206 protein-coding genes and 1 pseudogene (1 of these 207 running past the window's edge) are annotated in these 230686 nt (G+C 70.4%); 73 read left to right on the top strand and 134 right to left on the bottom strand.

Going from position 1 to position 230686, the window contains the following annotated elements:
• Window positions 1-468, top strand: partial view of a ParA family protein gene (locus UA74_RS09640; RefSeq protein WP_075739948.1) — the 3' portion only. 366 nt of this gene lie to the left of the window's left edge; only the last 468 of its 834 coding nucleotides appear in the window; the start codon falls outside the window, past its left edge; it ends in the stop codon at window positions 466-468.
• 317 nt (window positions 469-785) lie between these two features.
• Here the strand turns inward: UA74_RS09640 and UA74_RS09635 are convergent, their stop codons facing one another.
• The 9 genes from UA74_RS09635 to UA74_RS09595 form a co-directional block, all read right to left on the bottom strand.
• Complete coding sequence (locus tag UA74_RS09635; protein WP_075739947.1) at window positions 786-2054, bottom strand: uracil-xanthine permease family protein; 1269 nt, start codon at window positions 2052-2054, stop codon at window positions 786-788.
• 507 nt (window positions 2055-2561) lie between these two features.
• Window positions 2562-3347, bottom strand: a complete 786-nt coding sequence (gene pspM / locus UA74_RS09630; RefSeq protein ID WP_075739946.1) for a phage shock envelope stress response protein PspM — start codon at window positions 3345-3347, stop codon at window positions 2562-2564.
• Between the two features lie 13 nt (window positions 3348-3360).
• The gene (locus UA74_RS09625; protein WP_075739945.1) at window positions 3361-4179 is read right to left on the bottom strand and encodes a PspA/IM30 family protein; all 819 of its coding nucleotides are present in this window, start codon (window positions 4177-4179) and stop codon (window positions 3361-3363) included.
• A gap of 125 nt (window positions 4180-4304) precedes the next feature.
• Complete coding sequence (locus UA74_RS09620) at window positions 4305-5048, bottom strand: hypothetical protein (RefSeq protein ID WP_157434081.1); 744 nt, start codon at window positions 5046-5048, stop codon at window positions 4305-4307.
• A 104-nt stretch (window positions 5049-5152) separates the two neighbouring features.
• The gene (locus UA74_RS09615) at window positions 5153-5587 is read right to left on the bottom strand and encodes a helix-turn-helix domain-containing protein (RefSeq protein ID WP_075739943.1); all 435 of its coding nucleotides are present in this window, start codon (window positions 5585-5587) and stop codon (window positions 5153-5155) included.
• A 151-nt stretch (window positions 5588-5738) separates the two neighbouring features.
• A complete protein-coding gene (locus tag UA74_RS09610; RefSeq protein ID WP_075743606.1) occupies window positions 5739-6188 on the bottom strand; it encodes a CinA family protein in 450 nt (149 codons plus the stop codon).
• Window positions 6189-6385: 197 nt separating this feature from the next.
• Window positions 6386-7000, bottom strand: coding sequence for a CDP-diacylglycerol--glycerol-3-phosphate 3-phosphatidyltransferase (gene pgsA, locus UA74_RS09605; protein WP_075739942.1), 615 nt, complete (start codon window positions 6998-7000; stop codon window positions 6386-6388).
• A complete protein-coding gene (gene rimO / locus UA74_RS09600) occupies window positions 6997-8394 on the bottom strand; it encodes a 30S ribosomal protein S12 methylthiotransferase RimO (RefSeq protein ID WP_075739941.1) in 1398 nt (465 codons plus the stop codon). The genes pgsA and rimO overlap by 4 nt, the downstream gene beginning before the upstream one ends.
• Window positions 8395-8465: 71 nt before the next feature.
• Complete coding sequence (locus UA74_RS09595) at window positions 8466-8840, bottom strand: RloB domain-containing protein (RefSeq protein WP_075739940.1); 375 nt, start codon at window positions 8838-8840, stop codon at window positions 8466-8468.
• A 97-nt stretch (window positions 8841-8937) separates the two neighbouring features.
• Between UA74_RS09595 and UA74_RS09590 the strand changes: the two genes are divergently transcribed.
• Complete coding sequence (locus UA74_RS09590) at window positions 8938-9450, top strand: amino-acid N-acetyltransferase (RefSeq protein ID WP_075739939.1); 513 nt, start codon at window positions 8938-8940, stop codon at window positions 9448-9450.
• A gap of 196 nt (window positions 9451-9646) precedes the next feature.
• Window positions 9647-10156: a phospholipase gene (locus UA74_RS09585; protein WP_198042976.1), complete on the top strand. Its 510-nt coding sequence runs from the start codon at window positions 9647-9649 to the stop codon at window positions 10154-10156.
• 105 nt (window positions 10157-10261) lie between these two features.
• Here the strand turns inward: UA74_RS09585 and UA74_RS09580 are convergent, their stop codons facing one another.
• Window positions 10262-12649: an FtsK/SpoIIIE family DNA translocase gene (locus tag UA74_RS09580; protein ID WP_232237701.1), complete on the bottom strand. Its 2388-nt coding sequence runs from the start codon at window positions 12647-12649 to the stop codon at window positions 10262-10264.
• Here UA74_RS09580 and UA74_RS33440 point away from each other — a divergent pair.
• A complete protein-coding gene (locus tag UA74_RS33440; protein ID WP_232237700.1) occupies window positions 12642-12860 on the top strand; it encodes a hypothetical protein in 219 nt (72 codons plus the stop codon). The two genes, UA74_RS09580 and UA74_RS33440, sit on opposite strands and share 8 nt — an antisense overlap.
• A gap of 67 nt (window positions 12861-12927) precedes the next feature.
• Here the strand turns inward: UA74_RS33440 and UA74_RS31675 are convergent, their stop codons facing one another.
• The 5 genes from UA74_RS31675 to UA74_RS31670 form a co-directional block, all read right to left on the bottom strand.
• Window positions 12928-13080, bottom strand: a complete 153-nt coding sequence (locus tag UA74_RS31675) for a hypothetical protein (RefSeq protein WP_157434079.1) — start codon at window positions 13078-13080, stop codon at window positions 12928-12930.
• Window positions 13081-13258: 178 nt separating this feature from the next.
• Window positions 13259-14950: a ribonuclease J gene (locus tag UA74_RS09575; protein WP_075739937.1), complete on the bottom strand. Its 1692-nt coding sequence runs from the start codon at window positions 14948-14950 to the stop codon at window positions 13259-13261.
• Window positions 14947-15903, bottom strand: coding sequence for a 4-hydroxy-tetrahydrodipicolinate synthase (gene dapA, locus UA74_RS09570; protein ID WP_075739936.1), 957 nt, complete (start codon window positions 15901-15903; stop codon window positions 14947-14949). The genes UA74_RS09575 and dapA overlap by 4 nt, the downstream gene beginning before the upstream one ends.
• 617 nt (window positions 15904-16520) lie before the next feature.
• On the bottom strand, window positions 16521-17273 hold the full coding sequence (thyX, locus tag UA74_RS09565) for an FAD-dependent thymidylate synthase (protein WP_075739935.1): 753 nt from the start codon (window positions 17271-17273) through the stop codon (window positions 16521-16523).
• A 492-nt stretch (window positions 17274-17765) separates the two neighbouring features.
• The gene (locus UA74_RS31670) at window positions 17766-18506 is read right to left on the bottom strand and encodes a M23 family metallopeptidase (RefSeq protein ID WP_083682900.1); all 741 of its coding nucleotides are present in this window, start codon (window positions 18504-18506) and stop codon (window positions 17766-17768) included.
• Window positions 18507-19175: 669 nt separating this feature from the next.
• On the opposite strand from UA74_RS31670, the gene UA74_RS09555 reads away from it, so the two are divergent.
• Both UA74_RS09555 and UA74_RS09550 read left to right on the top strand, forming a co-directional pair.
• Complete coding sequence (locus tag UA74_RS09555) at window positions 19176-19739, top strand: toxin-antitoxin system HicB family antitoxin (RefSeq protein WP_075739934.1); 564 nt, start codon at window positions 19176-19178, stop codon at window positions 19737-19739.
• 57 nt (window positions 19740-19796) lie between these two features.
• Window positions 19797-20708, top strand: coding sequence for a DUF4097 family beta strand repeat-containing protein (locus UA74_RS09550; RefSeq protein ID WP_075739933.1), 912 nt, complete (start codon window positions 19797-19799; stop codon window positions 20706-20708).
• Between the two features lie 229 nt (window positions 20709-20937).
• Here the strand turns inward: UA74_RS09550 and UA74_RS09545 are convergent, their stop codons facing one another.
• Window positions 20938-22146 (bottom strand): winged helix-turn-helix domain-containing protein, encoded by a 1209-nt coding sequence (locus UA74_RS09545; RefSeq protein ID WP_157434570.1) that lies wholly within the window; start codon window positions 22144-22146, stop codon window positions 20938-20940.
• A gap of 756 nt (window positions 22147-22902) precedes the next feature.
• Between UA74_RS09545 and UA74_RS09540 the strand changes: the two genes are divergently transcribed.
• The 6 genes from UA74_RS09540 to UA74_RS09515 all read left to right on the top strand — a co-directional run bounded on the left by UA74_RS09540 (window position 22903) and on the right by UA74_RS09515 (window position 29917).
• Window positions 22903-23112 (top strand): mersacidin/lichenicidin family type 2 lantibiotic, encoded by a 210-nt coding sequence (locus UA74_RS09540; RefSeq protein WP_075739931.1) that lies wholly within the window; start codon window positions 22903-22905, stop codon window positions 23110-23112.
• 63 nt (window positions 23113-23175) lie between these two features.
• Window positions 23176-23394, top strand: coding sequence for a mersacidin/lichenicidin family type 2 lantibiotic (locus UA74_RS09535; protein WP_075739930.1), 219 nt, complete (start codon window positions 23176-23178; stop codon window positions 23392-23394).
• A 464-nt stretch (window positions 23395-23858) separates the two neighbouring features.
• On the top strand, window positions 23859-24083 hold the full coding sequence (locus UA74_RS09530) for a mersacidin/lichenicidin family type 2 lantibiotic (RefSeq protein WP_075739929.1): 225 nt from the start codon (window positions 23859-23861) through the stop codon (window positions 24081-24083).
• A gap of 91 nt (window positions 24084-24174) precedes the next feature.
• Window positions 24175-27516 (top strand): type 2 lanthipeptide synthetase LanM family protein, encoded by a 3342-nt coding sequence (locus tag UA74_RS09525; protein ID WP_083683059.1) that lies wholly within the window; start codon window positions 24175-24177, stop codon window positions 27514-27516.
• Window positions 27513-27767, top strand: coding sequence for a hypothetical protein (locus UA74_RS09520; protein WP_075739927.1), 255 nt, complete (start codon window positions 27513-27515; stop codon window positions 27765-27767). The genes UA74_RS09525 and UA74_RS09520 overlap by 4 nt, the downstream gene beginning before the upstream one ends.
• On the top strand, window positions 27764-29917 hold the full coding sequence (locus UA74_RS09515; protein WP_075764236.1) for a peptidase domain-containing ABC transporter: 2154 nt from the start codon (window positions 27764-27766) through the stop codon (window positions 29915-29917). The genes UA74_RS09520 and UA74_RS09515 overlap by 4 nt, the downstream gene beginning before the upstream one ends.
• 66 nt (window positions 29918-29983) lie before the next feature.
• Here the strand turns inward: UA74_RS09515 and UA74_RS09510 are convergent, their stop codons facing one another.
• On the bottom strand, window positions 29984-30781 hold the full coding sequence (locus UA74_RS09510) for a helix-turn-helix domain-containing protein (protein ID WP_075764234.1): 798 nt from the start codon (window positions 30779-30781) through the stop codon (window positions 29984-29986).
• A 554-nt stretch (window positions 30782-31335) separates the two neighbouring features.
• Between UA74_RS09510 and UA74_RS09505 the strand changes: the two genes are divergently transcribed.
• Both UA74_RS09505 and UA74_RS09500 read left to right on the top strand, forming a co-directional pair.
• Window positions 31336-31932: a GNAT family N-acetyltransferase gene (locus tag UA74_RS09505; RefSeq protein WP_075739924.1), complete on the top strand. Its 597-nt coding sequence runs from the start codon at window positions 31336-31338 to the stop codon at window positions 31930-31932.
• A 63-nt stretch (window positions 31933-31995) separates the two neighbouring features.
• Entirely contained in the window at window positions 31996-32460 is a 465-nt protein-coding gene (locus UA74_RS09500) for a hypothetical protein (protein WP_075743604.1), read from the top strand.
• Between the two features lie 314 nt (window positions 32461-32774).
• Here the strand turns inward: UA74_RS09500 and UA74_RS09495 are convergent, their stop codons facing one another.
• From UA74_RS09495 to rpsO, 5 genes are all read right to left on the bottom strand, one after another.
• Window positions 32775-33212, bottom strand: coding sequence for a tetratricopeptide repeat protein (locus UA74_RS09495; RefSeq protein ID WP_075743603.1), 438 nt, complete (start codon window positions 33210-33212; stop codon window positions 32775-32777).
• Window positions 33212-33982 carry a 4-hydroxy-tetrahydrodipicolinate reductase gene (dapB, locus tag UA74_RS09490; RefSeq protein ID WP_075739923.1) on the bottom strand — a complete coding sequence of 257 codons (771 nt, stop codon included), beginning with the start codon at window positions 33980-33982 and terminating at the stop codon, window positions 33212-33214. The genes UA74_RS09495 and dapB overlap by 1 nt, the downstream gene beginning before the upstream one ends.
• Window positions 33979-35295: a M16 family metallopeptidase gene (locus UA74_RS09485; RefSeq protein ID WP_075766065.1), complete on the bottom strand. Its 1317-nt coding sequence runs from the start codon at window positions 35293-35295 to the stop codon at window positions 33979-33981. Before UA74_RS09485 ends, dapB begins: the two co-directional genes overlap by 4 nt.
• Window positions 35296-35408: 113 nt before the next feature.
• Window positions 35409-37664: a polyribonucleotide nucleotidyltransferase gene (locus UA74_RS09480; protein ID WP_075739922.1), complete on the bottom strand. Its 2256-nt coding sequence runs from the start codon at window positions 37662-37664 to the stop codon at window positions 35409-35411.
• Window positions 37665-37885: 221 nt separating this feature from the next.
• Window positions 37886-38155, bottom strand: a complete 270-nt coding sequence (rpsO, locus tag UA74_RS09475; RefSeq protein ID WP_075739921.1) for a 30S ribosomal protein S15 — start codon at window positions 38153-38155, stop codon at window positions 37886-37888.
• Between the two features lie 410 nt (window positions 38156-38565).
• On the opposite strand from rpsO, the gene UA74_RS09470 reads away from it, so the two are divergent.
• The 6 genes from UA74_RS09470 to UA74_RS09445 all read left to right on the top strand — a co-directional run bounded on the left by UA74_RS09470 (window position 38566) and on the right by UA74_RS09445 (window position 48410).
• Complete coding sequence (locus UA74_RS09470; protein ID WP_083683058.1) at window positions 38566-40737, top strand: molybdopterin oxidoreductase family protein; 2172 nt, start codon at window positions 38566-38568, stop codon at window positions 40735-40737.
• Window positions 40734-42197, top strand: coding sequence for an FAD-dependent oxidoreductase (locus tag UA74_RS09465; protein ID WP_075739920.1), 1464 nt, complete (start codon window positions 40734-40736; stop codon window positions 42195-42197). The genes UA74_RS09470 and UA74_RS09465 overlap by 4 nt, the downstream gene beginning before the upstream one ends.
• 573 nt (window positions 42198-42770) lie before the next feature.
• Window positions 42771-44156: an MFS transporter gene (locus UA74_RS09460; RefSeq protein WP_075739919.1), complete on the top strand. Its 1386-nt coding sequence runs from the start codon at window positions 42771-42773 to the stop codon at window positions 44154-44156.
• Between the two features lie 284 nt (window positions 44157-44440).
• Window positions 44441-46942, top strand: coding sequence for a nitrite reductase large subunit NirB (gene nirB / locus UA74_RS09455; protein ID WP_075739918.1), 2502 nt, complete (start codon window positions 44441-44443; stop codon window positions 46940-46942).
• Window positions 46939-47283 carry a nitrite reductase small subunit NirD gene (gene nirD, locus UA74_RS09450; protein WP_075739917.1) on the top strand — a complete coding sequence of 115 codons (345 nt, stop codon included), beginning with the start codon at window positions 46939-46941 and terminating at the stop codon, window positions 47281-47283. The genes nirB and nirD overlap by 4 nt, the downstream gene beginning before the upstream one ends.
• A complete protein-coding gene (locus UA74_RS09445; protein WP_075739916.1) occupies window positions 47280-48410 on the top strand; it encodes a uroporphyrinogen-III synthase in 1131 nt (376 codons plus the stop codon). Before nirD ends, UA74_RS09445 begins: the two co-directional genes overlap by 4 nt.
• 559 nt (window positions 48411-48969) lie before the next feature.
• Here the strand turns inward: UA74_RS09445 and UA74_RS09440 are convergent.
• The 9 genes from UA74_RS09440 to UA74_RS09395 form a co-directional block, all read right to left on the bottom strand.
• The gene (locus UA74_RS09440) at window positions 48970-49506 is read right to left on the bottom strand and encodes a 2'-5' RNA ligase family protein (protein WP_075739915.1); all 537 of its coding nucleotides are present in this window, start codon (window positions 49504-49506) and stop codon (window positions 48970-48972) included.
• Between the two features lie 23 nt (window positions 49507-49529).
• Window positions 49530-50006, bottom strand: coding sequence for a helix-turn-helix domain-containing protein (locus tag UA74_RS09435; RefSeq protein WP_075739914.1), 477 nt, complete (start codon window positions 50004-50006; stop codon window positions 49530-49532).
• Between the two features lie 161 nt (window positions 50007-50167).
• A complete protein-coding gene (locus UA74_RS09430) occupies window positions 50168-51121 on the bottom strand; it encodes a bifunctional riboflavin kinase/FAD synthetase (RefSeq protein WP_075739913.1) in 954 nt (317 codons plus the stop codon).
• Between the two features lie 51 nt (window positions 51122-51172).
• Window positions 51173-52108: a tRNA pseudouridine(55) synthase TruB gene (gene truB, locus UA74_RS09425; RefSeq protein ID WP_075739912.1), complete on the bottom strand. Its 936-nt coding sequence runs from the start codon at window positions 52106-52108 to the stop codon at window positions 51173-51175.
• Window positions 52109-52422: 314 nt separating this feature from the next.
• A complete protein-coding gene (locus UA74_RS09420) occupies window positions 52423-53760 on the bottom strand; it encodes an MFS transporter (RefSeq protein ID WP_075739911.1) in 1338 nt (445 codons plus the stop codon).
• 1030 nt (window positions 53761-54790) lie between these two features.
• Window positions 54791-55846 carry a hypothetical protein gene (locus UA74_RS09415; RefSeq protein WP_157434077.1) on the bottom strand — a complete coding sequence of 352 codons (1056 nt, stop codon included), beginning with the start codon at window positions 55844-55846 and terminating at the stop codon, window positions 54791-54793.
• Window positions 55847-56482: 636 nt separating this feature from the next.
• Window positions 56483-56746 (bottom strand): zinc finger protein, encoded by a 264-nt coding sequence (locus tag UA74_RS09405; RefSeq protein ID WP_075739908.1) that lies wholly within the window; start codon window positions 56744-56746, stop codon window positions 56483-56485.
• Window positions 56743-57432, bottom strand: a complete 690-nt coding sequence (locus tag UA74_RS09400; RefSeq protein ID WP_075739907.1) for a hypothetical protein — start codon at window positions 57430-57432, stop codon at window positions 56743-56745. The genes UA74_RS09405 and UA74_RS09400 overlap by 4 nt, the downstream gene beginning before the upstream one ends.
• Window positions 57433-57574: 142 nt before the next feature.
• Window positions 57575-57880, bottom strand: a complete 306-nt coding sequence (locus UA74_RS09395) for a hypothetical protein (RefSeq protein ID WP_075739906.1) — start codon at window positions 57878-57880, stop codon at window positions 57575-57577.
• 525 nt (window positions 57881-58405) lie between these two features.
• Here UA74_RS09395 and UA74_RS09390 point away from each other — a divergent pair.
• From UA74_RS09390 to UA74_RS09380, 3 genes are all read left to right on the top strand, one after another.
• Window positions 58406-59254 carry a helix-turn-helix domain-containing protein gene (locus UA74_RS09390; RefSeq protein WP_198042975.1) on the top strand — a complete coding sequence of 283 codons (849 nt, stop codon included), beginning with the start codon at window positions 58406-58408 and terminating at the stop codon, window positions 59252-59254.
• Window positions 59241-59444: a DUF397 domain-containing protein gene (locus tag UA74_RS09385; protein ID WP_075739904.1), complete on the top strand. Its 204-nt coding sequence runs from the start codon at window positions 59241-59243 to the stop codon at window positions 59442-59444. The genes UA74_RS09390 and UA74_RS09385 overlap by 14 nt, the downstream gene beginning before the upstream one ends.
• A 251-nt stretch (window positions 59445-59695) precedes the next feature.
• Complete coding sequence (locus tag UA74_RS09380) at window positions 59696-59890, top strand: DUF397 domain-containing protein (protein ID WP_075743600.1); 195 nt, start codon at window positions 59696-59698, stop codon at window positions 59888-59890.
• Between the two features lie 132 nt (window positions 59891-60022).
• Here the strand turns inward: UA74_RS09380 and UA74_RS09375 are convergent, their stop codons facing one another.
• The 5 genes from UA74_RS09375 to UA74_RS31660 form a co-directional block, all read right to left on the bottom strand.
• Window positions 60023-60373 (bottom strand): hypothetical protein, encoded by a 351-nt coding sequence (locus UA74_RS09375; RefSeq protein ID WP_157434075.1) that lies wholly within the window; start codon window positions 60371-60373, stop codon window positions 60023-60025.
• 74 nt (window positions 60374-60447) lie between these two features.
• On the bottom strand, window positions 60448-60801 hold the full coding sequence (locus UA74_RS09370) for a hypothetical protein (protein WP_157434074.1): 354 nt from the start codon (window positions 60799-60801) through the stop codon (window positions 60448-60450).
• A gap of 54 nt (window positions 60802-60855) precedes the next feature.
• The gene (locus UA74_RS31665; protein WP_157434073.1) at window positions 60856-61209 is read right to left on the bottom strand and encodes a hypothetical protein; all 354 of its coding nucleotides are present in this window, start codon (window positions 61207-61209) and stop codon (window positions 60856-60858) included.
• 74 nt (window positions 61210-61283) lie between these two features.
• Entirely contained in the window at window positions 61284-61613 is a 330-nt protein-coding gene (locus tag UA74_RS09365; protein ID WP_075739901.1) for a hypothetical protein, read from the bottom strand.
• A 19-nt stretch (window positions 61614-61632) separates the two neighbouring features.
• Window positions 61633-62406, bottom strand: coding sequence for a cysteine rich repeat-containing protein (locus UA74_RS31660; protein ID WP_157434072.1), 774 nt, complete (start codon window positions 62404-62406; stop codon window positions 61633-61635).
• Window positions 62407-62708: 302 nt separating this feature from the next.
• Between UA74_RS31660 and UA74_RS09355 the strand changes: the two genes are divergently transcribed.
• Complete coding sequence (locus tag UA74_RS09355) at window positions 62709-63173, top strand: hypothetical protein (protein ID WP_232237699.1); 465 nt, start codon at window positions 62709-62711, stop codon at window positions 63171-63173.
• An 87-nt stretch (window positions 63174-63260) separates the two neighbouring features.
• Here UA74_RS09355 and UA74_RS09350 read toward each other — a convergent pair whose 3' ends face one another.
• The 8 genes and pseudogenes from UA74_RS09350 to rimP form a co-directional block, all read right to left on the bottom strand.
• Window positions 63261-64592 carry an MATE family efflux transporter gene (locus tag UA74_RS09350; protein ID WP_075743598.1) on the bottom strand — a complete coding sequence of 444 codons (1332 nt, stop codon included), beginning with the start codon at window positions 64590-64592 and terminating at the stop codon, window positions 63261-63263.
• A gap of 566 nt (window positions 64593-65158) precedes the next feature.
• A complete protein-coding gene (locus tag UA74_RS09345) occupies window positions 65159-65929 on the bottom strand; it encodes an SDR family NAD(P)-dependent oxidoreductase (RefSeq protein WP_075739899.1) in 771 nt (256 codons plus the stop codon).
• Between the two features lie 368 nt (window positions 65930-66297).
• Window positions 66298-66744, bottom strand: a pseudogene (rbfA, locus tag UA74_RS09340) (30S ribosome-binding factor RbfA); the annotation flags it as partial.
• A 74-nt stretch (window positions 66745-66818) separates the two neighbouring features.
• Window positions 66819-67115, bottom strand: a complete 297-nt coding sequence (locus tag UA74_RS09335) for a DUF503 domain-containing protein (RefSeq protein WP_075743597.1) — start codon at window positions 67113-67115, stop codon at window positions 66819-66821.
• A gap of 108 nt (window positions 67116-67223) precedes the next feature.
• A complete protein-coding gene (infB, locus tag UA74_RS09330) occupies window positions 67224-70340 on the bottom strand; it encodes a translation initiation factor IF-2 (protein WP_075739898.1) in 3117 nt (1038 codons plus the stop codon).
• Between the two features lie 144 nt (window positions 70341-70484).
• Window positions 70485-70769: a YlxR family protein gene (locus UA74_RS09325; protein ID WP_075739897.1), complete on the bottom strand. Its 285-nt coding sequence runs from the start codon at window positions 70767-70769 to the stop codon at window positions 70485-70487.
• A gap of 33 nt (window positions 70770-70802) precedes the next feature.
• Entirely contained in the window at window positions 70803-71852 is a 1050-nt protein-coding gene (gene nusA, locus UA74_RS09320) for a transcription termination factor NusA (protein ID WP_075739896.1), read from the bottom strand.
• Window positions 71849-72523: a ribosome maturation factor RimP gene (gene rimP, locus UA74_RS09315; RefSeq protein WP_083683055.1), complete on the bottom strand. Its 675-nt coding sequence runs from the start codon at window positions 72521-72523 to the stop codon at window positions 71849-71851. The genes nusA and rimP overlap by 4 nt, the downstream gene beginning before the upstream one ends.
• Before the next feature lie 220 nt (window positions 72524-72743).
• Here rimP and UA74_RS30660 point away from each other — a divergent pair, with 220 nt between their 5' ends.
• On the top strand, window positions 72744-73280 hold the full coding sequence (locus UA74_RS30660; RefSeq protein WP_232237698.1) for a hypothetical protein: 537 nt from the start codon (window positions 72744-72746) through the stop codon (window positions 73278-73280).
• Window positions 73280-73828 (top strand): ferritin-like domain-containing protein, encoded by a 549-nt coding sequence (locus tag UA74_RS30655; RefSeq protein WP_157434071.1) that lies wholly within the window; start codon window positions 73280-73282, stop codon window positions 73826-73828. The genes UA74_RS30660 and UA74_RS30655 overlap by 1 nt, the downstream gene beginning before the upstream one ends.
• Here UA74_RS30655 and UA74_RS31655 read toward each other — a convergent pair.
• Window positions 73825-75483 carry a hypothetical protein gene (locus tag UA74_RS31655; protein ID WP_232237697.1) on the bottom strand — a complete coding sequence of 553 codons (1659 nt, stop codon included), beginning with the start codon at window positions 75481-75483 and terminating at the stop codon, window positions 73825-73827. The two genes, UA74_RS30655 and UA74_RS31655, sit on opposite strands and share 4 nt — an antisense overlap.
• Before the next feature lie 113 nt (window positions 75484-75596).
• Window positions 75597-76628, bottom strand: a complete 1032-nt coding sequence (locus tag UA74_RS09300) for an aminotransferase class V-fold PLP-dependent enzyme (RefSeq protein WP_075764233.1) — start codon at window positions 76626-76628, stop codon at window positions 75597-75599.
• A gap of 475 nt (window positions 76629-77103) precedes the next feature.
• On the opposite strand from UA74_RS09300, the gene UA74_RS09295 reads away from it, so the two are divergent.
• On the top strand, window positions 77104-77514 hold the full coding sequence (locus UA74_RS09295) for a YjbQ family protein (RefSeq protein ID WP_075739893.1): 411 nt from the start codon (window positions 77104-77106) through the stop codon (window positions 77512-77514).
• On the opposite strand, the gene UA74_RS09290 is transcribed toward UA74_RS09295, so the two are convergent.
• A complete protein-coding gene (locus UA74_RS09290) occupies window positions 77495-78520 on the bottom strand; it encodes an LLM class flavin-dependent oxidoreductase (RefSeq protein ID WP_232237696.1) in 1026 nt (341 codons plus the stop codon). The genes UA74_RS09295 and UA74_RS09290 overlap by 20 nt on opposite strands.
• A 416-nt stretch (window positions 78521-78936) precedes the next feature.
• Between UA74_RS09290 and UA74_RS09285 the strand changes: the two genes are divergently transcribed.
• On the top strand, window positions 78937-79857 hold the full coding sequence (locus tag UA74_RS09285; RefSeq protein ID WP_075739892.1) for a hypothetical protein: 921 nt from the start codon (window positions 78937-78939) through the stop codon (window positions 79855-79857).
• Window positions 79858-80082: 225 nt separating this feature from the next.
• On the opposite strand, the gene UA74_RS09280 is transcribed toward UA74_RS09285, so the two are convergent.
• Window positions 80083-81831 (bottom strand): proline--tRNA ligase, encoded by a 1749-nt coding sequence (locus tag UA74_RS09280; protein ID WP_075739891.1) that lies wholly within the window; start codon window positions 81829-81831, stop codon window positions 80083-80085.
• Between the two features lie 357 nt (window positions 81832-82188).
• On the bottom strand, window positions 82189-83139 hold the full coding sequence (locus UA74_RS09275) for a phosphotransferase family protein (protein ID WP_232237695.1): 951 nt from the start codon (window positions 83137-83139) through the stop codon (window positions 82189-82191).
• A gap of 433 nt (window positions 83140-83572) precedes the next feature.
• Here UA74_RS09275 and UA74_RS09270 point away from each other — a divergent pair, with 433 nt between their 5' ends.
• The 3 genes from UA74_RS09270 to UA74_RS09260 all read left to right on the top strand — a co-directional run bounded on the left by UA74_RS09270 (window position 83573) and on the right by UA74_RS09260 (window position 87893).
• Window positions 83573-84337, top strand: a complete 765-nt coding sequence (locus UA74_RS09270) for a YaaA family protein (protein WP_075739890.1) — start codon at window positions 83573-83575, stop codon at window positions 84335-84337.
• 589 nt (window positions 84338-84926) lie between these two features.
• A complete protein-coding gene (locus UA74_RS33435; RefSeq protein ID WP_404799968.1) occupies window positions 84927-86069 on the top strand; it encodes a serine protein kinase RIO in 1143 nt (380 codons plus the stop codon).
• Between the two features lie 300 nt (window positions 86070-86369).
• Entirely contained in the window at window positions 86370-87893 is a 1524-nt protein-coding gene (locus UA74_RS09260; protein ID WP_075739889.1) for a DEAD/DEAH box helicase, read from the top strand.
• 672 nt (window positions 87894-88565) lie between these two features.
• Here the strand turns inward: UA74_RS09260 and cobA are convergent.
• The 3 genes from cobA to UA74_RS33980 form a co-directional block, all read right to left on the bottom strand.
• Complete coding sequence (gene cobA, locus UA74_RS09255; protein ID WP_075766061.1) at window positions 88566-89843, bottom strand: uroporphyrinogen-III C-methyltransferase; 1278 nt, start codon at window positions 89841-89843, stop codon at window positions 88566-88568.
• Between the two features lie 344 nt (window positions 89844-90187).
• The gene (locus tag UA74_RS09250) at window positions 90188-91576 is read right to left on the bottom strand and encodes a cobalt-precorrin-4/precorrin-4 C(11)-methyltransferase (protein WP_075739888.1); all 1389 of its coding nucleotides are present in this window, start codon (window positions 91574-91576) and stop codon (window positions 90188-90190) included.
• Between the two features lie 203 nt (window positions 91577-91779).
• A complete protein-coding gene (locus UA74_RS33980) occupies window positions 91780-93222 on the bottom strand; it encodes a cytochrome P450 (RefSeq protein ID WP_157442197.1) in 1443 nt (480 codons plus the stop codon).
• Window positions 93223-93742: 520 nt separating this feature from the next.
• Between UA74_RS33980 and UA74_RS09235 the strand changes: the two genes are divergently transcribed.
• A complete protein-coding gene (locus UA74_RS09235) occupies window positions 93743-94921 on the top strand; it encodes an 8-amino-7-oxononanoate synthase (protein ID WP_232237694.1) in 1179 nt (392 codons plus the stop codon).
• 284 nt (window positions 94922-95205) lie between these two features.
• Here UA74_RS09235 and UA74_RS09230 read toward each other — a convergent pair whose 3' ends face one another.
• From UA74_RS09230 to UA74_RS09215, 4 genes are all read right to left on the bottom strand, one after another.
• Entirely contained in the window at window positions 95206-95502 is a 297-nt protein-coding gene (locus UA74_RS09230; protein ID WP_075739885.1) for a putative quinol monooxygenase, read from the bottom strand.
• 157 nt (window positions 95503-95659) lie between these two features.
• Window positions 95660-96154 carry a GNAT family N-acetyltransferase gene (locus UA74_RS09225; RefSeq protein ID WP_232237693.1) on the bottom strand — a complete coding sequence of 165 codons (495 nt, stop codon included), beginning with the start codon at window positions 96152-96154 and terminating at the stop codon, window positions 95660-95662.
• A 32-nt stretch (window positions 96155-96186) separates the two neighbouring features.
• Window positions 96187-97053: a S1 family peptidase gene (locus UA74_RS09220; protein WP_075739884.1), complete on the bottom strand. Its 867-nt coding sequence runs from the start codon at window positions 97051-97053 to the stop codon at window positions 96187-96189.
• A 95-nt stretch (window positions 97054-97148) separates the two neighbouring features.
• Window positions 97149-98258, bottom strand: coding sequence for a S1 family peptidase (locus UA74_RS09215; protein ID WP_075764230.1), 1110 nt, complete (start codon window positions 98256-98258; stop codon window positions 97149-97151).
• Window positions 98259-98390: 132 nt separating this feature from the next.
• On the opposite strand from UA74_RS09215, the gene UA74_RS09210 reads away from it, so the two are divergent.
• The 3 genes from UA74_RS09210 (at window position 98391) to UA74_RS09200 (ending at window position 100591) form a co-directional block, all read left to right on the top strand.
• Window positions 98391-99305 (top strand): M15 family metallopeptidase, encoded by a 915-nt coding sequence (locus tag UA74_RS09210; protein WP_232237692.1) that lies wholly within the window; start codon window positions 98391-98393, stop codon window positions 99303-99305.
• A 109-nt stretch (window positions 99306-99414) separates the two neighbouring features.
• Window positions 99415-100179 carry an SDR family NAD(P)-dependent oxidoreductase gene (locus UA74_RS09205; protein ID WP_075764228.1) on the top strand — a complete coding sequence of 255 codons (765 nt, stop codon included), beginning with the start codon at window positions 99415-99417 and terminating at the stop codon, window positions 100177-100179.
• Between the two features lie 22 nt (window positions 100180-100201).
• Window positions 100202-100591: a MerR family transcriptional regulator gene (locus tag UA74_RS09200; RefSeq protein ID WP_075764226.1), complete on the top strand. Its 390-nt coding sequence runs from the start codon at window positions 100202-100204 to the stop codon at window positions 100589-100591.
• 370 nt (window positions 100592-100961) lie between these two features.
• Here UA74_RS09200 and UA74_RS09195 read toward each other — a convergent pair whose 3' ends face one another.
• The 4 genes from UA74_RS09195 to UA74_RS09180 all read right to left on the bottom strand — a co-directional run bounded on the left by UA74_RS09195 (window position 100962) and on the right by UA74_RS09180 (window position 104651).
• Window positions 100962-101402 (bottom strand): SRPBCC family protein, encoded by a 441-nt coding sequence (locus tag UA74_RS09195; RefSeq protein WP_075739880.1) that lies wholly within the window; start codon window positions 101400-101402, stop codon window positions 100962-100964.
• A gap of 327 nt (window positions 101403-101729) precedes the next feature.
• Window positions 101730-102416 carry a response regulator gene (locus tag UA74_RS09190; RefSeq protein WP_232237691.1) on the bottom strand — a complete coding sequence of 229 codons (687 nt, stop codon included), beginning with the start codon at window positions 102414-102416 and terminating at the stop codon, window positions 101730-101732.
• Window positions 102413-103696: a sensor histidine kinase gene (locus UA74_RS09185; RefSeq protein WP_083683050.1), complete on the bottom strand. Its 1284-nt coding sequence runs from the start codon at window positions 103694-103696 to the stop codon at window positions 102413-102415. Before UA74_RS09185 ends, UA74_RS09190 begins: the two co-directional genes overlap by 4 nt.
• A 7-nt stretch (window positions 103697-103703) precedes the next feature.
• Entirely contained in the window at window positions 103704-104651 is a 948-nt protein-coding gene (locus UA74_RS09180; RefSeq protein ID WP_075764224.1) for a hypothetical protein, read from the bottom strand.
• A 416-nt stretch (window positions 104652-105067) separates the two neighbouring features.
• On the opposite strand from UA74_RS09180, the gene UA74_RS09170 reads away from it, so the two are divergent.
• From UA74_RS09170 to UA74_RS32730, 4 genes are all read left to right on the top strand, one after another.
• The gene (locus UA74_RS09170; RefSeq protein ID WP_075739878.1) at window positions 105068-105604 is read left to right on the top strand and encodes a YbhB/YbcL family Raf kinase inhibitor-like protein; all 537 of its coding nucleotides are present in this window, start codon (window positions 105068-105070) and stop codon (window positions 105602-105604) included.
• Window positions 105605-105921: 317 nt separating this feature from the next.
• On the top strand, window positions 105922-107160 hold the full coding sequence (locus UA74_RS09165; protein ID WP_075739877.1) for a VanZ family protein: 1239 nt from the start codon (window positions 105922-105924) through the stop codon (window positions 107158-107160).
• 74 nt (window positions 107161-107234) lie between these two features.
• Entirely contained in the window at window positions 107235-108623 is a 1389-nt protein-coding gene (locus tag UA74_RS09160) for a mycothione reductase (protein WP_075739876.1), read from the top strand.
• Window positions 108624-108767: 144 nt separating this feature from the next.
• The gene (locus UA74_RS32730) at window positions 108768-108911 is read left to right on the top strand and encodes a hypothetical protein (protein ID WP_198042973.1); all 144 of its coding nucleotides are present in this window, start codon (window positions 108768-108770) and stop codon (window positions 108909-108911) included.
• 27 nt (window positions 108912-108938) lie between these two features.
• On the opposite strand, the gene UA74_RS09155 is transcribed toward UA74_RS32730, so the two are convergent.
• Window positions 108939-110258, bottom strand: coding sequence for a CynX/NimT family MFS transporter (locus tag UA74_RS09155; RefSeq protein WP_232237690.1), 1320 nt, complete (start codon window positions 110256-110258; stop codon window positions 108939-108941).
• 48 nt (window positions 110259-110306) lie between these two features.
• Here UA74_RS09155 and UA74_RS09150 point away from each other — a divergent pair, with 48 nt between their 5' ends.
• Window positions 110307-111011: a FadR/GntR family transcriptional regulator gene (locus UA74_RS09150; protein WP_075739875.1), complete on the top strand. Its 705-nt coding sequence runs from the start codon at window positions 110307-110309 to the stop codon at window positions 111009-111011.
• Between the two features lie 175 nt (window positions 111012-111186).
• Here the strand turns inward: UA74_RS09150 and UA74_RS09145 are convergent, their stop codons facing one another.
• The 9 genes from UA74_RS09145 to dxr form a co-directional block, all read right to left on the bottom strand.
• On the bottom strand, window positions 111187-111567 hold the full coding sequence (locus UA74_RS09145; protein WP_075739874.1) for a type II toxin-antitoxin system VapC family toxin: 381 nt from the start codon (window positions 111565-111567) through the stop codon (window positions 111187-111189).
• Window positions 111564-111809, bottom strand: a complete 246-nt coding sequence (locus UA74_RS09140; RefSeq protein ID WP_075739873.1) for a type II toxin-antitoxin system Phd/YefM family antitoxin — start codon at window positions 111807-111809, stop codon at window positions 111564-111566. Before UA74_RS09140 ends, UA74_RS09145 begins: the two co-directional genes overlap by 4 nt.
• Before the next feature lie 189 nt (window positions 111810-111998).
• The gene (locus UA74_RS09135; RefSeq protein ID WP_075743586.1) at window positions 111999-113639 is read right to left on the bottom strand and encodes a cobyric acid synthase; all 1641 of its coding nucleotides are present in this window, start codon (window positions 113637-113639) and stop codon (window positions 111999-112001) included.
• A gap of 114 nt (window positions 113640-113753) precedes the next feature.
• On the bottom strand, window positions 113754-114611 hold the full coding sequence (gene map / locus UA74_RS09130; protein WP_075739872.1) for a type I methionyl aminopeptidase: 858 nt from the start codon (window positions 114609-114611) through the stop codon (window positions 113754-113756).
• A 295-nt stretch (window positions 114612-114906) separates the two neighbouring features.
• Complete coding sequence (locus tag UA74_RS09125; RefSeq protein ID WP_075743585.1) at window positions 114907-115272, bottom strand: DUF3054 domain-containing protein; 366 nt, start codon at window positions 115270-115272, stop codon at window positions 114907-114909.
• Between the two features lie 506 nt (window positions 115273-115778).
• Entirely contained in the window at window positions 115779-116615 is an 837-nt protein-coding gene (locus UA74_RS09120; protein WP_075764220.1) for a GNAT family N-acetyltransferase, read from the bottom strand.
• 87 nt (window positions 116616-116702) lie between these two features.
• On the bottom strand, window positions 116703-117845 hold the full coding sequence (gene ispG, locus UA74_RS09115; RefSeq protein WP_075739870.1) for a flavodoxin-dependent (E)-4-hydroxy-3-methylbut-2-enyl-diphosphate synthase: 1143 nt from the start codon (window positions 117843-117845) through the stop codon (window positions 116703-116705).
• Between the two features lie 62 nt (window positions 117846-117907).
• Window positions 117908-119113: a M50 family metallopeptidase gene (locus UA74_RS09110; protein WP_075743584.1), complete on the bottom strand. Its 1206-nt coding sequence runs from the start codon at window positions 119111-119113 to the stop codon at window positions 117908-117910.
• A gap of 4 nt (window positions 119114-119117) precedes the next feature.
• On the bottom strand, window positions 119118-120374 hold the full coding sequence (gene dxr, locus UA74_RS09105) for a 1-deoxy-D-xylulose-5-phosphate reductoisomerase (protein WP_075743583.1): 1257 nt from the start codon (window positions 120372-120374) through the stop codon (window positions 119118-119120).
• A 194-nt stretch (window positions 120375-120568) separates the two neighbouring features.
• Here dxr and UA74_RS09100 point away from each other — a divergent pair, with 194 nt between their 5' ends.
• Entirely contained in the window at window positions 120569-120847 is a 279-nt protein-coding gene (locus UA74_RS09100; protein WP_075739869.1) for a GlsB/YeaQ/YmgE family stress response membrane protein, read from the top strand.
• Window positions 120848-121019: 172 nt separating this feature from the next.
• Here the strand turns inward: UA74_RS09100 and UA74_RS09095 are convergent, their stop codons facing one another.
• The 4 genes from UA74_RS09095 to UA74_RS09080 form a co-directional block, all read right to left on the bottom strand.
• Window positions 121020-121931 carry an ABC transporter permease gene (locus tag UA74_RS09095; protein ID WP_083683047.1) on the bottom strand — a complete coding sequence of 304 codons (912 nt, stop codon included), beginning with the start codon at window positions 121929-121931 and terminating at the stop codon, window positions 121020-121022.
• A complete protein-coding gene (locus UA74_RS09090) occupies window positions 121928-122791 on the bottom strand; it encodes an ABC transporter permease (RefSeq protein ID WP_075739868.1) in 864 nt (287 codons plus the stop codon). Before UA74_RS09090 ends, UA74_RS09095 begins: the two co-directional genes overlap by 4 nt.
• Window positions 122788-123960 carry an ABC transporter substrate-binding protein gene (locus UA74_RS09085; RefSeq protein ID WP_075739867.1) on the bottom strand — a complete coding sequence of 391 codons (1173 nt, stop codon included), beginning with the start codon at window positions 123958-123960 and terminating at the stop codon, window positions 122788-122790. Before UA74_RS09085 ends, UA74_RS09090 begins: the two co-directional genes overlap by 4 nt.
• Before the next feature lie 264 nt (window positions 123961-124224).
• Window positions 124225-125451 carry an ABC transporter ATP-binding protein gene (locus UA74_RS09080; protein WP_075764218.1) on the bottom strand — a complete coding sequence of 409 codons (1227 nt, stop codon included), beginning with the start codon at window positions 125449-125451 and terminating at the stop codon, window positions 124225-124227.
• A gap of 201 nt (window positions 125452-125652) precedes the next feature.
• On the opposite strand from UA74_RS09080, the gene UA74_RS09075 reads away from it, so the two are divergent.
• Together UA74_RS09075 and UA74_RS09070 are read left to right on the top strand one after the other, a co-directional pair.
• Window positions 125653-125931, top strand: a complete 279-nt coding sequence (locus UA74_RS09075; protein WP_075739865.1) for a DUF2631 domain-containing protein — start codon at window positions 125653-125655, stop codon at window positions 125929-125931.
• Window positions 125932-126342: 411 nt separating this feature from the next.
• Window positions 126343-126828 carry a beta-class carbonic anhydrase gene (locus UA74_RS09070; protein ID WP_075739864.1) on the top strand — a complete coding sequence of 162 codons (486 nt, stop codon included), beginning with the start codon at window positions 126343-126345 and terminating at the stop codon, window positions 126826-126828.
• Window positions 126829-127437: 609 nt separating this feature from the next.
• Here UA74_RS09070 and rlmN read toward each other — a convergent pair.
• From rlmN to UA74_RS31645, 8 genes are all read right to left on the bottom strand, one after another.
• Entirely contained in the window at window positions 127438-128544 is a 1107-nt protein-coding gene (gene rlmN / locus UA74_RS09065; RefSeq protein ID WP_075739863.1) for a 23S rRNA (adenine(2503)-C(2))-methyltransferase RlmN, read from the bottom strand.
• A 176-nt stretch (window positions 128545-128720) separates the two neighbouring features.
• A complete protein-coding gene (locus UA74_RS09060; protein WP_075739862.1) occupies window positions 128721-129482 on the bottom strand; it encodes a class I SAM-dependent methyltransferase in 762 nt (253 codons plus the stop codon).
• Window positions 129482-130408 (bottom strand): phosphatidate cytidylyltransferase, encoded by a 927-nt coding sequence (locus UA74_RS09055; protein WP_083683045.1) that lies wholly within the window; start codon window positions 130406-130408, stop codon window positions 129482-129484. Before UA74_RS09055 ends, UA74_RS09060 begins: the two co-directional genes overlap by 1 nt.
• Before the next feature lie 47 nt (window positions 130409-130455).
• Window positions 130456-131040 (bottom strand): ribosome recycling factor, encoded by a 585-nt coding sequence (gene frr, locus UA74_RS09050; protein WP_075764216.1) that lies wholly within the window; start codon window positions 131038-131040, stop codon window positions 130456-130458.
• Between the two features lie 40 nt (window positions 131041-131080).
• Window positions 131081-131833, bottom strand: a complete 753-nt coding sequence (pyrH, locus tag UA74_RS09045) for a UMP kinase (protein WP_075739860.1) — start codon at window positions 131831-131833, stop codon at window positions 131081-131083.
• A gap of 82 nt (window positions 131834-131915) precedes the next feature.
• On the bottom strand, window positions 131916-132734 hold the full coding sequence (gene tsf / locus UA74_RS09040) for a translation elongation factor Ts (protein WP_075739859.1): 819 nt from the start codon (window positions 132732-132734) through the stop codon (window positions 131916-131918).
• Between the two features lie 219 nt (window positions 132735-132953).
• Window positions 132954-133814 (bottom strand): 30S ribosomal protein S2, encoded by an 861-nt coding sequence (gene rpsB, locus UA74_RS09035; protein WP_075739858.1) that lies wholly within the window; start codon window positions 133812-133814, stop codon window positions 132954-132956.
• A 372-nt stretch (window positions 133815-134186) separates the two neighbouring features.
• Complete coding sequence (locus tag UA74_RS31645) at window positions 134187-134381, bottom strand: hypothetical protein (RefSeq protein WP_198042971.1); 195 nt, start codon at window positions 134379-134381, stop codon at window positions 134187-134189.
• Window positions 134382-134390: 9 nt separating this feature from the next.
• On the opposite strand from UA74_RS31645, the gene UA74_RS09030 reads away from it, so the two are divergent.
• Together UA74_RS09030 and UA74_RS31640 are read left to right on the top strand one after the other, a co-directional pair.
• A complete protein-coding gene (locus UA74_RS09030) occupies window positions 134391-134912 on the top strand; it encodes a M23 family metallopeptidase (RefSeq protein ID WP_232237689.1) in 522 nt (173 codons plus the stop codon).
• A 174-nt stretch (window positions 134913-135086) separates the two neighbouring features.
• Window positions 135087-135230, top strand: a complete 144-nt coding sequence (locus UA74_RS31640) for a hypothetical protein (protein WP_157442196.1) — start codon at window positions 135087-135089, stop codon at window positions 135228-135230.
• 156 nt (window positions 135231-135386) lie between these two features.
• Here the strand turns inward: UA74_RS31640 and UA74_RS09025 are convergent, their stop codons facing one another.
• The 12 genes from UA74_RS09025 to UA74_RS08970 all read right to left on the bottom strand — a co-directional run bounded on the left by UA74_RS09025 (window position 135387) and on the right by UA74_RS08970 (window position 150206).
• A complete protein-coding gene (locus UA74_RS09025) occupies window positions 135387-136364 on the bottom strand; it encodes a FliA/WhiG family RNA polymerase sigma factor (RefSeq protein ID WP_075739857.1) in 978 nt (325 codons plus the stop codon).
• Window positions 136339-137310 carry a tyrosine recombinase XerC gene (locus UA74_RS09020; protein WP_075739856.1) on the bottom strand — a complete coding sequence of 324 codons (972 nt, stop codon included), beginning with the start codon at window positions 137308-137310 and terminating at the stop codon, window positions 136339-136341. Before UA74_RS09020 ends, UA74_RS09025 begins: the two co-directional genes overlap by 26 nt.
• A gap of 142 nt (window positions 137311-137452) precedes the next feature.
• A complete protein-coding gene (gene dprA / locus UA74_RS09015; protein ID WP_075739855.1) occupies window positions 137453-138610 on the bottom strand; it encodes a DNA-processing protein DprA in 1158 nt (385 codons plus the stop codon).
• Window positions 138607-140121 (bottom strand): YifB family Mg chelatase-like AAA ATPase, encoded by a 1515-nt coding sequence (locus UA74_RS09010; protein WP_075739854.1) that lies wholly within the window; start codon window positions 140119-140121, stop codon window positions 138607-138609. The genes dprA and UA74_RS09010 overlap by 4 nt, the downstream gene beginning before the upstream one ends.
• Complete coding sequence (locus UA74_RS09005) at window positions 140121-140507, bottom strand: YraN family protein (RefSeq protein ID WP_075739853.1); 387 nt, start codon at window positions 140505-140507, stop codon at window positions 140121-140123. The genes UA74_RS09010 and UA74_RS09005 overlap by 1 nt, the downstream gene beginning before the upstream one ends.
• Window positions 140508-140785: 278 nt before the next feature.
• A complete protein-coding gene (locus tag UA74_RS09000) occupies window positions 140786-141766 on the bottom strand; it encodes an ROK family protein (RefSeq protein ID WP_075743578.1) in 981 nt (326 codons plus the stop codon).
• Between the two features lie 59 nt (window positions 141767-141825).
• Complete coding sequence (locus UA74_RS08995; RefSeq protein ID WP_075764214.1) at window positions 141826-144279, bottom strand: glycoside hydrolase family 2 protein; 2454 nt, start codon at window positions 144277-144279, stop codon at window positions 141826-141828.
• 49 nt (window positions 144280-144328) lie between these two features.
• The gene (locus UA74_RS08990) at window positions 144329-145360 is read right to left on the bottom strand and encodes an ABC transporter ATP-binding protein (RefSeq protein WP_075739851.1); all 1032 of its coding nucleotides are present in this window, start codon (window positions 145358-145360) and stop codon (window positions 144329-144331) included.
• Window positions 145357-146559, bottom strand: a complete 1203-nt coding sequence (locus UA74_RS08985; RefSeq protein ID WP_083683043.1) for an ABC transporter ATP-binding protein — start codon at window positions 146557-146559, stop codon at window positions 145357-145359. Before UA74_RS08985 ends, UA74_RS08990 begins: the two co-directional genes overlap by 4 nt.
• The gene (locus UA74_RS08980) at window positions 146556-147512 is read right to left on the bottom strand and encodes an ABC transporter permease (protein WP_083683042.1); all 957 of its coding nucleotides are present in this window, start codon (window positions 147510-147512) and stop codon (window positions 146556-146558) included. The genes UA74_RS08985 and UA74_RS08980 overlap by 4 nt, the downstream gene beginning before the upstream one ends.
• Window positions 147513-147520: 8 nt before the next feature.
• The gene (locus tag UA74_RS08975; RefSeq protein WP_075739850.1) at window positions 147521-148510 is read right to left on the bottom strand and encodes an ABC transporter permease; all 990 of its coding nucleotides are present in this window, start codon (window positions 148508-148510) and stop codon (window positions 147521-147523) included.
• Between the two features lie 37 nt (window positions 148511-148547).
• Window positions 148548-150206 (bottom strand): ABC transporter substrate-binding protein, encoded by a 1659-nt coding sequence (locus UA74_RS08970; protein ID WP_083683041.1) that lies wholly within the window; start codon window positions 150204-150206, stop codon window positions 148548-148550.
• Between the two features lie 179 nt (window positions 150207-150385).
• Here UA74_RS08970 and UA74_RS08965 point away from each other — a divergent pair, with 179 nt between their 5' ends.
• Entirely contained in the window at window positions 150386-151618 is a 1233-nt protein-coding gene (locus UA74_RS08965; RefSeq protein WP_075739849.1) for an ROK family transcriptional regulator, read from the top strand.
• 370 nt (window positions 151619-151988) lie between these two features.
• On the opposite strand, the gene UA74_RS08960 is transcribed toward UA74_RS08965, so the two are convergent.
• From UA74_RS08960 to ffh, 12 genes are all read right to left on the bottom strand, one after another.
• Window positions 151989-152315, bottom strand: a complete 327-nt coding sequence (locus UA74_RS08960) for a DUF2469 domain-containing protein (RefSeq protein WP_075743575.1) — start codon at window positions 152313-152315, stop codon at window positions 151989-151991.
• Between the two features lie 40 nt (window positions 152316-152355).
• On the bottom strand, window positions 152356-153111 hold the full coding sequence (locus UA74_RS08955; protein WP_075739848.1) for a ribonuclease HII: 756 nt from the start codon (window positions 153109-153111) through the stop codon (window positions 152356-152358).
• 22 nt (window positions 153112-153133) lie between these two features.
• Complete coding sequence (gene lepB / locus UA74_RS08950; RefSeq protein ID WP_232237688.1) at window positions 153134-154093, bottom strand: signal peptidase I; 960 nt, start codon at window positions 154091-154093, stop codon at window positions 153134-153136.
• Window positions 154094-154128: 35 nt separating this feature from the next.
• The gene (rplS, locus tag UA74_RS08945) at window positions 154129-154488 is read right to left on the bottom strand and encodes a 50S ribosomal protein L19 (protein ID WP_075739847.1); all 360 of its coding nucleotides are present in this window, start codon (window positions 154486-154488) and stop codon (window positions 154129-154131) included.
• A gap of 152 nt (window positions 154489-154640) precedes the next feature.
• Window positions 154641-155444, bottom strand: coding sequence for a tRNA (guanosine(37)-N1)-methyltransferase TrmD (gene trmD, locus UA74_RS08940; RefSeq protein ID WP_075739846.1), 804 nt, complete (start codon window positions 155442-155444; stop codon window positions 154641-154643).
• A gap of 230 nt (window positions 155445-155674) precedes the next feature.
• Entirely contained in the window at window positions 155675-156250 is a 576-nt protein-coding gene (gene rimM, locus UA74_RS08935; RefSeq protein ID WP_232237687.1) for a ribosome maturation factor RimM, read from the bottom strand.
• Window positions 156247-156486 carry an RNA-binding protein gene (locus tag UA74_RS08930; RefSeq protein ID WP_069848007.1) on the bottom strand — a complete coding sequence of 80 codons (240 nt, stop codon included), beginning with the start codon at window positions 156484-156486 and terminating at the stop codon, window positions 156247-156249. The genes rimM and UA74_RS08930 overlap by 4 nt, the downstream gene beginning before the upstream one ends.
• On the bottom strand, window positions 156483-156935 hold the full coding sequence (gene rpsP / locus UA74_RS08925; RefSeq protein WP_075739845.1) for a 30S ribosomal protein S16: 453 nt from the start codon (window positions 156933-156935) through the stop codon (window positions 156483-156485). Before rpsP ends, UA74_RS08930 begins: the two co-directional genes overlap by 4 nt.
• Before the next feature lie 260 nt (window positions 156936-157195).
• Window positions 157196-158047, bottom strand: a complete 852-nt coding sequence (locus UA74_RS08920; RefSeq protein ID WP_232237686.1) for a type II CAAX endopeptidase family protein — start codon at window positions 158045-158047, stop codon at window positions 157196-157198.
• A 238-nt stretch (window positions 158048-158285) separates the two neighbouring features.
• A complete protein-coding gene (locus tag UA74_RS33420) occupies window positions 158286-159677 on the bottom strand; it encodes a CPBP family intramembrane glutamic endopeptidase (protein WP_232237685.1) in 1392 nt (463 codons plus the stop codon).
• A gap of 62 nt (window positions 159678-159739) precedes the next feature.
• Window positions 159740-160879, bottom strand: coding sequence for an amidohydrolase family protein (locus UA74_RS08910; RefSeq protein ID WP_232237684.1), 1140 nt, complete (start codon window positions 160877-160879; stop codon window positions 159740-159742).
• Window positions 160876-162456 (bottom strand): signal recognition particle protein, encoded by a 1581-nt coding sequence (gene ffh / locus UA74_RS08905; RefSeq protein WP_075739844.1) that lies wholly within the window; start codon window positions 162454-162456, stop codon window positions 160876-160878. The genes UA74_RS08910 and ffh overlap by 4 nt, the downstream gene beginning before the upstream one ends.
• A gap of 303 nt (window positions 162457-162759) precedes the next feature.
• Here ffh and UA74_RS08900 point away from each other — a divergent pair, with 303 nt between their 5' ends.
• The 4 genes from UA74_RS08900 (at window position 162760) to UA74_RS08880 (ending at window position 171093) form a co-directional block, all read left to right on the top strand.
• Entirely contained in the window at window positions 162760-166242 is a 3483-nt protein-coding gene (locus tag UA74_RS08900; RefSeq protein ID WP_157442195.1) for a DUF4132 domain-containing protein, read from the top strand.
• A gap of 234 nt (window positions 166243-166476) precedes the next feature.
• Window positions 166477-168630: a GmrSD restriction endonuclease domain-containing protein gene (locus UA74_RS08895; RefSeq protein WP_075764210.1), complete on the top strand. Its 2154-nt coding sequence runs from the start codon at window positions 166477-166479 to the stop codon at window positions 168628-168630.
• A 499-nt stretch (window positions 168631-169129) separates the two neighbouring features.
• Window positions 169130-169675: a gluconokinase gene (locus tag UA74_RS08885; RefSeq protein WP_075739841.1), complete on the top strand. Its 546-nt coding sequence runs from the start codon at window positions 169130-169132 to the stop codon at window positions 169673-169675.
• On the top strand, window positions 169672-171093 hold the full coding sequence (locus UA74_RS08880) for a GntT/GntP/DsdX family permease (protein WP_083683039.1): 1422 nt from the start codon (window positions 169672-169674) through the stop codon (window positions 171091-171093). The genes UA74_RS08885 and UA74_RS08880 overlap by 4 nt, the downstream gene beginning before the upstream one ends.
• A 64-nt stretch (window positions 171094-171157) precedes the next feature.
• On the opposite strand, the gene UA74_RS08875 is transcribed toward UA74_RS08880, so the two are convergent.
• Window positions 171158-171706: a hypothetical protein gene (locus UA74_RS08875; RefSeq protein WP_075739840.1), complete on the bottom strand. Its 549-nt coding sequence runs from the start codon at window positions 171704-171706 to the stop codon at window positions 171158-171160.
• 205 nt (window positions 171707-171911) lie between these two features.
• Here UA74_RS08875 and UA74_RS08870 point away from each other — a divergent pair, with 205 nt between their 5' ends.
• Together UA74_RS08870 and UA74_RS08865 are read left to right on the top strand one after the other, a co-directional pair.
• The gene (locus UA74_RS08870) at window positions 171912-172595 is read left to right on the top strand and encodes a response regulator transcription factor (RefSeq protein ID WP_075739839.1); all 684 of its coding nucleotides are present in this window, start codon (window positions 171912-171914) and stop codon (window positions 172593-172595) included.
• A 10-nt stretch (window positions 172596-172605) separates the two neighbouring features.
• On the top strand, window positions 172606-173910 hold the full coding sequence (locus tag UA74_RS08865; protein WP_075764206.1) for a HAMP domain-containing sensor histidine kinase: 1305 nt from the start codon (window positions 172606-172608) through the stop codon (window positions 173908-173910).
• Window positions 173911-173992: 82 nt separating this feature from the next.
• On the opposite strand, the gene UA74_RS08860 is transcribed toward UA74_RS08865, so the two are convergent.
• Window positions 173993-174418, bottom strand: coding sequence for a MarR family winged helix-turn-helix transcriptional regulator (locus tag UA74_RS08860; protein WP_075739837.1), 426 nt, complete (start codon window positions 174416-174418; stop codon window positions 173993-173995).
• A gap of 60 nt (window positions 174419-174478) precedes the next feature.
• Between UA74_RS08860 and UA74_RS08855 the strand changes: the two genes are divergently transcribed.
• Window positions 174479-174946 carry a MarR family winged helix-turn-helix transcriptional regulator gene (locus UA74_RS08855; protein ID WP_075739836.1) on the top strand — a complete coding sequence of 156 codons (468 nt, stop codon included), beginning with the start codon at window positions 174479-174481 and terminating at the stop codon, window positions 174944-174946.
• 132 nt (window positions 174947-175078) lie between these two features.
• On the opposite strand, the gene UA74_RS08850 is transcribed toward UA74_RS08855, so the two are convergent.
• Complete coding sequence (locus UA74_RS08850; protein WP_075739835.1) at window positions 175079-177853, bottom strand: bifunctional acetate--CoA ligase family protein/GNAT family N-acetyltransferase; 2775 nt, start codon at window positions 177851-177853, stop codon at window positions 175079-175081.
• A gap of 482 nt (window positions 177854-178335) precedes the next feature.
• Complete coding sequence (locus tag UA74_RS08845; protein ID WP_075739834.1) at window positions 178336-179547, bottom strand: acetoin utilization protein AcuC; 1212 nt, start codon at window positions 179545-179547, stop codon at window positions 178336-178338.
• Window positions 179548-179843: 296 nt separating this feature from the next.
• Here UA74_RS08845 and UA74_RS08840 point away from each other — a divergent pair, with 296 nt between their 5' ends.
• Complete coding sequence (locus tag UA74_RS08840; protein WP_198042970.1) at window positions 179844-180485, top strand: hypothetical protein; 642 nt, start codon at window positions 179844-179846, stop codon at window positions 180483-180485.
• 581 nt (window positions 180486-181066) lie between these two features.
• On the opposite strand, the gene UA74_RS08835 is transcribed toward UA74_RS08840, so the two are convergent.
• Window positions 181067-181918: a sulfurtransferase gene (locus tag UA74_RS08835; RefSeq protein ID WP_075743568.1), complete on the bottom strand. Its 852-nt coding sequence runs from the start codon at window positions 181916-181918 to the stop codon at window positions 181067-181069.
• 410 nt (window positions 181919-182328) lie between these two features.
• Between UA74_RS08835 and UA74_RS08830 the strand changes: the two genes are divergently transcribed.
• The 4 genes from UA74_RS08830 to UA74_RS08815 all read left to right on the top strand — a co-directional run bounded on the left by UA74_RS08830 (window position 182329) and on the right by UA74_RS08815 (window position 187360).
• Entirely contained in the window at window positions 182329-183021 is a 693-nt protein-coding gene (locus tag UA74_RS08830; protein WP_075739832.1) for a metal-dependent transcriptional regulator, read from the top strand.
• Window positions 183018-184268 (top strand): galactokinase, encoded by a 1251-nt coding sequence (gene galK, locus UA74_RS08825; RefSeq protein WP_404799967.1) that lies wholly within the window; start codon window positions 183018-183020, stop codon window positions 184266-184268. Before UA74_RS08830 ends, galK begins: the two co-directional genes overlap by 4 nt.
• A gap of 62 nt (window positions 184269-184330) precedes the next feature.
• Entirely contained in the window at window positions 184331-185293 is a 963-nt protein-coding gene (galE, locus tag UA74_RS08820) for a UDP-glucose 4-epimerase GalE (protein WP_075739831.1), read from the top strand.
• Window positions 185294-185296: 3 nt separating this feature from the next.
• A complete protein-coding gene (locus UA74_RS08815) occupies window positions 185297-187360 on the top strand; it encodes a S9 family peptidase (RefSeq protein WP_075739830.1) in 2064 nt (687 codons plus the stop codon).
• Window positions 187361-187507: 147 nt separating this feature from the next.
• On the opposite strand, the gene UA74_RS08810 is transcribed toward UA74_RS08815, so the two are convergent.
• Complete coding sequence (locus UA74_RS08810; protein ID WP_075743566.1) at window positions 187508-188566, bottom strand: DUF4192 domain-containing protein; 1059 nt, start codon at window positions 188564-188566, stop codon at window positions 187508-187510.
• Window positions 188567-188668: 102 nt separating this feature from the next.
• The gene (locus UA74_RS08805; protein WP_075764204.1) at window positions 188669-190534 is read right to left on the bottom strand and encodes a Xaa-Pro dipeptidyl-peptidase; all 1866 of its coding nucleotides are present in this window, start codon (window positions 190532-190534) and stop codon (window positions 188669-188671) included.
• A 200-nt stretch (window positions 190535-190734) separates the two neighbouring features.
• Here UA74_RS08805 and UA74_RS08800 point away from each other — a divergent pair, with 200 nt between their 5' ends.
• The 4 genes from UA74_RS08800 (at window position 190735) to UA74_RS08785 (ending at window position 194967) form a co-directional block, all read left to right on the top strand.
• Window positions 190735-191733, top strand: coding sequence for a 2-keto-3-deoxygluconate permease (locus UA74_RS08800; RefSeq protein WP_075764202.1), 999 nt, complete (start codon window positions 190735-190737; stop codon window positions 191731-191733).
• The gene (locus UA74_RS08795) at window positions 191730-192917 is read left to right on the top strand and encodes a four-carbon acid sugar kinase family protein (RefSeq protein WP_075764200.1); all 1188 of its coding nucleotides are present in this window, start codon (window positions 191730-191732) and stop codon (window positions 192915-192917) included. The genes UA74_RS08800 and UA74_RS08795 overlap by 4 nt, the downstream gene beginning before the upstream one ends.
• On the top strand, window positions 192914-193948 hold the full coding sequence (gene pdxA, locus UA74_RS08790; protein ID WP_075764198.1) for a 4-hydroxythreonine-4-phosphate dehydrogenase PdxA: 1035 nt from the start codon (window positions 192914-192916) through the stop codon (window positions 193946-193948). The genes UA74_RS08795 and pdxA overlap by 4 nt, the downstream gene beginning before the upstream one ends.
• 137 nt (window positions 193949-194085) lie before the next feature.
• Complete coding sequence (locus UA74_RS08785; RefSeq protein ID WP_075743565.1) at window positions 194086-194967, top strand: GntR family transcriptional regulator; 882 nt, start codon at window positions 194086-194088, stop codon at window positions 194965-194967.
• Between the two features lie 289 nt (window positions 194968-195256).
• Here the strand turns inward: UA74_RS08785 and UA74_RS08780 are convergent, their stop codons facing one another.
• Window positions 195257-195658, bottom strand: a complete 402-nt coding sequence (locus UA74_RS08780; RefSeq protein WP_075764196.1) for an ACT domain-containing protein — start codon at window positions 195656-195658, stop codon at window positions 195257-195259.
• A gap of 6 nt (window positions 195659-195664) precedes the next feature.
• Here UA74_RS08780 and UA74_RS31630 point away from each other — a divergent pair, with 6 nt between their 5' ends.
• Together UA74_RS31630 and UA74_RS08775 are read left to right on the top strand one after the other, a co-directional pair.
• The gene (locus tag UA74_RS31630; RefSeq protein WP_157434065.1) at window positions 195665-195844 is read left to right on the top strand and encodes a hypothetical protein; all 180 of its coding nucleotides are present in this window, start codon (window positions 195665-195667) and stop codon (window positions 195842-195844) included.
• A 384-nt stretch (window positions 195845-196228) separates the two neighbouring features.
• Complete coding sequence (locus UA74_RS08775; protein ID WP_075764194.1) at window positions 196229-196948, top strand: TetR/AcrR family transcriptional regulator; 720 nt, start codon at window positions 196229-196231, stop codon at window positions 196946-196948.
• Here UA74_RS08775 and UA74_RS08770 read toward each other — a convergent pair.
• From UA74_RS08770 to UA74_RS08740, 7 genes are all read right to left on the bottom strand, one after another.
• Window positions 196945-198501: a PQQ-dependent sugar dehydrogenase gene (locus tag UA74_RS08770; protein WP_198042969.1), complete on the bottom strand. Its 1557-nt coding sequence runs from the start codon at window positions 198499-198501 to the stop codon at window positions 196945-196947. The genes UA74_RS08775 and UA74_RS08770 overlap by 4 nt on opposite strands.
• A 416-nt stretch (window positions 198502-198917) precedes the next feature.
• On the bottom strand, window positions 198918-199175 hold the full coding sequence (locus tag UA74_RS08765; RefSeq protein WP_075739822.1) for a hypothetical protein: 258 nt from the start codon (window positions 199173-199175) through the stop codon (window positions 198918-198920).
• Between the two features lie 1026 nt (window positions 199176-200201).
• A complete protein-coding gene (locus UA74_RS33415; protein WP_232237683.1) occupies window positions 200202-200414 on the bottom strand; it encodes a hypothetical protein in 213 nt (70 codons plus the stop codon).
• A 27-nt stretch (window positions 200415-200441) separates the two neighbouring features.
• A complete protein-coding gene (locus tag UA74_RS33410) occupies window positions 200442-200618 on the bottom strand; it encodes a hypothetical protein (RefSeq protein WP_232237682.1) in 177 nt (58 codons plus the stop codon).
• Window positions 200619-200788: 170 nt separating this feature from the next.
• Window positions 200789-203662 carry a vitamin B12-dependent ribonucleotide reductase gene (locus tag UA74_RS08750; protein WP_075764190.1) on the bottom strand — a complete coding sequence of 958 codons (2874 nt, stop codon included), beginning with the start codon at window positions 203660-203662 and terminating at the stop codon, window positions 200789-200791.
• A 185-nt stretch (window positions 203663-203847) separates the two neighbouring features.
• Window positions 203848-204330 carry a transcriptional regulator NrdR gene (gene nrdR, locus UA74_RS08745; RefSeq protein ID WP_075739819.1) on the bottom strand — a complete coding sequence of 161 codons (483 nt, stop codon included), beginning with the start codon at window positions 204328-204330 and terminating at the stop codon, window positions 203848-203850.
• 211 nt (window positions 204331-204541) lie between these two features.
• Window positions 204542-204895: a LysM peptidoglycan-binding domain-containing protein gene (locus UA74_RS08740; protein ID WP_083683036.1), complete on the bottom strand. Its 354-nt coding sequence runs from the start codon at window positions 204893-204895 to the stop codon at window positions 204542-204544.
• 418 nt (window positions 204896-205313) lie between these two features.
• On the opposite strand from UA74_RS08740, the gene lexA reads away from it, so the two are divergent.
• Complete coding sequence (lexA, locus tag UA74_RS08735) at window positions 205314-206039, top strand: transcriptional repressor LexA (protein WP_075764188.1); 726 nt, start codon at window positions 205314-205316, stop codon at window positions 206037-206039.
• A 482-nt stretch (window positions 206040-206521) separates the two neighbouring features.
• Here lexA and UA74_RS08730 read toward each other — a convergent pair whose 3' ends face one another.
• Window positions 206522-207502 (bottom strand): hypothetical protein, encoded by a 981-nt coding sequence (locus UA74_RS08730; RefSeq protein ID WP_232237681.1) that lies wholly within the window; start codon window positions 207500-207502, stop codon window positions 206522-206524.
• Window positions 207503-207620: 118 nt separating this feature from the next.
• Window positions 207621-209042, bottom strand: coding sequence for a GTPase HflX (gene hflX, locus UA74_RS08725; protein WP_075739816.1), 1422 nt, complete (start codon window positions 209040-209042; stop codon window positions 207621-207623).
• 276 nt (window positions 209043-209318) lie between these two features.
• On the opposite strand from hflX, the gene UA74_RS08720 reads away from it, so the two are divergent.
• Window positions 209319-210647 carry an MFS transporter gene (locus UA74_RS08720; protein ID WP_075739815.1) on the top strand — a complete coding sequence of 443 codons (1329 nt, stop codon included), beginning with the start codon at window positions 209319-209321 and terminating at the stop codon, window positions 210645-210647.
• A 188-nt stretch (window positions 210648-210835) separates the two neighbouring features.
• Here UA74_RS08720 and dapF read toward each other — a convergent pair whose 3' ends face one another.
• The 3 genes from dapF to UA74_RS08705 all read right to left on the bottom strand — a co-directional run bounded on the left by dapF (window position 210836) and on the right by UA74_RS08705 (window position 213704).
• Entirely contained in the window at window positions 210836-211711 is an 876-nt protein-coding gene (gene dapF / locus UA74_RS08715) for a diaminopimelate epimerase (RefSeq protein ID WP_075739814.1), read from the bottom strand.
• A gap of 145 nt (window positions 211712-211856) precedes the next feature.
• Complete coding sequence (gene miaA / locus UA74_RS08710; protein WP_083683034.1) at window positions 211857-212795, bottom strand: tRNA (adenosine(37)-N6)-dimethylallyltransferase MiaA; 939 nt, start codon at window positions 212793-212795, stop codon at window positions 211857-211859.
• Between the two features lie 177 nt (window positions 212796-212972).
• Window positions 212973-213704 carry a class III extradiol ring-cleavage dioxygenase family protein gene (locus UA74_RS08705; RefSeq protein WP_075739813.1) on the bottom strand — a complete coding sequence of 244 codons (732 nt, stop codon included), beginning with the start codon at window positions 213702-213704 and terminating at the stop codon, window positions 212973-212975.
• 199 nt (window positions 213705-213903) lie between these two features.
• Here UA74_RS08705 and UA74_RS08700 point away from each other — a divergent pair, with 199 nt between their 5' ends.
• Window positions 213904-215208 (top strand): DUF349 domain-containing protein, encoded by a 1305-nt coding sequence (locus tag UA74_RS08700; RefSeq protein WP_075743562.1) that lies wholly within the window; start codon window positions 213904-213906, stop codon window positions 215206-215208.
• Between the two features lie 461 nt (window positions 215209-215669).
• On the opposite strand, the gene UA74_RS08695 is transcribed toward UA74_RS08700, so the two are convergent.
• Complete coding sequence (locus UA74_RS08695; RefSeq protein ID WP_075739812.1) at window positions 215670-216158, bottom strand: Rv2732c family membrane protein; 489 nt, start codon at window positions 216156-216158, stop codon at window positions 215670-215672.
• Window positions 216159-216174: 16 nt separating this feature from the next.
• Window positions 216175-217656: a tRNA (N6-isopentenyl adenosine(37)-C2)-methylthiotransferase MiaB gene (miaB, locus tag UA74_RS08690; protein WP_232237680.1), complete on the bottom strand. Its 1482-nt coding sequence runs from the start codon at window positions 217654-217656 to the stop codon at window positions 216175-216177.
• Between the two features lie 192 nt (window positions 217657-217848).
• Here miaB and UA74_RS08685 point away from each other — a divergent pair, with 192 nt between their 5' ends.
• The 4 genes from UA74_RS08685 to UA74_RS08670 all read left to right on the top strand — a co-directional run bounded on the left by UA74_RS08685 (window position 217849) and on the right by UA74_RS08670 (window position 221192).
• Complete coding sequence (locus UA74_RS08685; protein WP_157434564.1) at window positions 217849-218577, top strand: amino acid ABC transporter ATP-binding protein; 729 nt, start codon at window positions 217849-217851, stop codon at window positions 218575-218577.
• An 82-nt stretch (window positions 218578-218659) separates the two neighbouring features.
• The gene (locus tag UA74_RS08680; protein ID WP_075739809.1) at window positions 218660-219553 is read left to right on the top strand and encodes a glutamate ABC transporter substrate-binding protein; all 894 of its coding nucleotides are present in this window, start codon (window positions 218660-218662) and stop codon (window positions 219551-219553) included.
• Window positions 219554-219624: 71 nt separating this feature from the next.
• Window positions 219625-220305: an amino acid ABC transporter permease gene (locus tag UA74_RS08675; protein WP_075739808.1), complete on the top strand. Its 681-nt coding sequence runs from the start codon at window positions 219625-219627 to the stop codon at window positions 220303-220305.
• Entirely contained in the window at window positions 220302-221192 is an 891-nt protein-coding gene (locus tag UA74_RS08670) for an amino acid ABC transporter permease (RefSeq protein ID WP_075739807.1), read from the top strand. The genes UA74_RS08675 and UA74_RS08670 overlap by 4 nt, the downstream gene beginning before the upstream one ends.
• 109 nt (window positions 221193-221301) lie before the next feature.
• Here UA74_RS08670 and UA74_RS08665 read toward each other — a convergent pair whose 3' ends face one another.
• A complete protein-coding gene (locus UA74_RS08665; RefSeq protein ID WP_157442194.1) occupies window positions 221302-222201 on the bottom strand; it encodes a hypothetical protein in 900 nt (299 codons plus the stop codon).
• Between the two features lie 46 nt (window positions 222202-222247).
• On the bottom strand, window positions 222248-222544 hold the full coding sequence (locus UA74_RS08660; protein WP_075739805.1) for a hypothetical protein: 297 nt from the start codon (window positions 222542-222544) through the stop codon (window positions 222248-222250).
• 273 nt (window positions 222545-222817) lie between these two features.
• Between UA74_RS08660 and edd the strand changes: the two genes are divergently transcribed.
• Window positions 222818-224698 (top strand): phosphogluconate dehydratase, encoded by a 1881-nt coding sequence (edd, locus tag UA74_RS08655; RefSeq protein ID WP_075739804.1) that lies wholly within the window; start codon window positions 222818-222820, stop codon window positions 224696-224698.
• On the top strand, window positions 224695-225330 hold the full coding sequence (gene eda, locus UA74_RS08650; protein WP_075739803.1) for a bifunctional 4-hydroxy-2-oxoglutarate aldolase/2-dehydro-3-deoxy-phosphogluconate aldolase: 636 nt from the start codon (window positions 224695-224697) through the stop codon (window positions 225328-225330). Before edd ends, eda begins: the two co-directional genes overlap by 4 nt.
• 492 nt (window positions 225331-225822) lie before the next feature.
• Here eda and UA74_RS08645 read toward each other — a convergent pair whose 3' ends face one another.
• The 4 genes from UA74_RS08645 to lepA all read right to left on the bottom strand — a co-directional run bounded on the left by UA74_RS08645 (window position 225823) and on the right by lepA (window position 230585).
• Complete coding sequence (locus UA74_RS08645; protein WP_232237679.1) at window positions 225823-226503, bottom strand: HAD family hydrolase; 681 nt, start codon at window positions 226501-226503, stop codon at window positions 225823-225825.
• A gap of 320 nt (window positions 226504-226823) precedes the next feature.
• Entirely contained in the window at window positions 226824-227393 is a 570-nt protein-coding gene (locus UA74_RS08640) for a regulatory protein RecX (RefSeq protein WP_075764180.1), read from the bottom strand.
• Window positions 227394-227396: 3 nt separating this feature from the next.
• The gene (gene recA, locus UA74_RS08635; RefSeq protein ID WP_075739800.1) at window positions 227397-228440 is read right to left on the bottom strand and encodes a recombinase RecA; all 1044 of its coding nucleotides are present in this window, start codon (window positions 228438-228440) and stop codon (window positions 227397-227399) included.
• A 297-nt stretch (window positions 228441-228737) separates the two neighbouring features.
• On the bottom strand, window positions 228738-230585 hold the full coding sequence (lepA, locus tag UA74_RS08630; RefSeq protein ID WP_075739799.1) for a translation elongation factor 4: 1848 nt from the start codon (window positions 230583-230585) through the stop codon (window positions 228738-228740).
• Window positions 230586-230686: the final 101 nt, after the last annotated feature.

Raw genomic sequence — 230686 nt, 5'->3', positions numbered from 1 at the left:
CGGCCTTTCCAGCTCGTCTTACTCGACTGTCCCCCTTCGCTGGGCAGGCTGACCCGATCCGCACTGGTCGCCGCGCATCGCGCGCTGCTGGTCGCCGAGCCGACGATGTTCGCGGTCTCCGGCGTGCAGCGTGCCTTCGAGGCCGTGCAGACCGAGCGTGACGAGAACAATCCCGAGCTCCAGCCGCTGGGCGTCGTGGTCAATCGCGTCCGGCCGCGTTCGCACGAACACCAGTTCCGGATCAACGAGCTGCGGGAGATCTTCGGCCCGCTGGTGATGCCGGTCGTGCTGCCGGATCGGCTCGCCGTGCAGCAGGCGCAGGGCGCGTGCATGCCGATCCATCAGTGGGGCACTCCCGGCGCCCGTGAGGTCTCCCTGGCCTTCAATCTGCTGCTGGCCAGGGTCCTGCGGGCAGGTCGGGGCCGCCGGACCCGGGCGCGTGCCGAGGAGGACTCGGAGGCGGGCTGAGTCTCGACCTCCGGGCACGGGGGACGTGTCCTCGCCGACGGTGCGGCTCACCGGGTGTCTGCCACGCAGGCCGTCGGCACGCTACCGCCGCCGCAGGCCCGAGCGCGCGCTTCGGGTCTCGGCCTGACAAGGGCCCGGTTCTCCCGGCGGACGAGACGACGTCGACATCGCCAGGTCTTGGGGCGTCTTTCTGACGGAGTGGTGACCGCCGGTCCGATGCCGCGCCTGCCGTCCTGGCGACGGGCAGACATCTGAAGCCGCCCCGTGCACCGGAACGGCCGAGGAGGCGACGAGCGTGCGGGCACCCTCCGGCGCGCTCAGCCACCCCGCCCCAGTCGTCTCGACAACCTGCTCAGCAGCGGGTAGAGCACCACGACGAGCAGCGAGCCCCACACGACGCCGCCCAGCTCGACGCCGCCGATCACGAAGGTGAGATCACCGATGCCCGCCATCAGCGCCGCGGCGGCGACGAGCAGATTCACCGGGTCGCCGAGGTCCACTCGGTTGTCCACCCAGATCCGAACGCCCACCAGTCCGATCAGACCGAAGAGGACCATCGTCGCGCCGCCGAGGACCCCGAGCGGCATCGTCAGGATCAAGGCGCCGAACTTGGGCGACAGCGACAACAGGACGGCGATCAGGGCGGCGATCACGTACGCCGCCGTGGAGTAGACCTTCGTCACCGCCATGACGCCGATGTTCTCGGCGTAGGTCGTCGTCGCGGATCCACCGCCCGCGCCTGCCATGGCGGTGGCCAGCCCGTTGCCGATCAGCGCGTCCCCGACACTGCCGTCCAGGTCTCGACCGGTGACGGCCGCGACGGCCTTGACGTGGCCGACGGTCTCGGCGACCACGACCAGGATCACCGGCAGCACGAGCAGCGTCGTCGAGGGCGACACCATCGGCGAGGTCAGTTCGGGAAGGCCGATCCAGGGCGCCTCGACGAGGCGGACGACGGCCTCCCGGTCGACACCGTCGACCACCAGGGCCACCGCCCAGCCGACGAGGACCCCGAGCAGCACGGACAGCCGCGCAGGCAGCCCACGGCCCAGAATCGCGATGCCGATGATGCTCAGCAGGGTGATCAGCGCGACGGCAGGCTGGGCGCCGACGTCCTCGGCGGCCATCGGCGCCAGCGTGAAGCCGATCAGGATCACGACGGCACCGGTGACCACCGGAGGCATCAGCGAGTCCAGCAGCCTGGCGCCCAGCGCCTTCACCGCGATGCCCACCATGACCAGGAGCAGCCCGGCGACCAGCACACCGCCGAGCAGTACGGCCGGCCCGGCGCCGTCGGCCTGCGCGGCGCTCAACGGCGCGACGAACGCGAAGGACGAGCCGAGATAGCTGGGCACCCGATTCCGGGTGACGAGCAGGAACAGGAGCGTGCCGAGCCCGGAGAACAGAAACGTGGTGGTGACGGGGAACCCGGTCTGTAGCGGCACCAACACCGTGGCGCCGAACATCGCGAAGACATGTTGTAACCCGAAACCGATCGTCACCGGCCAGCTGAGCCGCTCATCGGCCGCGACGGCGACCCCGTCTCGTACCGAGCGACCGCCGCCGCGGACAGCCCACAGCGCCAACTACCTCACCCCCGACAGGTGCTGTAGTGGGCGATCCTGCCACGGGTTGTAGCCAACAACGGCAGATAACTATCCGATATCACTCGGATGTACGAAGAAAGCAGGCTTTTTCGGCCAGAATGCCGAAAATATGTTACGGAAAGTAACAGGCAGTGTGTCCGGATCCCACGGCTCCGCCGCGAGAACACGCTGCCCGCCCGGAGCGAACCACCCGAGCGTGACCGGGTCGGCGCCGGTGCCGATCAGTCACCGGATCGCCGTCGCTTTTCGCCTATGCAGTCGGGTCCGTCGACACGGATCGTCCCGCGAACCCGGCCGGTCCGGCCCTCGACACGGGTCGCGACCGTCGCTTCGGAAAATCCGCCGGCCCCGCTTCCGCACAGTCCGCGTCACCGGGCACGCTCCACCCGCTCCGGGGCACGAGCCGGGGGCTGGCACGGTTCCGGCCAGGCTCGTCACGGCCCTGGGTTCGTCACAGCCCCTGGCTCGTCACGCCCCGGCTTCGTCTCACAGCCCCGGTCCACGCGACAGCTCGCGCAGCGCGGCCGCCAGTCCCGCCAGCCGGTCGGAGGCGTCGGTGAGCGCGGCCTGCGGCTCGGCAGCCGAGGCCGAGGCCGCCACGGCCCGCCCTGCGGCCGCCACGAGCCTGCCGTAGCCGTCGACGCTCTCGTCAAGCTGCTCGGCCAGCCGCCGGATCTCCGGCGCGAGCCCCGCCCGCTCAGCGGGCGGGGCCGCCTCAGCGGCCCGTTCCACCACCTGCAGGCGCTCCGCGCCGTCCCGCACGGCCGAGGCCGCGTCGGCGGCGGTCAGGCGGGTCTGCACCACCGAGTCCAGCGGAACGCCCGATGCGGGATCGCTCAGCCGGTCCAGCAGTTCGCGAAGACTCTCCTCCGCTGCGGTGAGCCGCTGAATCGGCGCCCGAGCCGCCGAGGAGACCGGCGGCAGCTCCGGCGGCGGTGCGGCGGCCGCAGGCAGCGGCGTCCGATACAGCCGATTGACGCGGATGGCGGAGGAGACCGACGAGGCAGAGGCCGCGACGGCGACACCGCCCAGCACCACCTCGCCGAACTCGATCCCCGGATCGCTTCCGATCAGAAACGCCCCGGCCCCGGCAAGCGCGGCCAGCCCGACGCGAAACCCCAGGCCACGCTTCGCGCGCTTCCGGCGTCGCTCCGCCTTGGCCCGTGGATCACGCCAGGTGGAGACGCCCCGACGCACCTCGTCGGCCAGCTCGATACCGAGCCGGCCGACCGAGGACGCGTGCCTGGCCCAGTCACGCTTGTCGATGGCCATCGTCGTCGGTGACTCAGGCCTGGCCCGGCTGCTGCTGACCCGGCTGCTGGACGGCCTGCGTCGCAGGCGTGGGAGCAGCCTGTCCGCTGGTCACCTCGCCCGCAGCGCCGCCGCCCCGCATCGAGGCGCGGATCTGCTCCAGACGCGAGGAACCGGCCATGTCCATGGTCGACTGCTGAACCTCCAGCATCCGGCCCTGCACCGAGTTCTTCGCCAGCTCCGTCTGCCCCATGGCCGTCGCGTAGCGCTTCTCGATCTTGTCCCGCACCTCGTCGAGGCTCGGGGTGTTCTTGGGCGCGGCCAGCTCGCTCATGCTCTGCAACGAGCTGGAGACCTGCTCCTGCATCTTCGCCTGCTCAAGCTGGCTGAGCAGCTTGGTGCGCTCGGCGATCTTCTGCTGGAGCTGCATCGAGTTGCGCTCGACGGCCTGCTTGGCCTCGCCCGCGGCCTGGATCGCCGAGTCGTGGAGGCTCTTGAGGTCCTCGATCTCCTGCTCCGCGCTGACGAGCTGAGCCGCGAAGGCCTGCGCGCTGTTCTCGTACTGTGTCGCCTTCTCCGCGTCCCCCTTGACCATGGCGTCCTCCGCCATGACCAGCGCCTGCCGCGCCGAGGCCTGAAGCTTCTCGACGTCGCCCAGACGCCGATTGAGCTTCATCTCCAACTGGCGCTGATTACCGATGACGGCTGCGGCCTGCTGGGACAAAGCCTGGTGCTGCCGCTGTGCCTCCTCGATGGCCTGCTGGATCTGCACCTTGGGGTCGGCATGCTCGTCGATCTTCGACGAGAACGCCGCCATCAGGTACTTCCAAGCTTTCACGAACGGGTTGGCCATCTCCTCCGCCTGCCTTCTCTAACCACTCGGACATCACCTTGACCGCTTCCGAGCACTGACCCGGTTCCGATTCCCATTACATCGTGTCAGGTGTGCTCAACGGCTTCCACCGCCCCCGGTAGATATCAGGGCAGTCCCTGAGTGGGCGGGGAGCCGTGATCCGGCAGTCGCCGCACCTCGACCAGCCCCTCCCGTAAGCCTTGCAACCGTTCGGCGAGCTCCACCGAAGCCCCCGACCGGTCCGCCATCGCAGGCCTGGACACGGCGTCGAGATCAGGAGGGGAGGTGGTCGACGCGGAGCGAGTCGACTCCGCCGCCGAATTCGGGGACACGACGCTCTCAGCCTCGCCGACCCATTCGCGCACCTCCGACACCGCAGCCTCCAGTCCCGACACCGTGCCGTGCATCCTGGCGAGCAGCGCGTCTCGGGTGGCCCGTCGCCGTCGATCCGACTCCAGTGTCTGGTCCACCGAGCGCACGGCGTCGAGCAGTTCGGCGCGGTCCGCCTCGGCGCCGGACTCCGCCGAGGCGACGAGCCTGGCCCGCCCCGCCGACAGTTCCGGCGACGGCACGGAGGCGATGGCCTCGTCGAGCATGGCCACCCGGCCCTCGGTCTCCCGCAGCTCGGCGGCCACGGCCTCGGCGTCGGCTCGGACGCCGGACAGCTCGGGACGCGACCGCGTCAGCTGCTCGATGCGCTCCACGGCCTTGTCGCCGCGCGCACGCCACTGGCGGGCCGGACTCTCCAAGGTCGAGCGCTCGGCGTCGGACTGCCTGCCCGCGACCGCCTGCCGCCTGGCATGGGCGACGAGCAGCACGAGGACGGCGATCACAACCAGCGCCGCCACCGCGACGATCGTCGTCAACACCGCTGCTCCCCCGTTTCCACCGACGGCGCCTGCCACGTCGGTGCTCCGGCGCACTACCTGGGGACGATTCTAGGGAATGGCGGGACGTCCGGGGCGAAGTCGCCTCACGCCGCCACCACCACCTTATTGGTGATCTGCATCGTCGAGCCGAGGCGCGCACGCCCCCGCACGGGCTGAACACGAAGATCCGAGCCGATCATCGAGGGCACCAGCCTGCCGCCCTCGATCTCCCCGGTGCCGGGTCCGGCCGAACGCTCGGCAGCCGTCGACGCCCCGGCCTGGACGGGCACCGTCTCGGAGCCCAGTTCACCCCGGATGTCGGTGGCCACGTCGTCGAGGAGCCTGGCGAGCTCCAGTTCCAGGGCGTGACAGATCGCGGCAAGGAGCTCACTGGAGGCCTCCTTGCGCCCCCGCTCGACCTCGGAGAGATATCCCAGGCTCACCCGGGCAATGCGCGACACCTCGCGAAGCGTTCGACGTTGCGCGGTGCGCTCGTGGCGCAGCCGCTCGCCGATAGCCTCCCGCAGCAAGACGGCCATCCTGTGTCTCCTTCCACCGTGAGACCACCGTACCGAGCCTGGCAGGCACCGTCAGCGACTCTTCTCCCACGTCCGCCCACGGCGAACGAGTGACCACGCCGAGATGTTCCCGACGTTCGCTTCGGCGAACTGGCCGTGGGCCCCCTGGCGATCAGCCGACGTCCTCCGTCATCGCCTCGGCCAGCAGGCCGAGGGCCAGCTCGGCGGCGCCGATCCGGACCGTGGCCCGGTCGCCGTCGAGCCGGGCCGAGCGCACCAGCCGACGTGTCGGACCGCACACGGCCACATGCACCGTCCCGGGGACCACGCCGTCCTGCGCCGAGGGCCCCGCGACCCCGGTGAGGCCCACTCCCCAGTCCGCGCGACAGCGCTGCCGGGCCCCGTCGGCCAGCTGAGCAGCCACGTCGGGGTGCACCGCGCCGTGCTCGGCGAGCAGCGCCGGATCGACGGAGGCCAGTTCCGACTTGAGGTCTGTGGCGTAGACCACCAGGCCGCCTCGGAACACCTCGCTCACACCGTCGAGCCCGGTGATCACCGCGCTGACCAACCCGCCGGTCAGCGACTCCGCGACCGCGAAGGTCTCGCGGCGGCCGCGCAGCATCGCCACGCAGCGTCGCAACGCATCGGTGCGGACGACCGCCTCGAATGCGGCGGCGGCTGCCTCCCCGACGATCGAGTCCGCGGGCGCGAGGTCCGGCCTCGCCGCCGCTCCGGTTCCGCCGGGCGTAGGGCGCTCCGAGATCCCCCCGGCCGGTGTCGGGACCGCTGTTCGTGGGCGTGCCGACGTGTCAGCCGAGGTCACGGAGCTCCCGCGATCGCCCGACGTCCCCTGGCCCGCAGCCGCACCGCCCGCACCACGTAGTCGATCCCGGTGGCCAGCGTCAGCCCGACCGCCACGGCCATCACCGTGCCTGCCGCGAAGGCGAATCCGTCCGGCAGCGGCAGCAGGAAGAGCACGATCGCCACGATCTGCGCGATCGTCTTGGCCTTGCCGCCTCGGCTGGCCGGGATGACGCCGTGGCGGATCACCCAGAACCGGAGCAGGGTGACCCCCAGCTCGCGCGCAAGGATCACGACGGTGACCCACCAGGGCAGCTCGCCGAGGATGCTGAGTCCGATCAGCGCGGAGCCAATGAGGGTCTTGTCCGCGATCGGATCGGCGATCTTGCCGAAGTCGGTGATGAGCCCGCGCTTGCGGGCCAGGTCGCCGTCCAGGCGGTCGGTCGCGGCGGCCAGCAGGAAGATCCCGGTCGCCACCAGCCGCCAGGTGGTGCTCTCGCCGCCGTCGTCCAGCAGCGCGAAGAGGAACACCGGCACGAGCAGGAGACGGAAGACCGTCAGCGCGTTGGCGACGTTGACGACCGGAACCGGGGTCGGCGTCGGTTCGACGGTGTCGTCGGCGGCGGCGGTCACGACTCCTGCCCTCCCGGCCCCGAATCCACCGGCTCCACGATGAGGTCCACGCCCTCGGACCCGATCACCCTGGCCCGGACGAGATCACCGACCTTCAACCCCTCGGACTCGCTGAAGATGCACTCCCCGTCCACCTCGGGACCCTGGTGCGCGGCACGACCCGCACAGTCCTCGTCCTCGGTCTCGACTCGTTCCACCAACACGGTGACCTCCTCGCCGACGCGTTCCTCCGCGCGCTGCGCGGTCAGCTCCTCCACCAGCGAGGAGACCCTGGCGACCCGCTCCGCGATCACGTCGGCGTCGACCTTGCCGTCGAAGTCCGCCGCCTCGGTGCCGTCCTCGTCCGAGTAACCGAAGACGCCCACCACGTCGAGCCGAGCCCTGGTGAGGAAGTCCTCCAGTTCAGCGACGTCCGCCTCGGTCTCCCCCGGGAACCCGACGATCACATTGCTCCGCAGGCCCGCTTCCGGGGCCTTGGCGCGGATCTGATCGATGAGGGCGAGGAAGGACTCGGTGGAGCCGAACCGGCGCATCCTACGGAGCACCGTCTCACTGGAATGCTGGAAGGACAGGTCGAAGTAGGGGGCGACACCCGGCGTCGTGGCGATGGCGTCGATCAGCCCCGGCCGGGTCTCGGCGGGCTGAAGGTAGGAGACCCGCACCCGGTCGACGCCGGGGACGGCGGCGAGCCGGGGAACCAGCTTCTCCAGCGCTCGCAGATCGCCGAGGTCCTTGCCGTAGGAGGTGGAGTTCTCGCTCACCAGGAACAGCTCGCGAACTCCCTGTTCGGCCAGCCAGGCCGCCTCGCCGAGGATCTCCTCGGCCGTGCGGGACACGAAGGCGCCTCGGAAGGAGGGGATCGCGCAGAAGGTGCAGCGACGATCACAACCGGAGGCGAGCTTGAGCGGGGCCACCGGGGCGTCGTCCAGCCTGCGCCGCAGGACCGTCGGCCCCCAGGCGTGGCCGGGAACCGTGACGTCCTCGGCGGCGGTGGGCCGCTGGACCGGGGAGATCGGCAGCAGCAGCCTGCGGTCGGTGGGGGTATGCGAGGCCAGGGATCGCCCGGCGAGGACGTCGTCGAGTCGTTCGGCCACGGCCGGGTAGTGGTCGAAGCCCAGTACGGCGTCGGCCTCGGGAAGCTGATCGGCCAGCTCGACGCCGTAGCGCTCGGCCATGCAGCCGACGGCGACGACCTTCGCGCCCGTGTCGGCGGCGGCCAGCAGCGTGTCCACCGAGTCCTTCTTCGCCGACTCGATGAAGCCGCAGGTGTTGACCATGACGACGTCCGGCTGCTGCGGGCCGTCGGTCTCGACCAGGTCCCAGCCGTCGGCCGAGAGCCGGCCGGCCAGCTCTTCGGAGTCCACCTCGTTTCGAGAGCATCCGAGGGTGACCATGGCGACGCGGCGAGCGGCAGGTGGTGGCGGCACGGCACAAGGGTAACGGCCGACACCAGACCGCCATGACCTCACGGGGCCCTGATGCGCTCGACCAGGCGCCACACGCTGGTGGAGGGGTTCCGCGTGTGGTGCGGCGTGTCGCGCTCGGCGGCCTTGGCGCGGCGGACCGCGTCGTCGACGCCCTCGGCGAAATCGGCGAGGCTCACCGTGCTCTTCTCGTAACGCGGCAGGTGCCGCCGGAGTTCCCGGATCGTCGCGTCGGCGTCGCGCAGCCAGGCGGTCCGCTCCTGGAAGTGCAGCAGGAGCCAGAACTCGAAGTCGAGTCGGGTCTTGCGTCGCCGAGTTCTACGGTAGAAGAAGCAGCCGTTGATCAACCGATGCACCAGATCGCCTCGTTGATCAGCTCCGCGCGCTGGGACGCTGACACCTGCGACCACCACCATTCGAGCTCGTCCAGCGCCCGGTCGGGTTGATCTCAACGGGTGAGGTGGCAGTCTCGATCGGGGTCGGACTGCGGCGCGCCGGGCTAGTGTTCTCGTCGTGTCACAGCAGCCAGTGGTTCTCGTCCGTCGCGCCAGGATCGCCGACGTCCGTCCCATCAAGACGCTGGTGGACGCGTACGCGGGGAAGGTCCTGCTGACCAAGGAGCTGGTGACGCTGTACGAGAGCGTCCAGGAGTTCTGGGTCGCCGAGGTGGACGGCGAGGTCGTGGGCTGCGGCGCGCTGCACGTGCTGTGGGAGGACCTCGCCGAGATCAGGACCGTGGCGGTCGCGCCGTCGGCGCTGGGCCGGGGCGTCGGCCACCGGGTCGTGGCGCGGCTGGTCGAGGCGGCGGTGGAGTTGGGGCTGGCCCGGATCTTCGTCCTGACCTTCGAGACGGAGTTCTTCGGCAGGCACGGCTTCGTGGAGATCGACGGCACCCCGGTCTCTCCCGAGGTCTACGAGGAGATGCGGCGCTCGCTGGACGAGGGGGTCGCGGAGTTCCTTGACCTGCCCTATGCCAAGCCCAACACCCTCGGAAACAGTCGAATGCTGTTGACACTGCCGTCGTGAATCACCCGATCGGCCGTTGACTCATTCCAATGCGGACTATCCGTCACGATGGGTCGTCGTTATTCCGTACCCCCCTAGGCATTCGACCCCAGTCCGCACCCCCTGTTCATCCGCGCTTTCGAGCCGGGCTCCTGGCTTTACCAAGACCGAACAGTTAGAAATCTTCTACCAGCATCTCGACCTGCTAGGAGATTTCGTGACAACCACCCTGCGCCGCACCGTCAAGGCCGCCTTCGCCTCGGTCCTGGCCGCCGCCGCCGTCTTCCTCGGCACCGGAACCGCGAACGCCGCCCTGCCGCCCGCCGAACTCCAGGCCTTCACGGACAATCAGGTCTTCAGCGTCTCGCTCGGCCAGTTCGTCACCACCCGAGGACAGGCGCCGCACTCGGATCAGCTCGACTGGTCGTCCGACGGGTGTTCCTGGTCGCCCGACCAGCCGTTCGGATACGAATTCCTCAACTCCTGCCACCGGCACGACTTCGGTTACCGGAACTACAAGCTGCAGGGCCGGTTCACCGAGGCGAACCGACTGCGTATCGACGACAAATTCCGGTCCGACATGTATTCGGTCTGCGGCGGCGGATGGACGTGTGAGCGCACCGCAGACGTCTATTACTACGCGGTCCGGAACTTCGGCGGCTCCGGCACCACGGCCGACGCCCTGAGCAAGGTCGAGACCCAGGCGCAGCTGGTCAGCGGCCGCTGATCACCCGGCGGGCTGGTGCGCGTCCTGGGGCCCGCACCAGCCTCTCGGTGTCTCGCCTCCGCCGGGCGACCCGCGCCGACCGCCGGGTGAGCCTGCCGAAACCGCTCACTCCTCCTCGGCGGAGCCGCCGCCCTTGATCAGCAGCAGGACCGAGTCCAGCTCGTCCGGCTTGACCAGCACATCGCGCGCCTTCGAACCCTCGGACGGGCCGACGATCGAGCGGCTCTCCAGCAGGTCCATCAAGCGCCCCGCCTTGGCAAAGCCGACCCGGAGCTTGCGTTGCAGCATCGAGGTCGAGCCGAACTGACTGGTGACCACGAGCTCGGCGGCCTGGAGCAGCACGTCGAGGTCGTCCCCGATGTCGGAGTCGATCTCCTTCTGCTCGCCCGCCTTGGCGACGGTGACCCCGTCCTGATACTCGGGCTGCGCCTGGTCCTTGGTGTAGGCGACGACCGCCGAGATCTCCTCGTCGGTGATGAAGGCACCCTGCATCCGCACCGGACGGGACGCGCCCATCGGCAGGTAGAGCCCGTCGCCCATGCCGATCAGCTTCTCCGCGCCGGGCTGATCGAGGATGACGCGGGAGTCGGTCAGCGAGGACGTGGCGAAGGCCAGTCGAGAGGGGACGTTGGTCTTGATCAGACCGGTCACCACGTCCACGCTGGGCCGCTGCGTGGCCAGCACCAGGTGGATGCCCGCCGCCCGCGCCTTCTGCGTGATGCGCACGATGGCGTCCTCGACGTCCCGAGGCGCGGTCATCATCAGGTCGGCGAGTTCGTCGACGATCGCCAGGATGTAGGGGTAGGGCTGGTAGACGCGCTCGCTGCCCGGCGGGGCGGTGATCTCGCCAGAACGCACCTTGCGGTTGAAGTCGTCGACGTGCCGGACCTTGCTGACCTGCATGTCCTGGTAGCGCTGCTCCATCTCCTCCACGAGCCAGCTCAGCGCGGCGGCCGCCTTCTTCGGCTGGGTGATGATCGGCGTGATCAGGTGCGGGATGCCCTCGTACGGGGTCAACTCGACCATCTTCGGGTCGATCAGGATCATCCTGACCTCGGCGGGCGTGGCGCGGGCGAGCAGGGAGACCAGCATCGAGTTGACGAAGCTCGACTTTCCGGACCCGGTCGACCCCGCACACAGCAGGTGCGGCATCTTCGCCAGGTTCGCGGTGAGCATGTGGCCTTCGATGTCCTTGCCGAGGCCGATCACCAGCGGATGCTCGTCGCCGACGGCGGTCGTGGAGTACAGCACGTCGGCCAGCCGGACCATCTCGCGATCGCTGTTGGGCACCTCGATGCCGACCGCCGACTTGCCGGGGATCGGCGCGAGCAGCCGGATGTTGTCGGTGGCCGCCGCGTAGGCGATGTTCTTGGTCAGCGCGGTGATCTTCTCGACCTTCACGCCGGGGCCCAGCTCGACCTCGTAGCGGGTGACCGTCGGGCCACGGGTGAAGCCGGTGACCTTGGCGTCGATGGAGAACTGGTCCAGCACCCCGCTGATGGCCTCGATCATGGAGTCGTTCGCCTTGCTGCGCGCTCGCGGCGGATCTCCCGCCTTGAGCAGGTCGGCCGGGGGAAGCCGATAGTCGCCCTCCACCGCCCGCACCGGGGCGAAGCCGCCCGAGCCTGCGCTCTCGGCGGGGGGCTCTGCGGCGACGGCCTGCGTGGCGGCGTCGTGGTCGGCGTCCGCGCCGGAACTCGCCGCAGCCGCCCCGGCCGCGCCTGCCGCTGCGGGCTTGGCCTTCTTCGCCCGGCCGGGGCGGGCGGGGGCGGCGGCAGGTGCGTCGACCTCCGCTGCCGTCTCGGCCTCGGCCTCGGCCGCCGACGCCGCCGCGCTGCCCTGCCTACGCCGGGCAGGCCTGCGCGTCCGCGCGGTGACGGGCTCGATCGGCTCGGCGTCCACCGGATAGCGCTCCTCGCGCAGTACGCGGTCGGGATCAGTGAGTCCGGCCAGCTCACGCAGCCGCTCGGGAATCCGCCGCACGGAGGTGCCGGTGAGGATCAGCAGGCCGAGGCCGCAGATGAGGGCGAGCAGCGGGCCCGCGACCCAGGCGGTGAGGCCCTGGCCGAGCGGGCCGCCGAGCAGGAAGCCGATGACCCCGGCCGAGTCCCGCCAGGCGGGCGGATCGGTGGGGGCACCGGTCGCGAGGTGCAGGATTCCCTGCACGCCGAGGATCGCCAGCAGCGAGCCGACGGCATGACGAGGCCGGTTCTCCGGCTGTGCCTCGGCACGCATCAGCGAGAAGCCGACGCCCAGCAGGACGATCGGGAAGACCACCGCGCCCAGGCCGAGGAAGCTGCGCAGGGCCGCGTCCACCCAGGACCCGACCGGGCCGCCCGCCTCCCACCAGACGCCTGCGGCGGTCACGATGGCCAGGCCGATCAACACCATGCCCAGGGCGTCCCTGCGATGCTCCGGATCGAGTTCGCGGGTACGGGACACCGCGCGAACCACACTGCCCGCGCCCCGTTTGAGCAGCGTCAGCGTGGTCACCGAGCCCTTGCGCCGACCCGAGGTCGACGCCTTCTTCCCCGAGGGCCGTCGCGTCGTCGTGCGGCTGCCGGATCGACTGCCGCCCGACTTCGACGTGCTTCGACTACCCGTGGTGCTCTTCCCCGAGGTCGTGGTCCGCCCAGCCATGTGTCATACGGTAGTAGGCGGCACCATCCGCCACACGAACCACACGGCTTCTGGTGTGATCTGAGGCGGCTGGACATTGCCGAGGGTGACCGGTGCCGCGCCCAGCTCGGCAGAAGGCCCGGAGCCGGAGATCAGTCGTCGTGCCACGGAGGCTCCTGCTCGACGAGGAGTTCTCGGGCCTGTTCGACGTCTCGTCCGAAGTCCTCGTCGAGTCCGCCTCGGCTGACCAGGTCCTTGAAGACCCGACCGGAGAGGACCGGAGCAGGACCGATCACGGCGAGCATCCACCTCCTCGTGTCACGACGATGCGCTCGCCGTGTTCTGCCTGGTCCGGCACGGTGGAGAGGCATCGGGAGACCTCGGCGGCGGTCATCACCTTCATCGAATCAGGACCAGCTGATTCAACACGCCTCGGCCAGAGCCGCCGCCTGCCCTCGGACGGGCAGGCGGCAGCCCGGCAGATCAGACCGGCAGCACCGTGGGGATGATCATCGGCCTGCGGCGGTAGGTGGCGGCCACCCAGCGACCGACGACCCGGCGCACCGCCTGGGCGACGCGGTGCGGATCGGTGATGCCCTCGACCTCGGTGCGCGACAGCTCCGACTCCACCAGCGCGACGACCTCGTCCAGGGCCTTGGGGTCGTCGGAGAACCCGCGACCCGACACGGTCGGCGGGGCGACGGCGCGACCGGTGGCGCTGTCGATCGCGACGGTGATGGAGATGAAGCCGCCCTCGCCGAGGACGAGACGATCCGACAGCGTCGACTCGCCGACGTCGCCGACCGAGAGCCCGTCCACGTAGACGTGTCCGATCTCCACTCGGCCCGCGATCTGCACGATGCCGTCGATCAGGTCGACGACCACGCCGTCCTCCGCGATCACGGTGCGGCTCGCGGGCACTCCGGTCGCCTCGGCCAGTGCGGCGTTGGCCCGCAGGTGTCGCCACTCGCCGTGGACCGGCATCACGTTGCTCGGGCGCAGCGCGTTGTAGAGGTACAGCAGCTCGCCCGCCGAGGCGTGCCCGGAGACGTGCACCTTGGCGTTCGCCTGGTGCACGATCTGCGCGCCGAGGCGCACCAGCCCGTTGACCACGCCGAACACGGCGGTCTCGTTGCCGGGGATCAGGGAGCTGGCGAGCACCACGGTGTCGCCTGCGCGAATGGAGATCTGTCGATGGTCGCCCCTGGCCATCCGCGACAGGGCCGACAACGGCTCGCCCTGCGAGCCGGTGGACACCAGCAGCACCTTGCTCTCCGGGAGCTGCAGGGCCTCGTCCAGGTCGATCAGCAGGCCTTCCGGCACCTTGATCAGTCCGAGGTCGACGGCGATGCCCATGTTGCGCACCATCGAACGACCCACGAACGCGACCCGCCTGCGATGCGCGACGGCGACGTCGAGCACCTGCTGGACCCGGTGCACGTGGCTCGCGAAGCAGGCGACGATGACCCGCTGGGTCGCCTTGCCGATGACCCCGTCCAGGACCGGGCCGATGTCGCGCTCCAGCGGGACGAAGCCGGGGACCTCGGCATTGGTGGAGTCCACCAGGGCGAGGTCGACGCCTTCGTCACCCAGCCGGGAGAACCCGGCCAGGTCGGTGAGCCGTCCGTCCAGCGGCAGCTGGTCTAGCTTGATGTCTCCGGTGTGCAGCACCGTTCCCGCAGGCGTGCGGATCGCGACCGCCAACGCGTCCGGGATCGAGTGGTTCACGGCGAAGAACTCGCACTGGAAGGCGCCGTGCCGGGTGTGCTCGCCCTCCTTGACCTCCTGGAGCCGGGGCACCTGTCGGTGCTCCTTGCACTTGGCGGCCAGCAGCGCGAGGGTGAATCGGGAACCGATCACCGGCAGGTCGGGACGCAGCCTCAGCAGGAACGGCACCGCCCCGATGTGGTCCTCGTGGCCGTGAGTGAGGACGAGCGCCTCGATGTCGTCGATCCGGTCCTCGATGGCGCGGAAGTCCGGCAGGATCAGGTCCACCCCCGGCGAGTCGTCCTCGGGGAACAGGACTCCGCAGTCCACGATCAGGAGCCGACCGTCGTATTCGAAGACGGTCATGTTCTTGCCGATCTCGCCGATGCCGCCGAGCGCGACGATGCGCAGGGCGCCCTCGGGAAGCGGGCCGGGGGCTCCGCGCTGATCCGTTGCCGTCAGTGTCACTGGTCGCCTGCCTTCGGGGCCGTCTCGGCCATGGTGTTCGGATTGACCAGGACGAGGCCCGCCTCCCACAGATCGGCCGCGATCAGCCGGGTCTCCTCCTCGGACGGAGCAGGCAGCGGCAGCCTCGGCTGTCCCGTCTCGAAACCACAGAGCCGCAACGCCGTCTTGGCGAACATGGTGCCGCCCATGCGGTTCATCGAGAGGTACACCGGCAGCAGGCCCTCGTGGATCTCCCTGGCCTTGGCGGGCTCGCCCGCCTCGAAGGCGTCGAGCATCTGCTTCAGGCGGTCGCCGACGACGTGGCCGATGACCGAGACGAATCCGACGGCGCCGACGGACAGCCACGGCAGGTTCAGCGGGTCCTCGCCGCAGTAGTACGCGAGGTCGGTGCTGGCGATGATCTCGCTGCCCGCCCACAGATTGTGCTTGGAGTCCTTCACCGCCAGGATGCGCGGATGCTCGGCCAGCGTCCGCAGCGTCTCGACCTCGATGGGGATCACCGAGCGCGGCGGAATGTCGTAGAGCATCACCGGCAGCTCGGTCGCGTCCGCCACCGCCGTGAAATGGGCGATCAGGCCCTCCTGCGGCGGGCGGGAGTAGTACGGCGTGACGACGAGCAGCCCGTGGGCGCCCGCCTTCTCCGCGTCCCTGGCCAGTTGTACTGAGTGTCGGGTGTCGTTGGTGCCCGCACCCGCGACGATCGTGGCCCGATCGCCGACCGCGTCGGTGACCGCCCGGATGAGGTCGACCTTCTCCGCGTCGGTGGTCGTCGGCGACTCGCCGGTGGTTCCGTTGATCACCAGTCCGTCGTTGCCCTGGTTGTCCACCAGGTGCACGGCGAGTTCCTGCGCAAGATCGAGATCGAGCGCGCCCTCGGCGTCGAACGGGGTGACCATCGCGGTCAGCACCCGGCCGAAAGGCCTGCCGGGCAAGGCGGTGGGACATCCGGTCATGATGGTGACGCTACCGTCTCTCTTCGTAGTCCAGCAGGTACGGCGGACGGACACAGCGCGAGGTGGCGCGGGTCCGCCCGAATGGTTCCGCCCGATCGGGTCAACCAGGACGAAACCGGCCGACAGGCGGCAATACGCACCGCCCGTACAGGGTGAAGCCTCATGCTTCGATCGGGTCGCGGCCGTGCTTCGGGTCGGCCGATCCTCGCGGACGCCGAGGTCCGCAGGCGGCGACGCGGCCGAGCGGCCTTCGATCCGGCGACGTGATCGCACCGACCCATGGTGGTCGCCGAGGACGGGGTCTGCCGCGTCGCGTTCGTCACGCCCACCGGGACCCCCGGTCGTCTCGCGCCGATGAATCGGACGGGTCCGGCCCGTCTGCCGCGCGTCCCGCTCCACTGCGGACGGCGCCGCCGAACGCGGGGACCGCCGGGCGCCGCATCCGGCGGAGACGTCCGCCGGAGCGCGACGTCATGCCGACGAGGCCGAGAAAAGGTGGTCATCCGGCGAGGACACGCCGAGGACCGACTCCGGTCCTGCCCCACCGCCTCGTCGGGCTGACGCCGGGAGCCGGTCCGCCTCGGCCACGGCCGAGTGAGACGGCGGAGTCGACCCGCTCAGCCCTCGGTGACATACGGGCTCGAGGCGACCTCGGTGCCGTCGGTCAGCTCGGCGATGTCGAAGTCGCCGAAGACGTTCGGGACCGCCTTCTGCAACTGCCGCAGGCATTCGACCGCCAGAGCCCGGATCTCCACGTCGGCGGTCTCGGTGGCCCGCATCGCAATGAAGTGCCGCCAGGCCCGGTAGTTCCCGGTGACCACGATCCGCGTCTCGGTGGCGTTGGGCAGCACCGCGCGGGCGGCCTGCCGGGCCTGTTTCCGGCGCAGCGTGGCGTTGGGGATGTCGGCGAACTTCTTCTGCAGGCCTTCGAGCAGGTCGTTGTACGCGGCGACGCCTGCCTCGGCGGCGGCGAGGAACCGAGCGTGCAGCTCGGGGTCCTCGGCGATCACGTCCGGCGCCACCATGGCGGCGTCCCGCTCGGGGACGTAGCGCTGCGAGAGCTGTGAGTAGGAGAAGTGACGGTGCCGGATCAGCTCATGGGTCAGCGACCGGGAGATACCGGTCAGATAGAAGCTGACGCTGCCGTGCTCGAGCACGGAGAGGTGGCCGACCTCCAGGATGTGCCGCAGGTAGCCCTCGTTGGTTGCGGTGGCCGGGTTGGGCTTGCGCCAGGACTGGTAGCACGCGCGCCCGGCGAACTCGGCGAGCGCCTGACCGCCGTCCGCGTCGGTGGTCCACGGCACGTCCTCCGGTGGCGTGAACTCGGTCTTCGCGATCAGTTGCACCTTCAGCGACACCAGCTCGGTCACGTCCACCCACTTCCCTCTTGACACAGTGCACTCGCGCCGGAATCGGCAGGCGACCTCGTGCTACGTCGGCCTGCGTTCCCCCGACGCGGGCCGAAGCGTAGCGGTCAGCCCCGATGGCGGCGGCATCGGCGTCGACCTGACGCCTGGCGAGTCGCCGCATCGCCTTCGCCGGGGCCTTGCGAGACGTAGGGACCCAGCCCCGCGAGACGTAGCGACCGCGCCCGGCGAGAAGTTCGGCACCCGGCCCCGCGAGAGGCAGGAGCCGTCTGGCACGCCGTCAGGTGGCCTGCTCGGAGCGACGTCAGCAGCCGGCCACCGAAGACGTCACCTGACCGTGCCTGAGCGACGTCATCCCGCTTGCCGGTGCGACGTCCCGGTAGGCGGGGCGAGACACCACCACCGGCTCCCCGATCGGACCCACTCGGCTGCGAACGCACGAAGACGCCCGCCAGGGTGCCTGGCGGGCGTCTCGGTGTGGGTGTGTCGGTGGTCTTACTGGAGGGTGATGCCGCGCTCGGCGAGCCAGGGCTGGGGGTCGATCTTCTGACCGCCGACCTGGACCTCGAAGTGCAGGTGCGGGCCGGTGGACTGGCCCCGGTTGCCGACCGTGGCGATCTGCTCGCCCGCAGCCACCTGCTGGCCCACCGCAGCGGTGAACGACTCCACATGGCCGTAGACGGTGATCGTGCCGTCCGGCGCCTGCACCCGCACCCACTGACCGAAGCCCGTGGCCGGGCCCGCGTTGATCACGGTGCCCTCGGTGGCCGCCACCACCGGCGTACCAATCGAGTTGGCGATGTCGACACCGTAATGCGTGGTGCCCCACCGACCACCGAAACCAGAGGTGAACGTGCCCTCCGCAGGCTTCACGAAATCAGGACGCGCCGCCGCCTCCGCAGCCGCAGCCTCCTCCGCCGCCACCCGATCAGCCTCCGCCTTGGTCTCATTCACCAACGACGTCAAACCACGAGCGGGATTGTCATAAAAGGCAGGCAGCACCGACTCCGTGCTCTGGACCTCCACGAAGTTGTCGGGACCGCCGTCCTCGGCGGCACCGGCCAGCATCGGCTGGCCACCCAACAGGAACGCACCCGCCAGAGTCGAGGCGACCACCGCGCGGCCCGCGCCGCGACGGAAGAAACGGCCGGAACGCGAGGTACGGGAAGTGCCGGGAGTCGTGCCGTCCAGGGTCGCCGGGGTGGTGAACTGCCCGTTCAGAGTGGTACGGGGCATCGTCAACCTTTCCTGCGTCTCGGGGAAACGGCACAGCCACTGCGATCGGCGGGGAAAACCGACCGGCCCACACATCCCGGGGGGACTCACTCCCACACGCGGGGGCCTTGCTTGATGCTTTTCTCGTGACCGGACCGTGACGTACAAGCCAGACCGTAAGCGCCGGTCACCCACCGCTTCCAACATCTGTGACCCAGCACCCCGCCACGCCATAACGACGCACCCGAAACTCCACAGACCGTCACAACTCCAGGTCACCCACGTGGCCACAACGACGAGACCTCCGAGCGATCGCCGACCGCTTAGCCACGCGACAAGCCCCGCAGGCCCCCTCCGCGCCCCTCCCCAGGCACCTACCACCCGGCTGACACAGGGCGACGGTCACGCGCTGTCGCCAGCGGCCGCCCACGGGCCGCTGCGCGGCCCGTGGGCGGGTCCGCCGGGCGCACGAGGCAGGGAGCCCGCCGACGACAGGGCAGAGTGCGAGAGGGCGCCCAGCGGGCGGGCGGCGCGGCCGGGTCGGCAGTGAGGAGAGGACGCCGCCCGCCGACCCGGGGCGGGGGCGACGGCCATTCGCCGAAGCCCGCCCTGCACCCGCGACAGGCAGTGCGCCCAGCCACGACGTCACCACACCTTGCGCGACGTCATGAATGGTGTCACCATGACGTCATGGACCTCACGCCCTATGTCGAGCAGCTGCGTCAGGATCTGACCGCTGCCACCTCGACCGCGGACGAGCAGACTCGTCGTACGGCCGCCCTGCTGGCCGCCTCCCTGCAGCCTGCCGCTCGTCTCGCGCTGATGAACGCGCTGTCCGACCTCGCGGCCGAGGTGACCGCCGCGCTGGACGACGACGTGGTGGACGTCCGCCTCGCCGGTCGCGACGTGCAGGTCGTGGTGACCAGGACGACGCCGGAGCCCGCCGACGACCGGGCGAGCGCACCGCCGCCGCCTCCCCCGCCCCCGCCGCCGCTGGACGGCGGTGACATCAGCCGGATCACGCTGCGCCTCTTCGACGAACTCAAGTCCAAGGCGGAGAAGGCCGCGTCCACGCAGGGGGTCTCCCTGAACTCCTGGGTGTCGCAGGCGGTGCAGGGCGCTCTGCACGGCCACGGCCAGCGCGGCCGGTCCTGGGACGGCTCCGAGAACGGCGACCAGTCCGAGGCAGGCAGCCAGCAGTCTCGCCCCGAGTCTGAGAGCCGTACGCGGCTGCGCGGCTGGGTGCAGGGCTGAGCCCGCACCGGCACGAATCGCCACACCGTCGTCCCAGACCAGGAAAGGCACCAGTTCATGACCGAGAACGAGCCGAACGAGGCGCCACCGTCGACGCCGATCCGCACGCAGTCCTTCGCCGTCGACGGCCCGGCTGAACTCGACGCCTTCGTCGCCACGGGCCGAATCGAGATCGCCCTCGGCGAGGAGCCGGGGGTCAGCGTCGAGGTGCGACATGATCCCGATGAGCAGTCTCCGCTGGTCAGCGGCTTCCAGGACTTCCTCGGCTGGGTGAGCGAGCAGATCAGCGACGACCGCATCCGCGACGTGCCGAGCAGCGCCGTCCGGGAGACCAGGGTGGAATCCGTGGGACGCCGCGTCGTGGTGCGGACACCCAAGGACCTCGGGCTCCGTCAGGTCGCGCTGGTCGTGCGGATTCGTGCGCCGCACGGCTCCTCCGTGGTGGCCAGGAGCGAGTCCAGCGACATCACCGTCACCGGGACGGGCGACCGCGTCGAGGTGCAGTCGGGTACCGGCGCGATCCGGGTCGAGGCGGCCGACGGACACGCCTCCGTCCACGGCGGCACCGGTCAGGTCCGGCTCGGTGAGCTGCGCGACGGGCTCGTCGTGCGGGCGGGCACCGGTGATCTGGAGATCGCCTCGGTGGACGGCCCGGCGACGGTGAACACCGGTAGCGGCGACGTCTGGCTCGGGGTGGCGCAGAGCAATCTGTCGGTCCGCACCGGCAGCGGCTCGGTGAGCATCGCCGAGGCCGTGTCGGGGCGGCTGGAACTGATCAGCGGCTCCGGGGACATCCGGGTCGGTCTGCGCAAGGGAGTCGGTGCGGAACTCGACGTGTCCACTCCCGGCGGAAGCGTGCGCAGCGAGCTGGGCGTCTCGCGCGAGGAGCCTGCCGAGCAGCCCGCCGTGCGGCTGCGGGCCCGTACCGGCGCGGGCAACTTCCTGCTCACCAGCGCCACGACGCGCTGAGCAAGCCTGCCGCCCGATCAGTCTCCGGGTGCGGAGCGCGACACGACACGACGCGGCACTCGGGCTGCGCGAATGAATCGTCTGCCCATGCCTCGTCCGGACAGCCGGACGCGGCATGGGCGGGCGGCGTTCGGCGGAACGTCGATCGAGCAGCCTGGCCCGTGCGGAGCGGAGCGGGCCGCGTCGGCGAGCAGGCGGGCCGGGTCTCGTCAGCGGGCAGGCACGCAGGTCACAGACACGGAGCCAGTGGCGCGATGAGGTCGCCCCGCTCCCCCAGCCGCACCCCGTCCAGCCCGAGCCACTCGGCCATCTCGTGCAGCGCCGTCGCCAGCTCCGCCGCCACACGCGGCACCGGGACGCCCACCTCGGCGAAGGCCCCCGGCACGCGCAGCACGCCCGCCTGGCGATCGGCCTTGAGGTCGACGCGCGCGACCAGCCGCCCGTCCAGCAGGAACGGGAACACGTAGTAACCGAAGACCCGCTTGGGCTCGGGAACGTAGATCTCGATCCGATAGTGGAAGCCGAAGAGGCGCTCGGCCCGCTCCCGGCGCCAGATCAACGGGTCGAAGGGGCAGAGCAGGGCACTGCCCTCCACCGCACGCGGGGTACGGGCGCCCGGACGGCGATAGGCGGGCTTCGACCAGCCGCGCACCGACACCTCTTCCAGCGCGCCTGCCTCGACGGCCTCGGCCACCGCCTGCTGCGACGCCTTGGGCGGCAGCCGGTAGTAGTCGCGCAGATCGGGCTCGGTGGCCACGCCCAGTGCCTCGGCCGACCGGATGATCAGCTCGCGGGTGGCGTCGGCGGGAGCGGGCTCCGGGGTGGCCAGGACGGCGGCGGGCAGCACCCGCTCCGGCAGGTCGTAGCGCCGCTCGAAGCCTCGCCGGGTGCCGGTGGTCAGCTCCCCGATGCCGAACAGGTGCTCACAGGTGTGCTTGGTGTCCGACCGGTTCCACCAGCCGCCCTTGGCGGCGGGCCCGACGGCCCCCATCGCGCGTTCCAGCTCCCCAGCGCTGATCGGCCCCAGCTCCTTGACGGCCGCCAGGATCTCGCTCGTCAAGCCCGGTGACCGGGACTCCACCGCCTCATGGTGCGCGCCGTAGCGCTCGGCGTAACGACGCATCCGCCACCGCAGCAGCGGCCAGTCCTCGGGCGGCAGCAGGCTCGCCTCGTGGGCCCAGTGCTCCACCAGCAGCCGAGGTCGGGCGGCCCGATGCGACCACGCGGCCTCATCGAGCAGGTCCCGCGAGTAAGGACCGAGCCTGCTGAACACCGGCATGTAATGGGCCCGGACGGCGACGTTGACCGAGTCGAGCTGGAGCAGCCGGACCCGATCCAGCACCCGGTTGAGGTGGCGTCGGGTCGGCTCCCCGCTCGGCCGACGATCGGTGAAGCCCTGCGCGGCGAGCGCGGTCCGCCGGGCGGCGTCAGCGGTCATGGTCTGCACGGCCGCATGATGCCGGCCGCCGCCGACAGGACGGGCACGTCCAGTCGGACACCGGCAAGCTGCGTGTGTTCGACCGACACCGAAGTGTCTGATCGACCGCCAAGCTCCCCAAGCGGCTGCCGCCCGACCCCCGACATCCGGCGGGCGCGAACTGGGCAGACAGTGGCCTAACACCGCCATGGCAGGCCTAGGCCGCGTCCGACGCTGGCCTGCGCCGGCCGGAGACGTGATGCTTGCAACCGTTGAACGACAGTGGCTCGCGGCGGGACAGACACATCCATCGCGGCGAACGAGACAGGACAGAACCCGGATTGCACCGGCTTCTCGGGGTCGATCGAGAATCCGGTGCAGGCGAACTTCGAACACCGCATAATTCGCCGACTAGATGGCCATCCATCCGGGACGCGGGGCGCCGATTCGAGGAACGTCGCAACGAGGAGCCAAGAAGGACAGACATGACTCCTTCGCCCGCAGCTAGATGGTCACCGCCAACGATATCGCCACCGTCGCGATCGTACCGCAGGAAGTCACGACCGGAAGAATGAGAGTCCGAGCTACCACGAGTTTGACGGGCACCACGATCAAAAGTTCACGATGTCCGGATAAATTCTGGACATCTCGAACGAGTACCCGATCGTGACCCGCAGCCGGATTTCGACGGCACTGCAGGCCGCGTCCGACGAGACCCGGACCAATCAGATTCGCGGCTCTCTTGATCTGTTCCGGCTATGAAGAAGGAGTCGTCTGATGGACGTCGTTCGTTCCTGGAAAGACCCCGAGTACCGCGCCAGCCACGGCGAGTTCACGGCGCACCCGTCCGGCCCCGCTCGACTCTCGCGGCTGGAGTTGGGAGAGATCGAGGCTGCGGGTGCTGGCAGCGCCCGGATCTGCGGCCCGACCGCCACGCTGACGCTGACGCTACCGGCGTGGTGCATCGTCTCCCTCAGTCTCTGCTGACGCGAGCCCTTGACGGCCGGGCACCATCTCACCATCCGAACCTCCCAGAAAGGCTGGAAACCTATGAGCACGATCCGCGCATGGAAGGACCCGGAGTACCGCGACTCTCTCGCGAAGGACGCCCTGGCAGGGGGGAACGCCCACCCGGCCGGACCCTCACTGCTGACCAGCAGCGAGCTGGAGATGGCGCAGGGCGGCACGACCTGGCCCTGCTTCGGAATCACGGTCTCCATCGCCGCATGTCAGGGCACCAAGGGCTACGGCAGCGTGGGCTGCTGCTGATTCCGGCAGTACAGCGGGATTGACGTCGACCCATCTCCCGCGCCAGCCGAAGCAGCACCCACCACCGCCACCAGCCGCCCCACGGCAGACTCGACGAATGATGCAGATCGTGCTCGACGAGATCTGTTTCGGCAGACAGCGGACATCGTGATCACTTGATTGCGGCGCGCACCCTCGCCCGAACTGATCCGCATCCTGCCGTCACCCACACGAACACCTCTCGACATCCGTTTTTCGGGTGGTCACGGCGGTCGGCGCGATAGCTTCGCATTGACCTGCCATCGCCCAACCCAATCGAGTATGCCACACAACAACAAATCGACACCGCGAGTCTCGGTGACGAAAATCGCGCGTCGCAGCTCCGTATCGGCGGATCACCGCGCCGAAAGACGATACCCCAGGTCGGTGATCTGTCGTCGCCAAACGTGCCCCCTAATATTCGATCAATAAGCTAGGAGAATTCGATGGACATCGTTCGTTCTTGGAAGGACCCGGAGTTCCGGGCGTCGTTTCCCTCGGCAGCCCACCCGGCAGGCCCCGCCGAGCTGACTCCCCTCGAACTCGGAGACGCCTCCCAGGCCGCGGGCGGGCGCACCGAGAACCTGGCGACCTTCGGCTGCTGCTTCTCGCCGCAGACCTTCACCTACACCAGCCCCATCCTGTGCTCGGTCACCTTGAGCGTCTGCTGATCGGCGCTCACTGAGAGGTGGGGGCCGTGTTCATCGAACACGGCCTCCACCCGCGCTCTTCGTCGTCACCCCTCTCTCACGGAGAAAGCCCATGACTTCCAGCACCTCACGAACGACGGTGGACGCGCAGGCATGGCAGGCCAGCACGCTGACCTGGGCGCGCGCCTGCTACCTGGACGAACGAGAAGCGGGGGAGGCGATCGGAGCTCAAAGCTCGACATGGCGCATCACGAACTGGATCGACCTGCTCGGTCCCGCAGAGGAGGCGGTCGAGTCCGCTCTGGCCGTGCTCGGAACCGACGGCGAACGGCTGCGGGCTTTGGTCGGTTCGAAGCCCGCCGATCACGGAGCGACACCCGACTGGGTCATCGAGTTAGACCATGCGCTGACGGCGGAGGAGCCGAGAGACCCCGAGGCGCAAGCCGTACTCGTACCCGAGGAGGCCCTAGGTCTGCAACGCGGAATAGCGCGTCTCATCCGAAGCAGGCAGCGTGAGCTGTTCCTCGGCGTTGCGCGGCTCTGTTCGGACGGCGCGAACGGCGATGCCCGACTGGCAGATCTTCCCACGATCCTCGCCACCGACTGGCCTGCGGAGGAGCTCGCGGGCGCCTTCGCAAGGACGATGGTCCTGGAACTCAACGTCGCCCGTGTCGAGGAGCGTCTCGTCGGCGACACCCAACAGAAGCGCTTCACGGACTTCCTGCGGATGCTCGGTGACGACGAGTTCCAGCGGGCGCTGTGGGACGAGTACCCGGTCCTGCTCCGCTTCGCCGACGACTGCCTGCGCGGCTGGGTGACCGCGCGACTCGAGTTCGCCCGACATCTCGTCGAAGACCTGCAGGAGCTCGACGCACTTGCAGCGGGCGGCGGTGGAAGGCTCGGAACGGTCCGGCAGGTCGAGTTCGGTGCCGGTGACCGTCACCGGGGCGGCCGAACGGTGTGCATCGTCGACTTCACCGAGCACCGGCTGGTCTACAAGCCGAGGTCGCTCGCGGTGGACGAGTCTTGGCGTGGTGTCGTGAACTGGTTCAACGCCCAGCGTCTGGACCACGAGCTGATCGCCCCGGCCGTGATCAGTCGTGAGGACCACGGGTGGGTTGACTTCGTCACAGTGGAGCCCTGCGAGGACGAGGCACAGGCTGCGGCGTTCTACTGGCGGATGGGGGCGCTGCTGGCGCTCATGCACGCCACCTGCACCAACGACGTACACCTGGAGAATCTCCTGGCCCACGGCGAACACCCGGTGCTGGTCGATCTCGAATCGGTCTTCCACGGTGCGCTCCCCGTCGGCCAGGAACGCCAGTGGGCGGACCCGGCCGACAAGCTGCTGCGTGAGGGTGTGATGGCCGTCGGCCTGCTGCCGGACAAGCTCGTCGTGCGCACCGAGGCGGGGGTCCGCTCCTTCGAGATCAGCGCGGTGGGTGCGGAGGAGAAGCAGATGTCCCTGCTGCCGATTCCGACACCGGAGGACACCGGGACCGACACGATGCGGTTCGTCGAGCAGTACCTGCCGATGGACAACAAGGCCGACAACCGGGCACGCATCGGCGACGCGCTGGCCGACCCCACACGCTTCGCCGACTCCATGGCAGCAGGATTTATCGCCTCGTACCGGGCGATCCTGTCCGCCAGGGACGAATGGCTAGCCGAGGGCGGTCTGCTCGCCGGATTCGCCGACGCCCCGCTACGGCACATCCCCCGCGCGACCATGGTCTACGCGCGTCTTCTGCAGACCAGCCTTCACCCGGACTTCCTGCGTGACGCCCTGGACCGTGACCGGGTGCTGGCCCGCTTGGCGATCGGCGCCGACGGGAGCGGCAGCTGGGAACGGCTGGTCGCCAGCGAGGTCGAGGACCTGCGGCACGGCGACATCCCGTTCTTCACCTCCCGTCCCAACACCCGTGACGTGTGGAACAGCCGAGGCGAGGTCATCGCCGACTATCTGGCAGACCGTCCGATCGACATCGTGCGGAGCCGCGTGGCAGGGCTCTCCGAAGCCGACCTGGCTGCACAGACCCGACTGATCCGCCGGTCCTTCGAGACGCTTCAGGTGTCCGAGGCCACCGAGGAGGTCTTCACCCCGGTCGCGCTGGCAGACCGTTCGATCAGCACCCCGGAGGCGATCACGTCGGCCAGGGCACTGGCCAGGACCATCGAGGACGAGGCCGTCCGCCACGACCGGCAAATCGGCTGGACCGTGCTCAACTTCATCCAGGAAAAGCTCTGGCGGGTGGGAAACGCACCACTGAACATGTACTCGGGCACCGTCGGCATCAGCATGTTCCTCTCGACCCTGGCCGCCGTCGACTCCGACGAGCAGACGACTGCCTTCGCGACGGCGGCGGCGGAGTCCGTGGCCGGTCAAACCGTCGAACTGGTCGAGCAGACACGCCGCGACCTGGAGCGAAACTCACTGCTGCGTGATCAGTTGGAACGCAGCGCGGACTCAGGGGTGTTCGGGACGGCGGGCTCGCTGGTCTACTACCTCAGCCACGCCGCAGTCCTACACGACCGGCCCGAGCTCACGGAGGCGGCCGAGTCCGCACTCGACCTGCTGCGTCGCCACGTCGCCCACGACACCACCTATGACCTCATCGGTGGCAACGCCGGAGCAGTCCTCGCCGCACTGGCACTGCACGCGACGTCGCCCGGCTCCGACGCGCTCGCCGTGGCCGAGGAGGCGGGCAGGCGCCTGATCGACAGCGCCGTGGACGCCGCAGACGGCATCGGCTGGCCCACTCAGCACGGCCCACAGCCTCTCGCAGGCATGTCCCACGGTGCCAGCGGGATCGCCTACGCCTTGGCGCGGCTGCACGCGGTCGCCCCTCGGGACGAGTATCCGGAGCTGATCGCAGGCGTACTGCGGTACGAGCGGTCGCTGCTGGACCAGGAGAAAGGAAACTGGCCGGACCTGCGGTCCCCGGAGGCGGGCGGCGCGGAAGGGCCGGTGCTTGCCTGGTGCCACGGTGCTCCGGGCGTCGGCTTCGCACGGCTCGGCATGCTGGGGGTTCCCGGCCTCTTCGAAAGCGCAGCACTCGCGCCGCTGCACGACCTCGCCCGCGAGGACCTGGCCATCGCGACGCACACCACCGAGGCCGTGATGTTCTCCTCCGCCGTCTCATTGAGCAGGCTGGGAAACAGCTGTGTCTGCCATGGCGAACTCGGAAATCTGGAGTTCCTCCAGGCGGCCGCACGGTTGCGCGGAGACACCGATGCAGAGGAGCGGTACCTGCGCGCCGTCGCGGCCCTGTGCAGCACGGCGGAGCGAGAGGGATGGAGCACCGGAGAACTCAGCGCGGAGGCGCTGCCCGGACTGATGTACGGACGTTCGGGCATCGGGTACAGCCTGCTCCGGATGACCATGCCTTCGCTGGTGCCGTCGCTGCTGCTGCTGGCTCCCCCGGCCGTCGGAGGAGGCGTGACCGCTCGATGACGGATCACCCTTTTCGCCAGGAGGCCATCGAGGCGTTCAATCGCGGGCTACAGCAGGAGGAGGACAAGTCGACCGAGCTGGCCGCCCGCCTCCGGCTGCCGAAGTGGCCGATCATCGCGGTCGCGGTCTCCCTGGTCCTGCTGCTCGCCATCGGACTGACCGCCAGGGTCCCGGTGGACGATCCGGGCTCCGGAATGCCGCAGGAAGAGCGATCACTGCTGGTCGACGTACTGACGGGAGGCGCAGGATGACCACACGGACTCGCCGTCGTCCTCGGATCAAGGTGCTCCTGCAGGACAACATCGCCGAGTGCGGTGCCGCATGCATCGCCATGATGCTCACCTACTACGGGAGGCACACGAGCGTCCATCAGATCCGTGATGAGCTGATGATCGGCCGGGACGGCTCGAACGCGAGTGCTCTGGCCTCGGTGGCCCAGGAGCACGGCATGATCGTCGAGGCCTACCGGGGCGAGCCGGACGCGCTGATCGATCTGGCAGGCCCGCTCCTGGTGCACTGGGGCTTCAGCCACTTCGTGATCGTGGAGAAGATCGACCGGGAGAAGGCTTCCCTCGTCGATCCCGCAGGCGGACGGCGCGTGGTCGAGCGCGCGGACTTCGACCGGGAGTTCACCGGCGTCGTGCTCGTGATGCGCCCCGGACCCGACTTCGTCCCGAGGGGCGTCCCCCGAGGGGAATTGCCCCGCTTCGTCCTGCGCTTCGTGCCGCGCGTGCCGTCGCTGATCTCGTCGGTGCTCATCACCTCGGTGTTGTTGACACTGATCGGCCTCGTACCGGTGTTGTTGACCCGATACCTCGTCGACCGGGTGATCGCGGTCGACGCAGGGGAGCTGCTTCCCGTGCTCGGCGCGGCGATCCTGTCGCTGACCCTCGGACATGCGCTGCTCGGCTACCTCCGACGCGAGGCGCTGCTGCGGCTACGAGGTCGCATCGATCTCGGCATGATGACCACGTTCCTGCAGCACCTCTTTCGACTGCCCTTCAGATATTTCCAGCTACGAACCAGCGGCGACATCCTGACGCGGGTGTCGAGCAGCCTCATGATCCGGGAGGTCATCACCACCCACACGTTGAGCCTGGTGCTCGACGGAACGATCGGCCTCCTCTACGTCATCCTGCTGATGCTGATCTCGCCGCTGATCGGCGGCATCGTGCTCGCCGCAGCGATCATCCAGATCGCGCTGGCCGTGCTGTTCACCTCCCGTGTGCAGGAGGCGAGCAAGCAGGAGGTCGGCGCGATGTCCCGGGCACAGAGCAGGCTTGTGGAGTCCCTGACCGGCATCGAGTCGCTGAAGGCCTCCGGTGCCGAAGAGACCGCACTGCAACGGTGGGAGAACTCCTATCGCACCCAGGTGGTGGCCACCCTTCGACAGGGATCGCTGACCAACACCATGGAAGGACTCTTCGACATCCTCCGGGTCGGTGCCCCGATGGTGCTGCTGTGGGTCGGGACCTGGTCGGTGCTGTCGGGCGATCTGACGCTCGGCACCCTGCTCGCCGCGAACGCCCTCGCCGGGATGGCTCTGTCGCCGCTCACCTCGTTGTCGCAGGTCTACCAGTCTCTTCAGACCGTGAGCGTGCACATCAATCGTCTTCGGGACGTGTTCGAGGAGCAACCGGAGCAGAGCACTCCCGGTGCGAAGGCACTCAGTCTCGAAGGGAAGATCACGCTGGAGGACGTCGAGTTCCACCACCAGGCGGATGGACCGGCCACCCTCACCGACATCTCACTGGACGTCCCCGCGGGCTCTTGTGTGGCGATCGTGGGGGCGACCGGCTCGGGGAAGAGCACGTTGACCAGGCTCATGCTCGGCCTCTACCAGCCACAACAGGGCAGGGTACTGCTCGACGGCCTGCCGCTGGAGGAACTCGATCTGCGGTCGGCGCGAGCGCAGTGCGGCGTTGTCGTACAGGACAGCGCCGTGTACAGCGGCGACCTGATCGAGAACATCACCGTCAACTCGCCGGGGGCGGAACTGGACCAGGTGGTCCGGGCTGCCGAGCTGGCCTGCCTGCACGAGGACATCCAGCGTATGCCGTTGGGCTATCGGACACCGCTGGGGGAGCGGGGCAGCGGGCTCTCGGGCGGTCAGCGTCAACGGCTGGCGATCGCCCGTGCACTGCTTTCCCAGCCGAGAATTCTGGTGCTGGACGAGGCGACCAGCCATCTCGACGCCCGTACCGAACGAATGGTTCATGACAACCTCAGCGCGCTGCGCTGCACTCGCATCATCGTCGCGCACCGCCTGAGCACGGTCCGCGACGCGAACCTGATCATCGTGGTCGACGAGGGCCGAATCATCGAGCGCGGCACCCACGAGGAACTGCTCGCCATCGGCGGTGCCTACGCCGAGTTGGTGGAGGCCCAGCTGAGCAGATGACGACAGTGCCGTTGCGGGTCCGGATCTTGCCGAGGGACCCGCATCGGCACCTGTCCACACCGATGCTCAGCTGATGAGTCCGCTGCGCATCGCGGCGACGATCAGCTCCACGCGACTGCGCACGGCGAATCGCGACTGCAGGGCGGCGATCCGCCGGTGCAGAGTGCGGATCGACACTCCCAACGCGCGGGCGATCGCCTGATCCTTCACCGTGTTGCTGATCATCGTGAGCAGCAGCACGTCCTCCTCGTCAATCTCGTCATGGTCCTCGCCCGTCTCGGACTCGACGTACGGTGGGCTCGCACGGGTCCATTCATAATCGAAAAGGGTGTGGAACAGCCGAACGAGCTGGGGGTCTCGCACCGTGAGCACCCTGTCCTCGTCCGAGTTCGAGGCCGGGTTCAGGAAGGCCGCCAACTCCCAACCCAACAACACCATCCCACCGAACACCTGGTCCGCGACGCGCACCGACAACCCTGGACGCGGCCCCTGGGGCAGATCCGGTCCCGCTCGGTGAGTGAGGTCGATCACCGAGACACGCCCGCGCACGGCGAGCAGGTCGGAGAACACCGCGTTGCAGATCGGGGAAAGGCGACAGAAGGCCATCGGATCCACGATCTTCAGCGGTTCCTTGACTCTGATCAGTTCTCGGACGAGCGCCTGCACGGATGACCCGGCATTCGACGCTTCGCGCTCCAGCAGCGGCCCCCACATCGGAGACATCTTCGGTCTCGGAAACGGCGCGGGGCGCGGTGTCCAGAAGGTCTTCCCTTGCGCCACCCGCCGCAGGATGGGCACCGTCCTGGCATCGTCGGCACGGATCTGGGTCATGATCTCGTGCTCCCGACCTGCGGAGCGTTCCATCGGGCCTTCATCCCCGTCCGACGGGCGCGTGGCAGGACGGACGGACCGCTCACCGCAGCCACCAACTGTGGACCTCGAGACGGGCGGGCCAACGGGCCCGCAGCAGGCGACCTGCCGCGTTCACCGACCAACTCGAAGGCACCGTCATCCGGTCTGTGTCGCGCCGAAGCCACAATGGGCGAAGTCATGTTCACTTCCTGCCGATATGGGACGTCGTCTCGATCGTGCAGGCGATCAGTCTGTCCCTGTCAGGTCTGCCGATACTCACCTACCCGGTTCGGCCCAATGACACCACCGGAATGGCCTCTTGTCAGGCGGTCGAAGAGCCGACGCCGACCCCCAGGACGAGGATTCTCACACCCCGTGACCAGGGTTCCGCCTCCGCAGGGCAGGCCGAGTCGGGTGAACCCGATCGATCAGCATGGGACAAGCGACCGTGCCCGGCAGGCGTCATCGGCAGCGTGGCCTTCCGCAGGCCTGCCGCGACACGGGACGCGCCACCGGGACGCGACCGGTGAGCGAGGGCGCTCGCGCCGGAAGATAGGTTGACCGGCATGGCACACGCCGCCGTCCGCCCGGCACTCCCCGACGACGCCGCCGAGGTCGCCCGCATCCAGTGCGACACCTGGCGAGCCGCGTACACCCGGATTCTTCCCGCCGCCGTCCTCGACGAACTCGACGTCACAGCCGTCGAGGCCTCCTGGCGCGAGGCGATCGACGACAACCGTGCCTCGGTGCTGATCGCGACCGAGGGTGAGTGGACCGTGGGGTTCTGCGTGGTCGGCGCGGCGCCCCCCGAGGAGACCGCGGGCTCCGACGGCGTGCCTGCGCCGGACGCCGCCGAGACCGGTCTGATCGCCTCGCTGCTGGTGGAGCCGCGATGGGGGCGCCGGGGGCACGGCGGGAGGCTGCTGCTGGCTGCGGGCGAGCAGCTCCGGGCAGCCGGGGCGCGGCGCGGCATCGTGTGGGTGCCGATCGCCGACGCCGCGTCGCTGGCCTTCTTCAAGATCGCGGGCTGGGAGCCGGACGGACTGTCCCGCACCCTGGCTGCGGGCGAGCGGACGGTCCGCGAGCTGCGGCTGACCGGTCCGTTGGACTTCCAGGCCGCCGAGGTGATCGAAGACCCCGATTCCGAGCCGCCTGCCGAGTAAGGTCGCGCCGGTCACCGTCTCGTCGACCCTGGGGCCGCCGCCGTGCTGCTGTGGATCGGTCTCATGTCCACCGCGTTCGGCGTCTCGGTGCTCTCCGCCCTCATCCCGCTGATCAGCGTCGAGCTGTTCGTCATCGCACTGATGCTCCGAGCGCCGGACACGGCGTGGTGGCAGCTCGCCGCCGTCGTCGCGGCCGGGCAGGTGGTGGGCAAGCTGCTCTACTACTACGCCGGACGCGGGAGCCTGCCACTGCCGAAGGTCTTCCGTCGCACCGAGGACACGCCGAGCCGGTGGAGTCTCCGGCTGGCCCGCTTCCGCGAGGCCTGCCGGGGCAGGCCGGTCTGGACGGCGGGAGTGCTGCTCAGCAGCTCCTTCGTCAGCCTTCCGCCGTTCGCCGCCGTCTCGGTGATCGCCGGCGTGGCAGGCATCCCCTTACGCACGTTCGTCCTCACCGGCCTGGCGGGACGCTTCGGACGCTTCGCCCTGGTGGCCGTGGTCCCCGGCATCGCAGGGGCCTGGTGGTTCTGAGAGCCTGTTCTTGATCCCTGCCGTCGGGGTTGCGCGGGGCAGGCACGGCGAACTGCGGCGCCATCGTCGGTCACCACGACTCCGTCATGGCACTCTTCGGTCGCCTGACAGCTCGGCCACGCCGAATCCCGCTCACGACGGGGCGGGATCGAAAACGGGCTCGCAGGCGGAGAAACCGGTCCGGTCCGAACAACCCGCGCCCGCGTCGCCGGAACCATCCGCCGGACGAGCCCGACCGTCGACCGTGCAACGCCGAACGGCTGCCAACCGGCCGTCCAGGCCGCCAGCCCGTCGTCACACGGCGGCCCGCGCGGTCAGTCCGCCAGGTCGACGGCCTGCCGCATCGCCTCCCTGGCCCGGCGTCGATCGCCTGCCAGGTCGTAGGCGTGGGCGAGGCGGAACCAGGCCCGCCAGTCCGTCGGCCGCTCCTCCACCTCACTGCGCCATTCCTCGAACCAGGCGTCGGCGGCCTCCCGCTCCACCCGGCCCGAGGGCGCCCTGGGCAGGTCCGAGCTGTCGGGGAGTCCGCCCTCCTCGGCCAGCCGCTCGCCGAGCGCTGCTGTGCGGGCGCCGAACCGCCAGGTCGCGATGACCATCCACAGGCCCAGGACCGGCAGCACCAGGATGGCGACGCCGAGCACCACGGCCACGGCGTCGCCGGAGCGAAGCAGGATGAACGCGCGGCCTGCCAACAGCCAGAGGTAGACCACGAGGACGGCGGTCAGCAGGATCGCCACCCGACGGGCGGTGATCACAGTTCCAGCAACCCCTCGATGCCCACGGTCAGACCGGGCAGGTCCGACACCTTGCGCACGCCGAGCAGCACCCCCGGCATGAACGACTTCCGGTCCAGCGAATCGTGCCGCAGGGTCAACGTCTCCCCCTCGGTGCCGAAGAGCACCTCCTGGTGAGCGACGAGGCCCGCCAGCCGCACCGAGTGCACCCGCACGTCGTCGACCGAGGCGCCGCGCGCCCCGGCCAGCTCCTGGGTGGTGGCGTCGGGGGCCGCGCCGAGTCCGGCGGACCTCCGCGCGGCGGCGATCACCCTGGCGGTGTGGTCGGCGGTGCCGGAGGGGGCGTCCGCCTTTCGCGGGTGATGCAGCTCGATGACCTCGGCCGACTCGAAGTAGCGGGCCGCGATCTCGGCGAACTTCATGGTGAGCACGGCGCCGATGGCGAAGTTCGGCGCGATGAGCACGCCCCGGTCGGGATGCGGCTCCAGCCAGCCCCGAATGGTTGCCAACCGCTGCTCGTCGAGACCGGTCGTGCCGACCACCGCGTGGATGCCCTGCTCCACGCAGAAGCGGATCCCGTCGAGCACCACGCCGGGATGGGTGAAGTCCACGGCGACCTGCGTGCCCGCGTCGACGAGGGCGGACAGCGAGTCGCCCTCGTCGACGACCGCCGCCAGTTCGAGATCCGGGGCCGCCTCCACGGCTCGACAGACCTCGGAGCCCATCCTGCCTCGTCCGCCGATCACCCCGACTCGGATCGGACCGTTCCCGGTCTCCGCCGCGTTCATCTCGTCACCTCTTGCACCTCGACGGGCAGTTCGCCGACGTGAGCGTACGGGCCCACCACGGCCGCACTGATCGGGCGTCGCAACAGGTCCGCGGCGAGCACGGAGACCTGGTCGACGCCGACGGCGTCGATCTGTCGGAGCTGGTCGTCCACGCCGAGCTGGGTGCCGAAGTTCAGCTCCCGCTTGCCCAGCCTGGTCATCCGGGAGGCGCTGTCCTCCAGGCCGAGGACCAGGCCGCCGCGCAGCTGCCCGCGCCCCCTGGCCACCTCCGCCTCGGTGAGTCCGCCCTCGGCCACCTCCGCGAGCACCGAGCGCACCACGCCCGCGACCTCGCCGAGCCGGGCGGGCTGGCAGCCCGCGTAGACGGCGAGGCTGCCCGCGTCGGAGTAGCACGCATCGGAGGAGTACACCGAGTAGGCCAGTCCGCGCCGCTCCCGGATCTCCTGGAAGAGCCGCGAGCTCATTCCGCCCCCGAGGGCGGCGCTGAGCACGCCGAGCACCTGGCGCCGCTCGTCGTGGCGGTCCAGGCCGGGCATGCCGAGCATCAGATGGGCCTGCTCGGTCTCGTCGGAATGCAGCACGAGATCGCGCACCTGGACGAGGCCGGCTCGTCCCCGCCTCGGCGCGGCGGGGCGGGCGCCTGCGGTCTCGCCGTCGGCGGGCTCCCGCTCGGCGAGCGCCCGGTCGAGCAGCCGCAACACCTCGTCGTGCTCGATGTTGCCCGCGACCGCCAGCACCATCCTGGACGGGGTGTAACTGCGGCGATAGAAGGTGCGCAGCCGATCCGGCGTCATGGCGCCGATCGACTCCTCGGTGCCCAGGACCGGCCTACCGAGCGCGTGCTCGCCCAGGAGTGCGGCGCTGAACGCCTCGTGCAGGAGATCCTCGGGATCGTCGTCCCGGATGGCGATCTCCTCGAGCACCACCCCGCGCTCGATCTCGACGTCCTGGTCCGTCAGCAGTGCGTCGAACACGACGTCGCACACGAGGTCCATGGCCAGCGGCAGGTCCTCGTCGAGCATGTGCGCGTAGTAGCAGGTGTGCTCTTTGGAGGTGAACGCGTTCAGCTCGCCGCCGACGGCGTCCGCCTCCTCGGCGATCTGCGTCGCGCTGCGCCTGCGGGTGCCCTTGAAGAGCAGGTGCTCCAGGTAGTGGGCGGCGCCCGCCTCCGGGCCGGTCTCGTCGCGGGAGCCTGCGGCGACCCACATGCCCACCGAGGCCGAACGCAGCCCCGGCATCCGCTCGGTGACCACCCGGAGTCCGCTGGGCAGCACGGTGCGCCGCACGATGCGTCCCGTCTCGTCGGAGTCCAGGACGACGGTGGTACCCGCGTCCTGAAGATGCCCGGCGAGCCCGGTGTGAGAGTCAGGTGTGTCGCGAAGGCCGCGGGCCCCGTCGGGACCCGCGGCCGTCCTGTCGCTGATCGTCACGCCGTCGTGGACTCCGACGACGGGGCGGCGACCGCGCCCTCGGCGGGGGCCGCACCGTTCTCCGTCGACTCGGTCTCGGCGACCGGCACCAGGCTGATCTTGCCCCGGTTGTCGATGTCGGCGATCTCGACCCGGATCTTGTCGCCGACCTTGACGACGTCCTCGACCTTGGCGATCCGCTTGCCGTTGCCCAGCTTGGAGATGTGCACGAGGCCGTCCCGACCGGGGACCAACGAGACGAAGGCGCCGAAGGCGGCCGTCTTGACGACGGTGCCCAGGAAGCGCTCGCCGATCTTCGGCAGCTGCGGGTTGGCGATGGCGTTGATCTTGTCCACCGCCGCCTCGGCCGAGGGACCGTCCACCGCGCCGACGTAGATCGTGCCGTCGTCCTCGATGGAGATGTCCGCGCCGGTCTCCTCGGTGATCGAGTTGATCATCTTGCCCTTCGGGCCGATGACCTCGCCGATCTTGTCGACCGGGATCTTCACGCTGGTGACGCGCGGGGCGTACGGGCTCATCTCGTCCGGACGGTCGATCGCCTCGGCGATGACCTCCAGGATGGTGAGTCGGGCGTCGTAGGCCTGCCGGAGCGCCTGGGCCAGCACGTCGGACGGGATGCCGTCGAGCTTCGTGTCGAGTTGGAGAGCCGTCACGAAGTCCTTGGTGCCCGCGACCTTGAAGTCCATGTCGCCGTAGGCGTCCTCGGCACCGAGGATGTCGGTCAGCGCCACGTAGCGGGTCTCGCCGTCGACCTCGTCGGAGACCAGGCCCATCGCGATGCCCGCGACCGGAGCCTTCAGCGGCACGCCCGCGTTGAGCAGGGACAGCGTCGAGGCGCAGACCGAGCCCATCGAGGTGGAGCCGTTGGAGCCCAGCGCCTCGGACACCTGCCGGATCGCGTACGGGAACTCCGAGCGCGAGGGCAGCACCGGCATCAGGGCCCGCTCGGCCAGCGCGCCGTGGCCGATCTCCCGCCGCTTGGGCGAGCCGACGCGGCCGGTCTCACCGGTGGAGAAGGGCGGGAAGTTGTAGTGGTGCATGTAGCGCTTGGTGGTCTCCGGCGCGAGCGTGTCCAGGTTCTGCTCGAGCCGCAGCATGTTCAGCGTGGTGATGCCCAGGATCTGGGTCTCGCCGCGCTCGAACAGCGCCGAGCCGTGCACGCGCGGGATCACCGAGACCTCGGAGGAGAGGCTGCGGATGTCGGCCAGGCCTCGGCCGTCCATCCGGACCTTGTCCCGGAGCACCCGGTTGCGGACGAGCTTCTTGGTCAGCGAGCGGAACGCCGCGCCGACCTCCTTGTCCCGCCCGTGGAAGGCCTCGCCCTCGCCGAGACCGATCTCGGTGAGCGTCCTGGCCTTGACCTCGTCGATGCGGGCCTCGCGCTCCTGCTTGCCCGCGATGGTCAGCGCCTCGGCCAGCTCGGTGGCGGCCACCCGCTCCACCGCCGCGAACATGTCCTCCTCGTAGGCGAGGAAGCGCGGGAAGGTCACCGTCTCCTTGGCCGAGGAGTCGGCCAGCTGCTGCTGGGCCTCGCACAGGGCCTTCAGGAACGGCTTGGCCGCCTCGAGACCCTGGGCGACGATCTCCTCGGTCGGCGCGGGCGCGTCGTTCTCGATCAGCGAGAGGACGTGCTCGGGCGCCTCGGCCTCGACCATCATGATCGCGACGTCGTCGCCGACGATGCGACCGGCGACGACCATGTCGAAGACGGCGCCCTCGAGCTGCTCGTGGGTCGGGAAGGCCACCCACTGGTTCTCGATCAGCGCGACGCGGACGCCGCCGACCGGACCGGAGAAGGGCAGGCCGGAGAGCTGGGTGGAGGCGGAGGCCGCGTTGATGGCCAGCACGTCGTACAGGTCACCGGGGGTCAGGCTCATCACGGTGACGACGACCTGGACCTCGTTGCGCAGGCCCTCGACGAACGACGGCCGCAGCGGCCGGTCGATCAGCCTGCACGTCAGGATCGCGTCGGTGGAGGGACGGCCCTCCCGGCGGAAGAACGAGCCGGGGATGCGGCCCGCGGCGTACATCCGCTCCTCGACGTCCACCGTCAGCGGGAAGAAGTCGAAGTGCTCCTTCGGGTGCTTGGACGCGGTGGTCGCCGAGAGCAGCATGGTCTCGTCGTCGAGATAGGCGGCGACGCTGCCCGCCGCCTGGCGGGCGAAGCGACCGGTCTCGAAACGGACCGTCCGAGTGCCGAAGCGACCGTTGTCGATGGTCGCGGTGGCCTCGGTGAAATCAGTGTCTGTCACGTAGTTCTCTCCTTGTGTCAACGGGCCGGAGCGCGCGAGACACGGGAGCAGGTTCGAACGTGGCCGGTCATCGATCGAAGTCCACGGGACCGTGTGTCCCGAGAACCACTACCGAGGACCGGCGAACTGTTCCCGATCGGCGTCTTCACGTGCGGCGGCCACTCCTCTTTGCCCACGTCGCGGGCGCGACCGAGTCGGCCGCGCCCGCGAGGCGGATCAGATCAACGACGCAGGCCGAGCCTGCTGATCAACGAACGGTAACGCGAGATGTCGACCTTCGTCAGGTAGTTGAGCAGTCGACGACGGCGGCCGACCAGCAGCAACAGGCCACGACGCGAGTGGTGGTCGTGCTTGTGCTGCTTCAGGTGCTCGGTGAGGCCGCTGATGCGCTTGGTCAGCATCGCGACCTGAGCCTCCGGGGAGCCCGTGTCGGACTCGTGCACGCCGTACTCGGCGAGGATCGACTTCTTCTCGGCAGTGGACAGTGCCACGGTCTGGTGTCTCCTTATATCCGGGTTCCGTGCGACTCCGCACCAGCCCGCGATCAGTCGGGGGCGCCCACAGCCTGCAGGTCGCGAGCACCACGAACACCGACCGAGCGGGTCAGGCCTCGCGGAAGACGGTCACGGCCGCCACGGAACGCAGCCGGACCCGAGAGCCGAGGGTAGCAGGCGGGCAGACGCCGGACCTCACCGCAGACCGTCAAGGCCTGCGCAGACGATTTCGCCTGCCGGAAACGCGACGCCACGCCCGAGTAACAGCGGGTGCCTAGCGTCGGTGATCCGCACCCGCCGACGCGGGCCCGGCGCGGACGCGTCGGCGCGGACCGGGCGGTGCGAGCGGCCTGCGAGACGCGGCGAACGCCGGGCGCACGGCGGGCCCGCCAACGAGGAGGCACACGATGTCGCAGGTCACCGCGCCTCGGGCACCCGAGGAGATCGTCGGCGAAGGCGGGACCGCCGACACCGGCGGGCCGGGCGCCGAGGTCGCCACCCACTGCCCCTACTGCGCGCTCCAGTGCGCGATGACGGTGACGACCCGCACGCTGGAGGTCGCGCCGAGGGACTTCCCCACCAACCGGGGCGGACTCTGTCAGAAGGGCTGGACCTCGGCGACGGTGCTGACCTCGCCGGGCAGGCTGACGACCCCGCTGGCCCGGCCCCGGCGGGACGCGCCGCTGCGGCCGGTGAGCTGGGAGACGGCGCTGGACCGGATCGCCGCCGAGCTGCGCGGGCTGCGCGCCGAGCACGGCCCCGACTCGGTCGGGGTCTTCGGCGGCGGCGGGCTGACCAACGAGAAGGCGTATCTGCTCGGCAAGTTCGCGCGGGTTGCGCTGGGCACCTCGCAGATCGACTACAACGGTCGGTTCTGCATGTCCTCGGCGGCCGCAGCGGGCATGCGGGCGTTCGGGCTGGATCGCGGGATGCCGTTTCCGGTCGCCGACCTCGGCGCGGCGGACGCGGTGCTGCTGATCGGCGCCAATCCCTCGGAGACCATGCCGCCCTTCGTCGGCCACCTGCGGCGGACGGCCGATCGGGGCGGACTGATCGTGATCGATCCTCGCCGGACACCGACGGCGGAGCAGGCCGCGCTGCACCTGCAGCCGACCCCCGGCACGGATCTGGCGCTGGCCCTCGGGATGCTGCACGCGGCAGTACTGGACGGCCTGGTCGATCACGCCTACGTCCAGTCGCGGACCAGCGGCCTCGACGCGGCCTGGCGGGCGGCGGCGGCCTGGTGGCCGGAGCGCGTCGAGCGGGTGACCGGGGTGTCGGCGGCCGACCAGCACGCTGCGGTGCGGCTGCTCGCCGAGGCCGACCGCGCCTACGTGCTGACCGCGCGCGGCACCGAGCAGCACTCCGACGGCGCCGACACCGTCTCGGCCTGGATCAACCTGTCGCTGGCCCTGGGGCTGCCGGGCACGCCTGGCGCGGGCTTCGGCTGCCTCACCGGGCAGGGCAACGGCCAGGGCGGGCGTGAACACGGTCAGAAGGCCGACCAGCTGCCCGGCTATCGGCGACTCGACGATCCGGCGGCTCGCGCGCACGTCGCCGGAGTCTGGGGCGTCGACCCGGCCGAGCTGCCCGGCCCGGGCCGCTCGGCCTACGAGCTGCTCGACGCACTCGGCCGGGACGACGGGCCGCGCGCCCTGCTCGTCTTCGGCAGCAACCCGGTGGTCTCGGCGCCCCGCGCGGCACACGTGCAGGAGCGGCTGGCGGCGCTGGACCTGCTGGTGGTCGCCGACGTGGTGCTCTCCGAGACGGCCGAGGCGGCCGACGTGGTGCTGCCGGTGACGCAGTGGGCCGAGGAGGACGGCACGATGACCAGCCTGGAGGGCCGGGTGCTGCTCCGGCGCAAGGCGGTCGACCCGCCGCCTCGGGTGCGCAGCGACCTCGACGTCCTGCACGGGTTGGCCGTCCGGCTGGGGCAGCCGCCGGAGCGGTTCCCGGTGGTGGCCGACACGGTGTTCGAGGAGCTGCGGGCCGCCTCGGCAGGCGGGCCCGCCGACTACTCGGGGATCAGCCATGCACGGCTGCGCGCCGGGGAGGCCCTGCACTGGCCGGTGCCCCACCCGACGCATCCGGGGACGCCGAGGATGTTCCTGGACTCCTTCGCCCACGCCGACGGACGGGCCCGGTTCATCGCGGTGGACTACCGGGGACCCGCCGAGCCGCCGGACGCCGAGTTCCCGCTGGTACTGACCACCGGCCGGGTCCTGGCGCAGTACCAGTCCGGGGCACAGACCCGGTTGATCCCCGAGCTGGTCGCGGTGTCCGGGGAGGCGCACGTGGAGGTCCACCCCGACACCGCCGCGCGCGCCGGACTCGCCGAGGGCGCGACGGCGTGGGTCAGCTCCCGCCGAGGGGTGATGCAGGCCAGGGTGCGCTGTGTGCCCTCGATGCGGCCGGACGTGCTGTTCCTGCCCTTCCACTTCCCCGGCGTCCAGCGCGCCAACCTGCTCACCAATCCGGTGCTCGACCCGGTGAGTCGGATGCCCGAGTTCAAGGTCTGCGCGGCCCGTCTCGACGCGGCGCACCCCGCCGCGATCCAGCGCGAAGGAGAGGTCCGATGAGCCGTCGACAGGTGATCCTGATGGGCTACGGAATGGCCGGGGCCCGGCTTGCCGAGGAGATCCGCAGGCGTGATCCGGCGGGCGACCGCGTGGCGTTGACGGTGTTCGGCGAGGAGCCGCATCCCGCGTACAACCGGGTGCTGCTCTCCAGCGTCGTGGCGGGCTCGCTGCCCGCCGAGGCCGTGCAGTTGCAGGACGAGGACTGGGCGCTGCGGAACCTCGTCGACCTGCGGCGCGGACGTCGGGTGACGGAGCTGGACCTCCGCGAACGGCGGGTCCGGCTCGACGACGATCGGTGGTGCGCCTACGACCACCTCGTCCTGGCCACCGGCAGCAGGGCGTGGCTGCCGCCGCTGCCGGGTCTACTCGACTCCGACGGCGAGCCTGCCTCGGACGTCGTGCCCTTCCGCACGCTGGACGACTGCGAACGGATCTCGGCCGCCGCGCGGGCGGGCGTCCGGGTGGCGGTGCTCGGGGGCGGGCTGCTCGGGCTGGAGGCCGCGCGGGGCCTCGCGGGCCGGGGCACCGAGGTGACCGTGGTGCATCCGGGCGATCACCTGATGGAACGACAGCTGGACGCGGGCGCGGGTCGGGTGCTGGCCCGGTCGCTGAGTGAGCTGGGCGTCCGGCTCCGGCTGGGCGTGCCTGCCGTGGCGCACCGACCGGGCACGGGCCTGCTGCTGGCCGACGGCACGACGGTGCCCGCCGAGCTGGTGGTGGTCGCCGCCGGGGTGCGCGCGGCGGTGGAGCAGGCCAGGGCGGCGGGGCTGGCGGTGGACCGGGGAGTGCTGGTCGACGACCGGCTGCGCACCGAGGACCCCGACGTCTCGGCGCTGGGCGACTGCGCCCAGCATCCCGGCGCGGACGCGGGCCTGGTGCAGTCTGCCTGGGACCAGGCCTCGGTGCTCGCGGACCTGTTGACCGAGTCGAACCCGGAGTCCCGCTACACGGGCACGACCACGGTGACGCGCCTGAAGGCACGAGACATCGATCTCGCGGCGCTCGGCGACGTGCACGTGCCGGTGGACAGCCCCGACTCCGAGGTGGTGTGCGTGCAGGACCCCGTGCGGGGCCGCTACGCCAAGCTGGTGGTGCGGGACGAACGGGTGACCGGGGCGATCCTGCTGGGTGTTCCGGACGCCGCCGCCTCGATCACCGGGTTCTTCGACCGGGGGACTCCGGTGCCACCGGACCGGCTGGGCCTGCTGCTCGGCCGGGCGCTCCCCGCCGAGAGCAGCATCGATCCCGGCGCGCAGCCCGCCGACGCGATGGTGTGTCGCTGCAACTCGGTGCGGCGGGATCGTCTCGTGGAGGCCTGGGAGTCGGGGGCGCGCTCGGTGTCGGACCTCGCGGTGCAAACCAGGGCGACCACCGGCTGCGGCGGCTGCCGGGACGAGGTATGCGCGTTGGCGGCCTGGCTGGCGGATCGAGAGCCCGCGGTGGCGGTTCCGGCGGGGTGAGGCGGCGGGGCGCCGTCGTGGTCGAGGCGGGCCGCGGTCGCCGGAGGAGTCGGCACGGAGCCTCGCCGCGAGACCATCGCGCTCGTGCCACGGCCCCGACCGGCCTGCCACGTCGCGGTGATCCGCGCCCCGATCACGGCTTCGGCCCGGCCGAGGTGGCCGCCGTTGTCGTTCCTCGCCTGCTCTCGTTCCGTCGACGGTGATCCAGCAGTACGCCCGGCTCGCCCCGACGAGCCGTGACCCACGTCGCCGCCGGGAGCTCGCACGATCGCATCGGGTCTGCGTTCACGGCTGCTGATCACCGCAGGCGACGGGGGTACCGAGCGGGTGACCGTTGCCATCGGGCGAGCAGCCGGCCCCCGAACCCCGTCGGGATGACGACGGCGGCAATCCGGGCTCACCCAGGTCTGCACAGCCCGGTGAAGGGGAATTCGCCCACCGGTCATCCCCGGTCATCGCGAGGTAACGGGCACTTCATAGCGTCGGCGACGGCTCTCGTGGCCGGGTCGCCACCGATGACGGCCCCGGTGAGGCGAGGTGAGGACGACCGACGTGGGCACTGGAGGACGACGGATGACCGTGACGGCGGACAGCGAGCGGCAAGAGCGACACGGACGACAGGGCCGTCGGTGGATCGAGCACTGGGAGCCGGAGGACCCCGAGTTCTGGGCCCGCACCGGGGCGCGGGTCGCGCGGCGGAATCTGATCTTCTCGATCTTCGCCGAGCACCTCGGCTTCGCGCTCTGGTCGATCTGGAGCGTGGTCGTGGTCGCGCTGCCGTCGGCGGGCTTCGCCTTCTCCGTCGATCAGCTCTTCTGGCTGGTGGCGGTGCCCAATCTGCTGGGCTCCGCGCTGCGGCTGCCCTACACCTTCGCGGTGCCCCGCTTCGGCGGGCGGAACTGGACGGCGGTGAGCGCCCTGCTGCTCCTGCTGCCGGTCGCCCTGCTGATCCTCTGCGTGTCGAATCCGGAGACGCCGTTCTGGATGTTCCTGCTCGCGGCGGCCACCGCGGGCGTCGGCGGCGGGAACTTCGCCAGCAGCATGGCGAACATCAGTTTCTTCTATCCCGAGTCGCGCAAGGGCTTCGCGCTGGGCCTGAACGCGGCGGGCGGGAATCTCGGCGTCGCGCTGATGCAGTTGATCATTCCGGTGGTCATCTCGCTGGGCACCGGGGTGAACCTGGCCTACGCGGCGTTGTTCTACCTGCCGTTCGTGGTGGCGGCGGCGATCTGCGCGCTGCTGTTCATGGACAACCTCGTCGAGGCGCGGTCGGACTTCAAGGCGCAGATCACGGCGGCCCGCAGGCCGCACACCTGGGTGATGTCCTTCCTCTACATCGGCACCTTCGGCTCCTTCATCGGCTTCTCGGCCGCGTTGCCGCTGCTGATCTCCACCCAGTTCCCCGACGTCCAGGGCTCGTACTTCGCCTGGCTCGGCGCGGCCGTCGGCTCGCTGGCCCGTCCGCTGGGCGGCTGGCTGGCCGACCGGCTGGGCGGCGCGCGGGTCACGGTGTGGACGTTCGCGGCCATGGGACTGACGGCCCTGGCGGTGATCGCCGGTCTGCGCAGCGGGCGCTTCGAACTCTTCCTCGGGGCCTTCCTGCTGTTGTTCATCACCAGCGGGATCGGCAACGGCTCCACCTATCGGATGATCCCGGCCATCTTCAGGGCGCGGGCACGCCGCGAGGAGGCGGCGGGCGTCGATCGGGCCGAGGCGGGCGCGCGGGCCAAGCGGGAGGCAGCGGCGGCCATCGGCATCGCCTCGGCGGTCGGGGCGTTCGGCGGGTTCTTCGTCAACCGGGGCTTCGCGGCGTCGATCTCGGGCAGCGGCGGCATCGAGGCGGCGCTCTACGGCTTCGTCGTCTTCTACGGGCTGTGCCTGGCCGTCACGTGGTGGTGCTACCTGCGCAAGACCGTCCTGGTCTCCCGGCTGCCGAGTCTGGCGGCCGCCAGAGTGTGATCCGGGCCGAGACCGCGCCCGAGGGCGCCGGGCTCGTCCCGCTCCTGACGTCCACGCCCCGCTCGGCCGCCTGCGCCGGGCGGGGCGTTCGTCGTCCGGCGCCGTCGGCGTGAGGTTGGCGTGAAAGCGACGACAGCGCGCAGGCCGCCGTTGCTCCGATCGCCGCGTCGCACTGCCCGTCACCTGCGAGGAGAGCACCCGTTAACGGTCATGCAATACCGGGGACCCAGGCGGGACACGGCACGCGGTGAGCATGGAGGACACCTGCCGAAGAAGGGACTTCCATGACGCGGACGCTGGTCATCGTCGGCAACGGAATGGTCGGCCATCGAGTGGTCCAGGCGCTCCGCGATCGGGACGTCACGGGCGCCTGGCGCGTCGTGGTCCTCGCCGAGGAGCCCCGGCCCGCCTACGACCGGGTCGCGCTGTCGTCCTATGTGGACTCCTGGCGACCCGAGACGCTGCGGCTGCCCGGCGCGGAGTTCGCCGAGGACGAGACCGTGGAGCTGCGGCTGGGCGATCCGGTGGTCGACGTGGACCCGACGGCCCGCACGGTGACGACGGCCTCGGGCGTCACCCGCGCCTACGACGCGCTGGTGCTGGCGACGGGATCGCGGCCGTTCGTGCCGCCGGTGCCGGGCCACGACCTTGCGGGCTGTCACGTCTACCGCACCATCGAGGACCTCGACGGCATTCGGGCCGCGGCCGAGCACGCCGAGACGGGCGTGGTCGTCGGCGGCGGCCTGCTGGGTCTGGAGGCCGCCAACGCGCTCCGGCTGCTCGGAGTCCGCCCACACGTCGTGGAGCTGGCTCCGCGACTGATGCCCCTGCAGATCGACGAGGGCGGCGGCGCGGTGCTGCGCGGCCAGGTCGAACGCCTCGGCGTCGCCGTGCACTCCGGCGTCTCCACCCAGGAGGTGCTGGGCTCCGCAGGCGGCGAGGTCACCGGGGTCCGGCTCTCGGACGGCGGCCGGATCGACACGCCGCTGGTGGTGTTCTCCGCAGGCGTGCGTCCCCGCGACGACCTGGCGCGGCGGATCGGCCTGACCGTCGGCGAACGCGGCGGGATCGTCGTGGACGCGGGCTGTCAGACCTCCGAGCCGTCGATCTACGCCGTCGGCGAGTGCGCGTGCGTGGCAGGCCGGGTGTACGGGCTCGTCGGCCCCGGATACGCGATGGCCGAGGTCGTGGTGGACCGGCTGCTGGGCGGGGCGGCGGAGTTCGCGGGCGCGGACACCTCGACGAAGCTCAAGCTGCTCGGCATCGACGTCGCCAGCTTCGGCGACGCGCACGCCCAGGCGCCCGGCGCGCTGGAGGTCGTGCACAACGACCCGGTGGCGGGCACCTACAAGAAGCTGGTGGTCTCCGACGACGCGAAGACCGTGCTCGGCGGCGTGCTGGTGGGCGACGCGGGTGCCTACGGTCTGCTCCGGCCGCTGGTCGGCGCCCCGCTGCCCGCACAACCCGATCAGCTCCTCGCGCCGGAGGGCGGCGGCGGACAGGTCGGCACGGCGGCGCTGCCGGACTCGGCACAGGTCTGCTCGTGTCACGCGGTCACCAAGGGCGCGTTGAACGCGGCGATCGACGACGGCTGCACCGACGTCCCCGCACTGAAGTCCTGTACCAAGGCGGGCAGCGGCTGCGGCTCGTGTGTTCCGATGCTCAAGCGGATGCTCGCCGAGCGCGGGGTGGAGCAGTCCCGCGCGCTGTGCGAGCACTTCGAGCACACCAGGGCGGAGCTGTTCGAGATCGTCCGGTCCACCGGCCTGCGGACCTTCAGCGAGCTGATCGCGCGGCACGGTCGGGGACGCGGCTGCGACGTGTGCAAGCCGGTGGCCGCCTCGATCCTCGCCTCGCTCGGCGGCGGTCACGTCCTGGACGGTGAGCAGGCCGTCCTCCAGGACACCAACGACCGCTATCTGGCCAACATCCAGCGCAACGGGACCTACTCGGTGGTGCCGAGGATTCCCGGCGGGGAGATCACCCCGGACAAGCTGCTGGTGATCGCGCAGGTCGCCAAGGACTTCGGGCTCTACACCAAGATCACCGGAGCCCAGCGGATCGACCTGCTCGGCGCCACCGTGGACCAGCTGCCGCTGATCTGGCGCAGGCTGGTTGAGGCGGGCTTCGAGTCGGGACACGCCTACGGCAAGGCGCTGCGCACGGTGAAGTCGTGCGTCGGCTCCACCTGGTGCCGCTTCGGCGTGCAGGACTCGGTGAGTCTCGCGGTGGACCTGGAGCTGCGCTATCGGGGGCTGCGCGCGCCGCACAAGATCAAGGCCGGCGTCTCCGGCTGTGCCCGCGAGTGCGCCGAGGCCAGGAGCAAGGACGTCGGGATCATCGCGACCGAGTCCGGCTGGAACGTCTACGTGGGTGGCAACGGGGGCTTCACCCCCCGCCACGCCGAGCTGCTGGTGACCGACGTCGACACCGAGACGCTCATCCGGCTGATCGACCGCTTCCTGATGTTCTACGTCCGCACCGCCGACCGGTTGCAGCGCACCGCCGCCTGGATCGAGTCCATGGAGGGCGGCCTGGACCATCTCAGAGCGGTGATCGTCGACGACAGTCTCGGCATCTGCGCCGAGCTGGAGGCCGCGATGGCCGCGCACGTCACCGATTACGTCGATGAATGGCGCGGCGTGCTGGACGACCCGGAGAAACTCGCCAGGTTCAGTTCGTTCGTCAACGCGCCGGAGACCCCCGACCCGTCCATCTCGTTCCGTGAGGAGCGCGGCCAGCGTGTGCCGGTGCTCCTCGGTGTCCCGGAGGTGAAGAGCCCATGACCGCATTGTTCGAGTCGACCTGGGTGAGCGTCTGCGACCTGAGGATGTTGCAGCGCGAGCGCGGGGTGGCCGCGCTGCTGCCGGGCGGGGATCAGGTCGCGGTGTTCCGCACTCATGACGACCAGCTCTTCGCCCTGGACAATCTCGACCCGGTGAGCGGGGCGGCCGTGTTGTCCCGAGGCATCGTCGGTGACCGCGCGGGCAGCCCGGTCGTCAGCTCGCCCATGCACAAGCAGGTGTTCGACCTGCAGACGGGACGCTGTCTCGACGATCCGGCCGTCTCGGTCCGGGCCCATCCGGTCCGGCTCGTGGCGGGGGCCGTTCAGGTGGGACGTCCATGACAGCACACCGGACGACCGAGGCAGGCGAGCTGCTGCCGCTGGCCGGGTTCACGGTGGGAGTCACGGCCGCGCGTCGGGCGGAGGAACTGGTCGCGCTGCTGGAGCGCAAGGGCGCGGTGGTGGTGCACGCCCCCGCCATCCGCATCATTCCGCTGGCCGACGACGTGCGGCTGCGGGCCGCCACGGAGGCGGTGTTGCGGGCCCCGGTGGACGCGGTGGTGGTGACCACGGCGATCGGCTTCCGGGGCTGGCTGGAGGCCGCCGAGGGCTGGGGGCTGGGCAACGGGCTGCTGGGCAGGCTCGGGGCGGCCCGGCTGCTGACCAGGGGGCCGAAGTCTCGCGGCGCGGTGCGGGCGGCCGGGCTGATCGAGACGTGGTCGCCGCCGACGGAGAGCAACGCCGAGATGCTCGGTCACCTGCTGTCCGACGGGGTGGCGGGCCGCCGCATCGTGGTCCAGCTCCACGGCGAGCCCCAGCCGGAGTTCGTGGCCGCGCTGCGCGAGGCGGGCGCCGACGTCGTGGAGGTGCCGGTCTATCGGTGGCAGCCGCCGCTGGACTCGGCGCCGCTGCACCGGCTGGTGGACGCGATCCTGACCCGGCAGATCGACGCCCTCGCGTTCACCAGCGCGCCCGCGGCGAGCAATCTGCTGGCGGTGGCGGCGGAGACGGGCCGAGAGGAGCTGCTGCTGGCGGAGCTGCGCCGCGACGTGCTGGTGGCCTGCGTCGGCTCGATCTGCGCCGGACCGTTGGCGGCCCGGCGGGTCCCGGTGGTGCGGCCGGAGCGGGCCAGGATCGGCGCGCTCGTTCGGGAGTTGGCGGTGACGCTGCCCGCCAGGGCCGGGCGGCTGTGGATCGCCGCCCGTGAGGTCGAGCTGCGCGGCCACGCGGCGGTCGTCGACGGGATGCTGCGGCCGGTACCTCGGGCGCCGATGGCGGTCTTCCGGGCGCTGGCCGCGACACCGGGGCGCGTCGTGCCGAGGCGGCGACTGCTGGCGGCCCTGCCGACCGGCGGGGACGAGCACGCCGTGGAGACCGCGATCGGCAGGCTCCGCACCGCCCTCGGCGAGCCGAGGCTCGTCCAGACCGTCGTCAAACGCGGGTATCGGCTGGCCGTGGACCCGCCGTGATCCCGGTGCGGTCGGCGATCTCGGTGACGTCCTGACCTTGACGTCCTGACCACGACGTCTCGACCACGACGTCCTGACCACGATGACGTCGGTGCATCGGTGGGACTCGACGGCACCGGCCTTGACGACGTCGGCGAACTCACCAGGGCCGCGCCCGGCGCACCCTGCGTGACGTGGACTTCCGACCCGGCCTGCGGTGCGCGGCATCCGGTCCTCGGCCCGGAGACAGCCCGCCGGACAACCCGCCGGGCGGCCCGACCACGCCGGACAGCCCGTCGCATGGAACGGCCTGGCGATCACCGTCCCGGCGGAGGCGGGCGCCGCGTCAGGCGTTTCCCGCAGGCTCAGCAGCCCTGCCCGGGGGTCTGCTGCGGCTGCCGCCGGGCAGGCGAGTCGAAAGCCCGCCGAGACCGACAGGCGGGCGCGGAACGACTCGGGCGACGCACCCGGTTCGGGGCGTAGCGGCCGATCCGCTCGAAGCGGGCGACGGCGCCGACACGACGAGCCTGCGACACAGCAGGCAGACCAGGGGCGCGGCGAACCGACGACACGGCGCGCCTCAGCGAGTCAGCGCGACGTCCAGCACGCGGTGGAAGCGAGAGCCGCCGCCCACGGTAGGTCCACTCTCGACGAGTGAGGCCTCGGCAGGCTGCCAGGACGGCCCGACGTAGTCGGCGAGCGCCGAGGTCAGGGCCCTCGGCTCGTCGGCGTCCGGCTTCCACCGCGCCAGCGTCAGATGCGCCTGATAGTCGTCGGGATCGCCGCCCGCCGCCGCGACCAGTGCCGTCAGCGCGGCCTCGTCGGCGGCCTGTTCCGGAACGACTCGCGCCCAGAGGACCTTCGGGAAGGTGCCCACCCCGGCGAGGCGCAGTCGAGGGGCGCGGAGTCCCGTCATCGTGGAGCGCAGCCGATCGGCGAAGGGGGCCCGGTCCACGTTCTCACCGTGGAAGGCGAGGGTCACGTGCCAGTCCGCCTCGGCGCCGAACCGCAGCCCCGGTCCCGCGATCCCCGGCCGTCGGTCGCGGACCTCCGTCAGGGCCGCGCGGAGATCGTCGACGACCGCCGAGGCGGGCCACAGCGTCGAGAACAGCCGCACGTCGTCGCTCCGGTGCCGTTTCGTCAGTCCCGCGCGGCGTCGCGGAGCACGCGCGCCAGCTTGGGGTGCCTGCCCTCGATCAGCTCGGCCGCCTCGATCAGCTCCTCGAAGCTGGCCGCCTGGCCGAGCACCTGGGCGACGATGTCGGAGTGGTTGCCCTCGTTGATCGGCAGCTCGCCCCTGGCCACGGTGGGGCGCGAGTTGCGCACCTCGTCCAGCGCGCGCTGGATGGCCTCGCGGTCGCCTGCGGTGACATCGCGCGCCAGGGCCCGCCGTTCCAGCATCACCAGTCGGGCGAGCACGGCGGGGTTGCCGATCTTGGCTCGCCGCCCGCTCATGACCTGGCTGAGCATCGGGGCGCTGATCCCCAGTACGTCGGCGAGCTGAGCCTGCGAGATCCGATACGCGACCACCAGTCTGCGCACTCGGTCGCCGAGCGGCTCTCCGTACCACTCTCGTTGCAGCGCGAGATTGCGCTGCACGATCTTCTGCTCGTCCACATCAGCTCCTCGGCTGAGTCGTCGCTCTCCATGCCCACACCACGCGACAGCGGCGCCGCCGATGTCCTCGTCTTCGGCGAGTGGTCCGGCCATCCTGCCAGGTCATCCAGGCGCCTCAGGACCGAACCGACGGAAATCAAGTACCAGGAAGGTGCCCGTCCTCACGCCTGCCCGGTGAGGATCTCGCGCGTCTGCCGCACGTCCACGCTCATCTGATCGATCAACGCCTGCACCTCGTCGTACCGCTCCATGTCCCGCAGCTTGGCCACGAAGTCCAGCTCGACGTGCTCACCGTAGAAGTCCTCGTCCACGTCGAGCACATAGGCCTCGACGCGGCGCTCCTCGCCGGAGAACGTCGGGTTGGTCCCCACCGACACGGCGGCGGACAGCACTCGCCGCTCCTGCTCCCGACCGTGCGAGCGCAGCTGGAAGCGGCAGGCATAGACGCCGTCGCCCGGCACGGCCGCATACCGGTGCATCGAGAGGTTCGCCGTGGGAAAGCCCAGTTCACGGCCTCGGCCGTCGCCCCGGACGACGATGCCCTCCAAGCGGTACGGTCTGCCGAGCGCCTCGGCCGCCGCCGTCACGTCGCCCGCCGACAGGCAGGAGCGGATGTAGGTGGAGGAGAAGGTCAGCTCGTTCCTGGCCAGCAGATCCGCGCCCTCGGCGACGAAGCCGAACCGACGGCCGAGCGTGCGTAGCAGGGCGACGTCGCCCGCGGCGCGGTGACCGAAGGTGAAGTTCTCCCCCACCACCACCGCCGCCGCGTGCAGCCGTTCCACCAGCACCTCGTGCGCGAAGGTGTCCGGCGGCGTCTTGGCGACCTCCGAGGTGAAGGGCAGCACGCAGAACACGTCGACGCCGAGTTCCTCGACCAGTTCGGCCCGGCGCCGCAGGGTGGTGAGCTGCGCCGGGTGGCTGCCCGGCCGCACCACCTCCGCCGGATGCGGGTCGAAGGTCAGCAGGACGCACGGCAGTCCCAGCTCCCGCGCCCGCCCGACGGCGGAGGCGATGAGCTGCTGATGACCACGATGCACCCCGTCGAAGATCCCGATGGTGACCACGCACCGACCCCAGTTGGAGGGAACGGCGTCCAGACCGCGCCAGCGTCGCATGAGGAGCACCCTACGTCGTCGCGGGAGGCGGCTGGAGTGCACGTTGGCGGGTCAGCGGGCGTCTGCGGCCGCCCCCGCCGGAGCGAACACCACCAGCGACGTCGCCTGGCCGGTCTTCTCACTGACCAGTGCGATCAGCCTGCCCGCCGGGTCGAAGGCCCCGTAGGCGCCGGGGATGCCCGCGAGCGGCAGCCTGCCGCCGTGGGCCAGCGCCGAGGACTCGACGTGATCGAGATCGCGTCGTGGGAAGGCGGCGGCGACGGCGTCCGCCAGGCCGAGGGTCAGTTCGGGCTTCTCCTCCAGCCTGGCCAGCGTCCTGGCGCCCCCGATGCCGAAGGGCCCGACGCGGGTCCGGCGCAGCGCGGCGAGATGCCCGCCGACGCCCAGCGAGGCCCCGAGGTCACGGGCCAGGGCACGAACATAGGTGCCGGAGGAGCACTCGACGAGGACGTCCAGGTCGACGTGTTCGCCCTCGGTGCGCTGCGCGAGCACGTCGAACCGCTGCACGGTCACCGGCCTGGGCGGCAGCTCGACCTCTTCGCCCGCCCTGACCCGCGCGTAGGCGCGCTTCCCGTCGACCTTGACGGCGCTGACGGCGCTCGGCCGCTGCTGGATGTCGCCCACCAGCGGTTCGATGGCCGTGAGCACGTCGGACTCGCTGATCCCGCTCGCGTCGGTGGTGGAGAGCACCTCACCCTCGGCGTCGTCGGTGGTGGTGGCGGAGCCGAGTCGGATCGTCGCGAGGTAGGCCTTGGTGTCCAGGGCGAGGTGACCGAGGAGCTTGGTCGCGCGTTCCACGCCGAGGACCAGCACGCCGGTGGCCATCGGGTCGAGGGTGCCCGCGTGCCCGATCTTGCGGGTGCCGAGTATTCGACGGGCGACGGCGACCACGTCGTGCGAGGTCATGCCGCTCTGCTTGTCGACGACGACGAGGCCGGGCGGCACGGGGGGACGGGAGGCGCGGGGCTTGCGAGACGGTCCGGACACGGGGTGACATCCTGCCGCACGCCTCGCCTAGGCCGGCCCGCCGGGTGACGGGCACGATCGGCGAGGTCGACGCGGCGGTCCTCGGCCCGGTCGACGTCGTCCGCCTCGCGCAGATCCGCCCCCGAACGGGCCGGTCGGTGCCGGACTGTTCGGGGGCGGGGCCTGGCCGTTCTGGGGGCGGCGAGCCTGCCCCGAGGACGGCCACACAGCCTGTCCTGTTGCGCGGGGCAGACGCGGTGATCTGCGGCATCGTCGCCTGGCAGCTCAGCCACGCCGATCCCCGCTCACACCGGAGCGCCGACCAAGACCGGCCCTCAGACGCGGGCGGGCACGGGAGCGGGCCGCAGGTCCCAGCGCTGCCAGCTCAGCCGAACCGGCACCGACTCGCCTCGAGCGTCGGCGGCCAGCACCACCGCGCGCGCCCGCCGCCACCAGACGAGGGTGCGCGACATCCCGAACAGCATCAGGGCGCCGACGCCGAGGAAGGCGATCCGGTAGGAGCCTCCCGTCCCGTCCAGCAGCAGCCCGATGAGCAGCGCGGAGAACGCGGTGGCCAGGTGTCCCCCGACGTTGGCGACCCCGGTCGCGGTGCCCACCTCGGTGAGGCTGTTGTAGTCCCGCACCAGGGCGAAGGCCACCGAGGACGCGGGGCCGCCGCAGGCGAAGACCACGAACGCCATGGTCACCAGCAGCAGCGGCGGACCGTCGCCGGGCCAGGCCAGCAGCATGGTGAGGGCGCCGAGGGCGGTGAGGAGGTAGCCGATCACCAGCGGCATCCGGCACGTCGGGCGGTGGCCGATCAGCGCGCCGACCAGCGGGCCCGCGAACACCCCGCCGAAGACCAGCAGTCCGACCAGGACGCCCGCCGTCCCCGGCGCGACACCGAGGCCGTCGACCAGGTAGGGGAAGCCCCAGAGCAGGCCGAGCACGCCGGGCAGGAACATCGTGGAGAAGTGCACCCAGAACGCCAGCCGGGTGCCGGGCACGCGCCAGACGGTGGGGACGCGGTGGAGGACCTCCCGCAGGCCGGGCGGGGTGGGCCGGGCCGGGGGCTGCTCGCCGTCCACCGGGACGGCCTGCGGCGCGTCGCGGACGAAGCGGCCCGCGATGACGGCGTAGGCGGCGGTGACGAGTCCGACGATCGCGAAGGTCGGCGTCCAGCCCACGTTGGTCAGGGCGAGACCGAGCGGCACGGTGGCGAGCACGCCGCCGAGGGCGCCCAACGCGCTGGACACCGAGGCGACCAGGGCGTAGCGGCGGGCGCTGAAGTGCGCGGCGACCAGCCGCAGGATGCTCACCCAGGTGAGCGCGTCGCCGATGCCGACGGTCACGCGCGCGGCGAGGGCGGCCGGGTAGGAGTCGACGAGGGCGAACAGGAGTTGCCCGACGCCCAGGAGCACGGCGGCGGCGGTCAGCACGCGGCGCGGGCCGAATCGGTCGACCAGTAAACCGGTGGGGATCTGCATGGCGGCGTAGACGCCGACCTGCACGACGGTGAAGACCCCGAGTGCGGCGGGGCCGATGGCGAAACGCTCACTGGCCAGGGTTCCCGCGACGCCGAGGGAACCGCGGTGGAAGACGGCGGCGAGATAGACGATGACGGCGAAGGTCCAGATCAACCACGCTCGGCGCGCGTGGCGTTGGGATGACACGGTGTTCCTCCAGGTTGTTGCTTCACCTGGTGTATGGCCGCGCCGGTCGAATTCGCTACCGGAATGTGACCCAGTCGTTCATCGACATCGGTACTTTGCCCGCACGTCATCGGCCGGACATCCGAGCACTGGCTGGCCCCGCCGGGTCCCTGGCGCGTTCCCTCGCGACGCCCGCCCGCCGTCGACCGCGCCGCCTCCGCCCGTCGTCTGCCTCGTGAGCAGGCCTGATGTGCCCGGACACTGCCGGCGCGTCGCCCGAGTCGGGCGGCGAGTCCTGCGGCGCCGAGGACGCCGAGCCTCGGCGGGCGACGGGCCTCGGGCGCGGGGACCGACTCGACGGTCGAACCGCCTCGGAGATCACGGATCGGTCTACGCCGGGCCGCCCGGCAGGCCTCGGGGTGCCGGGGAAGGTCGCCGAGGAGCCTCGAGACCGACGACGCCGGGCCCGGTGGAGCGCCGCCCCGACTCGGCGGGCGCCGTCCCACCGAACCGACGTACGCCGTCTGCCGCCGGAGCGGCAGGCGAAGCGTGGGCGGACTGCCGAGGACCGCCCAGGCGTCCGAAGAGGCAGCCGACTCTAGGCCGAACGGACGACGATGTCAGCCTGAAGGGGCACCGCCGAACGGCCGTCCGGGCACCGCAGGGCGGTGTGCCGCCCCGAGGGCGCCGCAGCCGAGGCCCGAACCTCGCCGATCCGAGTGTGTATTCGCCCGAATCGACTGCCGTCCGCCAGGAACCGACGTACTCCCCCGCCCCCAGCGGAGGCATGACGAGACCTCGCGCGGCGAGGACACACCGGGCCAGGCCCGAGACTCGACCTCCGTCGGCCGTCCGAAGCGGGCATCGCCGTCGAGAACGAGGCTCGTTCGACGAGGCCTGTCACCCTGCGGGACGCGGGCGACCCACCTGCGCAGGCGGCTCACCGTCCGGCCAACCCCTCGCAGGCTGCCGACACGAGCCCGTCCGCCACTGGATCAGGGCACTCGCGCACCGCCGGTCGGAGCACTCGACCTCGGCGGCCCGTCGCCGATCACGGCCGCCGGGGCGGCGAGGAGCGAGACTCCGGCTCCCACGGCGCCTCCGTCGCCAGTCGCTCGCTGGCCTTGGCCATCGCGTCGGTGTAGGCGGAGGCGAGGGAGGCCATCGCCGCCGTGTTCTGGTGGGGCTGCAGTCCTGCGGAGTCGAGGGTGGAGACGGCCCGCCGGACGGCATTGCGGATGGCGGCGACGGAGCGTTGCAGCTCCCGGAGGACGTCGGGGTGGGTGACCTCGGTCGTCGCGACGGCGGCGGCGGCGGCCAGGGTGTCGGCGGCGATGAGCATCGCGTCGGTGTTGCGGGGCTTCCAGACGAACCGGATGCGGGCGCCTTCGCATCGAGCCTTGGTGAGGTCCTCGATCATGTTCAGGCCGCGCTCGCTGACGGTGAGACCGGGGTAGATGCGGCGGCGTCGTCGGCTGCCTGCATTGACGAGGATGTCGAGTACCTCGGCGGCCATCCGACTGTCGGTGACGACGGTGACGGAATGGCCACGTGGATAGAGCGAGGCGGCGTGGGCGGCGGCCATCACCTCGGCGGAGTGGGAGTCCCAGGGATGTCGCGGGTCGAGCCGCCCGGAGTCGTGCCAGCCGCGACCGGTGACCACCGCCCACCCGGCGGCGCCGTTGGCGGGCCGGAAGCTCGCGTCCGCCGCGACGACGTCCGCCGACCCGACGGCCGGGCCGTCTGCGGTCAGCCGGTACTCCCCGTCGACGGCGAAGGTCGGGTCGTGGGCGACCAGGCGCCGCAGCAGCGGCGGGACGTCGGGCGATCGACTGATCCACTGGTGAAGTCGGTTGCCGCCGGAGATCAGGTGATGACGCTTGACGAAGGTCTCCGGCGTGATCCCGGCGGTGGCCTCGCGGAGCGCGTCGTCGACGCCGCCGTGCACGATGCCGTGCCATCGGGTGGGGCACCGCGAGCAGGAGACGCCCCAGAACAGCCCGCCCGCCACGGCGGGCAGTATCCAGACGTGCGCGGCGGGCCGGGGCGCGGCGGCCGGGCAGCGGTGCACCCCGTCGCCGCCGAGGTCGGGTTCTTGGTCGGTCATCGGCACTCCGGGCAGCAGATCGTGTCGAAGGGCAGCCGGCTCCCCGGCGTGGCGACGATCCGACGCCCCCGGCAGCGGGGACAGGCCCGGTCGGACCGGGCAGCCCGCCGGGGCTGCCGCGCCGTCGAGCCTGCCGCGCTCCGGTCGCGTCGGCGGCGAGCAGGGCCGCTCTCGGCAGGCAGACCGACGAACGCCGTGAGGACGGCGAGCGCGGCGTGCAGCAGGCCGGCCCAGGAACGCCTGCGGATTCCGGCAGGGTCGCCCTGCCGAGTCGGCAGGGCGCAGCAGGCAGCACCGACGGGCCTGCCGGCTCTCGCGGGCCGGAGCAGCCTGCCGCGCCCGGCCGTGGCGGCGTAGTCGGCAGCACCAGCGGCAGCACCAGCGGGAGCCGAGTCGGGGGAATCGGCACGCCCTGCTGATTCCCGCCCTGCGGACTCGCCCCGCCGGACGACGCGGTTCGATCCGGCCGTCACGGGCAGCGGCGACCCGCAGGCGTCCCCGGACCCGGCGGTCTGGACCCGCCCGTCGGTATCGACGCCACGACCGAGGCCCGCGGACTCGACGGCGTGCCCGGCTTCGACGGACCCGATCGCCCGGCAGGTCGCGGCGGGGCAGGCGATCCGACGACCGGTGTGGTCACCCATGGCGACCTCCCGCGTCGGACTCCAGCGGCGGCAGGCCGCAGAGCTGCCGGGCCAGGTCTTGGCAGTCTCGGCAGGTGGTGATCCGGCCGAGGCAGCGGCGGACGGTGCGGACGGTCATGGTGATCCCGCACAGGGTCTCGACCTGGGCGCCGCTCTTCGGCGGCCCGGCGTGGCGGATGTCGACGGCGTGCCGGTCGGCGACCTCTCGCGTCGTGGTGGGCACGTCCTGCCACCACACGGTCGTCTCCGCGCTCACCGGGCCTCCCGGACGAGGTGGGCCAGGGCGCGGCCGAGCATCGCAGCCAGCGCGCCACGCTGCGGGACCTGCCAGCACCGGAGCTCGTACCCGCCCGCGAGGAGGGTCATCGTGATCTGCGGCCCGAGGACCGCGACCCGCAGCCGACCGGCCCGGCGGTCCCGCGCCACCACGGCGATCTCCACCGCCGCCGCAGGCCGACCGGTGGACGCCGCCGCCCGCAGGATCTCGGCGGTCTGGACGGTCAACGAGGCCAACCCCCGCCCCCGACGGGCCAGGGTGACCGAGCGGGCTGATCGATCCGCCACGAGCACCAGGGACTCCGGCCGCCCGGTCGTGGAGTTCACCGACACCACCAGCGGCAGCGCGGCGGAGGTCGCGGACGCTGCGGAGGTCACGGACGCCTGCGGCCTCGGGACCCTCGGAGCCGGCGGCGCGACCGGGGCATCCCGCCCGTCCGACGGAGCGTGTTGAATCGACGGATTCTCCTGATCAGGCGGGTTCGCTCGATCCGGCGGGTTCTCGCGCTCGGCAAGGCTCTCGTGACGGGAGAGGCTCTCGCGACCGGGGAGGTTCTGGCGCTCGGTGACGTTCTCCCCAGCAGACGGGCGCCGACGACTCGGCGGGAACAGTCGACCAGGCGGGTTCGCAGCCGAGATCGAGTGTTCGGCGATCAGTGCGGTCATGACTGGTCCTCCTCGGACGGCCAGAGGGAGATGCCGAGATACGGTCGGACTCGGGCGGCGGGGAGCCGCTGAAGTCCACCGACGGACTGCCACCGCGCGGGCACGCCCGCTACAGCGAGCCGACGTCGGGCATGACGAGCGCTCACCGGCTCACCGCCCCGGCGCCGAGCGACACCGGCACGGGCAGTGGCACCGAGCGGTCCGGCGTGACGCCCAGATCACCGGGCACCCGAGGCGACGCGATCTCCACGGCAGGAGAGTCGGCGGTGAGGCAGTCGAGGCAGACCTGCCAGTCGAAGAAGCAGACCGCCAACGGCCGCCGGTTCAGCGGGGCGAACGAGAGCTCGGGATCGCACAACGCGGCGACGGAAGGAGCGGGCTGCTCGGCGCGGCGGCCGAGGTGGGTGTCCCCTCTGGACAGGGACCGGACGAACCAGCGGAAGGACATGAGGGCTCCGGGAAACAGGAGGGGCACGGAGAGAAGCGGCGGTCGGAGGCGGTCCGGCGGGTGACCATCGCCCCGCACACCGCCACGCAGACCCGGTGATAGTTCGGGTCCGGGCGGTGCTCGAGCCGCCGGAAGACACCGAGGTAGCGAGCTGCCATGGGCTGTGGCGAGAGCGACCCGGCCAGCGCGGTGCTCATCGCGGCACCCGAGGGCCTCCCCGGACGGGGTGATCCGGCGATGCCGTTCGATGGCGCCGCCTCCACAAGCGGTCACTCTTTGTCACATCTTCGGCTTGAGTACGCACGGCGGTGGTCACGTCGCCGACTCCTTTTCGTGAGGAAGCCAGGTGATCCGGGGATCTCGTGTCGAACAGACCCCGAGCATTCCCACTACCCAGAGTTGCTGTTTTGCGACACTAGCTACACTGTTGCCGTGTCAAAACAGTTAGTCAATCGCCCGATGGGGGTAAAGCCTCGAGGGTCCCGGAAGACCTCCACGGCTGAGGGAGCCGCGTACCCTGTGCCCGTGACGAACCTCCGCAGTCCGCAGGCGCGGACGCTCGGCAGGACGATCCAGCGGGCACGCGACACCGCAGGCATCGGCATTCGCGAGCTGGCGCGGCGGTTGAACAAGCCCAAGAACCCGACCTATGTCACGCGGCTGGAACGCGGTGAAATCCTCTTCACAGAGGAACTGCTCAAAGAAGTAGCCGCCGCGATCGGAGTCGGAAACGACCGCCTGTACCAGTGGCTGGAAGACTTCACACGCCTCGGCATCTCGCCATGGACTCCCGGGGCCGCGAACCCGGAACAACTGACCACTCTGATGGGCTACGAACGCGAAGCGACTCAGATCACCGATGTGGGCGGATTTATCCCCGGTCTCCTACAGACCGAAGAAACCGCGCGCTCTCTGATCGAGATTGACGACGACGCACATAATGTAGACGAACTGATCCAGGTCAGGCTGTCCCGACGATCCGTTCTGGAACGGCGGCGAACCGCAACACCGTATGCGCTGTACCTGGAAGAAAACGCGCTCCGACGCCCCGTCGGCGGTCCAGCCACGCTCCGCGAGCAGCTCGACTACCTGATAGATGCGACGAAGCGACCGAACATAACCATCCGAGTGATCCCAGACCGCGTCGGCGCATACTTCGGCATGGCAGGTCCTTTTACGATCCTAGAATTTGAATCGATGGATCCGATCGTCTACCTGGAACGACTGCGGACCGGCACGTGGTTGGATCGTCGAGAAGACACGGAAATCTATTTCGACGCGGTAGGTAAGGTCGAGGCCATCGCCCTGACAGCGGGCGAGTCGATGGCCGTCATAGAGAGGTACAGGGTGGAGTGTGGCAATGACACCAAATGATGTTGGCCAGCTGGGAGGCTGGCACAAAGCCACGGCAAGCCACTCAAACGGAGGCTGTGTCGAGATCGGCGATGCACCCGGTATCGTCGGAATCCGGGACACGAAGAACCGGGGCGGTGGCACGCTCGTCGTCGACCGCCCCGCCTTCGACAGCTTCCTGACCTCGATCAAGACCGATCAGCTCCGCTGAAACCGGTCGCCCGTGTGCTCCCGCCGCACGCATCGCGGCGGGAGCACACGCCAACCAGCGCACCACCACACCTCGTCACCGCCGTCGACGTGCAGCACCGAAGAGCCGGTCATCGGCCTAGAGCTGAGCTGCGGACTCAATCCGGCACACAGGCCGACGCTCACTGCCGGCAGCTGACAGCATGGAAGAACCGGCTCTGGCCATTGACGAATCAACAGACCTGCTGAACGAGTAAGGGACGGAGTCGCGCAATCACGGAAGACAGGTTCGGCGGCTGGCGCAAGAGCACTCGCAGTGCGTCCAACGGCGGCTGCGTCGAGATCGGCCAAGGTCAACGTCTGGTCGGAATCCGAGACACCAAGAACCGGGACGGCGGCACGCTGGCATTCGACCGCACCCGGTTCAACAGCTTCCTGACCTCGATCAAGACCGACCGGCTCCGCTGAGACCGGACGCCCGTGTTCCCCCGCCGCACACATCGCGGCGGGAGCACACACCAACACGAAAGGTCGACGGCGGTGAGTCCAAGCTCGTCCGGCAGCCACCACAGCCGAGAAGAGCCGTTAAACCACACTCAGTCAGTAGATATAAATTCCGTCGGGAATCTCACCGTTAGCCCAATAATTCACGCGCGCTACCACCGGCGACTCCTGCTTGATCCGAGCAGCCAGGACCTTGCCTCGCTCCCGCCACGCCTCCTCAAGCTCTGCACTCGGAAATTCGGACTCCCCGTCGCCGTCCTCGTCATACGTTGCCTGAAGTTCGTCATCCCACGACTTCAGCTCTCGAATCAACTCGGCCGGCAGCCTCAGGAACTCGCCAGCCTGCTCGACCGAATAATCAAACCCGCCGGGATCATCCTCCACATGATAGTAAAACGGACCCATATCCCAGCCTGCCAACAAGTCCACCACAACCGAACGCTCCATCTAACTCCCCAACAGTCGCGCCAGCTTCAGCTACAGGGGCGAGCGCCAAACAGCTCAACCCGAACGACTGTCGATCAGAACACACACCACCCCTTAGGGTGCAGACCCTCGGCGCGATAATCCACACTCGCCACCACCGGCGACTCCCGCTTGATCCGCTCAGCCAACACCTTCCCCCGCTCCCGCCACGCCTCCTCAAGCTCCGGCGAATCAAACCCCGACTTCGACCACACGTAACCATCAGGATCATACGTCGCCTGATACTCAGCATCCCAATCCCTGATCTCGGCAACGAGGTCAGTGGGCAATTTCAGCTCGTCCGACGCCTCCTCAATCGAATGACCATACTCCTCAGGATCAGCTCCGTGATAGTAGAACGGATCCTCCTGCCAACCGACCAACAACGACACCACAATAGAACGAGACATTACAGCCTCCAATGCAATGCGGATGCGAATGAGTTCCCTGCAGTTCCGCACCCATCAGAATACGCATGTACGCGGCGGAATAACCCCATTAGCACGATAATCCACACTCGCCACCACCGGCGACTCCCGCTTGATCCGCTCAGCCAACACCCTGCCCCGCTCCCGCCACGCGTCCTCGATCTCCGGTGAATCGAACCCGGACTTCGACCACACGTAACCATCGGGATCATAAGTCGCCTGATATTCGGCATCCCACGCTATGATCTCGGAAACCAAGGAGGCAGGCAGACGCAACTCTTCTGTCGCCGCCTCAATCGAGTGATTGTAGTCTTCAGGATCATTCAATTCGTAATAGAACGGGTCCTCCTGCCATCCCAGCAACAATCCCACCTCAACCGAACGCTCCATCTAACTCCCCAAAAGTTGCGCCAGGTTCAGCTACAGGAGTGAGCGCCAAGCAGGCCAACCCGAACCCCTGTCGATCAGAACACACACCACCCCTTAGGGTGCAGACCCTCGGCCCGATAATCCACGCTCTTCACCACGGGGGACTCCCGCTTGATCCGCTCAGCCAACACCTTCCCGCGCTCCCGCCACGCCTCCTCAAGTTCCACGCTCGGGAAGCCCGAGTTTCGATAATCGTCAGGTTTGTATGTAGCCTGGTATTCATCGTCCCAGATCGTGATCTGGGCAACCAGGTCAGCAGAAAGCTGCAGATCCTTTGCAGCCTCCTCGATCGAGTGGTTGTACTCCTCAGGATCATCCCAATCGTAATAAAAAGGATCTTCTTGCCAGCCGACAAGGAAGGACACAACAACAGATCGAGACAAATTAACTCCTATGAAGACGTGGTCGCAATTTTCGCTTAAGAGAGATTGGATGCGCACCTACAATCAACCCATCACGTGTGACAGTGATAGCCACACGTCGCACCTCTCCATCAAACACCACTTCATACACCGGCCGATCTTTTCCACTATACCCGACCACCGTTCCGCCCTCGAGGGCAGCAAAGACCAACGGAATTACGCGCTCTCTTGGCACGCCTACGCGGCGGAAATGACCCACACGGTCATCATCCAGAATATGCTCCTGGCCGCCCTTCTTATTTCGCCCTTCCACCCAGACAATCCGACCGTCCGGCAGCCTGGCGATCCGAGTGACGTTCTTCGGGTTGATCACCACGCCTGCGCGTTCCCGGTCAGCGATCCAGTCCGCTTCCGCTTCCCGTTGCGCGGCCGTGTCTCGGCCAGGCGGCCTGGTATCGGCAGCAGGGGCAGGCACCTCCTCGTCAACGCTCGGCCCCGATCCACTCACCGACCCGAACACCGCCGCCCCGTCAACCCCGTGCCCCGCGATGGCGAAGCAGTACTCGTCGATGATCTCCTGCGCCGCCACCATCGCCGCGTGTGCCAGCCGCACGTCCTCTCCTGCCTCCCGCCGCAGCCTGCGCATCTCCTGGACCTGCGGCCAGACCGAGCCTGCGGTTCCCTCGTCGAAGATCTCCCCACCCTCGCCGATCGCGAACTCCGCCACCACCGCCGCCTCCCTGGCCACCACCAACAAGGCATGCGCCCGCCGCAACTGCTCCACCACCTCCGTCACGGACAACGCACGACTCCTCACTGTGAGTACTCGACGCCATGATGCCGGATCAGCAGCGCGGCGTCGAGGGAGTTCTGTGCCGCCTGCACGCGGCCGTCCGGCCGAGTCGCAGGCCCGGCCACGGCAGGCAGGCACACCGCTGATCGGACCATTTCCCGCGAACCGGGTTTACTTCAGATGTAGCGGCGCGCACGATCTGTTCCGCACCGCAGCAACGCACGACGTCTGTGCGCCGAGGCCGGGGGGCCTCGCCAGATCGCTGCGTGGCGAATCAGAGGATCGAGGGGGAAATGCAGAGAATCGTGCGATCAGTGTGTTCGATGCTGGCTGTGGTGGGCTTCCTGCTCACCATGGGCGGCTTCACTGCGGCAGCGGCGAGCCCGGCAGGCGAAGATCCGGGAACCTCAGCGGTGTCGTGTTCCGGAACCGTCAGCTACAGCCGAACCTTGAGTAGCGGCGTCGGCGAGTTGGCGATCTTCTACAACAGCTCCAACGGCGGAACCAACAGCGCCTGCTTCTACCACCGGGGCGCGTCCTACGGAGTGGCGGCGCCGACCTACGTGCGGGCCTACCGTTGTGTCGAGAGCAGCGGCGAAGGCCTGCCCTGCACGATCGACACCTCGTCCAGCGCGGACCTGGGCGACTTCGCCTACTACGCAGGACCTCGGGGGGTCACCGGCACGGCCAACCGTTGTGTGGCCGCCGTCGGCTACATCGAATGGGGCGGCCTCCGCCAACAGATCAGCAGCGGCAGGCAGGGCTGCTGACGATCGTCGAACAGTGTGCAACGCAGGATGCCGATCGGAGATCGGCATCCTGCGCACGCAGTCCGTTCTCGCCAGGGACGAGGTCGACTACCGCACCGCCCCGACCACGGCCCAGTTCCCGGACCGGGTGCGCAGCAGCACCGCTAGCAGGCGAAGCACCATGAACGCGGCCAGGCCGGTCCAGATGCCCGCCAGACCCCAGCCGTAGAACATCGACAGGTAGATCAACGGCAGGAAGCCGACGACCGCCGCCAACAGGGTCGCAGTGCGCAGGAACGCCGCGTCGCCCGCACCGAGCAGCACGCCGTCGAGCGCGAACACCACCCCGGCGATCGGCTGGAGCGCCACGAAGAACCACCAGGCGGCGGGCACCTCCGCCAGCACCACCGCGTCGGGGGTGAAGACCCGAGGCAGCACGTCGGACACCGAGGCGAACAGCACGCCCAACGCCAGCCCGAACAACAGCCCGTAGCGGGCGACCTGCCACGCCAGCCCGCGCGCCTGGCTGCGGTCGCCCCGACCGAGCGCCGCGCCCACCAACGCCTGCGCCGCGATGGCCAGCGAGTCCAGGACCAACGACAGGAAGGTCCAGAGCTGGAGGACGATCTGGTGCGCGCCCGCCGCGCCCACCGAGTGACGGGCCGCGACGGCGGCGGCCGAGACGAAACAGGCCTGGAACGCGAGGCTGCGCAGCACCAGATCCCGCCCCAGCTTGAGCTGGGCGATCATCCGCGCGGGCACCGGACGCAGCGCGACCTTCTCGATGAGCAGCGATCGGAAGAACAGCAGCGCCGACAGCGACTGGGCCACGACGTTGGCGATGGCCGAGCCCTCCAGGCCCCAGCCGAGGCCGTGCACCATGATCGGGCAGAGCACGGCGGAGATGCCGTTGCCGATCAGCACGTAACGCAACGGGCGCATGGTGTCCTGCACCCCGCGCATCCAGCCGTTGCCCGCCATCGTGACGAGGATGAGCGGCGCCCCGAACAACGCGATGCGCAGCCAGGACGTCGCCGCGTCGGCGATCTCCCCTGGTCCGGCCAATGCTCGGGCGATCGGCCCGGCCAACAGCTGCCCGAGGACGAGCAGCACCGTCCCGACCGCCAGGGCCAGCCAGGTGGCCTGCACGCCCTCGGCGACGGCCTCCCCGCGTCGGCCCGCACCGTGCAGGCGGGCGGCCCTGGCCGTCGTGCCGTAGGAGAGGAAGGTCAGCTGGGTCGAGATCTGGGCGAGCACCACGCCGCCGACGGCCAGTCCGGCCAGCGGCACCGCCCCCAGATGGCCGACGACAGCCGTGTCCACCAGCAGATACAGCGGCTCGGCGGCGAGCACGCCCAGCGCGGGCACCGCCAGCCGGAGGAACTCCTTCGGCCGGACGCGTTCCGCTGCCTGCGACGGTTCTGGAACAGCCTCGGACACGACCACCTCACGGCTGACAGACGACGACCGGCGGGCCGCGTGGCGGCCCAGCACACCCTAGATGCGGCCCCGGACATCGCCGAGGCCCGCGGTCGGGCCGTCTCGCGGGGTGGGGGGCCGTCGTCGGGCATCGCCCCGCGCAACCGCCCGGATTCGATCGCGGGCGATCACGGGGCAGGGGGATTCGACGGCCCGAGGGCGCAGCGTTCGCGGTCGACACCCGCCGGACGAGCGAAGGCCCGAAAGAGCGGGTGTCTCCCGGCGGCGGGGGCGGCGGCCGTCGGCTCTGGCAGCACCCGGTGAAGACGACCGCTCGACGGGGAAGCCGCGAGACCATCGAACCGTGAAGCGGAGAGGCAGGACGACGAGACAGGGCGACGACACAAGGAGGACAAGTTGAGGTACCAGAAGTGACAGCTCAGCGGCCCGGGAAGTGGAAGGACCCGCGCAGAGGCGGTAGGGCAGGCCGCCGGGGCGCAGCGACAGGGCACACCCGAGCGCCTCCGGTCGTCAGCGACCGGTGCGGGCGGGGAGCGGCAAGCCGACTGCCGAACGTCGCGACCGCCTCAGCGGCTCGTGTACCCCGCGTCCACGTGGAGGGTCGTGCCGGTGACGTACGAGGAGAGGTCGGAGGCCAGCCACAGGCTCGCCTGAGCGATCTCCCTGGCCTCGCCGAACCGCTCCAGCAGGCTCAGCTGGGCGGCGTACTCGTGCTCGTCGAAGCCGAACTGCTCCAGGGCGCCCCGCAGCATCGGCGTGTCGATGGCGCCGGGCGCCACCGAGTTCACCCTGATGCCCTGGCTGCCGTTCTCCATCGCCGCGACCTTGGTGAGGCCGACGACCCCGTGCTTGGCGGCGACGTAGGCGGCGTTGTTCGGCTGCGGACGGAAGCCGCTGACCGAGGAGATGTTGACGATCGAGCCGCCGCCGCCCTGGGCGAGCAGTTGGCGGATCTCGTACTTCAGGCACAACGCGGTGCCCTTCAGGTCGACCGCGATCAGCCGATCCCAGTAGGCCTCGTCGAGGTCGTTGATCGGCCGGTCGTCCGGCGTCAACGCGGCGTTGTTGATCGCGACGTCCAACCTGCCGAAGCGGTCGACCGTCGCGGCCACCAACGCTTCGACGTCGGCGGCCGAGGAGATGTCCACCCGATGGAAGAACGCGGTGCCGCCCGCGGCCTCGATCTCGCTGACGGTCCGCCGCCCCAGTTCCTCGTCGAGGTCGGCGACGACCACCTTCGCCTTCGCCTCGGCGAACAGCAGCGCCGTCGCGGCGCCCATGCCCTTCGCAGCGCCGGTGACGATCGCGGTCTTTCCTTCGAGAACGGGGAACGTCATGGTGTGCGATGCTAGTTCGCCTTGCCGGTCCCCGCAGGGCCAAGCGAGCCGCCCACCAGCGGCGATGGCCACGGGTGTCGTGCAGCGGCCTGCCGAGCACGCGCGGGTCGGGGCGGCTCGCCTCCGGCGTCTCGTTCAGCCCCTCCGACGACGCCCGTGCCGAGTCGACACAGCAGAACGGGCCCGCACCTCCACACCGCGAAGAACCGGCGGTGGAGAGGTCGGGCCCGGTTGACCAGCTGTCAGCGCTCGGAGTCCGCCGCGTCGCGCGGCGTCGACGCCGAGTCCGCCGGACGCTCGGAGTCCACCGCGTCCTCGGCTGCCGAGGAGTTCTCGTCGGCAGCGTCTTCCTCGGCGTCGTGGAGGTCCTCCTCCTCGTCGTCCATGTCCGTGGACTTGTACGGGTCGGCCTCACCGGCGAAGGTCGCGCCCGAGGCGATCCGGGCCACCTCCGCGTCGGCCTCCCGAGCCCTGGCCAGCAGTTCGTCCATGCTCTTGGCCGCCTCGGGCACGGTGTCCGCGACGAAGGTCAGGGTCGGCGTGAACCGAATCCCCGTCTGCTGCCCGACCAGGCTGCGCAGCACGCCCTTGGCGCTCTCCAGCGCCGCAGCGGCCGAGGCCACGTCCGGTGGTGCGTCGACGCTCTCGCCGATCACGGTGTAGTACAGGGTGGCGTCCCGCAGGTCCGCCGTGACCTTGGCGTCGGTGATGGTCACCCTCGCCAACCTCGGGTCCTTGACCTCACGTTCCATCGCGGACGCCACGATCTGCGCGATCCGCTTGGCAAGCCTGCGGGCGCGGGCCACATCGGCCACGACGCTCCTCCTTGATCACTAGAATCCAGACAGACCTTCGAGAAGGCCGGTCGGCCTCCTCGAAGGGTGGTTCGCTACTCGTCCTCGGGCCCCAGCAGTCGTGTGCGGGCCGAGAGCAGTTCGATCTCGGGGCGGCCTGCCACCGTCCGTTCACAGGCGTCGAGCACCGTGCGGACGTGCTGCGAGTCGGGCGCCACCACGGCGACCCCGATCAACGAGCGACGATGCAGGTCCAGGTGGCCGCTCTCGGCCACGGACACCTCGAAGCGCTTGCGCAGCTCCGCGATGACCGGCCGGACCACCGACCGCTTCTGCTTCAACGAATGAACATCGCCCAGTAACAGGTCGAGTTCGAGGGCACCGACGTACACCGGCATCACCAGGTGAGCTGATCGTCATGGTCCGCCCGCCTGACGAGGCGGGCGGGGACGAACTCGGCGGGCAGGCCCAGCTCAGGACCTGCCCACCGAGGACTCGTCTCAGGCGCGCTTCTTCTCGCGCATCTCGTAGGTCTCGATCACGTCGCCGACCCGGAGGTCGGAGTACGAGCCGAGGGTCAGACCACACTCGAAGCCCTCGCGGACCTCGGTGACGTCGTCCTTGAATCGCCGCAGCGTCGAGACGCCGAGGTTCTCCGCGACGACCAGGTTGTCCCGCAGCAGGCGAGCCTTGCTCCGGCGTCGCACCTCGCCGCCGATCACCATGCAACCGGCGATCGTGCCGATCTTCGAGGACTTGAAGACCTCGCGGACCTCGGCGCGACCCAGCTCGACCTCTTCGAACTCGGGCTTGAGCATTCCCGTCAGGGCCTGCTCGATCTCCTCGATCGCCCGGTAGATGACCGAGTAGTACCGGATGTCGATGCCCTCGTGCGTGGCCTGATCGACGACCTTGCCCTCCGCCCGGACGTTGAAGCCCAGGATGATGGCGTCGGAGGCGACCGCGAGGTCGACGTTGGCCTTGGTGATGCCGCCGACGCCCCGGTCGATGACCCGAAGCTCGACCTCGTCGCCCACGTCGATCTTCAACAGCGCGGCCTCGAGAGCCTCGACGGTACCCGAGTTGTCGCCCTTGATGATCAGGTTGAGCTGGCTGGTCTCCTTGAGGGCCTTGTCCAGGTCCTCCAGGCTGACCCGCTTGCGACGCGAGGCGAACTGCGCGTTGCGCATCCGCGTCTGCCTGCGGTCGGCGATCTGCCGAGCCACCCGGTCCTCGTCGACGACCAGGAAGGTGTCACCCGCACCCGGAACCGACGTGAAGCCGATGACCTGCACCGGACGCGACGGAGTCGCCTCGATGATGTCCTCGTTGAACTCGTCCACCATCCGCCGGACGCGCCCGTAGGCGTCGCCCGCGACGATCGAGTCGCCGACCCGGAGCGTTCCGCGCTGCACCAGCACCGTCGCCACCGGACCCCGACCACGGTCCAGGTGCGCCTCGATCGCGACGCCCTGAGCCTCCATGTTCGGGTTGGCCCGCAGGTCCAGCGTCGCGTCCGCCGTCAGCACGATCGCTTCCAGCAGCCCGTCGATGTTGGTGCCCTGCCGCGCCGAGATGTCGACGAACATGGTGTCGCCGCCGTACTCCTCCGCGATCAGCCCGTAGTCGGTGAGCTGCTGGCGGATGCGCTGCGGGTTGGCGCCCGCCTTGTCGATCTTGTTGACCGCCACCACGACCGGCACGCTCGCGGCCTGCGCGTGGTTGATGGCCTCCACCGTCTGCGGCATGACGCCGTCGTCGGCCGCGACCACGATCACCGCGATGTCCGTGGAGTTCGCACCACGGGCTCGCATGGCGGTGAACGCCTCGTGACCAGGGGTGTCGATGAAGGTGATCAGACGCTCGTGCTCACCGACCTCGGTCACGACCTGGTAGGCCCCGATGTGCTGGGTGATGCCGCCTGCCTCGCCCTCCTGGACGTTGGTCTTGCGGATCGTGTCCAGCAGTCGCGTCTTACCGTGGTCGACGTGACCCATGACGGTCACCACCGGCGGACGGAACTCGAGGTCGTCCTCGTCGCCCGCGTTCTCGCCGTAGGTGATGTCGAAGGTGTCGAGGAGCTCGCGGTCCTCCTCCTCCGGGCTCACGACCTGGATCGTGTAGTTCATCTCCTGGCCGAGCAGGCCCAGGACCTCGTCGGAGACCGACTGCGTCGCGGTCACCATCTCGCCGAGGTGGAACATCGCCTGGACCATCGCGGCCGGGTTGGCGTTGATCTTCTCCGCGAAGTCGGTCAGCGAGGCGCCACGGGGAAGACGAACCGTCTCGCCGTTGCCCTTCGGCAGGCGGACGCCGCCGACCGAGGGGGCCTGCATGTTGTCGAACTCCTGGCGCTTCTGCCGCTTCGACTTGCGACCACGCCGAGCCGGTCCGCCGGGACGCCCGAAGGCACCCGCCGCGCCGCCACGGCCTCGGTTGCCGCCGCCGCCGGGACGGCCTCGGAAGCCGCCTGCGGGCGGAGCGCCCGCGCCGGGGGCACCGCCGCCGCCACCGGGACCGCCACGGTAGCCGCCGCCACCGCCGCCGCCACCTCGGTAGCCGCCGCCACCGCCGCCGCCACCGGGACGACCGCCGCCGCCACCACCGGGACCACCCGGACGACCGCCGCCGCCACCGGGGCGACCGCCGCCGGGACGACCGCCGCCGCCACCACCGGGACCGCCGCCGGGCCTGCCGGACGGCATCATGCCGGGGTTGGGCCTGGGCGGCATCATGCCCGGGTTGGGCCGGGAACCGCCGCCGCCACCGCCGCCACCGGGGCCTGCGGGACGAGCGCCGCCCGAGGGGCCGCTGCGATCGGAGCGCGGTGCGCCCCGCTCGGGACGACCGCCGCCGGGACGAGGTGCGCCGCCGCCGCCGGGGCCGCCGCTGCCACCGGGACCGCCGCCGGAGCGGGGCCCGGCCGGACGCGGCGACGCGCCGCCGACACCGAACGGGTTGTTACCGGGCCGAGGCGCGCGCGGCCCCGGCTTCGGCGACTGCGGCCTCGGGGGCACGACCGACTGGCCGGGCGTGGGCCGGGCGCCGCCGCCGGGCTTGCCGCCCGGACGCTCCGGCGCACGCTGCTGCGGTGCGGGAGTCTGCTCCGGCTTGGGCGCGGGCTTGCGCGGGCCGGGCATCGGCGGACGTCCGCCTGCCGACGGGCCGTCGGTCGACGGGCCCTTCGGCGCAGCGGGCGCGGCCGAGGCAGCGGGCTGCTCCGGCTGGGGTGTGGGAGTGGGGGTCGGCGCCGCCGGTGCCTGCGGCTGCTCGGCCTGCGGCGCAGGACGAGCCGGGCCGGGCTTGGCGGGGCCGGGCTTGAACATGCCGGGGCCGGGGCGAGCGGCGGGGCGCTCGGCGCCCGGCTCGCTCGACGGGGGCTTCGGCGTCGCCGGCGGACCGGGCCGTGCCGATGCCTCGGGGCGGGGTCCGCTCCGACGAGACCGTCCTCCGTCGCCCTTCGGGAATGCGTCCCGCAACCTGCGGGCCACCGGCGCCTCCACCGTGGAGGACGCCGACTTCACATACTCGCCGAGGTCCTGGAGCTTGGTCAGTACTTCCTTACTCGTGACGCCGAGCTCTTTTGCGAGCTCGTGCACGCGGGCCTTGCCTGCCACTGCTCTCCTCATCTGGGTGAGGCCGAGCGGCAGTCCCGCACGACCTCGTCCTACCGTCGAAACACGTTCATGGCTTCAGCTTCACGGCTGCTTCATGACGGGTCGACCTGCTTCCTCTTGCGGCAGACGTGGAAGGGCTCCACGTCAGTCTGTAACACCTTCGACAGCGTCGAGATACGTCCGTACCGCCGACAAGTCCAGCGGCCCCGGAACGCGCAACGCCCTGGGGAATGCCCGACGTCGCTCGGCGAGCCGAAGGCACTTCGGGTCGAGGTGCAACCAGGCACCCCTGCCCGAAAGTCTTCGCCTGGGGTCCGGAACCACGACCTCAGCCGTGGCCACCACCCTCAACAGCTCGGATGCCACCGCACGACACCGACAGCCGACACACGTCCGAACCGGGCGAGCGCGTTCTGGAACCGCTGACATGAGGTGATCCAATGAAAGTTTAACCCGTGCCTCTCACTCAGCCGAACCGGCTGCCGGAGAACCTGCCGAATCCGACGCCGAACCCACTGCGTCGGACGCCGCCGACGCGGGCTCCGCATCGCTGCGGATGTCGATCCGCCACCCGGTGAGCCGGGCCGCCAACCGGGCGTTCTGACCTTCCTTGCCGATCGCCAGCGAGAGCTGGAAATCGGGAACGGTCACCCTGGCGGTCTTGGCCCGCTCGTCCACGACGTGGACCGACACCACCTTGGCAGGCGAGAGCGCGTTGCCGACGAACGAGGCCGGATCGTCCGAGTAGTCGACGATGTCGATCTTCTCGCCACCCAGTTCGCTCATCACGTTACGCACTCGGGCACCCATCGGGCCGATGCACGCGCCCTTGGCGTTGACCCCGGACACGGTCGAATGAACGGCGATCTTGGATCGATGTCCGGACTCGCGTGCCACCGCGGGGATCTCCACGACGCCGTCGGCGATCTCGGGGACCTCCAGCGCGAACAGCTTCCGCACCAGGTTGGGGTGGGTCCGGGAGAGGGTGACCTGCGTCCCCCTCGCCCCACGGGCCACACCGACCACGTAGCACTTGATCCGGCTGCCGTGGGTGTAGGTCTCGGTGGGAACCTGCTCGGCCGGGGGAATCACACCCTCGATCTCCCCCACCTGCACCACCACCATACCTCGGGCGTTCGCCCTGGCGTCGCGCTGCACGACGCCTGCCAGGATCTCGCCCTCCTTGGCCGCGAACTCGCCGTAGGTGCGCTCGTGCTCCGCGTCACGCAACCGCTGGAGGATGACCTGTCGCGCGGTGGTCGCCGCGATCCGGCCGAAGCCCTCCGGCGTGTCGTCCCACTCCTCGGCGACCGCGCCCTCCGCGTCGAGGTCGTAGGCCAGCACGCGCACCATGCCCGACTTGCGATCGATGTCGATCCTGGCGTGCGGGTGATGGCCCTCGGTGTGTCGGTATGCGGTGAGCAGAGCACTCTCGATGGCCTCGAGAACCGTGTCGAAGGGGATGTCCTTGTCCCGCTCGATCGCCCGAAGTGCGGCGATGTCGACGTTCACTGCGACTTCTCCTCCGTATTCGACCGCACGCCCTCGGCGTGCGTGTCCTGCTCCACGCCGGCAGCCTGCCGGTCGTGTCCTGCCTCGTCGTCGCCGAGCAGCCGCAGATCCTCCTCGGCGGGCGGGCGGAACTCCACCTCCACCGTCGCGCGCTCCACCTCGGAATAGGCGAGGCGGCGCAGCGTCCGGTCGACGAGCAGGGTCACCCCCTGGTCGTCGCAGGCGCCGACGCGACCGGTCAGCTCGCCGCCCTCGGCGAGGCGCACCGCGACGAGCCGCTTCCGGGCTCGGCGCCAGTGCCTCGGCCTGGTCAGCGGCCGGTCGACGCCCGGCGAGGTGACCTCCAGCGTGTAGGGCCCGCCGAAGAGTGCCCCGGCCTGCCCGCTGCCGTCGGCGTCCTGCTGGTCGGTGTCGGCGGCGTCCAGCACTGCCGACACCGCTCGGCTGGCCGAGGCGACCTCGTCCAGGCCGATGCCGTCCTCGGCGTCCACCACGACCTTGACGATGCGCCGGTTGCCCGCTCGCCCGACGTCCAGCGAGTCGAGATCGACGCCGAGAGGGGCGAGCGCGCCGGTGATCAGCGGTTCCAGTGCCGCCTCGGCACCACCGCCCCGCCGCGCGCGTGCGGCCTCGCCTCGCGACTGCGACCCGCGGTCCTGCCCACTCGGCACCTGCTCGACTCCCTAGTTCACTGCTGCTTGTTCGTGCTGCGACTGCACTGCCGCGGCCTGGGCACCGTCCCGCCGCCGCGCATGGCGGCCCGCCGGCCGGCCCCAGCTCTCCGACGGTCGTGGTGGGGAAGCGTATCGCGTGGGTGCCCGGCCCCGGCCCCGAGATCCTGCGACGGCGCAGCCGAGGAGCCGTCGGGCCGCGCCGGCAGGATGGGCGATCGTGACCTTCCCGACCACTCCGCCGACCTACTCGCCTCCTTCGGCCCAGCCATCGCCCCGCTCGGCCCGGCCGATCACGCGGCGTCGCGTGCTGCTGGCAGGCCTGTTGGGTGCGGTGGCGCTGCCGTTGCTGGCCGCGTGCACCGACCCGCCGCCACCGCCGGAGCCCGACGTCCTCGAACCCCTGCTGGAGTCCGCCGAGGCCGATGCCGCGCTCGCCGAGGCCGTCGCCGCCGCCTTCCCCGACCTCGCGGAGAGCGCCGGACTCGTGGCCGCCGACCGAGCCGCGCACGCCGAGGCGCTGCGCAGGGAGATCGACCGGGCCGTGACGGTGGAGCCGCCCGAGCCCTCGGCCTCCGAGGCGCCGCCGCCGGTCGAGCCGCCGTCGGACGCGGGTGCGGCACTGACCGGCCTTCAGGAGGCGATGAGCCTGGCCGCCGCGCAGGCCGCCGAGCTGGCTCCGGAGCTGAGCGGGCACCGGGCGGGCCTCGCGGGCTCGATCAGCGCATCGTGCACGACCCTGGGAGAGGTGCTGTGATGATCGACCGCCGTTCCGGTTCCACCGAGACCGCTGACAGCTCCGGCGACCCCGACACCTCGGGTGCCGAGACGACCGGTTCCGCCGAGCCGGGTCTGGGAGGCTCAATCGGCGACGCCGTCGACGCCGTACAGACCGCGCTGGCGGCCGAGCACGCGGCCGTCTGGGCACACCACCTGGCGGCGGCCTTCCGTGATGAGGAGGTCGCCGAGGCGCTGGCCGAGGGCACCAGGACGCACACGGTCCGCCGCGACACCCTGGAGGACGCCCTGCGCGCCGAAGGCGTCGATCCCGTGCCGACCGAGGCCGCATACCAGTCGCCGGAGCAGGTCACCGACCACGCGACGGCGGTGGCGATGCTGATCCACGCCGAGACGGACTGCGCGGGCGCCTGGCGCGCGCTGCTGGAACACGCCGAGCAGCCGGGCGTGCGGGCGACCTCGGTGGCGGCGCTGACCGACGCGGCGGTCCGGGCCGTCCGCTGGCGACGGGCGGCGGGGCAGAACCCGCTGACGGTGACCTTCCCCGGCTCGCCGGACTCGGCCTAGTTCGCGGGGGCGTCCTCGTCGTACTGGCGGACCGCCTCGGCGCAGATCTCGTCGAGGTTCGGCTTGTCGCTGCGCTTGTCGAAGAAGGCGGATTCGGAGATGATCAAGGTGTCTCCGCGTCGCTCGGAGTAGTAGCCAGCCTCGGGGTGCAGCGACTCGGGGCCGCCGTCGGCGAGGACGCCCTCCGTCATGAGGTCGTTGATGTTGCCGGTGCCGGTCCGGGTGGTGAGTTCATTGAGGTCTTCGGCGGTCTGCTCCTCCTCGAAAGTCACCGTCACCAGCGAGACCACGACGTCGGCGCCCTCGTGCTCGGTCGTGTAGAGGACCTGGGTCAGCCGGTCGCAGCGGTTCTCCTCAAGGAAGTTCTGCACCTGCCCGTAGGAGTGCACCGCACAGTCGACGCCGCTGAAGCTGCGCTTGGCGTCGGGCACCTCCGCGAACGTGTAAGGCAGTTCTTCCGCCTGCTCACTCGGCGCCGTACTCGGCTCCCCGGAGCCACCCGAGCCGAGGCCCGGACCATCAGCCTCCGGCCGGGGCTGCATCAGCACGTAGATCGTGCCGGAGAGGACCGCGACCAGGACCAGGCCCAGGCCCTTCATCAAGTAGTCGGCGGTCTTGTTCTTCGTGTCGGGGGCCTTCGCCGGGGGACGACCGGCGGGCGGCCGCCGGTTCGGTCGGGGCGGGTTGGGACCGCCCGGTGCGCCGCCGGCCTGACCCGGTGCCTGTCCCCCGTGCGGAGGCGGGCCGCCCGCCTGCATGCCGAAGCCGGGTGTCCCCGCCTGCATCGCCTGCCCCGGCACACCCTGGGCGGGTGTTCCCGGCGGGGGTGTCTGGCCCTGCATCTGCTGGGGCGGCAGGCCCGGAGCGTGCATCGCCTGGCCCGGTGCTCCCTGCGGCATCCCGTGGGCCGGTGTTCCATAAAGCTGTGCTGCCTGCGCGGGCAGGCCGCCTGCCGGCGTGGGCTGCATGGGCATTCCGGGGGCCTGCCCGCCCGGCTGGGGCGTGCCGGGCCCGTGCTGCATGCCTGCCGCAGCGCCGTACGCGGCCGCGAATCCCGGTGCAGGCGTGGTCGGCCGAGGCTGAGCCTCGTAACCGTGGCCGGGCGTCGGCGCAGGCTGCTGCGAATGCTGCGGCGACGAGCCCTGCGGCGCGTACTGCGGGTGGGACTGGTGCCCGGGTGCGGGCGGCATCGACGTCGTCGCCGACATCGGCACGCCGGGCGGCGGCGTGGCACCGGGCCGTTCCTGGGCGACCGTGGCCGAGTCGTTGGTCGGCTGGGTGCCACGTGGCGGAGTCGGCGGTCCGAACCTCGGTGCGGAGGCCTGCGGATCGACGGCCTGGGCGTCGAGCCCGGCGGGCGGGGTGAACCCATGGCGACCGCTGCCCGCAGGTACCGGCGTTCCCGGTGTGCTCGACGTGCTCCGATCCTCCTGAACCGCCTCGCCTGCGGGATCGGCCGGACCGCCGCTCGACGGCTCCACCGAGTACTGGGCGGTGGCGGGTTCCTCCTCCGACGACTGCCCGCCGGTCTGCCCGACGGCGTGCCTGGAGTGCCTCGGCGTCGAGTAATCGGACGTGGGCTGGCCGGAGTCCTGGTGAGCGCTCTCCGGCGTGGACCATGGCGAATCGGACACAGCGGGCATGGGCGTGGTCATCTCGGTGTGACTCGGGCCCGCCTGTCGTGTGGCCGGGTCGGAAGCGTGATCCGGGGTCGCCATGGGGACACACCGTAATGTGTTTCACCTCATCAGGCGACGACGCCTCTGATTCACCGGCCGAGCGCCCGCACCACCTGATGAACATCGTCCTCGGTGTTGTAAAGATGGAACGAGAGCCGCACCCGCCCCGCGCGCACCGAGGCGGCAACCCCGGCCTCGGCGATCCTGCCTGCGCCTTCCGGCAGATCCATGGCCACGATGGCGGAGTCCGCAGGCGCCCGTCCCAGCCGTTCCAGCAGTAGATCGGCCAGCCCCACGCAGTGCTCCCGCACCTCCGCGAGATCCAGGGTCGACAGCCAGTTCAACGACTCGACGGCGCCGAGGTGGGCGTGCCAGATCGGGGACGTGTCCAGCCCGCGCGCCCCGGCGGCCAGCACCGGCTCGGCCCCGTAGAGGCTCTGCCATCGGTCGGCGGCCGCGTACCAGCTCGCCGCATGCGGCCGGGCCTCGATGAGGCCTCGTTCCGAGCACGCCAGCCAACACGCTCCGTTGGGGCTGAGCAGCCACTTGTGCGAGACCCCGACGACCCAGTCCGCCCAGCCCAGCGACAGCGGCTGCCAGCCTGCGGCCTGGCTGACGTCGAGCAGGACACGCGCCCCCGTGCTCTCGGCGGCGGCCCGCAGCGCCGCCAGGTCCACGGTCCGGCCGTCGATGGACTGGGTGACGGCCACGGTCACCAGGTCGTGCCCGGGGACGTGCGTCGCCAGGTCGTCGAGGTCGACCTCGGTGAGGGTGATCCCACGATCGGCCTGGGCGACGAACGGGCGGACCACGCTGCCGAACTCGCCGCGCACCGCCAGCACCCGCGAGTTGTCGGGAAGCGCGGCGGCGACCATGCCGATCAGATGCGACACGGCAGAGCCGATCGCGACCCGGTCGGGGTCGGTCCCGGTCAGGGCGGCGAAGGCCGCACGAGACGCGTCGACCTCGTCGTCGAAGGAGGCGTTGGGCTGCGCGGCGGTGTACCAGTCCTCGACGGCCTTGGCGACCCGTCTGCCTGCCCGCAACGGCGGCACCCCGGTCGCAGCGGTGTTGAGATAGCCGTCAGGAATCTGAAACTGTTCTCCGAATGCCTCGCGCACGCAGCCGAGACTAGGGCGCCGGGTGGGCCCGGAACAGGGGTGCGACCGCCTCGGCGTCACGTTTCGGTGAATTTCCCACCGGGGCGCCGCGCGACCTGCCTGCCGGTCACGACTTAGCCGCCTGCCCGGCTCGGGCGGGCGAGGTCCAGCCGTGCGCGGGCCGCCGCCCGCCCCGGAAACGGCCGTGGCAGCACGACCGGCCCGATCCCGGCCGGAAGGCGGCGCGGACCGGCGTGCCGGGCGGCTGAGGGCACGGTCGGGGTCGATGAGGCCGGGCTGTCGCGGCGCGGCAACCGCCGGTCGCCGGTCCCCGCCGCCGACCGGCGATCAGGCCGCGCCGCCCGGCTACACCTGAGCCGAGGCCACCGCGCGGCCGGAGTCCGCCGGCGGGCCGGCCACCGCCCCGCCGGGGCGGCCCCGGCCACGGCGATCACACGAGCCGAGGCGGAGCCGCGACGCGACTACCCTGGAGACCGTGTTGAGCGAGGAGATCGAGATCCGCACCGGCGGAGTGGAGGTCGTCTACGACCTGAGCGCGGAGTGCGAGCGGTTCCTGGCCGACGTCGGCCGCGTGGACGGGCTGCTGCACCTCTGGGTGCCGCACGCCACTGCGGGCCTGGCCGTCCTGGAGACGGGCGCGGGCAGCGACGAGGACCTGCTGGCCGCGCTGCGCGACCTCCTGCCCAAGGACGACCGATGGCGGCATCGCCACGGCTCCCCCGGCCACGGACGAGACCACGTTCTGCCCGCACTGGTCCCGCCGCACGCGAGCGTGCCGGTGTTCGACGGCCGGATGGCACTGGGCACCTGGCAGTCGGTGTGCCTGGTGGACACCAACATCGACAACCCGGTGCGGCGGGTGCGGTTCAGCTTCCTGCGGGGGTGAGCCCGCCGATCTCGGCCAGCAGCTCGAAGGAGCGCAGCCGCTCGGTGTGCCCGTGGATCATCGAGGTGACCATCAGCTCGTCGGCCTCGGTCCTGGCCAGCAGCTCGTCGAGCTGGGCCGTGACGGACTCCGGGGTGCCCACGACGTAGGAGGCCGACCAGGACTCCACGACGGCGAGTTCGGCCTCGGTGTAGGGATACTCGGCCGCTTCCTTCGGGCTGGGCAGCAGCCCCGGTCGTCCCGAACGCAGCCGCACCATGGCGAGCGCCTGCGAACCCGCCAGCCAGCGCGCCTGCTCCTCGGTCTCGGCCACCACCACGCCGACGGCCACCATCGCGTAGGGCTTGGCCAGGTCGGCCGACGGCGTGAAGTTCCGCCGGTAGGCGGCCAGCGCGGGCAGGGTGTTCTGGGCGCTGAAGTGGTGGGCGAAGGAGAACGGCAGGCCCATCATCCCGGCGGCGGTGGCGCTGTAGTCGCTGGAGCCGAGCAGCCACACCGGCGGCTTGTTGCCGGGGGCGGGCACGGCGGTGACGTCCCAGGCCGGATCGCCGCCTGAGGGGTCGAAGTAGTCGATCAGCTCCGCGAGCTGCCGGGGGAAGTCCTCCACGGACAGCGGATTGCTGGTGCGTCGCAGGGCGGCGGCGGTCCGCTGGTCGGTTCCCGGCGCGCGTCCGATGCCCAGGTCGATCCGCCCCGGATGCATCGCGGTCAGCATTCCGAACTGCTCGGCCACCACCAGCGGCGGATGGTTGGGCAGCATCACCCCGCCCGAGCCGACCCGCATCGTCGAGGTGTGCGCGGCGACCTGCCCGATCAGCACGGCGGGCGCGGAGCTGGCGATGCCCGGCATGTTGTGATGCTCGGCGACCCAGTAGCGGTGATAGCCGAGGCGCTCGGCGAGTCGGGCCAGGTCGAGGGTGTTCCGCAGGGCCTCGGTCGCGGTGGAGCCGGCGACGACGGGGGCGAGGTCCAGCACGGACAGCGGGACGGATCGAGAAAGGGTCACACGGCTGGCCAACGCGCGAGCGAGCCCGGAACTTCCCGCCGCCGCCGAGCGCTGCCTGCTCGAGGCATGGCGGGAGTCTCGGGTCACATGCGGCCGCCTGCGACACCCGAGCCCCGCATCGGTGCGTCGGCTGCCGTACTCGAGGCGCCGGTCGCGCGCGGGCTGCATCTCGGCCCGCCGTCCGCCAGGCCGTTCCCTGCACCCCCGCCGCTGGGCCAGACCGCGGCCGTACCAGACGTCCCCACAGCGCGCTTTCGGTGCTCCCAGGGCCGTCGGAGGCGGCCGGACCGCACCGCAGGCCTCCCGCCGGGCGAGCTCGACAGGCTCGGACGGTCCCGGCTCGCGGCGGGACGGCGCGGTGGCCGAACCCGTGGAACCCTGATCCGCCTGCCAGGTCGCCCGTTACCGTAAGACCCATGACTTCGTGGTCTCACGCCGGACAGTCGCCGGACGACTCAGGCGCACACGGGAAAGGCGGGTACCCGGCATCCGGATCCTTCCCTGCGCAGGGACCGGGCGCAGGTCCCACCGGCTCCTACGGCGGCCTCGGCGTCTACGGGGCGTCCGGCGGCGAGCCGCCCCGGTCCGGACCCGGCAGGGGTCGCGGCCTGCTGATCGGCGGGCTCAGCGTGCTGCTGGTCGCCGTCGTGACGACCACGATCGTCCTGCTGGTGAACGGCGGCGGACGAGGCAGCACCCCGGCCGCCGACCAGACCGCCACACAGGACACACCGACACCGATATCGGAGACCGCCGCAAGCCAGGAGACGGCGGACTCGCCTGCGGAGCCGCCGCACGTGCTCGGCTGGCAGGTCATCCACACCGAGCGCGGCGCGCTCTACGACGTGCCGAGGGACTGGGAGTTGTCGGAGCAGAACATCAGCTACGGCGACGTGGCCCAAGACGGCATCTCACTCGAGTCCGCCACCACGCTGGAACGCAACACCTGTGCCCCGGGCTTCCTCCGGGCCAGTGCAGGCGTGACGGTGCTGGCCGAGCCGGACCTGGCCGCCGCCGCGACCGACACCGCTCGACGGCTGGCAGAGAGCGCCTACAGCTCGCAGGAGACCCCGGCTGAGGTCGAGGTGGGCGATCCGGAGTCGATCACGCTGGCCGCCGACACGGCCGCGCAGTATGTGCAGGCCACCGCCACGGTATCCGACCCTGCGGAATGCGGATCGCCGGCAGGATCGATTCACGTCGTCACCATCCCCACCACCGACGGGAACGGGGCGCTCGCCCTGGCGGCCGTGGGGGATCAGCAGGTGGACAACTCGATCACGCCGGAAGACATGCGGCGCATCATCGAATCCTTCCGGCCGCCGATGCAGGGATGACCGAGCGGGGGAATGACCGAGCGTCTCGGGCCGCGAGCGGCTGCGATGCGCACACGCAGGCGACCGCTGATCGGTCGTGCGAGGCAGCCCTTGCCCCAGCGTCGGACTCGCCGAGTCCAACGTCCCGACGGTGGCCCAACCGACGCAGAAGGCGTGGCCGGGAGGCCCCGGCCACGCCTTCTCTGATGCTCTGATCGAGTCTCGACCCCGAATCGAGTCGTGTGCTCAGTCCCGCGTGATCTCGACCAGCCGGGCCACCACCGCGTCGACGGCGACGTCCTCGCGCTCGCCGCTGCGGCGGTCCTTGACCTCGACGACGCCCTGCGCCAGGCCGCGCCCGACCACCAGGATGGTGGGCACGCCGATCAGCTCGGCGTCGGCGAACTTCACGCCCGGCGAGGCCTTGCGGTCGTCGAGGATCACCCGGACGCCCTCGGCATCCAGCTCGGCGGCGAGCCGCTCCGCCGCCTCGCGCATCGCCTCGTCCTTGCCCGCGATCACCAGCTGCACGTCGGCGGGGGCGATCGCGCGGGGCCAGATCAGGCCCCGGCCGTCGTGGGACTGCTCGGCGATCGCCGCCACCAGCCGGGACACGCCGACCCCGTAGGAGCCCATGGTGATCCGCACCGGCTTGCCGTCGGGCCCCAGCGCATCCAGACCGAAGGCGTCGGCGAACTTGCGGCCGAGCTGGAAGATGTGCCCGATCTCGATGCCCCGCGCCGCCACCAGCGCGCCCGCGCCGTCCGGCGAGGGGTCGCCCACCCGGACCTCGGCGGCCTCGATGGTGCCGTCCGGCGTGAAGTCCCGGCCGCAGACGAGATTGACGACGTGGTGATCGGCCTTGTCGGCGCCGGTGACCCACACGGTGCCCGTGACCACCCTCGGGTCGACCAGGTAGCGCACGCCGTTGGCGATCAGCGCGCCCGGCCCGATGTAGCCCTTCACCATGAACGGGTTGGCCTCGAAGTCGGACTCCTCAAGCAGCGCCACCTCGGTGGGATAGAGCGAGGCCTCCAGCCGCTTGAAGTCCACCTCACGGTCGCCCGGCAGGCCGACGGCCAGCAGCTCCCACTCCTCGGCACCAGGAGCACGCGTCTTGACCATGACGTTCTTCAAGGTGTCCGCGGCGGTGAAGGTGCGGCCCAGGTCCGAGGCGTTGAGGTAGTCGACCAGCGTGGCGATGGTCGGCGTGTTCGGCGTGTGGTGGGCCGAGGCGGCGGGCACGTCGTCGAAGGGCTGCGCGGGAGGCGGTGTCGTGGTGATCGCCTCGACGTTGGCGGCGAAGCCGGACTCCAGACACCGCACGTAGGTGTCCTCACCGGTCTCGCTCTCGGCGAGGAACTCCTCGGACGCCGAACCGCCCATGGCCCCGGACATCGCCGAGACGATGACGTAGCGCAGGCCGAGCCGGTCGAAGATCCTGATGTAGGCGTCGCGGTGCTGCCGGTAGGAATGGTCCAGCCCCGCGTCGTCGAGGTCGAAGGAGTAGGAGTCCTTCATCAGGAACTCCCTGGTGCGCAGGATGCCCGCCCTCGGCCGCTCCTCGTCCCGGTACTTCGTCTGGATCTGGTAGAGCGTGACGGGGAAGTCCTTGTAGGAGCCGTACTCGCCCTTCACGGTGAGCGTGAACAGCTCCTCATGCGTCGGTCCGAGCAGGAAGTCGCCGCCCTTGCGGTCCTTGAGGCGGAACAGGTTGTCGCCGTACTCGGTCCACCGGCCGCTCGTCTCGTACGGTTCCCGGGGCAGCAGCGCGGGGAGCTGGATCTCCTGCGCGCCGAAGGCCTCCATCTCCTCGCGGACGATGCGCTCGATGTTGCGCAGCACGCGCAGTCCCAACGGCAGCCAGGAGTATCCGCCGGGGGCGACACGACGCACGTAGCCTGCCCGCACCAGCAGTGTGTGACTCGGAACCTCGGCGTCCGCCGGGTCCTCGCGCAGGGTGCGCAGGAACAACGACGACATCCTGGTGATCACGGTGACTCGCTCCTCGGCTGGTGCGGCAATGCGACGCCGGACGTGGTGGGAGACCACCCACGACCCGATCGCTTTTCTGGCGAGCAGCGTAGCGAGCGCCGATGCGGCCTCCTATCGGGTTATCACCCTGCGCAGTGGACGACCTCGTCGGCTGATCCACTCGACCGACGTCGACGCAGCCGTGCGCCCACGCCCTGCGGACCGCGTCGTCCACCCCGACCGGCGACGACCAGCCGGGCCGGGATCGCGGCGGTGCGCCGCCGATCTGCACCGGCACGCAGTCGGCCGGCTCGACGGCCGAGGCACGGCGGGCACCGGGTGCGGACACCGTCGGCGCCGGTCGGCCGCCTCGGCCGCTCAGGAGAGGCGCATGCGATGTCGGAACCAGGCCAGGGCGGCGACTGCGGCGCGGGCCTGGAACCGACGCAGGCCCGCCGCGCCCGCAGGCTCGGGCAGCCGCCTGCCGCGCTCCCAATAGCCTGCCAGCGCGGCGGCGAAGCCGGTGACCGCCCAGGCCGGGACGCCCGCCAACGAGGGGCGGGCGATGACGAGCCGCTCGGCATGTCGTGGCTCGTGTCCGGCCATCAACAGGGCAGGCACCAGACCGGCGACGTCCAGCCAGGCCGCGCCCCGTGCCGGACGGGCCCAGTCGACGACGATGATCCGACCGTCCAGGCGCCTGATCATGTTGTCCGGCCGCAGGTCGTTGTGCAGCAGCGTGTCGCCCTCGGCCCAGGGATGCCAGGCGCTCTCCATCGCCACGAGCGAGTCGAGATGTGTGTGCGCCCAGGGATCGAGGTTCTCCGGCGGCGCGGCGCGCAGGGCGGACCAGCCCTGCAACAGCGGACCGAGGTCGTCGAGCACGGCGGGCACCGAGGACAGCGGGCACGGGGTGAGGCCACGGGCCAGCCCGCCGACGGCGGCCAGCACGGCCGCCAGATCCGGGGAACCGGGACGCAGGCTGGGCTCCCGCCCGTCGACGTCCTCGAAGACCAGCGCCGTCCACTCTCGCTCCACGGTGAACAGGAGTCGGGGCGCAGGCGCCTCGACCGGCAGCTGGGCGGAGACTCGCGCCTCGGCGCGATAGGCGTCTGCCATCGGGTGATCGACGGGCAGGGCCTTGACGAAGACCCGTCTGCCGTCGGCGAGCAGCAGCCTGCTGGCGGCTCCCGGCGTGAAGCCGCCCGCCTGGCCGAGCGCCTGCACGACCGGGGCGGTGAGCCTCGCCTGCACCGAGGCACGGGTGGACTCCGGCACGTCCCGCCAAGCGGGTCGGGCGGCGCGGGCAGCGGGCACCACCGAGTTCACGGTCTCCTTCCGCCGCGTCGAGCCGAGCCGGTCGACGCGGCCGGTGACGATCAGGACGACGTCCGTCCCCGCGCCGAGGGTTCGACCCGTGATCGCCGGGACGGACCGACGCGGGCAGCGGGGCGAACGTGCGGCGGCGGGGTGGCGACCGGCGGGCGTTCGTCGCGCCCGCGCCGTCGCCGACGCAGGCGACAGACGGATGCGGATGCGGATGCGGGGAGCGGGGACGAAGCCGCCGAACACGGCCGAGGATCGGCGGAGCCGCAGTGTACGAAGCGAGCGGCTCTACCCGAACGGGTGATCCGGGTGAGACCTGCCGCTCGGTCCGAGCCCTCGCGGCGTCCTGGCGAGCCTGCGTCTGGTGCCTGCCCCGGCCGGCCGCCGCGCCGCCTCCCCACGCCGCACCGGCCGGGAAGGTCGGTACGGTGCGCGGGTGCTCGTGCTGCTGCCGCCCTCGGAGACCAAGGCACACGGCGGCGACGGCCCGCCGTTGAACCTCGACGGGCTCTCCTTCCCCGAACTCACCGACGTCCGGCGCACCCTGATCCGTGCGGTGGCCGCCCTCGCCGAGGACGTGCCCGCGAGCCTCGACGCGCTGGGGCTGTCGCCGAGGCAGAGCGCGGAGGCCGCGCGCAACGCCGTCCTGACCACCGCGGGCACGCTGCCCGCGCTGGCTCGCTACACCGGAGTGGTGTACGACGCGCTGGATCTCGCCAGTCTCTCCGCCGCCGATCGCGACCGGGCGACCAGCAGGCTCGCCGTCTCCTCTGCGCTGTTCGGTCTGGTCGGGGGCGGTGATCTGATTCCGGGCTATCGACTCTCGGCAGGCAGCAGACTGCCGGGACTCGCCTCACTGCGGAGTCTGTGGCGCCCGGTGGCGGGCCCGGTGCTCGCCGCGCAGGACGGCCTCATCGTCGATCTCCGCTCCGGCGCCTACGCCACGCTCGCCGACGCCCCCGGCGCGGTCGCCGTCCGCGTCCTCTCCGAGGACGAGTCCGGTGCGCGGTCGGTGGTGAGTCATGCCAACAAGCACCTCAAGGGCAGGCTGGCCCGTGCGCTGGTCCAGATCGAGCCGGAGCCGACCGGCGTGGACGAGGTCGTCGAGGCGGCGACCCGGCTGGGGCTGATCGCCGAACGACGCGGCTCGGGCGCCGTCGACCTGATCAGCCGCGTCGGAGCGCCCGTCGGCGCGGGCTGACGCCCGTCGGCGGGAAGGCAGGCGCGGGATTCAGGCGCGGGCGGCGGCCGACGGAGTCGGGCGCGGAAAATCAGTTGTCGCCGATCCATCGGGTCTGCAAGGCTCAACGCCATCGCGCACGACCGTCCGTGGTCTGCGCCCATCGCGAGGAGGTGCTGAATTGATGAACTCATCGACGCTCGACGCGGTCTGCATCACTCAGACGCCCCGCGCCTCCCGACACTGACTCCTCGCCAGTCGCAGTAGTTCGCCGACGGCGTCAGCGGTCTGTGCTCGCTCGGGAGTGCGCGCCTACTCCGCTGGAGTTCTCGCGATGTCTTCGCACCATTCGACCCACCAGTCCCCGGCGAATCCCACACCTTTCGCCACCACTCGGCGATCGACCGCGCCACGGCGGCAGGCGGCACAGCAGCCCGCGTCGTCGACGACCGGGCAGCGTCCCGCCGAGGCACCACCCGTGTCCCCGGAAACGGAATCGGAACGACCGTCCGAGGTCGACCGTCCCGCCGCGCCACCGTCCGGAACGACGGCCGACCGCACGGCCTCGGCCGTGGCTGCTGAATCGGCGAGGTCCGTGCCGCCGGACGCCGTGCCGGCGGACGCTGCCGAGCACGCCTCCGATCACGCGACCCCGCTCGGCGTCTCCTGGGACGGCGAGTACGGCGACGAGGACGATGTCGAAGGCCGGTACGGCGGCTTCACCGACTTCACCGACTTCTCCGACGAGCAGCCCAACGCGGAGGACGACGAGTACGACGAGTACGCGGACTACGACGACGCTGATCACGCCTGGGCCGGACGCGGGCGCAGGCCGCGCCGCAGGGCCCGCGACCAGGACGAGGCCGGACTCAGCCACCGCCGAGGCAGGCTGACCGAGGCGGCTCGGCAGCGGGCCCTGGAACTCCGCGAAGAGAACGTCGATCCCACCGACGTCCCCCTCCCAGCGGATGCCGACCGCTGGACCACCTGGGACGACGGCGTCCGGGGCCCGCTCCCCCACCCGGGCTGGCTCGTCACCGCCTCCGCCGCCTCGGATCGCGAACTCGGCGTGCTCAAGACCGGCAAGGAGGCTGAAGTTCACCTCATCGAGCGATCCGAGTCGATCACCGGGGCCTCCTGCCTGCTGGCCGCCAAGCGCTATCGCTCGGCCGAGCATCGGCTGTTCCACCGGGACGCTGGCTACCTGGAGGGCAGGCGGATGCGGCGTTCCCGCGAGATGCGGGCGATCGAGGGACGCACCGACTTCGGCCGCAACCTCATCGCCGAGCAGTGGGCGACAGCGGAGTTCGCCGCGTTGAGCAGGTTGTGGGAGCTGGGCGTCCCGGTGCCGTATCCGGCGCAGCAGGTCGGCACCGAACTGCTCATCGAGTTCCTCGGCGAGCCCGACGGCACCGCCGCACCGAGGCTGGCGCAGCTCCGCCCGGCCGAAGACGAGCTGGTCAGGCTGTGGGCGTCACTACTTCGGTCACTGCACCTGATGGCCTCGCACGGGCTCGCGCACGGCGACCTGTCCGCCTACAACCTACTCGTGCACCAGGGTGAGCTGATCCTGATCGATCTCCCGCAGCTCGTGGACGTCGTCGCCAATCCGGAGGGCCCGCGCTTCCTCGCCAGGGACGTGGCCAACGTCTCCGCGTGGTTCCTCGCTCACGGTCTGCCCGCCGAACTGGCCCACGAGAGCGAGTTGACGCGGGAGCTGCTCGACGCGGCGGGCCTGTCGACACCGCGATGATCCGGCGGAAACCGGTGGTCCTCGACACATCTCACACCGCGTGGACCACCGGTTTCGCTGGTCGGCCATCGACCTGCCCGCCGCCCGATGATGATCAGATCGTCCGGCCGTGTAGTCTCACAGGGCACCGCTCGGGTTCGAACTCCTTTCGTCGCCCGGTCGCCAAGGCGATTCTTCGGTGCTGTCGATCCACTCACTTACAGTCAAGGCGCTATGACGCGCCGGGCTCGTCCTTGAGATCGCACCCGCTTCGACTCTGCGCGGCGCATCCCCGAGACGTGCCATGTCACGGAGGTGCTTGTGCCAACCACGTCCCGAAGCCGTTCCGAACGCGCGCACTCGCCGCGTCACCCCAATGAGCATGGGCGTGGCGGCGACGGAGCGCGGCACGGCAGCGGCAGGCGACGTCCCCGCCGCGAGACCAGGCCGCAGCAGGCCGTCTCGCCGCTGCTTCACTCGGCGCTGGAGGCCACGGCCCCGCTGCCGACCGGCCCGATGCCGTCCTTCACGGAGCTGGGCCTGCCGGAGGCCCTGGTGCGGACGCTGTCCGAGAAGGGCATCACCGAGCCGTTCCCGATCCAGGCGGCCACGCTGCCCGACGTCCTGGCTCAGCGCGACGTGCTCGGCCGGGGCCAGACCGGTTCCGGCAAGACCCTCGCCTTCGGTCTCCCGATGCTGACCAGGCTCAAGGACGGCCAGACGGCGCCGCTGCGGCCCCGAGGCCTGATCCTGGTGCCCACTCGCGAGCTCGCGATGCAGGTGCACGACGCTCTGGAGCCGTTCGCCCACGCCCTGCGGTTGCGGACCACCACGGTGGTCGGCGGCACGTCCTTCCCCCGGCAGACCGCCGCGCTGCGGCGCGGCGTCGACCTGCTGATCGCGACGCCGGGCAGGCTCTCCGACCACGTCCGGCAGGGCACCTGCCAGCTCGACGACGTGATGATCGCCACCTTGGACGAGGCCGACCAGATGGCGGACATGGGCTTCCTGCCCCAGGTCCGCGCGATCCTCGACCTGGTGAAGCCCGGCGGACAGCGGCTGCTGTTCTCCGCGACGCTGGACCGCGAGGTCGGCACGCTGGTGCGGGAGTACCTCACCGACCCGGTGGTCCACGCCGTCGCCCCGCCTTCGGCGAGCGTCACGACCATGGAGCACCACCTGCTCCTCGTCTCGGCCGACGACAAGCCGGACGTGCTGGCGGGCATCGGCGCACGTGAGGGCCGCACGATCATGTTCGTGCGCACCAAGCACACCGCCGACCGCGTCGCCAAGAAGCTGCGGTCGGTCGGCGTCCGGGCCGGTGCGCTGCACGGCGGCAAGACTCAGAACGCCAGGACCCGCACGCTCGGCGAGTTCCGCGAGGGCAGCACGCCCGTGCTGGTCGCCACCGACGTCGCCGCGCGCGGCATCCACGTCGACGACGTCAGCCTGGTCGTGCACGTGGACCCGCCCGCAGACCCGAAGGACTACCTGCACCGTGCGGGACGTACCGCTCGGGCAGGTGAGTCGGGCGTGGTGGTCACGCTGGTGCTCAACGAGCAGCGTCGCAGTGTCACCGCGATGACGAACCGTGCGGGCGTGCGGGCGAAGTCGACCCGCGTGCGTCCCGGCGACGAGGAGCTGTCCACCCTCACCGGGGCCAGGACCCCCAGCGGCGAGCCGGTGGCCGAGCCGCGTCCGGAGCGTCAGCCCCGGCCGCGTCGGGCGGGTGCGCCCGGCGGCCGCGGTCGCGGCGGAGCGGGCGCGGCTCGCTCCGGCGGCTTCCGAGGCGGCGAGCGTCGGGACCGGGGCCAGCGGGAGAACCGCGCGAACTACTCGCGCTGATCAGACGCAGTGTCCTACGGCGGGGCCGGTCGCTTTCTGCGACCGGCCCCGCCGTCGTCTTTCCCGGGCCGGTGGCCGTCGGTCCGCCGTCGAGGGCCGGGCCGCGCTGCGGTGATTCGTGATCCCCCAGCGGACAGTCCGCGATGGCGGGCCCCGCCCGACCAGCGTTTTTGGCTGACCGAGCCACCGCACGGGCGATGAGTGCCGCGCCTCGAGTACCTCGTTCGGCCACTCCGTGTGGTCGATGAACAACGGGTCGAGTGCGAAGCAGCCGGTGGGTCGATCCCGGCCGCGATCGGTGTTCACCTGCCGATCGCCGCGCAAGATCCCGGCAGGCGACGTCGTCGTGGTGACCATGCTTGATGCAGGGATCCCGCAGCAGGCTGCCGCAGACCGATCCCCGCCCGTTGGCCGCCGGACAGAGCAGGCTCGGCGGCCGGATCAGACAGGCTGCTCGGCCCCTGTCTCCGTCGACGCCCGGTGAGGCATCGTCGACGACGTCGCCGCGCGGGGCATCCACGTCGACGACGTCGAGCGCCCTTCGGGGCCGCCGGAGGGACGACCGGGATCGGTCCGCCGTCCGGTCCGGACCGGCGTCGGACGGCGCAGGCCTTGCAGTCCGATCCCTCGGCGAGTGGCAGGCGCGGGCCGCCCGCCACTCGCCTGCGCCGATCAGGCCTCGGACTCCTCGTCCACCTCGGACGACGTCGGATGCGGCGCGGGCCCCAGCGCGGCCACGTCGCCGATGACGATCACGGCGGGCGGCCGGACCCCCGCCGAGGCGATGTCCTCGGCGACGGTGTCCAGAGTGGATCGCAGCACTCGCTGTGAGCGCAGCGTCCCGTCCTGCAGCACCGCCACCGGGGTGTCGGCCCGCCTGCCGTGCTCGGTCAGCACCGAGGCGAACTGCTCGATGCGTTCGACGCCCATCAGCAGCACGATGGTGCCGCGCAGCCGTGCGAGCGCCTGCCAGTCGGTCAGCGACCGGTCGTCGCTCGGAGCGACATGGCCGGAGACCACGACCACCTCATGAGCGACGCCCCGATGCGTCACGGGGACGTCGGCGACGGCCGGGACGGCGAAGGCACTCGTGACGCCGGGCACGACGGTGACGGGAACGCCCGCCTCCGCACACGCCAGGACCTCCTCGAACCCCCGGCCGAAGACGAACGGGTCTCCGCCCTTGAGCCGCACCACGAACCGACCCTGGCGGGCGCGTTCGATCAGCGTCGCGTTGATGACCTCCTGGTTCGCCGCCCGCCCGTAGGGGATCTTCGAGGCGTCGATCACCTCGACGTCGGGGGCCAGTTCCTCCAGCAGCTCACGAGGCGCCAGCCGGTCGGTCACCACGACGTCGGCGCGGGCGAGCAGCCGCCTGCCGCGCACCGTGATCAGATCGGGGTCGCCGGGACCGCCGCCGATGAGCGCGACACCGGCGGCGTGCTGCTCGGCGGTCTCGTCCTGATCGTCGATCGCCCCGGAACTCAAGCCGGCCAGTACTGCATCACGCACGGCGGCCGAGCGACGTGGCCGTCCGCCCGCGAGCACCCCGATGCGCAGGCCCGCGTGTTCGCCGACGGCGGGGGTCACGGCGCTGCCACCCGCCGCCTGATCGGCCCGGACGCAGAAGACCCTGCTCACCGCCGCCTCTGCCGCGACCTCGGCGTTGACCGACGGCTCCGAGGTGCAGGCCACGGCGAACCAGGCGTCGGCGAGATCGCCCGTCTGATAGGGCCGTCGCGACCAGGTCAGCTCGCCGGCGTCGGCCATCGCCTCCACCGACGGCGTGGCCTGCGGGGCGATGACCTCGACGACCGCGCCCGCACCGACCAGTCGGGGCAGCCGTCGCTGGGCAACGGTGCCCGCTCCCACCACCACGACCCGTCGACCGGTCAGCAGCAGCCCGGTGAGATAGGGATCGGGGGACCCGTCGTGCTGTTCGGCTCGCATGGTGCTCAAGGATGCCGTCAGGCGGGCCGGTGTCCTAGCGAACAGGCCGCGACACAGATCACGTCGACCGCGACCGGCCGAGGCACGAACGTCCGCAGGCTCGACCGGGCGCAGGGGCGTAGGCGGCTGTCGGCTGTCGGCTGTCGGCTGTCGGCTGTCGGCTGTCGGCTGTCGGCTGTCGGCTGTCGGCTGTCGGCTGTCGGCTGTCGGCTGTCGGCTGTCGGCTGTCGGCTGTCGGCTGTGGAGGTTCCTGCCCACGCCGGGAGTCCCGGCGCAATGCCTGGTCGTCGCAGCACTCCGCCCCGACTCCGCCGGACACCGGCCGCCGCCGAGAAGAAGTCGGCTCAGGAACGGCGGCCGCGCCCCTGCGAGGACTTGCGGCCTGCGGCGCGACGGCCGCCGGAGCCTGCGTCCGTCCCGGCATCCGAGCCCTTGGCCTCGCCCGCAGACCTGGTCTTCGCACGGTTCGTGGTGTCGACCTTCGCACTCACCGACTGCGTCGCGGTGCGCTTGGCGCTGACCTTCTGGCCCGCTGCGGGAGTCCTGGACTCCGAGGGCACCGGGTCGACGGCCTCCGCCTGGGCGGGAATCGCCGTCGTGGCCTCGGCACGCGACTGACCGGCGGTCGAGGTCTGCTCGCCGTCCCCCGCCGCCGACTCCGCAGTGTCGGCGGCGGCGGGCAGCGGTTCATCGGACTCGACACCGGCCGAGGAGTCCTCGGCGGCGCGGCGGGTCCGGCCCGAGGCGCCTCGGCCGCCGGCGCGACTCGCACCCCGTGCGGTCTCCTGCCAGTCCCGCACCGCCCACCAGGCCGCCGTGGCCTCGGCGCCGCGCTCCGCCTCCGAGGTCCTGGGCTCGAACGGCACATCGGCACCGGCGGCCGTCGACCCGGCGTCCCCGCCGCGACTCGACTCCCGTGCCTCGCGCCGTGCCGTGGCGGCGCTCCGGTGGGCAGAACCCGTCGTGGCACCGGCGGAACGCCGGTAGGGATGCGCAGACCTGTTCGCCCCTCGGCCGCGCGGCCCGCTCTCGGCCAGCGACTCGCCGATCAGGAAGAGGGTGTTGCTCCAGAGTCGGTGCTGCTTGACGGTCGCCGCCAGCTCGCCGAGTGAGGTGCGCAGGAGCTGCTCGTCCGGCCACGACGGCTTATGTCCGACGATCACCGGCGTGGTCGCGGTGAAACCGCCCGCCACGAGCTGCTCGACGAGTTCCCCGGCCCGCGCGCCCGCCAGGTACATCGCGATCGTCGCACCGCCCGCGACGAACTGCCGCAGGTCCTCGCCCTGCGGCAACGGCGTCTTGCCGCCATCCGCCCTGGCCAGGACCACCGAGTGAGCGCCGTCCGGGGTCAGCTCGCGGCCTGCCGCCGAGGCCGCCGCCGACACAGTGGACACGCCGGGCACGATCTCCACGTCGAGGCCGAAACGCCTGCACACGTCGTGGTGCGCCTGGACGCCGCTCCACAGGGCGGGATCGCCGGGCAACAGGCGGACGACTCGAAGCCGCTCGGCCGCCGCGCGCCGGTAGATCTCCACGACCGCCTCGTCGGAAACCCGCGAGGAGTCGACGAGCTGCGCCTGCTCCCCGGCGTGCTCGCGAACACAGTCCGGCGAGATCGACCCGGATGCCCACACCACGACCTCGGCCTCTGCGATGCGGCGGGCACCACGCACCGTGATGAGATCGGCCGAACCGGGACCTGCACCGATGAACGAGACCCGGCCGCTGGTCATGCTGCTCCCCTCCCCCGCGTCGGCGGGAGCACGAGACTGGTGAACTGGCTGAGGACGTCACGACGTCGTGAGCCGCCGAAGCGCCCGGTATGTCGTCGTCGCCTCGGCGCGCTGGACACGGCACCGTAGGTGACGACCGTACCGTTTCGCGGCAGGCCGTCGATCGCCGCCGTCGCCCCTCTCATCGTGATCGACACATTGGGTCACCTCATCGGCGGCTCCTCCGTCACGAGGACCCGCCGGGGCGCGCGGAAGGACAGCAGTCGGAGCTGCGGCGGATGCTCCTCGACACGGCGCAGCCGGGGCAGGGCGGCCGCGACGGTCTCCAGCACGACGGCGGCCTCGGCGCGCGCCAGTCCCGCACCGAGACAGAAGTGCGGGCCGTGGCCGAAGGCCAGATGTCGCCGAGGATTCGGGCGCCCGGGCCGAAACACGCCGGGATCGGCCGTCTCCTGTTCGGCGCCTGCCCCTAGAGCCGCGTCGGGGCGGGCGGCCTCGGCGCCCTCGGGATCTCCGGCTGGGCGCGGCACCCGGCCCGAGCCGTCGAGATCGGACGAGTCGAGATCCGAGGGGCCGACACCCGAGGGCACGGGACATCCCACGCCGGGCCCCGCCGACACGTCATCCCGGCCCGCCGCGCCGAGCAGCAACAGCAGTCGGGCGCCCGCAGGCACGGTGACCCCGTCGACGACGGTCTCGGCGGCGGTGACCCGGCGCCAGGTCGGGACCGGCGGTGTGAGGCGCAGAAACTCCTCGACACACGATTCGGCCGCGCCGGGGGCGCCTGCCGCGATCTCGCGCCAGCGCTCCGGTTCGCCGAGCACCCGATGCAGCAGGCCTGCGAGGAGTTGCGTCGTGGTCTCCTGCCCCGCGATGAACAGGAAGTAGCAGACGCCTACCGCCTCAGCGGCCGACAGCGGCGCCCCATCGGGCAGCCGATGTCTGCGCAACGCGGCGAACAGGTCCGGACCGTCCGGGTCGGCGGCGGCCAGCCGCGACCGCAGCCAGCGGTAAAAGTCGCCTGCCAGGACGGCGAGATCACGCTGGCGCCGCTCGCCGGGCAGGCCCCAGAACAGCTCCAGGGAGGCGCTGCTCCACTCCTTGAGCACCGGCAGGTCGACCTCGTCGACGCGCAGCAGATGCAGCAGCACCCGGGCGGGCAGATCACGGGCCAGCGGGCTGCCGAGGTCCACGACGGCTCCGCTCTGCAGGGCGGGGGCATAGTCGGCCAGCCAGGACCGCACGAGTCGCCGGATCATCGGGACGGCCGCCGCGACGCGCCGGGGTGTCACGAAGGCCGCGACCACGCCGCGAAGCCCGGCGTGCGTGTCGGTGCCGTTGTTGGCCAGGGTCGGCGGCAGGCTGAAGCCCGCGCGCGCCAGCGTGCGCAGCGCGGGAATCGACAACGGCGTGAAGGCGTCGAGCGCGTTGTCCGGGCGGAAGGTCTCGACGTCGGACAGGATGCGGCGGATGTCGGATGCCCGGCGCACCAGCCAGAGGCCGGTCTCCTGGGAGTACCGGACCGAGGAGGTCGCGGCACCGACGGTCGGGGAGTCCCACAACTCGGTGAAGAGGTCCGCCCCCGCCGCCGGGTCGGGGGGCGGGGCGGCGCCGTCGGCCCCCCAGAGCATCACGTCATCGACCACCAGCCGACGGTACGGCGCAACCCGGGGCTCACCGCATCCCGGAGGCCGGTGCGAGATCGACCGTCACCTGCCGGTGATCTGCTCGGCCGTCTCGGCTCGGCTGCCACCGCACAGCCGCCCGCCCCTCGGCGTACGGCGCCCGCATCGACTCGATCACGCGGTCGACCCGCTCGACATGCGGGCGACACCTCGGTCCGACGAACACGGCCTGGGCCGCCTGACCTCGGTCGGCCTCGGTGCGCCCGAACGCGGGCACCGCCACGACGTCGCGATCCCGGCCGGGCCAGGTCGACCGGGCCCAGAATTCGGGGCCGGGCAGGCAGCCCCGCGCAGGCGGCGCGTCTGCGCGGCAGCGGCTCGCCCGTCGGCGAGGTCGGCGGGACCTCGCCGACCGACCCGGTACGGCGACGCCGATCGCGCAGCAGGCACCGTTGCTCGACGGCGGACCCGACCCCCGGCTCGGCAGGTGACCCCGACTTCTGGGACCGGGCCGCGCGGCGCCCGTGCGACACTGCCGCGCGTGAGCGCTCCGGGTGATCAGGTGTTCGACTGGCTGGACGTCCGGGCCCAGGCCAGGGCGAAGGCCGGGCTCCGCCGCCGACTCGTGCCCAGGTCCGCCGACTCCGACGTGCGCAACCTCGCGGGGAACGACTATCTGGGTCTCGCCAGAGACCCGCGCGTCGTGGCGGCGGCCTCGGCGGCGGCGCGACGCTGGGGCGCCGGGTCGACCGGTTCGCGGCTGGTGACCGGCACTCTCGACGCCCATGCGGAGCTGGAACGAGACCTCGCCGACTTCTGCGGCGTCGAGAGCGCCCTGGTGTTCTCCTCCGGCTACCTGGCCAATCTGGGCGCGCTGAGCGCGCTGGGCGGGCCAGGCACGCTGCTCGTCGCCGACGAGTACGACCACGCCTCGCTGATCGACGGGATGCGGCTGTCCCGTTCGGACCACATGCGGGTTCCGCATCGCGACGTCGCGGCGGTGGCCGCCGCGCTGCGCGACCGGTCGCGGAAACGTGCCCTGGTGGTCACCGACTCGGTGTTCTCGGTGGACGGTGACCTCGCGCCCCTGGCCGCGCTGGCCGCCGTGTGTCGCGAGCACTCGGCGGGCCTGCTGATCGACGACGCGCACGGCCTCGGCGTCCTGGGTCCCGGCGGACGCGGCGCACCTGCGGCGGCGGGGATCGCGGGCGCGCCGGACGTGGTGGTCACCGCGACCCTGTCCAAATCGTTGGGCTCGCAGGGCGGCGTGGTGCTCGGGCCCGCGCGAGTCATCCGCCATCTCGTCGAGACGGCCCGCACGTTCATCTTCGACACCGGGCTGGCGCCTGCGTCGGTGGGTGCCGCCGCCGAGGCCCTCGCCGTGCTGCGGGCCGAGCCGGAACTCGCCGACCGGGTTCGCGCCTCGGCCCGCGCCCTGGCCGAGCGACTGCGGGCGGCGGGCCTGGACGCAGCCGAGCCTGCGGGTGCCGTGGTGTCGGTCCGGGCGCCCTCGGCCCAGCAGGCACTCGACTGGGCGGGCCGCTGCGCAGCGGCAGGCGTGGCCGTCGGGTGCTTCCGACCGCCCTCGGTGCCGGACCACGTCTCCCGGCTCCGGCTGACCGCCCGCAGTGACCTCACCGAGCAGGATCTGGATCACGTGGTGGACGTCCTCGTCGCCACCGCCCCCGCGCGGGCAGACGAGCGGCTGCTCGCGACGTGAGGTCGCCTGTCGACCCGCCTTCGCGGGCGGCGGGTGCTCGGGCACGACGATCGGGCGCGCAGCGGGATCGGCGACGACGGACCGGCCCCCGCACCGGCAGGACGCCCCGATCTCGCGGCCACAGATCGGGCCGGGACGTGCAGGCGCCGCCCGGGCGATTCGGTGCTGTTCGGTCGGTTCCACCAGCCAGCATCGGACCGGGGTGAGCAGCAAGTCCTCCCGGCTGACACCCGACTGCCTGCGCAGCTCGCTTCCCTCCGGATGCGGCGGCCGGTAGGCCGGGCTCAGATTCCGAGCCCGCCCGCCACCGTGAACTCCGCACTGGTGACATCGCCGGTCAGCATGGGTCTCGCCTCGGCGATGGCCGCCCTGACCTCCGGCCGGGACAGCGAGGCCTCGTGATGCTCCCGGCTCTCCCACACCTCGGTCACCCAGATGACGTCGTCATCGGTGGCGGAGGCGCCGACGAGATAGAGCGTGCAGCCCAGCGCACGCAGGCCGTCGACACCGCCCGTCAACAGGGCGATCACCCGGTCCCGGTGTCCGGGGGTCGTCCGCATACTGGCGAGGTAACCGAACATGTCCGCCGCTCCTCCGCGTCGTCGACGCCGCGCGACCGGATCGGCCGCGCAGCCGCCGAGTCAGCATGCCGCGAGGAGCAGCCCGCCCGCTTGCAGGAACGCGACACGCCGCGCGGTCGGAGCGGACCGATCGGGCGCACGGCGATACGGGAGGTCGTCAGCCCGCGTCGACTCCCGGACGGGTCATCGGCTGATGTCGGATGCCGTCCTCGTCGAAGGCCTCCCCCGACTCCTGGTAGCCGAAGGAGCGGTAGAAGTCGACGACCGTGACCTGCGCGGCCAGCACGGACGTCGCCGAGCCGATCTCCGCGAGCGCGGCCGTCATGAGCGTGCGGGCCAGGCCTCGCCCCCGCGCGGCCGAGGCCGTGCATACCCGACCGACGCGGACGACCCCGGCAGGCTCGGCGAGCAGCCGCAGGACGGCCGCCGGCTCGGTGGAGCCCGCGTCGGTCAACCAGAGGTGCCGGGTGTCCGGCGCCAGGTCACGCCCGTCCGGGTCGAGATAGGCGCAGTCCTGCTCGACCACGAACACGGCGGATCGGAGTCGGAGCAGGCCGTAGAGCGTCTGGGCCGTGAGCTCGTCGCCTGCGGCGCGATGCACGACCACGCCGTCGGTCGGTCGACCCTGGTCCTCGATGGAGTAGGCACGCACCTCGTCTGTCTAACAGACCACCCCAGCGCCGCTCAGACCCCGGTCTGCTGCGCGAGCATGGTCCGGTACTCGATGAGCCGGGTGTAGACGCCGGGGCTGTTCTGCCGAGCGCAGCCGTCGCCCCAGGAGACGAGGCCGACCACTCGACCCTCGGCGATCAGCGGACCGCCGGAGTCGCCCGCGCACGCATCCCGGCCGCCGTCCAGATAACCCGCGCAGACCATCGCCGCGGAGTCGTACTCCGGATAGGACCGAGCGCAGTCGGCGTCGGCGATCATCGGCAGGTCGAGCGACCGCAGCGTCGGCGAGGTCGTGCCGTTCTCGCTCGTCCGCCCCCAGCCCAGTGTCGTGGCGGGCGTCCCTGCCGAGTACAGCCGGTCGTCGCCGAGGTCCACCAGCTTCGCGGTCTCGACGTTGATCCTGCGGTCCAGGGTCAGCACGGCCACGTCCTCGCCCTCGACGAACGACGAGTACCGGGGATGCACCCAGATGCTCCGCACCCCCGCCTGGACGCCGTCGGTCGTGCGAAGGTCGGTGCGCCCGACCACGACGCGGACGTCCGACCTCGGCTTCACACGCACGCCCTGCTCCGAGGGCAGCACCAGGCAGTGGGCCGCGGTGACGACCTTGTCGGGCGCCACCAGTGCGCCACCGCAGTACAGATCACCGCTCGGCGTGGTGAGGGCCGCCATCCACGGATGATCGGCCGTGTCGGCGGGGACTCCGCCGACGATGCGACTCTCGGCCACCGACCCGCCCTCGGGCGCGTCCGCCGCCGAGGCGACCGAACCGACCGCCAGCAGCAGCACGGCCGCCAGGGCGGCTCCGATCCGGCGGCCGACTCGATGCGACTGATCCACTCGACGCAGCACGGCTGCTCCCTTCGGCGTAATCGACATGAGTACTCACCGTATCCGATCAGTTGCGGTACGGGATCATTCAGTCGGGCGAACATCGGCGTGGCACGGCCACGACGCGGATCACCCGGTACGCGTCAGGGCGCCGACTCGGCCTGCGCCGGGGACTCCGTCGGCGCGGCGGGCGGCCCCGGCGGTGCGGGTGCGGCGGCCGGGCTCGCCTCGGCGTCGTCGGCGGCATCGGATTCAGCCGCGTCGGGTGCGGCCACGTCGGGCGCGGCCACGTCGGGCGCGGCGACGTCCTGGGGAGGCTCCACCACCTCGGGCGCAGGGAGCTGCTCGGCGAGCAGGTCGGCATAGGCGGCGACGTTCGGGAAGGCACCGGGTCGGCCCGCCGCGCCGCAGCCTCGACCCGAGGGGAGAAGGCCGATCACCGCCTCGGAGTCGCCGTCCAAGACGAAGATCGGGCCGCCGACCTCGCTCTGGCAGGGATCGACGCCACCGGGATCGGATGCGGCGCAGAGCATCCACGTCGGGTCATAGAAGTCGTAGGCCGAGGAGCACGCGTCGGCGGACTGGATGCTCAGCACGCCGCGCCGTGACTCGTCCTGCTCGGCCCCGTCACCGCGCAGCAGGAAGGCCGCGCCGCCGAGCTCGTACAGCGCGGCGTCGTCGGTCCCCGCCAACCGGAGCACGGGCCGGTCGAGCGGCTCCGCGAGAGTGATCAGGGCGATGTCGTGGTCTGCGGTCGCCGGGACGTGCTCGGGATGCGTCCACAGTTCGGCGACTCGTAGACCCGGCTCGGTGTCGTCGCCGGAGGCTGCGTCGGCGGGCGCGACGACGCGCAGCCGGGCGGGGTCCGCGCCCCAGACGCAGGTGGCGGCGGTGAGCACGCTGGTCGGGGCCACCAGGGCACCCGCGCAGAAGGGCACTCCGTTGGCCGTGGTCAGCCGGAGCGCCCACGGATACTCGACATCCTCGGGCAGGACCTCGGGCGGTTCGGCGGCGGCATCGTCCGGGGGTGCGCTCTCGCCCTCGACGCCGACGACCGCCCCGCCCGCGCCACCCAGATCCGCGCCTGCCGTGGGATTCGCCGCCTCGGTCTCGCCTGCGGCGGGCCGATCAGCACTCGCAGCGAACAGCTCGACGCCGAGTCCCGGCACCACCGGCACGGCCGGCCCCGCGAGGAGGACCGCGACCACGAGCGCCAGTGGCCGTCGACGGATCTCGCTGAGCACTGTGGACATCGCTCCCCCGCTCTGATCGGCGTCCATGCAGCGCAACACGGAACCCCGTCAGCAACAACTCGGGCGCCCCGGCGTCCCGCTCGTCACTCGTGCCACGCTGGTGGGATGGCCATGGAAAAGACACTCCACCGGGTGACGGCCGGGTTAGCAGCGGCGGTGGCGATGTCGGCTGCCTGTTCGCTCGGCCCGCCGCCGAGTTCCGACGCGGTCGCGCCGCTGGACCCCGGCACGGTCGGCGTCACCACGGCACCGGAGTCAAGCGACCCGGCCGACGAGTCGTCCCGATCCCCCACGGCCACGCCGGAACCGGACGACGAACCTGCCGAGCCCGCGGAACCCGCCGCGCCGACGCACTGGCAGGTCGGGGCGTCGCCACTGCCGGAACGACCGGACGGCCTCGGCGAGATCCTGCCCACGCCCCCGGAGCTGGTCGATCGCAGGCTGCCGACCCCCGACCTGCTGCCCGCCCCGCCGGACGAGCGCTACGCGGCCGCCGTCGAGACGGTGCCCGAGGAGCTCCTCGCCCGCAGCACCTGGCATGCGGGCTGCCCGGTCGCCGCGACGGACCTGCGATACCTGACGATGTCGTTCTGGGGCTTCGACGGCGGGCATCACACCGGGGAGATGCTCGTCCACGCCGACGTCGCCGACGCAATCGTCACGGCCTTCGGCAGGCTGCACGCCGACCGCTTCCCGATCGAGGAGATGCGGGTGACCGCCGCCTGGGAACTGGACACGGCGCCGACCGGGGACGGCAACAACACCTCCGCCTTCGTGTGCCGCGCCGCCGTCGGCTCCGGCGCCTGGTCGGCACACGCCTCCGGGCTCGCGGTGGACGTCAACCCGTTCGTCAACCCGTATGTGCGCTCCGACGGGGTCGTGCTGCCCGAGCTGGCCTCGGCCTATGTCGACCGAGGCCGGGTGCGGGACGGGATGATCCTGGAGGGCGATGTCGTGACGGCGGCCTTCGACGAGATCGGCTGGACGTGGGGCGGGCGGTGGAGTTCCCCGTCCGACCTGATGCACTTCTCGGCGACCGGCGGCTGAGCCGCCCTCGGCGCTGCACCGGAGGCCCGTGATCCCGCTCACGACCTCGGCCGTCACCGGCGCCTCGGCTTGACCTTGTCACTGACGTCAACGTTCTACCGTCCCCGACATGACAGAGCACGAGATCGATTTCGCAGGTCAGAGCGTCATCGTCACCGGTGGCGGGTCCGGGATCGGCCGGGCGGCCGCCCGCGCCTTCGCCGAGCGCGGTGCGAGGGTGCTCGCCGTCGGGCGCAGGCCGGAACCGCTGACCGAGACCGCGGACGGACACCCGACGATCCACCCGCTCGCCGTCGACGTCACCTCGGCGGACGGGCCTGCGCGCATCGTCGAGGCGGCGCTGACGCTGTCCGGACGCCTCGACGTGCTGGTGAACAACGCGGGCGTCGTCGGCCGGACGCCGTTGGGCTCGATCACCAGGGAAGAGGTGAATCGCCAGCTTGAGACCAACCTGGTGGCGCCGATGTTCCTGACGCAGGAGGCGCTGCCGAGCCTGGAGGCCGTCGGGGGCGCGGTGATCAACGTCAGCACGGCGGTCGGGCAGCGCGGCTGGCCGGACATGTCGGTCTACGGTGCGAGCAAGGCCGGGCTGGACTTCCTCAGCCGGGCGTGGGCGGCCGAACTCGGCTCGCGGGGCGTCCGCGCGGTGACCGTGGCGCCCGGCCCCACCGACACTCCGGTGCTGACGAACAACGGATACTCGGAGGCCGACCTCGCGCGGGTGGAGTCCGAGAACACCGCTCGGTTCCCGCAGGGGCGGGTCAACACCGCCGACGAGGTGGCCTGGTGGATCGTCGCCATCGCCCACCGACGGCACGGGGCACAGGTGAACGGCGCCTGGTTCCCGGTGGACGGCGGTGGCAGCGTCACCTGACCACGAAGGAGGACCGGGCGAGATGCGGATCGGGGAGCTGGCCGCACGATCGGATTGCAGCACGCGGTCGATCAGGTACTACGAACAACAGGGCCTGCTGGACTCGGAACGCCTGCCCAACGGGTACCGCGTCTACGAGGACTCTGCCGTGGCCCGTGTGGTCAACATCCGCCGACTGCTCTCGCTCGGTCTCGTGCTGGAGGACGTCCGCTTCTTCCTGCCGTGCCTGGACGGCGACGTGTTCGCCGCGCGCCCCGGCCTGCCCGGTCTCGACGTCGCACGGCGACGACTGGCCGACCTGACCGAACGGATCGAGGCTCTCACCGAGGTGCGGGACGGCCTCGCCCGCCAACTCGACATCACGGCGGCGCGGGTCGCCGAACCGGCAGGCGGGAGTGGCGGCGTCCGCTAGCCGATCACGTCGCCAAGGTCGCTAGCCGGACGCGGAGACGAACCCGTCCCGAGATCCGCGCATCCTCGGAGGGATCACCCACGGCCGCCGACGCATCGCCGACTCGGCGAGCCGGCCGCCGGACCGCGGTTCGCATCGCCGGACCGGTCCGGAGCACGCACGTCGCAGCGCCGCCCCGTGGCGTCGGACGACGAGTCGCGGGCGGCACGGCCAGTCCGCAGGAGCAGCCCGGCCGGACCTGCGGCGCACCACCGGACCGTCGGCATGATCCGCGAACGGCTACGCCGAACCGGCCGCTGCTCGCTGCGGGCGCGGCGTCGGCGCCCTCGCCGTCACCCGCCACCGCCGCGTCGCGAACGAGTGGGGAACCTCAGTTGGCTCGACGGGCGAGGTTGTCCAGCAGTTCGCCGTAGATCCGGCGCAGCCCCATCGGAGCGAAGGTCCGTTCGAAGAAGCCGCCGACGCCGGCGGCGCCCTGCCAGGTGTTGGTCACCGCGACTCTGGACCGGCCCGCGACACCGGGTCGCACCGTCCATGTGGTGACCATGCTGGAGTTGGCGTCCCGCTCGATCAGGTCACCCTCGGCGGACTGGTCCACGTCGAGCACACAGTCACGAATCCGGCTCTTGGTGGCCTGGAGCTTCCAGCGCACCCGCGTCCCGGCGCCGGTGCCGCCCGCGAGCACCTCGTACTCACTGAACGGCGGGGGAAGCACGGCAGGCCGCGTCTCCTGATAGTCGGCGATCAATTCGCGAATCCGACTCACCTCGTCGTCGAACTCCCGCTCGACCGTGACCTTGACCTCAGCCATGACACTCCACTTCGTCTCGCCCCCGAAACGCCTGCATGATCACGGTATCGGTCCTGCGTCGACGGTCGGCAGCCGACCTGGGCGAGGCCCTCGGTTCGCCCGGCTCGCCGGCCGGAGACGGCGCCGCCGGGGTCGCATCGGACTGCGGCGCTGGACCCGTCGCGACCCGCCCTCGCCGCGGGCTCGCCCGCCGCACGGCCCGGACCGCCGCCGGACGGCGTGCGAGCCCCGCTCGCAGCGATATCGCCACCCCTTCGCCTGCAGCCGATCCCCGCCGTGGGGCGGACATCGATCGCAGGCCGCTACGGGCTGTGCGGCCTGCGAGGCTCAGTCGGGCCGGACCAGTCCGGTCTCATAAGCGGCGATGACGGCCTGTGTCCGGTCTCGGGCGCCGAGCTTGGCGAGCACCGCGCGGACGTGCGTCTTGACGGTCTCCACACCGAGGAACAGCCGGCCGGCGATCTCGGCATTGGTCAGTCCCGTGGCGAGGAGACGCAGGACCTCGGCCTCTCGTTCGGTGAGACGCGGCCCGGCGCGCGTGGGACCGGGGCGGCGCGCGAGAAGGGACCGAACCGCAGCAGGGAACAGCAGCGAGTCGCCTGTCGCGATGGTCCGGACGGCCCGCAGGATCTCCTCCGGGGCGGCGCGCTTGAGCAGGAAGCCCTGCGCGCCGACGCGCAGTGCGTCGTAGACGTGATCGTCGTTCTCGAAGGTCGTCAGCACGAGGACCTTCGGCGGCATGGCGTTGCCTGCCAACAGCCGCCGAGTGGCCTCGATGCCGTCGATACCCGGCATGCGCACGTCCATCAGCACCACGTCCGGCCGCAGGGCCCGAACCAGCGGGATGACGTCCACGCCGTCGGCGGCCTCACCGACCACCCGCAGATCCGGCTGGGCGTCGATGATCGCGCGCAGCCCGCCCCGCACGAGCGCCTCGTCATCGACCAGCAGCACGCCGATCACCTCGAACGACTCGGCTGCGGCCGAGACCCGGTCTGCCATCGCGTCTGTCATCGTCCTCCCGTCCGAGCCGACGGCAGTCGTGCCGTCACCGCCCACCGGCCGTCCACCGCACCCGTCTCCACCCGGCCGCCCAGGCTCGCGACCCGCTCCCGCACGCCCCGCAGGCCGCGCCCGCCGCTCGGTCCCGGCCGGGATCGGGTGTCCGCCGCCGGCAGCGGATTGCCGACGGAGATCAGCAGTTCCCCTGCCCTCATGTCCAGGGACAGGCGCACCGGGCAGCCCGGCGCATGCCGCAGGCAGTTCGTGAGGCACTCCTGCACGATCCGGTAGGCCTCCCGCGACATCTCGGCGTCGGGCTCGTCGAGGGAACCGGACACCACCAGCTCGACCTCGGTCCCCGCTGCGCGGGCGGCGTCCACGACGGCGTGTACCTCGGACAGCAGCGGCGTCGCGAGACGAGCGGCCGTGTCGTCGTCGCGCAGCAGACCAAGGACGTGATCCAGATCGGTCTGAGCCTCCCGCGCCGCCGTCTCGACGGCCCGCATCGCGGTCACGGCGAACGCGACGTCGGTGGCCGCAGTGTGTCGGGCCGCCCCCGCCTGGATGCTGACCACGCTCAGCGCATGGCCGACCGAGTCGTGCAGCTCCCTCGCCAGCCGGTGCCGTTCCGCGCGACGCACGAGCTGCCGATGCGCGGCTGCACGACGCTCGTCCGGCGTCGGACCGAGCAGCACGCCTGCCGCCCGACTCAGCAGGGCGCCTGCCGAGGCCACCGCCGCGAACAGACCGAGCAGCAGCAGGACCGCGCCGAGAACCAGCCACCAGCGTCGGACGTCCTCGGCACCGACACCCCAGCCTGCGGGCAGTTGGAGATCCGGCAGCCATGGCGCGGCCAGCCCGAGGGCTGTCGCAGGCGGCAGCGCCAGGGTGAGCGCGCTGATCACCCCGCCGATCAACAGGTGCAGCACGAACCATAGGCTCGTGCGACGCCGCGCCTGCCTGCCGCCGGTCCGTGCGAACTCCTGCTCGATGAGCGGGCCGCCCAGCAACGCCCTGGCCGCGCTCGCCGACAACTCCCGCACGGGCGACAGCAGCCCGACGAGCGCCACCAGCGGCAGGGCCGCCAGGGTGGCCGTGAGCAGGACGGGCAGTTCCTCGGTCGTCCGTCGCGCGAGCAACTCCACGGCGACGCCCGTCAACGCCACGAACGGCATCAGCAGGGCACCGCCGAGGACAAGGTGTGCCCAGCGGCGATAGAAGGCCGCGTCGAACGCCCGGCGGAGGACGGGCACGCGGCGCATCGAGCGCAGGAAGCGCGGCAGAACGGTCATGGCAGGCTCACGGTAGCGACGGCGGAGCGGGCTCGGCGACGTGGACGGGGCCTGCGGTCCGGCGGCTGCGGAGCTGATAGACCCAGGTGGTGGCGCCCAGCGTCGGGCCGAGCAGTGCCCAGCTGCCGTAGAAGAGGGTGAAGACCCACGGCGCCAGATCACCGGAGTCCGCCGACTGGGCGGGTGCCAGGACCACCGGGATGACGGTGATCAGGGCGCCGGATCCGAACCAGCCTGCGGCCAGCAGCATCCAGCGGGGCAGGAACCGAGCCCGATCGAAGGTCAATGCGAGGACGAGCACCGCGCCGAACAGGGCGAAGATCGCCGGAATCCATCCCGCGTCGAAGCCGTGCGCGACCGGCTCACCGGTGACGCCGAACTCGCTGCCGAGTGCCCATGCCGTCTTGATCGCCGGGTAGACCAGCACCAGGACCAGTGAGACCACGCCGAACCACGAGCCGTGCGGTCCTGGGACGGTGAAGACCCGACCGCTCAGGATGCTCGCGGCGAGAAGTGCGACGGCGGTGGCGGCCAGCACGCGCACGGCCATCGGGAGCAGTTCGTATGGCAGTTCACCGCCGAACAACACCAGGACCGGGATGCCGAAGACCTGGATGAGCAGCCCGGTCGAGACCCAGATCAGGGCCGCCCCGGCCAGTACGCCCAGCACGATCGACGCGGGATGTCGGCACGTCCTCGACCCGCCGAGCAGCGCGGCGGCGATCATCCCGAGTCCCGCGCCGATCGGGGCGAACCAGGCAGGCACGCCGGTGGCAGCGGTGAGCACGTCGCCGGGCGCGGGCAGCAGACCAAGAACGAGCAGCGCCAGGCAGACGACGAGCGCCGCCCTGGCCAGCTGCAGCGGGCGGGCGGACGGCGGTCTTGCATCGATCGGCTTCGGCGCAGGCGCCGCGCTCGGCGGGGCGGGTGCGGCCTGCGGAGTCGAACGGGGCATCGGAACTCCCTTGGATCGGCGCCGACGAGGTCGGCGTGGTACTCGACGTCGAGGTCAGGCTCCCGCGCCCGAGCACCCGCCTGCCTCCCTCGGCAGAGGGAGTCGCCTCCCTCGGCAGGGTCTCCACTGCGGGGTCGACGCGCCGACACCCCCCGGCACGGCGAGAGCACCTTCGGTCGGCAGAACCGCTGGACAGACGACGTCCGACGCCGTCGGCCGAGCCGGAACACGGCGAGGGTCCCGCTCGGCGGACCTGACCCGCCCGTCGGGTCGGCCGGGCCACGTCGACAAGCGACGTCGCGGCGAGCGGCCGCCTGCCTCGGCACGCACCGACCGAACGGGCGGCGGCGGCAGGCGCAGGCGCCGCTAGGGTCGTCGGCGAAGACCGACGATCTCGACGACGCTTGAGGAGTCCGATGAGCCTGGACCGGCCGATCGCGCCCGACCCCTACACCCTGCTTCCCTCGGTGGCGTCCTTCACCGTGACCAGTGACGACGTCGTCCACGGGGAGCAGCTGCCCGCCCGGCACATCTCTGCGGGAGCGGGCGGCGAGGACGTCTCGCCCGCGCTGAGCTGGTCGGGGTTCCCCGCCGAGACCCAGGGCTTCACCGTCACCTGCTTCGATCCGGACGCGCCGACTCCTGCCGGCTTCTGGCACTGGGGGGTCGTGAACCTCCCGGCCACGACGACGACGCTGGCGGCCGGTGCGGGCGCGGCAGGGGCAGCACTGCCCGGCGCGGCGTTCGCCGTGCGCAACGACCTCGGTACCAGGGACTACGCAGGCGCCGCTCCCCCGCAGGGCGACCACCCGCACCGGTATTACTTCGTCGTGCACGCGATGGACGTGCCCGCCATCGACGTCGACGCGGACACCAGCCTGACGGTGGTCAGCTTCAACCTCGTCTTCCACACCCTCGCCAGGGCGATCATCGCTCCGGTCTTCTCCCACTGAGGTGTCCGCACCGAGCCTGCCGCAGTCTCCGGGGCAGGCAGGCTCGTCTGGTTCCCCGCTCCCGCCTCGGGTCGGGACCCGACCCCCGCCGGGTCTGATCTCGACTGCTCCGACCCTGTCGGGGACGGCCCGCTCCACCGCCGAGCAGACCATCCCGGCGTGCGCCACCCGTTCCACCGAGCCGTCCCGCTGCGCGTGATCGCACCACGAGCAGGCCGTCCCCCCAGGCCTTCCCGCGTCCGAGTCGACCTCCCCGTGAGGCCGCCGTGGCGTCGTCAGGGCACCGCCCCACTTCCAGCACAGGAGCAACTTCCACCGTGAGCATCCGTGTCCTGCCCGGATTCGTGGCGCTGACCCTGGCGATCGTCGTCGCGGCGCTGGCCTTCCTGCCCTACGTGGCGCGGCAGTACCGTCGTCGGGGCCAGCTCGGCTTAGGCCACGCGCTGATCGCCTTCGCCTTCCTCTGTTACATCCTGGGCCTGCTGGCCTATGTGCTGATCCCGATCCCGCCCGTCGGGCCCGGCTTCTGCGAGGCCTACTCCTGGGTGCGCCCGCAGTTGACCCCGCTTGCCAGCCTCTCCGGACTGCCCGCGACCTTCGGCTCCGGCGGCGTCCGCTCGTTGCTGGTCGACTCGGCGTTCCAGCAGTTCGCGATGAACATCGCGCTGTTCGTGCCGATGGGCATGTTCGTCCGGCACATGTTCCGGCGAGGCTTCCTCGCCACGATCGCGATCGGGGCCGCCGCGACCCTGTTCATCGAGTTCACCCAGCTCACCGGGATCTGGTTCCTCTACCCGTGCCCCTACCGGCTGTTCGACGTCGACGACCTGGCGGCCAACGGACTGGGCGCGGTGGTGGGGGCGGTCCTCGCCCCGCTGCTGCGGCTGGTGCCCGGCCAGCGCACCGGAGCGGCGCCGGGCGTGCCCAGGCCGGTGACCGCGAGTCGCAGGCTGCTCGGGATGGCCTGCGACCTGCTGGTGATGTGGCTCTCCGGAAACGTCGCCCTGTTGATCGTCACGGCGGCGGTCGGCACCGGGGGTGCCGCGGAGGACGGGCTGCCGTGGATCCACGCGGTGGCACAGTGGGGCCTGCCCGCGGCACTGATCGGCACCAGCCTCGTGGTTCGCCGGGCCACGCCGGGGCAGCAGATCGTGCTGCTGCGTCTGACCAGTGTGGACGGCGGTCGAGCCGCTGCGCTGCGCGCCGTGGTCTGGTGGATCAGCGGGTTCGGCGCCTTCGGAGTGCTCCAGACGGCCGCGTTGATCTGGTGGGCGCCTGCGGTCTGGGCAGCGGTGGCATTGGCCGGTCTGCACGCAGTGTCGCTGCTGCTGACCGCCGACCGGCGGGGAATCAGCGGAATGCTCAGCGGGTTGCACGCGGTGGACGTCCGAGTCGGCCGAGACGGGCCTGCCGGCTCGGCGACGCCGGAGACCGACGAGGACGACCAGACAGGCGAGGGTGCGGCGGCCGAGCCGCAGCGGCAGTCCGGCACCACGGCGTCGTCGCGGCGCGGCGGCGGCTCCGAACATGATCGACCCCAGAACACCAGGGCGTAGCGCCTCTCGGCGGACGACGACCCGGCCACCATCGGCTCAGACGACACGGACACACGAACAGTGGAGATGACGGCGTGCAGCACTTCGACCTTGCCATCGTGGGCACCGGATCGGGCAACTCGATCGTGGATGACCGATTCGCCGACTGGAACGTCGCGCTGATCGAGCGCGGCACCTTCGGCGGCACCTGCCTGAACGTGGGCTGCATCCCCACGAAGATGTTCGTGCACACCGCCGAACTGGCGGGCACGCCCGCCGCCTCGGCCGCGCTGGGCGTGGACTCCGAGTTGCAGGGCGTGCGCTGGCCCGACGTGCGCGACCGGATCTTCGGCCGCATCGACCCGATCGCGCAGGGCGGCAGGCGGTATCGGATCGAGGGCAGCCCGAACGTGACCGTGTTCGAGGGCACCGGCCGGTTCGTCGGCGACAAGACGCTGACCGTCACCGGTCGGGGTGCCGAGGAGCAGACGATCACCGCCGATCGGTTCGTGCTGGCGGCGGGCAGCAGGCCGGTCATCCCGGCGGTGCCGGGGATGGCCGAGGTCGGCGCCCACACCAGCGACACGATCATGCGGCTGGAGAAGCTTCCGGAGCGGATGGTGATCCTGGGCGGCGGGTTCATCGCCGCCGAACTGGCACACGTGTTCGGCTCCTTCGGCGTCGAGATCACGATGGTCACCAGGTCGGGGGCCCTGCTGCGGCACGAGGACCTCGACGTCTCCCGACGGTTCTCGGAGCTGGCCGCGGACCGGTGGGACGTGCGGTTCGATCAGACGATCACCAGCGTGGAGCGGCAGGGCGACCTCGTCCGCGTGCACTCCCAGGGTCCCGGCGGCGCCACCTGTGCCGAGGGCGAGGTCCTGCTGGTCGCGGCAGGCCGCGTGCCCAACTCCGATCTGCTGCGCCTGGACCGCACCGGGGTGCGGACCCACCCGGACGGCCGGGTGGTGGTGGACGAGTACCAGCGCACCGACGTCGAGGGGATCTGGGCGCTGGGCGACCTCAGCTCGGAGTACCAGCTCAAGCACGTCGCCAACCACGAGACGAGGATCGTCCAGCACAACCTGCTGCACCCCGAGGCGCCGAGGGCCTCCGATCACCGCTTTGTGCCGCACGCGGTGTTCTCCGCTCCGCAGGTCGCGTCGGTGGGGGTCAGTGAGCAGGAGGCGAAGATCCGGGGACTCCGCTACGTCACCGCGACCCAGGACTACGCGGACATCGCCTACGGCTGGGCGATGGAGGACACCACGGGCTTCTGCAAGCTGATCGCCGACCCCGACGACGGCAGGCTGCTGGGCGCACACATCATCGGTCCGCAGGCCTCGACACTGATCCAGCCGCTGATCCAGGCGATGAGCTTCGGTCTGGACGTGCGACGGATGGCGCGCGATCAGTACTGGATCCACCCAGCCATGCCGGAGCTCGTGGAGAACGCCCTGCTCAAGCTGCCGCTGCCCGGCTGAGCCGATCGAGGACCCGTCAGGAGCCCGGCGGGCGCCCCAGCAGACCCGCCGGGCGACGAGAACGGTTCACATACCGCACGATTGGGTAATCTCGACCTTGTCGGCGCATAGTGCCCGACGCAGTGCCGAAGAGGGGTTTGAGCCATGTCTTCCCTGTTCTCTCGAATCCAGGAGTTCGCCAAGAGCCCGAAGGCTCGCGAGGCCATCGACAAGGCCAAGGAGATGGCAAACGATCCCAAGAACAAGGAGAAGGTCCAGGGCTACCTGGCGAAGTTCCGCAAGAAGTGAGCACGGGCTCGTGAGTGCCGACCGTCGTCAGACGTAGCGAGGACGACCAGCGATCACGCCGAGGACGGTCTGCACCACCAGCACTCCCAGCACCATCAGCAACGACACGTCCCAGTCGCCGGTCGCGTCGTGCAGGAGCCCGAAGAGGAACGGTCCGGTGGCCGCGATCAGGTAGCCCAGACTCTGCGCCATCGCGGACATCCTGGCCGTCTCCGCCGACGACCTGGTCCGCAGCGAGATGAGCGTGAGTGCCAGCGGGAACACGGCCATGCCGATCCCGAGGGTCAACGCCCACAGCAGCGGCGCCCACAGCGGCGCGACGAGCAGCCCGAGGATGCCGACCGCGGCCAGGCCGCCCAGGCCCGCCGCCCACCACGACTGAGTCGGGCTGCGCGCGATGAGGGGCCCGGTGAGCAGGCTCATCGGCACCCCCACCACCATCACCACGGCCAGCAGGAGGCCCGCCGTCGCGGCGTCGTGCCCCACCGCCATGAGCACCTCCGGCAGCCAGCCCATCACCACGTAGGCGATCAGGGCCTGCGTGGCGAAGAACAGGGTGATGGCCCAGGCCAGCGGGCTGCGCAGCAGCGAACCCTGTCGATCCGGCGTGGTGGACGGCGCGGCGGGCGCGGCGGAGCGGTCATGGCGGGCGGCGACCGACCAGACGCACAGCGCGGCCAGCGCCAGCAGCGCCCAGGTGGCCAGCGGCAGCCGCCAGCCGTCGAACCACAATGCGAAGCGGGGCGTCAACGCGGAGCCGAGCGCACCGCCCGCCGCCATCGCCGAGGTGTAGATGCCGGTGGCCATGCCCATGCGGTGGGGGAACGACTCCTTGACCACCACGGGGACCAGCACGTTGCACAGCGCGATGGCGCCGCAGGCCAGAAAGGTGCCCGCCAGCACGGCCGAGGGGCCGTCCACGGCGCGGACCGTCAGCCCGACGGCGAGCACGGCCAACGCGAGCCCGATGCCTCGGGCCAGCCCTAAACGGCGGGCCAGGAAGGGCGCGGCCACCCCGGCCAGTCCGAAGCAGAGCGTCGGCACCGTGGTCAGCACGCTCGCCCAGGTCGTCGACTGGCCGAGGGAGGAACGGATCTCGCCGAGGACCGACGCGAGGCTGGTGACGGCCGGTCGCATGTTCGCGGCGGCGAGGGCGACGCCGATCAGCAGCAGCCCACTGCCGACGAGAGCGGTGTGGCCCTTGGCACCAGGCCGCCTGCCTGCCGCCGCGCCTGCGTCCGGGGCCACGGCGTCCTCGCCGGCCAAGACGGCCTGCTGTACGCCGCCCGGTTCGTCGGGGAGAATCCGATCATTCCAGGCTGGTGGTTCTCGTCGTTCCCAGGACACGCGGACTACTATGCCAAACATAGGATGTTCGGATGAAAGGACGTCGTTGTGCCGTTGGCCACCACTCGACGCACCGGGCTCGTCGACCAGGTCATCGAACAGCTTCGACTGCTGGTGACCAGTGGCGAATGGGCGATCGGCAGCCGGATACCCGCCGAGCCCGAACTGGTCGACGCACTCGGAGTCGGCCGGAACACGGTGCGGGAGGCGGTCCGGGCGCTGGCCCACGCCGGGCTGCTGGAGGTCAGACAGGGCGACGGCACCTTCGTCCGAGCCACCAGCGAGCTGTCCGGTGCCGTGCGCAGGCTGTGCGCATCGGAGCTGCGGGACGTGCTGGAGACGCGCCGAGCGCTGGAGGTCGAGGCGGCCCGGCTGGCCGCACTGCGCCGCACCGACGAGGAGCTGGACTCGCTCACCGAGACGCTTCGCCGACGTGACGCGGCGTTGGTCGCGGAAGACTGGGAGTCGATGGTGCGCATCGACACCGATTTCCATGCCCAGCTGGTCGCGTGTGCCCAGAACCCGGTGCTGACCGAGCTGTATCAAGGCTTCACCGAGGCGGTGCTGGCCAGCGTCGCGACCGGTGTCGCCATGGACAACGCGGCGGCGTGCGTCCAGCACGTGTCCCACAGCGCTCTCCTGGACGCGGTGCGCGACCACGACCCGGAACAGGCCGCCCGCGAGGCAGGCGGCTTCCTGGACGAGCAGCTCGACAGGCTCGGGGAGCCGGGCGAGCACACCGGCCGGTCCTGAACCTACGGCGCGGGCGCGCAGCGGCTGCTGCTCCACGGAGGGCCGCCGCCTAGGTGCCCTGTCGGGTGCTCCATGACAGCCGCCATCAGCCCGCCTCCTCGGTTCTCAACCGCCCCTATGCTCCCGGCACCTCGCCGAGACAGACTGCCCCCTGGCTCAGCGCCTTCGTCGCCGATCAGCCGACCGTGATCACCTTGACCTCGTAGGACTCCAACTTCGTGTCACCGGTGAGCAGCGTGAGCGACTCGCAGCGGGCCTGCGCGATCAGCAGGCGGTCGAACGGGTCACGGTGGTGGAGAGGCAGCCGGGCGACCTCCAGCCCGTGTGACACCGTCACCGGCATCTCGTCGAAGGCGTTCTTCGTGATGAGCTCCGCCAGGTCGCCCGGCACGCTGAGTTTGCCGATCGAACTCTTGGTCGCGATCTCGAAGGCACTGACCGCCGAGACGTACACCGTGTTGTCGACGTCGGCGATCAGCTCGGTCGCCTCCCTCGTGAGCCGCTCGTCGTCGAACAACCACCAGAGCAGCACGTTCGTGTCCAGCAGCACCCTCATCGAGAATCCCCGTAGAAGAGATCCACGACCTCATCCGGCGTCTCGTCGAAATCGGGGGCGATCCACCCCTTGCCCTTCCAGTCGCCGGGGGTCCGCCGCACGACCTCGTGCTTCGGCAGCGGCCCGAGGGCCGCCACCGGCCTGCCGTTCCGCGCGATGATCACCTTCTCGCCGCCAGCTGCCTGGTCGACCAGCCGCGACAACTGCGTCTTCGCCTCATAGAGGTTGACCTGGATCGTCATATCTCCACGGTACCGTTAGACCTAGTCTGGTCAAGTCGATTGCACGAGGCTGCCGCCCGTCCGCCCACGACAGCGACGCAGCGAGGCAGCGGCGCAGGGCAGCCGACCCCGGCCGCAACGACGTCGATCTGAAGCGAAGCTCGGCGCCTGGCCCGCATCGGGTGGCCACAGCCGGCGAGGTCACCGCCGCTAGGGCAATGCCCCCGGCGCCAGCAGCGGCAGCCCGGCCGGGGCGCCCTGCTCGAGGAGCCGGAGCAGCGCGTTGGTGTCCAGGTGTTCGTCCACCAGGTCGGCGAGCAGGTCGAGCTGCTGCTCGCGGGCGGCGCCGAACGAGGTGTCGGAGGCGACACGAAAGCCCGCCCGCCCGGCCTGGTCAGCGGCCCGGCGAAGGAAGGCGCGGCGGAAGGCGTCGTTCTCGAACAGGCCGTGCCAGTGCGTGCCCGCCACCGGCCAGGATGCCACGCCCTCCACTCGATCGTCCCCGGCCGCGTCGTCTTTCCCGCCGATGCCCACGCGGGCCGCCGCAGAATCCGCGCCCGCTCCGCGCGCCGCGTCTCCGACGTTTACCGCGTCCGCTCCGCGGGCCGAGGAGACCCGCTCCACCAGCGGCGCCAGCCCCGCCGCGCGCCTGCTGATCCGGCCGTGATGGATCTCGTAACCCGTCACCGGCTCACCCAGCGCGACACCCGTCGGCGTCCGCAGCGTCTTGGCGGCCTCGAAGGTGACCTCGAGGTCGAGCAGGCCCAGCCCCGGCACGGTGCCCCGGCGGGACTCGACCCGGTCGTCGATCGTGCGGGCCAGCATCTGAAAACCGCCGCACACGCCGAACACCGGCCTGCCCGCCTCGGCGTGCCGTCGAATCGCCTCGGCCAGCCCCGTCCGACGCAGCCAGTCCAGGTCGGCGACGGTGGACTTGGAGCCGGGGATCACCACGAGGTCGGCATCGGCCAGGCGAGAGGGCTCCTCGGCGAAGCGGACCGCGACGCCGGGTTCGCAGGCGAGTGCGTCCAGATCGGTCGGGTTGGACATCCTCGGCAGCCGAGGCACCGCCACCCGCAGCCAGGACTCCCCCAGCGGCGGCGCCGGTCGGCCCAACACGCCGTCGGTCGCGGTGGACAGCGAGTCCTCGGCATCCAGCCACAGTCCGTCCGACCAGGGCAGGACGCCGTAGACGGGCCTGCCGGTGAGGTCGGTGAGCGTCCGCAGCCCGGGTTCCAGCAGGCCGAGATCACCTCGGAACTTGTTGATCACGAAACCCGCGATCAGTGACTGATCGGTCGCGTCGAGCAGGGCCAGCGTGCCGTAGAGATGAGCGAAGACCCCGCCGCGATCGATGTCGGACACCACGATCACCGGCAGCCGCCCGGCGACGGCGAGCCCCATGTTCGCGAGGTCGCCCGCCCGGAGATTGATCTCGGCGGGCGACCCGGCGCCTTCGCAGATCACCACGTCGAACTCGGCGCGCAGCTCGGCGAGGCTCGTCCGCACCGCCTCGGCCAGCTCGGCACGGCGACGCCGGTACGACGCGGCGTCGACCTCGCCGATCACCGTCCCGTGCAGCACCACCTGGGAGCTGCGATCGCTGCCCGGCTTGAGCAGCACCGGATTGAAGCGGACGCTGGGCCGGAGCCCGGCCGCCGCAGCCTGCATGGCCTGTGCCCGGCCGATCTCGCCGCCGTCGACGGTGACCACCGAGTTGTTGGACATGTTCTGCGCCTTGAACGGCGCCACCCGCACCCCGCGCCGGGCCAGCCACCGGCACAGCCCGGCCGTCAGCACGCTCTTGCCTGCGTCGGAGGTGGTGCCCGCCACCAACAGCGCGCCGCCCAGGCCTCGATCAGCCACGGGGCGCCGACGAGAACTCACCGGGCGCCGCACTCATCGCCGCAGCGTACCGAACCCGCCGACGCCGACCGCTGCCCCGCACGCCTGGTGCAGGCAGCCTCACGCCTGGGTGAGGATCTCCGCACCGTCGGCGGTGACCAGGATCGTGTGCTCGAACTGCGCGGTCCAGCTCTTGTCCTTGGTGGTGACGGTCCAGCCATCGTCCCAGATGTCGTAGTCGATGCCGCCGAGAGTGATCATCGGCTCGATCGTGAAGGTCATGCCCTCCTCGATCTCGGTGTCGACGTTCGGCTCGTCGTAATGCAGGATCACCAGCCCGCTGTGGAAGGAGCGGCCGATGCCGTGGCCGGTGAAGTCACGGACCACGCCGTAGTCGAACCGCTTCGCGTAGGCCTCGATGACGCGACCGATGACGTTGAGCCTGCGGCCCGGCCGGACCGCGCGGATCGCCCGGAGCGTCGCCTCGTGCGTGCGCTCCACCAGCAGGCGCACCTCCTCGGCGACCTCGCCCGCGAAGAAGGTGGCATTGGTGTCGCCGTGAACCTCGTCGAGGTAGGCGGTGACGTCGATGTTGACGATGTCGCCGTCCTCGATCACCGTCGAGTCGGGGATGCCGTGGCAGATGACCTCGTTGAGCGAGGTGCAGCAGGACTTCGGGAAGTTCCGATAGCCCAGCGTCGACGGGTAGGCGTTGTTGTCGCAGAGGAACTCGTGGATCACCCGGTCGATCTCGTCGGTGGTCACGCCCGGTGCGACCGTCTTGCCGCCCAGTTCCAGAGCCTGCGCCGCCAGTCGTCCCGCCACCCGCATCTTCTCGATCACCTCGGCGGACTGCACCCACGGGTCGGTATTGCGTGCCGGGGCGGGGCGGTCCACATACTCGGGTCGGGTGATGGCTGCGGGAACCGGCCTGCGGGGCGACTGCTGTCCAGGCCGAAGGGGGGAGCGAAGCGACATGCCCCCAGATTACGCAGCGCCGGGAACGGCGATCGGCGCCCCCGCTTCCCCAACCACCGTGAGCAGCCTCTCGTCGAGGTCGATGATCGCCCGGCGCGGAACACCGAAAGCCGGGATCGGCGGCCGACCGCACGCCGCTCCCGTTCGCCTGCGACGATCGAATCGGAGTCCGCGATACGTCTGAATTGAGTGGTTCAATAGCGAAACTCCCGGAGCCCGGAAGAATCGCTATGCCCGCACGTCAGAACATCATCCGGTACCCGCACTCGAACAAGAGCCTCCGCAGATCACCGATTCAGTCGCAACCTCGATCGAACATGACCGCCGCCGCCCGCCAACCGAGCATGAACAAGCCGAGAACAGTCGCTGTGACCAGCGCGAACGATACCGGCGGCACATTGACCGTGACCGCGCGAACCGCCAGTCCGCCCAACACCGCAGCCACCCAGACGCCGACGCCGACCGCCAGTCGAGTGGGCTCGCGCCAAGCCCTCGTCACCAACCAGCCGACGGCCAACCCGCCGAGAAACGGGACCGACGTCGTGACGACGTCACCGAGGCCTGCTGCCTCTTCATGATTACGTCGACCCACGAATGCGAACACCAGCACTGCCAACACGTCCACCGACGCGGCAGGCAGTGCCCGAGTGATCCGGGACACGAGCACCTCTTCATCTTGATTCGGCGAGAGAACACCTGATCGGTCTGGCGGCGCTGTCCTCGCCGAACTACTCCGTACGGTCCAGCAGGCCGTGCACGACGGGGAACCGTACTCCCCGTCGAATGCGTCGACACATCCGCCGTCCTCTTCGCCGTCCTCGGTGTTCCGCGATCAACACGGCGCAGGCCGCGCCGGGGGAGGGAGGCTTGGAAATTCGCAGGTCACGGTGTTCCTACTCGACCGATGCCGCGATCGGGGCCGACAGCGGGCATCGGGCCCAGACCGAACGGACGGGGTCGGCATCGACAGGTCAGCGAGCGAAGCCGGGCACCACGCCGGGGGACGCCCGCGACACACCGGGCCGGGCGGGCAGACGACCGCCGCAGGCGACCGGCCGACGACCACCACCCGAGTCTGCGGCGACGGGTCGTATCGCCCGAGCCAGGAGGAGTCGCCGCCGCGCGAGTCCGCAGCACGGGTAGCACCGTGCCTGCGGCCTGCACGGCTCAGACCAGCACGGTGCCGAATCTTCCGACGGTCTGGAAGCCGATCCGCTCGTAGACCCGCCGAGCGACGTGGTTGTACCCGTTGACGTACAGGCTGGCCGTCCGGCCGAGCCTGGTGACCAGGTGGTCGACCACGGCCGCCGTGCCGTGCACGCCCAGACCGCGACCCCGATGGTCGGGGTGCACCCACACGCCCTGGATCTGCCCCACTCGCGAGGACAAGGCGCCGATCTCCGCCTTGAACACGACTTCGTCGCCCTCGAACCGGGCGAACGCCCGGCCGCCCGCGACGAGTTCGACCACCCGTGCCCGGTAGGACGCGCCGCCGTCCTCGATCCGAGGATCGACGCCGACCTCCTCGATGAACATCGCGATCGCCGCAGGAAGGTAGCGCTCCAGATCCTTCGGACGCACGCGCCGGACCAGTGGATCGGGACTCATCCTCGGCGCCGTGGGGATGGCGAGCAGCGGCTGGTCCGGGCGGATGTCCCTGGCAGGTCCCCACGCAGGCTCCAGCTCACGCCAGAGGCCCAGCACCTGTTCGGCGGGACCGACCAGCGAGGAGCAGAATCGCCGACGGCGCAGCGCCCGATCGGCGAAGGCCCGCAGCGCGGCCCGCCCGCCGCGCAGCGGGATGAGGTTCGCTCCGGAGAAGCAGAGCCCGTTGAGCCGAGATCCGACGCCCCACAGTTCGCCGCCCAGGCGCCAGGGGTCGAGGCCGGTCGCCTCCACCCTGGCCGCGACCATGCAGGCCGCGACCGGGTCGAGGGCGATCGCCGACCGGATCGCGCCCCCGTCTCGTTCGTCGAGCAGCCGAGCACCGGCGAGCCTCAACACGCCGTCAAGAGTGCCAGAGGCCACTGATCGCACGGCGACGCGGGTCGGCACCGGTGATCTTCGCCGGGACCGTCCGGCCCCGTGAGGTCAGCTGACCGTCACGCTGGGCTCGCCGGTGTCCTCCATCGTCTCGGCGATGCGCATCGCCTCTTCGATCAACGTCTCGACGATCTGGTGCTCCGGCACGGTCTTGATGACCTTGCCCTTGACGAAGATCTGTCCCTTGCCGTTGCCGGAGGCCACCCCGAGGTCGGCCTCGCGCGCCTCGCCGGGGCCGTTGACGACACAGCCCATCACCGCGACGCGCAGCGGCACCTCCATGCCCTCCAGGCCTGCGGTGACCTCCTCGGCGAGGGTGTAGACGTCGACCTGCGCCCGGCCGCACGAGGGGCAGGAGACGATCTCCAGCTTGCGCGGCCGCAGATTCAGCGACTGGAGGATCTGGGTGCCGACCTTGATCTCCTCGACCGGCGGCGCCGAGAGCGACACACGGATGGTGTCGCCGATGCCCTGTCGCAGCAGCGCGCCGAAGGCCACGGCCGACTTGATGGTGCCCTGGAACGCGGGCCCCGCCTCGGTCACGCCGAGGTGCAGCGGGTAGTCGCACGCCTCGGACAGCAGCTCGTACGCGCGGACCATCACGACCGGGTCGTTGTGCTTGACCGAGATCTTGATGTCGTGGAAGTCGTGCTCGGCGAACAGGCTCGCCTCCCACAGCGCCGACTCGACCAGTGCCTCCGGAGTGGCCTTGCCGTGCTTGGCCAGCAGCCGAGGGTCCAGCGAGCCCGCGTTCACGCCGATCCTGATCGGCGTGCGGTGGTCCTTGGCCGCCTGGGCGATCTCCTTGACCTTGTCGTCGAACTTCTTGATGTTCCCCGGGTTCACCCGCACGGCGGCGCAACCTGCCTCGATGGCGGCGAACACGTACTTGGGCTGGAAGTGGATGTCGGCGATCACCGGGATCTGCGACTTGCGCGCGATCGCGGGCAGCGCGTCGGCGTCGTCCTGTGTCGGGCACGCGACGCGGACGATGTCACAGCCGGAGGCGGTCAGCTCGGCGATCTGCTGCAGAGTGGCGTTGACGTCCGCCGTCACCGTCGTCGTCATCGACTGCACCGAGATCGGAGCGTCCCCACCGACCTGCACCGTTCCGACCTGCAACGATCGGGTCTTACGTCGTGGCGCCAGCACCGGCGGCGGCGCCGCAGGCATCCCTAGATCGACGCTCATCGAATCCTCTCCGCGATTCGGTCGGTAAGCGACCCGCCCGTGACGAGCGGGCCGCTACCAGCCTACTGGGTGAGCCGCAAGGGGTTGACGATGTCCGCCGTCAGGGTCAGGAGCACGAAGGCACCGCCGATCACGACCGCTGCATAGGTGATCGGCAGCAGCTTGGTGTAGTCCACCGGCCCGCCTCGGGGCTTGCCCCGCCAGCCGCGCACCATGTCCCGGACCCGCTCATAGACGTTGACCGCGATGTGTCCGCCGTCCAACGGCAGGAGTGGCAGCAGGTTGAACACGCCGACGAAGAAGTTCAGGGTCGCCAGCAGCAGAAGGAACAGCTCCCACAGGCCCTGATCGACCGCGTCGCCGCCGATGATGCTGGCCCCGACGACGCTCACCGGGGTGTTCATGTCGCGCTCGCCGCCGAAGATGGCGGTGAACAGGGCGGGAATCCGCTCGGGCAACTCCAGCAGCCGCTGGAAGGTCTCGACGAACATGGTGCCGGTGAAGTCGACGGTCGCGGGCACGGCGGCCAGGCCCTCGTAATGGAAGGTCGCGGCCTGGCCGAGGCCGACGGCCCCCACCGACTCCAGGCCATCGCCGCCGTCCAGCGGCAGCCGCTGGACCGTGGCGACGTCCACGGTGACCGTCTGTTCCTCGCCGCCCCGGACGATGGTGAACTCGGTCGGCCCCTCGGCGTCGCGCGTCTGCTCGAGCACGTCGGTGTAGAGCGGGGTCGCGCTGCCCGCGACGGCGATGATCTCGTCACCGGGCTGGATGCCCGCGTCGCGGGCGGGCGCCGGGTCGCCCGGCGCACAGGGCACGAGCTGGCCGCTCTCCGGGTCCTGATCGCTGACGCAGTCGCTGATCACGCCGACGGACGCCCGGCCGTCGATGTTGGGCAGGCCCATGCTGAAGGCCATGATCAGCAGGATCAGAAAGCCGAGGACGAAGTGCACCAGCGAGCCCGCTGAGAGCACGATGACCCGCTGCCAGACGGGCTTGTTGTACATCGCCCGGCTGGTCTCGCTCGGGTCGACCTCCTCCAGCGCCGTCATGCCGACGATCCGGCAGTAGCCGCCCGCCGGGATGGCCTTGAGCCCGTACTCGGTCTCACCACGGCGGAAGGAGAAGATCTTCGGGCCGAATCCGACGAAGTACTCCGTGACCTTCATCTTGAAGGCCTTGGCCGCGGCGAGGTGGCCGAACTCGTGCAACGCGATGGAGATCCCGATCCCCAGCGCGAAGAGGATGACCCCGATTGCAAAGGCCACGTCGTCAGTCCCTTTCAGCCGCGGCGCCGCCGACGGCGACACCCAGAAGTTCACCGGCGCGAGCTCTGGCCCAGTCCTCGGCCGCCGACACGTCGTCGATGTCGGCGGGGTCGGCCCGCCAGCCGTCCGCCTCGCTCAGCACCTCGGTGACAGTGTCCACGATGGCGGTGAAATCGGTGCGACCTTGCAGGAATGCCCCGACGGCCTCCTCATTGGCGGCGTTGTACACCGCAGGAAGACAGCCGCCCGCCGCGCCTGCCGCCTTCGCCAGCCGCACCGAGGGGAACGCGACGTCGTCCAACGGCTCGAAGGTCCAGGCGCTCGCCTCGTCGAACCGGCAGGCAGGCGAGGCGCCCGGAACGCGGTCGGGCCAGCCCAGCGCCACCGCGATGGGCAGCTTCATGCTCGGCGGGCTCGCCTGGGCGAGGGTGGAGCCGTCGACGAAGGTCACCATGGAATGCACGATCGACTGCGGATGGACCACCACGTCGATGCGGTCATAGGGGACCCCGAACAGCAGGTGCGCCTCGATGACCTCCAGGCCCTTGTTCACCAGAGTGGCGGAGTTCACGGTGATGACCGGGCCCATCGACCACGTCGGGTGCGCCATCGCCTGCTCGACCGTGACGTCGGCCAGTTCCGCCCGCGTCCGCCCCCGGAAGGGCCCGCCCGACGCGGTGACGACCAGCCGGTCCACCTCCTCGGCCCGGCCGCCGCGCAATGCCTGGGCCAACGCGGAGTGCTCGGAGTCCACCGGTACGAGCTGGCCGGGGGCCGCCGCGTCGAGGACCAGGGAGCCGCCCGCGATCAGGGACTCCTTGTTCGCCAGCGCCAGGGTGGCCCCGGTCCGCAGCGCGGCGAGGGTGGGGACGAGCCCTCGGGAGCCGTCGATCGCATTGAGCACCACGTCGGCGGGCGTGGTCTCGATCAGCTCCACGACGGCCTGCGGCCCGGCGAGGATGCGGGGCATCCGGAACTCGCCGCGCGAATAGCCGCGGCGCTGAGCCTCCGCGTAACAGGCGAGTTGCAGGTCTTCCACGGCGGTGGCGCGGGCCACCGCCACGGCGGCGACGCCGAACTCCAGTGCCTGGGCGGCCAGGGCGGCTGGGTCACCTCCGCCCGCCGCCAGTCCGACGACCCGGAACCTCGCCGGGTCGAGGCGGGCCACTTCGAGTGCCTGGACGCCGACCGAGCCTGTGGAGCCCAGCAGCAGTACGTCACGGCGAGTGGCGGAACCGTCTGAAGTCGCGAGAACGTGCATCGCCGACATTCTCTTACGACCCTGGTCGGGCGCCGGAATCGGGCGGTCGCAGGCACCTCGAGGCGGCCGCCACCATGGTCACGAAAAGATAACGAGCCCGGCGCCTGGTGAATTCACACGAATGACGTGCCCCCGTCTGGGTACTCCCGTGTCAGCGGCGCAGACGACGCCCGAAGCATGGAAGGAGTACACCGATGGGCATCCTCGGTTGGATCGTGCTGGGGCTTCTGGCAGGCGCCATCGCCAAGGCGGTCATGCCAGGCAAGGACCCCGGCGGCATCGTGATGACGATGGTCCTCGGAGTGGTAGGAGCCCTCCTCGGCGGTTGGGTGGGAAGCGCACTCTTCGGCACCGGTACGGAGGACTTCTTCAGCATTCAGACCTGGATCGTCGCCATTCTCGGCTCGATCGTGCTGTTGGCCATCTATCGCATGGTCGTGGGACGCCGTGGATCACCTCGGGCGCACGCCTGAGCTGGTCCTCGACTACGGAAGGGATCGCGGTGCCTTACGGCGCTCGCGGTCCCTTCCGCGTGTCCGGGGTCGCGGGCCGAGGTCCCGCCTCCTGACGGCGCAGTCCAGTTCGCGCCCCGGGAGGATGCGCGACGCCCGGAGGCGATCCCCGTGCGGCAGCGCCCCGAGGGGGTCACGAGGCAGTGGACAGGACGTCTCGCGCGGCCGACCGCCCGGCCCGACGAGCCCGCAACACGGTGACCAGCACGCCGAGGAGCAGCACCGCGGCGGAGGCGGCCACCATGGCCGTCGACAGGGCCACCACTTCGGGGGACACCCCGCGCCGAGCCTGCCCGTAGACGAACACCGGCAGCGTCGTCGAGCCGACCCCGGTGAGATATCCCGAGGTCACGACGTCGTCGAAGGACAGCACGAAGGCGAAGGCCGCGCCTGCGCCGACGGCCGGGGCGATCAACGGCAGCGTGACCGTGCGCCAGCGCGTCAGCGGACCGGCCCCCAGATCGGCGGCCGCCTCCTCGATCCTCGGATCAAGGCCCGCCAGACGGGCCCGCACCACGACCACGACATAGCTGAGCGAGAACGTGACGTGCGCGAGCAGCAGCGCGCCGAAGCCGAGCGGAATGCCCAGCAGCTGCACGCAGAACGCCAACAGACTCACCCCGAGCACCACCTCGGGCACCACCAGGGGCAACGCCAGCACCGTCGTCCACAGGCCGCGCCCCCGGAACGCCCGCCGCAGGCCGAAGGCCGCGAGAGTCCCGATGAGGGTGGCGATCACCGCGCTGACCGCTGCCAGCCGCAGGGACAGCAGCAGCGCCGACATCACCCGCTCGTCGTTCGCCAGTTCGACGTACCAGCGCAGGGAGAAGCCGGTGAGGGTGCTCAGCGTCCGTGAATCGTTGAACGAGACCAGCGCCAACCACAGGATCGGCGCGTACAGGAAGACGTAGACCGCGACCGCCGCCGCGCCGAGCCGCCAGGGCCGTCGAACGGCACGTCGCCGCCCGACCGGTCGCCCGTCCGCCCGGCGGGCCCCCGAGTCGCTCCCCTGGCTCCGCCGCCCGAGCCGAGGCGCTGCGCTCACAGGACGTCCTCTCCCCTGCGGCCGCGCGCCAGCAGCGCGACCACCACCAGGATCAGCAGCAGCACCGCCATCGCCGAGCCGAGCGGCCAGTTGTTGCCGCCGCCGAACTGGTCGTCGACGACGCTGCCGAAGGTGCTCTGGTCGACGCCGCCGAGGAGGCTCGGCGTCACGAAGTCCCCGGCGGCAGGCACCAGGACCAGCAGCGCCCCCGCGAGGATGCCCGGCAGCACGCCGGGGAGAACGACGCGGAAGAACGTCCCCAGTCTGCCGTGCCCCAGGTCGTAGGAGGCCTCCACGAGCTGGTGGTCGAAGCGCACGCAGGCCACGTAGAGCGGCAGCACCATGAACGGGAGGAACCCGTAGGTCAGGCCCAGCACCACCGCCGTGTCGGTGAGCAGGTAGCCGCCCGCCCGTCCGAGGCCGACGAGGTCGAGCAGCCGATTGATCGGGCCGTCGCCGTCGAGCAGCGCCTTCCACGCGTAGACCCTGGCCAGATAGCTCGCCCAGAACGGGATCAGCACGAGCGCGAGCAGCACCGTGCGGAACCGACCACCGTGTCGGGCGATGAACCACGCCAGCGGAAAGGCGAGCACCAGGCACGCCGCCGTGGTCACGGTCGCGTAGACGAGGGTGCGCCAGAAAATCGGCAGGAACGCCGGGTCCAGCGCGGTTCGATAGGGCAGCGTCGTCCAGGGCAGCACGGCTCGTGCCGCGCCGGTGTCCCTGGTCGCGAAGCTGAACTGCACCACGAGTGCCAACGGGACCAGCAGGAACAGGACCAGCCACAACGCCGCGGGCCCCAGCTGTCCCGCCGTGGCCAGCCCCCGCGCGATCCCGCGCCGCGAGCGCGGGCCCGTCACCCGGTCTTCACCCTGGTCCAGGCGTCCGCGTAGCGGGCCTCCACCTCGGGGCCGAGATCGGCGGTGAACGGCAGTCTGGCCAGCTCCTCCTCTGACGGGTAGATCAGCGGATCGTCCCGCAGCGCCGGATCGATCAGTGGCAGGGCGGCCTCGTTGGGGCTGCCGTACTGGATCTCCTCCGCCAGCCGCGCCCCGACCTCGGGCTGCAGGATGTGGTCGATGAAGCGGTGGGCGTTCTCGGCGTGCGGTGCGTCCCTCGGAATGCACAACACGTCGACCCAGGACAGCCCGCCCTCCGCTGGAATCACATAGGCCAGGTCGGGATTGGCCTCCTGGGCCTGGAACACGTCCCCGGAATAGGCCTGGGCCAGCGGTGCCTGGCCGGAGGACAGCGGCTCGATGACGTCCGAGGTGATCTGACCGAGCCTGCTCTTCAGGTCCAGCAGGTACTCCACCGCCTCGTCCAGGTCGGCGGGCTCGGTGGAGTTCGGATCGTGTCCCAGCGCCAACATGCCCAGCGCCAGGCCGTCGCGAGCCTCGTCGAGCAGGATGCTGCGGCCCCGCGCCGTGGGCAGGTCGAAGGCCGACAGGCTGGTCACCTCCGCACCCAGCTCGGCGGGCGAGTAGGCCAGCCCGGTCGTGCCCCAGGCCCACGGAACGGAGTAGCGGTTCCCTGGGTCGTAGTCGGCGTCGCGGAAGCGACTCCCCAGGTTGTCGAGATTGGTCAACAGGTCCTGATCGAGGGGGCGCAGCAGATCGGAGCGCAGGAACCTCCGCAGGAAGTTGTCGGTGGGGACCACCAGGTCGTACCCGGCCGCGCCCGAGGCGATCTTGGCCTCCAGTTCGTCGTTGGAGCTGAAGTTGTCGTAGACGACCCGGATGCCGGTCTCCTCCTGGAAGCCGGGGATGGTGTCCTCGTCGATGTAGTCGGTCCAGTTGTAGAGGTTGAGCACCGGCTCGTCGACGTCGTTGCGCACGGACGAGGAGTCCGGCGAGGCGGAGTCGGACGGGGACGGCGCGGCGCCCACTCCGCAGGCCGCCGCTCCCTGCGCGGCCACCGCGAAGAAGGCCATCGACCTCAACATCGATCGGCGCGTGAGGCGCGGGCTGCCCCCGTCCCACAGTCGTGCGATCCGCACCGCCGGTCGTCCGTCCTGCTCGGATGCCATGTCGCATCCACCTCCCTCACCGTGTTTCGTCCCGTGCCGTGTTCGTGCTGTGCCGTGTTCGTGCCGTGCTCGGCGCCCCGGTCAGCGTCGACTCGACGCGGGGGCCGTTCGATGTGCGCGAACGCGCGGTGTCGCGGCGCGTTCGCCGGGCCGGTCACCCTCGTGGCGCCGATCCGCTCCGCGCCGTCGAGCCGCAGGCAGGCATGGACTCGGATCGCGCCGCCGAGCCCGCCCTCCCTGCGCCTGTCACTCCCTCGATCGGTGTCATGGTCCCGCCTCCGCCGCGCCGTGGTCGTCGAGATCGGCGTCGTCGGCCAGCAGCACGCTGTGCTCGGGGTCCCAGGCCAGCAGCACGGGCTGGCCCGGACCGCCCGCATCGCTGATCCGCCGGGTGTTCTGCACGAACGCCACCAGGGTGTCCCCGCCCGTCGCGGGGACCCGCACCAGATACTGGGTGGACACGCCGGTGTAGACGATGTCGACGACGGTGCCCGGCAGCAGGCACCAGCCCGAGGGCGGCGCCACCGATCCGTCCACGTCGTAGACGTGCACCTTCTCCGGCCGGACCGTCAGTACCACGCGGCTGCCCGCCCGGGCGGCGGTCCCGGCAGGCAGCGTCGCGCGCAGGCGCGCGCCCGGACCCACCCGCAGCTCCAACAGGTCGGCGGCCGCGTCGTGCCCGACGACCTCGCTGTCCAGGATGTTCGTCGTGCCCGTGGCGGAGGAACGCAGGAAGCTCGCGACGAACCTGCTGGCCGGGCGCTCGTAGACGTCCTCGGGGTAGCCGACCTGCCGGATGCGTCCGCCCGCGAGCACGGCGAGGCGATGCGAGAGGACCAGTGCCTCCTCCTGATCATGGGTGATGTAGAGGAAGGTCGTGCCGACCTCGCGTTGAATACGCATCAGCTCGACCTGCATCCGCCCGCGAAGCTGAGCATCCAGCGCGCCGAGCGGCTCGTCGAGGAGCAGCACACGCGGGCGAGCGGCCAGTGCCCTCGCCACCGCGACCCGTTGTTGCTGGCCGCCGGAGAGCTGGTGCGGCCTGCGCCGGGCGAAACCGGACAGTTGGACGAGCTCCAGATGTTCGCCGACCCGTCGCCGCAGCTCACCCCCGCGCAGCCCCTTGCGGCGCAGCGCATAGGCCACGTTGTTCCAGACGTCCAGGTGCGGGAACAACGCATAGGACTGGAACACGGTGTTGACGTCGCGCCGGTACGGCGGCACGCCGACCATGTCGACGCCGTCGAGTTCGATGGTCCCGCGCTCGGGGTCGGCGAAGCCTGCAATCATCCGCAGCAGGGTCGTCTTGCCGCTGCCGGACGGCCCGAGGATCGAGAAGAACTCGCCCTCGTGCACCCGCAGCGAGAGATCGTCGAGCACGATCTGGTCCCCGTAACGTCGGGTGACCCCGGACAACGCGACCGCGACCGGGGCGAAGGTGTCGGGGGTGCGCTGTTCTCGGGGATGGAACTCCGCCGACTCGTCGGTCACAGGCACACACCTCGGCAGGGACAGCGGGGGACTGGGGCCGTCGGCATCGGGTCACGGCCCGGTCGACGCGCCGCAGCGTAGACGAGACCCTCCTACCGCAGACAGTCACCGGCGGACAGCCCAGGCTGATCGGGGTCACGACGCCCCCGTATGCGACGATACGTGGGCAACCTACTCGATCGTGTTCGTGGTGGAGGGAACGTGGCCGCTCGTTCTGCAAGGTCCTCGTCGGCAGTGGAGAAGCGTCCCGCCACGACCGTCGACCCCCATGAGGAGCCCTCGGCCGAATGGGGCTGGCACGGCGGCTTCCCCGTCGGCACGCGGGTGGCAGGCTGGGTGGGCGCCCTCTCCGTGTTCGCCATGCTGATCGGCAACCACGAGGGTCACACCGAGGACCTCTGGCTGATCTTCCTCGGCGCAGGCATGGTCGCCGCGCTGATCTGGGACCAGGTCCGCCGCCGGACCTCCTGGCGTAACTGAGCCCGGCTCGGGGCGACGCACGGCGCTACCCGGTCACCATGCGCCAGGGATTGCCGGGAACGGCGTGCACCAAAGAGTGGTTCAAGCCACCATCGAGCTCATGACCAGCAGCGTTTCCGCTCAACGCTTGCGTCTTTGCGTCGTCCTCTGTTGACTTCTCCGCGTGCACTTCAGACGTCGACCCGCGCGACCCGCGCCCGGGTCGACGTCTCGGGCCGATGATGCCCCGCCGCGCACAGTCCCGTCCCGACTCATCGGGTCGGCAGCTCCCTCCGCGACGGCCGCCCGCCGGGTGGCTATGGGCAGTCCGCAAGCCCGTCGACGTCACCGAGCAGCACGGCGTCGTCGATTGCCGTCCATCCCCGCCGCGACGGAAGCTCGACCGGCCCGGCACAGCGATGGAGAGCGATCATGAGAGTCACCGACGAGCTGATCACGAACAACAAGGCCTACAGCGCGTCCTTCGGCCTCAAACTGCCGCTGCCGCCCGCCCTGAAACTCACCGTGGTCGCCTGCATGGACTCGCGACTCGACGTGTTCGAGATGCTGGGACTCCGCCTCGGCGACGCCCACATCATCCGCAACGCAGGCGGCGTGATCACCGACGACATGATCCGCTCCGTGGTGATCAGCCAACGGATGCTGGGCACCGAGGAGATCATCCTCATCCATCACACCGACTGCGGGATGCTCACGTTCACCGACGACGAGCTGAAGTCCGAGATCCTCGCCGAGACCGGCATCAAGCCGGAATGGGCCGCCGAGGCCTTCGACGACCTCGACGGCGACGTCCGGCAGTCCATCAAGCGCATCCAGACCAACCCCTTCATCGAACACAAGAACGTTCGAGGATTCGTCTTCGACGTCGAGACCGGGGCGCTGCGCGAAGTCGTGTGACGGCGCGCGGGCCGTCGAACGAGCGCGGGCTACCGCTCCGATCGACCGGGATCGGATGACGGCGGACCAGCGAGACGTTCCGTGCTGGTCTGAGCCTCGTATCCTCCCGGGTCGCGCCTCGCCGAACCCCGGGAACGCGGTCCGGCGGGCTCGGCCCGTTCTAGCCCTCGATCGGCCCACCGTGTCGCCGTGTGGACGTCGGCGATCGGCACGGTGGGCCGCTCAGCGGCGCGGTGAAGCGTCGGGGAACCACCGGCCGGGCGTTTCGGCAGGCAGGTTCCGCTGCCGGGAGGCCACGGAGGGGTGCCGCTCCGGCAGCCCGACGCCGCCTCGAACGAGCGCTCCGGCGCTGTGACTTCGGCCGGATGGACCCCGTCCCGTGCTCCGGCGCCTGCGAGTCCGTCTCGCCCGGCCAGGATAGGCAGGTACCGGGGTGGGATGTCGGGCCTGGTTCGTCCGGATCACCGGCCCGAAGCGGTCCTGAGGGCACAGGGCGACAGGCCCGCCGCACCGGTCAAGGAGGCGAGAGCCGGTGCGAAGGTCGCCCCCACAGTTCGAGGGGGCAGGCCCGGGGCACGACGTGCGTGATCCGCGACCCGTGCGCCCCGCTCAGCCCTCCGCGGCGAGCTGGCCGCAGGCGGCGGCGATCTCCTGTCCCCTGGTGTCCCGAACGGTGCAGCTCACGCCGCCCTCCTGCACGCGGCGGACGAACTCGCGTTCCACCGGCTTGGGGCTGGCGTCCCACTTGCTCCCCGGCGTCGGGTTCAGCGGAATCAGGTTGACGTGGACGAGTTGGCCCAGGTGCCTGCGCAGCAGCTTCGCCAGGAGGTCGGCCCGCCATGGCTGGTCGTTGACGTCGCGGATGAGGGCGTACTCGATGGACACCCGCCTGCCGGTACGGTCCGCGTAGTACCGGGCGGCCTCCAGCACCTCGGCCACCGTCCACCGCGTGTTGACCGGCACCAGCGTGTCCCGCAGCTCGTCGTCGGGCGTGTGCAGCGAGACGGCCAGTGTCACCTGGAGTCCCTCGTCGGCGAGCTTGCGGATCGCGGGAGCGAGCCCCACGGTCGAGACCGTCACCGACCGCTGCGCCAGCCCGAGCCCGTCGGGGGCCGGATCGCAGATGCGGCGCACGGCGGCAACCACCCGTTTGTAGTTCGCCAAGGGCTCGCCCATGCCCATGAAGACCACGTTCGACAGCCTGCCGGGGCCGCCGGGCATCAGCCCGTCGCGCATCACGGCCGCAGCGGAACGGACCTGGTCGACGATCTCCGCCGTGGACATGTTGCGTTGCAGTCCGCCCTGACCGGTGGCGCAGAACGGACAGGCCATTCCACAGCCCGCCTGGCTGGAGATGCAGACCGTCGCGCGATCGGTGTACCGCATCAGGACGCTCTCGACGAGGGTGCCGTCGTGAGCCCGCCACAGCGTCTTGCGGGTGGTGCCCTCGTCCGTGGTCACGTCCCGGACCGTGGTGAACAGCGTGGGCAGCAGCTCGCTGACCAGCCGTTCCCGGCTGGCGGCCGGGATGTCGGTCATCGACTCCGCGTCGGTGCTCAGCCGACCGAAATAGTGGTGTGCGAGCTGGGCGGCCCGGAAGGGCTTCTCCCCCAGCTCGGCCACGGCGGCCTTGCGGTCGGCGGCGGCGAGGTCGGCGAGGTGGCGCGGCGGCAGGCCGCGGCGCGGTGCGTCGAAGACGAGAGGTAGCGCAGTCATGGCGTAATCCAGTGTCCCACGGAGCGCGAGCGGCTCTCACCGGCCCCGACGTCGCGCTCGACGGGGTCGCGCATCGCACCGATCGCCTCGCGAGCAACCGCCGCCTCGCGAGCACCTCTCGTCACCCGACGACGCACTCATCCGATCGGCCCCGCCTGCATCACCGGGCACCCGAGTCAGGACGTCGGTCGCCCGCCCGGCAGCAGCACGGTGGCGGGCCGACGCCGCACATGCAGGCGGTAGCCGACGGGCAACGTCAGGCCCGGCGTCTGCGCGATCGCGCGCGCGGCCACCCGACGGGAGAACTCGATACGCAGGACCGAGCCCAGGCTCTCCCTGTCGTCGAACCGCCACAGCGTGTCCACCCGACGACAGTCGAAGCCCTGCGCCGCGAAGAAGTCCTCCACGTCGGCGGGCGAGTAGTCGGGCAGGTCGGCCCGCATCCAGCTCCCATAGGGGTGCCGCGTGGCGTCCAGATCGATGATCGCGATCGCCCCGCCGGGACGCAGCACCCGCTCGGCCTCCCGGAGTCCCGGCTCACATCCGGGACCGAAGAAGTACGCCGTCCGCGCGTGGACGAGATCGACACTCGCGTCCGGCAGCGGGAGGCGCTGCGCTCCCGCCGCCAGCACCCGGATCGAGTCCAGGCCTGCCACCCGCCGTCGCGCCCGACGGACCAACGGCGGATGCGGCTCAACGCCGACCACCGACCGCGCATCGCGAGCCAGCATCGGCAGGTGGAAGCCGTCGCCACAGCCCACGTCGACCACGTCGAGCCCGGCCCAGTCGAAGGCCGCCCGGAGCGCCACGAAGAGAGCGTGCTCGCGGTCCTGAGCCCGGTTCTCCACCTCGTAGACCCCTGGCCACCGCCAGATGTTCGGACTCGGCAGCACACCGGACGAGGACGGGCCGCCCGCACGCGAAGACCAGAACGCCATCAGGCGACGGGAATGAACCAGTTCAACAGCAGCCAGGCCACCATGGCCGAGGGCAGCAGCGAGTCCATTCGATCCATCAGGCCGCCGTGGCCGGGGAGCAGCGTGCCCATGTCCTTGACCCCGATGTCCCGCTTGACCAGCGACTCCAACAGATCACCCACCGTCGCCGTCGCCACCAGGGCGACGCCGAACAGGGCGCCGTGCCACCACTGACCGCCCAGCATCAGGGTGACCATGATCAGGCCTGCACCGACGCCTGCGACCAGCGAGCCCGCGAAGCCCTCCCAGGACTTCTTCGGACTGATCTGCGGTGCCATCGGGTGCCTGCCAAACAGCGCCCCGACCGCGTAACCGCCGGTGTCCGAGCCGATCACCACGAGCATGAAGGCCACCACCCGCAGGACCCCGTCTTCCGGGAGCACCAGCAGGGCGGCGAAGGTCGCGAACAACGGGATGTAGGCGGCAACGAAGATCGATCCCGCGACGTCGCGAAGATAGTTCTCCGAACCGCCCGGCACCCGCCAGAGCAGGCACGCCAACACGGTCAGCACGAAGGCCGTCAGCACGCCGTCCAGGCCATAGGGCCACGAGACCCACAGCATCGCCTGACCGCCCACCAGCAGGGGCGTCATGGCGACCTTCATGCCGCGCGCCCGGCGGAACGCGGTGGCCGTCTCCACCGTCGACACGGCCACCGCCGCGCCGATGACCACGAGGAACAGGTGCCGCGCCCACAGCAGGGACGCCAGGATCGCGGCACCGAGCAGCAGACCGACCAGTACCGCGGCACCGAGGTTCCGCCCCGTCCTGGACGGAGGCTTCACCGCCGGAACCAGGGCGGCGTCCTGCGTCGTCGACGCAGGAGACTCCCGCAGGATGCCGGTACCGACTCCCGGTGCCGCATTCTTCTCACCAGCCACCACCATCGACAGTCCTAAGAGCGCGGCTCGGTCGAATGTTCGATCAGCACGCCCTAGACCTCCAGCAGTTCGCTTTCCTTGTGCTTGACCAGCTCTTCGACCTGGCCGACGTACTTGTCGGTGAGGCTCTGCAGTTCCTTCTCGGCGCGGGTGCCCTCGTCCTCCCCCGCGTCGCCGTCCTTGACCGCCCGGTCGATCTCGTCCTTGACCTTCCGGCGGATGTTCCGGATGGTGACCTTGGACTCCTCGCCCTTGGTCTTCGCCACCTTCACCAGGTCACGCCTGCGCTCTTCGGAGAGCTGCGGGACCAGCACTCGGATGATCGTGCCGTCGTTGGTGGGATTGACGCCGAGGTCCGAGCTGCGAATCGCCTTCTCGATGGCGGTCAGCAGGCTCGCGTCGTAAGGCTTGACGACGACCTGACGTGCCTCGGGGATGTTGATCCCCGCCACCTGATTCAGCGGCGTCGGCGCGCCGTAGTACTCGACGACGATGCCGTTGAACATGTTCGGAGTCGCCCGACCGGTACGCACACTCGCCAGTTCGTCCTTGGCGACGGCCACCGCCTTCTCCATCTTCTCCTCGCCGTCGAGAAGAGACTCGTCGATGTCGATCACGGCTGACTCCTTACTATGCATAGCGGCAGTGGTGGGGCCCCGAGTGTCGATCTCAGCACGCTCAGTACTCCGAGCGCTCGCCAGGGGTGCTGACCAACGTGCCGATCTTCTCACCACGCACGGCCCGAGCGATGTTGCCCTCGTTGAGCAGGTTGAACACCAGGATCGGCATGTTGTTGTCCATGCAGAGGCTGAACGCCGTGGCGTCGGCGACCTTGAGACCGCGCTCCAGCACCTCACGGTGGCTGATGTGGCTGAACATCGTGGCCTGCGGGTCACGCTTGGGGTCGGCGGTGTACACGCCGTCGACGGCTTTGCCCATCAGCACGATCTCGGCGCCGATCTCCAGCGCGCGCTGGGCAGCGGTGGTGTCCGTGGAGAAGTACGGCATCCCCACGCCCGCGCCGAAGATCACGACCCGCCCCTTCTCCAGGTGCCGGATCGAGCGGCGGGGAATGTAGGACTCGGCGACCTGGCCCATGGTGATGGCGGTCTGCACACGAGTGTCGATGCCCTGTTCCCGCTCCAGGAAGTCCTGCAATGCCAGGCAGTTCATCACCGTGCCGAGCATTCCCATGTAGTCGGCGCGGGTGCGCTCCATCCCGCGCTGCTGCAACTCCGCGCCTCGGAAGTAGTTGCCACCCCCGATGACCACGCCGACCTGGACTCCGCCGCGCACCACTGCGGCGATCTGGGCGGCCACGGTGTGCACGACGTCGGGATCGACGCCCACGGCGCCGCCGCCGAACATCTCACCACCGAGCTTGAGCAGCACCCGTCGGAAGCCAGGTGCTGTTTCGCTGCGTTCGGTCAACGGTTCTCCTCCATGAGCCTGACTGACAGCCAGCGCCCTGTCCTCCGCCGTGACGGCGGAGGACAGGGCGCGCGGGGACCTCTCAGGCCTGGCCGACCTCGAAGCGCGCGAAACGCTTCACGGTCATGCCTGCATCGCTGAGCAGCGCCTTGACCTGCTTCTTGGAGTCCTGCACCGAAGGCTGGTCGACAAGGACGACGTCCTTGAAGAACCCGTTGAGCCTGCCCTCGACGATCCGGCTGAGCGCGGCCTCGGGCTTGTTCTCCTCGCGGGCCGTCTGCTCGGCGATCCGACGCTCGTTCTCGACGATGTCGGCGGGCACCTCGTCACGGGTGACGTAGCGGGGGTGCAGCGCGGCGATCTGCATCGCGATGCCACGAGCGGCCTGCTCACTGCCACCCTCGAACTCCACCAGCACACCCACTGCGGGCGGCAGGTCGGAGGAACGGCGGTGCAGGTAGACCGAGACCGGGCCGTCGAAGCAGACCACGCGGCGGATCTCGAGCTTCTCGCCGATCTTGGCCGACTGCTCCTGGACCAGCTCGTCGACGGTCCTGCCGTCGGCGATCGGAGCCGCCTTGAGCGCCGCGACGTCGCCTGCCGAGCTCGCCTTGGCGGCGGCGACGATCTGCGCGGCCAGCTCCTCGAAGGCGGCGGTCTTCGCGACGAAGTCCGTCTCGCAGTTCAGTTCGAGCAGGACGCCGCCGTCCGCCGCGACCAGGCCGTTGGCCGTGACGCGCTCGGCACGCTTGCCGACGTCCTTGGCGCCCTTGATGCGCAGGATCTCGACGGCCTTGTCCATGTCGCCGTCGGTCTGCTCCAGGGCCTTTTTGCAGTCCATCATCCCGGAGCCGGTCAACTCGCGGAGACGCTTGACATCAGCCGCCGTGTAATTCGCCATGGTGCGTCGTCAATCCTTACATGTCTGTTGTTGCGCGGCGAAGTCGCGCCAGGGGCAAAGACAGGGCACCGGCCGCACAGCCGAGGCGCCCCGATCCCGCACCGCGCGGGCGGGCCCGGTGGGCCCGCCCGCGCGGTTGTCGGGAGGTCGTCCGCAGTCCTGGAAGGCCTGCCGTGATCCCGTCCGCAGTCAACCGGCGGCGGGATCGAAGGCCGGGACTCAGGCCTGGGCGGGCTGCTCGGCAGGCTGCTCGGCAGGCTGCTCGGTCGCCTCGGCCTGGGGCTTCTCGGCCTCGGCGCCCGTGAGCAGCTCCTTCTCCCACTCGGCGAGCGGCTCGTCGGTCGCGCCCGGCTGCGGCTTGTCCTCGCCCTCGGGCGCGCTGTTGTTGCGACCGGAGCGAGTCATCAGACCCTCCGCGACGCCGTCGGCCACCACACGGGTCAGCAGAGCGGCGGAGCGAATCGCGTCGTCGTTACCCGGAATCGGGTAGTCGACCTCGTCGGGGTCGCAGTTGGTGTCCAGGATCGCGACGACCGGGATGCCCAGCTTGCGGGCCTCGCCGACGGCGATGTGCTCCTTCTTGGTGTCCACGATCCACACCGCACTGGGCACCTTCGCCATGTCGCGAATACCGCCGAGCGTGCGCGCCAGCTTGTCCTTCTCACGGGTCAGCATCAAGATCTCTTTCTTGGTGCGACCCTGGAAGCCACCGGTCTGCTCCATCGACTCCAGCTCCTTGAGACGCTGGAGGCGCTTGTGCACGGTGGTGAAGTTGGTGAGCATCCCGCCCAGCCAGCGCTGGTTGACGAACGGCATCCCCACGCGCAGTGCCTGCTCGGAGATCGCCTCCTGCGCCTGCTTCTTCGTGCCGACGAACAGGATCGAACCGCCGTGCGCGACGGTCTCCCTGATGAACTCGAAGGCCCGGTTGATGTAGGACAGCGTCTGCTGGAGGTCGATGATGTAGATGCCGTTGCGCTCGGTGAAGATGTAGCGCTTCATCTTCGGGTTCCACCGACGAGTCTGGTGTCCGAAGTGAACGCCGCTGTCGAGCAGCTGTTTCATGGTGACGACGGCCATAGCCGGTTCCACCTCGTATGGTCGGCGTGCTGGACTCGGCCTGCACGCACTGTCGGTTGTCGCGACGGACCGGGTGGCCCGCCGCCCTGGTGCCACGCGAACCACCCGGACCCGCACGGCGAAGAGAACCGCGTCAGGACCACCGGGCGCCCTTGCCTGGTCGTCCGCAGACGATCAGGCATGCGTCAGCACTGTGAAGTCGGCCTGAAGACAAACTGGCCGCACCCATCAGTATACGTCCCTCCCCCGAAGACCCCGAGGGCGGCTGACCATGCACACGAGGTTGTCCACAACGCCGAGTTGTCCACAGGCTCGTGCGATCGCATTGGCGCGTCACCAGGCACGGCGGGCAGCGTGTGTCGCATGTCCAAATCAGCCGTCAGGCCTGTCGACCGCCATCGGCGACGCCGTCCGCGTCGTCTCGGCGGTCTCGGCGGTCTCGGCGGTCTCGGCGGTCTCGGCGGTCTCGGCGGTCTCGGCGGTCTCGGCGGTCTCGGCGGTCTCGGCGGTCTCGGCGGTCTCGGCGGTCTCGGGAAGCATGATCGACGTGGACAGGCGGGCTGTCATCGCGGGCTGTTGTGGAGGGGCGTCTGGGCCGGGCTGATCCTGGTGTTGGCGCTGCCCGCGCCCGTGGCGGCGCCGATGCCGACCAGCCTGGGGCGTCAACAGGTCGCGCAGGCGGATGGCCAGGAGCCCTTCGTCTCGCCGTTGAAGACCGTCTTGACGGTGGTGCGTGCGTTCGATCCGCCGCCTCACCCCTACGGCCCCGGCCACCGTGGCGTCGACCTGTTCGTCTCGCCCGGTGAACTGGTTCATGCAGCCGGAGCGGGCACGGTGCGTCACGCAGGCCCGGTGGCGGGCAGGCCCGTGGTGTCGATCCAGCACGCGGCCGGACTGATCACGACCTATGAGCCGGTGGAATCGATGCTCTCGACCGGAGACCGGGTATCCGCAGGTCAGCCGATCGGCGAGGCGATGAGGGGACATCCCGGCTGCACCTCGGAGGCCTGCCTGCACTGGGGCGCCCGGCGCGACGGCGTCTACGTCGATCCGCTCACGCTGCTCGGTCGCCTGAGACTGCGGCTGCTGCCGTGGTGAGCGGCGGGCAATGCGGTGGCACGAGTTCGCACACGTCAGAGCGACACACCGACACACCGACACAAGCGGAACACCGACACACCGACACGGTCGGAACAGACAGCCGCACCGATTCCCACCGCAGCCACGCACCAGCCCCCTGAAAGACACACGCCTTCGGCCCAGCCCCCAACTTTGGAACCGACGAGACACTGCCCGGATTCGGGCCCGGACGCGAGACCTTGGGTTGCCCAGGAGGTCCAGGAGGCCCAGGAGGCCCAGGAGGCCCAGGAGGCCCAGGAGGCCCAGGAGCAGATCGAGCAGGACATCGTCATGTGACGTGTCAGCTGTCGTTGCCAGCGCAGTCTGCCGGTCCCTCCAGCCACGCGACCGCTCAGCCGCTCAGCCCTCGGCCGCTCGGCCGCTCGGCCGCTCGGCCGCTCGGCCAGTGGGAGTGGACCGCTCGGCCGGTGGCTGGTGGCCGGTGGGACCTGACTAGACCTGTTCGGCGAGCTTGGCTCGCAGCCGCAGCACCGCTCGGGTGTGCAACTGGCAGACCCGTGACTCGGTCACCCCCAGGACCCTGCCGATCTCGGCCAAGGTCAGGTTCTCGAAGTAGTAGAGGGTCACGACGACACGGTCCCGTTCGGCAAGCTGGGCGATGGCTTCGGCCAACTGTCGCCTGCTGTCCCGATCGACCAGGTTCGCCACCGGGTCCTCGGCCCGTTCGTCGGGCAGAGTCTCCGCGAGAGAGGCGGAGCCCCGGCCTGCCGCGATCAGCTCGTCCAACGCGACGACACTGGTGAGTTGGAGCTGAGCGAACAGATCGCGCAGCTCCCCGACGTCGATCCCTAGTTCCGTGGCCAGCTCGGGATCGCTCGCGGTGCGCTGCAGTTTGCCTTCCAGCCGCTCGATCGCCCGCTCCACGTCGCGAGCGCGGCTACGAACCGACCGGGGCACCCAATCCTGGGCTCTGAGGTCGTCCAGGATCGCACCCCTGATCCGCTGCATCGCGTAGGTCTCGAACTTCAGTCCACGCTCTGGTTCGAACTTCTCGATGGCATCGACCAGGCCGAAGATGCCGGACTGGATCAGGTCGGCCACGTCGACGTGGGACGGGAGCCCGGTGCCGACTCGGCCCGCCACATACTTGACCAGCGGGGCATAGTGCAGCACCAGGCGATCACGCAGCACACGTTGACGCTGGCCGCCATAGGCCCGCCACAGGGCGACGATGCCCGCCTCGACATCGGCACTGCGTTCCGCCGCATCCGACCTGGCGGTCGACGGCACGCGCTGTCGTGGACCTGCGGCATCGCGTGTCTGCGGGCCGCCCACCGGAGCTGTCCCTGGTCTACCCGAACCGGTGCCTCTCACGACATCGGTTCCGCTCGCGCGTCGCTCATCCTGGCGCACGGTGGCAGTACGGGAACCTCCCCCGGCATCGTCAGGAACGGGGGTGGGTTCGGTCATGGATCGCCTTCAGCCGTTCGACGGTGACATGGGTGTAGAACTGGGTAGTTGAGAGCGTAGCGTGACCAAGCAACTCCTGAACGCTGCGGAGGTCGGCTCCGCCCTCCAACAGATGCGTCGCCGCAGAGTGCCGAAGCCCGTGCGGGCCGGTGTCCGGCACGCCCGGCGTCGCCCGCAGCACCTCGTGCACCACGCGCCGAACGGATCTCTGATTGATCCTCCCGCCACGGGCACCCAGGAACAACGCCGCAGATGACGCCGATGTGAGCAGGTGTCCTCGGCCCGAGGACAACCACGCCTCCAGCGCCCGATCGGCTGGCAGGCCGAAGGGCACGACGCGTTCGCGGCCGCCCTTGCCTGACACCCTCAACAGGCGGGCCTGCCGATCGACGTCGTCAAGATCGAGGCCGCACAACTCCGCCACCCTTACCCCGGTTGCGTACAGCACCTCCACCACCGCGTGATCACGCAGCGCAACGGGGTCGGCCTGCGCAGCCCCCGCACCAGCGGCGCCCAATGCCACCTCGGCGTCGGCGGGCCGCAGGACCACGGGCAGCCGTCGACGCGGCGAAGGCGCTGACAGTCGCGGTCCGGGGTCGTGCGCGATCCGCCCCGCCGTATGCGCCCAGGACGTCAGGGCTCGCGCCGAGGCGGCCCGTCTCGCCAGAGTGGCACGGCTCGCCCCGGCACCGTGCTGCATCGCCAGCCAGGACCGCAGCATCCGAAGGTCCACCGCCGTCGCCTCGACACCACCGCAGTCCACCACGTGGCCGAGCAGGCTCGTCACGTCGCCGCGATAGGCCCGCACCGTGTGCTCCGACAGGTTCCGTTCCAATCGCAGATGCCGGACGAAATCGACGCACAGGCGCTCGAGATCGGCAGGCAGCTCGGTCACCGTCGATCGCGAGTCCCCACGTGGAGAGTCCTGCGCGGTCGGCTCCGTCATGCCACAACGCTGCGCGGCGAACGCAGCCACGTCAAGATTGATTTGGTCTCGGGCGTGTCTTCTTTCGGGTGGGAGACGGTGGATCGAGGCGGCGCGCGCCCGCCTCGATCCACTGCGCTGCTCAGTCACCGCAGGTCCGTCGTCAAGATCGTCCCGATCGCCTCCGTCGTCTCGTCCAGCCGTACTCGCCTCGCGCGGCCAGCCCCGCGAACTCCAGGACCGGCAGGATTGCCCGGACACTGGCGAGCTCGACTCCCGACCTGACGGACACCTCGTCCGCCGCCGCCCCCTTCCGGAGATCCAGCGCCTCGAAGACGCGCAACTCCTCCTCTCCTAGTCCGTCGGTGTCTCGGCTGGGCCGATCGCCAGGCGAGATCAGGTGGTCGCCCATCGGCCCGGCCGCCTCCGCGATCTCCGCCGTGCTGGTCACCAACAGGGCCTCGCCGTCCCGCAGCAGTTCGTGACAGCCTGCGGAGAGCGCCGAGGTGACCGGGCCGGGCACCGCCATCACCACTCGACCGAGACCGCCTGCGATCCCCGCCGTGTTCCTTGCGCCGCTGCGTCGTCCGGCCTCCACGACGACGGTCCCTGCGGACAGAGCCGCGATGAGTCGGTTGCGGACGAGGAACCGATGGCGAGCGGGCGGAGTACCCGGCGGGTACTCGCTGAGCACCGCACCGTCCCCCGATTCGACCGCCCGGAGCAGGCTGGTGTGCCCGGCCGGATACCCCACGTCGAGCCCGCAGGCCAAGACCGCGACGGTGGTTCCGCCTCCCGCGAGTGCACCGCGATGCGCCGCCCCGTCGATGCCGTACGCGGCACCGGAGACGACGGTGAATCCCCGCCCGACCAGGCCGTGACCGAACTCGGCCGCCAACTGCTCTCCGTACCCCGAGGCGGCTCGGGAGCCCACCACGGAGACCGCCGAGGCGGTCGACTCGGCCAGTCTCGGCGAGCCTCGAACCCACAACGCCAACGGCGGAGCCGCATTCTGGACTCCGTTCTGCGCCGCGTGTTCGAAGTCGGCGAACCGCTGTCTCGGCCATTGCTCGTGTTCCGGAACGAGCAGTCGAGCACCCATCGCATGGCCCGTTTGAAGATCCTGTTCGGCGAGCCGCAGATCGTTTCTCGCAGCAACCTCCTTCGCAACGTCTCCTGGCACCCGTCCGCCGCGTACCGCCTCGGCCGCTCTTTCCGCGCCGTGCTCGACCACGAACCTGGTGAGTGCCGGTGCAGGCGGTTCCGCCACTCGCAACAGGTATGCCCTGGCCAGCAACAGGGACAGCTCGCCGGGCGTCATGACGCAAGCCGATCGCGGAACTCCAGTGCCGCGGCCACATGCGAGGAGTCCGGCTGCTCCGCGCCTGCGAGATCGCTGAGCGTCCAGGCCACTCGCAGACAGCGGTCGGCGCCTCGGGCCGTCATCGCGCCGATGGTGAGCCCTCGATCAAGGATCTCCAGCGCGTCGCGGGGAAGCGGAAAGTCGCGGCGCAGCGCGGGACCGGGAGCCTCCGCGTTGCAACGCCAGCCGTGCTCGGCCCAGCGTCTGGCGGCCCGCAGTCGTGCCAACCGAACCCGTTCCCGGACCACCTCCGTCGACTCCGGCTCGTGTCCGGGGCGAACGGTCAGTCCGGTGACCGGACGCATCCGCACCCGAAGATCGACGCGGTCCAGCAGGGGCCCGGACAACCTGCCGAAATAGCGACGCCTGCTCACTGCGGAGCACACGCAGTCGAGGTCTCTCGGCGGAGCGCAAGGACACGGATTCGTCGCCAGCACGAGCTGGCAGCGGGCGGGAAACCTGGCCACGCCCAGACTGCGGGCGATCCGCACCTCGCCGTCCTCCAGCGCGGTTCGCAGGGCGTCGAGATGCTTCGCACCGAACTCGCAGGCCTCGTCCGCGAGCAGGACGCCTCGATGCGCCGAACTCACCGCGCCCGGCCTCGCCATGCCTGCACCACCGCCGACCAGGGCGGCCAACGAGATCGAATGGTGCGGCGCGACGAACGGCGGGTATCGAGACAAGGGTGCGTCGGCGGCGAGCAGTCCCGCCACCGACCGGATCATGGCGACCTCGATCGCCTCCTCCCTGGACAGCTCCGGCAGCAGCCCTGCAAGTCGTTGGGCGAGCATCGTCTTCCCGGTGCCCGGCGGCCCGACCATCAGGAGGTGATGGCCGCCTGCGGCCGCCACCTCCAAGGCCCAACGGGCCTCCGGCTGCCCCACGACGTCGGCCAGATCGCCTGCAGGCCTACGCGCGGGCGACTCGGGCTCGGTCATGGTGATCAGGTCGTCGGCCTCCCCTCTGAGCCATCGGATCACGTCGATCAGGCGCCGGGCGCCTCGCGAGACCACGCCCTCGACCAGCGCCGCCTCCGGCAGCGCAGCCTCGGGCACCACCGCCTCCCGGAGACCGGCCTTACGGGCCGCGAGAAGGGCGGGCAGTACGCCCCGGACCGCGCGCAGCCGACCGTCCAGCGCGAGTTCGCCCAGCAGGAGCATCCCCGGCAGCCGAACGGCAGGGATCACCCCGGCGGCCGCGAGGACGACGCAGGCCAGGGCCAGGTCGTAGCCCGCACCGCATTTCTGCAGCCCGGCAGGCGACATGCCGAGCGTGACCCTGGACCGGGGCCAGCTCTCGCCGCTGTTGCGCAGAGCAGCCTTGATGCGGTCCTTCGACTCGTTGACCACGGTGTCGGGGCGGCCGAGCAGTTTCACATCGGGCACTCCGGCGCCGACGTCGGCCTCGATCTCGACGGGCACGCCGTCGACCCCGATCAGCGCAACGCCCCAGCCGGTCGCGATGCCCATCACAACACCGAGCGCAGGTGGTGGAGGCGGACCGGACCGTTCTTCGGCCAGAGCACCGAGACGAGATCGAACCGGACGGACACCCAGCCGATGTGATGGACGCTCAGCCAGGCATTGGCGAGCCTGCGCAGCCTGCGCGCCTTGGCGTCGGTGATCGCCTCGGCCGGGCTGCCGAACTCCTCTCCCGAGCGTGCTTTAACCTCGCACACGACGACACCGCCGTCCTGATAGCCGACCAGGTCGAGTTCGCCTAGTTCGCAGCGCCAGTTGCGGGAGAGCAGCACGATCCCCTGCTGCTGGAGGTGTTCCGCGGCGAGATCTTCCCCGAGTCTGCCCAGCTCAGCAGGTGTCGACGGCACGGTGTGCTGGTGTGTCTGCGTGTTCATGACATCCCCTCGATCGGCTCACGAGCTCTGGGGCACACGATGTCGCGAGACCGGCCGACGAGACGAAGATGAAGATCCTTCGCTGTGGATAACCCCCGGCATGTGGACAACTCGTCCGCCGACGACGGCGTGTCGCGGTTCGCCGCGAGGAACTGTGCTACCGAGGAACATCAATGCTGGTGAACGCGGCCGATGGACGCGGTAAGGGCGGCGACGAGCCTCGGCGCCGAACCGGGCGCCGAGGCTCGTGTCATCCAACGGCTGTCATCCCTCGACTGTCACCCTTCGTCCGCAGCCCGTTCGAACGCCACGGCAGCGGCGCCGACGACCCCCGCCTTCTCGGCGAGCTGTGCGGGCCGCACGTCGACGACGTCGGCGGCCGGGCGCATGGCCAGGGCCCTGGCTCGATCCCGAACCGGGACGAGCAGCTGATCTCCGCTGCGGGCGACCCCGCCGCCGAGCACCACGAGCCGTGGTTCGAACAGGTTGACGTAGCCGGCCAGCGCCCCGCCGAGCAGGTCCGTCGTCTCCTGCCACACCGCCGAGGCCAGCGGATCTCCGGCTCGGGCCGCCCGTGCGACGTCGGCCGCGCCGATGTCGGTCAGCGCGGCGAGCGTCGAGCCGCCGCCGTCCTCGATCCGTTCTCGTGCCCTGGCGGCGATGGCGGTGCCGGAGACGTAGGCCTCCAGGCAGCCTCTGGCACCGCAGCCGCACGGTCTGCCGTCGGCGACGAGCAGGGTGTGCCCCAGCTCCCCGCCGTTGCCGCTGCCGCCCCGCAGGACCCGGCCGTCGATGACCACGCCGCCACCGACCCCGGTGGAGATCGTGAAGTAGACCAGGTCGCGGACGCCTCGGCCCGCGCCGTGGCGCCACTCGCCCACCGTGGCCGCCGTCGCGTCGTTCTCCACCCAGGTCCGAACTCCCAGGTCGGCAGCCACGAGATCGGCGAGCGGGACGTCACCCCAGCCGGGCAGGTTCGGCGGGTCGTGAACCATCCCGGTGCGGGCGTCCAGCGGTCCGCAGCAGCAGATCCCGACCGCGGTCAGGTCGGCGGGGCTCAGGCCTGCGACGGCCAGCACCTCCCTGGCCAGGGTGCAGAGCCGGGCGATCACCTTCACCGGCCCGTCAGCCGCGTCCGTCGGCACGGTGGTGAACGCCCGGACCCGGCCGTCCCGAGAGACCACCCCCGCCGCGAGCTTGGTACCGCCGACGTCGAGACCGAGCACGACGCCGTCGTCCGGTCGGGACGCCTCTCTCACGTGCCGCCCACTCGTGTCGGGCCCGGAGTCGTCGTCCCCGGCCCGCGTCGTCCCGACGGTCATCGGGCCACGAGTTCGTTCGCCGTGCGCAGCACGTCGGGTGCGACGAGCCGGTCGTGCGCGACATCGGCGAGGGTGCGCACCAGGAACGTCGTCGACTCACCGGGCAGCAGGGTGACCAGCATGTCGTCGACCTCGGCGTCCGGGGCGACCCGGTCGGCGAGGATCGACACGTCCCGAGCCAATGCCCCGGCGTGCACGCGGACCCGATAGCCCTGCTCGACCCGCTCGACCTCGGTCCGAAGCTCGGGTGCAGGCAGCGCGAGATCCTTGTCGGCCACGTGGAACCACGCTGCCCGCTGCCCGGTGTCGGCGTCGACGATCAGCAGCTCCCGCTCCGGATGCTCCGGCGCGACGTCGCCCGGCGCCAACGGCAGCGTCACGGTGGTGCGCGCCGACGCCGTCAGCGGGACCTCGAACATCCGCAGCACGGTTCCGTCGACGGCGAGACGTCGGACGGTCAGCCGCGCGGACCAGTCCTCGTCGCTGTCGTTCACCGCGACCGCGACCAGCCCGTCGTCCCTGGGCTCCACGGTGAGGAGGCGGTCGGCATAGGCGTTGCGCAACGCGTACCAGAGCGGCTTACGTCGGCCGTCGCCGTCGACCGCCGCCCAGGAGGTCACCGGCCAACAGTCGTTCAGCTGCCAGACCACGGTGCCCGCACACAACGGACTCAGGGATCGGAAGTGCTCGATGCCCAGTGACACCGCTCTGGCCTGGTTGAGCTGGGTCGCCCAGAACCAGGAGTCGAAGTCCGCAGGCACTCCGAAGTGCGCGGTCAGACCTCGTTCCAGCTTGGCGTCGCCGTCGGCCGCCTTCTGATGCACGATCATTCCCGGGCTGGTCGGGGTCAGCGGCTCGTCGTGGACGGCGCGCAACAGGGTCCGCATCGTCGGCGGCCCCTGATAGCCGAACTCGGCGACGAACCTCGGTCGGTAGTCGCGGTAGGCCGTGTAGTCGCGCGAGTTCCACACGTCCCACACGTGCATGCTGCCGTGTGCCTGCTCGTTCGGGTGGATTTCGGTGGTGACCGACCACGGGCTGCTCGCCGTGTAAGGCCGAGTCGGGTCCAGCTCGGCGACGATCTCAGGCAGCAGCTCCGTGTAGTAGCCGAGTCCCCAGGTCCGGTCGCCGAGTCGCTCCTGCCAGCCCCAGTCGTGCCATCCCCAGTTGTTCTCGTTGTTGCCGTTCCACAGCACGAGGCTCGGATGCGGGCACAGGCGGGCCACCGCCTCTCTCGCCTCGGCGACGACCTCGCTGCGCAGCGGTTCCTCCTCCGGGTACGCCGCACAGGCGAAGAGGAAGTCCTGCCAGGTGAGGACGCCCTCGCGGTCGCAGTGGCGGTAGAAGTCCTCGCTCTCGAAGATGCCGCCGCCCCACACGCGCAGCAGGTTGACACCCGCATCCTTGGCCTGGTCGATCCTGGCCGCGTAGCGCTCGGCGTCGATCCGGTGGGGGAAGGCGTCGTCGGGGATCCAGTTCGCACCACGCACGAAGACGGGCTTGCCGTTGACGACGAAGGTGAAACGGGTGCCGTCGGCGTCGGAGCCGGTGTCCAGGGTGACGGTGCGGAAGCCGATCTCGCCGTCCCAGGCGTCCAACTCGACGCCGGAGGCGGGTGAGCGCAGTCGCACCGCGACCGGGTAGAGCGGCTGGGCTCCATGTCCGTGCGGCCACCACAGCTCCGGGCTCTCCACCAGGATGCCCACCACCGCGGTGTCCTCGTCCTCGTCGACGGCCACCTCGACACGGTGGCCCGCCACCTCGACGGAGACCACCAACGGCTCGTCGTGCTCGCCTGCGCGGGCCAGTTCGACGTGAGTGATCACCCGGCCGTGGCCGTCCTGAACGTCGACCAGCGGGCGCACCTCGGCCAGGCGCGCGCTGCTGAACGCCTCCAGCGCGATGGGACGCCAGATGCCCGCCGTGACCAGATCGGGGCCCCAGTCCCAGCCGAAGTTGCAGGCCGTCTTGCGGATGAGGTTGTAGGGATGGTGGTTGGTGTGCGGTAGCGCCCCCGTCTCCTCGCGGACGCGTTCCACATGATCCACCGCCGAGGCGAAGGTCACCGCGAGCCGGTTGTCGCCCTCGCGGAGCACGTCGGTGACGTCGAGCCGGTGCGTGCGATGCATGTTCTGCGTCTCGCCGACCACCACTCCGTTGAGCACCACCGTGGCGATGGTGTCGAGACCGGCGCACACCAGTTCGACGACGTCATGGGCCTCGGCGGGGTGCCACGCGAAGGTCGTCTCGTAGCGCCAGTCGGTGCGACCGATCCAGGCGAGCGCCGCCTCGTTGTCGTCGAGATAGGGGTCGGGAATCAGGTCGGCTGCCAGCAGGTCGGTGTGCACGCAGCCGGGCACGGTCGCAGGCACCACTGCCTCGGCGATCGTGTCCGGGGCGGCGCCGCCGACGGCTCGCAGCGTCCAACCATCGTGCAACAGTGTCCGCATCAACTCTCCCTGGTCGACTTCGTCATTCGTGGTGTTCACAGTGGTGGGGTCAGGCATCCGACCCGTCGCGGTAGAGCCAGCAGCGGGCGCTGTGTCCGTCGCCGACGGACAGGATCGGCGGCCGCTCCGCGCAGACCGCCATCGCGGAGGGGCAACGCGCCCGGAAGCGGCAGCCGTCCGAGATCCCGGCAGACGAACCGCCCGCAACAGGCCCCGACACGGCAGGATCGCCGCCGGGCTGAGCAGGGCTCGTCGGCGACCCGATCGCGCCGGTCGCCGCACCGTCGATCGTGATCCGCCGCCGCGGATCGGGTGCGGCGGCGGCGAGCAGGCGGGTGTAGGGGTGTTGAGGACGCAGGATCACGTCGTCCGCGTCGCCGCTTTCCACCAGTTCGCCCCGATACATCACCATGATGCGTCGTGAGAAGTGCCGGGCGGTGGCGAGGTCGTGGGTGATGTAGAGGACGGCCAGGTCGTCCTCCTGTTTCAGCCGGTCGATCAGGTTGAGGATCTCCAGCCTGATCGAGACGTCCAGCATGGACACCGGCTCGTCGGCCAGCAGCACCCTTGGCGCGGGCGCCAGGGCACGCGCGATGGCGATGCGCTGGCGCTGACCGCCCGAGAGTTCGTGCGGGCGTTTCGCGGCGACCCTGGCGGGTGGGGTGAGGTTGACGCGTTCCAGCAGGTGCTCGATCTGTCGGTCCTCGTCCGCGCGGTTCTCGGCACGGCGGTGCACGCGGAGCGGCCTGCGCAGATGATGGTCGACGGTGTGAAATGGATTCAATGATCCGAAGGGGTCCTGGAAGACCATCTGCACGTCTTCGCGGTAGCGGCGCAGCCCACGCCCCCGTGTACTGATCGGCTTCCCGTCCAGGCTGATCGTGCCGGAACTCGGTCGCATGAGCTGGGCCAGCATCCTGGCCACGGTCGACTTCCCGCTGCCGCTCTCGCCGACCAATGCCACGGTCGTGCCTGCGGTGAGTTCGAAGGACAGCTCGTCCACCGCCCGCAGCGCCGTACGACGGCGGCCGTCTCGGACGACGAACTCCTTCACGAGATCCTTGACCTGAAGAACGCTCATGCCTCGACCACCTCCGCCGTCTCGACCGGATGGAACTCGCCCCGCAACAGCGCGGGCGGTGCGGGCGCGCCGTAATCCGCCTCGGCATAGGCGTGACATGCGGCGATGCCGTCGGACGCCGAGTCTCGGCGGCGCAGGTCGGGGCGGTGCTCGTCGCAGGGCTGTCGTCGGTAGGGGCAGCGGGGCGCGAAGGAGCAGCCCACGATCGGCACGGCGAGATCCGGCGGGTGTCCCGGCACGCCGCGCATCTCCCGGCGCGGTCCGGTCAGGCTCGGGAACGAGTTGAGCAGCCCCACGGTGTAGGGATGCCTCGGCGCGTCGAGAAGCCGCCCGGCGGGCGCCTGCTCGACGATCCGGCCCGCGTACATGATCGCGATCTGGTCGCTGATCTCCAAGAGCAGGGACAGATCATGGGTGATGAAGACGATCGCGAAGCCGAAGTGCTCCCGCAGCCTGCTCAGCTCGCGCAGGATGTCCCGCTGGACCACGACGTCCAGCGCGGTGGTCGGCTCGTCCATGACCATCACGTCCGGACTCAGGGCCAGCGCCATCGCGATCATCACGCGTTGACGCATGCCGCCGGACAGCTCGTGCGGATAGCTGCCCAGCCTGGTCCGGTCGACGCCGACCAGATCGAGCAGCTCGGCGCACCGCGCCAGCCGGGCCGAGGCGGACATGTCCGGCTCATGCGCGGCCAGCACGTCGGCGAGCTGGGTGCGCACCGTGAGCACCGGATTGAGCGCGTTCATCGCACCCTGGAAGACCATGGCGATCTTCTTCCAGCGGAAGCGACGCAGCTCTTCGCCCGCCAGACCGAGCAGGTCGACGTCACCGCCCTCGTCGTGGAACACGACAGAGCCCGACACGACACGGGCAGGCGGGCGCAGCAGTCGGTTGAGCGCATAGGCCAGTGTCGACTTCCCACAGCCGCTCTCACCTGCGAGTCCGAAGACCTCTCCCCTGCGCAGGACAAAGTCCACGTCCTGGACCGCACGCACCTGCTGGTCCGTCTCGTAGTGCACGGTCAGCCCGCGAACGGTCAGCACCGGCGCGCCGAGGGTGTGCCGCACCGGATCGGGGCTGTCCTCGGCAGGCACGTCCGCAGGGGAGTCGGACCCGATCGACGCGGCCGCAGGCGGCTCGCTCCCGGCCGGATCTCGCCTGCCCCGTCGGCTCGGTTCGGGATCGTCGGTGATCACGAGCGCCTCCTCGTCTTCCGGGCGGGCCGGGGAACTCCCGGTGCACGCAGCCTCGGGTTGATCAGTTCGTCGAAGCTGAAATTGATCAGGGAGAGGCCTGCGCCGACCAGCGCGATCGACAGGCCCGGTGGAATGAACCACCACCAGGCGCCCAAGGCCAGGGCCTGGGCGTTCTGCGCGAAGTAGAGCATCGTCCCCCAGGTCAGGTAGTCGATGCCGCCGAGTCCGAGGAACGACAGGCCTGCCTCGGTCAGGATCGCGAAGATGATCGCGAACACGAACTGGGATGCGATCACCGGCAGCAGATTCGGCAGGATCTCGACGAACACCACCCGCCAGGTGCGCTCGCCCATCGCGCGGGCGGCGGCCACGTAGTCGCGGGATCGCACCGAGAGGGTCTGTGCTCGCAGCACTCGCGCCGAGGCGGCCCAACTCGTGATCGAGATGATCAGCGCGATCGTCAGGATTCCCGCACCGTCCAGGTAGTTCGTGATCAGGATGACCAACGGCAGGCTCGGAATGACCAGCACGACATTGCTCACCAGCGAGAGACCCTCGTCCACCCGCCCGCCGAGATACCCGCCGACGACGCCCACGAGCACCGAGAGGACCGTCGCCAGGAGGCCGACCACGAGGCCGACGATCAGGGAACCGCGCGTGGCGTTGACGAGCTGACCGAAGATGTCCTGACCGGTCTGCGTGGTGCCCAGCCAGTGCTCGGCCGACGGCGGTTGCAGCGCCTGATCGCTGATCGCGCCGACGTCGGTGATGAAGAAGGGACCGAGGAGCCCGATCAACGCGAAGCATCCGACGATGCTCAATCCGATCCGCAGCTTCCCGTCACGCAGCAGCCCGCCGATCCGGACCGGACGTGCACGACCGCCCGCACTCGGCGCGGGTGCCGAGGGGGCCGCCGTGGTGGTCGGCGGAGTGACTTCCTTCTGACCGTCCATCCCTGTCATCACCCCGCCTGCCTTGTCCGAGGGTCGATCACCGCGTACAGCAGATCGACCAGGAGGTTCGCGCCAAGAACGGTGAGCGTGATCACCAGGAAGACGGCCTGCATCAACGGATAGTCGTTGTTCTGCACCGCCTGGAGCAGCGTGAAGCCGATTCCCGGATAGGAGAACACGACCTCGGTGACGATCGAGCCGCTCACCACGAAGCCCAAGGAGATCGCGAAGCCGGCGATGCTGGGGATCACCGCGTTCCGCGCGGCATAGGTGATCATGACCCGCCGGGGGCGGAGGCCCTTCGCCTCGGCCGTGAGAACGTAGTCCTCTCCCATCGTGGAGACCATCATGTTGCGCATCCCCAGCAGCCAGCCGCCGACCGAGCTGAGGACGATGGTGATCGCGGGGAGCAGCGCGTGATACAAGGCCGAACCGATGAACTCCCAGTTGAGGCCGATCACCGTGCCGTACTCGTAGCCGCCCGTCAGCGGCAGCAGCCGCAACGTCGACCCGAGCAGGAACACCAGGACGAGCGCCAGCCAGAAGTAGGGCACGGCCGCCAGGAACGTCGCGATCGGGACCAGGTTGTCCAGCCTGCCGCCCCGCCGCCAGCCGACCACCATTCCCAGGGTGACGCCCAGAACGAAGGACAGACACGTGCACAGGCCGACCAGGACCAGCGTCCACGGCAGGGCCGCGCCGAGGATGGTCGACACCTCGGTCGGGAAGTAGGTGGACGAGACGCCGAAGTCCCCGCGCAGCAGATTGCCCAGGTAGCCGACGTACTGCTCCCAGAGGTTGCCCTGCCCGCCGTAACCGAGCAGGAGTTCCAGCGAGGCCCTCGCCTCCGCCGACACCGCTCCGCCCGCCTGCTGGAGCCTGCCCAGCAGTGCGTCGACGGGCGAGCCCGGCATCAGTCGCGGGATCAGGAAGTTGATCGTGATCGCCACCCAGGCCGCGACCAGGTAGAAGAGCAGTTTTCGACGGAGATAGGTCATGTCCGGGCCTCCCCGGACTCCTGCCCGGCAGGCACGCTCACTCCGCCGGGCGCAGGTTCGCCGCGACGATGCCCAGGTCAGGCGCTGAGTGCGTCATCGGCAACGCGTACGGGTCGTCCGCCGTGGGGAAACCGGTGATCTTCGCGCCCGCGAACTGGCTGAGCGCCATGGACTGGAGGATCGGGATGTAGGGCAGCTGTTCGGCGACCTCTTCCTGAATCCGCGCGTAGGCCTCGGCGTGGACCTGCTCGTCCTCGGTGCCCGCGATCTCCTCCAGGGCCTCGTCGACGACGTCGCTGCGGAATCGCGCGAAGTTCTTGGTCGCGGGCTGTCCGATGGGCGGGGCGGCCGCGCTGGAGTAGAAGTCCTCGTAGAGCGTGAACGGCGTGACGCCGCCGTACAGGTTGTCGATGACCAGCTCGAAGTTGCCGTTGTCCCGATCCGCGACGAAGGACGCGAAGGAGACCTCACGGGGCTGGAGATCGATGCCGACCTCGGCGAGCTGCTGACGCATCACGTCCAGCGCGGCGATCTGATCGGTGTACCCCGTGACGACCTTGACCTCGATGCTCAACGGATCGCCGTCAGGGCTGACGAAGATGCCGTCGGCTCCCTCGGTGTAACCGGCGTCCTGAAGGATCTGCCGTGCCTCGTCGGGCTCGTGGGTGGGGACCACGCCCTGGAGGTCCTCGGCGAGGAACTCCTCCTCGCGCGGCAGCATCAGCATGCCGGGGGTGGCCGGAGTGCTCAGTCCGTCATAGTTCAGCTCGTTGACCTGGTCGCGGTCGATGCCCCGGTAGATGGCCTGCCGAACGGCGAGGTCGCTGGTCGGCCCCTCCTCAAGGTTCGCCCCGAGCGTCGAGATGTAGACGGGGGTGACCTCGTAATGATTGCCCTCTGCCCGCGAGCCGTAGGTGTTCTCGATGTCCGGGATGAAGATGCTCGCCCAGTCGATCTGCCCGGCGGTCAACGCGGAGAGCGCGGACTGGTTTCCGCTGTGCGAGACGAACCGAATGGAGTCCAGGTAGGACTTGTCCCCGTCCCAGTAGTTCTCGTTGGCCGTCAGCTCGTAGCTCTGGGCGGTGAAGGAGCTGAGCGCGAACGCGCCCGTGCCGACTGGCTCGGCGTTGCCGAAGGTCACCGGGTCCTCGATCTCGGACCAGATGTGCTCGGGAACGATGAAGGTGTCGCTGGCGATGGTCCACAGGTCGGTGTAAGCGGGCCGCCCGAAGGTGATCGTCACCTCGGTGTCACCGGCCGCCTCGACGGACTCGATGGGCAGCGCCGAGGTGTTCAGCGCCTCGTGCTCCGCCATCAGCTCGAAGGTGAAGACCACGTCGTCGCTGGTGAAGGCCTCACCGTCGGTCCACTGGACGCCCTCGCGCAGCTGGAAGGTGATCGCGGTGCCGTCGTCGTTCCAGTCGAACTCCTCGGCCAGCATCGGCCGGGGGTCGTCGGCCCTGGCGCGGTTGAGGAACATCAACGTCTCGTAGATGATCCCGCGGCCCGGCTGGTTGGACGTGAGGATGTACGGGTTGAAGTTGGCCGTGAGCTGGCCGGTGGCTCCGGTGTAAGCGGTGATCGAGGTGGCCGGGCTGCTGGTCGCGGGTGCTCCCGCACAGCCTGCGACGACCGCCAGGGATAAGGCGCCTGCGAGCGCGGTCAGGCTTCTCCGTCGTCTGATCGGGACCGTCATCGTGATCCTCCTGTCGGGACGAGCCCGCTCCGCCTGCTCGGATGAGGCCCTACGGCCAACAGAAGGAGCGCGAGTGTGTTCTGTGTTACACCTTCGCGACTTTCTTAGTCATTTTTAACAAGTAAGTCAAGGGTGCAATACTTTCGCTCGCCAGAGTGAGGTCGGACCTGAGGAGTGACATGCGCGGAGGTGCCAACCTGCCGCTGGTAGGCACGTACAACCGAGGAGTGGTGCTGGAGGGCATCCGCTCGAGCGGCGCGATCAGTCGCGTGGAATTGACGGCCCTGACGGGCCTGACCGCACCGACGGTGTCCAACATCGTGCGCAGGCTCATCGACGACGGACTCGTGGTGGAAGCAGGGCAGGGCCGCTCCACTGGCGGCAAGAGACGCACGCTCCTGACGCTCAACCCGACCGCCTGTTACGCCGTCGGCGTCCGCATCGACCTCCAGGGCACCACCTACGTCGTCATCGACCTCGCCGGGCGCGTCGTCGCCAGGGCCAGACACGGTGAATCGAGCACCGCGCCGCGAGAGATCATCAGGAACATCGCAGGTCAGGCCGTCGGACTACTCGGGTCCTGCGGAATCGACAAGGCCAGGGTCGTCGGGGTCGGCGTGGCCGCCCCCGGACCGATCGATCACGAACGCGGAATGATCCTCGACCCGCCGAACATGACGCACTGGCACGACGTGGCCCTTCGCGACGAACTGGCGGAGGCGCTCGGACTGCCCGTCATGATCGACAACGACGCCACGGCCGCAGCCGTCGGTGAGCACTGGCTCGGCTGCGCGGGGACGGCACGCAACTTCGCGAGCATCTACATGGAGACCGGCATCGGCGCGGGCGTCTTCATCGACGGCCAGGTCTACCGGGGTGCCACCTCGAATGTCGGCGAACTCGGGCACATCTCGCTGAACGTAAACGGCGACTGGTGCTTCTGCGGCAACAGAGGCTGCGTCGAGCTGTACAGCGCACCGCCCGCCGTGGTCGCGGCGGCGCTGGCGGCACGCACCACAGGCTCCTGGCCTGACCTGTCCGGTGCCGCCCACGACGTCCATGCCGACTTCGGCAGAATCCGGACGGCGGCGGCCGCAGGCGAACCACCCGCTGTCCGGCTGATCGAACAGTCGGCCCGACACCTGGCAGCAGGCGTCCTGACCATGGTGAACCTGCTGGACCTCGACCTGATCGTGCTCTGCGGCCCGGCCTTCGCGGGGATCGGACACCTCTACACGGCCGCCATCGAGGACGTCCTGACCACCCGGGCATTCGCCAGGCGCGGCAGGCCGCTGACGGCCGTCATGTCGCCGATAGGCGAGGACGTCAGCGCGGTCGGCTCGGCGGCGCTGGTGCTGCACAGCGAGTTCGCCCCGCAGATGCTCGGCAGCCGCGCCTCGGCCGAGGTCTGAACCTCATATCCCGCGTCCCGACCTCGACGACGGACGGCAGCGCGGAGGTCACCGCAGGCAGGCACGGGGCGCTGCGCCGTCCCGTCGGTCGCCGCAGGCAAGCGGCAGGCCCACGGACCGACCGTAGGAACAGGGTTCTCCCCCGCATCATCGGTCGCACCACCATCACAGGGCGGACCTCGATTCGCACATGCGAGAAGAGCCGTCCGCCCGAACAGGCGTCGGCCTCAGCGCACCGATCGGTGCCACCGCAGCGCCCGATCCGTCTGCCGAAGCCTCGCACGGGGGCTCGGCGCGTCACGGGGTCTTCCGAGCGGGAAGCCGCCGCCGCACGCGCGTCGGCGCAGGCCTGCACACCTGCGGCGACACCTCACGTCTCGTTGAACGGCCCGCTCTCCGGCAGCCGCAGCTCGGGTTTGTCCAGTTCCTCTACGTTGACGTCCTTGAAAGTGATCACCCGGACGTTCTTCACGAATCGGGCAGGCCGATACATGTCCCACACCCAGGCATCGGACATCCGCACCTCGAAGTAGACCTCACCCTCGGAGTTGCGAACCTGGACGTCGACCGCGTTGGCCAGGTAGAACCGACGCTCCGTCTCCACCACGTAGGAGAACTGCCCGACGATGTCGCGATACTCGCGGTAGAGCTGCAGCTCCATCTCGGTCTCGTACTTTTCGAGATCCTCCGAACTCATCGAGTTCGAGCCCTCCCTGTCGCCGGACTGTGCACGCCCCTCATACGGGCGCTTCATTGTCCATCACATCATCCCTCACCACGAGAGACGACCCCGAATCCCATCCACCGAACCGCCCTCTCGGCGAGACCATGCCGTGCAGCCGAGCCGAGGCTGCCACGTTGGCATAAGACCATCTGTGCACGATGGTCGGCCCGTGCCTGGTCAGCGCCGCAGCGTGCTCCGGCGTGCTGTAGCCCTTGTGCACCGCGAACCCGTACTGGGCGTACTCCACGTCTAAGCAGGTCATGATGCGGTCTCTGGTCACCTTCGCGAGCACCGACGCGGCCGCGACGCACGCCGCCACCTGGTCGCCCTTGATCACCGGCAGGCCAGGAGCAGGCAGGCCCGGCACCCGGAATCCGTCGGTCAGGATGTAGCCGGGCTGCAGGCTGAGCCGGGCGGCGGCCCGGCGCATCCCCTCGATGTTGGCGACGTGCACACCGATCTCGTCGATCTCCTCGGCGGGGACCACGACCACGGCGTAGTCGAGAGCACGAGCCGTGATGAGATCGAACATCTGGTCGCGAGCCGCAGCAGTCATCAGCTTGGAGTCGGTGAGCCCGGTCAGGCGTGCCGAGTCTTTGGGACGCAGCACGCACGAGGCCACCACCAGCGGGCCCGCGCAGGAGCCGCGGCCTGCTTCGTCGATGCCCGCGACCGGGCCGAGTCCTCGGCGGTCCAACGCCGACTGCAGAGCCCAGTTCCCCGCGTCGCGACGAACCACGACGCGAGGTGGGCGAAGCAGATCGGACATGGCCCGCCGCGTCTCTTCCGTGTCAGTCCCGGTCTCGACGGCCGAGAAGCCTGCGGCCCAGCCAGAGGGTGGGGAACGCGCCGAGTAGGCCGAGCCCGGCGGGAACCGCCGTCTGCCAGACGGGTGCGCTCAACACCGACTGCTGCGGGTCGTGGTCGCTGATGCCCTGCCAGCGCTGCGGGGGCAGTACCACGATCCTGGCCTTGCCGATCACGTTGTCCAGTGGGACCGCGCCCAGCTCGCCGCCGCCACCCTGCACTCGGGAGTCCAGCGAGTTGTTGCGGTTGTCTCCCATCATCCAGATGTGATCGTCGGGCACCGTGACAGGGCCGAACGGCTCCTGAGTGTTGCCCCGGCCCGGCTGCCAGAAGATGTACGGCTCGTCCAGGGGGTCGCCGTCGACGAGAACCCGGTTCTCCTCGTCACAGCACTCGACGGTCTGGCCGCCGGTGGCGATCACCCGCTTGACGAAGTCCTTCTCGTCCGGCTGGGCGAACCCGAACATCGCGCCGACGCTCTGGAAGAAACGCGCCACCGGATTGGCGGGCTCCGCAGTCATGAAGTCGTTCTGTCCCCAGGCCTCGGGCCCGCGGAAGACGACCACGTCGCCGGGTTCCGGATCGACGAACCGATAGGTGATCTTGTCGACGAGGACCCGGTCATTGGTACAACCCGCACAGCCGTGCAGGGTCTCCTCCATCGACTGGGAGGGGATCACGTAGACCCGCGCCAGGAAGGTCTGGATCACGATGGTGAGCACCACCGCGATCCCTACCAGGACGAACAGCTCCCGCCAGAAAGACCCCTTCTTCGCGGGCCCCGACGGCTTCTCCTGGCCGTCGTCGACATCGTCCGCCGACGACGGCCCCGGCTGCCCGGCACCTCCCGCATGGTCTCTGCGCTGCCATGCGGAAGGCCGATCCGAGTGATCCGGCTGGTCTGATTCGCCCTGTGGTGAGGTGGAGGGCACGAGGTCTGCCACGGCTCCCAGGCTACGTTACGTGATCTCGAACGCGGTCAGGACGCGGTCGGCGTTTCGCGCTTTTCCTTGATCTTCGCGGCCTTGCCACGCAGTTCGCGCAGGTAGTACAGCTTGGCCCGGCGCACGTCACCTCGGGTCGCCACCTCGATCTGGGCGATGTTCGGCGAGTGCACGGGGAACGTGCGCTCCACGCCGACACCGAAGGAGACCTTACGCACGGTGAAGGTCTCGCGGGCTCCGCCGCCATGACGACGGATCACGACGCCCTGGAACACCTGGATCCGCTGGCGGGAACCCTCGATGACGCGGACGTGAACCTTCAGCGTGTCTCCGGGCCGGAAGGCCGGGATGTCGGAACGCAGCGACTGAGCGTCCAGAGCGTCCAGGGTGTTCATCGGTGGTCCGTCCTCGTCAATCAATCGGGCATCTCGTGCCCGCGCGGGCACGACTGTCTACACAGTGCAACCCTGCATGGGAATGGGCATCTGGCGCGCGTCGGTCTGTCCGACGACAGCAGCCTCTCCAGTGTGCCACGGCTGCGACCTGGTCATGAAATCGGGCCGGCGGAACCGTCGGGCCGGGCGCTGCTCGCCTCCGACTCGCGGAGGGCGGCCAGCAGTCGGTGGTCGTGTTTGTCGAGTGCATCGTCACCCAGCGCAGCCAGCAGGTCCGGCCTGCGGTGATAGGTGCGGATGATGGACTGGTCGCGGCGCCATCTCCGGATGGCCGCATGGTTGCCCGAGCGCAGCACCTCCGGCACGGGCCGGTCCTGCCACACCTCCGGTCGCGTGTAGGAGGGCCCCTCCAGCAGGCCGTCGGAGAACGAGTCCTCCTGCGCCGAGGCCGGGTTGCCGAGCACGCCCGGCAGCAGCCTGCTCACCGCCTCCACCATGGTCAGCACCGCGACCTCCCCGCCGACCAGCACATAGTCGCCGATGGAGAGCTCACGCACCGGCATCCGTTCGGCGGCGTCCTCCACCACCCGCTCGTCGATGCCCTCGTACCGACCACAGGCGAAGACGAGCCACGGGCACTCGGCCAGCTCCTCGGCCGTGCGCTGATCGAAACGGCGGCCGGCAGGTGTGGGGACGATCAGGGTCGGCGGACCCTCGTGCTCGGGACGAGGCGCACAGACCTCGGTCAGCGCCGGACCCCAGACCTGCGGCTTCATCACCATGCCCGGGCCTCCGCCGTAGGGGCTGTCGTCCACGGCGCGATGCACGTCGTGCGTCCAGTCCCGCAGGTCGTGCACCCCGAACTCGATCAGGCCGCGGTCGACCGCCTTACCGAGCAGCGCGGCCCGCAACGGGGCGAGGTACTCCGGGAAGATGGTGATGACGTCGATCCGCACTGTTCCCCTTCACCGGCTGCCTACAGGCTTCGTCCGGCCGCCGTCACCGGCCGGGCCCACTGCCGCGAGGCGAAGGGCCGGTCCGGACGTCGTCGATCACTGCTCGGCCGTTCCTCGTCCGGCGGCCGGACGGCATGGTGCGCAGGTTGCGGACACCGCCGACAGGTCCGGCCGAGGCTCCGCCGACGCCCGGCCCGTCCCGAACGGGACCGGGGGCGCCGACGGAGGACTCACTCCTCGAACTGGTCGTCCACCAGGCCGGGCGGCGGATCGACGACGAGCCGACCTCCCGCGACGTCGACCGTCGGCACGATTTCCTTGACGAAGGGGATCAATGCCTCTTCGCCGTCCGAGAGACGCACGGCGAGCAGGTCTCCGCCCGCTCCATGCAGCACCTCGCGGACCGTGCCGAGCGGCGAGCCGTCGGGCAGCACGGCGGCGAGCCCCTCCAGCTGGTGGTCGTAGTACTCGTCGGGGTCCTCGGTGGGAGGCAACGACGACTTCGACACCGTCAGCAGAGCGCCGCGCAGACGCTCCGCACCCTCCCGGTCCGAGACACCCGTCACGCTCAGCAGCAGCCGCTCGCCGTGCGGCCTGGCGGCCGTCACGGTGAGCTGCCGGGAACTGCCGTCCCGCAGTCGTGCCTCGACGGTGCCGTCGACTGCGAACCGCTCCCGAGGGGAGTCCGTCCGCACGTCGACGACCAGTTCGCCCCGAACGCCGTGCGGCCTGCTCACTCGCCCCACCAACAGGGAGTCGGCAGATCCGCCGTCCGGACGTCGGTCGCGGGTCACCTGCGGCGTCAACGGTCGGTGTCGACCACGTCCACCCGCACACCGCGACCGCCGATACCGGCCATCACGGTGCGCAGCGCAGTGGCCGTACGCCCACTGCGGCCGATGACCTTGCCCAGGTCGTCGGGGTGTACGTGCACCTCAAGGGTGCGCCCCCGCCGGGAGGTGATCAGCTGGACTCGGACATCGTCCGGGTTGGTCACGATCCCTCGGACCAGGTGTTCCAGGGCGTCAGCGAGGACGCTCACGCCTGGCCGTCCGCGGTCTTCTCGCCGCCCTCGGCCTCGGCCTTGGGCTCATCGGCCTTCTTGGCGGCCTTCTTCTTCGGCGTCGTCGCGTCGGCCATAGGCTCCTCGCCCGCCGCTGCGAGCGCGGCGGCGAACAGCGCCTGCTTGTCGGCCTTCGGCTCCTTGACCTTCAGCACACCCTCGGGAACGGGCAGGCCCTTGAAGCGCTGCCAGTCGCCGGTCAGCTCCAGCAGACGCTGCACGGGCTCGGTCGGCTGCGCGCCGACACCGAGCCAGTACTGGGCGCGGTCACCGTCGACCTCGATGAAGCTGGGCTCCTCGGTGGGGTGGTATTTGCCGATGGTCTCGATCGCCTTGCCGTTACGGCGGGTGCGCGAGTCGGCGACGACGATCCGGTAGTACGGCGCACGGATCTTGCCAAGCCGCATCAGCTTGATCTTGACGGCCACGGGTACAGGTGCTCCTCAAGCTCTCGTTGCTCATGGGTGAACGCCCGTGGGCCCGAGTGGGGCGACGGGTCCGAGCGCTCGGACATCATTTGGCTGGCCACGAGTCAGTGAGAGGGACCGACGCCATGGCGGACAACGAGCCATTCTGCCAGACCGCATCGACGGCAGACCAACCCGTCCCTTGCCAGGCACACCGGAGGCGAGCCGGGCCGAGTCGAGTCGCGCCCGTCACGCGCCGGGCTCGACGACGACCGGTCTCGTCAGGTCGGGATGACGCCGAGGGCCAGCAGCAGGACGCCCAGAGCGGGCAGCAGGTTGTTCACCTGGTGGGCGACGACGGCCGCGAGGAGCCGTCCGGTGAACAGCCGGGCGAGACCGATCGGGATGCCGATGACCAGCAGCAGCGGAGTGCGGGCCGGTTCGAGATGCGCGACGGCGAACAGGGCCGTGGTGACGCCGAAGGCCGTCCACCGGCTCCAGCGCAGCCGGTCCATCGCACCCCACAGCGCGCCTCGGAACACCAGCTCCTCGCACAGCGGTGCGAGCACGAGCAGATGCAGGAAGATCAGCACGGCCAGCACGGGCGGCAGCCGCAGATCGTCCAACAACGAGCCCACTGCGGAGGTCGCCTGGTCCTCCCCCACCCAGTTCGTCCAGAGGCGGGAGGCGCCCAGCGTGAGCACGATGCCGACCGCACCGAGCCCGAGCCCCGTGCGCACGTCGGCCCACGACCAGCGCAGCCCGAGATCGGCCCGAGGACCGTTGCCTCGGATCAGCGTCGCCACCACGACCACCGTCGCCGAGAGCACTGTAGGGACGATCAGCCCGATCAACAGCACGGCAGGCCGCAGCGAGGGATCGCTCGCGGTGTCGCCGAAGGGGGCCACCACGAAGACCGAGGAGAGCAGGAAGACCAGCTGGGAGAGAAAGAAGACACCGAAGCCCCAGCGGTGCACCGCGGTCGGCTTCGGCGACGGGTCGACGGCGGACGCCGTCTGCGCCGATCGGTCGCCTTTCTCGACGCTTCTCGGCGGTATGGTCCCGGTGAAGTCCGTGTCCTCGATTTCCGCGTGTCCACTACTCCGCTGTCGCGACTTCTCGGGTTTGCTCACCCGCACCCCGCTTCTTCAAGACCAGACGGCCGTCTCTGCGGGTCCCGACGAGCCCTCCGCCGCCCACGCGCGGGGTGCCCGGTCCGAATCGGTGCCCTTCGTCGAGGCTAGTCCGTTTCGACAGGCCGAGGGCAGTCCACAGAGGCGTGAGAAACGGCCGCGCGTGCGATTTCGGGCGGTCGAGGCAGGCCGGTCGCCACCGTGATTCGACGGCGACCGGCGCGGCCTCGGAAGAGCCTCAGGAGAACTGCGTGTAGAAGATCAACGCTGGCAGGAAGTTATAGGTCGCATGCGCGATGATCGCGGCGGAGACCCGGCCGGTGATCATCCGAGCAATCCCCATGGCCAACCCGCCGACCAGAAGGATCGGGGTTCGCATCGGCTCCTCGTGAATCAGGGCGAACACGAAAGTGGTCAGCAGGAGAATCGCGTAACGGGGCACCTTGAAATGTTCCAGCGCACCCCAGAGTGCACCCCGGACCAGTAGTTCCTCGGTGAGCGGCGCGCCGATGAACATGAACAAGGCGAGGCAGAAGACCCAGACCGCCTGGCCTTCGAACAATGCGCCCATCCCGCTGATGGCACTGTCATCGCCGCTCTCGCCCGCGCTGCCCATCACCATCAACGCCACGATGAATGCACCGAGCAGGCCCGCACCACCACAGGACAGCCCGACCCACACGTCCCGCCACTTCGGCAGGATGCCGAAGTCCCTGCGCAGTCCGCTGCCCTTCCACCACGACAGCACGGCAGGCCCGAGCCCGAGGAACAGGTTGGGCAGCAGGGAGAGAAGCAGCAGCGGGCCGAGCGGCGGCGGGTCGAGCTGATCGAAGTTCTCGAACCGGCCCGCCATGACGACCGACAGCAGCATGCCGGTCAGGTAGTAGCCGCCCCAGCCGAGGAAGAAGGCCAGAAAGCCCCAGTGCAGGCTGCTCCGGGCACTCGCCTCCAGCTGGGCCTCCCAGTATCGGGAGTGCAGCCTGGGGTCGTAGCCGTCCTGGACGCCGCCCATCTGCCTCGGGTAGCTCGCCCAGGACGGGGGCCCCGCCGCAGGCACGCCGCCGCCCGGTGGGCCGAAGCCCGCTCCTGGCATCCCGTGGCCCGGAGCGCCGGGGGGCTGCGCGTGGTAGGTCTGCGCAACGGGAGTCGGCTGGTAGGGCGGCGGAGCGGTGAAGGACGGCGCACCCGGCGGCGTGCCGGGAACGACGGCCACCGGATGGCCGGGGGCCCAGCCCTGCGCAGCGCCGGGCCCGCCGCCGGAGAAGGTCGGCATCGGCGTCGGACCAGGCGGGCGGGCACCTGGTGGTGCGGGCCGATCCTCGGCGGGATCGGCGGCAGCCCGGTGGGGCATGCCCTGCTGCCCACTCGCCGGGGTAGACACGCCTGCCCCGGCCTGCCCGGTCCCGACGACGGTCTCGCCCGAGACGTCCTGCCCGTCACCAGGCACCGCAGCTCCGCTCGGGCCGCGAGCGCCCGAGTCGGTACCGGACGCGGTCTCCGGCGTCGCCTCGGGTTCCGGCGTCCCGTCGGGCACGGCCCGGTCGTCGGGCCCGTCGTCCGCGTCGGGCGCACGCTCAGCCTGCGGGCTGTCGTCGGGGTCGTCGGTGCTCCTGGGAAGTTCCTCGCCCACAACCTGTCCTTCCGACCGCCGCCTCGACGGTTCGCCCCCGCCGGCCTGCGGCCGGTCCACGATCAGTCCCGGCTCGGTCGCCGGGTCGATGTCTTGAAGCGTCCGCCGCCCGGATGGACCACGCCGCGTAACACGATGTCCCTCGGCGAGCGCAGCACCGCGAGATCGGTCCTCGGATCCTCGTCGTAGACGACCAGATCGGCGGACGCGCCGTCGACGAGCCCGGGGAAGCCGAGCCAGTCGCGCGCCGCCCAGCTCGCCGCGCCGAGGGCCTGTTCACGGGAAAGGCCTGCCTCCGCCAACGCGATCACCTCGTCGGCGATCCGCCCGTGCCCGATGCCCTCGCCCGCCGAGCTGCCCGCGTCGGTCCCGGCGAAGACGGGCACGCCCGCCTCGGCCGCCGCCGCGACAGTCGACAGCCTGCGTGCGTGCAGCGCACGCATGTGCGCCGCATAGCGCGGGAACCGGCCTGCCGAGTCGGCGATCGTGAGGAATTCGGCGGTGTTGATCAGAGTCGGCACCAGGGCGGTGCCCTGCCGAGCCATCTGGTCGATGGTGTCGTCGGTGAGTCCGGTGCCGTGCTCGATGCAGTCGACGCCTGCCGCGAGGAGACCGGGCAGCGCGTCCTCCCCGAAGACGTGGGCGTTGACGCGGGCCCCCGCCCGATGGGCGACCGCGACGGCCTCGGCAAGGACGTCGTCGGGCCACAGCGGTGCCAGGTCGCCTGCCTCCCGGTCGATCCAGTCGCCGACGAGTTTGACCCAGCCGTCGCCCTCGGCGGCCTGCGCCGCGACGGCGGCAGGCAGCTCTGCCGGGTCGTCGAGTTCCAGGCCGAGGTCACGCAGGTAGCGCCTGCGCCTGGCCAGATGCCTGCCGGACCGGATGATGCGCGGGAGGTCGTCCCGGGCCTGTAGCGGCCGGGTGTCCACCGGAACACCGCAGTCGCGGACCAGCAGGACGCCGGCGTCGCGTTCGATCTCGGCCTGCCGAGCGGCCTCCGCCACCGGGACCGGGCCGGTCGGATCGATCCCGATATGGCAGTGCGCGTCGACCAGGCCGGGAACCAGCCAACCGCCGGGGAGCGGCCGAGCGTCCGGGACCGGGTCGACGCTGATGCGGCCCGCCGAGACCCACAGGTCGCGGGTGACCCCGTCGGGCAGGGTGACGCCGGTGAGATGCAGGGCGGGCGACGCCTGCGTCACTTCTTCTTCTTTTTGTTGTCGCCGAAGGTCAGCCTGCTCGGGTCGAAGCCGGGCGGCAGCTGGTCCATGCCTGCCAGGCCCGGCGGGATCTGCGGGGTGCCACCACCCTGCGGGCCGCCGGGAAAGCCGCCGGGCATCCCACCGGGGAAACCGCCCGGGAAGCCGGGCATCCCGCCCCGCACCTTGGGCGGCGTCGGGCCGCGCCCCTTGCCCTTCTTGCCCTTCTTACCCTTGCCCTTGCGGCCGCTGCCGCCGCCGCCCACCCCTGGCATGCCGAACCGGCCTGCCATCTGCTGCATCATCTTGCGGGCGTCGAAGAAGCGGGTGACCAGGTCGTTGACGTCGCTGACCGCGACACCAGAGCCGCGAGAGATCCGCAGTCGCCGCGACGCATTGATCATCTTCGGATCGGCGCGCTCCGCAGGCGTCATGCCTCGGATGATGGCCTGCATCCGGTCGAGGCTCTTCTCGTCGAAGTCCGCGAGCTGGTCCTTCATCTGCCCCGCGCCCGGCAGCATCCCGAGCAGGTTGGCGATCGGGCCCATCTTGCGGATGGCGAGCATCTGCTCCAGGAAGTCCTCCAGCGTCAGCTCGCCGGAGCCGATCTTCTGGGCCGCCTTCTCCGCCTGTTCCTGGTCGAAGTGCTGCTCGGCCTGTTCGATCAGGCTGAGGACGTCGCCCATGCCGAGGATCCGGCTGGCCATCCGGTCGGGGTGGAAGACGTCGAAGTCCTCCAGCTTCTCCCCGTTGGAGGCGAAGAGGATGGGCTGGCCGGTGACGTGCCGAACGGACAGCGCGGCGCCGCCTCGGGCATCACCGTCGAGCTTGGTCAGCACCACGCCGGTGAAGCCGACGCCGTCCCGGAACGCCTCGGCGGTGTTCACCGCGTCCTGACCGACCATCGCGTCCAGGACGAAGAGGATCTCGTCCGGCGTGACGGCGTCACGGATGTTCGAAGCCTGCCGCATCAACTCCTCGTCGACGCCGAGACGACCGGCGGTGTCCACCAGCACGATGTCGTACTGGGACCGCTCGGCCTCCGCGATCGACTGCCTGGCCACCTCGACCGGGTCACCCACGCCGTTGCCCGGCTCCGGAGCGAACACCGGGACGCCCGCCCGTTCACCGACCACCTGCAGCTGGGTGACCGCGTTCGGGCGCTGGAGGTCACAGGCCACCAGCAGCGGCGTGTGTCCCTGGCCGCGCAGCCACTTGGCGAGCTTGCCCGCCAGAGTCGTCTTTCCCGCGCCCTGGAGGCCCGCGAGCAGGATCACCGACGGCGGGTTCTTCGCCAGGTTCAGCCGGCGGGTCTCCCCGCCGAGGATGCCCACCAGCTCTTCGTCGACGATCTTGACGACCTGCTGGGCCGGGTTCAGCGCCTGGGAGACCTCGGCGCCCTTGGCGCGTTCCTTGATCTGGGCGATGAACGCCCTGACCACCGGAAGCGCGACGTCGGCCTCCAGCAGTGCGATCCGGATCTCGCGGCAGGTCGCGTCGATGTCGGCGTCGGACAGTCGTCCCTTGCCCCGCAGGTTCTTCAGAACCGAGGTGAGACGATCGGAGAGAGTGTCGAACACGAGGTCTCAGGCTCCAGGACTCGTCGGGAAGGCCCACGGGGGCAGGCCTCACCCGGTTGGCATTGCTCCCTGCGAGGGTAGCCGCCCGAGACCGCCCGTCGTGGCGCACGGTCGTCACGGCGTGTGTGACAGGTCGTGAGCCGGGCCGTCCGCCGTTCGTCGGCACGGGCGATTCTCCCGTCGCGAGGCAGCCGTGCCGCCAGGCCACCCCAGGCTCCGCGCCCGGCGAGACGACGCCCTCGGGCGAGCAGGCGACGCGGTCACTCGGGGGGCGGCGCACGGCTCGGGACGCGCCGTCGGACGGTGTGGTGGGCTGCGACGAAGATCAGCAGGCACGACGGCAGCGTCGTCGAAGAGTGGAGACACCACATCAGGTCCGCGAACGAGCCCTCCGATGCGGCGGCGACGTCCGTCCCGCCGGAGTGGGGCAGGCACATTGACCCGCGTCGGGGCGGCGGGTGGCGACAGGTACGGGCACCTCGCCGGGACGCGGGCGCCGTGGTGCGACTGCTCACGCCGCCGCCGAGTATTCGCCGGATGCTCGCACCGTCGCAGCGCAACCCGAGGGGCCCGTCGTTGTCTACGGCGGCGCACGCCCACTTGGCCGGGGAGTCCACGCCTGCCAGCGCGGCGGTGCTGGCCGCGGCGACCGCGTTCGACCTCGGGGAGTCTGCCGGTCTGGCCTGCCTCGCCGATGCCTGGGTGGAGACGGAGGGACTGGTCTTCGCGGCGCGGGCGGTCGCGGAGTTGAACGGGTTCTGGGCGAGGCCGTGGCGCGCCGAGTGGCGGCAGCCGCTTCGACTGGTGCTGACCGGCGACGGCGGAGCGGCGTTCAGCCCGAGCTGCGAGCCGATCACGCGTCGGGTGCGGGCGCTGCTGGCCGTGGCCCCCGCGCAGGTATATGCCGATGCGACGACGGCCTTGACCGAATATCGAAGCACTCTCGCAGGCCGGGTCGTCTCCTCGTTCCTCGTGCCGACCAGACAGGACTGGGTGGCGGCCGACTGCGCGGAGAAGGGCCTGTCCAAGAAGGCGGTCGACGCGCTGATCAGGTCCGTGTCCACGGCGGCACAGCTGACCACGGTGCTCGGCGCGGCCGTCCGAGGCGACTCGCCGCTGCGACGGCCGGAGGTCCTCTGCACCGCCGCCGACGGGATGGGGTCCGCGCTGACGCCGTTCCTGCGCGAGTTGCTGGAACGCTCTGACCTCCCGGCCGGTCGACAACCGATGTCGGAGATGCTGGCCTGGTTCGCGACCGAGGAGTCGATCGCCGCGCTCCTGCCGCTGCTCGGCGATGCTCCGGTGCCCGGCCTGGTCCGCACGGCGCTACGCCGGATACCGGCGGCGGGTCTGCGACTGCTGGCCGCAGCCTCGGCGAAGGACTCCGCCGATCCGGCGGGGCACCTTGCCCGGCGACTGTTACGCGAGCACGTCGCCGATCGACCCGACCTCGCCCGGACGCTGGTGCCCCAACTGCCCGCAGACCATCGTGCCGCCGTCGAACGTGTCACCAAGGTGACGGTGTCGCGCCGACCGAATCGGCTCGTCGAGCCGCCGCCCCGGAGCGCGAGGCCTTGGCTTCCCACTCCCGTTCCGGGCCTCGTCTCGTCGGTCGAGCCCGCGATGTCCTGGCTGCCGGGCGAACGAGAGGACTGGGCGGCGGAGCAGCGGAGCGCGAACCCGGCGCCGTGGCTGCGCCACGACGACTGGACCGCCGTCGCCGCCGCCTTCTCGGCAGGGGAGCTGACGCTCGAGGAGCAGTTCCGGATGTTCGCCGAGGCACCCGCCGAGATCACCGGCTGCCTTCTCGCCCACTGGCGACCACCGCTGTTTCTGAACCATCGCAGGCGGCTGCGGCCGATCGTCGCACGACACGGCCTGGCCACCCTGCCGCTGCTCTTCTCGGCGGTACGGCGGAGACCGGAGCGGACGGCGGCGGCGTTGCTGCCGGTCGTCCATCCCGGGGTGGCCGCGTCGGCAGCGCTGTGGCTGCGCAGACACCCTGCCCGGTGGATCGGACTGAACTGGCTGACCAGACACCCGACTGCGGCGGCGGATCTGCTGATCGTCCAGGCAGGCGGTCATCCGCACCCCGCCCGGCGAGCATCGGCCGTCGACGCGCTCCGGGCGCTGGTCGAGGTCGCAGGCCCGCAGGTGGTGTTCGACGTCGCCGCCCGGCATGGCGACCGCGCGGACCCGATCACCGACTCCCTGTCGGAGGAAGCTCGCGCACCACGCCGACGTTCGGAGATCCACGGCTGGACGGCCGCCGAGGCACTGCCGTCGGTCCTCCTGCGCGATCAGGCGAGCGTCCTGCCCGATCCGGTCGTGGACCGGCTGCTGCGGATGCTGGCTCGGTCGCACTCCGGCAGGCGAGATCCGGGCATCGCAGTCCTCCGCGCCCGGTGCGACCCGACGTCGCTCGCGGAGTTCGGCATGGCGTTGTTCTGGCACTCGCACCGGCACGGCGCCGGCGTGCCCGGCACGGACTGGGTGCTGCGGGCGCAGGCCGTGCTGGGCGACGACGAGACGGCGCGGCAGCTCGGAGAACTGGTCTCCCGTCGGGACGAGCGGGCGGGCCTCGCGATCGACGCCCTCGCGGAACTGGGCTCGGACGCCGCAGTCGAGCAGCTCCGGCGCATCGTCGACACGACACGGTCCGTCGTGATCCGATCCCGTGCCCGCGACCAGCTCGTCGCACTCGCCGCCCGACGGGGCATGACCGTCGACCAGGCGTTGGAGAGCATCACGCCGGATCTCGGCTTCGCTCCAGGCGGGGTCCGGCCGGTCGAGGCTGCGGGGCGTCGAGTCACCGTGGTCGTGGAGCAGGGCCTCGTGCCCGCCGTCATCGACGACCGGACCGAGCCCGCCGGGCAGTGCGACTTCGGAGCCGAGATCGGCAGGTCGCCCGCCCCGGCCTCGGTGGACGGCGCCGCAGGCTCGAGTGGCCGACCGGTCGGCAGGCGGGTCTCGCCCGGCGGGGACGACAGTACTGAGCACGGCGGCGGGGCGTCTGCTGCCAGAGGTGCCGCCGAGCCTCCCTGGCTCGCCGCACTGGCGGATCGACTCGCGCAGGTGGCTGAGGAGAGCGCCGTGCTGTTGGAGCGCGCGCTGCGTCACGGCAGGACGTGGAGCAGCGCCGAGTTCCGACGGCGCTGGGTAGAGCACCCGCTGCTGGGCAGGTTGGCGCAGGGTCTGGTCTGGACGGCGCAGGAACCCGGTCGTTCGGCCCCGGCGGCGTTCCGCATCGCCGAGGACGGTTCGTTCGCCGACGTGAACGACGACACCGTCACGCCTGCGCCCTCGGCGCTCATCGAACTGCCGCATCCGCTGCGGCTGGGCTCGGATCTGCACCGCTGGTCGGCGCTGTTCGCCGACTACGAGATCATTCAGCCGATCCCACAGCTGGGCAGGGCGTCGTACCTCACACGTCCGGATGATCCAACCGCCGACCCGCTGCCCGCCGCGGGCGGAACCGTCACCGAGGCCGCCCTGCGTCGGCTGCTCGCGCTGAGCTGGCGTCAGGGCGCTCGCGATCAGCAGGACCGCGCCGCAACAATCTTCCATCCGATCTCCGCTGCTCACGCCGTGGTCGTCGAGGTGAGCCCCGGCTTCCTGGCGGAGAACGGCTCGTCCCGATATCGACTGCGGGACATCCGGATCGCAGGCCCCGTCGACGACCCCTGGCGGACGGTGGCGACGACGACGATCGGCGAGCCTGCCGACGAAGCCTGGTCGATCGCCCGGGACGACCTGCTGTGGCTGACGGAGGGGGCGACTCGATGAGACGGAGATCCGTGGGGACGAGCCGCCCGGACCTTCGCGGCGTGCTCCGTCGAACTGCTGTTGATCGTCCCTTCGGGAATCGTGTTGTTCCTCCTGGGGCGAGGCTGATGCGGGCGGGGGTCTTCGAGGACGACGAGAGAAGCACCGCACGACTGCGTCACTCCATCGAGGGAGCCGACGATCTCTTCGATTACACTCCGTCGTCGAGATCACAATGGTTTCGGAGGGGTCGCGGTGGCGCAGAGTCCGGTGGAGGGCCGAGGGGCCACGGTCCAGGAACTCCTGAGCAACAAGAAGTACAAACTGGACTACTACCAGCGGGAATACAGCTGGTCCCGTAAGGACGTCGTCGCGCTGCTCCAGGATCTGGAGCGGCGGTTCATCCGGGAGTGGCGGCCGACGCACTCGCGCCGAGAGACCATCGGATACGCGCCCTACTTCCTTGGTCCGATCGTGTGCTATCAGACCCCGGATGCCGCATTCCTCGTCGACGGACAACAACGTCTCACGACGCTGCATCTGATCGTCGTCTACCTCCGCAGGCTGCTGGAGGAACAGGATCTCGATCAGGACGCCAAGGGTCTCGACCCGATGATCTACAGCACCCGGCACGGCGAGACGACCTTCAACATCGACATCCCGGAACGCAACGAGGTGCTGAACGCGTTCCTGCGCGGCCTCGCTCACACACTGAGCGCCGATGCCAGTCTGTCGGTGCGCAACCTGTACGAGCGGGCCCGCGACATCGAGGAGGACTTCCCCGCGAGTCTGCGTGACGAGGCGCTGCCGTTCTTCCACGACTGGCTGCTCGACCGGGTCTGTCTGGTCTCCATCGACGCGCTCGACCGGGAGCACGGCTGGGAGATCTTCGAGACGATGAACAACCGGGGCGCCCGGCTGAGCCCGGTCGACCTGCTCAAGAGCTATCTGCTCGCCAGGGCCGAGACCGGCAGACGCCAGTTGAACGACCTCTGGCGCCGGATGATCGCCGAGTTGTCCCGGCACGGTGTGGACACGCCGAGCGAGTTCGTCAAGGCCGTGCTGATCGCGAAGTTCGCGGCGTTCGACGCCGACAGCACCGACCCGGTGGAGATCGACCGTGGCTTCCACGAGTGGGTACGCAAGAACGAGGCTCGGCTGGAGCTGCGGACCGCGGACGACTTCCGGGCCTTCGTCGAGTACTTCCTCGTTCCGCTGAGCAGGCAGTACAGCGCGCTGAAGGACGCTGCGGCGATGCTCGTCCACGGGATGGAGGCCGTCTTCCACACCGCACGGCTGGAGGTCGTCGACCCCCTGCCGCCGATCCTGTCCGCGCTGCGCCCCGACGACTCCGACGAGGTCTTCGAGGAGAAGAGCAGGCGCATCGCGGGCTACCTCGATCTGGCCACCACACTGAAGATCGTCAACAACCGAAGCCTGCTGCCCCACCAGGTGCGCCCGGAGGTCGACGAGCTGACCGTGCGGCTGCGCAGCGCCGAGGGCCTGGAGGGACTCACCGGGCTCCTGGAGGCCGAGGCGGCCACGCTGCCCGACGACTTCTCCGGCGTGGACCGGCTCAGTCTCCAGCCGGGCAACTGGGCTCAGGTGCGCTACGTGCTCGCCAGGCTGACGTCGTTCGTGGAGGTCGCGTCGGGCCGTCCCGACCTGATCGCCGTCTACCTCGACGATCCGCAGCCCTGGGAGATCGAGCACGTCTGGCCGCGCGCCTTTCCGCGCTACCAAGCCGAGATCATGACGACCGAGGCGTTCGAGGACTTCCGGGAACGGCTGGGCGCGCTGCTGCTGCTCCCCGCCGGGGATCGGCTCCCCGACGAGCACACGACGAAGATCGACCACTACCGCGAGCAGAATCTCCTCGCGGCCTCGTTGCATCCCGAGACGCTGGCCGCCGAGCCCGAGTTCGCCCGGTTCGTGGCCGAGCACGACCTCAGCGAGGTGTTCCGTCCCTGGCCGGATCACTTCGGGCTGGATGCCATCCAGATCCGGCAGCGCCTGTACCGGCGGCTGTGCGAGCTGATCTGGCGCCCCGAACTGCTGGGGCTGCGGCCGGAGAACACCCCGCCTAACCGGGCCACCGTGAAGCGCAGCCGACGCAAAGCGCGGTACGGCGTGGAGATCGCCGACCTCATCGAGGCCGGGATGATCGAGGACGGCACCGAGCTCTACGGCCACCGGAAGAAGCACACCTACACCGCGCGAGTCACCGAGGGCGGCCGAATCCGGCTGCCCAGCGGGCAGACCTTCGACTCGGTGTCCCGGGCGGCTGCGGTCGCGCTGAACGTCAAGGCCTGCAACGGCTGGGACTTCTGGCGGGCGGGCTCGGACGCCACGGGCACCCTGCTCTCCGATCTGCGGCGCGACGCGCTGCAACAGGGTCTGATGGAGTAGAGCGGCCTCGACCAGGTGCAGGCGGGCCTGCCGTCGAGCACCGGGTGGTGGACCGTCGACGTGGTCGGGACGCCCGCAGGCGGGTCGGGGCGGGTCTCGACCCGGCTCGGTCCACGCACGTTCCTGCTGTGTCGTCCGAGGCTGTTCCCGCTGCTACCGCAGGCAGAAGCCCGGCCGCCCGGCAGCAGAGTCGACCCGCGACCCGACCGAGACTCGCCCGCCCGGACCGTCGTCCGGCCCGGGTTCGACGGCGGAGACACCCGGGGCGCAGGGTCGACTCGCCGGGCGGGCCGCCGTCCGGTCGACGATGCCCGACTCTGTCACGCTCGGGTCGCGACACTCGACCGCCGTCGGGGCGGGCGGGGTCGACGGAGTCCGGGCCGTCTCGCCGGTGCTGGGCGAAGTCTCGCCGCCGCTCTGGTGTCGCGCCCGGCTGATCGAGGAGACTGCTTGGGGTGTGGCGTCTCCGCGCACCCGGCAGCCAGAGTGAGGAGCACGGATGTCCGCAAGGGAGCGGTCCTCGACCATCGTGGTGGTCATGGGCGTGTCCGGTTCCGGCAAGACCACGATCGCTCGATCTCTTGCCGAACGTCTCGGAGTGACCTACTCGGAGGCAGACGAGTTCCATCCGCCGGAGAACATCGCGAAGATGGAGTCCGGCGTCCCGCTGAACGACGAGGACCGGCTGCCGTGGCTGCGGTCCATCGCCGCGTGGATCAGCGAGCAGGAACGGGCAGACGTCAGCGGGGTCGTGACCTGCTCTGCCTTGAAGCGCTCCTACCGTGACCTGCTGCGGACCGGCAACGACGGCGTGTGGTTCCTGCATCTGGCAGGCAGCCGCGAGGTGATCTCCGATCGACTGGCCGGCCGCACCGGCCACTTCATGCCCGCCTCGCTGCTGGACTCCCAGTTCGCCGACCTCGAACCGCTGGAGTCCGACGAAGTGGGCTACACCGCGGACGTCTCCGAGGATGCCGAGGTGATCGTCGACCGTTCCCTCGCGGCGCTGAAGGCCGCAGGACGTAGGGAGGCCGATCTGACATGAATCCGGCAGTGAACGCCTTGACGGCACACGCCGATCTCTTAGCGCAGGGCGGCGGCCCGTGGACCGGGCACGACACCCGGCTGGTCACCGCGGCCCTCGTCGGGATCGCGGTGATCGTCGTCTTGATCACCTGGCTCAAGGTCCATCCGTTCCTGGCGCTGACCCTGGGCGCAGGCGCGCTCGGATTCATCGCCGCCATGCCCGTCGCCGAGATCGTCGAGACGTTCAGCGCGGGGCTGGGCAGCACGATCGGCGGCGTCGGAGCGCTGATCGCCCTCGGCGCGATGCTGGGCAGACTCCTCGCCGACTCCGGCGGCGCGGACCGGATCGTGGACACCATCCTCGGCCGGACCGGAGCACGTGCCCTGCCCTGGGCGATCGCGCTGGTCGCGGTGATCATCGGACTGCCGATGTTCTTCGAGGTCGGCGTCGTGCTGCTGATCCCGGTGGTCCTGCTGTCCGCGCAGCGCAGCGGGCAGCCCCTGATGCTGATCGGCATCTCCGCGCTGGCAGGCCTGTCCGTGCTGCACGGACTGGTCCCGCCGCATCCGGGCCCGCTGATCGCCATCGACAGCCTGGAAGTGGATCTGGGGCTGACCCTGGGATTCGGGCTCTTGGTCTCGCTGCCAACGGTGGCCGTCGCGGGACCGCTGTTCGCCCGCTACGCCGCCCGCTGGGTTCAGGTGAGCCCGCCTGCCCATCTGCTGCCCCGCTCGGCCACCGACACGGCCGACGGCGAGGCACCGGCCCGCAGGCCCGGCTTCACCGCGACGCTGATCACGGTGCTGCTGCCGGTGGTGCTGATGCTGGGCAAGGCCATCGGAGAGATCTGGCTGACGGAGGGCAGCACCGTCCGTACCGGGCTGGACTTCCTCGGCACCCCGCTGGTCGCGCTGCTCGTGGCGACCCTGGTGGCGATGTTCACCCTGGGTCGGGGCGCGGGCTTCGGTCGGGAACGAATCACCGATGTCTTCGGTGCCTCGCTGGGACCGATCGCGGGCATCCTGCTCATCACCGGCGCAGGCGGCGGTTTCAAGGAGACCCTGGTGCAGTCCGGAGTCGCCGACATCATCACCCGATATGGCCAGGACGCCGCACTCTCGCCGCTCATGCTCGGCTGGCTCATCGCGGTGGGAATCCGCCTGGCCACCGGTTCGGCGACGGTGGCGACCATCTCGGCGGCCGGGATCGTCGCGCCGTTGGCCGCAGGCCTGGACCCGGCGCAGGGCGCGCTGCTCGCGCTGGCGATCGGCGCGGGCTCGTTGTTCTTCTCGCACGTCAACGACACCGGGTTCTGGATGGTCAAGGAGTACTTCGGGATGACCGTCGGGCAGACGATCAAAACCTGGTCGGTGATGGAGACCATCATCTCGGTCTTCGCCCTGGTCTGTCTGCTGCTGCTGGATCTGGTGGTCTAGCCGGAGCATCGAGGTCGGCGCGGCGGCGCGGCCGGGGCAGGGTGCCCCGGCCGCCTGCCCGTGCTCAGTCGTCGATGGACGTCCGGTGCGAGAGCACCCCGCCGGAACAGCTCAACAGCACCTCGACGTCGAGCTCCTCGGACTCAAACTGCACCGTGACGGCGCCCACAGGCTCATCGTCATCGTCCTCCCGCTCGATGTCGACCGAGAATCCCTGCGCGGGAGTCTGCGTCACCAGCAGCACGTCGTCGGCGTCCCCGCACCGAGCGGTCACCATGCCGCCGTCGGTCTCGATCAGCTCCGGGCTGGGCGGCGAGACGTCCTCGGCAGGCGACGTCGGCTCGCTCGGCGGCGACGGCGACTCCGACGGACCGTCGGACGTCGCGGGCGGCGCGCCGGGCCCCCCAGGATCGTCGGCGTTTCCGGCGGCAGCCGCCGCAGCGAGTCGCCCCTGGACCTCGGACTGGCTCAGCGGACGAATCACCGACTCGGTGATTCCCGCGCCGATGGCGCTCAGGGCGGCGACGCCGACTCCGGTCGCCACCACTGCGGCCACCGTCCAGCCCACGATGCCCAACGCCGTCCTGCCCTGTGCGGGTCGCTCCTCGGTCATGTCGTCACCTTGGCTCGGAGATGGTTAAGACGACACTAAGGCCTGCCTAGCGCTCTCCTCGGCTCGACTCGTCTCCGCCCGGCGTCAGCCGATTCGATCGGCGATCGACGCGGCCGTGATCGTCGAGGGTTAACACGCGGCTAAGGCGGGCTTAGGGCTTGTCCGGGCCGTCCGCGGAGCCGAGATCCTCGGTTAGCGTTCCCGGGTGGCTCATCTACTGCTGATCGAGGACGACGCGACGATTCGCACCGCGCTGACGCGTGCGTTGACCGAGCGCGGACATGCCGTGGCCTCGGCCAGGACCGCGATGGACGGCCTGTCGCAGGCCGTCGCCGATCGCCCCGACCTCGTCGTGCTCGACCTGGGGCTGCCGGACATGGACGGTCGCGAGATGCTGCGGATGCTGCGGGCGGTCAGCCGGGTCCCGGTGATCGTGGCCACGGCCCGCGACGACGAGACCGAGATCATCGCCGCACTCGATGCGGGAGCCGACGACTACCTCACCAAGCCCTTCGGGGCAGGTCAGCTCGACGCGCGCGTCCGGGCCGTGCTGCGCAGGGGCAGCGAAGAGGACGAGGACCCGACGGTGACCGTCGGCGGCCTGCGGGTCAATGCCAGGGCCAGGGAGGTCGAACTCGACGGGAGACGACTGGAGCTGACCCCGCGCGAGTTCGACCTGCTGCACTACCTGGCGACCCGCGCGGGCGAGGTGGTCAGCAAGCGCGAGCTGCTGACCGAGGTCTGGCAGGTGCCCTACGGCGGAGCGGACAAGACGGTGGACGTCCACCTGTCCTGGCTGCGCCGGAAACTCGGCGAGACAGCCCAGAACGCGCGTTATCTGCACACCGTGCGCGGGGTCGGCGTGAAACTCGCCGCCCCGCAGGGATGAGGAGACCCCGATGAGACGTCGACTGGCGATCCTGGTGGGGACCACCACCTCACTCGTCCTGGTGGCATTCCTGATCCCGCTCGCACTGTTGATCCGCACCTTCGCCGAGGACCGCGCGGTGCACGCGGCGACGGTGGAGGCGCAGTCGTTGATCTGGGTGGTGGCCAACAGCGATGCCGAATCGCTGGACCGGGGGATGCGAACCAACGGCCTGGCGGACCGGCCGGTCAGCGTGTTCCTACCCGACGGCACGGTCGTCGGCGAACAGGCGGCACCCACGGATGCGGTCGAGCTGGCCATGTTGGGCCAGAGCCTGTCGGCCGAGACCCCCGAGGGGCGAGAGATCCTCTTCGCCACCGTCGACGCGGACGGCCGCACCGCGGTGATCCGCACGCTGGTGACGACCGAGGAGATGGGCCGAGGAGTCACCCGGTCCTGGTTGATCCTGCTCCTGCTCGGCGTCGCGCTGATGGCGGTCAGCGTGCTGGTCTCCGACCGGATGGCCCACTCCCTGGTCCGTCCGACCCGCAGGCTCGCCGACGTCTCCCACCGGCTCGCGGCCGGTGAGATGGACGCACGGGCCACGCCGGAAGGCCCGCAGGAGTTGCGCGAGGTGGCGGGCGGGCTCAACCATCTCGCGAGCCGGATCAAGGAGCTGCTACGAGAGGAGCGGGAGACCGTCGCGGATCTCTCTCATCGGCTACGCACCCCGCTGACCTCGATGAAGCTGGAAGCCGAAGGGCTGAACGATCCGGCGGAGGCCCGGCGGATCAGCGCATCGGTGGCCGAACTGGAGCGCGCGGTCAGCGAGATCATCGGCGACGCCAGGAGGCGAGCCGTCGAGACGGGAGTCCATCCGCTGCCGACCTCCTGCGACGCCGCGGCAGTGGTACGGGATCGCGTGCAGTTCTGGTCCGTCCTCGCCGAGGACACCGAGCGGCCGGTGGAACTGGATCTGGCCCTGGGACCAGTGCCGGTCCGCCTCATCGAGGCAGACCTGGCTGCCTGCGTCGACGCACTGCTGGGCAACGTCTTCGCACACACCCCCGACGGCAGCGCCATCGCGGTCCGGCTGCTCGCCTGGCCCACCGGCGGTGCCCGGCTCGTCGTCGCCGATGCCGGGCCGGGCTTCGCCGAGTCGACGAACGGCGACACCGGCCCGCTGCGACGCGGCGCCAGCGGTGCGGGCTCCACCGGACTAGGTCTGGACATCGCTCGACGTACCGCCTCGGCCTCCGGCGGGACGCTGAGCCTCGGAGTCTCGGCCTGGGGCGGCGCTCAGATCACCCTCGACCTGGGGCCGCCGACCGACTGATCACCACGAGTCTGCCTGTACCGATCCGCTGTCGGATCGGTCCCGGTCTCGTCTGAGATGGAAGGGGCGCCGAGGCCTGGCGTCACGACGACGAGACGTCGCGCCCGGCGATGTTCCCCGCCATCCGGCGCAGCACTCGCAGCGTCGTCCGGTAGTCCTCCTCGGTCACTCCCGAGGAGGACACGCGTCGGAACTCATGGGCGTGTTCGGCAGCCGCGCTCCAGACGGCGACGCCGTCGGCGGTGATCGTCCAGCGGTCCGCCTCGTCGGCGATCCAGCCGCGGTCGGTCAAGTCGTCGAGGAGGTCATGGGCCTCGACGACGGTGGCGAAGGGCCGCAGTTCGACCAGCAGTTCCGCCGTTTCCCTCGGCCTGGCCCGCAGGGTGGAGAGCACCTGCCACTGACGCCGAGTCACGTTCGCCGTCGCCAGCGCGTCATCCAGCCCGGCCTCGATGAGCTGATCCAGGTGTTTGAGCCAGAAGCCGATCGGCGTTCGTGCCTCGTCCATCACGGTCCCCTTTTATTGTAATCTGACAACTAGTTGCACGATGATATGTGATGGGGGCCGGTGAACGAGCAGGTAGCGGCCGTCGAACGGGCCATGGTGATCATCCGAAGAATGCAGAGCCGCCGGATGATCGGGCGGCTCGCGGGCCGCAGCGGTGCGGGCGGCATACCGACGAACACTGCGGGCTTCGAGGTGCTCGATGCCGTCGAGGCCGCCGAGCTGGACGGACGACAGATCGGCGTCACCGGCGTCGCGTCGGCGCTGGCCGTCGACCAGCCGAGGGCCAGCAGGCTGGTCGCCGACCTGGTCACGGCCGGTCTGCTGCGCCGCGAGGCCGATCAACGGGACGGGCGACGCACCGTGCTGATGCGCACGGCCGAAGGGCAGGCGGCTTCTGTCGTCGCGCATCGGTTTCGCCAGAGCGTCCTGGCCGCCGCGATGGCCGACTTCAGCCCGCAGGAACAGGCCGACTTCGCCCGACTGTTGACCACGTTCGTCGGCAGACTGCCCACCGTGCCCGCTCCGTAGCCGTACCGGCCCGCAGCCGGAGCGGCCACGCGGCGCCGGGCCCGACTCGTACGGCCCCGCCTGCCGCGCAGTCGCCGAGTCCGGTGCCTGGCGGGTGTGCTCCCCATCGCAGGTCGACCCGGCCGAGCGAGATCACCGAAGACGGCGCGGCCCCAGATCCGAGGTCGGCTCCGGGCCGAGCACGATCCGAGCCCCCGCGACGAAGGCGCCCGACGCCGAGGACAGCACCGGTTCCAGGGACAGCGCACGGACGGACTGCACGTCCTCGGCGAGTGCGGAGACACGGGAGACCAGGTCGGCGAGGGCGACCAGATCGGACGGCTCGCCGCCCCGGTATCCCGTGAGCAGCGGCGCGGCCTTCGGCTCGCGGATCACCGACTCGACGTCCACGTCGGTCAGCGGCACCGCCCGGTAGACCAGGTCGCCGAGGAGATCGCTCGCGATTCCGGACAGCCCGAAGGACAGCAGCGTGCCGAAGGAGGGGTCGTCCTGTAACCCGATCACACAGGACACGCCGGCCGGTGCCATCCGCTGCACGTACACCCCGGAGTCCGGGGACACCGCCCGCAGGCTCTGATACGCCGCGCGCACCGCGCTCCGGCCGCCGAGGCCGAGCCGAACGCCGACCAGGTCCGGCCGATGCCGCAGGCGCGGGTCGGCGCTCTTCAATGCCACGGGAAAGCCCAGCTCGTCTGCGGCATCCAGCGCCTCCGCGATCGACCCGACCAGGGTGAACGGCACCACCTCGATGCCGTAGCAGCCCAACAGCTCGCGCACCCGGCTGTCCGACAACGTCACAATGCCGGGACCGGGGCGAGTGGTGGAGCCCGCCGCCACCGGTGTGGTCGGCGCCGCATCGGAACGCGGCCCGGCGCCCGTGGCCTGTTCCGGACCTGCCTGCGTTCGCCAGGCGTCGACGAGAGCGGCGGCCCGGTCGGTCTCGAGGCCTGTCTGCCTGCGGGGCTCGCCCTGCGGCGCCGACCGCCAGCGGGCATGGCGAGCGGCCCTGGCGAGGGCGGCCACCGCGCGTTCCGGGCTCGGATACGACGGCACCGAGCCTCGACCCGGCGAGCCGTCCGGACCGAGCACGGCCAGCTCGTCCGGGATGCCCTCCACCGCGAGGAACGTCGAGACGACGGGCTTGCGCGTACCGCCGGGCGGCTCGGACACCACCTCGCGCAGGGCACGGGCGTAGGCGCTGCCCGGCACCGCGATGGGCGGGACGAACACCGCCACCAGTGCGTCGACCTCGGGAGAGCCGATCGCCGCGCGCACCGCGGCTGCGAACTGCTCCGGCGTGGCGGCGGCGCCGACGTCCACCGGGCCGCCCGCGAGTTGCAGGCCCTCGGCCAGTGCGACGTCGGCGGCGAGCAGGCCGAGCGCGGTGGAATTGCCGACGACGGCCACCCGGTCGCCTGCGGGCAGCGGCTGATTCGACAGGACGAGAGCTGTGTCGAAGAGCTGGGCCAGCGTCTCCACCCGGATCACCCCCGACTGCTCGAACAGGGCTGCGACGCTGGTCTCGTCCACCGGCACCGACGTCGCCGCCAACGCGGGCGGCCCGGAGTGTCGGCCAGACTTCACCGCCACGATCGGCTTGGTTCGGCCGAGTCTGCGGGCCAGCCGCGCGAACTTGCGGGGATTGCCGAAGGACTCGAGATAGAGCAGCACCACGTCGGTGCCCGGGTCGGTCTGCCAGTACTGGAGCAGGTCGTTGCCCGACACGTCGGCACGATTGCCCGCCGAGACGAAGGTCGACAGGCCCAGCCCCCGCCCTGCGGCCGTGGCGAGGATCGCGGTGCCCAGCGCGCCGGATTGACAGAAGAAGCCGACCCGCCCCACCCTGGGCAGTCCGGGCGCCAACGTCGCGTTCAATCGGACCCCGACGTCGTTGTTGACCACACCGAGGGCATTCGGGCCGACCACACGCATGCCGTGGGCCCGAGCCGCGCGGACCAGCCGCCGCTCCGCGCCCAGGCCGTCCTGCCCGGTCTCGCCGAAGCCCGCGCTGATCACCACGAGCGCCTTCACGCCCTTGGCCAGGCAGCCGTCGAGCACCTCGTCCATCCGCGCGGCGGGCACCGCCACCACCGCGAGATCGACCTCGTCCGGGATGTCCACCACGGACGGGTAGGCCCGGACTCCCCGGACCGAGCGGTGCTCCGGATTGACCGGATAGACCGGCCCGGCGAAGTCCGCCGCGAGCAGATTCGTCAGCACCGCGTGACCGATCTTCGCGTGATCGGTGGAGGCACCGATCACCGCAACCGACCTGGGATACAGCAGGTTGTGCACGCTGCGGGCCTCGGCTGCCTGCTCACGAGCCCTGACGACCGCCACGGACCGTTCGGTCGGATCGATGGTGAACTCCAGGTGCAGGACCCCTTCCGCCAGCTCACGGCGCACCAAGTACCCCGCCTCGCGGAACACCGAGACCATCTGGACGTTCTCCGCGAGGACCTCGGCCTCGAAGCCGCGCAGGCCGCGCTCCCTCGCGGCGGCGGCCAGATGCTCCAGCAGGATCGAGCCGAGGCCGCGCCCCTGGTGATCGTCCTCGACGACGAACGCCACCTCCGCCGAGGCACTGCCCGGCAGTCGGTCGTAGCGGCCGACGGCGACGATGTCGTCGCCGAGCAGGGCGCCGAACGCGACTCGCTCGTCGTGGTCGACCGTGCTGAAGCGCCGGACGTCCGAGGCGGGCATCCGGGGGTAGGCGCCGAAGTAACGCAGATAGCGGGTCCGCTCGCTCATCCGCGAGTGCAGCGCCACCAGCAGGGGTCCGTCCTCGGGTTCCAGCGGCCGGAGGTGCACGGTTCCGCCGTCGCTGAGCACGACGTCGGCCGCCCAGTGTCGAGGTGCTCCCGGCGCCGCCTGCGGCACCTCTCGTCTCCCGGACTCGGACTCCATCAGCCGCTGCCCTCCCTCGTCGGCCGCCGCGCGGGTGGCGACGCGGCAGGCATCGCCGCACGCACGGCGCGTCCGGCACCGCCCCACCAGCGCGGCGGATCACGCATCCAGCCACGCTCGGCCAGCCGCACCAGCGCCGCGCCACCGCAGCGCCCGCGAGCTGCCCGCCGCCCGCCCCGGCCACCACCGTGGCACGGCGACGGCGGGTCGCCAACATCTCCGACCCCGCGCGACCGCCACGGGCGGCCCGTGGAACAGCGAGGACCGCACCATCACTCCTGCCCGGGCCGCGGATCGGCGATACCTCGACGACACGATTCTGCGCCGCATCGCCTGCCGTCGGCGAGCCCACGACGGCGTCGGACCGGCGCCGCGTCCTGATTCCCGAACAAGGCGGCTGGCCCCTCCGGACGGGCTGGAGATCCTCGGCCCGCGCGCATCCGAGGAGACCGGCCTCGGGTTGCCCGAGTCGGCAGGACCCCTCAGTCCCGTCGGTCCTCCGGGTCCAGTCCGAACAGGGGGAACACTGCCCGACGCGTGGCCAGCAGAGCACGGTCGACCCGATGGGACACCTCGCCGTCCCACGCAGGGAAGCCCGCGTCTCCGGACGCGTCGCCATGCCCGTCATCGCTCATCGAGACGGGGATGGGTGTGTCCGGCGGCGCGAGCCGTGCGGCATGGGCACGCCACCCGGCGGGAATCGTCGTCTCCGGGGCGAGGTCGCGGTCCAACAGCACTGCAAGCAGGTGGGTCCAGGACCTCGGCACCACGCGGAACGGCGAGTATCCGCCGCCGCCGAGGGCCAGCCAACGTCCCCCCGCGTGCGTCTCCGCCAGGTCGCGCAGCGTCCGATAGATCGCCCGGTGGCCGTCGACGGTCAACGCCAGGTCCGCCAACGGGTCCTCCCGGTGAGTGTCGACACCGCACTGCGTGACGAGCAGCTGAGGTTCGAACGCCGCGAGCAACGACGGCACCACCGCATGGAAGGCCCGCTGCCAGCCCGCGTCGTCGGTCCCCGGCGGCAGGGCCAGGTTCACCGCCCGGCCCTCGGCGCCGGGACCGCCCACGTCGGCAGGACCGCCCGTCCCCGGCCACAGTGTCATCGGATGCTGGTGAACAGACATCGTGAGCACGCGCGGGTCGTACTGAAACGCGGCCTGGACCCCGTCACCGTGGTGCACGTCCACGTCCAGGTAGGCGATGCGCTCCAGCCCCTGATCGAGGAGCCACGCGATGGCGGCCACGCAGTCGTTGTAGACGCAGAATCCCGCCGCGCGATCGGCCATGGCGTGATGCAGCCCGCCCGCGATGTTCACGGCGCGGTCGACGCGGCCCTCGACGATCTCCCTGGCCGCGGCGACCGAGGCGCCCGCGATCAGCGCCGACGACTCGTGCATGTCGGGGAAGATCGGATTGTCCACCGTGCCGAGGCCGAATCGGGAGGGGAGTTCGGATGCGGGCTCTGTGTCGATCGCGGAGGCGGCACGCACGGCGGCGAGATACTCGCGGTCGTGAATCGCGGCAAGCAGCGTCTCGTCGGCGGGGACGGGCCGAACGAGGGAGATCCCGTCGAGAACGCCCAGCTCACGCGCCAACCGCATCGTCAGGTCGAGTCGGACCGGGGTGAGGGGATGGGACTCGCCCATGTCGTATCCGAGCAGATTCTCGTCCCACACGATCGCCGCCGACGCCACCGGCCGACCGTACCCCGCTCTGTGCGAGATACGACGGCGAGATCATGCGCTCCCAGGCAGGCGACAGGCGAGCCTGCGCCGTCGCGAAGCGCTCATCCTCGGCCACGCTGGGTCGGAGTTCGCCGATCGGCATGTGAGGTGACGGGGTCGTCGGCTACCGTCTCAGCGATCCTGCCTGCCGCTGCGGTTCGGCGAGGTCACCCACGGTGCCGAATCCGGTGATCAGCTCGACGGAGTTCGCTCCAGACGTCGTGAAACCGAATATGCTCGGCGCCCGTCTGAAAGGTATGCGCGCCATGTCTCAGCGAAGCCTGACCACCGCGATCAGCGCCGTTCTGCTCGTTCTCGGCTTAGGAGCGTGTGCCACGCCGGTGGCAGGCACCGCGTCTCCCGCACCCGGCGCGGGCGGCTCGCAGACCAGCGAAGACGATTCGGGCTCGGGAGGCGACGAGGCCACCACACCGACGATCCCGATCCCGGACCCCACCACCCCGACCGCGGACGGCGGTGGCAGCGGTGGCGGCGATGCGAAGAGTCCCGAGGCCGTCCCGGGCTACTGCGACCTGGTGGACGTCGCCGAGATCGAGGCAGCCGTCGGCTCGCCGAGCGTGACCGACCCCAGCGACTACACGACGATCTGCTCCTATTCCATCGACCTGGACGGGACCTCCCTCAACTACCTCGGCTTCGGGGCCACCTACTGGGGCGAGGACGTGACGAGCGAGGAAGAGGAGCCAACGGAGATCCTGGGACGCCCTGGTTACCGCCTGGTCACCGAGGGTCGTTGCGAGGTCGGCGTCGTCGTCAATGAGGACCCCTCGGTGCTCCTCAACACGATCTACGTCGACCTCGACACCTGGGGGACTGTCGAGCGGGACCTCTGCCCGGAGGCCGAGGCGATGCTTCAGCTCGTCTACGACGCGGTTCCGGCAGCCTGATCGTCGACTACTGCGGTTCTACGGTGCACCGGTTCCGACCGCGATCGTTCGCGGTCGGAACCACCTCGTGATTCGCGCGTCACGGGTCGAGCACAGTTGACGTGCTCGGGCTCCGTCCCGTCGTCGGCGTGGTCCGCCTGGTCGGGCCTCGACCGACACCGCGTTGGACACCGACCAACCCCCGACGGCGGCGCCCGCGTCGGCCGACACCTCGATGACGGCGTGTTCGTGATCGCCGTCGGAGGCGTCACCGTCGGCCGACCTCGCCCTTCCCGCAGGTGAACGAACGGCTGACCGCCCGGAAACGCCCGGCCGGTCAGCTGAACCGTCAGCCCCGCTCGGTACGGCAGGACCGCTGCGCCATGCGCACCGGCCGGTGTCCCCGCCCGGACGGTCGGTTCTGCCGACCGGCTGCGCGTTCGCTGCCCACGCTCGTTTCCAGCCCGACTCCTGGGCCGGTCCGGGCCGCCCAGGTCCCACCGACCGCATCAGACCCGCCACGTCCTCGGACGCGGGCGACGTTCCGGCTCGCCCGGCACCTGCCACGGCGTCGATGCGGTCGGCTGCGGCGAAAGGCGATGTCAGCGGGGCGACTCCCCCAACGCTGCCGGGCGCTGCGGCTGCCCCGCCCATTCCGACCAGGAACCCGCGTAGAGGGCGGCAGGCCGGTCGGGGGCGCTGAGTCCCGCAGTCTCCAGCGCCAGCAGCACCGAGCAGGCGGTCACCCCTGATCCGCAGTAGGCACCGACCGGCGTGGTGCCGGTGACGCCCAAGGCGGCGAAGTGCTCGGCCAGCTCGGCGGGAGAACGCCAGCGACCCGACTCGTCGAGGTGCTCGGCGAACGGGGCGTTCCGCGCACCAGGCACGTGGCCGGGCCTGGCATCCACCGGCTCGACCTCGCCGCGATAGCGCTGTGGCGCTCGCGCGTCCAAGAGCACGCCGCGCTCGGTGAGCTCCTCGGCACCGGCGGCGTCGAGCACCGGCAGGCTCCCCGCCCGAACCACGATGTCGCCCGGCGCGGGGTCGGGAACGACGGCGGTCACCTCGCGTCCCTCGGCCGTCCAGGCGGCGAACCCGCCGTCCAGCACCGAGACCTGGTCATGCCCCGCCCAGCGCAACAGCCACCAAGCCCGCGCGGCCACCGAGCCGTCGGCGGCGTCGTAGGCGACCACCCGGCGGCCTGCGCTGATCCCGGCGGACCGCAGCACGGCCTGGAGGTCCTCGGCGGCGGGAAGTGGGTGTCTCCCCCCGGACCCCGGTGGGGCGGCGAGATCGCGGTCGAGATCCAGGAAGACCGCGTCGGGCAGGTGACCCGCCTGGTAGGCGAGGCGGCCGGGCGGCCCCGTCAATGCCCAGCGCACGTCCACCAGCACCGGCGGGTTCTCGCCCGCCATCGCCTCGGCCAGTTCCTCGGTACTCACCAACGGCTGCACGCTCGACATCTTCGCGGAACGGGACCGCACAGGTCCACCTCGCCACGCCTGTGTATCGGGCCGAGCCGGTCGGCACCCGCCCCTACGATGAAGACGGAGGACAGCCGTCCCTCGTCATGCGTCGCGATCCACGGCACGCGCGAAGCAGTCGGGGCGGGGTGGTGACGGAGGAACAGACCACGACGGCGTCACGGCCGAGAGGCGGCGACGCCGACGACCAACGCGTCACATGACGAGAGAACAGGGAACAAGGACAGGCTCTAGGATGTCGTGGTAGCCGGTAGCGCGGTCCCACCGCTCGCGTGTCAAGGTGTCGCCTTTCTCGCGACCCCCTCCTGGCGACTCGACCTCATTCTCCGCGACGAACCACGACTGCCACAAGCTCTAGGACTTTCAACAGGGGAGCCGGCGTGAACGAGCTCATCGACACCACCGAGATGTACCTGCGCACGATCTACGACCTCGGCGAGGAGGGCGTGATCCCACTGCGCGCTCGCATCGCGGAACGGCTGGGACAGAGCGGGCCCACCGTCAGCCAGACGGTGGCCAGAATGGAACGGGACGGGCTGCTCATCGTGGCCGAGGACCGCCACCTGGAGCTGACCGGAGCCGGGCGGGAACGCGCCGAGGCGGTGATGCGCAAGCATCGCCTGGCCGAGCGCCTGCTCGTCGACGTGATCGGGCTGGAATGGGAGCACGTGCACAGCGAGGCGTGCCGCTGGGAACACGTGATGAGCGAGGCGGTCGAACGCAAGCTCGTCACGCTGCTGGGCAACCCCACCACCTCCCCGTATGGAAATCCGATCCCCGGTCTAGACAAGCTGGGCGTCGGCGAACCCGCGCCGCCGATGGAGACCGACCTGCTCCGGCTCGACGAGATCGCGCGCCGGGGCGGCGGCCAGGCCCAGGTCTGCCGGATCGCCGAGTACGTGCAGCTCGACCCCGACCTGATGGCACATCTGAAGGCGGCGGGCGTCATGCCCGACCGAGTGGTCACCGTCTCCTCCGCAGGCGGATCGAACGAGATCAAGGTGACCGGACCCGGCGGTAGCGCCCTGCTCGCCACCAACATCGCTCACGCCGTGCTGGTGCGCGCCCTGTGAGCACCGACGTCCACGCCGAGGAGTCAGTCACCGTGCCCGCCGACTCCGCGGACGCCGCCCAGCGTGCCGTCGCGGCCTTCCGCGCCCGACACGGGCACGCCCCCGAGGTCTGCTGGGGTGCGCCCGGACGGGTGAACCTCATCGGTGAGCACACCGATTACAACGACGGCTTCGTGCTGCCGTTCGCGCTGCCGCACCGCACCGTCGTCGCGGCCTCGGCCCGAGACGACGGACTGTTGAACCTGACCACCGTCGGGGCCGACGGCAGGCCACAAATCGCCGAGCCGCTGCACATCGCCGAGCTGGAGCCCGGGCACGTCACGGGTTGGGCGGCCTATCCCGCAGGCGTGGCCTGGGTCCTACGAGAGGAAGGCGTCCGACTCGGCGGCGCCGACCTGGTGATCTGTGGCGACGTCCCGACCGGCGCGGGCCTGTCCTCCTCGGCGGCGCTGGAGTGCGCCACCGCGCTGAGCCTGCTGGACCTCGCAGGCACGCCGCTGGACGGACCGGCAGACGACGCGCGTCCGGACCTCACCCGGATCGCGCGCTGGGCGCAGCGCGCCGAGAACGACTTCGTCGGCGCGCCGACCGGCGTTCTCGACCAGACGGCGTCGCTGTGCTGCACGGCGGCGCACGTCCTGTTCCTGGACGTCCGCTCCGGCGAGCAGATCCAGGTGCCCTTCGACACCGCCGCGCACGGCCTGCGGCTGCTGGTCATCGACACCCGGACCCGCCACGCGCACTCGGAGTCGGGGTACGGGGAACGGCGACGCGGCTGTGTCGCGGCTGCCGAGGCCCTGGAGATCGAGTCGCTGCGCGAGGTCGCGCACAGCGGACTCGACGTGGCGACGGCCCGCCTGCCCGAGGAGCTGCGGCCCCTGGTCCGCCATGTGGTGACCGAGAACGCCAGGGTCGAGTCCGTGGTGACAATGCTGACGGAGGGCAGGCTCGACATGATCGGCCCGCTGCTCACCGCTTCGCACGAGAGTCTTCGCGACGACTACCGGGTCTCCAGCCCCGAGCTGGACCTCGTCGTCGAGTCGGCACTGGCTGCGGGCGCCCTGGGCGCCCGGATGACCGGAGGCGGGTTCGGAGGGTCAGCGATCGCCCTTATACGGTCTGCGGCACAGGCGGAGGTCGAGGAGTCGATCATCGCCGCGTTCGACGAGCGCGGGCTGGCACACCCCCGGTTCTTCGCGGCGCTGCCCTCGGCAGGCGCAGGCCGCGAGGAGTCGTCAGCAGGCTGACCGGCCACCCGTCCGCCTCGGCCGAACGCTGTCCCGCGAGGCGTCAACGGAAGGCTGGAAACGTGAAGCTGCTGGTGACAGGTGGAGCCGGATACGTAGGCAGCGTCTGTGCGGCGCGGCTGGTCGAAGAGGGCCATGAGGTCGTGGTGGTCGACGACCTGTCCACCGGCCACGCCGACGCCGTACCCGAGGGCGCCACATTCGTCCAGGCCGATCTGGCCGAGGCGGCCGACGACCTCTTGGCCGAGGGGGTCGAGGGCGTCCTGCACTTCGCGGCGAAGTCGCTGGTCGGCGAGTCCATGACGGACCCGGCGAAGTACTGGGACGGCAACGTGGTGACCTCGCTGCGGCTGCTCGCGGCCGTACACCGGCATCGTGTTCCTCGGCTGGTGTTCTCCTCGACGGCCGCCACCTACGGCGAGCCGGAGCAGGTGCCGATCCCCGAGTCGGCCCCCACCCGCCCCACCAACACCTACGGTGCCACCAAACTGGCGATCGACCACGCCATCACCTCCTACGCCAACGCCCACGGTCTCGCGGCGGTGAGCCTGCGTTACTTCAACGTCGCGGGCGCCCACGACCGGTTCGGGGAGCGACACGCCACCGAGACGCACCTCATCCCGCTCGTGCTCCAGGTGGCGTCCGGTCTGCGGGCCCAGGTGTCGATCTACGGCGACGACTGGCCGACCGAGGACGGCACCTGCGTCCGGGACTACATCCACGTGACGGACCTGGCCGATGCCCATCTGCTCGCGCTGCGGCACGCCTCGGCGGGCGAGCACCGGATCTACAACCTCGGCAACGGCACCGGCTTCTCCGTCAAGGAGGTCATCGACGCCTGCAGGCGTGTCACCGGGCACGCCATCCCGGCCGAGCTCGCCCCCCGCCGCGCGGGCGACCCGGCGACGCTGGTGGCGGCCGCCGACCGCGCCCGCGCCGAGCTGGGCTGGAAGCCGGAGCGTCCGGACCTGGACACCATCGTCGCCGACGCCTGGCGGTTCACCCAGGGCCGGATCGGCGCCTGATCGATGACGACTTCGAGTCTCGCCGAGCCGCCTGCGGACGACGCGGCAGGCACGTTCCTCGATCTCGACCGCTTCGTGGCCGTTCCCCGCCTCGGATCGCTGGCCGTGTCGCCGACCGGAGATCGGCTCGTCACCGTGGTCAGCGAGCTGACCGGGGACGGCAAGACATGGCAGGGCGCGCTCTGGGAACTCGACCCCGCAGGGCAACGACCTGCCCGGCGTCTCACCAGGTCGGCCAAGAGCGAGTCGAGCCCGGTCTTCAGTCCCGACGGCTCGCTGCTGTTCGTCTCCGCTCGCCGCGATCAGGAGGCGTCCGGCTCGCCGCAGGACACGACTGCGGCAGCTGCGCTCTGGCTGCTGCCGCCGACGGGTGAGGCCCGGCAGGTCTTCGCCCCGTCCGGCGGTGTCCAGGCCGTCCAGGTCGCCGCCGAGACCGGCCGGGTCGTCGTCGCGGCCGCCGTGCTCCCGTTCGTCGACTTCGGCGAGGCCGACGAGGAGAAGCGCAAGGCCCGCGAGAAGGCCGGTGTGACGGCGATCCTGCACGAGTCGTATCCGGTGCGGTACTGGGACCACGACCTCGGCCCGGCGCACACCCGTCTGCTGGCCGCCGAGGGTGTCGACGCGGACGCCGGTCGGCTCGTCGACCCGCTGGACCTGACGCCGGACTCCACCGGCAGGATCGCGCTGCCCGGGCTGATCAGCCCGGACGGCACCCTCGTCGCCCACGGACTCCGCGTCGACGTGTCTCCGCAGGCAGGCAGCCGCAGCGCCGTCGTGGTGCTCGACGCTGGCACCGGGGCGACCACGGCATCCTTCGAGACGGAGGGCGCCTCCCTCCGGGTCGCCGCCTTCGCCCCCGACTCGGCCGCAGTGTTCTGTCTGCGTCAACTGGAGGCCAGCGCCGACGAGCCGCCGGATGTGACTCTCGTCCGTGCCGACCTCGCCACGGGTGAGCTGACCGATCTGCTGCCGGACTTCCCGTTCCGCCCGGAAGAGGTGGCGGTCGCCCGCGACGGCCGAAGCCTGTTCCTGCTCGCCAACGTGGCAGGCCGCAGGCCGGTGTTCCGCCTCGATCTGGAAGACGGTCGACTCGACCGCCTCACCGGCGAAGGTGCGTACTCAGACCTCCAGCCCGGCGCCGATCCCGGTGTGCTGTTCGCCTTGCGGTCGTCGATCGACCACCCGACCCAGCCGGTACGGATCGACACGATCCGCACCGAGCAGGACCCGGTGCGGCTGCCCGCGCCGGGCGCAGTGGCCGAGCTGCCCGGAACCCTGACCGAGATCGAGACCACCGTCGACGACGGCCGCACCGTGCGGGCCTGGCTCGCGCTGCCCGTCGGCGCAGACGCACAGCACCCCGCTCCCCTGCTGCTGTGGGTGCACGGGGGACCGATGATGAGTTGGAACACCTGGACCTGGCGGTGGAATCCGTGGACGGCCACCGCTCGCGGTTACGCGGTGCTGCTCCCCGATCCCGCGCTGTCCACGGGATACGGCCAGGACTTCATCCGAGTGGGCTGGCGGCGGTGGGGGGCTGCTCCGTACACCGACCTGATGGCGATCACCGACGCGACGGTGGAACGGCCGGACGTGGACGGGCGGCGCACTGCGGCGATGGGCGGCTCCTTCGGGGGGTACATGGCCAACTGGATCGCCACCAGCACCGACCGGTTCGACGCCGTGGTGACCCACGCGTCGTTGTGGAACATCGACCAATTCTCCGGAACGACGGATGACGGCTACTTCTGGCAGCGCGCACTGGGTGATCCGCTGACCGAGCCTGCGGTGGTGGCGGCGAACTCGCCGCATCTTCGGGTCGCCGACATCCGCACGCCGATGCTGGTGATCCACGGCGACCGGGACTATCGGGTGCCGATCGGCGAGGCCCTTCGGCTGTACCACGATCTGGCTCGGCACGGCGTGCCCGCCAGGTTCCTGTACTTCCCCACGGAGAACCACTGGATCTTGACTCCGGGCAACGCCAAGGTCTGGTACGAGACGGTCTTCGCGTTCCTCGCCGAGCGGGTGCTCGGCGACTCGTGGCGACGTCCCGACCTGCTCTGACGTTCTGTCGCCGCCCTCGACGCAGACGCCGGACGCAGGCGATGAGGGCGGCGACCAGTCGGGCCGCGAGACGACGAGCCGTTTCCATGACGATCTCCCTTCGCGGCGGCCGAGGATGCGGGCGGCCCGGTTCGTTCCGGAGTCGGGTCACCATGCGTCCTGGTCCTCGGACTCGATGGCGAGCAGCGCGTCCTCCGCGTTGGCCGAGATCACGACGGCGAGCTTGCTCGGTGGCACGCCAGACTGGAGCAGTTCATCGAGCAGTTGGGCGAAGAGGTGGTCCGGGCAGGCGGCGCGGGCCTCGGCCAGTGCCAGACTCGCCAGCGCCCCGTCGCCTCGCAGGTACGCCGACAGGGCGAGGAGGCCTGCGGGCTCGGCACGCTCGGGAGCAGGCGTGGCCTTCGTCAACGCCAGCCAGAGACGTTCCGCCGCCTCCGAACGAGGTCCGGCGCACCAGCGCATGCAGGCGTCGCGAACCCGACGGTCGGTCAGGGAGAAGGCCAGCCGCACCACGAGATCGTCGTCGACCATCAGTCTGCCGCGCTCCACCGACTCCAACGCCCGATGCAATGCGGCGAGGTCGCGCCGGGCCGCCGCCGCGCCTGCCAGCGTCCGGTCCAGGTCTCCCGCCTCGGTGGCTGCGGCGATCAGCTCCGCCCGACGGAGCAGGGTCGCCTCGTCGTCCTGTGTCAGCAGGTCGGCCAGCTCGGCGCGATCCGCGAAGGTGACCAGACCTGCGGCCGCGCTCGCGGCGGCCAGTGTGGTGGCCGCCGGATCGGGCAGCCTGCCGGTGCAGTCGTCCTCGTTGAAGCAGATCCACCGGCTGTCGGTCGAGGTGTCCGGAGTCCAGACCGAGTGCAGGCACGGCACTCCCGCGTCGGCCAGGGCTCGCTCCACGACGTCGACCAGCCCTCGGTGCGGCGGCCCGTCGACTCGGTGGTGGCTGCCGCCGCCCACCACGACGAGCATCACCCCGGTGGTCCGCTGAGTCCGTATCGGAGCCAGCAGGGTCTCCTGCACGGCCTCGTACTCGTCGACGCCGGGGAGATCGAGTCGGATGCTCACGCCGACGCGTGAGCGGTCGCTGCCGCAGAGCGTGATCAGGACCAGGGAGTCGGCGGGGTGAAAGCCCAGCAGGTGCGGTACGGCGGCGATCAACTCGCCTGGATCGTGCAGGCGAATACAGGAGGTCAGCGGCGTGCTCATGGCACGACCATGCGTGATCAGCGCCGTCTGGCGCCCGCCGATCAGCACGCCCCTGTGGACAACCCGGCTATGTGGACAACTGGACTCCCGAACGGGTGATCATCAGCCGAAGGCACTGGTCAGTGTGCTACGACCGCCGACCGTGGGCAGGACCAGACGAGTCCGCCCCAGCTCGACCGCCAGTCCCGCTCCGGGCGCGGGACGCAGGGTGTAGTCGCGATCGCTGGAGATCAGCACGAACCCGAGTTCGTGGCCTGCGGGCAGCACGTAGTCCTGGGCCTGCATCGTCAGTTCGACGCGGTAGGTCTCGCCCGGCACGATCGGACTGGTCTGGTCATCGGCGTCCCGGTTCTGCGGGTCCGTCCAGCCCCGCGTGATGATCTCCGCACTGCCGTCGGGCGCGCGAGCGACCAGCAGTGCCGAGAGGTTCGCCGCCGGGCGAGTGAAGGAGACGGCGAAGTCGACCCTGGGCGTGCCGCTCAGTCGGACCTCCTGCGCGGCGGGCGGCGTGTAGTACGCCAGCCGATTTCCCGAGCGTGGGGAGTCGACGAGGTCCTGGGCCGTCTTGGAGGCGTCGTCGAAGAACCGTTCCACGGTCGCGCTGCCTGGCACCGGGTTCGACGGGTCGAGACCACCCTCGGCGGCACCGCCCGGCCACGGCCACAACGAGGCCTCCGTCGCGGTGGGGGCGGGCCAGTCGGCTTCGACCGTCCAGGTCCCGTCCTCACGCTGCAGGGTCGCCCTCGGCTCGTCCGCCACGCCGTTGTCCACGTCGTGCAGGTAGTTGGTGAACCAGCGGTTGAGGGCGTCCAGCCATTCCTCCCGCCGGACCGAGAGCGGGTCGACGTGGCCTGCCTGGTGCAGCCAGATGGCTCGGGGAACATCGTGCTGGGCCAGGGCGTCGTACCACTGGGCGACCTGCCCGGTCTTGACGTTCCAGTCAGCGAGGCCGTGCACCGCCAGGACTGCCGCCTGTACCTGATCGGCGTCGTTCAGGTAGTTGCGTTCGTCCCAGAACTCGTTGTAGTCGCCGGTGACGCGGTCCTGCTGCTCGGTCAGTGCGTCGATCACGGGAGCACAGACCTCGCGATCGGCCCTGGTGTAGACGTACTCGGCGAGGACGTCGGCGTCCTCCCCCTGGTATCCGCCGGGCGCGACGACGGCGCCGTCGGCACGGTAGTAGTCGTACCAGCTCGAGATGGCGCCGATGGGAACGATCGCCTCCAGGCCCTCGACGCCCGTCGCCGCCACCGCGTTGGGCAGGGTGCCGTTGTAGGAGACGCCCATCATTCCGACCCGGCCCGTCGTCCACGGGGCGTCGATCGGGTCGCCCGCCGTGTCCCTGGCCGGGGCCCGGCCGTTGAGCCAGTCGACCACCGACCGGGCGCCGATCGTCTCGTTCTCGCCGCCGGTGGTGGGACACCCGGTCGACAAGCCGGTGCCCAGCGATTCGGCGTAGACGACCGCATATCCCCTGGCCAGCAGAAACGACTCATAAGCCGAGGTGATGGCCGGTCGAGCAGCCGCCTGATCGGCGTCCGCCCCGGCGCCGGCATCACCTGCCGACGCGGTAGACCCGACGATGCCCTCGGGCCCGCCCGGGACGTGCAGTTCGACGTCGACGTCGTGGAACTGCAGCGGATTGCCGCCCGAGAAGTAGGGACTCGCGAAATAGACGACCGGGAGGCGGAGACCATCCTCGGTGACGTCCGGGCGCACGACCTCGACATAGACCTCGTCGTCGCGGCCGTCGCCGTCGCTGTCCACCGGAGCCTGGACATACAGGCTCTCGCGCACCACGGCGGTCGGGTCGAGCACCGGTTGTGAGGCGCCGCCCTCGAAGTCCAGCGGCGGCGTGACGGCCGGGGCGCGGTCCTGTTCGCCGAGAACGGGCGACGCCAGCGCGGGCGCCGCGAGGACGGGCAGCGAGAGGGCGGCGGCGAGCAGGACACCTCGGGCACGTCGCAAGGCAACTCCCCGTGCAGATTCGGACACCGAACGAACTGTGATCACCCTTGCCGGAGGTGGGATCGGTGTCAAGCGGCGACATGGAGTCGACTCTTCCCTCCGCCGCAAAGCTGTGGCACATTGTCCGTACCACTTGTACGTACCGACGGTGCTGCGCTACGGGAGGATCAGCACGTCACCGACGTGTCGGAAGGACGACGATGAGCGAACGACTTCGCTCCGTGGTTCCCCTGTTCGGGACCATGAGCCGCATTCCCGGCGGATTGATGCTGGTGCCGCTGGTCCTGGGCTCGCTGCTGGGCACCTTCGCACCCGGAGCCCTGGAGATCGGCGGATTCACCACGGCGCTGTTCAAGGACAGCGCGATGCCCCTGATCGCATTGTTGATCTTCGTCACCGGCACCCAGGTCACCGGTCGCACCGGCGGTCCCGTGCTGGCCACGGCAGGCACGATCCTGCTCACCAAGAGCCTGATCCCGGCCCTGCTGGTGGTGACGCTGGGCAGCTTCGTCGGCATCGACGGCATCCTCGGCGTCTCGATCCTCGCCCTGCTCGCGGCACTGGACAACAGCAACGGCGGTCTGTGGCTGGCCTTCTCCGGACAGTACGGCGACGAGCGCGACCGAGGCGCCTACATGGCCAGTGCGATCAACGACGGGCCCTTCCTCACCCTGCTGTTCCTCGGCGCGTCGGGGCTCGGCGACATCCCCGTGATCGCCCTGGTCGCGGCGCTGGTGCCGTTCGTCCTCGGCATGATCATCGGCAATCTGGACGCACAGTGGCGCGAGGTGCTGCGGCCCGTGCCCAACATCGTCATCCCCTTCTTCGCCTTCGCGCTCGGCACCGCCATCGACCTCGGCTCGATCCTCAGCGGCGGCATCAGCGGTCTGGTGCTCGGCCTGCTCATCACGCCGATCACCGGCGGGCTGGTCTACCTCGGCTATCGGTTCCTCCTGCGCAGAGGCAGACAGAGCGGCATCGGCTTCGCGGCAGGCACGACCGCGGGCAACGCCATCGCCACCCCCGCAGTGGTCGCCGCCGCCGACCCGCGCTTCGCGGAGTTCGTCGGGACCGCGACCGCCCAGATCGCGACCTGCGTACTGATCACCGCGATCACCGCCCCACTGTTCGCCTCCTGGGTCCTCCGCCGCAACGGAGCGCTTCAGCAGTCCCAGCCCGAGACGGAGACCTCCGCATGAAACCCCGACTCGCGATCATCGCCGACGATCTCACCGGCGCGAACGACACCGCAGTGCAGTTCGCACGAGCGGGCTGGAACACCGAACTGCAGTTCCGACCGGCCCGCACGGACTCCGAGGTGCTCGCGGTGACCACCGACTCCCGCCACGCCGAGCCGGCCGAGGCGGCCAGGCTGGTGACCGAGGCGGTCGGCAGGCTTCGAGCGGAGGGAGTCGAGCACCTGTACAAGAAGGTCGATTCGACGGTGCGCGGTCCCGTGGCCGAGGAGACCTCGGCGGCGATCGCAGCATGGGGGCCCGACGCGCTGGCCGTGGTGTGTCCCGCCTTCCCGTCGGCAGGCCGGATCGTCCGAGCAGGGACCCTGCTCGTCGACGGCGTGCCGGTGGCCGAGACCTCGGCAGGCTCGGACCCGGTGACCTCGGTGCGTGACAGTCTGCTGCCCAGGCTGTTCGACGGAGTCGGCGTCAGTCTGACCGGACTGACCGATCCCCGGGCGGCGGCCGACCGGCTGCGCGAGGCAGGCCCGCTGGTGGTGGTCGACGCCGAGAACGAGGACGACCTCGCGCTGCTGGCCGCGGCCGTCGGCGAATTGGGGCCGACGGCGGTGCCGGTGGGATCGGCAGGCCTGGGGAGGCATCTGGCCCGGGTATGGGGCGAGGCGCCGCGCGGCGGGGCCGTACTGGTCGTCGTCACCTCGCTGCATCCGGTCACCCGTGCACAGGCGGCCAGGCTCGCAGCCGAGCACCCCGGTCGAGCGTTCCAGCCGTCTGCCGAGGTGATCGCCGACGCCGACCATTGGCGACGCTGGCGAGACGGATTCCTCGCGACCGCACCGACCACGGACGCCCCGACCCTGCTCATCAGCCCGGCAGAGGTCGGCGAGAAGACGGACGCGACGACCGTCGCTCGCCGCCTCGCCGACCTGACGTCCGACATGATCGAGCGTCACCCTGTCGACGGACTCGTGCTCACGGGTGGCGACGGCGCACGGGCCGTCCTCGACGCGCTCGATGCGACCGGCCTCCGGCTGCTGGACGAGGTGGTCCCCGGTGTACCCCGCAGCCGCATCCTCGGCGGTCGCGCCGAGGGCCTGCCCGTGGTGACGAAGGCGGGCGGATTCGGCGCCGAGGACGTGCTGTCCCTGGCCGTCGACGCGGTCATCCGAGAAAGGAGCCCGCAGTGACGATTCCCGTCCTTGCGCTCACGATCGGCGATGTGGCGGGCATCGGCCCGGAGATCACCGCCAAGGCGTTGCTCGGCCACGCCGACCTCCGTGGTCTCTGCGCCCCGGTGGTCGTCGGGGACGCCGACGCCGTGCGGGCAGGCGTCCGGACCGCGGGCGGCGACCCGGCGAGGGTCCGCGTGATCGCCACCCCTCGACAGGCACGTAACGAACCGGGGACCATCGAGGTGATCCAGGTCGGCGACTCCCTCGCGGACGTGCCTGCCGGTGCCGTCCACCCGAGGGCGGGCGACGCTGCGGTCCGCTTCGTCAAGGCGGCCTGTGCACTGGCGCGTGACGGCCAGGTCGACGGCATCGTCACCGCACCGTTGAACAAGGCGGCGATGCACGCGGCGGGCCACCGCTGGCCCGGCCACACCGAGCTGCTGGCCCACGAGTTCGGCGTGCGTGACTTCAGCCTCGTCCTCTCCGCAGGCGACCTGTTCGTCTTCCACTTCACCACCCACGTCTCCCTGCGCCATGCGATCGAGGGAGTGACCCGGCAGCGGGTGACCTCCGTGCTGCGGCTGGCGGACTCCTTCGGCACGGCGTTGAGCAGGCCTGCGGAGCCGATCGGCGTGGCAGGTCTCAATCCGCATGCAGGCGAGGATCGGCTGTTCGGCGACGAGGATGCCGACGTGCTCGTCCCGGCCATCGCCGAGGTCGTCGCAGCAGGCATCAACGCGGTGGGCCCGCTCCCGGCCGATGCGTTGATCCCGGCTGCCGTCCGAGGAAAGTGGCGGCTCGTCGCTGTCTGCTATCACGATCAGGGACACGCGCCGTTCAAGGCGGTCTACGGCGACGACGGAGTGAACATCACCGTCGGGCTGCCGGTCGTCCGAGTCTCAGTGGATCACGGCACGGCCTTCGACATCGTGGGCACCGGCCAGGCCAGAGAGGCCAGTCTGGTGCTGGCCCTGCGCCGGGCCGCAGAGCTTGCGCCGGGCTGGGGTCATGTCTGGCGAAGCGCTTCCGGTGCCGACCCGGCGTGATAGCCGCAGGCAGCGGACCACGTCGATCAGGAGAGGGGCACGGCGTGCGTGCGAACGGCGGGGGCGACGAACTCACAGGCGCCGCTCCCACCCGACGGGGAGAAGGGAACGGCCCGCAGGCTCTTAAACTCACCCGCATGCCTGTGGACCGCAACTCACCGCAGCCGTTGCACGCACAGGTTGCCGCGGTGCTGCGCTCAGAGATCCGCGACCACGAGATGCCGCCCGGCGCGACGCTGCCGAGTGAGGCGACCCTGCGAGACCGTTTCGGGGTGGCGCGCAGCGTGGTCCGACAGGCGCTGGCCGCGCTGGTCACCGAGGGACTCGTCCGTCGGGAGCAGGGACGGGCTCCGGTGGTGGCATCGCCCCAGGAGCACCGCAGGCTGGTTCAACGGGCGACGGGCCTCTTCGAACAGTTCTCGCGAAGCGGCCTGGCCCTGCGCACCAGGGTCGTGCACCTGGTCCCGGCCAGTCCGCCGCCGCAGGTCGCCGAGTATCTGGGAACCACGGACACGATGCGGCTGGAACGACTGCGCTCGGTGGGCTCGGAACCGGTGGCCTACGTGCGCACCTGGCTGCCGTCGGCACGAGTGCGAGGTCTGACCGAGGAACTGTTGACCGACGCCTCGCTCCACCATGTCCTGGAGACGACGTTGGGCATCCGTCCGGTGAGCGGACGTCGACAGGTCCGAGCCGTCCCTGCCGACGCGCGTCTGGCGGAGGCGCTCGCGCTGCCGGAAGGGGCACCGCTGCTGTTGCTGGAGGGCGGCGGAGCCGATCAGCTGGGCAGGCCGCTGGAGTGGTTCGCCACCTGGCACCGCGCCGACCGGGTCGCCTTCGAGGTCGAGCTCAGTGAGCAGAACGAACAGCTCCGGCTGACCCCCGCGCCGGACCTGCTTCCCATCGAGCCGTCCGCCGTCCCGCCGTCCTCACCCGCGCTGGGCCGGGCGAGGGATCTGGTGGATCGGCTGCGTGACGAGCTCGACTCGCTGGCGGGCGGCGGCACCGACGCGAGGTGAGAGCCCGATCGACCACGCCGATCGCGAGCCCGGCCCGCTACCCGTGGCTCCGAGGACTCCGTTCGCTCGCCGAGCCGCCGCCACGGCGACGGGACGGGCGGCACGGTCTCACGACGGCGCAAATCCGACGGCCAGGATCATCGGGATCAGCACCGGGAAGCGGCCGGTGGACGAAAGCCCTGGACTGCGGCGCACGACATCGTGCACTGCCGACGCTCTCAGCACGCCGCCTGCGGAACTCATCCCCGCTGTGGAGTCCCCGCCGTCGCCCGAGTCCGGCCGAGGGGAGTCACCCCTCGGCGATCGTGTGACCGGCCTCGCGCAGCGCCGCCAACGCGGTGAATCGGTCCGCCGCAGGCACCAGCAGATAGTCGGTGTCGAAGGTGGACACCGAGAACACGCTGACGCCGGCTTCCCGCAACGGCTCTGCCAGCGAGGCGAGCACCCCGATGAGAGCGAAGTCGAGCGGCCCTCGTACCCGCAGCGCCAGCCAGCCTGCGGTCACCCGCACGTCACCGGCCTCCTCGTCGACGGGCACCTGCTCGGCGGGGCACAGCACGGACAGTTCGGTGCCCGCCCAGGTGACGGAGCACAGCCGTGAGCCGTCCCGGGGTCCGATCCAGTCCGGCAGCGCCTCCCCCGCGTCGAGCCTGCACACCGCGTACTCGCCAGCCAGGACGTCCAGTTCCATACCGTGATGTTCCCAAGCCGAGTGATCACCGGGAGCGACCGGGTCCCCACTCATCGCATCGGCACCCGGCACGCGGACGTCGTGGATCTCTGTTCCCACGAGCCGAGCGACGACGACGGCAGGGGCGGCGGCGGTGTGGGCGGACGGCTGCGGGCTCCTGCGAAGGAGGCGGCCGACCGAGCTTGAATCGAGGCGGCCGGACGCAGTCGCTCGCGCCGCGCCCTCATCGACTCGGCCGCGGCCGACCGGCAGGCGAGGCAGCGTCGTGCCGGTGCAGCGGCCGCCCCGACGATGCCGACTCGCTCTCCGGGCGAACCGGGACGGAGCCTGCGGCGAACCGCAGTCGATCGCCCAGTGCCCTGCGCACGGCGTGCCGCCAGGTCGGGTGTGACATCCTCGGACTCACGCGACCTGGTGGGCATTGGACGGATGTGCACGCGGGAGAGCGTGCGACGGGCTTCGGACCTGCACCGACGTGATGTCTCGACCGGGCGGCCGGAACCGAGGCCGTCCCGGTGTACGCGGAGTTCGATTGCCCACTCGAGTGACCCGACGCGACTGGAGTTCTCTGTGGAGGAGCCTGAGCGTGTCTCCGGCACCGTCCGCCCCGGCGGACGCACCGCCAGGACGCGATCGGCCGTCCGCGACGCCACGCTGGCCGAGTTGGCGGCGCACGGCTATCAGGGCCTCACCGTGGACAACGTCGCCGAACGCTCCGGTGTGCACAAGACCACCGTGTACCGGCGCTGGGGCGGGGTGGACGGACTGGTCATCGACGTGTTGGACCTCGCAGGCGAGGACGACTGGCGACCACCCGACACGGGCTCCTTCGCGGGCGACCTGCGCGCACTGGCCACCGAGGTCCTGCACTACTTCGCGGACCCCCGCCGAGCCGGTGCGCCCAACGCGTTCGTCTACGCCTCCTTCCACTCCGACCTGGCGGCCGCCGCGCTGCGCGACTTCTTCGCCGATCGGCACGCCCGCTGCGAGCCGGTGACCACGCGGGCGATCCGACGGGGCGAGGTGCCCGCGAGCACGGACCCCGGCGCCGTGGCCCGCGCGGTCGTGGCCCCGCTTTACCATCGGCTGTTCATCACCCGCGAGCCCGTCGACGCCCATCTGGCCGAACAGTCGGCGGCGATGGTCCTGGCGGCGGCACAGGCGGGCGCTCTCGCCTGGGCAGGCTCGGACGCCCCGCCGGAGTCAGGCGGAACGTCCGAGCCAGGCGACGGGTCGTCCACGCGGGACCTCGCGCTGCCCGTGGAGCCCGGACGTTCTCAGTCGGACTAGCGGCAGGTGCTGCCGTTCATCACGAACTGACCGGGTACGGCGACGGCACCGCCGTGCGTCCCGAGGAACTCGAAGCTCACCGATCCACCCGGCGGGATCGACCTGTTCCATGAGGCGCCGACCGCCGTGATCTGGTCACCCACCTGCGAGACGACGGCGCTCCACGCGGAGGTCACCGTCTGCCCGGCGGGCGCCGTCCAGCTCAAGGACCAGTCCGAGACCGGCTCAGAGCCCTCATTGACCACCGTGACCGCGCCGATGTACCCCGTGCCCCACTGGTTGCGCACCTGGTAGTCGACCGAACAACTCGCCGCAGGCGGTTCAAGCTCGAATGAGACGGCGTGCAGTTGGCCGGGCAGATCGTTGGCGACGTACAACTCGCCGTCGGCGTCCTCGCCGAAGGTGCTGGTCTGGATGGGGAACTCACCGATGACGGCGCTGGGGTGCGCGTCGTCCGCCGTGTCGATGCCCCAACCGGTCGCCGTGCAGTAGTCGGTCGTCACGTAGACGCCCGCCGCCGCGTCGGCGAACTCAGACCCTCGGTAGACGTGGCCGCCCACCACCGCGCATCCCTCGAGGGAGGTCGCGTAGGTGAACACCGGGTCGACGTACTCCGCCTCGGAGTCGCAGCGCGTCTCGTCGAACACCGACGTGCCCTCCAGGCAGGGCCAGCCCAGGTTCGCGCCGCCCTGGTCGGCAGCGAGGCGGTTGACCTCCTCCTGCGTGCCCTGGCCGACATCGGCTATCCAGAGCCCACCGTCGGCGGCGTCGAAGGAGAACCGCCACGCGTTGCGCAGCCCGTAGGCCCAGATCTCCGGGCGGGCCTGCGGATCGGAGACGAAGGGGTTGTCGGCGGGGATGCAGTAGGCGTCGGCACAGCTCGCGCTCACGTCGATGCGCAGGATCTTGCCGAGCAGCGTCGTGAGGTCCTGGGCGGCGTTCAGCGCATCGCCGCCACCACCGCCGTCGCCGATGCTCCAATAGAGATGCCCGTCCGGTCCGAAGGCGACCTGACCGCCGTTGTGATTGGTGAACTCCGAATGCGGCTGAGTCAGCAGGACCTCCTCCCCGTCAGCGGGCACCGGGTCCTGCGCCGCGTCGGACAACGGGAAGCGGGACAGGGTCACCTCGCCGTCGGGGAGGGAGGTGTAGGCGACATAGAGGGCGTGCGTCTCCGCGAAGTCGGGCGAGGCGGCGATGCCGAGCAGTCCTCGCTCGTTCGCCGAGTTGTCGACCCGATCGGTCAGGTCGAGCAGCGGCGTCGCGGCGAGCCCGGCGTCCGGGTGGTAGACGCGCACGGTGCCGGGCTTCTCCGCGATCAGCAGCCTGCCGCTGCCGTCGTCCGGAGCCGCGATGGCCGTCGGCCGCCGCAGACCCGAGGCGACCTGGTCGGTGTGCACGGACAGGCGATCGAGTTGTTCGACGGCGGGGGCCTGCGACAGGACGGGACCGACGGGCTCCGCGCCGGAGGCCGACCCGATCATGGTCAGTGGTGCGATGACGGCCGCGACGATCACGGCGGCCGACCGGCGCGCGAACGATCTCCTCGACATCAGTTCTCCTCCCGGACATGCCGGTTGGGGACCACGCCGGTCACCGCGCGCCCAACGACCGGACTGGCCCAGGTGATTCAGACCACTCGCAACGTAGCGTGATCGACACGCACGCCGCTACCGTCGGCGGCCTGCTCGGTCGGAAATGTGCCGCAGCCGAGCACCCGCTGGTCGACCATCCGGTGGGCAGGCCGGGGCATTCGAATCCACGACGAATACCGTGCTCGGCCACGATCACGGCCGAGCACGGTGTTCGCCACCGATTCGTTCCGACTCACGGTTCCGCTGTCATGACGCGGCCTTCATACCGTCGGTCTCGTCTTATCGCCGGGCGCCTTCGCGCCGAATTTCTCTCACCACTGGCACCTCCTTATCGACCGTCCGTTCGGCGGTACCGCTGACCAAGGAAGGACTGATCAGCCACGTCTACGGTGGGCGAACTGACGCGGCGGCGCCGCGGCGATACGCGGCTGCCTGGCCAGCCCGTGACCGGAGAACCGTTCCTTGTTTTTCTTGCCCGCCCGCCTGCGTTCCGCACGGTTGGGCCCGGCCGTCTCGGCGGCCTGTACCTCGTCCACCTGGGGAAAGGGGACGGGAATCGACTCGCTGGTGGTCTGGCTCAGCTCATCCACCACGGCCGGACGGAGTTCGGAACCGGATTCATTTCGCGTCATGAAAGATCGCCTCCTCATGATTCGAGGACTGTTACGGACACCTCTGCCCCGCTGCCGATCATCGGCGGCGTCCCGAACGGACGCCAAAGCGAGGCGAGACGAATGAAGAAGACCGACCGATGCGCGAAAGACAGCGCCGGGCCGGAACAGAAAAGCATCATGCCGCCGAGAGACCGGCAGGCACGCGTGGGAGGTGACACCACGAAGAAGGGGCTTGTCAGCGCATGAACAGACCATAGCAAAGACCAGCGGGCCTACGCACGCGCTTTTCTCCTCCGAATCGCTCGGAGCGGTCCGCGGCGAGGCGCGGGACCGGCATCGGGTGGGAACCGCCTCACTCAGGACGGTGGGCGGGACCGGCCGACACGAGCGGCACGCTGACGGGCGTCCGCACCGCTGTCGCGGCAGACAGGCAGGCATCGGCCGTGGTCACGAGATGCGGGCTGCGACTTCCTTCGAGCTGGGGCACACGGCAGTGCCCTGCCAAGAGACCCGTACAGACGTCCCGCAGGCGAGGTTCAAGGAGGCAGACGAACACGGCCCGGCATGCCCGCCGAGGACTCGCTGACGCGCCGGTCCCGGTATCGGGCCGCAGACGTCGATCAGGGTCCCTGCGTCCAATAGCTCTGAAGCCTGGCCGCGGCCTCGTCCTTGGACAGCCCGACGATCTCGGACTCGTCGAGGCCGACACGTGAGTCAGCAGGTGCACGAGGTCGGCGGGCAGCGTCTCCGTCGGCGGCTCAGGCGTTCCGCGAGCGGGCCTGACGCCGTCATGCACACAGGGCCAGAACTCTGCTTCGTCGACTTCGAGCTGATCGCGAAGGACATGCCTCCAGCTGCTCTGCCCGTAGCCGCTGCGGTCCACCGGATGCGAGGAACGGGCCCGCAGAATCCTGCCATCGAGGAGATCGAGTTCGAAAGTGACGTGATGCGTACCGGTGCGCCCACGAGCGTCTCGCACTCGCCGCCATTCCTCGACCTGGCAGAAGGTCTCGTGATCCTTGCGCGTCGGCTGCGGCCACGAAGTCACCGCGCTGCACCGACCAGCCAGCAGCGCAACTGTTCGTCGTCACTGAGACTGATCAACTGCACCAGACCCCAGTTGTCGCGGTGGTTCGGCGCAGCGAGCAGGCGCTCCTGCCAGTCCTGCGCATACTCCCGAAGAGCATCGACCATCTCGGCGATCGCCTCGTCGAACGACGCGCCATCAGCGGAAACCGGCAGCCCCGGAATGAACACCGACCAGCTGTCAGCCTCGGGAACGGTTTAAGCATCCGACGGGACCGTCGACGCAATGAACCGACGCAGGCGCTCCACATCCACCATCGCCGTCATGACCGAGTCACGCCGAACCGTGGCGACTCGGCCCTCCTCGGCAGCGTCAAGCAGCTTCTTCAGATGCGTGCGAGCTTCGGTGTAGCTCTCGTAGTGAACGGTAGCCATACCCGCCTCCCCGGTCGGTCCCACAACAACCCCACCCACGGCCAAGTACGTCACGTACTTTCATTTGGTGGAGTCGCCTCTCGCAGACGCGGCACAGACACGGAAAGAGCCGGGGCGCGCCATCGCGCCCCGGCTCTGACCAGGTAGTTCACCCATTAACGGCGCCAGTGTCAGCTACACCCGGAGGTCGAGCCGCAGCCCTCGCACAGGTAGCAGGAGCCCGACGGACGCATCTTCGTGCCGCAGGTGAAGCACAGCGGCGCGTCGGCCGCCTTGCCCAGCCTCAGCTCCATCAGCTCCGTGGAACTGCCGGCCGCCCGGTCCGGCTGTCCCTCGACGGCGGGCTTCCGGTCGGCGTCGACGGAGGTCTGCAGCCCTTCGAAGTCGACCTTCTCGCTCACCGGCGCCGAGGTGTCCGGGTAGTCAGCCTCGACCTGTGCGGTGCGCTCGGCCGCCGTGAACACGCCCAGCCCGGCCCGCTTGTCGTAGGGCAGGTAGTCCAGGGCCATCCGACGGAACAGGTAGTCCAGCACACTGGTGGCGATGCGGATGTCCGGGTCGTCGGTCATGCCCGCAGGCTCGAAGCGCAGGTTCTGGAACTTCGAGACGTAGAACTCCAGCGGGATGCCGTACTGCAGACCGACGGAGATGGACATGGAGAAGGCGTCCATCACGCCTGCCAGCGTCGACCCCTGCTTGCCGAGCTTCACGAACATCTCGCCCAGCCCGTCATCCGGGTAGGAGCCCGCGTGCAGGTAACCCTCGGCGCCGCCGACCGTGAAGGAGTAGGTCTGGCTCGGACGCTTCTTGGGGAGCCGCTTACGGACCGGCCGGTACTCGACCACGGTCTCCGGCGACTTCTCCGCCGTGCTGCTCTTGGACACCGACAGCGGCTGGCCGACCTTGCAGTTGTCCCGGTAGATCGCCAACGCCTTGAGGCCCAGCTTCCAGCCCTGGAAGTAGATCTCCTTGACGTCCTCGACGCTCGCGTCCTCCGGCATGTTCACCGTCTTGGAGATCGCCCCCGAGATGAAGGCCTGCACCGCCGCCATCATGCGAACGTGGCCCAGCGGCGAGATGGAACGCTCGCCCATGGCGCAGTCGAAGACCTCGTAGTGCTCGACGCGCAGGCCCGGAGCATCGATCACGTGCCCGTGCTCGGCGACGTACTCGACGATCGCCTCCACCTGCTCCTGCTGGTAGCCGAGCGAGGACAGGGCGCGGGGCACCGTCTGATTGACGATCTGCATCGACCCGCCGCCGACGAGCTTCTTGAACTTCACCAGCGCCAGGTCCGGCTCGATGCCGGTGGTGTCGCAGTCCATCATCAGACCGATGGTGCCGGTGGGGGCGAGCACACTCGCCTGCGCGTTGCGCCACCCGTTGCGCGCGCCGACCTCGAGCCCCTGCTGCCATGCCCGGCTGGCCAGCGTGCGCACCGCGGCGTCGTTGGCGTGCAGCGTGCGGATCTCGTCGTTGGCCGCCGAGTGCTTGCGCATGACGCGCTGGTGCGCCTCGGCGTTACGGGCGTATCCCTCGTACGGACCGACGATTCCCGCCAGCTCGGCCGAACGCCGGTAGGCGACGCCGGTCATCAACGAGGTGATGGCGGCGGCGAGCGAGCGGCCGCCCTCGGAGTCATAGGCATGCCCGGTCGCCATCAGCAGCGCGCCCAGGTTGGCGTAGCCGATGCCCAACTGCCGGAAGCGACGGGTGGTGTCGCCGATGGCCTCGGTCGGGAAGTCCGCGAAGCAGATGGAGATGTCCATCGCGGTGATGACCAGTTCGACGGACTTCTCGAAAAGCTCACCGTCGAAGGTGCCGTCCGCCTTGAGGAACTTCATCAGGTTGAGCGAGGCGAGGTTGCAGCTCGAATTGTCCAGGTGCATGTACTCCGAGCACGGATTCGACGCCGAGATCCGTCCCGACTCCGGGCAGGTGTGCCAGTCGTTGATCGTCCCGTCGTACTGGATGCCCGGGTCGGCGCACTCCCAGGCGGCCTGGGCGATCTTGCCGAAGAGGTCTTCCGCATCGACCTCGTCGATCACCTCGCCGGTGATCCTGGCACGAAGGCCGAAGTCGCCCTTGGACTCCACGGCGCGCATGAACTCGTCCGAGACCCGCACGGAGTTGTTGGCGTTCTGGTACTGCACCGACACGATGTCGGAGCCGCCGAGGTCCATGTCGAAGCCCGCGTCGCGCAGCACGCGGACCTTCGCCTCCTCCTTGGCCTTGGTCTCGACGAACTCCGCGATGTCGGGGTGATCGACGTCGAGGACCACCATCTTGGCGGCGCGGCGGGTGGCACCGCCGGACTTGATGGTGCCTGCCGAGGCGTCGGCGCCGCGCATGAACGAGACCGGCCCGGAGGCGGTGCCGCCCGAAGAGAGCAGCTCTCGAGAGGAACGGATCCGCGACAGGTTCAGTCCCGCGCCAGAACCGCCCTTGAAGATCAGACCCTCCTCGCGGTACCAGTTGAGGATCGACTCCATCGTGTCGTCGACGGCGAGGATGAAACAGGCCGAGACCTGCTGCGGCGAGCTCGTCCCGACGTTGAACCACACCGGGGAGTTGAAGCTGAACACCTGGTGCAACAACATCCAGGTCAGCTCGTGCTCGAAGACGACCGCGTCCTCGTCGGTGTCGAAGTAGGCGTTCTCGACGCCTGCCGCGACGTAGGTCTTGACGACGCGATCGATGAGCTGCCGAAGGCTGTGCTCCCGATGCTCGGAGCCCACTGCGCCCCGGAAGTACTTGCTCGTGACGATGTTGACGGCGTTGACCGACCAGAAGTCCGGGTATTCGACGCCGCGCTGCTCGAAGTTGATCGAACCGTCACGCCAGTTCGTCATCACCACGTCGCGGTGCTGCCACGTCACCTCGTCGTAGGGATGGACTCCCTCGGTGGTGTGCACTCGGCGCACCCGAAGACGCGCCCCCGCGCCGTCGGCGAGCTCCCCCGAAGAGGACGCCGTGTTCGCCGCGTTCGCCGCCGACTTGGCCCGCTTGGACCGTGCCGGTGCACTCCCGACGGTCTCTGTCATGCCGCTCACTCTCATTCTCCAGGGCCCGACCGGACGATCCCCTCATCCGTCCGACCACGACCCGGCTAGGTACCGCACTGTGTCGTCGCGCATCGGCCGCCCCGGATCGAGCCGTGGCGGTACCGCACTGTGATTCCCACCTGTCCGCCGAGAAGGGCCGCGACCACCGCCCGTCGGCGCGTCGATCAGACGAAGGCCTCTCCCGAAGGCCGCTCGTCCGCAGGGTCCGCCGTCCGCAGATCGGCGATCTCCTTCTCGAAGTCCTCCACCGAGGAGAAGGATCTGTACACGCTCGCGAAGCGCAGATAAGCGACCTCGTCGAGGCTGCGCAGTGGGCTGAGGATCGCCAGCCCGACCTCGTTGCTGGGGATCTCGGCGCATCCGGTCGCCCGGATGGCCTCCTCGACCCGATGTGCCAACTGCTGTAGCGCGTCCTCATCGACCGGCCTGCCCTGACAGGCACGACGAACGCCTCGGACGACCTTGTCGCGGCTGAACGGCTCGGTGACCCCGGAACGCTTCACCACGGCGAGAACCGACTCCTCTACGGTGGTGAACCGCCGACCGCAGTCCGAGCAGGATCGCCTGCGCCGAATCGCCTGGCCGTCCTCCACCTCACGGGAGTCGACCACTCGCGAGTCGGGGTGCCTACAGAACGGGCACCGCACGATCCATCACCTCACATAACCGATCACCGAACAGCCAGTGTCGCTCTGCCACCGCATCAGCACGAACTGTGGCAGAACCCCAATCTGTGGACACGTCAGCCCGTTGCGACCACAAGATGTTGGGGTAGAACCTAGGCTCCGATCGATCGGATTGCAAGTCGACAGGCGGTCCGACACGCCGGTTGTGACGACCTGACGCGCCGCAGCCGAATCACCCCCGCACGTGGTCGCCCGCCGCAGGCACCCGCAGCACCCGGCCGACGCGTAACTCGGCGACCTCGGGGCCGTTGAGCAGCCGAATCCGGTCGACGACCTCGGCTGGAGCGCTGCCAGGAACCGCCCGCCTCGCTATCGACCAGACCGTCTCGCCCGCGCCCACCGTGGTGATCGTCGTCGCTTCCGGAACCGGGCCCGCGGAGGAGGGACGCGCGGCCGCCCAGGCCATGCCGAGCAGCAGCGCGACGAGCACCAGGACCAGCCCCGCCAGGCCGAGCGGACCGATCGGCCGGACCGGCCGCGTGGACGCGCCGAGGCGGGCCGCGGGAGCCGACCGAGCACGATGCATGCCGGAACCGCCCGCCGAACAGGACGATCCGAGGCGCAGCAGACGCCCATGGCGAGCAGACGCCCGCGCCGCACCCGCACGCCCGACGCGACGGACGGGCACCCGAGGCGGCGCGGGCGCACACTGATCGCCGTGATCGCGTCGCGTGCGCTCGTCGGAGGTAATGGTCACGAGTCCTCCCGCGAAGGTCTTTCATGAATCGAACAGATGTTCGATAGAACCCCTGTGCGATTTTCTACCACTGCATTCGCGGGAAGGCCAGCCCAAGGGGCGAATTCCTTCGAACAGGTGTTTGATCTTGCGTAGGTCACGAGTTACCGTTGTGGTCTCTTCACGAGCACAAAGCGTGAGAATGACTGATGGGGCACCCGAGAGGGTGGCGGGAGCAAGGCCTGCACGACAGGCCGGGAGGCACGAGATGGCACGCAAGACGACGGCGCAGGACACCGGCGGCGCGCGCGATGGCGCAGCGGTGCGTGCACTACCCGAGCAGTCCGAGGCCGCCTCGGTCGAGGCACTGACGCCCCGGCAGCATCGGGTGCTGGAGGTGATCCGGGAGTGGCTCGACCGCAACGGCTATCCGCCGAGCGTGCGCGAGATCGGCGAGGCGGTCGGCCTGACGTCGACGTCGTCGGTCGCTCACCAGCTCAGGACGTTGGAGCGCAAGGGGTACCTGCGCCGCGACCCGAACCGTCCTCGGGCCGTCGGCGTGCTCCCCATCGACCGCGTCCCGCAGGCACCAGCCGCTGCGGACCCCGACCAGGACGGCGCGCCCGTGTACGTGCCCATGCTGGGTCGGATCGCCGCAGGCGGGCCAATCCTCGCCGAACAGGCCGTGGAGGACGTCTTCCCGCTGCCGCGCGAGATCGTCGGCGAAGGCTCGCTCTTCCTGCTGAAGGTCGCGGGTGACTCGATGATCGACGCGGCGATCACCGACGGCGACTGGGTCGTCGTCCGCCAACAGCCCACGGCCGAGAACGGCGACGTGGTCGCCGCGATGATCGACGGCGAGGCCACGGTGAAGACGTTCAAACGACGCGACGACCACGTGTGGCTCATGCCGCACAACCCGGCCTACGAGCCGATTCTGGGCGACGAGTCGACGATCCTCGGCAAGGTCGTCGCCGTGCTCCGCAGGCTCTGATCGGCACGGGGGCAGCCGCTTCGGCCGGGGGTACCCGACGGACGCTCTCCGGGCACGTCGCGAGTTCGACACGTCGCGAGTTCGACACGGTGGCGGGGAGCAGGAGCACCCCGCCTGAGGGTCTTCGGCGGCCACGCCAGGACACCGAGCCGGTGTTCGCGGCGCGCCGACGCCGACGCGTGCTCGGGTGCCCGTTGCTGCGCTGCGGGAGTCAGCAGAGTGCTCCCACCGGTTCACCGCCACGAGGCGAAGCGGCCCGTGCTGCCGGGCGCACCGCACGCCCGGCGGACAACCGTCGGCGTCACATGCTCAGCGAGGCGGGCTCTTCCGCGGCCAGCCAGCAGGTCGGTTTGCGCGACATCCGGCCCGAGCCTGCTCGGACAAGCACCCGCACACGCACCCGGGCAGACCCCGCGACGCCGGCCGACCGCCCCGCTCAAGCGACCCGCCTCTCCGATTCGCCGAATCGACGGCCGCCCTGATCAGCGCCTTGCGCCGCCTCCTCCACGGCGCCACCACAGCAGCACTCCCGCCGCCAGCGTCACTGCGGCCACGCTGATGCCGACCTGCCGCAGGCCGGGCGGGCCCTCTGACGACTGTGTGTCCGCCGGGGCGGCGGACGGCGGCGCGTCCCGTCCGGGTTCGGCGGGTTCGGCGGCCGATTCGGACGAGAGACCGGCCTCCCGATCCCGACGTTCCAGCTCCGCCGCGAGCAGCCCCGTGGCATCGGGGACCGCACGGATCGGCTGGTCGGCGCCCTCAGAGCCACTGAGCAGGGTCCCGTCGGGTTCCCACGCCACTGCCTCGCCCTGTGGCTCGTCCGGCAGCGGGATACGCAGCGGCTCGCCCGCCAAGGCACTCAGGACGTCTCCGTCGGGTGCGGGAAAGAGATAGGCATCGGTATAGGTGCGCAGGGCCACCACGGTCCCGTCTGGATGAACCGAACCGCCGGTGACCAGGAAGGAACCGACGAAACCCGGCACCGGGCCACCCGGTGTGTCGGAGCCGCTCAGCCGAACCGACCCGACCCGTTCCAACGGCACCGGGCCGGGAACGGCCAGCGGCTCGGCAGGACGATAGATCTCGGCGGGCCCGATCAATTCCTTCGTGACGATGTAGGGGACGCCGTCTCGACCGATCAGCAGCGCCTCGGCGTCGCGCGGCCCGTCGGGGTAGGTAAGCCGGTGCAGCGCCGCGACCCCGTCGGGCCGGATCGACACGAGGGCGACCGTCTCCCGCCGATGCCGGTTGTCACCGGTCTCCGCGACCCACAGGGTCCCGTCGGGGGCCATCGCGAGATCACCCACGTCGTAATGATCGACCCCGGTCGGTATCACGCGCTCGACGACGCAGTCCCGATTGACCACGAAGACCTGCACGAGCGGATCGTGATCGTTCACCATGTACCAGCGGTCGCCGTCGGACACCAGGCCCGACAGCATGGTGATCGCCGGGTCGGTCATCACGCACACCGGCTCCGGCGCGGGAACCGAGACGGCTGCCCAGGCCGAGGGCGCCGAGGTCACCATGCCTACGGCGAGCAGCGGCGCAACCCACTGCGCCGCCCTCGCCCCGACTCGGTCAGTACGCGGCAGGCTCCACGATCGAGTCGGACAACTCGGCGGCCAGGCTCGCGCCCACCCTCGCCCGGATCGTGGTGCCCTCATCAGAATGCCGTTCTTCCAAGACCTCGCCCTCCGCGTGCAGTCGCGCGGCGAGCCGACCATCCGTGTAAGGCACGAAGACCTCGACGAGCGCGTCCGGCCGGGGAATCAGCTCGGCGATCCGTTCCTGGAGCGCCTCGACGCCGACACCGGTACGGGCGGAGACGAAGACCGCGTCGGGGAACAGATGCCGCAGCCGGGCGATGGCGACCTCGTCGGCCGCATCCGTCTTGTTCACCACGAGCAGCTCCTGCGGCATCTGCTCGTCGCGATCCTTGGTGATCTCGGTCAGGACGTCGCGCACGGAGGAGACCTGACGCTCCGGCATCGGGTCCGCACCGTCCACGACGTGCACCAGCAGCTGTGCCTCGCCGACCTCCTCCAGCGTGGAGTGGAACGCGTCGACGAGCTGGTGCGGCAGGTGCCGGACGAAGCCCACGGTGTCGGTGTAGGTCAGCGACCGCCCGTCCGGCGTGGTGCCCCGGCGGGTCGTCGGATCGAGCGTCGCGAAGAGAGCGTCGTCGACCAGGACACCCGCCCCGGTGATGGCGTTGAGCAGGCTCGACTTGCCTGCGTTGGTGTACCCGGCGATGGCGATGCTGGGCACCTCGTTGGCGACCCGTCGCCCGCGCTTGGTCTCCCGCACCTTGCTCATGGCGAGGATCTCACGACGCAGCTTCGAGATCCGCTTGTGAATCCGCCTGCGGTCGGTCTCCAACTTGGTCTCACCGGGACCACGGGTGCCGATGCCGCCGTTGCCCATCTGACCACCGGCCTGCCGGGACATCGCGTCACCCCAGCCGCGCAGCCTCGGCAGCAGATAGCGGAGCTGCGCCAGTTCGACCTGCGCCTTGCCCTCCCGGGACCGAGCGTGACTGGCGAAGATGTCGAGGATCAGGGCCGTCCGGTCGATGACCTTGACCTTCAGCTTGTCCTCAAGCTGGCGGAGCTGGCCGGGCGACAGCTCGCCGTCGCAGATGACCGTGTCCGCCCCGTTGGCCGCGACCAGATCGCGCAGCTCGAGGACCTTGCCGGAGCCGATGTAGGTCGCGGGGTCGGGACGCTGTCTGCGCTGAACCACGCCATCCAGCACCTCCGAGCCCGCCGTCTCGGCAAGCCTGGCCAACTCGGCGAGGGAGGCCTCCGCATAGGCGCTGTCGCCGTCGGTCCAGACACCGACCAGCACCACGCGCTCCAGCCGAAGCCGCCGGTACTCGACCTCGCTGACATCCGCCAGCTCAGTCGACAGCCCGACTACCCGGCGTAGCGCCGCGCGTTCGGAACGCTCCAGATCGCCGCCGGAGAGGAATTCTTCACGGGCCTCGTCGGGCCTCTGCATCGATGTCGTCATACGCCTCCATCATCTCACGCACCGCAAGCCGGTTTCGCGGGCTTGCTCCGCAGTGTCACCCCACTCAAGCGACACGCGGAGCGCATCCATTCCCGGATCGTCGAGGACCACCCGGTGAGACCACGCCGAGGCCTGGGACGAACAGTCGAACTGATTAGCCCGGCCGATGGATCAAGTCCTTTCGCACTGGGGAAACGACCGCTCAGCCCATCTTCACCAAGAAGCCGTTGACCTGGGGTTATGGTTCCGTAACTGTGCGGTCTCGTGACCGGGAATCGTCTGCCGCGCGGCCAAGGACAACGGCGTGACTTCGGAGTGCTCTGGCTCAGTGACGTCGCCAGCCAGTTCGGCACCGCAGTCCACTTCGTCGCCATTCCGCTGATCGCCGCGACCGTCCTGGACGCGGGACCGGTGGAGATGGGCCTGCTCACGGCGGCGGGCACGGCGGCCAACCTGGTGATAGGCCTGCCCGCAGGCGCGTGGGCCGACCGGATGCGCAGACTGCCCGTGATGCGCTGGGCGGAGGCGGGCCAGGCTCTGCTGCTGCTGTCGGTGCCGATCGCCTGGTGGGCAGGAGCACTGACCTATCCCCACCTGTTCGTCGTCTCGCTGCTGTGCGGGGCGATGTTCACCCTCTTCGAAGTCGCGAGCCAGTCCTACCTGCCGACCATCGTCGACCGGGTCGACCTGCCCGAGGCCAATCGCAGACTGCACACCAGCAGACAGGTGATGCACTTCTCCGGCAGGCCGCTGGGCGGTGCACTCGCTCAACTCCTCGGCGCGACCAACGCCCTCGTCGCCAGCGTGTTCGGCTTCGTGACCTCGCTGCTACTGCTCGGCAGGATGAGTCGTGAGCGCCCGGCCGTGGCTCTACAGCCGCGCGGCAGGCTCACCGACGAGATCGCCGAGGGCCTGCGTTTCCTCTTCGCGCACTGGCTGTTGCGGCCGACGACGTTGTTCAGCATGACCTACAACTTCTTCCTCAACGTCTACGTCGCCGTCAACGTGCTCTTCCTGGTACGCGACCTGAATCTCGCGGAGGGGACCGTCGGCGTGCTGCTCTCGGTCACCGGTGCGGGAGGGATCCTCGGCGGACTCACCACGCGGTTCTGGTCGAACTCCTTCGGCACCGTCCGGGCGTTGATCGTGGTGACCGTCCTGACCACGCCGTTCCGGCTGCTCGTTCCCTTCGCCGATCGGGGCTGGGCTCTCACGCTGTTCGTCGTCGGGGTCTTCGTCGGCGGATACGGGACCGTCGTGTTCGCGGTCCTCCAGGTCAGCCTGCGCCAGTCGGTGTGCCCGGATCGGCTGTTGGGCCGGGTCAACGCCTCGACCAGGTTCCTCACCTGGGGCGCGATCCCCCTGGGTGCGCTGGTCGGTGGCGCACTCGGTGCACTCGTCGGGATTCGAGCGACGATCATGATCGCGGCCGTGGGCATGTCCCTCGCCTGCTGCTGGCTGTTCGCCGCACCGCTGAGGCATCTCCGGGAGGCCCCGGAGGAACTCCTCGCCGCCGAGGCGGGGCTGGCGAAGATCGTCCGAGACGGACCGGACCACGACCGGCATGACGAGCCAGACACCTCGTCCCGCTGATCGTCTCCGAGGATCGGAGCACGGACTCGACCGACGAGCGGGCTGGTCCGTCGTGGTGGCGAACGACGCGGTCGACCTATCCCGCCCCGCCGCACACGGTCCGGACATCCGGCCAAGCCGGGACTCGGACGCGACGCGGGCAGGCGAACGACGGACGACGCGGCCCGACGTCCGCCCGATCGCCCGCGTCAGTGCAGGTTGGCCTGCTGCCACCACAGCGCGTCCAGCCGGCCCTCCGCCACGAGGACCGCAGGGCCGGTGAGCTGCGAGTCGTCGCCGCCGATGGTCACCGTGAGTCTGCCTCCGGGCGTGTCGACGAGCATCCGTCCGATCGTCCGCCCGGTGGCACGAAGGACGGCCGCGACCGCGGCCACGGTGCCGGTGCCGCAGGAACGGGTCTCCCCCACCCCCCGCTCATGGACACGCATCTCGGCCAGGTTCTCCTCGACCGGCACGATGAACTCGACGTTCACCCCGTCCGGAAAGACCGTCGGGTCGTACGCGGGCGGCACCGTGAGATCCAGATCCGCGAGCAGGGTGGCGCGAGACTCCGCCTGATCGTCCTCAGCCGAGCCCAGCACACAGGCCAGGTGCGGATTGCCCACGTCGACCGCGACGCCGTCGAAGGCCCGGCCCCCGACGGCTGCCGTACTCGGCGCACCGACCCGCACGGCGCCCATGTCCACGGTCACGATGCCGTCGACGTCGACGCGGACCGGCTTCGGGCCGGACCGGGTTCCGATCGCGAACTCACCTGGCGAGACGAGACCGGACTCGACCAGGTAGTGGGCGAACACGCGGACTCCGTTGCCGCACATCTCCACTGCGGGCCCGTCGGCATTGCGGTAGTCCATGAACCACAGGTCGGGGTCGAGGCCGGCTGCGGGCTCGCCCAACGCGCCTGCCCGCACCACGCGCAGGACACCGTCGGCGCCGAGACCTCGCCTGCGGTCGCAGAGGGCTCGAACCCGCTGTTCGGTCAGGTCGAGATCGCCATCGGCGTCGGGCAGCACGATGAAGTCGTTCTGCGTCCCGTGTCCCTTGATGAAGCGCACGTCGGTCACTCGAACAGCCTAGAACCTGCCGGTGTGTCCCTCCCGTCGTGACCTGTTGCCCGAAGGCGGCGAGTCGTGCCCGCAGACCGGTGCGGGCGCCGAACGACCTGCCCGCGCCCTCAGCGCGGTGGCGAGAGGCCGCCGCATCGACGGCTCAGCGACCGCCCGATCGCAGGCCGCTGTGCCGCAGAGCCTCCTCGAGGAGTCCCGGCGCGCCTGCGTCGAACCACCGGATGCGCTTGTCTCGGCGGAACCAGGACCGCTGTCTACGGACGAACCGTCGAGTGGCCCTGGCCGTGTCGGCGGCCGCAGCGGCGAAGTCGTCCTCGGAACCGCCCGCGTCCAGGGCGGCCACGACCTGCTGATAACCGAGCGCCCGCGAGGCGGTGCGGCCGTCCCGCAGGCCCAGTTCGAGCAGCGAACGGACCTCGGCGGGCAGGCCTGCCGCGAACATCCGAGCGACCCTGATCTCGACTCGCTCGTCCAACACTGCGGGGTCGCGGTCCAGGCCGATGAGCACCGCGTCGTAGCGCGGCGGCCCCGTCTTGGGCATCGTCGCGGAGAAGGGACGTCCGGTCAGTTCGACGACCTCCAACGCCCGGACGAGCCTGCGTCCGTTGCTCGGCAGGATCGCTGCGGCGGCCGTGGGGTCCAGAGCCGCCAGCCGGTCGTGCAGGGCCGAGGCACCGAGTTCCGCCAGCTCGGCCTCCAGACTCGCCCGGATCGCCGGATCGGTGCCGGGGAACTCGAGTTCGTCGAGCACCGCCTGCACGTACAGGCCGGACCCGCCCACCAGGATCGGCGGTGTCGCGGCGTCGAGCAGCCGTTGGACGACACTTCGCGCGTGTCGCTGGTAGGCCGCCACCGACGCCGTCTCGGTGACGTCGAGGACGTCGAGCTGGTGATGGGGCACGCCACGACGCTCGGCTGTCGTGATCTTGGCCGTCCCGATGTCCATGCCCCGGTAGAGCTGCATCGCGTCGGCGTTGATCACCTCGCCGCCGGTCTCCTCGGCCAGCCGCACGCCGAGGTCCGACTTCCCGGTGGCGGTCGGGCCCACCACGGCGATCAGCCTGGTCGGGGGATGTGTCACGGGGTGAGGGTAAAGCCGCCTGGCGGACGCTCTCTCGGCCAGGGGCGGAGCCGGGCGTCGGGTGTGTCGGTCGAGGTCCGGTCGGGTCGTCCCCACCGGTCGGGACCGGACCCCCACGATCACCGCGAGACGCACGGGTTCGCCGGCGTAGCCGCGAGGCGCACGTCGAAGCGAGGCTCAGTGCAGCGGGCGCCAGGAGGCCACGTGGTAGCCGACGCCGAACGGCGCGGCCGAATAGCGCAGCTCCGCCGTCCACCGCGTCGAGGAGGCCAGCGCCGCACCTGCCAGCACCTGCCATGGTGCGCGGCCGCTCACCGCGAGATCGCTCGCCTCCGCACTGTCCAGCCCCGCCAGGGCCTCGGGAGACGGCGTGCCGAGCGCTTGAGCCGTCGCCGCGTCGAAGTCGGCGGCGCGCGGGTCGGCGGGCAGCGGTGAGCGCTCCGAGGATCGGGCGGAGCCGTCCCCCAGGACCAGTAGTCCGACGGCATCGGGACCTGCGAATCGCGACGCCAGCCTGCCCCCCTCGGCCAGGCACTCCGCAGGCGAGAGCCCGGAGTCGATCAGCAGCGGGCGTACCCGGCGAGCGCCGACCTGTCCGCGCAGCCAGCCGGCGATCAGCAGCGGCAGCGGCCAGTCCGGGTCGGGGTCGGGCTCGGGCTCGGGCTCCGCGTGTCCTTCCAGCCGGACGAGCACCCGCCTGCCGTAACCCGCGAGGCTTCCCGTCCCTCGGACCTCCGCCGAGTCTGCGGGTCCGCAGGCGACGACGACCCAGTCCGCCGCCAGGTCACGCAGTTCGGCGGCGGCGGCCAGACAGGCGTCCCGCACCGGTGCGGTCGCGGTCAGAGCACCGGCCACCAGCTCGGGGACCAGCAGCGGAGGGTGCGGAAGGGCCGCGACACCGACGATCACAGCCACCACGCTAGCCGTCCCTCGAGGGCTCCCGCGACGACGAGTGCGGGCCTTGCGGTACCCAAGAGCGAGTTGACCTGTTTGAATGCCCGCGCGGGTATCAGCCGACCTGGCACGGACCCGCGTGCTTCGGCCTCGTTCAGGCGAGGCGTCCGTGGACACCACGGGCATGAAGGCGGCAGGCAAGGAGGAGCCGGCTATGACCGATCAGCAGACGACCCCTGGGGCGACGACGGTGCAGGAGAACGCACGTCCCGCCACCACGACGCCCTCGGTACCGCAGGCGTCCAGGGAACCAGGCCGGTGGGGGCGCGTCGACGCGGACGGGACCGTCTTCGTGACCAGCGAGACCGGTGAACGTGCGGTCGGCTCCTGGCAGGCGGGCGACGCCGCAGAGGGTTTGGCGCACTATGCACGGCGTTTCGACGACCTGCTGACGGAGGCGGGGCTGCTGGAGGCGCGGCTGGCCTCGAAGGCAGGCGACCCCAAGCAGTCGCTGACCAGCGCTCTCCAGCTTCGCGACGGGCTGAGCGAAGCCGCAGTGGTGGGCGATCTCGCCGCGCTGGCCGTCCGGCTCGATCACCTCGTGGTCGTCGCGGAGCAGGCCGTCGGCGTCGCCAAGCAGGAGCGGGAGGAGGCCAGGTCTGCGGCCACCGCACGCAAACAGGCCCTTGCCGAGGAGGCCGAGCAGATCGCCACGGAGTCCACCCAGTGGAAGCCGGCAGGTGATCGGCTGCGAGCCATCGTCGACGAGTGGAAGGAGATCCGGGGCGTCGACCGCAAGACGGACGAGCAGCTCTGGCGACGCTTCGCCAAGGCCCGCGACGCCTTCAACCGCCGACGCGGCGCCCACTTCGCCGATCTCGACCGGCAACGGCTCGTGGCCAAGAGCCGCAAGCAGGAGCTCGCCGAGGAGGCCGAGCAGATCGCCGAGTCCAGCGACTGGGCCGACACCGCAGCCAGGTACCGCCAGCTGATGACCGAGTGGAAGGCGGCGGGGCGAGCCCCCAAGGACGCCGACGAGACCCTCTGGCAGCGGTTCCGCGCCGCACAGGACCGGTTCTTCGCCCGGCGTTCCGCGACCTTCGAGGAACGCGACGCGGAGTTCGCGGTCAACGCCGAGGAGAAGGAGAAGCTGCTCGCCGATGCCGAGCAGATCGATCCGGCGAAGAACCTGGAGGCGGCCCGCGCACAGCTTCAGCGCATCCAGGAGCGGTGGGACGAGATCGGCAAGGTGCCTCGGGATCGCATCCGGGAACTCGAAGGCAGGCTCCGAGCGGTCGAGGACGGCGTCCGAGAGGCGTCCGACGCCCGTTGGCGCCGCACCGACCCGGAGGCGGAGGCACGGGTGGCGCAGTTCCGTGAGCGCGTCGAGCAGTTCGAGGCGCAGGCGGAGAAGGCCAGAGCGGCAGGCAACCGACGCAAGGCCGAACAGGCCGACGCGCAGGCCGCGCAGTGGCGGGAATGGTTGACGGCAGCCGAGCAGGCACTGGCGACGCGCTGACCACACTGCGGAGGTGACCTACGTCGCCGGAGTCCGGAACACCTGGGCTCCGGCGACGTCGTTCGCGCTGGAGTTCATGTTCGGCGCCCGTTCCGGGGGTCCAGCGCACCGGGAACGCGGGAACGACAGCGCGGTGACGCAGGCGGTGCGCCGACGAATACCCGAGCCCTCGGTCAGGCAGCCCCGTGCCCGAGCGAACGACTCCGGCCCGAGCCTCGGCCGCCTGCCGCCGTGTCGTGGCTGTCGCCGCCGCGATGCGCCTGCCGGGCGTCGGCAGGCTCCGGCGGGACCTTCCACCGGTCTGAGGCCGTGCCTGAGGTCACCGAGTCTGGTCACGGCCGGACACCACCGGGGACGCTACGGGCTCTGCGCACAGCCCCCACGTCGAGACCGCCCCGGACGATCGCGGCGGCGCAGGGGCCCGCGGCCCGCTCTGCCGTCGACCGGCAGCGGCCGGACGGTCAGGAGCGGGACCAGGCGAGCTGGAACCACTGCACGGCCATGAACAGGATCGCCAGGACCGTGATCACCAGGCCGACTCCGGGACCGGGGGTGTCGACACCCGTCTGCCGGGTCCAGATCGCGAGCATCCCCTCGAACACCGAGTGTCCGCAGCCGAAGGCACAGACCCAGGCCAAGAACCACCGCCGCACGATCAGCGTCAGCGCCGTCACCGCCACGCCGAAGAGCAGCACCGATGCGACGAAGATCCTCGGCAGCACCCCGATCCCCAAGGCCTCGTCGCTCGCCCCGAGCAGGATGTCCACGCCCGTCGCACCGCCCGTCCACGGCAACGCGACCCCCAGGAGCAGCACCAGCACGCCCGCGGCCAGGAACAGGGCCCGCCTGCCGGGCTCGAAGTGGCGCAGGGCCTGCCGCTCGGCCTTGGTCAGGGGGACCCGCCCAGCACGCTCCGTCTGCGTGCTCGCATCCACGGTCTCAGAACTCATCCGTCCGCCTTCTCGCTCATCCGGCCCGACATCCGTCCCCGGCGGGCGTCTGATCCGCAGGAGCACCGAACGACGGAAGCCCCAGGTTGACACCGGGGGTCTGCGGGCGAACACCCGCCTCCCAGTTGTCCCCGGCCCTGGTGCGTCGGTGGGAGAGCACCGTGCCGTCGGCCACCAGGTGGTGCGGGGCGGCATAGTCGATCTGTGTCGTCACGACGTCGCCCGGCCGGATTTCGCCGACGACCGCCGGGCCGACGGGCGCGAAGTGCACCAGCCTGCCGTCCCTCGCCCGACCGGTCAGGCGCCGGGTCGCCCCGTCCTTACGACCCTCGCCCTGCGCGACGAGCACCTCGACGGTGCGGCCGAGCAGCTCCTTGTTCGACGCCCAGGACATCTCCTCCTGCACGGCGATCAGGCGCTCGTACCGCTCTTGGACCACGGCCTTCGGCACCTGTTCGTCCAGTTCGGCGGCGGGCGTGCCCGGTCGCGGCGAGTACTGGAAGGTGAAGGCCGAGGAGAAGCGAGCCCGCCGCACCACGTCGAGCGTCGCGGCGAAGTCCTCCTCCGTCTCGCCGGGAAAACCCACGATGATGTCAGTGGTGATCGCCGCGTCCGGCATGGCGGCGCGGACCCGATCGAGGATGCCGAGGTAGCGCTCCGAGCGATACGACCGCCGCATGGCCTTGAGCACCCGGTCCGAGCCGGACTGCAGCGGCATGTGCAGCTGATGGCAGACGTTGTCCGTCTCGGCCATTGCCGCGATGACGTCGTCGGTGAAGTCACGCGGGTGAGGTGAGGTGAATCGCACCCGCTCGAGGCCCTCGATGCCGCCGCAGGCCCGGAGGAGCTTGCCGAAGGCCAGTCGATCGCCGAACTCGGCACCATAGGAGTTGACGTTCTGCCCGAGCAGCGTCACCTCCAGGACCCCCTCGGCGACCAGGGCCTCCACCTCCGCGAGCACCTCGCCCGGCCTGCGGTCCCGCTCCTTGCCCCGCAGCGAGGGGACGATGCAGAAGGTGCACGTGTTGTTGCAGCCGACCGAGATCGACACCCAGCCGGAGTGCGCGGAGTCACGCCGCGCGGGCAGCGTCGAGGGAAAGACGTCCAGCGCCTCCAGGATCTCGACCTCGGCCTCGTCGTTATGCCTTGACCGGTTCAGCAGGGCGGGCAGCGACCCGATGTTGTGGGTGCCGAACACCACGTCCACCCAGGGCGCCCGCTTGACGATCTCACCTCGGTCCTTCTGCGCGAGACAGCCGCCGACAGCGATCTGCATCCCCGGATGCGCGTCCTTGACGGGCCGGAGATGCCCGAGATTGCCGTACAGGCGGTTGTCGGCGTTCTCACGCACGGCGCAGGTGTTGAAGACCACGACATCGGGGGTGGCGTCGCCCGAGGCTCGAACATAGCCGGCGTCCTCCAGCAGACCTGCCAGACGCTCCGAGTCGTGCACGTTCATCTGGCAGCCGTACGTGCGGACTTCGTAGCTTCGGGTCACGCGGTTCAGGGTACGAGCCGCCGATGCCGAGGTGCTCTGGCGGGGCGTCTTGGCCGGTCGGGCCCGGTCAGCAGCCTTCTGGAACCCGCCGACAAAATACCGGTGAGGTCACGGACGACCGCACCGAGAGCAATTCCGTCGCGGCTGCCGTTATCGTGTGCGGCCATGAGCGCATCGCCAGGGCAGCCACCAATGATCAGCGTGTCCTCCGTGGACAAGTTCTTCGGGCCGCTGCATGTGCTCAAGGACATCAATCTCTCGGTCCCTCGTGGGCAGGTGCTCGTCGTGCTGGGCCCGTCGGGCTCCGGCAAGTCGACGCTCTGCCGGGCCATCAACCGCCTGGAGCCGATCAACTCCGGTTCCATCGAGGTCGACGGCCAGCCGCTGCCCGCAGAGGGCAAGGAGTTGGCCAAGCTGCGTTCCGACGTCGGCATGGTCTTCCAGCAGTTCAACCTGTTCGCCCACAAGACCATCGTGGAGAACGTGATGCTGGGGCCGATCAAGGTCCGCAAGCTGCCCAAGGAAGAGGCCAGGACGCTGGCGATGAGCCTGCTCGAACGGGTCGGCATCGCCAACCAGTCGGACAAGTACCCCGCCCAGCTCTCCGGCGGCCAGCAGCAGCGGGTCGCCATCGCGCGGGCGCTGGCGATGAAGCCGAAGGTGATGCTCTTCGACGAGCCCACCTCCGCGCTGGACCCGGAGATGGTGCAGGAGGTCCTCGACGTGATGACCGACCTGGCCAAGGAGGGCATGACCATGCTGGTCGTGACCCACGAGATGGGCTTCGCGCGCAAGGCGGCGCATCGAGTCGTGTTCATGGCCGACGGCGAGGTGGTCGAGGACTCCACTCCGGAGGAGTTCTTCACCAAGCCGAAGTCGGATCGGGCGAAGGACTTCCTCGGCAAGATCCTGACGCACTGACGGGCAGCACCCGTTCGGAGTCGAACTAGTTCCAGATGGCGGCGCGCGCGGTGCCGCTGATGACAGAAAGCAGGACACCACGATGAAGATCCGCAACCTTGCGGTGACTCTGTTCGTCGGCGCGCTGGCACTGAGCGCCTGCGGGCGTGAGGGCGGGCCTGGCGAGGACGCAGCCGAGCCGGTAGACCGGGACGTCGCCACCGACGTCGCCCTGGAGGGCTCCCCCACCTTCGACGCCATGCAGGAGCGCGGCGGCGTGATCATCGGCGTCAAGGAGGACCAGCCCGGTCTGGGCCTGCTCGACCCCACGACCGGCGAGTACTCGGGCTTCGACGTCGAGATCGCCCGGCTGATCGCGGCCGAGCTGGGCTTCGACCCCGCCGAGGACATCACCTACCAGGCGATCCCCTCGGCGTCCCGCGAGCAGGCCATCGCCAACGGGCAGGTCGACTACTACGTCGGCACGTACACGATCAACGACGGCCGCAAGGAACAGATCGACTTCGCGGGTCCGTACTTCGTCGCAGGCCAGGACCTGCTGGTCCGGGCCGACGAGGAGGAGATCACCGGACCCGACACCCTCGAGGGCAAGGTCGTCTGCTCGGTCACCGGTTCCACCCCGATCCAGCGGGTGCGGGACGAGGGCCTGACCGAGGAGTCCAACATCCGCGAGTACCAGTTGTACTCCGAGTGTGTGGAGCAGCTGCGCAACGAGCAGGTCGACGCGGTCACCACCGACGACGCGATCCTGCTCGGCTACGCGGCCGAGAACGAGGGCGAGCTCCGGGTCGTGGGCGAGACCTTCTCGGACGAGCCCTACGGCATCGGCCTCCCCCTCGATGACGAGGTCCTGCGCAACGCGATGAACGACATCCTCGACGAGGCTCGGGAGAACGGTCAGTGGCAGGAGATCTACGACGCCACGCTGGGCGGTTCGGGTTCCACCGCAGAACAGCCTGAGGTCGATCGGTACTGAGTCACAACGGGACCGGTGGTCACCTACAGCGGTGACCACCGGTCCTTCTCTTGCTGCCGGATGAGGACACGATGAACGCACTGCTGGACGAGATCCAGAACTTCTGGCTGGTCTTCGCCGATAACTCCGACGCCTATGTGCGCGGATTCGGCAATACGCTGCGGCTGTTCGCCGTGGCGGTGATCGGCTCCGTCGCGCTCGGCGCGCTCCTGGCGATGCTGCGAGTCAGCCCGGTGCCGGTGTTCCGAGCCATGGGCACCCTGTACGTGACGGTGGTGCGCAACACCCCGTTGACGCTGGTGTTCGTGTTCTTCGTCTTCGCCTACCCGTACCTGGAGCTGAACAGCTTCCAGCCCTTCACTGCGGCTGTGATCGCCCTGTCGCTGTACACCGCCGCCTTCGTGTGCGAGGTGTTCCGCTCCGGCATCAACACGGTGCCCGTCGGGCAGGCCGAGGCGTCCAGGGCGCTGGGTCTGACCTTCACGCAGACGCTCGGCGAGGTGATCCTGCCGCAGGCGGTGCGATCGGTGTTCCCGCCGCTGGTCAGCGTCCTGATCGCCCTGCTGAAGAACACCACCATCGCTGCGGGCTTCTCCGTCGCCGAGGCGGGAGCGCTGCGCAGCATGCTCTCCGAACGCGGTTATGACGTCTTCTACGGGCTCGTCTGGGTGCTGGTGATCTTCGTCCTGCTGGTCATTCCGCTGACGCTGCTACAGCGCAGCCTGGAGAAGCGTTGGAGTGTGGCTCGATGACCTCGGTCCTCTACGACCTGCCGGGGCCGAAGGCACGGGCCCGAAATCGTCTCCTCGGGGTGCTCGGCATCCTGCTCCTCGCGGGCGGGATCGGATTCGTCGGTTACCGGTTCTGGGCAACGGGCCAGTTCGACGCCGATCGCTGGGAGTGGATCCTCTACGTCAACGTCCAGGTCGGCCTCGGCAACGCTCTGCTCAACACGCTGACGGCCTTCGGGCTCGGAGCGGCGCTGGCGCTCACGTTCGGAGCGGTCTTCGCCGCGGCCAGACTCTCCGACCACGGTGTGTTCCGCGGCCCCGCGATGATCGTGGTCGAGTTCTTCCGGGCCGCCCCCCTGGTCGTGTTGATCTTCATCTTCTATTACGGCCTCGGGATGTCCCAGCTCTGGGCGCTGGTGCTGGGTCTCACGCTCTACAACGGCGCGGTGCTGGCTGAGGTGTTCCGTGCGGGCGTGCTCTCGCTGCCCAAGGGGCAGAGCGAGGCGGCCTACGCCATCGGGATGCGCAAGACCCAGGTCATGAACGTGGTGCTGCTGCCGCAGGCGCTGCGGGCGATGATGCCCGCGATCATCAGCCAACTCGTGGTGCTGCTCAAGGACACCGCGCTCGGCTTCCTGATCACCTATGAGGAGCTGCTGGACTACGCGCGGCTCATCGGCGGTCTCGGGCAGTTCAACCGCCCGCAGATCCCGACCGCGCTGGTCGTCGCCGCGATCTACATCATCCTGTGTCTGCTGCTCACCTGGCTGGCCAGAATCCTGGACAACCGGCAGCGGCGGACGAAGAAGGTCGCGGTCAAGCCGAGCGATGAGAAGAAGGCCCTCGTGGGTTCGCCAGGGGCGGGCACGCCCGGCGAGCCGGGCCGGAACATCGACGTCGGAGACTGACGACTCGCATCGAGACGATCGGGGCCGGGGTTCGCACCGTCTACAGGCGGCGACCCCGGCCCCTCGTCGTGAATCGGATCTCGCAGGCGACGGACCCGGGCTCGGCGCCTCAGGCAATCCGGGTGGCGAGCAGGACGCGGACTCCGTCGGCATGGGTGCACAGGCCCGCGTCCAGGCTGCTCGTCTGGGACGGGGCCGCCTCGATCGACTCACGGTGGGCGGCATCGCCCGGTGCCGGGCGGGCCGTCGGACCGGCGGCGAATCGGTCCGCCCCGGCTGCACCCGCCCCGGCCGCGTCGCGGACCGTCGGGCCCGGCCCCGGATCGACTCGATCCTGCTGGATCGTGGGGGCGGCTCCGCCGATGCCGAGTCGCCGTGTCTCGACGGCCACGCGGTCGGCTGCCGGTGTGTCGAGAGCCGCCATGGTCTCGCTCGGGGTGGGGACGACACAGTACCACTCACCGATCCGAACCCCCTCGGAGCCGGGGGCGCCCGGCTGGGCCCCGGCAGGCAGAGAGTCCTGGTGCGCTGCGACGACCTGCCGAGCCCGGACGCAGTCGATCGGGCTGCCCGAGGCGTGCACCCGCAGAGTCCCGGTGCGGGATTCGACGAGCCCGCAGTCGGTTCCCGTCGTGTCCGACCGTGCGCCGTGGTCGATCTCCACGCCGCCCGGCGACGGGGAGGGGGCCTCGGGGACGACCGTCGGTCTTCGGTCGCCCGGTGACCGGGACTGTCGGGGCGCGATGTCGGATTCACGGGGCTCACGCGGCAGTTCGGACCACGGGTACGTCGGCCAGGGTTCGACGGTAGGACCATCGGTATCCCTCGGGTCGACGGGCTCGCTCGCGGCAGGATCCGTGGTCTCGATCAGGGGTGATGTGGTGACCGCCGAGGTGTCCGGGTCACCCGGCCGCACAGGCTCGTTCACGCAGCCCGCAGTGATCGCCAGCAGGACAAACGTGGGCAGCAGCCACCCGGTGCCCCTCGGGATGCTCGATCTGGCTGCCATGAACGTCGCCTCCGTCATCGTCGCCGAATCGAGATCGGGCACTGCATCAGTGATGCTGACGAAGGTGTCCGCCGACGCCCTCGTCATCGGCCCCTCGCCACAGATCTGGGTCATACGGCACGTCGGACACCTCGACCACCCGAGGAGCGACCGCCGCTGCGGCGTTCCTCCTGGCGGGCACCGGGTCGGTGACCAGGTCTGCCGCGTCGATGCTCAGCCGGTCCACGTCGTTGAGCATTCGAAGGACAGGGCCGATGTCGCCATGCCTGGTACGCAGTGCCGACACGCAGCGCCGCACTTCGCCGATGGCCCGCTGCACCGCCGCGATCTCACCCGTCGTCATACCGACCTCCTCGACTCCCCCGTACGTTCCGCGTGCGGCCCACGCGGCAAGCACCGACTCTCCCGACAATCCTTCCCTGTGACAAGTGACACAGCAGGAGATTCACCAGTAATGGCCATCTCGACCGTTCACCCAGCGTGGTGAACCTTTATCGATTTTGAAAAGAGAGTCGGATTCACCTACTGTGTGAGCCGAAACACGAGCGCGTTGCCAACGTCGTCGAACGCCTCGCGGGCCGCCCGATCGGCCCGTCGACACGACGAGGAGGCAACGGTGAGCAGCCAGCCCGAGAGTCAGGACACCCTTCATCCAGTGATCGCCGAGGTGACTCGGCGCATCGTCGCTCGAAGCGAGGAGTCCCGGGCGGTCTATCTGGCTCGCACCGCCCGTGCCGCGGGCGACGGTCCGGTCCGGGCAGGCATGGCCTGCAGCAATCTGGCCCACGGCTTCGCCGGGTGCGCGGGGCCCGACCGAATCGCCATCCGAGGACTCGTCAAGCCGGGCGTTGCCATCGTCTCGTCCTACAACGACCTGCTCTCGGCTCATCAGCCGCTGCACGAGTTCCCCGGCTGGATCAAGGACGCGGTGCGGGCGGCGGGCGGCGTCGCGCAGTTCGCAGGCGGCGTCCCCGCCATGTGCGACGGCATCACCCAGGGACGAGACGGCATGGAGCTGTCGCTGTTCAGCCGGGACGTGATCGCCATGTCCACCGGGATCGCACTGTCACACGAGATGTTCGACGGCGCGCTCCTGCTCGGCGTCTGCGACAAGATCGTGCCAGGCCTGCTCATCGGGGCGCTGTCGTTCGGTCACCTCCCGATGCTCATGGTCCCCGCAGGCCCGATGGCCTCCGGCCTGCCCAATCCGGAGAAGAGCCGGGTCCGACAGCTCTTCGCCGAGGGCCGGGCGACCCGCGACGACCTCATCGAGGCGGAGGCCGCCTCCTACCACTCGCCGGGAACCTGCACCTTCTACGGGACGGCGAACTCCAATCAGCTCCTCATGGAGGTGATGGGCCTGCATCTGCCCGGTTCGAGCTTCGTACAGCCCGGCACCCCGCTGCGCAAGGCGCTCACCGAGGCCGCAGGCCGCCGAGTCGTGGAGATCCGCCGGGCTGGCGCCGAGTACACCCCGCTGGCCGAGATCGTCGACGAACGCACCATCGTCAACGCCGTCGTCGCGCTGCTGGCCACCGGCGGCTCCACCAACCACACGATGCACCTGGTGGCCATCGCCGCCGCTGCGGGGATCGCCCTGACCTGGGACGACTTCTCGGACCTCTCCGCCGCCGTCCCGCTGCTCGCCCGGATCTACCCCAACGGTCCCGCCGACATCAACCACTTCGCCGCGGCAGGCGGAGTGCCGTTCCTGATCGGCGAACTGCTCGATGCCGGGATGCTGCACCGCTCGGTCAGCACGGTGGCGGGCCACGGACTGGACCGCTATCGCCAGGAGCCACGCCTCATCGACGGCGAGCTCACCTGGCGGGACGGGACGGCCCAGAGCCTCGATCTGAACGTGTTACGGGGCGTCGCCGAGCCGTTCGACGTCGACGGCGGGCTGCGAGTGCTGCGCGGGAACCTCGGTCGCGCCGTCATCAAGGTCTCCGCCGTCGCGGCCGACCACCGCACGGTGATCGCACCCGCGAGGATCTTCCCCTCGCAGCATGCCTTCGACGCGGCGTACCGCGCGGGCGAACTAGACGGGGACGTGGTCGTCGTCCTGCGCAACCAGGGGCCTGCCGCCAACGGAATGCCGGAGCTGCACGGGTTGACCCCTGCGCTCGGCTCTCTCCAGGACCGAGGCCATAAGGTCGCTCTCGTGACGGACGGTCGGATGTCGGGTGCATCGGGAAAGATCCCGGCCGCCATCCAGGTGTCCCCGGAGGCCGCCGTCGGCGGGCCGCTGGCCAAGGTTCGCGACGGCGACGTCATCCGGCTCGACGCCGAGCGCGGCACGCTCGAAGTACTGGTCCCAGCCAGCGAGCTCGAAGAACGAGAGACTGTCGACGGTCCCCCCGGAGAGGCCGAGTGGGCCGGGACCGGACGCGAGCTGTTCGGGGCGCTGCGTACGGCGGTGACCCAGGCCGACCAGGGTGCTCGCGTGTTCAACATGCCCCAGCCGGGGCGTATGGAGGTGGAGGCGAACCGATGAGCGCCACGACGAATTCGACCGACCTGCTCGACGTCTCGCCGGTGATCCCGGTGGTGGTGATCGACGACGTCGAGCACGCCGTGCCGCTGGCACAGGCACTCGTCCGCGGCGGCATCGCCGTCATCGAGGTCACCCTGCGCACTGCGGCCGCCCTGCCTGCCATCGAGCGGATCGCCGCCGAGGTACCCGAGATCCTGCTCGGCGCGGGCACGGTGACCGTGCCCGCTCACGCGACGCAGGCCGCGTCGGCCGGTGCCCGGTTCCTGGTCACTCCCGGCAGCACCCGCAACCTGCTGCAGGCAGCCGAGGAGACCGGGCTGCCGGTGCTCCCCGGCGCGGCCACCGCCTCCGAGGCACTCGCGCTGGCCGAACTCGGCTACTCCTCGCTCAAGTTCTTCCCTGCCGAGGCTGCGGGCGGCGTCGGCTACCTGCGATCCCTCGCAGGCCCCCTGCCGAACCTGCGGTTCTGCCCGACGGGCGGCGTCAGCGCGACCAATGCCAAGGACTACCTGGCGTTGCCCAACGTCGGCTGCGTCGGTGGTTCCTGGCTGACGCCTGCCGCCACCCTGGCCGCAGGCGACTGGGACGCCGTGGCAGCGCTTGCGACGGACGCTGCGAGCCTCACCGGCTGATCCCACGCTAACCCCGGCCCGCGGTCGACGGCAGGCCCTCCTCCGGACAGTGGGAGGGGTCTGCCGACGGGCATCCAGCGACGACCAGGTCGGCGGGCCGCCCGACAGCGTGCCGGGTGAACCGCGAGCGATCATGGCCGCCACCATCACTCGACGTCCACTCCGACGGGCGGCGTGCACACCGACGACTCGCCGATGCCTCGCACCCAGGCCACGCTCGTCGCCGGTCAGGAGACCGCAGGAGATCGGCGGTCGAACCTCTGTCACGCCGAACCGTGGAGTCCAGGACCCGCACCAAGCGGGCGTTGACCGAGCAGCTTCGTCCACACCACGCCAGGCTCGACGCGACAAGCTGCGCGACCAACCGACGGGCTGACCAGCCGGCCAACCAATCAACCGACCGGCCCCGCCGCGCTCGCAGTGTCGGCCTCTACCTCGCGCCGGCCGCGCCCTCGGCCGTCGGACTCGCCTCGCCGACGGGCCGGGCCATCGTCAGCTGCGGCTCTTCACCGCCAGCGCCACCGCGTCGGCTAACGAGTCCGCCACCGGATGTCCCGTCGCCTCCAACACCGGGCGAGCTGTCATCCCCGTGGTCACCAGGACACAGCCCGCCCCGACGCTCTCGGCTGCACGAGCATCGTCGACGACGTCGCCGACCAGGACCACCGACGCCGGATCGAGCTCGCCCTCGGCAAGGTGCCGAGCCAGGTGCTCGGCCTTGGAACCCCCGCCCATCGGCCCCACCAGGCCATCGACCCTGGAGAAGAAGTCCACCAGGCCCAGTCGGGCGATCATCTCGGTCAGCGGATCGTGAAACCACATGGACAACAAGGACTGGCTGTTGCCCGCTGCCCGCCAGTCGGTCAGGACCTGCTCGGCATCGACCGCGAGAGCGCACGTGTGCAGCAGTTCGTTGTACGCGCCGTGGTACAGCGTTTCGACCCGTGCCCAGTCCTCCTCGGTCAGCGGTCGCTCGAGCAGTCGTTCATAGCAGGCCTGTAACGGCCGGCTGAACACCGAACGCCAGTAGTCGAGGTCGACCTCCTCGCGTCGGTAGAAGCGACAGATCGAGTTCACTCCCTCCAACACCGCATGGTTGTCATTCAGCAGCGTGCCGTTCCAGTCCCAGACGATGTGTGCCTTCGCGCTGTCTCCCATTGCCCCTGTCGTCACGGGGACACACTCTAAAGGCCGAGACGGCAGCTCCCGCGAACTGTTTTCCTCGGCATCCCGGCTCGAAGGTCGAACGCCTGCCCCTGCCCGCCCGGCACCGCGCCGGGCGACTCCGGCCACATTCCGAACGCGGCCGAGCACCCACACACGGAACGAGATCAGCCCACCCGATGTCGTCAGCCAGCGGAAAGGACAGGTGCCGCACGCCGACGAGCACACCCCGTGGGCAGCCGAGGCATCACCCGGTGGCGAGACAGCGCCGTGCTGCCTCTACGGAGACGTCGGGGTGCGCCGACGCAGTGCCCGGGCGTGGTTCGCCGTCAGTCGCGCAGCTCGTCCAGCAGCTCGACGTCGGTGCCCTCTGCGGCCAGCTCCGCGCGCACCACCTGGAACGCCAGCCCCTGCGAGTACCCCTTGCGGGCGAGCATCCCCACCAGTCGTCGAATCCGCACCCGCTCGTCCGCCCCCGCCGAGGCGGCCAGCTTGCGCCGAACGAGCTGCCGAGCCCGTTCCTCCTCCACGTCCCGATCGAGACCCTGTGCCGCCTCGGCCGCGACCTCGGCGTCGACGCCCTTACGACGCAGTTCCTCCAGCAGTGCCCGGCGGCCCAACCCCTGGTGAGTGTGTCGCGAACGCACCCACATCTCGGCGAAGGACTGATCGTCGATCAGCCCGACCTCGTCGAGCCTGCCGAGCACCTGGTCGATGACCTCCTGATCCACCTCCCGCCGTACCAGGGCCTGGGCCAGTTCGGCCCTGGTACGTGGACGTGAGGTGAGCAGCCGCAGGCAGTAGTCCCTAGCCCGAGCTGCTGGATCTGTGGGTGGGTCATCTGCCTTCCGCTGCTCGGCGTCGTCTCCGTTCGGTGGGGAGGAGCGAAACCTCGCCATCGATCAGAAGTCGACCGGGGCAGGCGACTCCGGGTCGGCCTCGAGCTTCGGGATGATGCCGAGCTTCTCCTGAAGCCGCTTCTCCAACTCGTTGGCGATGTCCGGGTTGTCCCGCAGGAACTTGCGGGCATTCTCCTTGCCCTGTCCGAGCTGATCGCCCTCGTAGGTGTACCAGGCACCGGACTTGCGCAGGATGCCGTGCTCGACGCCCATGTCGATCAACGAGCCCTCCCGGCTGATGCCCTGGCCGTAGATGATGTCGAACTCGGCCTGCTTGAACGGCGGGCTGACCTTGTTCTTGACCACCTTGACCCTGGTCCGGTTGCCGACTGCGTCGCCGCCGTCCTTCAACGTCTCGATCCGACGCACGTCCAGCCGCACCGAGGCGTAGAACTTCAGCGCCTTGCCGCCCGTGGTCGTCTCGGGGCTGCCGAACATCACCCCGATCTTCTCTCGCAGCTGGTTGATGAAGATGGCGGTGGTCTTGGCGGTGTTCAGCGCGGAGGTGAGCTTGCGGAGCGCCTGGCTCATCAGCCGAGCCTGGAGACCGACGTGGGAGTCGCCCATCTCGCCCTCGATCTCGGCGCGGGGCACCAGTGCGGCCACCGAGTCGACCACCACGATGTCCAGCGCGCCGGACCGGATGAGCATGTCGGTGATCTCCAGCGCCTGCTCGCCGGTGTCCGGCTGTGAGACCAGCAGGGCGTCGGTGTCCACGCCCAGCGCCTTGGCGTAGTCGGGATCGAGTGCGTGCTCGGCGTCGATGAACGCGGCGACTCCGCCGAGTCGCTGCGCGTTGGCCACCGCGTGCAGCGCGACGGTGGTCTTACCGCTGCTCTCCGGTCCGTAGATCTCCACCACGCGGCCACGCGGCAGCCCCCCGATGCCCAGGGCGGCGTCCAAGGCGATCGAACCGGTGGGGATCACCTCCATCGGCGGACGTCCTTCGTCGCCGAGACGCATCACCGAGCCCTTGCCGAACTGCTTGTCGATCTGCGCCAGGGCGAGCTCTAGGGCCTTCTCCCTGTTCGGTGCGGCGGGTGCCATTGTGGGTCCCCTCGGGTAAGTCGGATGAACGGGCTGGGCCGGTCTGTAGGGCCCGACGCTAGAGGGTCGGACCGACAACCTCATGTGTCGCGACTCGAGGTGTCATGAGCAAGGCGCCACATCGTGACGCGGCCAGTGCGACCCACACTAGCCGAACACGTGTTCGATGGCAGCGAAGCCACTCGATCGGGGCACTGAATTTCATGACAGAGACACGGCGGAGACACGGCAGAGACGCGGCGACGGACCCGATGGCGCCCGCCGGAGAAACCGACCGAGAACACGGGCGCCTCCCGACTACTTCTTGCCCTTGCCCTTGTCAGCCGAGTCCTCAGTGGACAGTGCGGCCACGAACGCCTCCTGCGGGACCTCGACCCGTCCCACCATCTTCATTCGCTTCTTGCCCTCCTTCTGCTTCTCCAGCAGTTTGCGCTTCCGGGTGATGTCACCGCCGTAGCACTTGGCGAGCACGTCCTTCCGGATGGCCCGAATCGTCTCCCTGGCGATGATCCGCGCGCCGATGGCGGCCTGGATGGGCACCTCGAACTGCTGCCTCGGAATCAACTCGCGAAGCTTGCTGGCCATCTTCGTGCCGTAGCCGTAGGCCGAGTCCTTGTGCACGATCGCGCTGAAAGCGTCCACCGGCTCGCCCTGCAGGAGGATGTCCACCTTGACGAGGTCCGCAGTCTGATCGCCGGACTCCTCATAGTCCAATGAGGCGTATCCCCTGGTCCTGGACTTCAGGGCGTCGAAGAAGTCGTAGATGATCTCTGCCAGCGGCACCGTGTACCGCAGTTCGACGCGGTCTTCGGAGAGGTAGTCCATGCCGTCGAGCTGGCCCCGCTTGCTCTGGCAGAGCTCCATGATCGCGCCGACGAAGTCGACCGGGGCGATCACCGTGCACTTGGTGATCGGCTCGTGAACAGCTCCGATCTTGCCATCCGGCCAGTCGGACGGATTGGTGACCTCGTGCAGCGCGCCGTCCTCCATCTCGACCTGGTACACCACGTTGGGCGCGGTGGAGATGAGATCGAGACCGAACTCGCGCTCCAGCCGGTCCCTGGTGATCTCCAGGTGGAGCAGCCCCAGGAAGCCGCAGCGGAAGCCGAAGCCCAGCGCCGCCGACGTCTCCGGCTCATAGGTCAGCGCGGCGTCGTTGAGCTGGAGCTTGTCCAGGGCCTCGCGGAGGTCCGGGTAGTCCGAGCCGTCCATCGGGTACAGACCGGCGTAGACCATGGGCTTCGGGTCCCGGTATCCCGCCAGCGGCTCCGTGGCGCCCTTGCGCTCTGCGGTGACCGTGTCGCCGACCCTGGACTGCCTGACGTCCTTCACTCCGGTGATCAGGTATCCGACCTCGCCGACGCCGAGGCCCTGGCTCGGCTTGGGCTCCGGGGAGATGATGCCGACCTCGAGAAGCTCGTGCGTCGCCCCGGTGGACATCATCCGAATGCGCTGCCGTGGCGTGATCCGCCCGTCGACCACTCGGATGTAGGTGACGACGCCCCGATAGGTGTCGTAGACGGAGTCGAAGATCATCGCGCGAGGCGGTGCGTCGGCCGCCCCGACCGGCGCGGGAACCTGCCGGACGACCGTGTCGAGGACGTCTCCGACGCCGAGGCCGCTCTTCGCCGAGACCCGCAGCACCTCCTCGGGCTCACAGCCGACGATGCGAGACAGCTCGGCCGCGTACTTGTCGGGGTCGGCGGCGGGCAGGTCGATCTTGTTGAGCACCGGGATGATGGTGAGGTCGTTCTCCAGCGCCAGGTAGAGGTTCGCCAGCGTCTGCGCCTCGATCCCCTGCGCGGCGTCCACGAGCAGGATCGCGCCCTCGCAGGCCTCCAGCGCGCGCGACACCTCGTAGGTGAAGTCGACGTGACCAGGGGTGTCGATCATGTGCAGCACGTGGTCGGTGCCGTCGAGCTGCCAGGGCAGGCGCACGTTCTGCGCCTTGATGGTGATGCCGCGCTCCCGCTCGATGTCCATTCGATCGAGGTACTGGGCTCGCATGGAGCGGGCGTCGACCACACCGGTGAGTTGCAGCATACGGTCGGCCAAGGTGGATTTGCCGTGGTCGATGTGGGCGATGATGCAGAAGTTCCGGATGAGTTCCGGAGGTGTGAAGGTGGTGTCGGCGAACGTGCTCACGAATGGATTCCTCGCGCGGGTGGACGGCTGACGCCCCATCGTCGCACGCGAGCACGTGCGTCCGATGCGTCGCGGTGTCCTCGATGCCGGTCTGCGGCCCG

Origin of the sequence: Actinoalloteichus fjordicus, assembly GCF_001941625.1 — a bacterium.
In the GTDB taxonomy this organism is placed as follows: domain Bacteria; phylum Actinomycetota; class Actinomycetes; order Mycobacteriales; family Pseudonocardiaceae; genus Actinoalloteichus_A; species Actinoalloteichus_A fjordicus.
The sequence above is the reverse complement of the archived record's forward strand: the minus strand, read 5'-3'. Positions and strand labels throughout refer to the sequence as shown.

Bases quoted from the DNA above. Each gene is read 5' to 3' on its own strand.
- UA74_RS08670 (WP_075739807.1), top strand. From the start codon at position 220,302: ATGACCTCGGTCCTCTACGACCTGCCGGGGCCGAAGGCACGGGCCCGA.
- rlmN (WP_075739863.1), bottom strand. From the start codon at position 128,544: ATGACTGCGCTACCTCTCGTCTTCGACGCACCGCGCCGCGGCCTGCCG.
- UA74_RS08660 (WP_075739805.1), bottom strand. From the start codon at position 222,544: ATGACGACGGGTGAGATCGCGGCGGTGCAGCGGGCCATCGGCGAAGTG.
- UA74_RS30655 (WP_157434071.1), top strand. From the start codon at position 73,280: ATGATCGACCGCCGTTCCGGTTCCACCGAGACCGCTGACAGCTCCGGC.
- UA74_RS08975 (WP_075739850.1), bottom strand. From the start codon at position 148,510: ATGACCTATCTCCGTCGAAAACTGCTCTTCTACCTGGTCGCGGCCTGG.
- UA74_RS09470 (WP_083683058.1), top strand. From the start codon at position 38,566: ATGTCGCAGGTCACCGCGCCTCGGGCACCCGAGGAGATCGTCGGCGAA.
- UA74_RS09230 (WP_075739885.1), bottom strand. From the start codon at position 95,502: ATGTTCGGTTACCTCGCCAGTATGCGGACGACCCCCGGACACCGGGAC.
- tsf (WP_075739859.1), bottom strand. From the start codon at position 132,734: ATGGCGAATTACACGGCGGCTGATGTCAAGCGTCTCCGCGAGTTGACC.
- cobA (WP_075766061.1), bottom strand. From the start codon at position 89,843: ATGCGAGCCGAACAGCACGACGGGTCCCCCGATCCCTATCTCACCGGG.
- UA74_RS08810 (WP_075743566.1), bottom strand. From the start codon at position 188,566: ATGAGCACGCCGCTGACCTCCTGTATTCGCCTGCACGATCCAGGCGAG.
- UA74_RS09180 (WP_075764224.1), bottom strand. From the start codon at position 104,651: ATGCCCCGTTCGACTCCGCAGGCCGCACCCGCCCCGCCGAGCGCGGCG.
- rimO (WP_075739941.1), bottom strand. From the start codon at position 8,394: ATGGTCACCCTCGGATGCTCTCGAAACGAGGTGGACTCCGAAGAGCTG.
- UA74_RS08770 (WP_198042969.1), bottom strand. From the start codon at position 198,501: ATGTCGAGGAGATCGTTCGCGCGCCGGTCGGCCGCCGTGATCGTCGCG.
- nirB (WP_075739918.1), top strand. From the start codon at position 44,441: ATGACGCGGACGCTGGTCATCGTCGGCAACGGAATGGTCGGCCATCGA.
- UA74_RS09145 (WP_075739874.1), bottom strand. From the start codon at position 111,567: ATGAGGGTGCTGCTGGACACGAACGTGCTGCTCTGGTGGTTGTTCGAC.
- UA74_RS08960 (WP_075743575.1), bottom strand. From the start codon at position 152,315: ATGAGTTCGGAGGATCTCGAAAAGTACGAGACCGAGATGGAGCTGCAG.
- UA74_RS09530 (WP_075739929.1), top strand. From the start codon at position 23,859: ATGGACATCGTTCGTTCTTGGAAGGACCCGGAGTTCCGGGCGTCGTTT.
- UA74_RS08885 (WP_075739841.1), top strand. From the start codon at position 169,130: ATGTCCGCAAGGGAGCGGTCCTCGACCATCGTGGTGGTCATGGGCGTG.
- UA74_RS09460 (WP_075739919.1), top strand. From the start codon at position 42,771: ATGACCGTGACGGCGGACAGCGAGCGGCAAGAGCGACACGGACGACAG.
- nirD (WP_075739917.1), top strand. From the start codon at position 46,939: ATGACCGCATTGTTCGAGTCGACCTGGGTGAGCGTCTGCGACCTGAGG.
- UA74_RS09430 (WP_075739913.1), bottom strand. From the start codon at position 51,121: ATGCGACGCTGGCGCGGTCTGGACGCCGTTCCCTCCAACTGGGGTCGG.
- UA74_RS09170 (WP_075739878.1), top strand. From the start codon at position 105,068: ATGAGCCTGGACCGGCCGATCGCGCCCGACCCCTACACCCTGCTTCCC.
- UA74_RS31665 (WP_157434073.1), bottom strand. From the start codon at position 61,209: ATGGAGCGTTCGGTTGAGGTGGGATTGTTGCTGGGATGGCAGGAGGAC.
- UA74_RS09595 (WP_075739940.1), bottom strand. From the start codon at position 8,840: ATGGTGGTGGTCGCAGGTGTCAGCGTCCCAGCGCGCGGAGCTGATCAA.
- UA74_RS09505 (WP_075739924.1), top strand. From the start codon at position 31,336: ATGGCACACGCCGCCGTCCGCCCGGCACTCCCCGACGACGCCGCCGAG.
- UA74_RS09610 (WP_075743606.1), bottom strand. From the start codon at position 6,188: ATGCTGCGCGGCCGCCGCGAGACCTTCGCGGTCGCGGAGTCGCTGACC.
- UA74_RS08815 (WP_075739830.1), top strand. From the start codon at position 185,297: ATGACGACTTCGAGTCTCGCCGAGCCGCCTGCGGACGACGCGGCAGGC.
- UA74_RS09515 (WP_075764236.1), top strand. From the start codon at position 27,764: ATGACCACACGGACTCGCCGTCGTCCTCGGATCAAGGTGCTCCTGCAG.
- UA74_RS09285 (WP_075739892.1), top strand. From the start codon at position 78,937: ATGACTTCGTGGTCTCACGCCGGACAGTCGCCGGACGACTCAGGCGCA.
- UA74_RS08640 (WP_075764180.1), bottom strand. From the start codon at position 227,393: ATGGCGAGGTTTCGCTCCTCCCCACCGAACGGAGACGACGCCGAGCAG.
- dprA (WP_075739855.1), bottom strand. From the start codon at position 138,610: ATGACGCCCGGCGAGCTGTCCCTGTTGCTGGCCAGGGCATACCTGTTG.
- UA74_RS08990 (WP_075739851.1), bottom strand. From the start codon at position 145,360: ATGAGCGTTCTTCAGGTCAAGGATCTCGTGAAGGAGTTCGTCGTCCGA.
- UA74_RS08965 (WP_075739849.1), top strand. From the start codon at position 150,386: ATGCGCGGAGGTGCCAACCTGCCGCTGGTAGGCACGTACAACCGAGGA.
- UA74_RS08955 (WP_075739848.1), bottom strand. From the start codon at position 153,111: ATGTCCGATCTGCTTCGCCCACCTCGCGTCGTGGTTCGTCGCGACGCG.
- UA74_RS08665 (WP_157442194.1), bottom strand. From the start codon at position 222,201: ATGGCAGCCAGATCGAGCATCCCGAGGGGCACCGGGTGGCTGCTGCCC.
- UA74_RS08840 (WP_198042970.1), top strand. From the start codon at position 179,844: ATGTCTCAGCGAAGCCTGACCACCGCGATCAGCGCCGTTCTGCTCGTT.
- UA74_RS09385 (WP_075739904.1), top strand. From the start codon at position 59,241: ATGACACCAAATGATGTTGGCCAGCTGGGAGGCTGGCACAAAGCCACG.
- UA74_RS09010 (WP_075739854.1), bottom strand. From the start codon at position 140,121: ATGGGCATCGCGACCGGCTGGGGCGTTGCGCTGATCGGGGTCGACGGC.
- UA74_RS08750 (WP_075764190.1), bottom strand. From the start codon at position 203,662: ATGACAGAGACCGTCGGGAGTGCACCGGCACGGTCCAAGCGGGCCAAG.
- UA74_RS09625 (WP_075739945.1), bottom strand. From the start codon at position 4,179: ATGGCCAACCCGTTCGTGAAAGCTTGGAAGTACCTGATGGCGGCGTTC.
- UA74_RS09445 (WP_075739916.1), top strand. From the start codon at position 47,280: ATGACAGCACACCGGACGACCGAGGCAGGCGAGCTGCTGCCGCTGGCC.
- rpsB (WP_075739858.1), bottom strand. From the start codon at position 133,814: ATGGCCGTCGTCACCATGAAACAGCTGCTCGACAGCGGCGTTCACTTC.
- hflX (WP_075739816.1), bottom strand. From the start codon at position 209,042: ATGCAGAGGCCCGACGAGGCCCGTGAAGAATTCCTCTCCGGCGGCGAT.
- UA74_RS09540 (WP_075739931.1), top strand. From the start codon at position 22,903: ATGGACGTCGTTCGTTCCTGGAAAGACCCCGAGTACCGCGCCAGCCAC.
- UA74_RS09415 (WP_157434077.1), bottom strand. From the start codon at position 55,846: ATGACCGACCAAGAACCCGACCTCGGCGGCGACGGGGTGCACCGCTGC.
- UA74_RS31670 (WP_083682900.1), bottom strand. From the start codon at position 18,506: ATGCCCCGTACCACTCTGAACGGGCAGTTCACCACCCCGGCGACCCTG.
- UA74_RS08980 (WP_083683042.1), bottom strand. From the start codon at position 147,512: ATGGACGGTCAGAAGGAAGTCACTCCGCCGACCACCACGGCGGCCCCC.
- UA74_RS09400 (WP_075739907.1), bottom strand. From the start codon at position 57,432: ATGACCGCACTGATCGCCGAACACTCGATCTCGGCTGCGAACCCGCCT.
- UA74_RS09250 (WP_075739888.1), bottom strand. From the start codon at position 91,576: ATGACCAGCGGCCGGGTCTCGTTCATCGGTGCAGGTCCCGGTTCGGCC.
- UA74_RS08795 (WP_075764200.1), top strand. From the start codon at position 191,730: ATGAAACCCCGACTCGCGATCATCGCCGACGATCTCACCGGCGCGAAC.
- UA74_RS08685 (WP_157434564.1), top strand. From the start codon at position 217,849: ATGATCAGCGTGTCCTCCGTGGACAAGTTCTTCGGGCCGCTGCATGTG.
- UA74_RS09510 (WP_075764234.1), bottom strand. From the start codon at position 30,781: ATGGAACGCTCCGCAGGTCGGGAGCACGAGATCATGACCCAGATCCGT.
- UA74_RS32730 (WP_198042973.1), top strand. From the start codon at position 108,768: ATGTCTTCCCTGTTCTCTCGAATCCAGGAGTTCGCCAAGAGCCCGAAG.
- eda (WP_075739803.1), top strand. From the start codon at position 224,695: ATGAGCGCCACGACGAATTCGACCGACCTGCTCGACGTCTCGCCGGTG.
- UA74_RS09200 (WP_075764226.1), top strand. From the start codon at position 100,202: ATGCGGATCGGGGAGCTGGCCGCACGATCGGATTGCAGCACGCGGTCG.
- rplS (WP_075739847.1), bottom strand. From the start codon at position 154,488: ATGAACACCCTGGACGCTCTGGACGCTCAGTCGCTGCGTTCCGACATC.
- UA74_RS09215 (WP_075764230.1), bottom strand. From the start codon at position 98,258: ATGTCCACAGTGCTCAGCGAGATCCGTCGACGGCCACTGGCGCTCGTG.
- UA74_RS09345 (WP_075739899.1), bottom strand. From the start codon at position 65,929: ATGACGTTCCCCGTTCTCGAAGGAAAGACCGCGATCGTCACCGGCGCT.
- lexA (WP_075764188.1), top strand. From the start codon at position 205,314: ATGGCACGCAAGACGACGGCGCAGGACACCGGCGGCGCGCGCGATGGC.
- UA74_RS09535 (WP_075739930.1), top strand. From the start codon at position 23,176: ATGAGCACGATCCGCGCATGGAAGGACCCGGAGTACCGCGACTCTCTC.
- dapB (WP_075739923.1), bottom strand. From the start codon at position 33,982: ATGAACGCGGCGGAGACCGGGAACGGTCCGATCCGAGTCGGGGTGATC.
- dapA (WP_075739936.1), bottom strand. From the start codon at position 15,903: ATGACCGGATGTCCCACCGCCTTGCCCGGCAGGCCTTTCGGCCGGGTG.
- UA74_RS08785 (WP_075743565.1), top strand. From the start codon at position 194,086: ATGCCTGTGGACCGCAACTCACCGCAGCCGTTGCACGCACAGGTTGCC.
- UA74_RS08680 (WP_075739809.1), top strand. From the start codon at position 218,660: ATGAAGATCCGCAACCTTGCGGTGACTCTGTTCGTCGGCGCGCTGGCA.
- UA74_RS08995 (WP_075764214.1), bottom strand. From the start codon at position 144,279: ATGCGGACACTGTTGCACGATGGTTGGACGCTGCGAGCCGTCGGCGGC.
- UA74_RS08780 (WP_075764196.1), bottom strand. From the start codon at position 195,658: ATGGAACTGGACGTCCTGGCTGGCGAGTACGCGGTGTGCAGGCTCGAC.
- UA74_RS09325 (WP_075739897.1), bottom strand. From the start codon at position 70,769: ATGTCAGCGGTTCCAGAACGCGCTCGCCCGGTTCGGACGTGTGTCGGC.
- UA74_RS09555 (WP_075739934.1), top strand. From the start codon at position 19,176: ATGGACCTCACGCCCTATGTCGAGCAGCTGCGTCAGGATCTGACCGCT.
- UA74_RS08875 (WP_075739840.1), bottom strand. From the start codon at position 171,706: ATGACCGAGGAGCGACCCGCACAGGGCAGGACGGCGTTGGGCATCGTG.
- UA74_RS08695 (WP_075739812.1), bottom strand. From the start codon at position 216,158: ATGAGTTCTGAGACCGTGGATGCGAGCACGCAGACGGAGCGTGCTGGG.
- UA74_RS09500 (WP_075743604.1), top strand. From the start codon at position 31,996: ATGTCCACCGCGTTCGGCGTCTCGGTGCTCTCCGCCCTCATCCCGCTG.
- UA74_RS09615 (WP_075739943.1), bottom strand. From the start codon at position 5,587: ATGGCCGTCTTGCTGCGGGAGGCTATCGGCGAGCGGCTGCGCCACGAG.
- UA74_RS31655 (WP_232237697.1), bottom strand. From the start codon at position 75,483: ATGACCACGCCCATGCCCGCTGTGTCCGATTCGCCATGGTCCACGCCG.
- UA74_RS08675 (WP_075739808.1), top strand. From the start codon at position 219,625: ATGAACGCACTGCTGGACGAGATCCAGAACTTCTGGCTGGTCTTCGCC.
- UA74_RS08970 (WP_083683041.1), bottom strand. From the start codon at position 150,206: ATGACGGTCCCGATCAGACGACGGAGAAGCCTGACCGCGCTCGCAGGC.
- UA74_RS09055 (WP_083683045.1), bottom strand. From the start codon at position 130,408: ATGGTGGTGGCTGGTGAGAAGAATGCGGCACCGGGAGTCGGTACCGGC.
- UA74_RS08860 (WP_075739837.1), bottom strand. From the start codon at position 174,418: ATGGACGAGGCACGAACGCCGATCGGCTTCTGGCTCAAACACCTGGAT.
- UA74_RS09020 (WP_075739856.1), bottom strand. From the start codon at position 137,310: ATGACGGAGCCGACCGCGCAGGACTCTCCACGTGGGGACTCGCGATCG.
- UA74_RS08850 (WP_075739835.1), bottom strand. From the start codon at position 177,853: ATGGAGTCCGAGTCCGGGAGACGAGAGGTGCCGCAGGCGGCGCCGGGA.
- UA74_RS31630 (WP_157434065.1), top strand. From the start codon at position 195,665: ATGTTCCCAAGCCGAGTGATCACCGGGAGCGACCGGGTCCCCACTCAT.
- UA74_RS09070 (WP_075739864.1), top strand. From the start codon at position 126,343: ATGAGAGTCACCGACGAGCTGATCACGAACAACAAGGCCTACAGCGCG.
- UA74_RS08765 (WP_075739822.1), bottom strand. From the start codon at position 199,175: ATGACGCGAAATGAATCCGGTTCCGAACTCCGTCCGGCCGTGGTGGAT.
- UA74_RS09220 (WP_075739884.1), bottom strand. From the start codon at position 97,053: ATGTCGATTACGCCGAAGGGAGCAGCCGTGCTGCGTCGAGTGGATCAG.
- UA74_RS31675 (WP_157434079.1), bottom strand. From the start codon at position 13,080: ATGCTCGCCGTGATCGGTCCTGCTCCGGTCCTCTCCGGTCGGGTCTTC.
- UA74_RS09520 (WP_075739927.1), top strand. From the start codon at position 27,513: ATGACGGATCACCCTTTTCGCCAGGAGGCCATCGAGGCGTTCAATCGC.
- UA74_RS33410 (WP_232237682.1), bottom strand. From the start codon at position 200,618: ATGGCTACCGTTCACTACGAGAGCTACACCGAAGCTCGCACGCATCTG.
- UA74_RS09370 (WP_157434074.1), bottom strand. From the start codon at position 60,801: ATGTCTCGTTCTATTGTGGTGTCGTTGTTGGTCGGTTGGCAGGAGGAT.
- UA74_RS08880 (WP_083683039.1), top strand. From the start codon at position 169,672: ATGAATCCGGCAGTGAACGCCTTGACGGCACACGCCGATCTCTTAGCG.
- UA74_RS09195 (WP_075739880.1), bottom strand. From the start codon at position 101,402: ATGGCTGAGGTCAAGGTCACGGTCGAGCGGGAGTTCGACGACGAGGTG.
- UA74_RS08740 (WP_083683036.1), bottom strand. From the start codon at position 204,895: ATGCATCGTGCTCGGTCGGCTCCCGCGGCCCGCCTCGGCGCGTCCACG.
- UA74_RS09545 (WP_157434570.1), bottom strand. From the start codon at position 22,146: ATGACCGCTGACGCCGCCCGGCGGACCGCGCTCGCCGCGCAGGGCTTC.
- pspM (WP_075739946.1), bottom strand. From the start codon at position 3,347: ATGGCCATCGACAAGCGTGACTGGGCCAGGCACGCGTCCTCGGTCGGC.
- UA74_RS08730 (WP_232237681.1), bottom strand. From the start codon at position 207,502: ATGACCGACCCGGCGATCACCATGCTGTCGGGCCTGGTGTCCGACGGC.
- UA74_RS09395 (WP_075739906.1), bottom strand. From the start codon at position 57,880: ATGTCCTTCCGCTGGTTCGTCCGGTCCCTGTCCAGAGGGGACACCCAC.
- frr (WP_075764216.1), bottom strand. From the start codon at position 131,040: ATGCATAGTAAGGAGTCAGCCGTGATCGACATCGACGAGTCTCTTCTC.
- UA74_RS09550 (WP_075739933.1), top strand. From the start codon at position 19,797: ATGACCGAGAACGAGCCGAACGAGGCGCCACCGTCGACGCCGATCCGC.
- UA74_RS09085 (WP_075739867.1), bottom strand. From the start codon at position 123,960: ATGGCATCCGAGCAGGACGGACGACCGGCGGTGCGGATCGCACGACTG.
- UA74_RS08800 (WP_075764202.1), top strand. From the start codon at position 190,735: ATGAGCGAACGACTTCGCTCCGTGGTTCCCCTGTTCGGGACCATGAGC.
- dxr (WP_075743583.1), bottom strand. From the start codon at position 120,374: ATGCACGTTCTCGCGACTTCAGACGGTTCCGCCACTCGCCGTGACGTA.
- UA74_RS09140 (WP_075739873.1), bottom strand. From the start codon at position 111,809: ATGACGATCCAGGTCAACCTCTATGAGGCGAAGACGCAGTTGTCGCGG.
- UA74_RS09100 (WP_075739869.1), top strand. From the start codon at position 120,569: ATGGGCATCCTCGGTTGGATCGTGCTGGGGCTTCTGGCAGGCGCCATC.
- UA74_RS09005 (WP_075739853.1), bottom strand. From the start codon at position 140,507: ATGAACACGCAGACACACCAGCACACCGTGCCGTCGACACCTGCTGAG.
- UA74_RS09375 (WP_157434075.1), bottom strand. From the start codon at position 60,373: ATGGAGCGTTCGGTTGTGGTGGACTTGTTGGCAGGCTGGGATATGGGT.
- UA74_RS09060 (WP_075739862.1), bottom strand. From the start codon at position 129,482: ATGGCGTTCTGGTCTTCGCGTGCGGGCGGCCCGTCCTCGTCCGGTGTG.
- UA74_RS09025 (WP_075739857.1), bottom strand. From the start codon at position 136,364: ATGACCGAACCCACCCCCGTTCCTGACGATGCCGGGGGAGGTTCCCGT.
- UA74_RS09190 (WP_232237691.1), bottom strand. From the start codon at position 102,416: ATGACAGACGCGATGGCAGACCGGGTCTCGGCCGCAGCCGAGTCGTTC.
- UA74_RS09205 (WP_075764228.1), top strand. From the start codon at position 99,415: ATGACAGAGCACGAGATCGATTTCGCAGGTCAGAGCGTCATCGTCACC.
- ispG (WP_075739870.1), bottom strand. From the start codon at position 117,845: ATGAGCGTCGATCTAGGGATGCCTGCGGCGCCGCCGCCGGTGCTGGCG.
- recA (WP_075739800.1), bottom strand. From the start codon at position 228,440: ATGGCACCCGCCGCACCGAACAGGGAGAAGGCCCTAGAGCTCGCCCTG.
- UA74_RS31645 (WP_198042971.1), bottom strand. From the start codon at position 134,381: ATGACAGCCCGCCTGTCCACGTCGATCATGCTTCCCGAGACCGCCGAG.
- map (WP_075739872.1), bottom strand. From the start codon at position 114,611: ATGTCGCTTCGCTCCCCCCTTCGGCCTGGACAGCAGTCGCCCCGCAGG.
- UA74_RS08700 (WP_075743562.1), top strand. From the start codon at position 213,904: ATGACCGATCAGCAGACGACCCCTGGGGCGACGACGGTGCAGGAGAAC.
- UA74_RS08865 (WP_075764206.1), top strand. From the start codon at position 172,606: ATGAGACGTCGACTGGCGATCCTGGTGGGGACCACCACCTCACTCGTC.
- UA74_RS09525 (WP_083683059.1), top strand. From the start codon at position 24,175: ATGACTTCCAGCACCTCACGAACGACGGTGGACGCGCAGGCATGGCAG.
- UA74_RS09465 (WP_075739920.1), top strand. From the start codon at position 40,734: ATGAGCCGTCGACAGGTGATCCTGATGGGCTACGGAATGGCCGGGGCC.
- UA74_RS09185 (WP_083683050.1), bottom strand. From the start codon at position 103,696: ATGACCGTTCTGCCGCGCTTCCTGCGCTCGATGCGCCGCGTGCCCGTC.